The 225,724-nt window shown below is 64.5% G+C and carries 212 protein-coding genes, 2 tRNA genes, 4 pseudogenes and 1 riboswitch (1 of these 219 cut by a window edge); of the genes and pseudogenes, 61 read left to right on the forward strand and 157 right to left on the reverse strand.

Annotated elements, in window-relative coordinates; all coding sequences use genetic code 11:
• On the reverse strand, positions 1 to 291 hold the 5' portion of the coding sequence (locus AAFG13_RS08380; protein WP_212309612.1) for a tetrahydrofolate dehydrogenase/cyclohydrolase catalytic domain-containing protein. The gene continues 573 nt to the left of window position 1, outside the view; only the first 291 of its 864 coding nucleotides appear in the window; the start codon lies at positions 289 to 291; the stop codon falls past the left edge of the window.
• A gap of 15 nt (positions 292 to 306) precedes the next feature.
• Positions 307 to 386, reverse strand: a riboswitch (ZMP/ZTP riboswitch).
• A 217-nt stretch (positions 387 to 603) separates the two neighbouring features.
• Here AAFG13_RS08380 and AAFG13_RS08385 point away from each other — a divergent pair.
• Positions 604 to 1,020, forward strand: a complete 417-nt coding sequence (locus AAFG13_RS08385) for a hypothetical protein (RefSeq protein WP_212309613.1) — start codon at positions 604 to 606, stop codon at positions 1,018 to 1,020.
• A gap of 124 nt (positions 1,021 to 1,144) precedes the next feature.
• Here AAFG13_RS08385 and AAFG13_RS08390 read toward each other — a convergent pair whose 3' ends face one another.
• Both AAFG13_RS08390 and AAFG13_RS08395 read right to left on the reverse strand, forming a co-directional pair.
• Entirely contained in the window at positions 1,145 to 1,663 is a 519-nt protein-coding gene (locus AAFG13_RS08390) for a hypothetical protein (protein ID WP_342711726.1), read from the reverse strand.
• Positions 1,664 to 1,878: 215 nt separating this feature from the next.
• The gene (locus tag AAFG13_RS08395) at positions 1,879 to 2,571 is read right to left on the reverse strand and encodes a hypothetical protein (protein WP_342711727.1); all 693 of its coding nucleotides are present in this window, start codon (positions 2,569 to 2,571) and stop codon (positions 1,879 to 1,881) included.
• A 199-nt stretch (positions 2,572 to 2,770) separates the two neighbouring features.
• Here AAFG13_RS08395 and AAFG13_RS08400 point away from each other — a divergent pair, with 199 nt between their 5' ends.
• Positions 2,771 to 3,154, forward strand: a complete 384-nt coding sequence (locus AAFG13_RS08400) for a VOC family protein (RefSeq protein WP_212310717.1) — start codon at positions 2,771 to 2,773, stop codon at positions 3,152 to 3,154.
• A gap of 15 nt (positions 3,155 to 3,169) precedes the next feature.
• Here the strand turns inward: AAFG13_RS08400 and AAFG13_RS08405 are convergent, their stop codons facing one another.
• Positions 3,170 to 3,601, reverse strand: a complete 432-nt coding sequence (locus tag AAFG13_RS08405; RefSeq protein ID WP_342711728.1) for a hypothetical protein — start codon at positions 3,599 to 3,601, stop codon at positions 3,170 to 3,172.
• A 237-nt stretch (positions 3,602 to 3,838) separates the two neighbouring features.
• Here AAFG13_RS08405 and AAFG13_RS08410 point away from each other — a divergent pair, with 237 nt between their 5' ends.
• Entirely contained in the window at positions 3,839 to 4,189 is a 351-nt protein-coding gene (locus AAFG13_RS08410) for a GrlR family regulatory protein (RefSeq protein ID WP_092114933.1), read from the forward strand.
• Between the two features lie 134 nt (positions 4,190 to 4,323).
• On the opposite strand, the gene AAFG13_RS08415 is transcribed toward AAFG13_RS08410, so the two are convergent.
• The 10 genes from AAFG13_RS08415 to AAFG13_RS08460 form a co-directional block, all read right to left on the reverse strand.
• Positions 4,324 to 7,005: a PAS domain S-box protein gene (locus tag AAFG13_RS08415; RefSeq protein WP_342711729.1), complete on the reverse strand. Its 2,682-nt coding sequence runs from the start codon at positions 7,003 to 7,005 to the stop codon at positions 4,324 to 4,326.
• Positions 7,006 to 7,280: 275 nt separating this feature from the next.
• A complete protein-coding gene (locus AAFG13_RS08420) occupies positions 7,281 to 8,162 on the reverse strand; it encodes an EamA family transporter (RefSeq protein WP_342713571.1) in 882 nt (293 codons plus the stop codon).
• A 35-nt stretch (positions 8,163 to 8,197) separates the two neighbouring features.
• Entirely contained in the window at positions 8,198 to 9,142 is a 945-nt protein-coding gene (locus AAFG13_RS08425; protein WP_212309617.1) for an alpha/beta hydrolase, read from the reverse strand.
• A gap of 117 nt (positions 9,143 to 9,259) precedes the next feature.
• Positions 9,260 to 10,057 (reverse strand): NUDIX hydrolase, encoded by a 798-nt coding sequence (locus AAFG13_RS08430; RefSeq protein WP_212309618.1) that lies wholly within the window; start codon positions 10,055 to 10,057, stop codon positions 9,260 to 9,262.
• A gap of 3 nt (positions 10,058 to 10,060) precedes the next feature.
• Positions 10,061 to 11,017 (reverse strand): dihydrodipicolinate synthase family protein, encoded by a 957-nt coding sequence (locus AAFG13_RS08435; protein WP_342711730.1) that lies wholly within the window; start codon positions 11,015 to 11,017, stop codon positions 10,061 to 10,063.
• Positions 11,018 to 11,118: 101 nt separating this feature from the next.
• Complete coding sequence (locus tag AAFG13_RS08440; RefSeq protein ID WP_212309620.1) at positions 11,119 to 11,997, reverse strand: SDR family oxidoreductase; 879 nt, start codon at positions 11,995 to 11,997, stop codon at positions 11,119 to 11,121.
• A gap of 185 nt (positions 11,998 to 12,182) precedes the next feature.
• Positions 12,183 to 13,043: a MaoC family dehydratase gene (locus AAFG13_RS08445; protein WP_212309621.1), complete on the reverse strand. Its 861-nt coding sequence runs from the start codon at positions 13,041 to 13,043 to the stop codon at positions 12,183 to 12,185.
• 204 nt (positions 13,044 to 13,247) lie between these two features.
• Positions 13,248 to 13,637, reverse strand: a complete 390-nt coding sequence (locus AAFG13_RS08450) for a Zn-ribbon domain-containing OB-fold protein (protein ID WP_194460885.1) — start codon at positions 13,635 to 13,637, stop codon at positions 13,248 to 13,250.
• Positions 13,637 to 14,794 carry a thiolase domain-containing protein gene (locus tag AAFG13_RS08455; protein WP_050405615.1) on the reverse strand — a complete coding sequence of 386 codons (1,158 nt, stop codon included), beginning with the start codon at positions 14,792 to 14,794 and terminating at the stop codon, positions 13,637 to 13,639. Before AAFG13_RS08455 ends, AAFG13_RS08450 begins: the two co-directional genes overlap by 1 nt.
• Positions 14,795 to 15,089: 295 nt before the next feature.
• Positions 15,090 to 18,581, reverse strand: coding sequence for an indolepyruvate ferredoxin oxidoreductase family protein (locus tag AAFG13_RS08460; protein WP_342711731.1), 3,492 nt, complete (start codon positions 18,579 to 18,581; stop codon positions 15,090 to 15,092).
• Between the two features lie 234 nt (positions 18,582 to 18,815).
• Between AAFG13_RS08460 and AAFG13_RS08465 the strand changes: the two genes are divergently transcribed.
• Positions 18,816 to 20,042, forward strand: coding sequence for a cytochrome c (locus AAFG13_RS08465; RefSeq protein ID WP_342711732.1), 1,227 nt, complete (start codon positions 18,816 to 18,818; stop codon positions 20,040 to 20,042).
• A 24-nt stretch (positions 20,043 to 20,066) separates the two neighbouring features.
• Here the strand turns inward: AAFG13_RS08465 and AAFG13_RS08470 are convergent, their stop codons facing one another.
• Positions 20,067 to 20,708, reverse strand: a complete 642-nt coding sequence (locus tag AAFG13_RS08470) for a trimeric intracellular cation channel family protein (protein ID WP_342711733.1) — start codon at positions 20,706 to 20,708, stop codon at positions 20,067 to 20,069.
• Between the two features lie 257 nt (positions 20,709 to 20,965).
• Between AAFG13_RS08470 and AAFG13_RS08475 the strand changes: the two genes are divergently transcribed.
• On the forward strand, positions 20,966 to 21,394 hold the full coding sequence (locus AAFG13_RS08475; RefSeq protein ID WP_342711734.1) for a hypothetical protein: 429 nt from the start codon (positions 20,966 to 20,968) through the stop codon (positions 21,392 to 21,394).
• Positions 21,395 to 21,462: 68 nt separating this feature from the next.
• On the opposite strand, the gene AAFG13_RS08480 is transcribed toward AAFG13_RS08475, so the two are convergent.
• The 3 genes from AAFG13_RS08480 to AAFG13_RS08490 are packed head-to-tail and all read right to left on the reverse strand — an operon-like array spanning position 21,463 to position 23,032.
• Positions 21,463 to 22,281, reverse strand: coding sequence for an isocitrate lyase/phosphoenolpyruvate mutase family protein (locus tag AAFG13_RS08480; RefSeq protein ID WP_342711735.1), 819 nt, complete (start codon positions 22,279 to 22,281; stop codon positions 21,463 to 21,465).
• A gap of 56 nt (positions 22,282 to 22,337) precedes the next feature.
• On the reverse strand, positions 22,338 to 22,691 hold the full coding sequence (locus AAFG13_RS08485; protein ID WP_342711736.1) for an antibiotic biosynthesis monooxygenase: 354 nt from the start codon (positions 22,689 to 22,691) through the stop codon (positions 22,338 to 22,340).
• Positions 22,692 to 22,723: 32 nt separating this feature from the next.
• On the reverse strand, positions 22,724 to 23,032 hold the full coding sequence (locus AAFG13_RS08490; protein ID WP_342711737.1) for an NIPSNAP family protein: 309 nt from the start codon (positions 23,030 to 23,032) through the stop codon (positions 22,724 to 22,726).
• A gap of 91 nt (positions 23,033 to 23,123) precedes the next feature.
• On the opposite strand from AAFG13_RS08490, the gene AAFG13_RS08495 reads away from it, so the two are divergent.
• Positions 23,124 to 23,819: a metalloregulator ArsR/SmtB family transcription factor gene (locus AAFG13_RS08495; protein ID WP_342711738.1), complete on the forward strand. Its 696-nt coding sequence runs from the start codon at positions 23,124 to 23,126 to the stop codon at positions 23,817 to 23,819.
• 315 nt (positions 23,820 to 24,134) lie between these two features.
• Complete coding sequence (locus AAFG13_RS08500; protein WP_092114950.1) at positions 24,135 to 24,404, forward strand: hypothetical protein; 270 nt, start codon at positions 24,135 to 24,137, stop codon at positions 24,402 to 24,404.
• Positions 24,405 to 24,473: 69 nt separating this feature from the next.
• Here the strand turns inward: AAFG13_RS08500 and AAFG13_RS08505 are convergent, their stop codons facing one another.
• On the reverse strand, positions 24,474 to 24,785 hold the full coding sequence (locus AAFG13_RS08505; protein WP_342713572.1) for a twin-arginine translocation signal domain-containing protein: 312 nt from the start codon (positions 24,783 to 24,785) through the stop codon (positions 24,474 to 24,476).
• A 259-nt stretch (positions 24,786 to 25,044) separates the two neighbouring features.
• Here AAFG13_RS08505 and AAFG13_RS08510 point away from each other — a divergent pair, with 259 nt between their 5' ends.
• Entirely contained in the window at positions 25,045 to 25,395 is a 351-nt protein-coding gene (locus AAFG13_RS08510) for a cupin domain-containing protein (protein ID WP_342711739.1), read from the forward strand.
• 249 nt (positions 25,396 to 25,644) lie between these two features.
• On the opposite strand, the pseudogene AAFG13_RS08515 reads toward AAFG13_RS08510, so the two are convergent.
• The 4 genes and pseudogenes from AAFG13_RS08515 to AAFG13_RS08530 form a co-directional block, all read right to left on the reverse strand.
• Positions 25,645 to 26,151 (reverse strand): annotated as a pseudogene (locus AAFG13_RS08515) (GNAT family N-acetyltransferase).
• 26 nt (positions 26,152 to 26,177) lie between these two features.
• Positions 26,178 to 26,525 (reverse strand): hypothetical protein, encoded by a 348-nt coding sequence (locus AAFG13_RS08520; protein ID WP_342711740.1) that lies wholly within the window; start codon positions 26,523 to 26,525, stop codon positions 26,178 to 26,180.
• Positions 26,526 to 26,642: 117 nt separating this feature from the next.
• Entirely contained in the window at positions 26,643 to 26,915 is a 273-nt protein-coding gene (locus tag AAFG13_RS08525; protein ID WP_342711741.1) for a cytoplasmic protein, read from the reverse strand.
• 77 nt (positions 26,916 to 26,992) lie between these two features.
• The gene (locus AAFG13_RS08530; protein WP_016840012.1) at positions 26,993 to 28,525 is read right to left on the reverse strand and encodes an acyl-CoA carboxylase subunit beta; all 1,533 of its coding nucleotides are present in this window, start codon (positions 28,523 to 28,525) and stop codon (positions 26,993 to 26,995) included.
• A gap of 160 nt (positions 28,526 to 28,685) precedes the next feature.
• Between AAFG13_RS08530 and AAFG13_RS08535 the strand changes: the two genes are divergently transcribed.
• Positions 28,686 to 29,087 (forward strand): DUF4260 domain-containing protein, encoded by a 402-nt coding sequence (locus tag AAFG13_RS08535; RefSeq protein ID WP_342711742.1) that lies wholly within the window; start codon positions 28,686 to 28,688, stop codon positions 29,085 to 29,087.
• Here AAFG13_RS08535 and AAFG13_RS08540 read toward each other — a convergent pair.
• Together AAFG13_RS08540 and AAFG13_RS08545 are read right to left on the reverse strand one after the other, a co-directional pair.
• Positions 29,080 to 29,883: a PilZ domain-containing protein gene (locus AAFG13_RS08540; protein ID WP_342711743.1), complete on the reverse strand. Its 804-nt coding sequence runs from the start codon at positions 29,881 to 29,883 to the stop codon at positions 29,080 to 29,082. The two genes, AAFG13_RS08535 and AAFG13_RS08540, sit on opposite strands and share 8 nt — an antisense overlap.
• Before the next feature lie 216 nt (positions 29,884 to 30,099).
• Positions 30,100 to 31,026 (reverse strand): DMT family transporter, encoded by a 927-nt coding sequence (locus AAFG13_RS08545; protein WP_249131545.1) that lies wholly within the window; start codon positions 31,024 to 31,026, stop codon positions 30,100 to 30,102.
• Between the two features lie 187 nt (positions 31,027 to 31,213).
• Between AAFG13_RS08545 and AAFG13_RS08550 the strand changes: the two genes are divergently transcribed.
• Positions 31,214 to 32,569: a PLP-dependent aminotransferase family protein gene (locus AAFG13_RS08550; protein ID WP_212310721.1), complete on the forward strand. Its 1,356-nt coding sequence runs from the start codon at positions 31,214 to 31,216 to the stop codon at positions 32,567 to 32,569.
• Positions 32,570 to 32,595: 26 nt separating this feature from the next.
• Here the strand turns inward: AAFG13_RS08550 and AAFG13_RS08555 are convergent, their stop codons facing one another.
• The 5 genes from AAFG13_RS08555 to AAFG13_RS08575 all read right to left on the reverse strand — a co-directional run bounded on the left by AAFG13_RS08555 (position 32,596) and on the right by AAFG13_RS08575 (position 36,972).
• Positions 32,596 to 33,252 (reverse strand): carboxymuconolactone decarboxylase family protein, encoded by a 657-nt coding sequence (locus AAFG13_RS08555; RefSeq protein WP_212309637.1) that lies wholly within the window; start codon positions 33,250 to 33,252, stop codon positions 32,596 to 32,598.
• 85 nt (positions 33,253 to 33,337) lie between these two features.
• Positions 33,338 to 34,150: a class D beta-lactamase gene (gene blaOXA, locus AAFG13_RS08560; RefSeq protein ID WP_342711744.1), complete on the reverse strand. Its 813-nt coding sequence runs from the start codon at positions 34,148 to 34,150 to the stop codon at positions 33,338 to 33,340.
• A gap of 131 nt (positions 34,151 to 34,281) precedes the next feature.
• On the reverse strand, positions 34,282 to 34,545 hold the full coding sequence (locus tag AAFG13_RS08565; protein WP_021081624.1) for an EscU/YscU/HrcU family type III secretion system export apparatus switch protein: 264 nt from the start codon (positions 34,543 to 34,545) through the stop codon (positions 34,282 to 34,284).
• Entirely contained in the window at positions 34,542 to 36,122 is a 1,581-nt protein-coding gene (locus tag AAFG13_RS08570; protein WP_342711745.1) for a flagellar hook-length control protein FliK, read from the reverse strand. The genes AAFG13_RS08565 and AAFG13_RS08570 overlap by 4 nt, the downstream gene beginning before the upstream one ends.
• A 64-nt stretch (positions 36,123 to 36,186) precedes the next feature.
• The gene (locus AAFG13_RS08575; RefSeq protein ID WP_342711747.1) at positions 36,187 to 36,972 is read right to left on the reverse strand and encodes an ATP12 family protein; all 786 of its coding nucleotides are present in this window, start codon (positions 36,970 to 36,972) and stop codon (positions 36,187 to 36,189) included.
• Positions 36,973 to 37,042: 70 nt separating this feature from the next.
• Here AAFG13_RS08575 and AAFG13_RS08580 point away from each other — a divergent pair, with 70 nt between their 5' ends.
• The 5 genes from AAFG13_RS08580 (at position 37,043) to AAFG13_RS08600 (ending at position 43,703) form a co-directional block, all read left to right on the forward strand.
• Complete coding sequence (locus AAFG13_RS08580) at positions 37,043 to 37,498, forward strand: hypothetical protein (RefSeq protein WP_342711748.1); 456 nt, start codon at positions 37,043 to 37,045, stop codon at positions 37,496 to 37,498.
• Positions 37,499 to 37,910: 412 nt separating this feature from the next.
• Positions 37,911 to 39,647, forward strand: a complete 1,737-nt coding sequence (locus AAFG13_RS08585) for a multicopper oxidase domain-containing protein (RefSeq protein ID WP_342711749.1) — start codon at positions 37,911 to 37,913, stop codon at positions 39,645 to 39,647.
• Positions 39,647 to 41,821: an alkaline phosphatase family protein gene (locus AAFG13_RS08590; RefSeq protein WP_342711750.1), complete on the forward strand. Its 2,175-nt coding sequence runs from the start codon at positions 39,647 to 39,649 to the stop codon at positions 41,819 to 41,821. Before AAFG13_RS08585 ends, AAFG13_RS08590 begins: the two co-directional genes overlap by 1 nt.
• Before the next feature lie 231 nt (positions 41,822 to 42,052).
• Positions 42,053 to 42,511 (forward strand): GNAT family N-acetyltransferase, encoded by a 459-nt coding sequence (locus AAFG13_RS08595; protein WP_342711751.1) that lies wholly within the window; start codon positions 42,053 to 42,055, stop codon positions 42,509 to 42,511.
• Positions 42,512 to 42,644: 133 nt separating this feature from the next.
• Positions 42,645 to 43,703 carry an MBL fold metallo-hydrolase gene (locus AAFG13_RS08600; RefSeq protein ID WP_342711752.1) on the forward strand — a complete coding sequence of 353 codons (1,059 nt, stop codon included), beginning with the start codon at positions 42,645 to 42,647 and terminating at the stop codon, positions 43,701 to 43,703.
• A gap of 74 nt (positions 43,704 to 43,777) precedes the next feature.
• Here AAFG13_RS08600 and AAFG13_RS08605 read toward each other — a convergent pair whose 3' ends face one another.
• From AAFG13_RS08605 to AAFG13_RS08620, 4 genes are all read right to left on the reverse strand, one after another.
• Positions 43,778 to 45,139, reverse strand: a complete 1,362-nt coding sequence (locus AAFG13_RS08605) for an amidohydrolase family protein (protein ID WP_342711753.1) — start codon at positions 45,137 to 45,139, stop codon at positions 43,778 to 43,780.
• 15 nt (positions 45,140 to 45,154) lie between these two features.
• Positions 45,155 to 45,544, reverse strand: coding sequence for a glutaminase (locus tag AAFG13_RS08610; RefSeq protein ID WP_249131554.1), 390 nt, complete (start codon positions 45,542 to 45,544; stop codon positions 45,155 to 45,157).
• Between the two features lie 231 nt (positions 45,545 to 45,775).
• Positions 45,776 to 46,990, reverse strand: a complete 1,215-nt coding sequence (locus AAFG13_RS08615) for an amidohydrolase family protein (protein WP_342711754.1) — start codon at positions 46,988 to 46,990, stop codon at positions 45,776 to 45,778.
• Between the two features lie 123 nt (positions 46,991 to 47,113).
• On the reverse strand, positions 47,114 to 48,310 hold the full coding sequence (locus AAFG13_RS08620) for an RluA family pseudouridine synthase (RefSeq protein WP_342711755.1): 1,197 nt from the start codon (positions 48,308 to 48,310) through the stop codon (positions 47,114 to 47,116).
• A 199-nt stretch (positions 48,311 to 48,509) separates the two neighbouring features.
• Here AAFG13_RS08620 and AAFG13_RS08625 point away from each other — a divergent pair, with 199 nt between their 5' ends.
• Complete coding sequence (locus AAFG13_RS08625; RefSeq protein WP_342711756.1) at positions 48,510 to 49,379, forward strand: alpha/beta hydrolase; 870 nt, start codon at positions 48,510 to 48,512, stop codon at positions 49,377 to 49,379.
• A 221-nt stretch (positions 49,380 to 49,600) separates the two neighbouring features.
• Here AAFG13_RS08625 and AAFG13_RS08630 read toward each other — a convergent pair whose 3' ends face one another.
• Positions 49,601 to 49,939, reverse strand: a complete 339-nt coding sequence (locus AAFG13_RS08630) for a hypothetical protein (RefSeq protein ID WP_342711757.1) — start codon at positions 49,937 to 49,939, stop codon at positions 49,601 to 49,603.
• 330 nt (positions 49,940 to 50,269) lie between these two features.
• Here AAFG13_RS08630 and AAFG13_RS08635 point away from each other — a divergent pair, with 330 nt between their 5' ends.
• Positions 50,270 to 50,815, forward strand: coding sequence for a hypothetical protein (locus AAFG13_RS08635; protein ID WP_342711758.1), 546 nt, complete (start codon positions 50,270 to 50,272; stop codon positions 50,813 to 50,815).
• Between the two features lie 116 nt (positions 50,816 to 50,931).
• Here the strand turns inward: AAFG13_RS08635 and AAFG13_RS08640 are convergent, their stop codons facing one another.
• Positions 50,932 to 52,266, reverse strand: a complete 1,335-nt coding sequence (locus AAFG13_RS08640) for a replication-associated recombination protein A (RefSeq protein ID WP_342711759.1) — start codon at positions 52,264 to 52,266, stop codon at positions 50,932 to 50,934.
• Between the two features lie 19 nt (positions 52,267 to 52,285).
• Positions 52,286 to 53,644 carry a DegQ family serine endoprotease gene (locus AAFG13_RS08645; RefSeq protein WP_212309654.1) on the reverse strand — a complete coding sequence of 453 codons (1,359 nt, stop codon included), beginning with the start codon at positions 53,642 to 53,644 and terminating at the stop codon, positions 52,286 to 52,288.
• 344 nt (positions 53,645 to 53,988) lie between these two features.
• On the opposite strand from AAFG13_RS08645, the gene AAFG13_RS08650 reads away from it, so the two are divergent.
• The gene (locus AAFG13_RS08650) at positions 53,989 to 55,587 is read left to right on the forward strand and encodes an OprO/OprP family phosphate-selective porin (protein WP_212309655.1); all 1,599 of its coding nucleotides are present in this window, start codon (positions 53,989 to 53,991) and stop codon (positions 55,585 to 55,587) included.
• A 72-nt stretch (positions 55,588 to 55,659) separates the two neighbouring features.
• Here AAFG13_RS08650 and AAFG13_RS08655 read toward each other — a convergent pair whose 3' ends face one another.
• A complete protein-coding gene (locus tag AAFG13_RS08655; RefSeq protein ID WP_212309656.1) occupies positions 55,660 to 56,040 on the reverse strand; it encodes a helix-turn-helix domain-containing protein in 381 nt (126 codons plus the stop codon).
• Positions 56,041 to 56,158: 118 nt separating this feature from the next.
• On the opposite strand from AAFG13_RS08655, the gene AAFG13_RS08660 reads away from it, so the two are divergent.
• The 3 genes from AAFG13_RS08660 to AAFG13_RS08670 all read left to right on the forward strand — a co-directional run bounded on the left by AAFG13_RS08660 (position 56,159) and on the right by AAFG13_RS08670 (position 59,705).
• Entirely contained in the window at positions 56,159 to 57,172 is a 1,014-nt protein-coding gene (locus tag AAFG13_RS08660; RefSeq protein WP_342711760.1) for a zinc-binding alcohol dehydrogenase family protein, read from the forward strand.
• A 263-nt stretch (positions 57,173 to 57,435) separates the two neighbouring features.
• Positions 57,436 to 58,515 carry a phosphotransferase gene (locus AAFG13_RS08665; RefSeq protein WP_342711761.1) on the forward strand — a complete coding sequence of 360 codons (1,080 nt, stop codon included), beginning with the start codon at positions 57,436 to 57,438 and terminating at the stop codon, positions 58,513 to 58,515.
• A gap of 62 nt (positions 58,516 to 58,577) precedes the next feature.
• Positions 58,578 to 59,705 carry a hypothetical protein gene (locus AAFG13_RS08670; protein WP_342711762.1) on the forward strand — a complete coding sequence of 376 codons (1,128 nt, stop codon included), beginning with the start codon at positions 58,578 to 58,580 and terminating at the stop codon, positions 59,703 to 59,705.
• Here the strand turns inward: AAFG13_RS08670 and AAFG13_RS08675 are convergent.
• The 33 genes from AAFG13_RS08675 to rpsL all read right to left on the reverse strand — a co-directional run bounded on the left by AAFG13_RS08675 (position 59,702) and on the right by rpsL (position 80,149).
• Positions 59,702 to 59,998 carry a DUF1330 domain-containing protein gene (locus AAFG13_RS08675; RefSeq protein ID WP_212309660.1) on the reverse strand — a complete coding sequence of 99 codons (297 nt, stop codon included), beginning with the start codon at positions 59,996 to 59,998 and terminating at the stop codon, positions 59,702 to 59,704. The two genes, AAFG13_RS08670 and AAFG13_RS08675, sit on opposite strands and share 4 nt — an antisense overlap.
• A gap of 9 nt (positions 59,999 to 60,007) precedes the next feature.
• Positions 60,008 to 60,802 carry an SDR family oxidoreductase gene (locus tag AAFG13_RS08680; RefSeq protein WP_342711763.1) on the reverse strand — a complete coding sequence of 265 codons (795 nt, stop codon included), beginning with the start codon at positions 60,800 to 60,802 and terminating at the stop codon, positions 60,008 to 60,010.
• Positions 60,803 to 61,093: 291 nt separating this feature from the next.
• Entirely contained in the window at positions 61,094 to 61,510 is a 417-nt protein-coding gene (rplQ, locus tag AAFG13_RS08685) for a 50S ribosomal protein L17 (protein WP_097675083.1), read from the reverse strand.
• Between the two features lie 122 nt (positions 61,511 to 61,632).
• Positions 61,633 to 62,664, reverse strand: a complete 1,032-nt coding sequence (locus AAFG13_RS08690) for a DNA-directed RNA polymerase subunit alpha (RefSeq protein ID WP_092114981.1) — start codon at positions 62,662 to 62,664, stop codon at positions 61,633 to 61,635.
• Positions 62,665 to 62,782: 118 nt separating this feature from the next.
• Positions 62,783 to 63,172, reverse strand: coding sequence for a 30S ribosomal protein S11 (gene rpsK / locus AAFG13_RS08695; protein WP_006021048.1), 390 nt, complete (start codon positions 63,170 to 63,172; stop codon positions 62,783 to 62,785).
• Between the two features lie 115 nt (positions 63,173 to 63,287).
• On the reverse strand, positions 63,288 to 63,656 hold the full coding sequence (gene rpsM / locus AAFG13_RS08700; protein ID WP_173637151.1) for a 30S ribosomal protein S13: 369 nt from the start codon (positions 63,654 to 63,656) through the stop codon (positions 63,288 to 63,290).
• Positions 63,657 to 63,847: 191 nt separating this feature from the next.
• The gene (locus AAFG13_RS08705; protein WP_342711765.1) at positions 63,848 to 64,762 is read right to left on the reverse strand and encodes an adenylate kinase; all 915 of its coding nucleotides are present in this window, start codon (positions 64,760 to 64,762) and stop codon (positions 63,848 to 63,850) included.
• 71 nt (positions 64,763 to 64,833) lie between these two features.
• Entirely contained in the window at positions 64,834 to 66,168 is a 1,335-nt protein-coding gene (gene secY, locus AAFG13_RS08710; protein ID WP_342711766.1) for a preprotein translocase subunit SecY, read from the reverse strand.
• Positions 66,169 to 66,326: 158 nt separating this feature from the next.
• Positions 66,327 to 66,812: a 50S ribosomal protein L15 gene (rplO, locus tag AAFG13_RS08715; RefSeq protein ID WP_176530648.1), complete on the reverse strand. Its 486-nt coding sequence runs from the start codon at positions 66,810 to 66,812 to the stop codon at positions 66,327 to 66,329.
• A gap of 21 nt (positions 66,813 to 66,833) precedes the next feature.
• A complete protein-coding gene (gene rpmD / locus AAFG13_RS08720; RefSeq protein WP_092114985.1) occupies positions 66,834 to 67,025 on the reverse strand; it encodes a 50S ribosomal protein L30 in 192 nt (63 codons plus the stop codon).
• A 40-nt stretch (positions 67,026 to 67,065) separates the two neighbouring features.
• Positions 67,066 to 67,641 (reverse strand): 30S ribosomal protein S5, encoded by a 576-nt coding sequence (rpsE, locus tag AAFG13_RS08725; RefSeq protein WP_028349043.1) that lies wholly within the window; start codon positions 67,639 to 67,641, stop codon positions 67,066 to 67,068.
• A 58-nt stretch (positions 67,642 to 67,699) separates the two neighbouring features.
• Complete coding sequence (gene rplR / locus AAFG13_RS08730) at positions 67,700 to 68,059, reverse strand: 50S ribosomal protein L18 (protein ID WP_342711767.1); 360 nt, start codon at positions 68,057 to 68,059, stop codon at positions 67,700 to 67,702.
• Between the two features lie 11 nt (positions 68,060 to 68,070).
• Positions 68,071 to 68,604: a 50S ribosomal protein L6 gene (gene rplF, locus AAFG13_RS08735; RefSeq protein WP_092114986.1), complete on the reverse strand. Its 534-nt coding sequence runs from the start codon at positions 68,602 to 68,604 to the stop codon at positions 68,071 to 68,073.
• Between the two features lie 14 nt (positions 68,605 to 68,618).
• Complete coding sequence (gene rpsH, locus AAFG13_RS08740; protein WP_212309663.1) at positions 68,619 to 69,017, reverse strand: 30S ribosomal protein S8; 399 nt, start codon at positions 69,015 to 69,017, stop codon at positions 68,619 to 68,621.
• Between the two features lie 14 nt (positions 69,018 to 69,031).
• Positions 69,032 to 69,337, reverse strand: a complete 306-nt coding sequence (gene rpsN / locus AAFG13_RS08745) for a 30S ribosomal protein S14 (RefSeq protein WP_212309664.1) — start codon at positions 69,335 to 69,337, stop codon at positions 69,032 to 69,034.
• A 46-nt stretch (positions 69,338 to 69,383) separates the two neighbouring features.
• Entirely contained in the window at positions 69,384 to 69,941 is a 558-nt protein-coding gene (rplE, locus tag AAFG13_RS08750) for a 50S ribosomal protein L5 (protein WP_097675079.1), read from the reverse strand.
• Positions 69,934 to 70,248 (reverse strand): 50S ribosomal protein L24, encoded by a 315-nt coding sequence (gene rplX, locus AAFG13_RS08755; protein ID WP_050402253.1) that lies wholly within the window; start codon positions 70,246 to 70,248, stop codon positions 69,934 to 69,936. Before rplX ends, rplE begins: the two co-directional genes overlap by 8 nt.
• Positions 70,248 to 70,616, reverse strand: coding sequence for a 50S ribosomal protein L14 (gene rplN / locus AAFG13_RS08760; RefSeq protein WP_011473865.1), 369 nt, complete (start codon positions 70,614 to 70,616; stop codon positions 70,248 to 70,250). Before rplN ends, rplX begins: the two co-directional genes overlap by 1 nt.
• 75 nt (positions 70,617 to 70,691) lie before the next feature.
• Positions 70,692 to 70,940: a 30S ribosomal protein S17 gene (gene rpsQ, locus AAFG13_RS08765; protein ID WP_092114991.1), complete on the reverse strand. Its 249-nt coding sequence runs from the start codon at positions 70,938 to 70,940 to the stop codon at positions 70,692 to 70,694.
• Positions 70,941 to 70,950: 10 nt separating this feature from the next.
• Positions 70,951 to 71,157, reverse strand: a complete 207-nt coding sequence (rpmC, locus tag AAFG13_RS08770) for a 50S ribosomal protein L29 (protein WP_212309665.1) — start codon at positions 71,155 to 71,157, stop codon at positions 70,951 to 70,953.
• 5 nt (positions 71,158 to 71,162) lie between these two features.
• Positions 71,163 to 71,576 (reverse strand): 50S ribosomal protein L16, encoded by a 414-nt coding sequence (gene rplP, locus AAFG13_RS08775; protein WP_016843752.1) that lies wholly within the window; start codon positions 71,574 to 71,576, stop codon positions 71,163 to 71,165.
• Positions 71,577 to 71,606: 30 nt separating this feature from the next.
• Positions 71,607 to 72,308 carry a 30S ribosomal protein S3 gene (gene rpsC, locus AAFG13_RS08780; protein ID WP_018272135.1) on the reverse strand — a complete coding sequence of 234 codons (702 nt, stop codon included), beginning with the start codon at positions 72,306 to 72,308 and terminating at the stop codon, positions 71,607 to 71,609.
• Positions 72,309 to 72,328: 20 nt separating this feature from the next.
• Entirely contained in the window at positions 72,329 to 72,715 is a 387-nt protein-coding gene (gene rplV / locus AAFG13_RS08785) for a 50S ribosomal protein L22 (RefSeq protein ID WP_018272136.1), read from the reverse strand.
• Positions 72,716 to 72,725: 10 nt separating this feature from the next.
• Complete coding sequence (gene rpsS / locus AAFG13_RS08790) at positions 72,726 to 73,004, reverse strand: 30S ribosomal protein S19 (RefSeq protein ID WP_018272137.1); 279 nt, start codon at positions 73,002 to 73,004, stop codon at positions 72,726 to 72,728.
• Between the two features lie 12 nt (positions 73,005 to 73,016).
• Positions 73,017 to 73,850 carry a 50S ribosomal protein L2 gene (gene rplB / locus AAFG13_RS08795; RefSeq protein ID WP_021081655.1) on the reverse strand — a complete coding sequence of 278 codons (834 nt, stop codon included), beginning with the start codon at positions 73,848 to 73,850 and terminating at the stop codon, positions 73,017 to 73,019.
• Between the two features lie 12 nt (positions 73,851 to 73,862).
• Complete coding sequence (locus tag AAFG13_RS08800; protein WP_092114992.1) at positions 73,863 to 74,162, reverse strand: 50S ribosomal protein L23; 300 nt, start codon at positions 74,160 to 74,162, stop codon at positions 73,863 to 73,865.
• Positions 74,159 to 74,779 carry a 50S ribosomal protein L4 gene (gene rplD / locus AAFG13_RS08805; RefSeq protein WP_173637158.1) on the reverse strand — a complete coding sequence of 207 codons (621 nt, stop codon included), beginning with the start codon at positions 74,777 to 74,779 and terminating at the stop codon, positions 74,159 to 74,161. Before rplD ends, AAFG13_RS08800 begins: the two co-directional genes overlap by 4 nt.
• A gap of 1 nt (position 74,780) precedes the next feature.
• Positions 74,781 to 75,500: a 50S ribosomal protein L3 gene (gene rplC, locus AAFG13_RS08810; protein WP_029081772.1), complete on the reverse strand. Its 720-nt coding sequence runs from the start codon at positions 75,498 to 75,500 to the stop codon at positions 74,781 to 74,783.
• Positions 75,501 to 75,554: 54 nt separating this feature from the next.
• Entirely contained in the window at positions 75,555 to 75,863 is a 309-nt protein-coding gene (gene rpsJ, locus AAFG13_RS08815) for a 30S ribosomal protein S10 (RefSeq protein ID WP_002712302.1), read from the reverse strand.
• A gap of 94 nt (positions 75,864 to 75,957) precedes the next feature.
• A complete protein-coding gene (gene tuf, locus AAFG13_RS08820; RefSeq protein ID WP_212309666.1) occupies positions 75,958 to 77,148 on the reverse strand; it encodes an elongation factor Tu in 1,191 nt (396 codons plus the stop codon).
• 40 nt (positions 77,149 to 77,188) lie between these two features.
• The gene (fusA, locus tag AAFG13_RS08825; RefSeq protein WP_212309667.1) at positions 77,189 to 79,261 is read right to left on the reverse strand and encodes an elongation factor G; all 2,073 of its coding nucleotides are present in this window, start codon (positions 79,259 to 79,261) and stop codon (positions 77,189 to 77,191) included.
• A gap of 30 nt (positions 79,262 to 79,291) precedes the next feature.
• Positions 79,292 to 79,762 (reverse strand): 30S ribosomal protein S7, encoded by a 471-nt coding sequence (gene rpsG / locus AAFG13_RS08830; protein WP_021081660.1) that lies wholly within the window; start codon positions 79,760 to 79,762, stop codon positions 79,292 to 79,294.
• Positions 79,763 to 79,777: 15 nt separating this feature from the next.
• Positions 79,778 to 80,149, reverse strand: coding sequence for a 30S ribosomal protein S12 (gene rpsL, locus AAFG13_RS08835; RefSeq protein WP_028168167.1), 372 nt, complete (start codon positions 80,147 to 80,149; stop codon positions 79,778 to 79,780).
• 701 nt (positions 80,150 to 80,850) lie between these two features.
• On the opposite strand from rpsL, the gene AAFG13_RS08840 reads away from it, so the two are divergent.
• Complete coding sequence (locus AAFG13_RS08840; protein ID WP_212309669.1) at positions 80,851 to 82,059, forward strand: NAD(P)/FAD-dependent oxidoreductase; 1,209 nt, start codon at positions 80,851 to 80,853, stop codon at positions 82,057 to 82,059.
• A 111-nt stretch (positions 82,060 to 82,170) separates the two neighbouring features.
• Here AAFG13_RS08840 and AAFG13_RS08845 read toward each other — a convergent pair whose 3' ends face one another.
• The 13 genes from AAFG13_RS08845 to AAFG13_RS08905 all read right to left on the reverse strand — a co-directional run bounded on the left by AAFG13_RS08845 (position 82,171) and on the right by AAFG13_RS08905 (position 102,673).
• Positions 82,171 to 84,225: an ABC transporter ATP-binding protein gene (locus AAFG13_RS08845; protein WP_342711769.1), complete on the reverse strand. Its 2,055-nt coding sequence runs from the start codon at positions 84,223 to 84,225 to the stop codon at positions 82,171 to 82,173.
• A 227-nt stretch (positions 84,226 to 84,452) separates the two neighbouring features.
• Positions 84,453 to 86,513 carry an FAD-dependent oxidoreductase gene (locus tag AAFG13_RS08850; protein ID WP_342711770.1) on the reverse strand — a complete coding sequence of 687 codons (2,061 nt, stop codon included), beginning with the start codon at positions 86,511 to 86,513 and terminating at the stop codon, positions 84,453 to 84,455.
• 181 nt (positions 86,514 to 86,694) lie between these two features.
• Positions 86,695 to 90,897, reverse strand: a complete 4,203-nt coding sequence (rpoC, locus tag AAFG13_RS08855) for a DNA-directed RNA polymerase subunit beta' (RefSeq protein ID WP_092115000.1) — start codon at positions 90,895 to 90,897, stop codon at positions 86,695 to 86,697.
• A gap of 127 nt (positions 90,898 to 91,024) precedes the next feature.
• Positions 91,025 to 95,143 carry a DNA-directed RNA polymerase subunit beta gene (rpoB, locus tag AAFG13_RS08860; protein ID WP_097675067.1) on the reverse strand — a complete coding sequence of 1,373 codons (4,119 nt, stop codon included), beginning with the start codon at positions 95,141 to 95,143 and terminating at the stop codon, positions 91,025 to 91,027.
• A gap of 440 nt (positions 95,144 to 95,583) precedes the next feature.
• Positions 95,584 to 95,961 carry a 50S ribosomal protein L7/L12 gene (gene rplL / locus AAFG13_RS08865; RefSeq protein ID WP_092115002.1) on the reverse strand — a complete coding sequence of 126 codons (378 nt, stop codon included), beginning with the start codon at positions 95,959 to 95,961 and terminating at the stop codon, positions 95,584 to 95,586.
• A 54-nt stretch (positions 95,962 to 96,015) separates the two neighbouring features.
• Positions 96,016 to 96,534: a 50S ribosomal protein L10 gene (gene rplJ / locus AAFG13_RS08870; protein WP_092115003.1), complete on the reverse strand. Its 519-nt coding sequence runs from the start codon at positions 96,532 to 96,534 to the stop codon at positions 96,016 to 96,018.
• A gap of 531 nt (positions 96,535 to 97,065) precedes the next feature.
• Complete coding sequence (locus AAFG13_RS08875; RefSeq protein ID WP_342711771.1) at positions 97,066 to 98,067, reverse strand: 2-hydroxyacid dehydrogenase; 1,002 nt, start codon at positions 98,065 to 98,067, stop codon at positions 97,066 to 97,068.
• 197 nt (positions 98,068 to 98,264) lie between these two features.
• Positions 98,265 to 98,957: a 50S ribosomal protein L1 gene (rplA, locus tag AAFG13_RS08880; protein WP_029081784.1), complete on the reverse strand. Its 693-nt coding sequence runs from the start codon at positions 98,955 to 98,957 to the stop codon at positions 98,265 to 98,267.
• Positions 98,958 to 98,963: 6 nt separating this feature from the next.
• Positions 98,964 to 99,392 (reverse strand): 50S ribosomal protein L11, encoded by a 429-nt coding sequence (gene rplK, locus AAFG13_RS08885; RefSeq protein ID WP_066499365.1) that lies wholly within the window; start codon positions 99,390 to 99,392, stop codon positions 98,964 to 98,966.
• Between the two features lie 130 nt (positions 99,393 to 99,522).
• A complete protein-coding gene (gene nusG / locus AAFG13_RS08890; protein WP_044538613.1) occupies positions 99,523 to 100,056 on the reverse strand; it encodes a transcription termination/antitermination protein NusG in 534 nt (177 codons plus the stop codon).
• Between the two features lie 20 nt (positions 100,057 to 100,076).
• Positions 100,077 to 100,268, reverse strand: a complete 192-nt coding sequence (gene secE / locus AAFG13_RS08895) for a preprotein translocase subunit SecE (RefSeq protein ID WP_044538526.1) — start codon at positions 100,266 to 100,268, stop codon at positions 100,077 to 100,079.
• A gap of 327 nt (positions 100,269 to 100,595) precedes the next feature.
• On the reverse strand, positions 100,596 to 101,882 hold the full coding sequence (locus AAFG13_RS08900; RefSeq protein ID WP_342711772.1) for an ATP-binding protein: 1,287 nt from the start codon (positions 101,880 to 101,882) through the stop codon (positions 100,596 to 100,598).
• A 47-nt stretch (positions 101,883 to 101,929) separates the two neighbouring features.
• Positions 101,930 to 102,673, reverse strand: a complete 744-nt coding sequence (locus tag AAFG13_RS08905) for a response regulator transcription factor (RefSeq protein ID WP_342711773.1) — start codon at positions 102,671 to 102,673, stop codon at positions 101,930 to 101,932.
• 313 nt (positions 102,674 to 102,986) lie between these two features.
• Here AAFG13_RS08905 and AAFG13_RS08910 point away from each other — a divergent pair, with 313 nt between their 5' ends.
• Positions 102,987 to 103,784 (forward strand): DUF3313 domain-containing protein, encoded by a 798-nt coding sequence (locus AAFG13_RS08910; protein ID WP_342711774.1) that lies wholly within the window; start codon positions 102,987 to 102,989, stop codon positions 103,782 to 103,784.
• A gap of 5 nt (positions 103,785 to 103,789) precedes the next feature.
• Here the strand turns inward: AAFG13_RS08910 and AAFG13_RS08915 are convergent, their stop codons facing one another.
• The gene (locus AAFG13_RS08915) at positions 103,790 to 105,403 is read right to left on the reverse strand and encodes an acyl-CoA synthetase (RefSeq protein WP_342711775.1); all 1,614 of its coding nucleotides are present in this window, start codon (positions 105,401 to 105,403) and stop codon (positions 103,790 to 103,792) included.
• A 53-nt stretch (positions 105,404 to 105,456) separates the two neighbouring features.
• The gene (locus AAFG13_RS08920) at positions 105,457 to 106,221 is read right to left on the reverse strand and encodes an FCD domain-containing protein (RefSeq protein ID WP_212309677.1); all 765 of its coding nucleotides are present in this window, start codon (positions 106,219 to 106,221) and stop codon (positions 105,457 to 105,459) included.
• A gap of 175 nt (positions 106,222 to 106,396) precedes the next feature.
• Here AAFG13_RS08920 and AAFG13_RS08925 point away from each other — a divergent pair, with 175 nt between their 5' ends.
• Entirely contained in the window at positions 106,397 to 107,602 is a 1,206-nt protein-coding gene (locus AAFG13_RS08925; RefSeq protein WP_212309678.1) for an ABC transporter substrate-binding protein, read from the forward strand.
• A 64-nt stretch (positions 107,603 to 107,666) separates the two neighbouring features.
• Here the strand turns inward: AAFG13_RS08925 and AAFG13_RS08930 are convergent.
• Positions 107,667 to 107,742, reverse strand: a tRNA-Trp gene (locus tag AAFG13_RS08930).
• Between the two features lie 169 nt (positions 107,743 to 107,911).
• Here AAFG13_RS08930 and AAFG13_RS08935 point away from each other — a divergent pair.
• Entirely contained in the window at positions 107,912 to 109,135 is a 1,224-nt protein-coding gene (locus AAFG13_RS08935) for a serine hydrolase domain-containing protein (protein ID WP_212309679.1), read from the forward strand.
• A 173-nt stretch (positions 109,136 to 109,308) separates the two neighbouring features.
• On the opposite strand, the gene AAFG13_RS08940 is transcribed toward AAFG13_RS08935, so the two are convergent.
• Positions 109,309 to 110,076 (reverse strand): SDR family oxidoreductase, encoded by a 768-nt coding sequence (locus tag AAFG13_RS08940; protein WP_092115009.1) that lies wholly within the window; start codon positions 110,074 to 110,076, stop codon positions 109,309 to 109,311.
• A gap of 75 nt (positions 110,077 to 110,151) precedes the next feature.
• Positions 110,152 to 110,859 carry a histidine phosphatase family protein gene (locus AAFG13_RS08945; RefSeq protein ID WP_342711776.1) on the reverse strand — a complete coding sequence of 236 codons (708 nt, stop codon included), beginning with the start codon at positions 110,857 to 110,859 and terminating at the stop codon, positions 110,152 to 110,154.
• 153 nt (positions 110,860 to 111,012) lie between these two features.
• Between AAFG13_RS08945 and AAFG13_RS08950 the strand changes: the two genes are divergently transcribed.
• The 3 genes from AAFG13_RS08950 (at position 111,013) to lepB (ending at position 114,517) form a co-directional block, all read left to right on the forward strand.
• Positions 111,013 to 111,798, forward strand: coding sequence for an SDR family oxidoreductase (locus tag AAFG13_RS08950; RefSeq protein WP_342711777.1), 786 nt, complete (start codon positions 111,013 to 111,015; stop codon positions 111,796 to 111,798).
• A 636-nt stretch (positions 111,799 to 112,434) separates the two neighbouring features.
• Positions 112,435 to 113,604, forward strand: coding sequence for an acetylornithine deacetylase (argE, locus tag AAFG13_RS08955; RefSeq protein WP_342711778.1), 1,170 nt, complete (start codon positions 112,435 to 112,437; stop codon positions 113,602 to 113,604).
• A 154-nt stretch (positions 113,605 to 113,758) separates the two neighbouring features.
• Positions 113,759 to 114,517, forward strand: coding sequence for a signal peptidase I (lepB, locus tag AAFG13_RS08960; RefSeq protein WP_342711779.1), 759 nt, complete (start codon positions 113,759 to 113,761; stop codon positions 114,515 to 114,517).
• Between the two features lie 164 nt (positions 114,518 to 114,681).
• Here the strand turns inward: lepB and AAFG13_RS08965 are convergent, their stop codons facing one another.
• A complete protein-coding gene (locus tag AAFG13_RS08965; RefSeq protein WP_092125718.1) occupies positions 114,682 to 115,002 on the reverse strand; it encodes a helix-turn-helix domain-containing protein in 321 nt (106 codons plus the stop codon).
• Between the two features lie 97 nt (positions 115,003 to 115,099).
• Between AAFG13_RS08965 and AAFG13_RS08970 the strand changes: the two genes are divergently transcribed.
• Positions 115,100 to 115,852 carry a glucose 1-dehydrogenase gene (locus AAFG13_RS08970; RefSeq protein WP_342711780.1) on the forward strand — a complete coding sequence of 251 codons (753 nt, stop codon included), beginning with the start codon at positions 115,100 to 115,102 and terminating at the stop codon, positions 115,850 to 115,852.
• A gap of 91 nt (positions 115,853 to 115,943) precedes the next feature.
• On the opposite strand, the gene AAFG13_RS08975 is transcribed toward AAFG13_RS08970, so the two are convergent.
• From AAFG13_RS08975 to AAFG13_RS08985, 3 genes are all read right to left on the reverse strand, one after another.
• Complete coding sequence (locus AAFG13_RS08975) at positions 115,944 to 116,858, reverse strand: DMT family transporter (RefSeq protein WP_212309685.1); 915 nt, start codon at positions 116,856 to 116,858, stop codon at positions 115,944 to 115,946.
• Between the two features lie 155 nt (positions 116,859 to 117,013).
• Positions 117,014 to 118,072 (reverse strand): phosphotransferase family protein, encoded by a 1,059-nt coding sequence (locus tag AAFG13_RS08980; protein ID WP_342711781.1) that lies wholly within the window; start codon positions 118,070 to 118,072, stop codon positions 117,014 to 117,016.
• A 135-nt stretch (positions 118,073 to 118,207) separates the two neighbouring features.
• Positions 118,208 to 119,440 carry an acyl-CoA dehydrogenase family protein gene (locus tag AAFG13_RS08985; protein ID WP_212309687.1) on the reverse strand — a complete coding sequence of 411 codons (1,233 nt, stop codon included), beginning with the start codon at positions 119,438 to 119,440 and terminating at the stop codon, positions 118,208 to 118,210.
• A gap of 272 nt (positions 119,441 to 119,712) precedes the next feature.
• On the opposite strand from AAFG13_RS08985, the gene AAFG13_RS08990 reads away from it, so the two are divergent.
• Positions 119,713 to 120,402 carry a TetR/AcrR family transcriptional regulator gene (locus tag AAFG13_RS08990; protein ID WP_092115017.1) on the forward strand — a complete coding sequence of 230 codons (690 nt, stop codon included), beginning with the start codon at positions 119,713 to 119,715 and terminating at the stop codon, positions 120,400 to 120,402.
• A gap of 120 nt (positions 120,403 to 120,522) precedes the next feature.
• Here the strand turns inward: AAFG13_RS08990 and AAFG13_RS08995 are convergent, their stop codons facing one another.
• Both AAFG13_RS08995 and AAFG13_RS09000 read right to left on the reverse strand, forming a co-directional pair.
• The gene (locus AAFG13_RS08995) at positions 120,523 to 120,918 is read right to left on the reverse strand and encodes a Rid family hydrolase (RefSeq protein WP_207830325.1); all 396 of its coding nucleotides are present in this window, start codon (positions 120,916 to 120,918) and stop codon (positions 120,523 to 120,525) included.
• Positions 120,919 to 121,180: 262 nt separating this feature from the next.
• Positions 121,181 to 122,407, reverse strand: a complete 1,227-nt coding sequence (locus AAFG13_RS09000; RefSeq protein ID WP_342711782.1) for a CaiB/BaiF CoA-transferase family protein — start codon at positions 122,405 to 122,407, stop codon at positions 121,181 to 121,183.
• Positions 122,408 to 122,693: 286 nt separating this feature from the next.
• On the opposite strand from AAFG13_RS09000, the gene AAFG13_RS09005 reads away from it, so the two are divergent.
• A complete protein-coding gene (locus AAFG13_RS09005; protein WP_212309689.1) occupies positions 122,694 to 122,936 on the forward strand; it encodes a hypothetical protein in 243 nt (80 codons plus the stop codon).
• Between the two features lie 88 nt (positions 122,937 to 123,024).
• Here AAFG13_RS09005 and AAFG13_RS09010 read toward each other — a convergent pair whose 3' ends face one another.
• The 7 genes from AAFG13_RS09010 to nirB all read right to left on the reverse strand — a co-directional run bounded on the left by AAFG13_RS09010 (position 123,025) and on the right by nirB (position 136,073).
• On the reverse strand, positions 123,025 to 123,567 hold the full coding sequence (locus AAFG13_RS09010; RefSeq protein WP_212309690.1) for a carboxymuconolactone decarboxylase family protein: 543 nt from the start codon (positions 123,565 to 123,567) through the stop codon (positions 123,025 to 123,027).
• A gap of 4 nt (positions 123,568 to 123,571) precedes the next feature.
• Positions 123,572 to 125,320 carry a thiamine pyrophosphate-binding protein gene (locus AAFG13_RS09015; RefSeq protein ID WP_342711783.1) on the reverse strand — a complete coding sequence of 583 codons (1,749 nt, stop codon included), beginning with the start codon at positions 125,318 to 125,320 and terminating at the stop codon, positions 123,572 to 123,574.
• Positions 125,317 to 126,846 carry a flavin monoamine oxidase family protein gene (locus AAFG13_RS09020; RefSeq protein ID WP_342711784.1) on the reverse strand — a complete coding sequence of 510 codons (1,530 nt, stop codon included), beginning with the start codon at positions 126,844 to 126,846 and terminating at the stop codon, positions 125,317 to 125,319. Before AAFG13_RS09020 ends, AAFG13_RS09015 begins: the two co-directional genes overlap by 4 nt.
• Before the next feature lie 15 nt (positions 126,847 to 126,861).
• Positions 126,862 to 130,191 carry an adenylate/guanylate cyclase domain-containing protein gene (locus tag AAFG13_RS09025; RefSeq protein WP_342711785.1) on the reverse strand — a complete coding sequence of 1,110 codons (3,330 nt, stop codon included), beginning with the start codon at positions 130,189 to 130,191 and terminating at the stop codon, positions 126,862 to 126,864.
• Between the two features lie 411 nt (positions 130,192 to 130,602).
• On the reverse strand, positions 130,603 to 133,266 hold the full coding sequence (locus AAFG13_RS09030) for a molybdopterin-dependent oxidoreductase (protein WP_342711786.1): 2,664 nt from the start codon (positions 133,264 to 133,266) through the stop codon (positions 130,603 to 130,605).
• A 21-nt stretch (positions 133,267 to 133,287) separates the two neighbouring features.
• Positions 133,288 to 133,617, reverse strand: coding sequence for a nitrite reductase small subunit NirD (nirD, locus tag AAFG13_RS09035; RefSeq protein WP_212309695.1), 330 nt, complete (start codon positions 133,615 to 133,617; stop codon positions 133,288 to 133,290).
• Entirely contained in the window at positions 133,614 to 136,073 is a 2,460-nt protein-coding gene (nirB, locus tag AAFG13_RS09040; RefSeq protein WP_342711787.1) for a nitrite reductase large subunit NirB, read from the reverse strand. Before nirB ends, nirD begins: the two co-directional genes overlap by 4 nt.
• Before the next feature lie 114 nt (positions 136,074 to 136,187).
• On the opposite strand from nirB, the gene AAFG13_RS09045 reads away from it, so the two are divergent.
• From AAFG13_RS09045 to AAFG13_RS09055, 3 genes are all read left to right on the forward strand, one after another.
• Positions 136,188 to 136,388, forward strand: a complete 201-nt coding sequence (locus tag AAFG13_RS09045) for a hypothetical protein (RefSeq protein ID WP_342711788.1) — start codon at positions 136,188 to 136,190, stop codon at positions 136,386 to 136,388.
• 321 nt (positions 136,389 to 136,709) lie between these two features.
• Positions 136,710 to 137,969, forward strand: a complete 1,260-nt coding sequence (locus tag AAFG13_RS09050) for an MFS transporter (protein WP_342711789.1) — start codon at positions 136,710 to 136,712, stop codon at positions 137,967 to 137,969.
• A 30-nt stretch (positions 137,970 to 137,999) separates the two neighbouring features.
• Positions 138,000 to 139,703, forward strand: a complete 1,704-nt coding sequence (locus tag AAFG13_RS09055) for a bifunctional protein-serine/threonine kinase/phosphatase (RefSeq protein ID WP_342711790.1) — start codon at positions 138,000 to 138,002, stop codon at positions 139,701 to 139,703.
• A gap of 101 nt (positions 139,704 to 139,804) precedes the next feature.
• Here AAFG13_RS09055 and AAFG13_RS09060 read toward each other — a convergent pair whose 3' ends face one another.
• Both AAFG13_RS09060 and AAFG13_RS09065 read right to left on the reverse strand, forming a co-directional pair.
• Positions 139,805 to 141,025 (reverse strand): ABC transporter substrate-binding protein, encoded by a 1,221-nt coding sequence (locus AAFG13_RS09060; RefSeq protein ID WP_342711791.1) that lies wholly within the window; start codon positions 141,023 to 141,025, stop codon positions 139,805 to 139,807.
• A 36-nt stretch (positions 141,026 to 141,061) separates the two neighbouring features.
• On the reverse strand, positions 141,062 to 142,837 hold the full coding sequence (locus AAFG13_RS09065; RefSeq protein ID WP_342711792.1) for an acyl-CoA dehydrogenase family protein: 1,776 nt from the start codon (positions 142,835 to 142,837) through the stop codon (positions 141,062 to 141,064).
• A gap of 309 nt (positions 142,838 to 143,146) precedes the next feature.
• Between AAFG13_RS09065 and AAFG13_RS09070 the strand changes: the two genes are divergently transcribed.
• Complete coding sequence (locus AAFG13_RS09070) at positions 143,147 to 144,085, forward strand: helix-turn-helix domain-containing protein (RefSeq protein WP_342711793.1); 939 nt, start codon at positions 143,147 to 143,149, stop codon at positions 144,083 to 144,085.
• 43 nt (positions 144,086 to 144,128) lie between these two features.
• Here AAFG13_RS09070 and AAFG13_RS09075 read toward each other — a convergent pair whose 3' ends face one another.
• The 4 genes from AAFG13_RS09075 to AAFG13_RS09090 form a co-directional block, all read right to left on the reverse strand.
• Positions 144,129 to 144,755, reverse strand: coding sequence for a hypothetical protein (locus AAFG13_RS09075; protein ID WP_342711794.1), 627 nt, complete (start codon positions 144,753 to 144,755; stop codon positions 144,129 to 144,131).
• A complete protein-coding gene (locus tag AAFG13_RS09080) occupies positions 144,752 to 145,294 on the reverse strand; it encodes a c-type cytochrome (protein WP_212309702.1) in 543 nt (180 codons plus the stop codon). Before AAFG13_RS09080 ends, AAFG13_RS09075 begins: the two co-directional genes overlap by 4 nt.
• 79 nt (positions 145,295 to 145,373) lie before the next feature.
• Positions 145,374 to 147,146 carry a PQQ-dependent dehydrogenase, methanol/ethanol family gene (locus AAFG13_RS09085; protein ID WP_249131573.1) on the reverse strand — a complete coding sequence of 591 codons (1,773 nt, stop codon included), beginning with the start codon at positions 147,144 to 147,146 and terminating at the stop codon, positions 145,374 to 145,376.
• Between the two features lie 143 nt (positions 147,147 to 147,289).
• Positions 147,290 to 147,793, reverse strand: a complete 504-nt coding sequence (locus AAFG13_RS09090; RefSeq protein ID WP_312011438.1) for a copper chaperone PCu(A)C — start codon at positions 147,791 to 147,793, stop codon at positions 147,290 to 147,292.
• Between the two features lie 109 nt (positions 147,794 to 147,902).
• On the opposite strand from AAFG13_RS09090, the gene AAFG13_RS09095 reads away from it, so the two are divergent.
• Together AAFG13_RS09095 and AAFG13_RS09100 are read left to right on the forward strand one after the other, a co-directional pair.
• Complete coding sequence (locus tag AAFG13_RS09095) at positions 147,903 to 148,898, forward strand: phosphotransferase (protein ID WP_342711795.1); 996 nt, start codon at positions 147,903 to 147,905, stop codon at positions 148,896 to 148,898.
• Between the two features lie 119 nt (positions 148,899 to 149,017).
• The gene (locus AAFG13_RS09100; RefSeq protein ID WP_283815061.1) at positions 149,018 to 149,146 is read left to right on the forward strand and encodes a hypothetical protein; all 129 of its coding nucleotides are present in this window, start codon (positions 149,018 to 149,020) and stop codon (positions 149,144 to 149,146) included.
• Positions 149,147 to 149,173: 27 nt separating this feature from the next.
• Here AAFG13_RS09100 and AAFG13_RS09105 read toward each other — a convergent pair whose 3' ends face one another.
• From AAFG13_RS09105 to AAFG13_RS09115, 3 genes are all read right to left on the reverse strand, one after another.
• Positions 149,174 to 149,356 carry a hypothetical protein gene (locus tag AAFG13_RS09105; RefSeq protein WP_249131574.1) on the reverse strand — a complete coding sequence of 61 codons (183 nt, stop codon included), beginning with the start codon at positions 149,354 to 149,356 and terminating at the stop codon, positions 149,174 to 149,176.
• A gap of 89 nt (positions 149,357 to 149,445) precedes the next feature.
• Positions 149,446 to 149,901: a cupin domain-containing protein gene (locus AAFG13_RS09110; protein ID WP_342711796.1), complete on the reverse strand. Its 456-nt coding sequence runs from the start codon at positions 149,899 to 149,901 to the stop codon at positions 149,446 to 149,448.
• Between the two features lie 107 nt (positions 149,902 to 150,008).
• Entirely contained in the window at positions 150,009 to 150,524 is a 516-nt protein-coding gene (locus tag AAFG13_RS09115) for a GNAT family N-acetyltransferase (protein WP_212309707.1), read from the reverse strand.
• A 197-nt stretch (positions 150,525 to 150,721) separates the two neighbouring features.
• Between AAFG13_RS09115 and plsY the strand changes: the two are divergent.
• Positions 150,722 to 151,406: pseudogene (plsY, locus tag AAFG13_RS09120) on the forward strand (glycerol-3-phosphate 1-O-acyltransferase PlsY).
• 28 nt (positions 151,407 to 151,434) lie between these two features.
• Here plsY and AAFG13_RS09125 read toward each other — a convergent pair.
• The 15 genes from AAFG13_RS09125 to AAFG13_RS09195 all read right to left on the reverse strand — a co-directional run bounded on the left by AAFG13_RS09125 (position 151,435) and on the right by AAFG13_RS09195 (position 169,928).
• Positions 151,435 to 152,262, reverse strand: coding sequence for a cysteine hydrolase family protein (locus AAFG13_RS09125; protein WP_342711797.1), 828 nt, complete (start codon positions 152,260 to 152,262; stop codon positions 151,435 to 151,437).
• A 58-nt stretch (positions 152,263 to 152,320) separates the two neighbouring features.
• Positions 152,321 to 153,244, reverse strand: a complete 924-nt coding sequence (locus tag AAFG13_RS09130; protein WP_212309710.1) for an ABC transporter permease — start codon at positions 153,242 to 153,244, stop codon at positions 152,321 to 152,323.
• Positions 153,241 to 154,329, reverse strand: a complete 1,089-nt coding sequence (locus AAFG13_RS09135; RefSeq protein ID WP_342711798.1) for an ABC transporter permease — start codon at positions 154,327 to 154,329, stop codon at positions 153,241 to 153,243. The genes AAFG13_RS09130 and AAFG13_RS09135 overlap by 4 nt, the downstream gene beginning before the upstream one ends.
• 13 nt (positions 154,330 to 154,342) lie before the next feature.
• On the reverse strand, positions 154,343 to 155,896 hold the full coding sequence (locus AAFG13_RS09140; protein WP_342711799.1) for an ABC transporter ATP-binding protein: 1,554 nt from the start codon (positions 155,894 to 155,896) through the stop codon (positions 154,343 to 154,345).
• A 2-nt stretch (positions 155,897 to 155,898) separates the two neighbouring features.
• Positions 155,899 to 156,885 (reverse strand): BMP family protein, encoded by a 987-nt coding sequence (locus AAFG13_RS09145; protein WP_342711800.1) that lies wholly within the window; start codon positions 156,883 to 156,885, stop codon positions 155,899 to 155,901.
• 101 nt (positions 156,886 to 156,986) lie between these two features.
• A complete protein-coding gene (locus tag AAFG13_RS09150) occupies positions 156,987 to 158,432 on the reverse strand; it encodes a DUF1116 domain-containing protein (RefSeq protein WP_342711801.1) in 1,446 nt (481 codons plus the stop codon).
• On the reverse strand, positions 158,432 to 160,249 hold the full coding sequence (gene fdrA, locus AAFG13_RS09155; RefSeq protein WP_342711802.1) for an acyl-CoA synthetase FdrA: 1,818 nt from the start codon (positions 160,247 to 160,249) through the stop codon (positions 158,432 to 158,434). The genes AAFG13_RS09150 and fdrA (AAFG13_RS09155) overlap by 1 nt, the downstream gene beginning before the upstream one ends.
• Entirely contained in the window at positions 160,198 to 161,157 is a 960-nt protein-coding gene (gene arcC / locus AAFG13_RS09160) for a carbamate kinase (protein ID WP_342711803.1), read from the reverse strand. Before arcC ends, fdrA (AAFG13_RS09155) begins: the two co-directional genes overlap by 52 nt.
• A gap of 4 nt (positions 161,158 to 161,161) precedes the next feature.
• Positions 161,162 to 162,670 (reverse strand): acyl-CoA synthetase FdrA, encoded by a 1,509-nt coding sequence (fdrA, locus tag AAFG13_RS09165; RefSeq protein ID WP_342711804.1) that lies wholly within the window; start codon positions 162,668 to 162,670, stop codon positions 161,162 to 161,164.
• Positions 162,667 to 163,917, reverse strand: a complete 1,251-nt coding sequence (locus AAFG13_RS09170; protein WP_342711805.1) for a DUF1116 domain-containing protein — start codon at positions 163,915 to 163,917, stop codon at positions 162,667 to 162,669. The genes fdrA (AAFG13_RS09165) and AAFG13_RS09170 overlap by 4 nt, the downstream gene beginning before the upstream one ends.
• A 10-nt stretch (positions 163,918 to 163,927) precedes the next feature.
• Positions 163,928 to 164,116, reverse strand: a complete 189-nt coding sequence (locus tag AAFG13_RS09175; protein ID WP_050404632.1) for a hypothetical protein — start codon at positions 164,114 to 164,116, stop codon at positions 163,928 to 163,930.
• A gap of 205 nt (positions 164,117 to 164,321) precedes the next feature.
• Entirely contained in the window at positions 164,322 to 165,158 is an 837-nt protein-coding gene (locus tag AAFG13_RS09180) for a DUF2877 domain-containing protein (RefSeq protein WP_342711806.1), read from the reverse strand.
• Positions 165,159 to 165,278: 120 nt separating this feature from the next.
• Positions 165,279 to 167,813: a branched-chain amino acid ABC transporter ATP-binding protein/permease gene (locus tag AAFG13_RS09185; RefSeq protein ID WP_342711807.1), complete on the reverse strand. Its 2,535-nt coding sequence runs from the start codon at positions 167,811 to 167,813 to the stop codon at positions 165,279 to 165,281.
• On the reverse strand, positions 167,810 to 168,685 hold the full coding sequence (locus AAFG13_RS09190; RefSeq protein ID WP_342711808.1) for a branched-chain amino acid ABC transporter permease: 876 nt from the start codon (positions 168,683 to 168,685) through the stop codon (positions 167,810 to 167,812). The genes AAFG13_RS09185 and AAFG13_RS09190 overlap by 4 nt, the downstream gene beginning before the upstream one ends.
• Positions 168,686 to 168,725: 40 nt before the next feature.
• Complete coding sequence (locus AAFG13_RS09195) at positions 168,726 to 169,928, reverse strand: ABC transporter substrate-binding protein (RefSeq protein WP_342711809.1); 1,203 nt, start codon at positions 169,926 to 169,928, stop codon at positions 168,726 to 168,728.
• Positions 169,929 to 170,070: 142 nt separating this feature from the next.
• Between AAFG13_RS09195 and AAFG13_RS09200 the strand changes: the two genes are divergently transcribed.
• From AAFG13_RS09200 to AAFG13_RS09210, 3 genes are all read left to right on the forward strand, one after another.
• Positions 170,071 to 171,054 carry a polysaccharide deacetylase family protein gene (locus AAFG13_RS09200; RefSeq protein WP_342711810.1) on the forward strand — a complete coding sequence of 328 codons (984 nt, stop codon included), beginning with the start codon at positions 170,071 to 170,073 and terminating at the stop codon, positions 171,052 to 171,054.
• A 17-nt stretch (positions 171,055 to 171,071) separates the two neighbouring features.
• Positions 171,072 to 172,292, forward strand: a complete 1,221-nt coding sequence (locus AAFG13_RS09205; protein WP_342711811.1) for an amidohydrolase family protein — start codon at positions 171,072 to 171,074, stop codon at positions 172,290 to 172,292.
• Between the two features lie 142 nt (positions 172,293 to 172,434).
• Positions 172,435 to 173,172: a TetR/AcrR family transcriptional regulator gene (locus AAFG13_RS09210; RefSeq protein ID WP_342711812.1), complete on the forward strand. Its 738-nt coding sequence runs from the start codon at positions 172,435 to 172,437 to the stop codon at positions 173,170 to 173,172.
• A gap of 52 nt (positions 173,173 to 173,224) precedes the next feature.
• Here AAFG13_RS09210 and AAFG13_RS09215 read toward each other — a convergent pair whose 3' ends face one another.
• The 5 genes from AAFG13_RS09215 to AAFG13_RS09235 form a co-directional block, all read right to left on the reverse strand.
• Positions 173,225 to 174,817 carry a gamma-glutamyltransferase family protein gene (locus tag AAFG13_RS09215; RefSeq protein WP_342711813.1) on the reverse strand — a complete coding sequence of 531 codons (1,593 nt, stop codon included), beginning with the start codon at positions 174,815 to 174,817 and terminating at the stop codon, positions 173,225 to 173,227.
• 151 nt (positions 174,818 to 174,968) lie between these two features.
• On the reverse strand, positions 174,969 to 175,856 hold the full coding sequence (locus tag AAFG13_RS09220; RefSeq protein WP_342711814.1) for a 2-hydroxy-3-oxopropionate reductase: 888 nt from the start codon (positions 175,854 to 175,856) through the stop codon (positions 174,969 to 174,971).
• Positions 175,857 to 175,959: 103 nt separating this feature from the next.
• Positions 175,960 to 176,745, reverse strand: coding sequence for a hydroxypyruvate isomerase (hyi, locus tag AAFG13_RS09225; RefSeq protein WP_342711815.1), 786 nt, complete (start codon positions 176,743 to 176,745; stop codon positions 175,960 to 175,962).
• Between the two features lie 38 nt (positions 176,746 to 176,783).
• Positions 176,784 to 178,571: a glyoxylate carboligase gene (gene gcl, locus AAFG13_RS09230; RefSeq protein WP_342711816.1), complete on the reverse strand. Its 1,788-nt coding sequence runs from the start codon at positions 178,569 to 178,571 to the stop codon at positions 176,784 to 176,786.
• Positions 178,572 to 178,762: 191 nt separating this feature from the next.
• A complete protein-coding gene (locus AAFG13_RS09235) occupies positions 178,763 to 179,605 on the reverse strand; it encodes an IclR family transcriptional regulator C-terminal domain-containing protein (protein WP_342711817.1) in 843 nt (280 codons plus the stop codon).
• Positions 179,606 to 179,843: 238 nt separating this feature from the next.
• Between AAFG13_RS09235 and AAFG13_RS09240 the strand changes: the two genes are divergently transcribed.
• The 7 genes from AAFG13_RS09240 (at position 179,844) to AAFG13_RS09270 (ending at position 186,610) form a co-directional block, all read left to right on the forward strand.
• A complete protein-coding gene (locus tag AAFG13_RS09240) occupies positions 179,844 to 180,257 on the forward strand; it encodes a CBS domain-containing protein (protein ID WP_342711818.1) in 414 nt (137 codons plus the stop codon).
• 85 nt (positions 180,258 to 180,342) lie between these two features.
• Entirely contained in the window at positions 180,343 to 181,359 is a 1,017-nt protein-coding gene (locus tag AAFG13_RS09245) for a 2-dehydropantoate 2-reductase (RefSeq protein ID WP_342711819.1), read from the forward strand.
• Between the two features lie 5 nt (positions 181,360 to 181,364).
• Complete coding sequence (locus AAFG13_RS09250) at positions 181,365 to 182,147, forward strand: fumarylacetoacetate hydrolase family protein (protein WP_342711820.1); 783 nt, start codon at positions 181,365 to 181,367, stop codon at positions 182,145 to 182,147.
• 63 nt (positions 182,148 to 182,210) lie between these two features.
• Positions 182,211 to 183,530: an oxalate/formate MFS antiporter gene (gene oxlT, locus AAFG13_RS09255; protein ID WP_342711821.1), complete on the forward strand. Its 1,320-nt coding sequence runs from the start codon at positions 182,211 to 182,213 to the stop codon at positions 183,528 to 183,530.
• Positions 183,520 to 184,815 carry a glycerate kinase gene (locus tag AAFG13_RS09260; RefSeq protein ID WP_342713573.1) on the forward strand — a complete coding sequence of 432 codons (1,296 nt, stop codon included), beginning with the start codon at positions 183,520 to 183,522 and terminating at the stop codon, positions 184,813 to 184,815. The genes oxlT and AAFG13_RS09260 overlap by 11 nt, the downstream gene beginning before the upstream one ends.
• 3 nt (positions 184,816 to 184,818) lie before the next feature.
• Positions 184,819 to 186,234 carry a pyruvate kinase gene (gene pyk, locus AAFG13_RS09265; RefSeq protein WP_342711822.1) on the forward strand — a complete coding sequence of 472 codons (1,416 nt, stop codon included), beginning with the start codon at positions 184,819 to 184,821 and terminating at the stop codon, positions 186,232 to 186,234.
• 97 nt (positions 186,235 to 186,331) lie between these two features.
• A complete protein-coding gene (locus AAFG13_RS09270) occupies positions 186,332 to 186,610 on the forward strand; it encodes a hypothetical protein (RefSeq protein ID WP_342711823.1) in 279 nt (92 codons plus the stop codon).
• Between the two features lie 124 nt (positions 186,611 to 186,734).
• Here the strand turns inward: AAFG13_RS09270 and AAFG13_RS09275 are convergent, their stop codons facing one another.
• The 13 genes and pseudogenes from AAFG13_RS09275 to AAFG13_RS09335 form a co-directional block, all read right to left on the reverse strand.
• The gene (locus tag AAFG13_RS09275; RefSeq protein WP_171947620.1) at positions 186,735 to 186,884 is read right to left on the reverse strand and encodes a hypothetical protein; all 150 of its coding nucleotides are present in this window, start codon (positions 186,882 to 186,884) and stop codon (positions 186,735 to 186,737) included.
• A 582-nt stretch (positions 186,885 to 187,466) separates the two neighbouring features.
• Positions 187,467 to 188,249 (reverse strand): alpha/beta hydrolase, encoded by a 783-nt coding sequence (locus AAFG13_RS09280; RefSeq protein ID WP_342711824.1) that lies wholly within the window; start codon positions 188,247 to 188,249, stop codon positions 187,467 to 187,469.
• An 87-nt stretch (positions 188,250 to 188,336) separates the two neighbouring features.
• Positions 188,337 to 188,942, reverse strand: a complete 606-nt coding sequence (locus AAFG13_RS09285; RefSeq protein WP_342711825.1) for a hypothetical protein — start codon at positions 188,940 to 188,942, stop codon at positions 188,337 to 188,339.
• 674 nt (positions 188,943 to 189,616) lie between these two features.
• Positions 189,617 to 190,225 (reverse strand): hypothetical protein, encoded by a 609-nt coding sequence (locus tag AAFG13_RS09290; protein ID WP_342711826.1) that lies wholly within the window; start codon positions 190,223 to 190,225, stop codon positions 189,617 to 189,619.
• Positions 190,226 to 190,275: 50 nt separating this feature from the next.
• Positions 190,276 to 190,698 (reverse strand): annotated as a pseudogene (locus AAFG13_RS09295) (AMP-binding protein); the annotation flags it as partial.
• A pseudogene (locus tag AAFG13_RS09300) lies at positions 190,679 to 191,134 on the reverse strand (SDR family NAD(P)-dependent oxidoreductase); the annotation flags it as partial. The pseudogenes AAFG13_RS09295 and AAFG13_RS09300, both read right to left, overlap by 20 nt.
• Before the next feature lie 85 nt (positions 191,135 to 191,219).
• On the reverse strand, positions 191,220 to 192,011 hold the full coding sequence (locus AAFG13_RS09305) for an acetoacetate decarboxylase (RefSeq protein ID WP_342711827.1): 792 nt from the start codon (positions 192,009 to 192,011) through the stop codon (positions 191,220 to 191,222).
• Positions 192,012 to 192,045: 34 nt separating this feature from the next.
• Positions 192,046 to 193,197, reverse strand: coding sequence for a DUF3734 domain-containing protein (locus AAFG13_RS09310; RefSeq protein ID WP_342711828.1), 1,152 nt, complete (start codon positions 193,195 to 193,197; stop codon positions 192,046 to 192,048).
• A 342-nt stretch (positions 193,198 to 193,539) separates the two neighbouring features.
• Positions 193,540 to 194,055, reverse strand: a complete 516-nt coding sequence (locus tag AAFG13_RS09315; RefSeq protein ID WP_342711829.1) for a hypothetical protein — start codon at positions 194,053 to 194,055, stop codon at positions 193,540 to 193,542.
• Between the two features lie 13 nt (positions 194,056 to 194,068).
• Positions 194,069 to 197,221 (reverse strand): efflux RND transporter permease subunit, encoded by a 3,153-nt coding sequence (locus tag AAFG13_RS09320; protein WP_342711830.1) that lies wholly within the window; start codon positions 197,219 to 197,221, stop codon positions 194,069 to 194,071.
• Positions 197,218 to 198,294, reverse strand: a complete 1,077-nt coding sequence (locus tag AAFG13_RS09325) for an efflux RND transporter periplasmic adaptor subunit (RefSeq protein ID WP_342711831.1) — start codon at positions 198,292 to 198,294, stop codon at positions 197,218 to 197,220. Before AAFG13_RS09325 ends, AAFG13_RS09320 begins: the two co-directional genes overlap by 4 nt.
• Positions 198,291 to 199,424: an efflux RND transporter periplasmic adaptor subunit gene (locus AAFG13_RS09330; protein ID WP_342711832.1), complete on the reverse strand. Its 1,134-nt coding sequence runs from the start codon at positions 199,422 to 199,424 to the stop codon at positions 198,291 to 198,293. The genes AAFG13_RS09325 and AAFG13_RS09330 overlap by 4 nt, the downstream gene beginning before the upstream one ends.
• Complete coding sequence (locus AAFG13_RS09335) at positions 199,421 to 200,260, reverse strand: sensor histidine kinase (RefSeq protein ID WP_342711833.1); 840 nt, start codon at positions 200,258 to 200,260, stop codon at positions 199,421 to 199,423. The genes AAFG13_RS09330 and AAFG13_RS09335 overlap by 4 nt, the downstream gene beginning before the upstream one ends.
• A 58-nt stretch (positions 200,261 to 200,318) precedes the next feature.
• On the opposite strand from AAFG13_RS09335, the gene AAFG13_RS09340 reads away from it, so the two are divergent.
• Positions 200,319 to 201,167, forward strand: coding sequence for a helix-turn-helix domain-containing protein (locus tag AAFG13_RS09340; protein ID WP_342711834.1), 849 nt, complete (start codon positions 200,319 to 200,321; stop codon positions 201,165 to 201,167).
• Positions 201,168 to 201,187: 20 nt separating this feature from the next.
• Here the strand turns inward: AAFG13_RS09340 and AAFG13_RS09345 are convergent, their stop codons facing one another.
• On the reverse strand, positions 201,188 to 201,835 hold the full coding sequence (locus tag AAFG13_RS09345; protein ID WP_342711835.1) for a TetR/AcrR family transcriptional regulator: 648 nt from the start codon (positions 201,833 to 201,835) through the stop codon (positions 201,188 to 201,190).
• Between the two features lie 11 nt (positions 201,836 to 201,846).
• Positions 201,847 to 202,362 carry a hypothetical protein gene (locus AAFG13_RS09350; RefSeq protein WP_342711836.1) on the reverse strand — a complete coding sequence of 172 codons (516 nt, stop codon included), beginning with the start codon at positions 202,360 to 202,362 and terminating at the stop codon, positions 201,847 to 201,849.
• Positions 202,363 to 202,750: 388 nt separating this feature from the next.
• Between AAFG13_RS09350 and AAFG13_RS09355 the strand changes: the two genes are divergently transcribed.
• The 3 genes from AAFG13_RS09355 (at position 202,751) to AAFG13_RS09365 (ending at position 204,219) form a co-directional block, all read left to right on the forward strand.
• Positions 202,751 to 202,960 carry a hypothetical protein gene (locus tag AAFG13_RS09355; RefSeq protein ID WP_342711837.1) on the forward strand — a complete coding sequence of 70 codons (210 nt, stop codon included), beginning with the start codon at positions 202,751 to 202,753 and terminating at the stop codon, positions 202,958 to 202,960.
• The gene (locus tag AAFG13_RS09360) at positions 202,957 to 203,544 is read left to right on the forward strand and encodes a hypothetical protein (protein ID WP_342711838.1); all 588 of its coding nucleotides are present in this window, start codon (positions 202,957 to 202,959) and stop codon (positions 203,542 to 203,544) included. The genes AAFG13_RS09355 and AAFG13_RS09360 overlap by 4 nt, the downstream gene beginning before the upstream one ends.
• Positions 203,545 to 203,616: 72 nt before the next feature.
• Positions 203,617 to 204,219 carry a PepSY domain-containing protein gene (locus AAFG13_RS09365; RefSeq protein WP_342711839.1) on the forward strand — a complete coding sequence of 201 codons (603 nt, stop codon included), beginning with the start codon at positions 203,617 to 203,619 and terminating at the stop codon, positions 204,217 to 204,219.
• Positions 204,220 to 204,485: 266 nt separating this feature from the next.
• Here the strand turns inward: AAFG13_RS09365 and AAFG13_RS09370 are convergent.
• Positions 204,486 to 204,559 (reverse strand) — tRNA-Gly (locus AAFG13_RS09370).
• A 492-nt stretch (positions 204,560 to 205,051) separates the two neighbouring features.
• Here AAFG13_RS09370 and AAFG13_RS09375 point away from each other — a divergent pair.
• Positions 205,052 to 205,438 (forward strand): YciI family protein, encoded by a 387-nt coding sequence (locus tag AAFG13_RS09375; protein WP_212309740.1) that lies wholly within the window; start codon positions 205,052 to 205,054, stop codon positions 205,436 to 205,438.
• 21 nt (positions 205,439 to 205,459) lie between these two features.
• Here the strand turns inward: AAFG13_RS09375 and AAFG13_RS09380 are convergent, their stop codons facing one another.
• Positions 205,460 to 205,867: a hypothetical protein gene (locus AAFG13_RS09380; RefSeq protein WP_342711841.1), complete on the reverse strand. Its 408-nt coding sequence runs from the start codon at positions 205,865 to 205,867 to the stop codon at positions 205,460 to 205,462.
• 100 nt (positions 205,868 to 205,967) lie between these two features.
• Positions 205,968 to 206,768: a lytic murein transglycosylase gene (locus AAFG13_RS09385; protein ID WP_342711842.1), complete on the reverse strand. Its 801-nt coding sequence runs from the start codon at positions 206,766 to 206,768 to the stop codon at positions 205,968 to 205,970.
• Between the two features lie 680 nt (positions 206,769 to 207,448).
• On the opposite strand from AAFG13_RS09385, the gene AAFG13_RS09390 reads away from it, so the two are divergent.
• Positions 207,449 to 207,835: a VOC family protein gene (locus AAFG13_RS09390; protein WP_342711843.1), complete on the forward strand. Its 387-nt coding sequence runs from the start codon at positions 207,449 to 207,451 to the stop codon at positions 207,833 to 207,835.
• A gap of 67 nt (positions 207,836 to 207,902) precedes the next feature.
• Here the strand turns inward: AAFG13_RS09390 and AAFG13_RS09395 are convergent, their stop codons facing one another.
• Positions 207,903 to 208,130 (reverse strand): hypothetical protein, encoded by a 228-nt coding sequence (locus tag AAFG13_RS09395; protein ID WP_021081740.1) that lies wholly within the window; start codon positions 208,128 to 208,130, stop codon positions 207,903 to 207,905.
• 155 nt (positions 208,131 to 208,285) lie between these two features.
• Positions 208,286 to 208,582 carry a hypothetical protein gene (locus AAFG13_RS09400; RefSeq protein ID WP_342711844.1) on the reverse strand — a complete coding sequence of 99 codons (297 nt, stop codon included), beginning with the start codon at positions 208,580 to 208,582 and terminating at the stop codon, positions 208,286 to 208,288.
• A 431-nt stretch (positions 208,583 to 209,013) separates the two neighbouring features.
• Between AAFG13_RS09400 and AAFG13_RS09405 the strand changes: the two genes are divergently transcribed.
• Together AAFG13_RS09405 and AAFG13_RS09410 are read left to right on the forward strand one after the other, a co-directional pair.
• Complete coding sequence (locus tag AAFG13_RS09405) at positions 209,014 to 209,409, forward strand: NUDIX hydrolase (protein WP_212309746.1); 396 nt, start codon at positions 209,014 to 209,016, stop codon at positions 209,407 to 209,409.
• 169 nt (positions 209,410 to 209,578) lie between these two features.
• The gene (locus AAFG13_RS09410) at positions 209,579 to 210,892 is read left to right on the forward strand and encodes a chloride channel protein (RefSeq protein ID WP_342711845.1); all 1,314 of its coding nucleotides are present in this window, start codon (positions 209,579 to 209,581) and stop codon (positions 210,890 to 210,892) included.
• A 6-nt stretch (positions 210,893 to 210,898) separates the two neighbouring features.
• On the opposite strand, the gene AAFG13_RS09415 is transcribed toward AAFG13_RS09410, so the two are convergent.
• A complete protein-coding gene (locus tag AAFG13_RS09415; RefSeq protein ID WP_342711846.1) occupies positions 210,899 to 212,095 on the reverse strand; it encodes an adenylate/guanylate cyclase domain-containing protein in 1,197 nt (398 codons plus the stop codon).
• A 473-nt stretch (positions 212,096 to 212,568) separates the two neighbouring features.
• Here AAFG13_RS09415 and AAFG13_RS09420 point away from each other — a divergent pair, with 473 nt between their 5' ends.
• Complete coding sequence (locus AAFG13_RS09420) at positions 212,569 to 215,715, forward strand: autotransporter outer membrane beta-barrel domain-containing protein (RefSeq protein ID WP_342711847.1); 3,147 nt, start codon at positions 212,569 to 212,571, stop codon at positions 215,713 to 215,715.
• Positions 215,716 to 215,974: 259 nt separating this feature from the next.
• Here AAFG13_RS09420 and AAFG13_RS09425 read toward each other — a convergent pair whose 3' ends face one another.
• Complete coding sequence (locus tag AAFG13_RS09425; protein WP_342711848.1) at positions 215,975 to 217,219, reverse strand: amidohydrolase family protein; 1,245 nt, start codon at positions 217,217 to 217,219, stop codon at positions 215,975 to 215,977.
• Positions 217,220 to 217,251: 32 nt separating this feature from the next.
• Entirely contained in the window at positions 217,252 to 218,607 is a 1,356-nt protein-coding gene (locus AAFG13_RS09430; protein WP_342711849.1) for an MFS transporter, read from the reverse strand.
• Between the two features lie 124 nt (positions 218,608 to 218,731).
• Between AAFG13_RS09430 and AAFG13_RS09435 the strand changes: the two genes are divergently transcribed.
• Positions 218,732 to 219,658, forward strand: a complete 927-nt coding sequence (locus tag AAFG13_RS09435) for a LysR family transcriptional regulator (protein WP_342711850.1) — start codon at positions 218,732 to 218,734, stop codon at positions 219,656 to 219,658.
• 22 nt (positions 219,659 to 219,680) lie between these two features.
• On the opposite strand, the gene AAFG13_RS09440 is transcribed toward AAFG13_RS09435, so the two are convergent.
• Positions 219,681 to 221,141, reverse strand: coding sequence for a cytosine permease (locus AAFG13_RS09440; RefSeq protein ID WP_342711851.1), 1,461 nt, complete (start codon positions 221,139 to 221,141; stop codon positions 219,681 to 219,683).
• Positions 221,142 to 221,439: 298 nt separating this feature from the next.
• Between AAFG13_RS09440 and AAFG13_RS09445 the strand changes: the two genes are divergently transcribed.
• Both AAFG13_RS09445 and AAFG13_RS09450 read left to right on the forward strand, forming a co-directional pair.
• The gene (locus AAFG13_RS09445) at positions 221,440 to 222,111 is read left to right on the forward strand and encodes an NAD(P)H-dependent oxidoreductase (protein ID WP_342711852.1); all 672 of its coding nucleotides are present in this window, start codon (positions 221,440 to 221,442) and stop codon (positions 222,109 to 222,111) included.
• Between the two features lie 36 nt (positions 222,112 to 222,147).
• Positions 222,148 to 223,032: a polysaccharide deacetylase gene (locus tag AAFG13_RS09450; RefSeq protein WP_342711853.1), complete on the forward strand. Its 885-nt coding sequence runs from the start codon at positions 222,148 to 222,150 to the stop codon at positions 223,030 to 223,032.
• Here AAFG13_RS09450 and AAFG13_RS09455 read toward each other — a convergent pair.
• Both AAFG13_RS09455 and AAFG13_RS09460 read right to left on the reverse strand, forming a co-directional pair.
• On the reverse strand, positions 223,013 to 223,942 hold the full coding sequence (locus tag AAFG13_RS09455; RefSeq protein WP_342711854.1) for a LysR substrate-binding domain-containing protein: 930 nt from the start codon (positions 223,940 to 223,942) through the stop codon (positions 223,013 to 223,015). The two genes, AAFG13_RS09450 and AAFG13_RS09455, sit on opposite strands and share 20 nt — an antisense overlap.
• Positions 223,943 to 223,966: 24 nt before the next feature.
• Positions 223,967 to 224,578, reverse strand: a complete 612-nt coding sequence (locus AAFG13_RS09460) for an urea carboxylase-associated family protein (protein ID WP_342711855.1) — start codon at positions 224,576 to 224,578, stop codon at positions 223,967 to 223,969.
• A gap of 102 nt (positions 224,579 to 224,680) precedes the next feature.
• On the opposite strand from AAFG13_RS09460, the gene AAFG13_RS09465 reads away from it, so the two are divergent.
• A complete protein-coding gene (locus AAFG13_RS09465) occupies positions 224,681 to 225,556 on the forward strand; it encodes a LysR family transcriptional regulator (RefSeq protein WP_342711856.1) in 876 nt (291 codons plus the stop codon).
• Positions 225,557 to 225,724 lie beyond the last annotated feature (168 nt).

The following is a 225,724-nucleotide window of genomic DNA, read 5'->3' on the forward strand; positions in this document are numbered from 1 at the left end:
CAGCGGCAGCTGGATCAGGATGCCGTCGATATCGTCACGTGCGTTGAGCGCGTCGATCCTGGCGAGCAGATCGGCCTCGCTGGCGTCATCCGGCAGGCGTTCGACCTCGCCGCGCAGGCCAAGCCGCTCGGCCATCCTGACCTTGCTCTGTACGTAAATTTGGCTCGCCGGGTCACAGCCAACCAGCACGACCGTAAGCCCGGGCGCGCGGGGCAGCCGGTCCAGTTCGCTCGCAACCTTGTCGATGACAATTTGGGCATGTGCATGCCCATCAAGAATGTTCGCCGTCATGGCACCTCCGTTTCGAAGCGGTGCCCAGGCGCGCGGCGTTCAGTCTCTGCGCTCCCCGATGGTGGTCCATCCAAGCGCCAGTCGCGCAGATGGCGTCCTCATAGCCGCCCGGCCCGGCAAACGCAAATCACGCACGCTTGCGGCCGACCCGGCGACGAATTGCCCCTGTTTTTGCCAGTGGATCGGTGCCGGGCGGGGCCCCTCCGGGGGTAGGATTCGGGCAGAACTTGCGATAAGCCTCGGCGCTTGCCGGGCTTTTCCGATCCCCGGCGCCATCCTTCCGGTCATCACGCCACTTCGGACATTTTCACCATGAGACATATCATCCTCGCGCTGGCGCTCCTCTGCCCGGCTGCCGCGCTTGCTCAAGGCACCGCTCCAGCCACCACCCCACCCCCCGCCGCCGACAAGCCGGCGGCGGCCGCGCAGCCGATGGTCGGCGACAAGCCGCTGGTCCAGGTCGGCAAGAAATCGGCGGCCAAGAAGGGCGAGAAGGCCGCAGCACCCGGCAAGCCGCAATCGGTCGCGCAGAAGCTCCAGGCCTGCCAGGACATCGACGACGCCACCAAGGAGCGGCTGATGTGCTACGACGAGATCTTCAAGCCGCAGCCCAAGCCGAAGGCCGCCCCTGCCAAGGGCGTCGCCGAATGCCGGTTCGTCAAGGAAGAGGACGAGCGGCTGACCTGTTACAACGGCTTCGCCGACAAGATTCCGCGCCTGCCGCGCTAACCGGTTCCGGCCACCCGGGGCGCCTTCCCGCAACCGGTTTTACCTGGCTGACATCGCGGACATGAAAATGCCGCCGCAAGCGTTTGCGGCGGCTTATCGATTGCCGGTTGCCGCGTGTCCCTGCCTACCAGGTACCGAAGCCGCCGAAGAAGCCCATGCGTGGCTGCTGTTGCGCGACACGGTAGGGCTGATACATGCCGGGCTGGGCCAGCCGCATCGGCTGCTGGGAATGGGTATGGCTGCGCGCAATCTTGCGCTTCTTCGGCGCCTGCACCGGCTGCTCGGCCGGCTTCGCCTCGGCCACGACCGGCCCCTTGCGCGCGTCAGCCTTCTCCGGCGGAATGAACTGGGCGAACGTGTCACGGACGCGGGCCTGCGCCGACGCATCGCTGGCAGCCGCCGGGGTCGCTGCGGCAACCGCGTTCACCTGCGACGGAACGATGGTCGGCAGGTTGGTGTCGTACACCACCCGCTCCGGCAGTTTCTGGGTCGACTTGATGCGTACCATGGTCTTGTTGTCGACGCCGGGCGACGACAGACCCTGGCTGGCGACCACAGCCTCCTGCGGTACGATGGCATTGACGACGAAGAGCAGCGCGAGCAGCACGCCACCAACGAAAAGGAAATAACGCGCCACAGGCATTTTGGTAGCTCCCCCCGCGCTACGGGCGCGGTTCAACTCGACGCGACGACATCTGTCATCGCGCAACGAATTCATCGTCTGCGCATGATCACCCGGACAAACGCCATCGCGCTCCCGGGTCGTTCTCTAACGGTCGGCTTATTAGTTAGTTCCTGCCTGGCCGTTACGGTTCACCCGGCAAGTCAATTTGCGGTCACTTTTTCGGGATGCAGGGTTTAGGCGCGGCTGGCGGTCACGACAGTGCATTTCGCCTTGTTTGCGTTAACGTTTACGAACCCGATCAGCATCCGCGGGTAGGTCTTGCGGCTTTTCATGGCGATGGTGTCCGGGATCAGCCGCTTGCGTTCGGTCACGGGACTGCCGTCGCCCCGGATGAAGGCGCAGGCGATCTCGATGTCCTTCACCGCGAAATCATTGGCATTGCGCAGCGTCAGGGTGACCAGCACCTTCGAACCCAGCCCGCCACGCTGCCAGGATTGCGAGGCGATCCGCAGCCTGTCCAGCGGCGATCCTTCGGTACCCGGCCCGGACGCTTTGGCCGCCTCGGCCTGCTGCGCGGCGGTGGCCACGCCGACCGTGGCCAGCTCACCTGCCGGTGCGGCTGGCGCATCCTTTGCAGCTTGATTTGTGATTTGGCCGGGCTGCGCCCCGGTCGATGCATCCTGCACGGAAGACACCGGCCTGACATCCCGGTCTTCGGCATCGCTCGGCTCGGGAAGCATGAACCACGCCGCAATTCCGGCGACCGCGATCACCGACAGCAGCAGGCTGGCGTAAAAGCCGCCACCGCCAAGACGTCCGGCGGCAACCCTTCGAAACGACGCCAAGCCGATCCGCATCGTCGTGCCCTCACCCTCGACGCCCGATCGAGCCGCCACCCAGTATAGAAGCCGCAGGCATCGCAGCATGCGGCATCCGGGACGGCCGCAGGTCGAGCGGCCACGCGAGAACAATCACCGACGGCCGGAATGGTTTCATTCCGGGACGACAATCTTGCGGCTGGCATCACGGAGGGATGGTATCCCAACGGACCGATCGCTAGATTTGCGCAGCCCGAGAGCGAGTGCCGCACCCCCAAGAGCGCGCGAGAACAACAAGGAGACCGCAATGCCTGTCGTCACCTGGGACCACGTCCATCTGCGCAGTCCCGATCCCGAGGCCACCGCGACCTGGCTACGCGACATTCTGGGCGGCGAGATCATCCGCGGCCCCGGCCGCATCGACGTCCAGCTCGGCGGCGCCAAGGTGTTCATCGCGGAGGTGACGCAAGGCGACGGCGTCAACGCCCCGCCGGTGACGCCGTATCAGGGGCTCGATCATTTCGGCCTGACCGTGAAGGACATCGACGCGGTCGCGGCCGAGATCAAGGCCAAAGGCGTCGAGTTCACCAAGGAGCCGACCACGATCCGCCCCGGCGTGCGGATCTGCTTCATCCGCGGCCCGCAGGGCATCTCGATCGAGCTGCTCGAGCGCGACCAGAAATACGTGTGAGCGACGACCGATCCGCTACGTCATGCTGCCGGGCATGAAGCAGCGGATCGTCACGCCCATGTAGCTCTTGATCGGCCAGACCATGGCGCGGCCGACCCGGTTGGGCTCGGTGACCACAGCCTCGTCGGGGACGTCGACCCAGGCTCCGTCGAGACGCACGCGGTAGTGCCCGTCCTTCGATTCCCAATCGACGTCGCTGACCGCGCTGCCGTCGGCATCCGAGCAGCACGGGCCCTTGCCACTACGCAGCCCGTCGAACCATTCCTTGAGCGGCGAATTGGCGTAACGGCCGTCGGGATCGCGCGCCCGCGCGATTTGCACCGCTGCCGCCAACACCAGCATCATCAGCCCGAGAGACACCATCACACGGCCCACACGATGGACCCAAGTTCCATTGGCATTGCGAGGACGCGCCAATCGGCCGCCCGAATCAATCCAGTCCGACATGTGTTCGCTCCAGCACTCACCGGCCAGTGCAACCAGAGCTATGCATTTCGCGGGCCAGTTCGATTCGCGCGCACGGTCCGCTGTCATCGCGCCGTCACACCGCCTGGCAGGAACCGAGGGTTCACGGCCACTCCGGACCCCCCGGAATCAACCTGCCGCATTGCACGAGGTTGCTCGCTTTGGCATAAAAAACCAATCCGGATTGCTGCGGGCGCGGCAGCCGGTAAATGGGACAATATGAAGAACGGGCTGTACTCAATCCACGTCACCCTGCTGGACGGACGCGTCGGCAAGGGCAGCGGAGTGATTCTCTTCCGCGACGGGCAAATTCTCGGCGGCGATGCCTATCTGTATTACACCGGCAGCTACACGGTGAAGGGTGATGCGTTCAAGGGCGAGGTCCTCGTGCAACGCCACACCACGCCGCGCGAGACCGACAACCCGCTGTTCGGCGGGCCGGCGCCGGTCGGCATCGGCGTCTCCGGCACCTTCACCGACACCCGCGGCACAATGAGTGGAACCGCGCTGGTCGGCAAGGCGAGCCTGATCTTCGGCGCAACGCTGCACAAGCTCGCGGATATCAATTAGGGCCTCATGGTATTTTGACCCGTCATCCTGAGCGCGTAGCGCGTCTCGAAGGATGCACGGCCCCGCTAGTGGCCGTCGATCCTTCGAGACGCGCGCAAGAGAGCGCTCCGGGATGACGGATCAGAGCGCGCGGCCTACTCCGCCGCCTGCTCCAGCGGCGCGACGCGCGGCAGGATCATCTGGATGCGGGTGCCGTTGCCCGGTGCGGACTCGAGCGAGAGCCGGCCGCCGAGGCGGTTGGTGATGATGCTGTAGACGATGTGCAGCCCGAGCCCGGTGCCGCCCTGATCGCGCCGCGTCGTGAAGAATGGATCGAAGGCGCGGCGGCGCACGTCGAGGCTCATGCCGCAGCCATTGTCGGCGAAGATCACCTCGACATAGTCGTTGCCGGAGGCGTGCACCTGGATCTCGACCTCGCCGGCCTTGCCGTCCGGGAACGCATGCGCGACCGCGTTGAGGAACAGGTTGGTCAGCACCTGGCCATACGGTCCGGGATAGGAATTCATGATCAGGTTCGGCTCGCAATCGACGTTGAGCGTCAGATTGTGCTTGCGCAGGCCGGGCCGCAGACTCATCACCACCTGCTCGGTGAGATCGCCGAGATCGAAGGTGCGCTGGTCCGAATAATTGCGGTCGGCGGCGACCTGCTTGAACGACTGGATGAGCTCCGCGGCGCGGTTCAGATTGGCGACCAGCTGCGAGGAGGCATCCCGCGCGGTGTTCAGGAAGTCGTTGAGGCTCGAGCGGCGCAGGTCGCCGCGCTCGACCTGGGTCGCGAAGTTTGCGGTCTTGCGCTCCAGCGCGGAGGCCACCGTGAGGCTGATGCCGACGGGATTGTTGACCTCATGGGCGACACCGGCGACCAGGCGGCCGAGCGCGGCGAGCTTCTCGGCCTCGATCAGCGAATTCTGGGTTTCCCGCAGGTTGCGCAGCGCCGCCTCCGCGGAATCCCTCGCTTTGCGCATCTCCTGTTCGGAGCGCTTGCGCTCGCCGATGTCGAGCGCGACCGTGACGATGTTCTCGATGTCGCCCTGGGCATCGAGGATCGGCAGCTTGTTGACGAGCCATTGCCGCATGTTGCCGGCTGCGTCCTTGTACTCTTCTTCATAGAAACCAAGCTCGCGGCGCGCCGACAGCACGCGCTTGTCGTTTTCGTCGGTCTTGGCTGCGCCGTAGCGCGACATCAGCTCGGCGGTGGTCTGGCCGATCGCGTCCTGCGGCTCGATGCCGAAGATGCCCGCCATGTAGCGGTTCATCAGCACGTAGCGCAGGTTGCGTTCCTTGACGTTGATGACGGCGGGCACCGTGTCGATGACCATCTGCAACAGCCGGCGGCCTTCGGCGATGGCATCCTCGGCGCGTTTCTGGTCAGTGATGTCGCGCACCGTGCCCTCGTAGCGGACCACCTCGCCCTCGTCGTTGCGTACGACGGTCGCGGAATCGGACAGCCACAGCACGGTGCCGTCGCGCGAGCGCACCTGATACTCGTAGTCGCGCACCGTGCCGTCGCGCCGCATCAGCTGCTGGTACTGCTCCCGCGCCGCCGGATCGACATAGACGGTGGAGGCGATATCGCCGATGCCGTTGATCAGGTCCTGCGGCGTGGCATAGCCCATCATCCGCGCCAGCGCCGGATTGGCGTTGAGCAGCGCGCCGCCCGGCGTCGTGACGTAGATGCCGTCGACCGATGCCTCGAACAGCTTGTGGTAGCTCTCCTCGGCGAGCCGCTGCTCGGCAAGCGCGCGCAGTGCGGCCTCGCGCGCGCTGTCGGCGTCGACCAGGGTCTGGCGGAACACTTCGGCGGCGCGCGCGATGTCGCCGATCTCGTTGTCGAGGTCGGCGCCCGGAATGAACGCGCTCTTCTCGCCGCCCGCGACCTTGCGGATCGATCCGGCGATCCTGGCGAGCGGGCGAACGGTGCGGCGAACCACCAGCACCGAAGCGAACAGGCCGATCAGCACCCCCGCCGTGCCGAGCACGATGCTCTGCCATTTTGCCTCAGCCAGCGTGCGCGCAAAATCGCGCGACAGCACATGGCCGCGGCGAGAGCTGAGCTCGCGCAGCAGCTCGGTGACCTTCTGGATCAGGCGGCCTTCGGCGCCGAGTACCTCGCGGTCGATGTCGGCGATCTGGCCCTCGCGCACCGAAATCGCGCTGATCGCTTCGGCATAATTGTCGACCGCGCCGCGCAGGGCGGGTTCGGCGATGGTCATCGCCCGCATGCTTTGCGCGGCCTGCTCGGCGGCCGACGTGTTGTGCGCCAGGAGCGCGGTGGCAATGCGGCTCTGCGCCTGCGACAGCGTATTGGCCAGCGCCGCATCATCGCTCGCGGCGACCGCCTTGTCGAACGCATCGCGCAGCGGCGGCAGCCCGGCGACGATCTCGGCACGGCGGCTGAGCAGCGCCGAGATGCGCTCGATCCCGCTGCGATAGGTCGCCAGCCGCTGGGTGACGCCGTCGATCATGTCCTGCTGCTCGGGCGCCAGCTCGATCCGGGTCTTCTTCAGGATCTCGCTCAGCGACTGGGCCGCCTCTGCGACCTGGGCCGACTGGTTTCCGGGCTCGGTGACGAAGTCCCGCGCCGCCAGCCGCAGCTCGTTGGTGCGACGATCGATATCCTCGGCGATGTCGCCGACGCTTTGCAGCCGCTGCAGCTCGGCGAAGGTCGTATCGATGTGCCGGATCGCGATCACGCTGGCCGTGGACGTGATGATGATCACAGCCAGCACCAGCAGGAAGCTGCCGAACGTGAGCTGGCCAATGGAGAGGGAGAACGCACGCGGCGCTTGCGAATTCGGCGGCAATTCAGCGATCATGTCATCAAGGCCGGGGTCCAATGCACCCCAATATACGGGAAATTACGGGCTTTGGGGAAACATGCTGAAAGCCCCTCGCCGGCCGGCGGTGTGACCCGTGTCACCCGGGGAGCCATCGGTGGCCGATTCCGGCACAGGGCAGCGTCAAGCCTAGTCGGGCGGGATGCCGGCCTCCTTGATGCATCCGGGGACATCCAGCCGGCAGCCGGTTTCGGGAGACAGGACATCAGGCGCCGGCAGCCTTCGGCGCCGGGGTCGCCATCGCGGCGATGACCTCAGACCGTAGCGGTCCTTCGCGCAGGAATCGTCATCGCGGCGACGCCGATCACGACGCAGGCGAGCCCGAGCCACGCCGTCGGGCTCAGCCGTTCGCCCAGAAAGGCGACGCTGAGCGCAACTCCGATTGGCACCCGCAGATAGGCCTGCGCGGTGGTGCCGACCGAGCCTAAGGTCTGGATCAGGCGGAAGTAGATCACGAAGGCGATCGCGGTCGAGAACACCGCAAGCGCCAGCAAGGCGAGCAGCGAGCTGGTCGATGGCGTCAGCGCCCAGGGCCGTTCGACGGCGAGGCTGAGCGGAATCAGGACCGCCGCGCCCGCGATCAGCGAACCCGCCGCTGGCGCCATCGGATCGAGCCCCTTGAAGCCGCGGCTGAAGATCGCGGCGCAGGCGTAGCAGATGGTGGCGGCGACGATCGCGACCTCGACCACGATGCCCTCCCCGAGATCGCGGAACGCATCGACGCCGACGATCAGGCAGATGCCGGCCATGCCGGCAATCACCCCGAACAGCTTGCGCGGGCTCGCGGCCTCGTGGCGGGTGATCGCGGCCGTGAACAGGAAGGTGAAGATCGGCGAGGCCGAATTCAGGATGGTGGCGAGCCCGGCATCGACGAAGCGTTCGCCCCAGGCGATCAGCGTCCACGGGATCACGCTGTTGAGGCAGGCCTGGAAGATGAAGCGGCGCCAGGTCGCGCCATCCGTTGGCATGGTCACGCCGCGCATCCGCATGATGACGAGCAGCAAGAGCCCCGCGATTGCGGTGCGTGCCGCGATCAGCGTGATCGGCGGGATAGTCGCGACGCTGAGCTTGATGAACGTGTAGGAGCCGCCCCAGAGGGTGGCGAGCACGAGCAGCAGCGCCAGCTCGAAGCCCATATGGGGCTGCCGCGCGTTGCCGGTCGCGGGGCAGCTCACGACGCGCTCCCTGCGAGCCAAGCAGCGGTCGCCGCAAACAGACCTTCGCGTCCGTGTTCAAGATGCATCAAATGCGTTGCCCTCGGCACGACGACATCGGCCTTCTGCGAGGCGCCCAGTGCATGTGTCAGCCAGGCTGCGTCGGCATGCTGACAAAGGTTGTCCCATTCACCACGGACGATCAGCGTCGGCGCCTGGACGCGGCGCGGGTCGTAGGCGAGCTGCCCCGACATCGCGGCGATGATGTCGGCCTGCGGCCCGTTTGGAATCCGGACCGCCGGCGGGTTGCGTCCGGCCGCACCGGCATCGCTTGCCAGATAGGCCGGCCCCCACTCGGCGAGGTCAGGCTCGATCAGCACCGGCGGATGCGACGGCGGGACGTCCTCGACAAATCGTTTCAATTGATCCGCGATGGAGACCTCGCGCCATGCACCGATGCTCTCGGGGCGTGGCAGCCCCTCCAGCTCGCGCCGGACGATCGGCGCGAACAGCACGAGGCGGCCGACCGCATCCGGACGATCGGCTGCAAAACGGCTGGCCGCCATCGTGCCCCACGAATGCGCGACGATATGAACCGGCACACCGGCGCGCACCTTGCGGATGTGATCGACCACCGCACCGACCTGAACGGTGGCTTCCGGCGCGCGGCCGAGCGGCGCGACCCCGCTCGCGGGCATCGACATCTGACGCGGCCTGCTCGAGCCGCCGAAGCCTGTGAAATCGAAACCCCAGACGTCGAAACCGCCGGCATTGAGATCGTCCGCCCAGGATCGCCCGCTAAAGCGATAGCCGACCGACAGCGACGACGGGAACGTCGCGCCGTGAACGTACAGCACCGGATCGCCCGCGCCCGGCCAGTGCCGCAGCAGCAGCGTGTCGTCGCTGCCGGGCAGCGTCAGGTGGGCTTCGAGAGATATTGCCGCTTCGAGAGATGTTGCCACGTCGGTTCCTTTGCGCCGGGCCGTTCGCCCAGCGCGGTGATTGACGTGGTTATAGCGAGCTTCTGAAGGCTATACTTCGATGCTCGCCGAAGTATCGTGGCTCCGGTCCGCGGGAGCTCAGCCCATCGCGCCGACGTCGAACACCTCGCCGTCGTAGCCCGCTTCCTTGGGGATTCGGAGCTGGCGGCCGTTGGCGGTCTTGGTCATCACGGGCATCACGGCGACGATCGACTTGCCCTTGCTGTCGGCGAGCGCGGCGCCGACGTTCGGCTGCTTGCCGAGCCTGATCAGATTGCGCGTGGTGGGGAACGGCAGCTTGAAGCGGCCGGTCTCGCCGCCCTCCAGCGCCTCGCGCGTCGACACCCAGATCGAGTCGGTCGATTCCTTGCCGTCATGGGCGCCGAGCTGCTCGGGCGGCGCGGCGGCGAGGAAGAACCAGGTGTCGAAGCGCTTCGGCATGCCTTCCGGCGTGATCCAGTGCGCATACGGCACGAGCTCGTCGAGCGCGAGCACCATGCCATTGTCCGTGAGCACCTTGAGGAAGGTGATCTTGCCTTCGTTCAACGCCGCACGATGCGCGGTCGCGATGTCGTTCGCACGCCCGGCGTCGACCAGATCCTTCGACCCCCGCGGCCGCGCCAGCAGGATGCCGCTCTCCTCGAAGGTTTCGCGGATCGCGGCGATGCGGAAACCGAGCGCGTCGCCGTCGAGCCCTTCTCCGCCCGAACAGAGCGCGGGATCGGCGGCGATCTCCTTGTCGTTCTTGTCGACGCTGCCGCCCGGAAACACCAGCGCGCCGGAATTGAACTCGATCTGGTGATGGCGGACCATCATGAAGACTTCAATTTCGGACGACGTTCCGTCACGCAGCAGCAGCACGGTCGAAGCAAGGCGCGGGGCAACGATCTCGGTCATAATTTATCCTGCTGCACTGGATTGCGGTTGCAGATTGGCGCGGCGGTCGACGCGCGCCACGCGGGAGAGCAGATAGTCGACCTCCGCCCTCGCCTGCGGCGTGATCACAGCACCGGGCTTGCGCTGGGCGCTGGAGGAGATGATGCCGCGCTTCTGCAGCACGTATTTGCGCACGGTCAGGCCGACGCCGGGCTGCTGCTCGTAGCGGATCAGCGGCAGATGCGCGTCGAACAGATCATGCGCGGCATCGCGTTTTCCGGCCTTCGACAAATTGACGACGTCGATCAGAAGCTCGGGGAAAGCATAGCCCGTCATCGCACCGTCGGCGCCGCGCTCCATCTCGAAATCGAGGAACAGGCCGCCATTGCCGACCAGGATCGACAGCGGCCGCAGCGAGCCGTCCTTCTGGAAGTTGCGCAAGGTCGAGATCTTCTCGAGGCCCGGCCAGTCCTCGTGCTTGAGCATCACGCAGGACGACGAATCCATCACGATCTTGCGGATCACCGCGGGCGTGAACACGACGGTGAGCGTCAGCGGGTAGTCCTGCAGAACCCAGGGAATATCGTCGCCGATCGCTTCCTGCGCCTGCTTGAAATAGCCTGTGATCTGGTCGTCGGTGCGCAGATGCGGCGGCGGCGCGATCATGACGCCGGCGGCGCCCGCATCCATCGACTTCTTCGCCAGCGAGCGCATCGTGGCAAAGCCGGGCGCCGAGACGCCGACGATCACCTGAAGCTTCTTGGCGCGCTTGACGAAGCGCAGCGCGACCTGCTCCGCCTCGGCGGCATCGAGCTTCGGCGCCTCGCCCAGAATGCCCAGCACCGTGACGCCGTCGCAACCGACCTCGGTGTAGAAATCGGTCAGCCGGTCGATCGATGCCTCGTCGATGCGGCCGTCGTCATGGAACGGGGTCGGCGCGATCGCAAAGGTTCCTGCGGCCTGGGCGGTGAGTTTTGTCATTTGTGCCTCATCTGTTTCCGCCCTCTATACAGCGTCATTCCCCGAGGCGCTATTGCGCATCGGGGATGCGCCACTTGGCGCAGCCCCGGAATGACGTACGGTCAGAACCGCCGCGCGCCCATCTTGATCTGCTCCTCGGAGAAGAAGATCTCCTTGGCGTGGGTGGCGATGTCCTCGGCCTTCCAGCCGGTAAAGGGCGGCTTCCAGCCCTCCATTTCCATCATCCGCATCTCGCGCACGCCGCGCGGGCCCGAGACGCCGAGGACCTTGCCGGTCTGGTCGCCCGACAAATCGCTGACCATGTAGAGCACGGCCGGCGCGATGCCGTCCGGGCCGAGCGCCGCGCCCGGGTTCTCCTTGTAGCGCGGCAGGTCCGCCGTCATGCGGGTCAGCGCGCCCGGCGCCAGAGTCCAGATCCGGATGTTGTACTTGCGGCCCTCGATCGCCAGCACGTTGGAGAGACCCCAGATGCCGCCCTTGGCAGCGCCGTAATTGGTCTGGCCGAAATTGCCGATCAGGCCCGACGTCGAGGAGGTGTTGACGATGACGCCGCCGCCATTGTCGCGCATCCATTTGAACACCGGCTGGGTGCAGCAGAAGGTGCCCTTCAGATGCACCTTCATCACCCTGTCCCAGTTGGCTTCCTTGGCCTTGTGGAAGGTCTCGTCGAGCAGGATGCCGGCGTTGTTGACCAGGATGTCGGCGCGGCCGAAATGCTTGATGGCGTCGTCGAACACCGACTGGCCGCCGGCCAAGGTCGAAATGTCGGCGCAGTTGGCGACTGCGCGGCCGCCCTCGGCCTTGATCCCGTCGACCACCTTATCGGCCATCGACTTGTCGGAGCCCGAGCCGTCGCGCGGGCCGCCGAGGTCGTTGACCACCACCGCCGCACCCTCGCGCGCAAACAGCTTCGCGTAGGCTTCACCAAGTCCGCCGCCAGCGCCCGTGATCAGCGCCACCTTGCCGTCGAGTAATCCCATGGTCGTTTCTCCGTTTTGTTCTTTCTTCTTCACCTCTCCCCGCTTGCGGGGAGAGGTCGGATCGCCCTTGCGATCCGGGTGAGGGGGTACAGGTCTCACCATGGTCACAGCTCGCGGTGAAAGCCCCTCACCCCGCCCTCTCCCCGCAAGAGTGGGGCGAGGGAGTCGACGGTCGTCGCTTCTAGCTACGCCAGCACCGTCTTGCCGCTCTTGATCACGGTGACGCCGCGCGATTTCACCTTTGCCTCGAACGACACCACATTGCCGTCCTTCCAAAGCTCCATCGTCACGGTCTCGCCGGGAAATACCGGCGAGGAGAACCGCGCCGCGTGCTGCTTGAAGGCGGACGGATCGTAATCGGCATAGGTCTGCAGCACGCCGCGGCAGGTGATGCCGTAGGTGCACATGCCGTGCAGGATCGGTCGCGGGAAGCCGGCCTTCCTGGCGAACGCGGGATCGGAGTGCAGCGGGTTGCGGTCGCCGCAGAGCCGGTAGATCAGCGCCTGGTCGGGCCGCGTCGTGATGTCGACCACCTTGTCCGGCGCGCGCTCTGGCACCTTGTGCGGCTCGGGCTGGCCGTCCGACGGGCCGCCGAAGCCGCCATCGCCGCGGGCGAAGCGCGAGGCGACCAGCGTGGCGAGCTTGTCGCCCTTCTCGTCCTTCAACACGGTCTGGTGGCGGATCACCGCGCCCTTGTCCTTGCCCTTGTCGAACACGTCGAGCACGGTCGAGTCGGCCGTGATGTGGGCCGCGGTCGCGAACGGCTTGTGGAAGGTAATGTCGCGCTCGCCGTCGACCACCATCACGCGGTTGAGATTCATCTCGCCGGGACCGGCGCCCCAGGCCGCGACCGACGCAAACGTCGGCACTACCTTGAGCGGGCGCGGCGTCAGCACGCCCTCATTGACGAAAGCGAGCTCGTTCTCGTCCATCGGATCTGCGCCGAGACCGATGCCATAGGCATAGAGCATCACGTCGCGATCGCTGTAGCTGTATTTCTGGCCGAGGTTCTTCAGGGCCATCAGCTGTTCGTACACGATTGGCATTGTTGTTCTCTCCCCGAACCGTTGTTTCTTCGGCGCTGCCCGTTATTGCGCCCTCTCCCCTTGCGGGAGAGGGCTGCACCGGTCACGCAACAAACTCACTTGGGAGAGGGGTTGCCTCCGCGGAACGACTTTGTTCGTGGAGAGACACCCCTCTTCCGGCAGCCTACGGCTGCCACCTTCCCCCGCAAGGGGGGAAGGTACTTCTTAGGCCGGCGTGAAGAACGGCAGCGGGGCCCCGTCGGTCGGCTTCCACACCACCTTGACTTTCTGGCCGATCTTCACCTGCTCCAGATCGCAATCGACGATGTTGGTCTGCAGCGACGGACCTTCCTTCAGCGTCACATAGGCGATCGCATACGGACCGGTCGGCGATTTCCGCATCAGGCTGTAGGTGTACACCGTGGCCTCGCCGCTCGACTCTTCCCACACCGTCTTGTCGGAGAAGCAGAACGGGCAGATCGCGCGCGGGAAGTAATGCGCCTCGCCGCAGGTGGTGCAGCGCTTGATCATGAACTTGCCCGCCTTCGCCGCTTCCCAGAACGGCGCGGTCTCCGGATTGGTCACCGGGGCATTGTACTTCTTGGCTTCAGACATCACGCACGCTCCAGAATGCAGGTAGAGGCGGCGTGGCGAACGCCGAGCAGACCGCCGGTGCCGTGGGCGATCGCGAGGTCGCAGTTCTGCACCTGCACCTTCGGATGCGCCTCGCCGCGCAGCTGGCGCACCGCCTCGAGGATTTTCGTCATGCCGCCGCGGTTGACGGGATGGTTGCTGCACAGGCCGCCGCCATCGGTGTTGAACGGCAGCTTGCCGACGCCGGAGATCAAATTGCCGTCGGCGACAAACTTGCCGCCCTCGCCCTTCTTGCAGAAGCCGAGGTCTTCGAGCTGCATCAGCACCGTGATGGTGAAGCTGTCATAGATCGAGGCGTATTTGATGTCCTTCGGCGTCACGCCCGCTTCCTCGAAAGCACGCGGGCCGGACCACACGCCGGCGGAATAGGTCAGATCGAGATCCTTGCCGCCGCGCGGGCCCTTCATCGCCTCGCCATGACCGATCAGGCGCACCAGCGGCTTCTTCAGGCTCTTGGCGATCTCCGGCGTCGTGACGATCATCGCGCCGCCGCCGTCGGTGACGACGCAGCAGTCCATCCGGTGCAGCGGGTCGGAGATCATCGGCGAGTTCAGCACGTCCTCGACGGTGACGACCTCCTTCAGCATCGCATGCGGATTGTATTGCGCGTGATGCGAGGCCGCGACCTTGATCCAGGCGAGCTGCTCGGAGGTGGTGCCGTAGTCGTGCATATGGCGCATGGCACACATGCCATAGGCATTGTGCGTGGTAGCCCCGTAAGCCAATTCGAAATCGGCCTCGGCGCCGGAGGCGCGCGGCGGCATCGGGCCGGTGCGCGGCTTGCCTGCGAGGGTAACCAGCGCAACCGAGCACTTGCCCGCGGCGATCGCCTCAGCGGCATGGCCGAGATGGATCAGATAGGAACAGCCACCGGTCTCGGTGGAGTCGACATGACGCAGCTTCTTGGTGTTGAGGCCGAGGTAATCGACCATCGGCCACAGCCCGCCCGGCGCATCGCCGGCGCAGAAATAGCCATCGATGTCGTCCTTGGTGAGCCCGGCATCCTCGATCGCGCCCTTGGCGACCTCGGCGTGCAGCTGTGCTGTTGATTTATCGGGTGCATGCCGGGTGGGATGCTCGTAGATCCCGGCAATGTAGGCCTTGCCCTTGATGGTCAAATCGCTCTCCGCTGGCGTTTCTCGCTCCAGCGTTTTTCTGAACCGACGGCGCGACCTTGGCAAGCGCGGAAATATTCCGTCAGGCGAGACTGCGACGAGCGCACAATATGCGCGCCCCAAAACGGATGTCGTCCCGGCCTAGTGCGCAATTGCGCACGGGGCCGGGACACATAACCACAGGGCTGCTTTGCGAGATAAGGCTGTGGCCCAGCATCGCGCAACAATGAACTGCGGTGGTTATGGGTCCCGGGTCGCGCTTCGCTTGCCCGGGACGACACTGAATATGCAGCTAGACCTACTCCGCCGCCATCTGCCGCGGCGCGGGCGGCGGGTTGGCGAGGTCGGCGGCGAGTTGCGCGTAGCGAACCTTTGCCTCCTTGATCGCCTTGTCCTTCACCGGGCCGTAGCCGCGGATGCGGTCGGGCAGCGACAGCAGTTCGACCGCGATGTCGTGATTGAGTGGCGACAGCAGATTCAACACCGTCGCGACATCCTTTTCGTAGCCCGCGATCAGGTCGCGCTCGAGCTTGCGGTCGGCGTTGTAGCCGAAGATGTCGAGCGGCGTGCCGCGCAGGAAGCGGAATCGCGCCATCACCTTGAACGCGGACATCATCCACGAACCGAAGGCGCGCTTCTTCGGACGGCCCTGCGCATCGAGCCCGCCGCCGAGGATCGGCGGGGCGAGATTGAAGTTGAACTTGAAGTCGCCCTCGAACTGATCGCGCAGCTGCTTCTCGAAGCGGCCGTCGGTGAACAGCCGCGCCACCTCATACTCGTCCTTGTAGGCCAGCAGCTTGGCATAGTTGATCGCCACCGCGCGCGGCAGCGCCTCGCCATAGCCACCCTTGGTGGCGGTCTCGCGGACTTGGTCGACCAGCTTGCGGTAGCGCTTTGCCAGACGCGCGTTCTGATAGCCGGTCAGAAGGTCCATGCGATGGATGATGATCTCGTCGAGCGACATCGCATCCAGCGACTTGACCGGCGCGACGTCATCCTGCCCCTTCATCATCGCGGCGAGCCGCGCCGGATCGGCCGCGGCCAGACGTCCGAGCTGGAACGCCTGCGTGTTCATCTTGATCGAGACGCCGTTGACCTCGATCGCCTGCTGGATCGATTCCGCCGACAGCGGCAGCAGCCCGCGTTGATAGGCAAAGCCCATCATCATGATGTTGGTGGCGATGGAGTCGCCGAGCAGCGCCTCGGCCGGCTTGGTGAAGTCGAAGAAGGCGGAGTCCTTGCGCAGCTCGGTCTCCAGCACGCTGTTGACCTTGCGGCTCTGGAAATTGAAGTCGCGGTTGAGGATGAAATCCGCGGTCGGGATGATGTGGCTGTTGATGATGCCGACCGTGCGGCTCGGCTCGCACAGCGTGATCGTTTCCTTCGAGACCGCCACGACCTCATCGGCCGCGAGCACGAGATCGGCCGTGCCGGTCACGATGCGCGAGCAAGTCACGTCGGCGGTGTGCTTGGAGAGCCGGACATGGCTCAACACCGCGCCGCCCTTCTGCGCGAGGCCGGACATGTCGAGGATCATCGAGGCCTTGCCTTCGATATGCGCGGCCATGCCGAGCAGCGCGCCGATCGTCAGCACGCCGGTGCCGCCGACGCCGCCGACCGCGATGTTGTAGGGCCGGTCGAGCGCGGGCTTCGAGGCCGGCTCCGGCAAGGCGCCGATATCGCCGAGCTCGGTCGGCGCGCGCCGCTTCAGGGTGCCGCCGTCGACCGTGACGAAGGACGGGCAGAAGCCCTTCACGCAGGAATAGTCCTTGTTGCAGGTCGACTGGTTGATGGTGCGCTTGCGCCCCAATTCGGTCTCGAGCGGCTCGACCGAGATACAGTTCGACTGCACCGAGCAGTCGCCGCAGCCTTCACAGACGGCAGGATTGATCAGCACGCGGCGCGCCGGATCTTCCATCAGGCCGCGCTTGCGGCGACGGCGCTTTTCCGCGGCGCAGGTCTGCACGAACACGATCGCCGAGGTGCCCTTGGTGTCGCGGCACATCTTCTGGACGTTCTCGAGCTCGTCGCGATGGAACAGCTTGACGCCAGGCGCAATCGTGTCGGCCGGATAGGAACCCGGGTTTTCCGAGACCAGGTAGATCTCGCGAATGCCTTCGGCGTGCAGCTGGAAGGTGATCTTCTGCGGCGACAGGTCGCCGTCGTGGTGCTGGCCGCCGGTCATGGCGACGGCGTCGTTGTAGAGGATCTTATAGGTGATGTTGGCCTTGGAGGCGATCGACTGGCGGATCGCAAGAATGCCGGAGTGGAAGTAAGTCCCGTCGCCGAGATTGGCGAAGATGTGGTTCTCGTTGGTGAACGGCGCGATGCCGACCCACGGCACGCCCTCGCCGCCCATGTGGGTAAAGGTCTCGGTCGAGCGGTTCATCCACAGCGCCATGAAGTGGCAGCCGATGCCGCCAAGCGCGCGGCTGCCTTCCGGCACCTTGGTCGAGGTGTTGTGCGGGCAGCCCGAGCAGAAGTACGGGGTGCGGCTGACGGGTGCGGTCGCCTGCATCTGCGACGACTGGCGGCCGTTGAACCAGTCAGCCTTGGCGCGCAGCATCTCGGCGATTTCAGGATTGAGATTAAGTCGAAGCAGCCGTTCGGTGAGCGAGCTCGCAAGCGAGGCTACGCTGAGCTCGGCGGCAAAGGTCAGGAACCGCTTGTCGTGATCGTCCATCTTGCCGACGATGCGCGGGCGCACGTCGTCGCGCCAGTTGAACAGCTCCTGCTTGACCTGGTTCTCGACGATCTCGCGGCGCTCCTCGACGATAAAAATCTCCTCGAGGCCGACCGCGAAGTTGCGCACGCCTTCCGGCTCCAGCGGCCAGGGCATGCCGATCTTGTAGAGGCGGATGCCAATCTTCGCGGCGATCTCGGGCGTGATGCCGAGCTCGCGCAGCGCCTGGCGGATGTCCTCATAGCTCTTGCCCGAGGCCATGATGCCGTAGCGCGCGTTCGGCGAATCCATGGTGATGCGGTTGACCTTGTTGGCGCGCGCAAAGGCGATCGCGGCAAAGCCCTTGTAATCCTGCAGCCGGCGGTCCTGCTCGAACCGGTCGTCGGGCCAGCGGATGTTCAGGCCGCCCGGCGGCAGCTCGAAATCGGCAGGAATGATGAACGGCGTCATCTCGTCGGTGAGGTCGATCTCGGCCGTGGTCTCGACCGTCTCGGTGATCACTTTCATACCGACCCAGCAGCCCGAGTAGCGCGACATCGCGATGCCCAGCAGGCCCATCTCGATCATTTCGTGGATGCTGGAGGGGTAGAGGTAGGGCATCAGCGCGGAGATGAAGGCGTGGTCGGACTGATGCGGGACGGTGGAGGATTTTGCGCCGTGATCGTCGCCGGCAAGGCAGAGCACGCCGCCATGCTTGGCGGAGCCCGCTGCATTGCCGTGGCGGAAGACGTCGCCGCAGCGGTCGACGCCGGGGCCCTTGCCGTACCAGATGCCGACCGCGCCATCATATTTGGCGCCGGGCGACAAAGCGAGCTGCTGCGAGCCCCAGATCGCGGTGGCCGCCAGGTCTTCGTTCACGCCGGGCTGGAATTTGATGTTGTATTGTTCGAGATGCTTGCGGGCGGCGAACAGCTGCTGGTCGTAACCGCCGAGGGGGGAACCGCGATAGCCGGAGATGAAGCCTGCCGTGTTGAGGCCTGCGGCGCGGTCGCGTCTGATCTGCGCCATGGGCAGGCGGACCAGCGCCTGGATGCCGGTCATGAAGACGTGACCGGTGCCCTGGGTGTATTTCTGGTCGAGGCTGATAGGCCCTTGGTTGATTCCCATTTAGCCCTCTTTGCGCTGGTCGCGACGCCTGCTTTTTAGCTAGTCATCCGAACTTGTTAGAACCAGTCTATGTCGGATTTTCGGGGCCGCGCAGCACAATTCTGGGCGACGACGCCGGTCGCCCAAAAATCGCAACTTAGTGCCGGGAATATCGGAGCGCCGTTTCGGTTTCTGTCGCAGGACAGGCCCGCGGCGAAATGGCGTAACGCGTCTTGTGGACCGGAAGGTGAATGGATGCGGCGACGACGTCGAACGACCGGTGCGATTCTGGTCCCCCTGCTGTTGTGCAGTGCGTTCGCGGCCCGCGAATGCACCGCCGCACCAACCGACGACGTCATCGCCCGCGGCAAGGCGCTCACGATCGCCGGCGACTGCGCAAGCTGCCACACGGTCGATCCGGCGAAGCCGTTCGCCGGCGGCAAACGGATCGACACGCCATTCGGCGCGGTGTTCTCGCCGAACCTGACGCCCGACCGCGATACCGGCATCGGCGGCTGGAGCGACGACGATTTCCTCCGCGCGCTCCGGATGGGCGTCTCGCCAAGCGGGGCGCATTATTACCCCGCCTTCCCCTACCCGTATTTCACGAAGCTGATCCGCGACGACATCCTGGCGATCCGCGCCTATCTCGCGACGCTGGCGCCGGTCAGCAACAAGGCGCCGCCGCCGAAGCTCCGCTGGCCGTTGAACTACCGCGGGCTGATGCGGGTCTGGAACGCTTTGTTCTTCACGCCGGGCATCATCCAGCCGGACCAGAGCAAGGCTGCGGAATGGAATCGCGGCCGTTACCTCGTCGAGGCCCTCGCCCATTGCGGCGCCTGCCACACGCCGAAGAATGTGTTCGGCGCCGACAGACGCGACCAGGCGCTCAGTGGCAGCATGGTGCAGGGCATGTTCGCGCCGAGGCTCGACGGCGCCGCGCGCAGCGGGCTGAAATCCTGGAGCGCCGGCGACATCGCCGAATATCTGCAGAGCGGCCGCAACGGGCACAGCCACGCCGGTCCGTTGATGTCCGAGGTAGTGGTCAACTCGACCTCAAAGACGAGCGACGCCGATGTGCACGCGATCGCGGTCTATCTGAAGAGCCTGCCGGCCGGCGCGCCGGAGCCAGTAGTCCTCCCGCCCTCGCCGGCGCAGATGAGCAACGGCGAGCGGATCTATCGCGGCGCCTGCATCGCCTGCCATGAGCTCGACGGCTCCGGCGCACCGCGGATCTATCCGCCGCTGCCCGGCAACGCCAATCTGCAGTCGGCCAACCCGGCGAGCACGCTGCGCATCATCCTCGACGGTGCGCAGACCGTGACCACGCCGCGCGCGCCGAACGCAGGCTCGATGCCGGCCTATCCAAAACTCACCGACCAGGAGGTCGCCGATGTCGCGACCTATATCCGCAATGCCTGGGGCAATGCGGCGCCGGCCGTGAGCGCGGACGAGGTCGCCAAGGCGCGGACCGCGAAATAAAGGCGCGGACGGCGAAATAGCCGTTCAGCGCTCCTCGCCGCTGAACACGAATTTCGGCATCTCCCATTTGTAGCGGATCGCGAGCAGCCGGAACGTCAGTCCGAGGACGAAGGTCAGCCCGGTCCAGAGCCAGTCGTTGAGCTGCAGTCCGAACGCGGTCGCATAGAACAGCCCAGTCACCACGGAGACGCTGGCGTAGAGCTCGCTGCGAAACAACAGCGGCACCTCATTGCAAAGGATGTCGCGCAGCACGCCGCCGGCGCAGCCGGTGATCATGCCGGAGACGATCACGATCGGCAGCGACGCGTCGACCTGCCAGGCCACGTCGCAGCCGGCCATGGTGAACACCACGAGCCCGATCGCATCGAGCACCAGGAATGCGAGATTAAGCCGGTGCACCAGCCGCGCCAGCAGGATGGTGGCGAAGGCGCCCGCCGCCGCAATCGCAAGGTAGATCGGATGCTCGACCCAGAGCAGCGGATAGTGCCCGAGCAACACGTCGCGGATCGTGCCGCCACCGAGCGCGGTAATCGCCCCGAGCATGCAAACCCCGGCCCAATCCATGCTGCGCCTGCCGGCCGCGAGCGCCGCCGTCATCGATTGCGCCGCAACGGCGATGAACGAGAGCACGTGCAGCACCGAATCGGTGGGCGGCATGGTCCACATGGAAAAGTCCTCATGGAACAGTCGGAACCTAGAGCCTATCCCGTTCCGATTGAATCGGAACGGGGCTCTAGATTCTTGTTTTGACGCGTTTTCTTCACGCGAACCGGTATCCACTTCGCTCGAAAACGCTCTAGGGATCGGCGGTTCCCGCATGAACTGGTTGCAACATTGGCGCGGAACATCCTCACGCGCCAGCCATTGTCTCCTGCGTTTAGCCTACGCGCTTAGCCTTGGGGGGCTAACGGAGGAACTTTGAAATGGCTTACAACCCTGACGATCCGTATCGCGCCAACCTGACCGATGACGAAATCCGCCGTCAGGCGCGCCTCAACAGCCTGGACAACGAACTGCAGCCGGATCCGGAACTCCAGGAGGGACCGACCAGCAGCACCAAGGTCGCGATGTTCGCAGTTGCGGTGGCCGTGGTGCTCGGCGCGCTGTTCTACGGCTTGAACAACACGTCGGTCCACGAGGCCGGCACGACGCCGCCGACGCAGACCGCGCAGACGCAGCCGATCAACCCGGCCGCGCCGCCCCCGGGCATGCGCGACGTAACGCCGAAGCCGAATAGCCAGCCCGGCGTGACCACGGGCGCGGCGCCAGCCAGCCCGGCGAACCCGCCGTCTGACATGAACAAGTCGGACATGAACAAGCCGGCCGCCCCGCCGGCCGAGAATGCCAAGTAACGCGTAACGACACTGACCAGGCGCGAGCGGCGGGCCCAAACGGCCCGCCGCTCTTTTGCGCGCGAAGTCTACTTGAACATCTTGTTGAGCTCGCCGCCGGGATAGCCGTTGGCGAATTCGGTGAAGGTGCCCTTCTCCGCCATTTCCTTGGCGGCCTTCATGACGCCGGTCCAGGCCATCCGCGCCAGCGCCCCGCCGACGCTGATCCGGCGCACGCCGAGGTCGGCGACCGCTTGCAGTGTCAGGTCGGACGCGCCGCCGATCAAAAGATTGACCGGCTTCGGCGCCACCGCCTTCACGACCGCGGAGATTTCCTCTTTGGTCGAGATGCCCGGCGAATACAACACATCCGCCCCGGCTTCCGAATAGGCCTGCAGCCGCTCGATCACCAGATTGAGGTCCTTCTTGCCCCACAGGAACGCCTCGCAGCGGCCGGTGAGCAGCACGCCGCTGTGGTCGGCATCGATGGCCTTGCGTGCCGCCCTGATGCGCTCCACCGCGAGCTTGTGCTCGAACAGCGGATTGGCGGCATCACCGGTCGAGTCCTCGATCGAGAGCCCGGCGACGCCGGTCTTGACGCCGCGCGCGACATTGATCGCAACCTTCTCGGGCTCGACCGCGAAGCCGCCCTCGAAATCCGCGTTGACGGGAATATCGACCGCCGCGCACACCGCGGTCAGATGATCGCAGACGTCGTCGACGGTGACGCGGTTGTCGGCCTTTGCGATGGTCCAGGCAAAGCCCGCGCTGGTCGAGGCCAGCGCCTTGAAGCCGAGATGTTGCAGGGCGCGCGCGCTGCCGACATCGAACGGGTTCGGAATGATGAAGCACCCGCTGTCGTGCAGCTTCTTGAAGGCGGCTCGTTTGTCAGCAGTTGGCAGTGGCATTGGTCGCTCCCTAGAGTCGTTGGCCGCGCAGAGATAAGCACGCGCATCTGCGCGCGCTAGAGCTTGCCTTCGTGCACCGCGCGGCTGTCCTTCGGTGCCTGCTCGCGTTCGTTCAAGCCGTAGTCACGCATCACGCTCGCGACCCGCAGCCGATAATTCTCGAAGATCCGCGCGCGGCCCTTGGCCTGGGTGCGACGGTGCTCGACCGTGTTGCGCCAGGCTTCTACCGCAGCCTCGTCGCGGAAGAATGACAGCGACACGAACTTGCCTTTCTCGGTCAGGCTCTCGAACCGCTCGACCGAGATGAAGCCGTCGATCTCCTGCAGGATCGGCTTCAACTCGGCGGCAAGGTCGAAATAGAGCTCCCGGTGCTCAGCCTTCGGCCAGACTTCGAAGATCACGGCAATCATGGGCGCCTCCGCGCATTGTTGTTGTGGTGCGACTATAGCTCGACCTTGCGCAGGAATGTCCGTTCCTCGGCGAGGATGAAGCGGTTTTGTTCCGCGAAGTTGAAGTTCGCCACGCCCTCGCCGTCCTGACGCAGCCGCGCGCGATAGGCCTCGTAGGCGGCAAGGCTATCGAACGAGATCAGCGCGAAAGCGATGTTGTTGGTGCCCTCGTGCGGCATCCAGTAGCCGAGCAGATCGCCGCCGCAGCGCGGGATGATCGAGAGCCAGTTCCGCGAATACTCCTCGAACATCACGCGCTTGAACGGATCGAGCTGGTAGCGGATGAACACGGTGACGGTCATTTGGGTCTCCTGGTATTTCGTCATTGCGGGCGACGGGCACGATGGACACTACCTCCTTGCTCGACCTTGATGCTTCGGCTATCATCGAACTATGAAAGCAGGACCCGACATCTCCCGGATCGCCGCTCTGGTCGGCGATCCCGCACGCTGCAACATGCTGACCGCGCTGATGACCGGCCGCGCGCTGACCGCGAGCGAACTGGCGCAGGAGGCCGGCATCACGCCGCAAACGGCGAGCTCGCATCTCGCCAAGCTCGAGGCCGGCGGGCTGATCGAGCCCGAGAAGCAAGGCCGCCACCGCTACTACCGCCTCTCCGACCCCGATGTCGCCGACGTGCTCGAAGGCTTGCAGGGCATCGCTGCCCGCGCCGGCCATATGCGGGTGCGCACCGGACCGAAGGATCCGGCGCTGCGCCGCGCCCGCATCTGCTACGACCATCTCGCCGGCGATCTCGGCGTGCAGATGCTCGACAGCATGCGGCGGCAGAAGCTGGTGCGCCAGAGCAAGCAGGCGATCGAGCTGACCGGCGAAGGCAAGCGCTTCATGGCCGAGGAGCTGCAGATCGACGCCGATGCGCTGACGCATCCGCGCCGTCCGGTGTGCAAGGCCTGCCTCGACTGGAGCGAACGGCGCCACCACCTCGCCGGCACGCTGGGCGCCGCGATGATGGACCGCTTCACCGAATTGAAATGGGCGGCGCGCGATGCTGCGCCGGGCAGCCGCGTGGTCAATTTTTCGCGGAACGGCGAGAAGCGGTTCGCCGCGCTGTTCGGCGCGAGCGAATAGCATCGCGCATTCAGGTCTGCACCGTCGCGGTCGTTCGCGAACGCTTGCTCTGGCTTGCATCGTTCTCCGATACGTCTTCACGCGCGCCGCTGCGCTGCGACATGTCCGCGATTGCGAAATGTTTCAAATTGATGCTGGACGCATTTGCTTGCGACGCACTGACGCAGCTGTGAGCTGCAGCATTCATGTCGCATTCAGCCCACAACATTATGGTCGACGACATCGGGCACGGCTTCTGCAATGATCCGGCCGGGCGAATCGGTAATCTAAAGTTTGTTGCGGTGCCGCAGCGCGGCCGAATTAAAAGGAGAAGACATGAAGTATCTTTTTGCAGCAGCAGTTTTGGTGACGACCGCATTCGCCGGCATCAGCGCAGCTGACGCTGCTGGTGGCTGCGGCCCCGGCTGGCACCGCGGTCCCTATGGCGGTTGCGTCAGGAACCGTGGCCCCGTCGTCGTCGCTCCCGGCCCTGTCGTTGTTGAGCGCCCCGTCGTCGTCGCACCCGGCGCGGTCGTGGTGGCGCCGCGCGTTCGCGCTTGCCCCTACGGCTTCGCCTGGCGCTATGGCCGTTGCCGCCCGATCTGATCGCGGCACACCTGCATAAACAAAACCCCGCCTCGCGCGGGGTTTTTCTTTTGTGAGGTGGTGCCGATGTCACCAGCGGCGCCAGTGATGATGACGCCAGTGATGCCTGCGCCAATGGCGGTGGCGCCAGCCCCAATGCCGGTGGTGCCAGCGCCGATGATGCCAGCCGCGGTGGCCGTGATGCCAGTGCACCTGCTCGGGCTTCAGGCGACCGACCTCGTCGCCCGTAGTAACGGCCGGATGCGCATCGTTGCCGGCCGGCAAGTGTGCATCCCCCCTGAGCGAAAGCGGCGCGAGCGGCGCCGCCTGGGCGGCTATCGCAAAAGTCGCCACACCGGCGGCGACACCGAAGGCCATCTTCAGAAAATCCCGGCGTTCCATCAGAGTTTCCCTTTGTTGCTGAGTTGGACCAACTGCGTCAGCCAGTTTTTTCGCCGCGACCTGAACACCGGCTGAACCGCGCATTCACGTTCGAGCGAGTTCGACGCCGGCGCGGCCGCGTTTGCACAGGGCGTGACGTCACACAACCATCACGGCGCTGCCGCTTCACGTTCTACCCGTCATGCCGATTCCGACCGTTTCACGCGCGGCCGAACGGAACTAGCATCGCGCATCATAAGAACATGTCCGGGAGGCCGCCATGAAGTCAGGGCAACCGATCAAGGATGCCAGCCACCTCTACGAAGTCGAGCGCCGCGCTCAGCACGCCGCCCGCCCCGGCTTTCGCATCATGGAGTTGCAGCTTTCGCCGACCCAGAAGGTGCCGTGGCACACCCACAGCAACATCTCCGACACGTTCTACGTGCTGGAAGGCCGGATGCGGCTGTTCCTGCAGGAGCCGAAGGAGGAAGTGAACCTGGAGCCAGGCGAGGTCTACGCCGTGAGGCCCACCCGCCCTCACCTCGTCACCAACGCCGGCACGACGTCGCTGACTTTCCTGATTTTGCAGGGCGTCGGTGAATACGATTACGTGCCGCTGGCGTCGAGCTAAGGCCCCGCTCCTCCTGCTGTCGTCCCGGCGAAGGCCGGGACCCATACGCCGCAGCAGGAGTTGTGTGAGGACTCGTCGTTCCGGTGTCGCGCGATAAGCGGCATTTGTGGTTAGGAATCCCGGCCTTCGCCGGGACGACACTGAAGATGTGGCGAGATCTATGAGTCCTAGATCCGCGTTCTCGCGACATGCATCGTCCGAGCTTTGTGACAGAGCAAATCAGCCGCGCGGCCACCCCGACGGCACGGCTCAGACCTTCCCGCGCCACGGCTCGCCGCGCGGCGTCAGCGTCGTAAAGTCACGCGCGGGAACGCGCAGCAGCTTGAGCCGCGCCATCACCGCCTGCGAGCGCGCGTTATCCGGGCTGGTGTAGGACACGATCCCACGCAGGCCCATGTCATGAATGGCCTGCAGCAGCGCCGCGCTGGCGCTCTCGGTCGCGTAGCCGTGGCCCTAGGCCTTGCGCGTGAACCGCCAACCGATCTCGAAATGCGCGCCGAGCGGATAATCGTTCGCCAGCCGCGGCATCACGCCCGCATAGCCGAGCAATGCGCCGCCGACATCCTCAACGGCCCAACGTGATATGCCGTGGTCACGCTGCGCGGCAACGTATCGCTCGAATTTTGTCTCGCTTTCCGCCCGACCGATCGGTCCGCCGTAGTCGGCCATGACGTCGGGATCGGCATGCATCGCCGCGAACGCATCGCGATGGCGATCGTCCCAATGGTAAAGTCGAAGGCGCGGCGTTTCGATCATGCGCGCGCCCTCACCCGCTCCAGCCGTCACATCAGCTTCAGCGGCACGTCGTGAACCAGCCGAAGATCGATGTTGCCGATCAGTCGCGCACGGCGTGCCTCGGCGGTCGCGATCGCGGCTTCGGTCTGCCGCAACGTGCTCACATTCGAGCCCAGCGACACGATGCCGCCGAGCACCAGCGCGATCGACCCGAGCGCTGCGGTCTCACCGGAACTGAACAGGCCGAGCAGCGCAGCGAACAACAAGACGAACCCGCTGCCGATTGCCACCTTCGAGCCGAGAATAATCCGCCGGGATCGCTCGGCGCTCTCGGCAAGCTCCTCGATCTGCGCCTCGATCTCGGAAATCGCGTCGGTCGGATCGTCTTCGGTCATCGGGTTCGGACCTGTCGGGCGGGTTAGGCGAAGCCGTAACCCGCCGCGGATCGTGCTGAACGAAGATGGTACGCTTGCGCTGGCCCCACCCGCGCTGCTCGCCCGAGCTTGCACAAATTAGTCAAACCACGCTGCATACATCGCTTCAAGGAAATCTTGGCTGATGGTCAGACCAGAGCCGTCTCCAATAACGCTGTCGATTCCGCACTGAGGGCACAACGCCGTAGAGTCTTCATCTATCCATTCGACGATCTGACCCGGTCCAAATGTTTGCTTGCAATAGAAGCAGCCACAGCGTTGGCTGCGTTCGATCTCTGGACGATGCCCAACGCACTTCTTATGAGCGACGCGTAGAGGGTGATCCTCAGGCAGATCGAAAACCGTGGACATGTCGTTCCCGCTGCTGGCTGCCTGCTTCGATCGCGTTTGGTGGGTTACGGCTTCGCCTAACCCACCCTACGCTTCTCTCACAACGGCAGATTGTCGTGCTTCTTCGCGGGGATCTCGACCTTCTTATCCCTGAGCATCGCGAGCGCCCGCGCGATCCGGCGGCGGGTCGAATGCGGCATGATGACGTCGTCGATGTAGCCGCGCTCGGCGGCGATGAAGGGCGACAGGAAGCGGTCTTCGTATTCCTTGGTGCGGGCGGCGATCTTGTCGGGGTCGCCGATGTCGCTGCGGAAGATGATCTCCACCGCGCCCTTGGCGCCCATCACGGCGATCTGCGCGGTCGGCCAGGCGTAGTTCATGTCGGCGCCGATTTCCTTGGACGCCATCACGTCGAAGGCGCCGCCATAGGCCTTGCGGGTGATGATGGTGACGAGCGGCACCGTGCACTGCGAATAGGCGAACAGCAGTTTCGCACCGTGCTTGATCAGGCCGCCATATTCCTGCGCGGTGCCCGGCAGGAAGCCCGGCACGTCGACGAAGGTGACGATCGGGATGTTGAAGGCATCACAAAAGCGGACGAAGCGCGCGGCCTTGCGTGAGGCATCGCTGTCGAGCACGCCCGCCAGCACCATCGGCTGGTTGGCGACGAAGCCGACGGTGCGGCCGGCGATGCGGCCGAAGCCGGTGACGATGTTCCTGGCGAAGGTCTCCGAGATCTCGAAGAAGTCGCCCTCGTCGACGACCTTGAGGATCAGCTCCTTCATGTCGTAGGGCTTGTTCGGATTGTCGGGGATCAGGGTGTCGAGCGACATGTCGACCCGGCCGATGTCGTCGAAGCTCGGCCATTCCGGCACGCCGTCGGTGTTGTTGGACGGCAGGAAGTCGATCAGCCGGCGCATCTGCAACAACGCGTCGACGTCGTTCTCGAACGCACCGTCGGCGATCGAGGAGCGTGTCGCGTGCACCGAGGCGCCGCCGAGCTCCTCCGCGGTCACCACCTCGTTGGTAACGGTCTTCACCACGTCGGGACCGGTGACGAACATGTAAGAGGTGTTCTTCACCATGAAGATGAAATCGGTCATGGCGGGCGAATAGACATCGCCGCCGGCGCAGGGGCCCATGATGACGGAGATCTGCGGGATCACGCCCGAGGCCTGCACGTTGCGGCGGAACACGTAGGAATAGCCCGCGAGCGCAGCGACGCCCTCCTGGATGCGCGCGCCGCCGGCGTCATAGAGGCCGATGATGGGCGCCCTCGCCTTCATCGCCATGTCCTGAAGCTTCGTGATCTTCAGCGCATGGGTTTCCGACAGCGAGCCGCCGAACACGGTGAAGTCCTTGGCAAACACGAAGGTCTTGCGGCCGTTGACCGTGCCCCAGCCGGTGACGACGCCGTCGCCGGGGATCCTGGTCTTCTCCATGCCGAACTCGATCGAGCGGTGCTCGACGAACATGTCGAATTCCTCGAACGAGCCCTTGTCCAGCAAAAGCTCGATCCGCTCGCGCGCGGTCAGCTTGCCGCGGGCGTGCTGCGCCTCGATGCGCTTTTCGCCGCCGCCCAGCTTGGCGCCGGCGCGCCGCTCTTCGAGGGTGTCGAGGATGTCTTTCATTTGTTTCCGCCCGTGTTAGCTACAGTCCGCGTCCCGGTGCGAACCGGGGTCCGCTTCGTTCGAAAAGGCTTTAGCACGGCCATTTCGGAACCGGAAAGCCGCTTGTGGACGGTGCGGGGCGCAAAAACGGTAGGATTTTCCGACATCTGGGGAGACGGCGATGACCGACATGACTGCTGAAGCGACTGGCGCTGCGACCGGCGGGGTCCGCACCCTGCTCCGGCTCGAGGGCCTGGTGCTGTTCCTCGGCATGACCGTGCTCTACTACAAGTGGGAGGGTTCCTGGCTGGTCTACGTCCTGCTGTTCCTGGTGCCGGACATCAGCTTTGCGGCTTACCTGATCAGCCCGCGGGCCGGCGCCATCGCCTACAACGCCGCCCACACCTATCTGGCGCCGGTGGCGCTGATGACGCTGGGTTTTGCCGGTGAAGGACCGTTGGTGCTCTCGATTGCGATGATCTGGCTTGCCCATATCGGGATCGACCGCGCGCTCGGCTACGGGCTGAAATACTCAAGAGGGTTTGGCTACACCCATCTCGGGCGCATCGGAAAGCTCAGCTGAACTGGACGCCGATCCGGCCTTTCCTGCGCCAGATCACGCGGCAATGCCGCTCCGTCGTCTCCATTTCCAGCACGAGGCTGAAGCTGTTGGGGATGACAGCGGGATTCGTCGCCTCGACCGCGGCACCGGTCGCGGAGAGGTTGCGCACGATGCAGGTCATGCTGCGCCGGGCAAAGCTGATCCGTGCCGCGCGCGCAACGTTGCGCCTGAGAGCCCTGCGCTGGTCGCCAGCGGCCTCGCTGGTCGCACCGGTCGAGAAGCCGGAGCGGATCCTGCCTTGCAGCCGCACGTCCGCCTGCATGTCGAAATGCTTGAGAATGCGTGGCCGGCTTCCGACCACGGTCAATTGCAGGGACGCCAGCAGATGCTCGACCGTCTTGCCGTCGCTGCCGAACGGCAGCAGCAGCCGCTCGCAATCGACTTGCCGATCGTTGGCATCGATGGTCGAGAAGACCATGTACACCGCGCAGCCGCTCGTCGCGCATTGCTTCGCCGGCGTCAGCGTAATGCGCCGGAGCGACATCGAGACCACCTGCTCCATGGTCTTGCCTGCCCAGGCGGAATTGAACGCCTCGGCGACATGCTCGCCCTGATACATCGCGCGGAATTTGCGCAGACGTCCCTCGCCCTCGACCGCCCATGCGACGAGTTGCCGGGGATCGTGCATCGCGGGATCCGGTTTCAGTTCGGCGAAAGCGGGAAATGGCCGGCCGGCCGACAGCTGATCCCAATAGGTCAGCAGTGCGCGCTGGCTTTCCGACCTGACCGCGTCAGGCGCAATCAACCTGAATGGCATCGGCCCCCTCGTGTCGCGTCGACGCGCATGGTGAGCAGCTGAATTTAAGGATCGCTGAAACCTGATCCGTAACAGTGCGGGCCGGTGCGCCCGGCGGCATGAATTACCGCTTGGCATGGTTAGCGCGCGCTTTACAATTCGGCCAAGTCACAGGGAGAAATCAAACAAAGGGACAGAGCGGGATGATGATTCGACGAAAGTCATCCCGCTCTAGCCTCAAGCGTACCGGCGCGCGAACACGACGCAGGCGACGACGAGCATGGTCGCTGCGATCATCGACCAGGCGACCGGCTCATGCAGCAGCAGCCCGGCCAGCGCGAGGCCGAAGAACGGCTGCAACAGCTGCAACTGGCCGACGCTGGCGATGCCGCCGAGCGCAAGGCCGCGATACCAGAACACGAAGCCGACCAGCATGCTGAAAATAGAGACGTAGGCGAGCCCGAGCCAGGCCGGCGCGCCGATGCCCTGCCAGCTCGGCGGCAGCGTCATGATGGTCATCACCAGCACCACCGGCACTGAGAGCACCAGCGCCCAGGAAATCACCTGCCAGCCACCGAGCCGGCGCGACAGCGCAGCACCCTCGGCATAGCCGAGGCCGCAGACGATGATGGCCGCGACCATCAGCAAATCGCCGGTCAGCGACGCCGATCCATCACCTGACAGAGCGAAGGCGCCGACCGTCGCGCTGCCGATGCAGGAGAACAGCCAGAACAGCGGCTTCGGCCGCTCGCCGCCGCGCAGCACGCCGAACACCGCGGTCGACAGCGGCAGCAGCCCGATGAACACGATCGAATGCGCCGAGGTGATGTGCTGGAGCGCCAGCGCGGTCAGCAGCGGAAAGCCGATCACGACGCCGAGGGCTACGATGGTCAGCGACACCAGGTCCTTGCGCTGCGGCCAGGGCTGCCGCAGCACCGCCAGCAGTGCCGCGCCGAGCAGCGCCGCGATCGCCGCGCGTGCCGAGGTCAGGAACAGCGGCGAGAACCCGGCAACCGCGACGCGGGTGGCCGGCAGCGAGCCGCTGAAGATGATCACGCCGAGCAAACCGCTGCCCCAGCCCTCCAGCGAAGCGCTGCTGCGCCCCTCGCCCGCCCAGGACTTCCCCGACAGAGACTTCCCCGACAATGTCTTCGAATCGCTCATCGCGCACCTCGTCTTTCGCAGGCGAGGATAGCGGCGGCGGGCTGGCCAAGGCAGTTACGGATCAGTACAATATCGCCAAACTGTATGGGTAAAGGTAGGCATACACTTTAAGGTAGGCAAACACTTGCGGCAGCCATCCAATCATCGCGCCGTTTTGGCGCCGAAGGCGACCCGGACCACCGACGTGATGAACGCGATCCGCGCCAGAATCGCGAGCCGCGCGCTCGCCGCCGACGACCGCCTGCCCTCGATCCGCAGCTTTGCCGCGACCATGGGCGTCGCGCCCTCGACCGTGGTCGAGGCCTATGACCGGCTCGCCGCCGAGGGCCTGATCCGGGCGCGGCCGGGCTCGGGCTTCTATGTCTCGTCCGCGGCGCTGCCGCCGCTGGCGCTCACAAGGGACCAGCCGCAGCACGATCGCGCCGTCGATCCGTTCTGGGTGTCGCGGCAATCGCTCGACGCCGCGAGCGGCGCGCTGAAACCGGGCTGCGGCTGGCTGCCCGCCGACTGGATGCCGACCGAGGCGCTGCGGCGCGCGTTCCGCGGCCTGGCGCGGGCCGACGACGCCGTGCTCGCCGATTACGGTGCGACGCGCGGCTCGCTGGCGCTGCGCCGCATGCTGATGGCGCGGTTCGCCGACGAAGGTCTCGAAGTGTCGCCCGAGCAGGTGCTGCTCACGATGTCCGGCACCCAGGCGATCGACCTGATCTGCCGCTTCCTGCTGCGGCCCGGCGACACGGTGCTGGTCGACGATCCCTGTTATTTCAATTTCCGGGCGTTGCTGCGCGCCCATCAGGTCAAGCTCATCAGCGTGCCCTACACGCCATCGGGGCCCGATATCACAAGCTTCGAGGCGGTGCTCGACGCCGAGCGGCCGCGGCTCTACATCACCGTGTCCGGGCTGCACAATCCAACGGGCGCGACGATGTCGCCGCAGACCGCGCACCGCGTGTTGAACGCGGCTGCAGCCTTCGACCTCACCATCGTCGAGGACGACATCTTTACCGATTTCGAGCCGGAGCCGTCGGCGCGGCTCGCGGCGCTCGACGGACTGAACCGCGTGATCCGGATCGGCAGCTTCTCCAAGACGCTGTCGGCATCGTTGCGCTGCGGCTTCATCGCGGCGCGCGCCGACTGGATCGAGCAGCTGGTCGATCTGCAGGTCGCGACCGGGTTCGGCGGCCCCTGCGCGGTCGCGACCGAAATCATCGCGAGCGTTTTGGCGACCGGCTTCTACCGCAAGCATGTCGAGGAGCTGCGCCGGCGGCTGGCGCGCGCCCGCCGCGACGTCGGCGAGAAGCTGCAGCGCATCGGCATCGAGCCGTGGCTGATGCCGCGCGGCGGCTTCCAGCTCTGGTGCCGCCTGCCCGACGGCTGCGACTCCGCCGACGTGGCGCGCGCAGCACTCGCCGACAACATCGTGCTGGCGCCGGGCAACGTGTTCAGCACCACACAATCGGCCACCGGCTTCATGCGCTTCAACGTCGCGCAATGCCGCGACCCGAAACTGATGCCGGCCTTACAGCGCGCGATCGGGCGCTAGCTTGCGCCTGATCGACGCGACGCTCGTTATTTCTCACCCACCTTGAACGGCTCTTCCTTGCCCGGCGGCACCGTCTCTTCCGCCATCGCCAGCAGCATTGCGACCATCACGTAATTGCCGGCGAGCGCGGTGAGATCGACGATCTGCTGGTCGTTGAAGATTGCCTTGGCCCGCGCATAGGTCTCGTCGGAGACCTTCTTGGTCGTGGTCAGCTCGGTGACGAAATCGTACACCACGGCCTCGTCGTCGGCCATCTTCGAGGGACGGTTGCCGGCCTTCAGCTCGGCGATGACATCGGCCGACAAGCCGGCCTTGGCCGCGAGCGGCGCATGCGCGAACCACTCGACCTGCGAGCGCCACTGCCGGCCGATGATCAGGATCGCGAACTCGTTCAGCTTGGTCGGCACCGAGGTCTGCCAGCGCAGGTAATAGAACAGATCGTAGAGCCGCTGGCCGAGCACCGGGCTCCTGATCATCGGATTGTAGGGACCGCCGATGCCGACGCTCGACACCTTCATGATCGCCTCGCCGAGCGGCCGCTGCTGGTCGTTGAGCTGATCCATCGTGAGCTGCGGGAAGCGCGGCTCCTTGCTGGTGGCCGGCGCCGAGAACATTGTGGCCGCGAGCCAGCCGCCGGCCGCGGCCAGCGTAAGTGACGACAGCCAGATCGAAGCCGATTGCATGATTTCCTCCGGTTTTGCTTTTATCGGAGGATGCTAATCGAGCGGCGGCGGCGCCTGCCAGTCGCAGCGTACGCAGGTCAGCCCGTCACAGCGCGACGATGTCGGTGAGGCATTGCTGCGTCACGCTCATCCGCGCATCGATCTGCGCCTGGGTCTTGCAGTCCATGTTCATCGCGAACACGGTGACCTCGCCGCCCTTCTCGGCCCAGCCGACCAGCCAGCCCAGCGCGCCGTGCTCCTTGTCGGTGAGGCCGGTCTTGGCCCGAATGACGGCGTCGCCGACTTTCGTCACCGGGAGAATGTCGCACACCAGCTCTTGGCTGCGCTTGCCGACCGGCAGCACGCCGCGGCGCAGCCGGTCGAGGAAATCGATCTGCTGCACCGGATCGATCCGAAGGTTTCCCGTCACCCAGAACTGGTCGATGCCGCCGCCGATGTCGCGGTTGCCGTAGTCGATGACGTCGAGATACTTCTGCATCCGCTCCGCGCCGATCCGGCGGGCGATCTCCTGGAACACCGGGAAGGCCGACACCGCGAGCGCCGAGCGCAGCGTGTGATCCTTGTTCCAGGCCTCGATGCTGCGCGTTGTGCCGTCCCACTTGAAGACGTCCTTGTCGGGATCCTGCACCACGCCGGTCTCGAGCGCGATCAGCGCGTTCGGGATCTTGAAGGTCGAGGCCGGCAGCCTGCCCTCGCCCGAGCGAACCTTGTCGCTCGCGATGATCAGATAGTCGTCGACCTTGTAGCCGACGAAGGTGCCCTCGGTGCCGAGATCGAAGAAGCGCTTTTGCAGGTCCTCGCGAAACTCGCTGCGCTGGTAGGACACATTGGCGAAGCTGCGCGACGGCAGGATGCTCGCGGCAGCAAGCAGACCGAGCGCATGACGGCGATGGATCACGAGGGGACCTGATCTGGTTCGGGTTGACGACGATGCTGATGCCATCGTGGTGAAAGGATGGCAATGAGACTCACTTGTTTGACGTGTTTTCTTCACGCGAACCGGTGCCCACTTCGCTTGAAGCGCTATCGCTACCGCGCCCGGCCCGACATCCGCAGCACGAACACCAGCACCTCGGCGACGGCCTTGTAGAGCTCGGCCGGGATCTCGTCGCCGAGCTCGACATTGGAGAGTGCGCCGGCCAACACCTCGTTCTCCTCGATCGGGATGTCGTTGGCCTTGGCAACCTCGATGATCTTGGCGCCGATCGCGCCCTTGCCTTTCGCCACCACGCGCGGCGCGCCGGCGTGGTCGTAATGCAGCGCGACCGCGAGCTGGTTCTGCGTCTCGCTCATGATGCGCGGTCCAGGAAATGGCCAGCGCGCGCGGGCGCAGGTTGCGGCGGGCTGCCGTCGCGGATCTCGATGTCGCCGGGCGTAAGCTCCGCCCTGGTCAGTGCCAGGCTCAGCTCGGAAGCGCCGGCGCGCAGCTGCGCGGCGGTCGAGGGACGCTCGGCCCACATCCGCACCGAGGTGCGCTCGCCGTTCAGCGAGACCAGCGCGTGCACGGGCCCAGCCGGCTCGACGTCGAGCGTGAAACGCGCCCGCCACACCCGCTTGGCGGCTTCGACCTCATTGCCGCCGCCGTCGCGGGAAATCTCGAACTGCGCCATCGCCGTGCCCTGCTGGGTCAGGAACGGGATCTCGAAATTCCAGCGCGGCACCATGGCATCGAGCTGCGGGCGCGTGCCGTCGCCACGGTCCGGCAGCGAGGCGATCTGCAGCAGCGTCTGCCGCGCCAGCGCCGCGTCGGTGTTTTCCAGCAGGCGATGCGCGGCCGTCGAAAGCGGCGCGCCCGGTGCGATCGACGGCTCGGCAACGGCCTGGGCCGACGGCAGCGCACCGTGAAACGGCGGTGGCGGTGTGCTGCCGCGTGTGGGCACGTCGCCGGGCAGCATCTCCCGTGGCGCGGCGCCCTGCCGCGCCGGGTTGCCGAGCTCGTGCAGCGCTTCCTGAATGAGATTGAGCGCGCCGCCCGCAGACGGGCCGGCATCGAGCGCATCCGCGAGAGCGCCGGCAAGGCGGGTGGCGCCGCGGGTGAGATCCTCGGCAACCGGCACGCGCGCCTGCGGCAGCAAGATCTCCTGAACCTCGAGCTCGGGCGTGCCTGATGGCACAAGGCCCGGCGCCGTGCCGGCACCGGCAAGCGCCGGCTGCTGCAGCGGCGTGGACGCGGGCCTTGCGGCATCGCCGGTACCGAGCGAGGTCAGCGCCTGACGCAACACGATCAGCGCGGCCTTCAGGTCGGGGACGCTGCCGCTCGCCGGCGCAACGCCCGAGGCGAGCGTCGCCTCGAGCAGCAGGCCGGATTTCTGGAAGCCACCCTTGACGGCATCGCCGCTCAAATTCTCGTCGAGGCCAGTCTGCTGTGCCAGCACCTGCGCGATCGCGGCCTGCAGCTTCGGCGGCAGATTGGCCGCGGCGACCGCCGTAAGGTTGGCAAACAGCGGCGCCTGGCTGCCCTGCACCGCCGCCGCATGCTGCGCCGTCGCGGTGATCGTGACGCGCTCGAGCGGCGACAGCACGGCCTTCGGCGCCGTGGCGACGGGTTGCGGAGCGACGCTGGCGTTGGTCGCCGCCGGCGACAATTGCACGGCATCGCCCGTGTCTGCGCCCGGCCCGACCAGTTGCAGGCGGATGCCGTCATTGGTCTGCGAGACCGCAAGCTGCAGGTTTTGGCCCGGCAGCAGCGGCACCTCCGTCTGGACGTCGATCGACAGGCTCGCGATCGCGATCCGCACCAGATCGGCCGACAGCACCTTCAGGACCTGGGCATTGACGACACTGCCGGCCTCGAGCGTGAGGTCCGGCGCAACGCTGCCCGCCTCGTTCGAGGCAAGCACCGGCAGCACGGGATTGACGGCGAGTGCCATGTCGGAGGTCTCGGCCAGGCGCGAGGGACGTGCCGCAGGCTAGCCCGGCGCCGTAAAGGTCTCGTTAACCGGCGGCCTGCCTGAACTCCCTCAGGACGCCGGCGGCGGCCTTGAAATCGACCTGCCGGGCGGCGCGGCGCGCGGCGACCTCCTCGTCGACGCCCCATTTCTCGATGTTCCAGTCCTCGTCGACATGGGCGGCGGCCCAGATCTGGTCCTCGTCGCGGACGCCGTGGGCGAGCGCCAGCGCCAGCAGCGCCGAGCCGGTCAAGGTCGTCACCACATGGAGCGCCGCGACCGACCATGGATCGGTCGGGAACGCCGCACGCGCCGCCTTGATGGCGGGCTCGGGCTGGCCGACATGCATGACCCCCTCGGCCATCACGAAATGGGCGCCGAGCGCATCGGCGGCCCAGAACAGGATCGGGTCCCAATGCCGGGCCTCGCGCGCCACCAGCGTGTCGGGATAGCCGGCGCGATAGAACAGCAGGTCGCTGCCGAGGAATTTTGCCGCATCGTCGGCGACCTCGTCGACGCGATCGATCACCCCCTCGATGACGCTGTTGGCCAGGCGCGTCAGCGGCATGGTCATGGGATCGATGGTCTCGCCCTGCGCATTCCATTCGGCTGCGACCGCATCCCCAATGGCGCGGCTCGGCACCACGATCGGCTTGCCGGACGGCGAGCGGATCTGCTTGCCGTCGAGCGTGATCGCAAATCCGCCATCGGCCTCAGCCACGCCGACGCTGGTGTAGAACCGCTTGCGCTGGGGCCTGCGGATGTGGCGGCGCACCGCCTCCTGCGGGTCGAGCGGGGATTGGTCTGGGACGTCGTCGAAGAGTTCGCGCATTGCGCCGGCCGGCTTTCGCTTGGGAGGATTTCCCTGCAAGATATGCCAGCGGCAACGGCAAATAAAGCTGATGGGACGCGGCAAATTCCTCGCGGGTTTTTCGCTGGTTGCGACGGTCTTCGGAGCCACCGCCACCGACGCCGGGTTCCGCACACCGGAATCGCTGATCCGCAACGTCTACGCCCATTACGGCAAAGGCAGCGCCGCGTTTTCGAATGGCCTGCCACGCGACGACGAAACGGCCCGGCAATTCTTCGATTCCGGCCTGCGCGGCGCCTGGACCGCCTTGCACGACGCCCCCTACGATTTCCTGGTGCAGAGCCCGACCTGGCGGCTCGGCCCGATCTCGATCGCAATTCCGCGGCGGCAGTTCGACAGGACCGACGTGACGGTGACATTCGACAATGAGGGCCGCGCGGTCACGCTCAACTTCATCGTCGTCAACGGTCCCGACGGCTGGGTGATTGCGGACGTCGAGAGCCCGCACGATTCATTGCGGATGTTTCTGGCGCAGTTCAGGCGCTAATCCCGATCGTCAACACGACAGCGCGCGATGTGATCAGTGACGAAAAAAAATCTGTCGGCTACCTGCGCGTCCTGCTTTCTCCGCAATTCAGTCCGCGAATGGTGCATCCGATTGATCGCACAGCGGGTTTGAACGGCGCGCGCATTTCTGCGTCGAAGTGCCGCAAGATGCTGTCATCTGCGTGCTAAGAACTTGCCAGATTTCGGCAACAACGCGCGGCTAGCGTCGCGACACCAAACAGAAGCATTGGTCGACCATTGCGGTCGCAAGACGTGAACTGACGTCACGCGTGGCGTCCGTGCGCGCTTGCGCGCCAGTGGCGACGTATTGGCGGGGCGGCGTGGCACGACGACTTTCGACCGTTTGTTGTGTCATCGTTGCGGCTTGCCTCGGGCTTGCTGTGAGCGGCGCAATGGCGTGGCTCGGCGCAACTGGCCTTCAGAATGCGCCGCGCACGCAGCAGGATGTTTGCGCGCGGCCGGAGCCCGGAAGTGCGATCGAGGAATCTGCCGAATTGCGCAGCCGCGATGGCGTGCTCGAAACCGATCTCAGTATCCATGATCAGAAGCTGCCGGATGGCACGAGCCGCTATTGCTATCTGACGCCGGACGGCAAGCCGTCGCCGACCTTGCGGCTGAAGCCGGGCGACCAGCTGGTCATCCATTTCACGAACGACCTCGTCGACCTCGATACGGCAACGCCTGCGATCGACCGCCCGCTCGCCGGCGCGCCGATCTGCACGACGCGAAAGCAAGCCGATGTTTGCGAGAGCGGCGCGATGACGCCGATCTCGACCAATCTGCACTTCCACGGGCTGACGGTGCCGCCGGTCTGCCATCAGGATGATGTGCTGAAGACCTCGATCCAGCCCGACGACGCGCCGTTCGAATACCGCCTGCGCATTCCGGACGACGCGCCGCCCGGCCTCTATTGGTATCACCCGCATCTGCACGGCTTCAGCAAGACGCAGGTGCTCGGCGGCGCCTCAGGCGCCATCATCATCGAAGGCATCGAGCGCGCCGATCCGTCGCTCGCAGGCCTCCCCGAGCGCGTGCTCGTGATCCGCGACCAGGATCTCGTCAATCCCGACGCGCCGCCGTCGAAATCCGAGCCGGTCATGACCAAGAGCCAGCTCGACAATGACGGCGACGTCGCCAACTCCGGCACCGGCTTCGGCAAGCCGTCGAAGGATCTCTCCGTCAACTTCGTGCCGGTGCCCTATCCGAACTATCCGCCGGCCCGGCTGACGATGAAGCCGGGCGAGCGGCAGCTCTGGCGGGTGCTGAACGCGTCCGCGATCACCTATCTCAACCTCGCTCTGTTGGTCGGCCGTGCGCCGCAGCAGATCGGCATCGTCGGGCTCGATGGGGTGCCGTTGCAGTTCCAGGCCAGCCCCTCGCCGTCGGTGCAATGGGTCAACCATATCGGCCTGCCGCCGGGTTCGCGTGCCGAATTCATCGTCGAGGGACCGCCGGCTGGCAGCTCGGCCCTGCTGGTGACGCGCGCGATCGATACCGGGCCTGCCGGCGAGAACGATCCCAACCGTGCGCTAGTGGCCATCACGGCTTCAGTCGATGCCGGCGAGCCGCAGGCCGCGCTGCCCACTCACGCCGAGCCGTTGCCGCGCCCGGAGCGGCCGTGGGTCGGGAACGTCGCGCCGGTGCGCGTCAGGAAGCTGTTCTTCTCAGAGCAACCGGAGAATCCGAACGATCCGAACAGCCCGACCAAGTTCTTCATGACCGTCGACGGCGAGACGCCAAAACCGTTCGATCCGCAATCGGACATTCCCGACATCACCGTGAGGCAAGGCGACGTCGAGGACTGGATCATCGAGAACCGCTCGATGGAGCTGCACGATTTCCACATCCATCAGCTGCACTTCCAGCTGCTCGACTGGTCCGGCGTCGCAGTCAACGAGCCGTTCCTGCGCGATACCGTCAACGTCCCCTACTACAACGGCCGGATGCTGAAATATCCGAGCGTGCGCCTGCGCATGGATTTTCGCGATCCCAACATCGTCGGCACCTTCGTCTACCACTGCCACGTCCTTGAGCATGAGGACGGCGGCATGATGGGACGGATCAGGGTCGTGCCGCGAGACACCGCAAGTTCGACCAAGCCGCTCAATCAGCAAAAAGGAGAGCTTTAATGCGCGACAAGCACAGGTCACGTTGGCTGCAATGTTGCCGCCTTACCCTCAGCGCACTTGCGCTGGGTCAGTTCACCGCCGGCCCGGTGCTTGCGGAGGACTGGAATCACCACGGTGGACACGAGACGCGGTCGCCGATCAAGCACGTGATCGTCATCATCGGCGAGAACCGCAGCTTCGACCACGTGTTCGCGACCTACGTGCCCGAACGGCGCGAGGAGAGCGTGTTCAACCTGCTCTCGCAGGGCATCGTCAAACTCGATCACAACAAGAACGCGATCCCCGGGCCGAACTTCGAGAAGGCGCATCAGCAGGCCGCGACGGATACCGGCCTGAACGACGCGTTCCTGCTCAGCCCGCCGAAGCAGAACTTCCCCAAGGATCAACTGCCGGCTCCGCTGGTCGGCGGCCCCAAGGTCTCCTACATCCCGAACAAATGCGGCAGCTCGCCGATCACCACCTGCGAGGCGTCGCTCGCGCTTGCGCAGCAGTCGGAATCCGGCCTGCCGTCCGAGTACTACCAGTTCCTGCTGTCCGGCGGCACCGGCCAGTCCTCGCAGACCCCCGACCAGCGCATCACCAATGTCAGCGCGCTGCCGGCCGGTCCGTTCCAGCTCACCAACACCGATGCGATGCCCTACGATTCCTATTCGGCAAGCCCGGTGCATCGCTTCTACCAGATGTGGCAGCAGCTCAACTGCAACCACTCGGCGGCCAGCCGCGACAATCCGTCGGGCTGCGGCGGCAATCTGTTCGCCTGGGTCGAAGTCACCGTCGGCGCCGGCGCCAACGGTGCGGCACAGCCCTCCAACTTCTCCACGGAATACTCGCCGACGGCGACGACCACGGGCGAAGGTTCGACGGCGCTCGGCTTCTACAACGTGCAGAACGGTGACGTGCCCTACTTCACCTCGCTCGCGCAGAAATATGCGATGAGCGACAACTTCCACCAGTCCGTCAATGGCGGCACCGGTGCCAACCACATCATGTTCGGCCATGCCGACATGCTCTACTTCAGCGACACCTACGGCAACGCCGCGGTACCGCCGAACGGCACGCAGGTGTTCGGCGGCACGCCTGACGCCGGCATCGTGCATGAAATCGAGAATCCGAACCCGGCTTCCGGCACCAACAACTGGTACACCGAGGACGGCTACGGCGCCGGCGGCAATGGCGGCTTCGCACCGCCCTTCCAGACCAGCCCGGTGTCCGGCGGCGGCTCCTACAGCGACTGCTCGGATCCGACCCAGCCCGGCGTCAAGCCGATCCTGGACTACCTGAAGGGGATCCGGATCAACGCGAATTGCGAACCCGGCCACTATTATCTCCTGAACAACTACAATCCGGGTTACTTCGGCAACGGCAAGAACGCCTACACCGACACCAACCCGTCCAACACCCCGTTCACCATCCCGCCGTCGACCCGCAAGAGTATCGGCGACAGCCTGAACGAGCGGAACATCTCCTGGAAGTATTACGGCGACCAGTGGAACAACTACGTCAACGATCCCTATCAGCTCAACTGGGGCGTGGCCGGTCCGACCGCCGACGAGTACTGCAACATCTGCAATCCGTTCCAGTACGACACCTCGATCATGTCGCACCCGGATCAGGTCGCAGCCCATATCAAGGACTCGGTTGATCTCTACTCCGACCTTTCCAAGCACTCGCTGCCGGCGGTCTCCATCGTCAAGCCGAGCGGCTTTACCGACGGTCACCCGTCGTCCTCCAAGCTCAATCTGTTCGAAGGCTTCGCGAAAAAGATCGTCGACCAAGTCCAGGCCTCGGACTATGCGAAGGACACCGCGATCTTCATCACCTTCGATGAAGGCGGCGGCTACTTCGACTCCGGCTATGTGCAGCCGCTCGACTATTTCGGCGACGGCACGCGTATTCCGCTGATCGTGGTGTCGCCGTTCGCGCGGCACGGCCACATCTCGCATGAATATGCCGATCACGTCTCGATCATCAAGTTCATCGAGCGGAATTGGCGCCTGGAGCCGATCACGAACCGCAGCCGCGACAACTTCCCGAACCCGGTCGCGGCGCCCGGCAATCCCTATGTTCCGGTCAACAGCCCGGCGCTCAGCGATCTGTTCGACTTCTTCGACTTCGACGACGGCGGCCATCACCATGGCGGCGGCTGGGACCACGGCGGCGGCTGGGACCACTGACGACCGCACCTCGCGACACAACAATCCGCCGGCCCGAAAGGCCGGCGGATTTCGTTTGCCGACCAGGTCAACCGCCCTTGTAGCCCGCATGAGCGCCAGCGATATGCGGGAACTGGTGGCCCCGGATATCGCTTCGCTCATCCGGGCTACGCCCTGCTGGATATCCATCGACCGATCGGGCCTGTAACATGTCTGTCGACACCGATCTCGTCTCCATGGAAATCCTGCTCAATGACGTCAGTCGCTTTCCGCCAGGCTCAGCCCGCCGACCTTCCGGCGATCATCGCCCTCCTCGCCAACGACGTGCTGGGGCAGCAGCGCGAGGATGCAAGCTCGCCGCCGAACCCACGATATGTCGACGCTTTCGATGCCATCCTCGCCGATCGCAACCAGTTGCTGGTCGTGGCAACCCTGAACGACGAGGTGGTCGGGACCCTTCAACTCAGCTTCATTCCCGGAATGGCACGCCTGGGCGCCTGGCGCGGGCAGATCGAGGCGGTCCGAATTGCCGAGGCGCACCGTAGCTCAGGCGTCGGGCAGCAGATGTTCGAGTGGGCGATCGCGCAATGCAAAGCGAGAGGCTGCGATCTTGTGCAGCTCACGACCGACAAGGCACGCCCCGACGCGCACCGCTTCTATGAACGATTGGGATTCGTCGGCAGCCACATCGGCTACAAGCTGATGCTTTAAGCTTGCCGCACCGTGCGGCGAGACCAACCAGCCGCGCGGTCACAACACCTCGATGCGCCGCCGCCGAGCGTTGAGATGCGGCGCGGACTTTGGCAGTCTCGGTGAAGACGAGAACGACGCGGGAGCCGACAGCATGCGGCACTTCATTCTTCCGACACCCCTACTGGCCATCATCTGGCTGCTGCTGCCGCTTCCCGCCCAATCGGCGCCCTGCCTGCTGGTCACCTTGACCGGCACCATGAGCGGTCCCGCCCTGCGCAATGGCGTCGCGGGCGCCGGCACACTTGTGCGCTACGGAGACGACAGTGCCGATTGCGGGACGCTGAAGCTGCAGTTCGACGCAGGCCGCGGCACTGAACTGCGGCTGTCGCAACTGGACGTCGAACCCGGCCAGATCGACGCCGTCTTCCTCACGCATATGCACTCGGATCACACCGAGGGCCTCGTCGACCTGCTGCTCGCGCGCTGGAACTGGAATTCCGGCGGCCCCGCGCTCGATGTCGTCTGCAGCAGCGATGCGCCCTCGCCGCTCGGCTTCACCCTGAGCTGCGGCAAGTTTGTCGCGCATATCGGCGACGCCTTTCTTCAGTCCGGCGAAATCGCGCAGCGGGTTTCGGAGGACCGCAAACGATTGGCGGGTGGACCTGCCGCACTTGTACATCTCAGCACATTCGAGCCAACGGACGAGCCACAGGTGATCTGGTCGAAGGGCGAGGTCCGGGTGAGCGCGATCCGCTCGACCCACATCGCGGGCCATGCCTCCTATCGCGTCGACACGCCGGCCGGCAGCGTCGTGATCGGCGGCGACGCCAGCAATGACAGTGCCGCTCCGCCGCGTCCGACGTCGACGTCGGCGCAAGTCGAGAAGCTGGCACAAGGCGCCGACGTGATCGTGCACTCGACCATGCATTCCATCATGGGTCCGGAGCGCGACAGCGGCATGCCGCCGCCCGTCTTCTACCGCCAGAGCCTGGCGCCCGACCTCGGCGCCATGGCAAAGCGCGTGGGCGCCAAATATCTGATGCTGACCCACCTCGCGCCACAGGTCGGGGCGACGCATCACGGCCCCTACAAGGTGCCCGGAGGTGCGCTCACCGAAGCGGACTATCGCGCCGCCGCCGAGGCAGGCGGATTTACCGGCACGACGATCGTCGGCTCGGATCTCGCCACCTTGCGCCTTCCCGCCAAATAGACCGGCGCCGCGCGACAATGAGCAGCGGCGCATTGTCGACCGAGCGGCCGGGCTCGCCTTGTCATCACGTTCGTCTACCTGCTGCGGTCACCACCAAGAAGATTCTTGTAGACCTTTCCATCTTTCATGATGACCAGGAAGTTCTTTGCCGGATCTTCGATCAGCTTGATGTTGTCGATCGGATTGCCATCGACCAGCAGAAGGTCGGCCAGCGCGCCTTCCTCCACCACGCCTAGCCTGCCCGGATATGGATTTCGAGGCCCGGACAGACTGAGCAACTCGGCATTCGTCGATGTCGCCATCGCGAGCGCTTCGGCCGGCGTATACCATCGCGTGAGGGTCGTCAGCATGGCACCTTGCCGGTCAGCGAGCGCCTTCGAGAACAAGACGTCGGTGCCGAATGCCGTCTTCAACTTGTACTTCTTCGCAAAACCGTAGACCCTGTCGGTGCCGGCAACGACCTGCCGCATCTTGTCCTGCTCCGCAGGTCCAAGGGCACTGGCGCCCGACAGATCGAGGAAGGGCTGAGTGCTTAGCCAAATTCCCTTCTCGGCCATCAGGCGGGCCGACGCGTCGTCCATCAGGTGACCGTGCTCGATACACTTGACGCCCGCTGCGATCGATCGCTCGATCGCGACCGGCGTATAGGCGTGTACGGCGACATAGGTGCCCCAGTTCTCGGCGGCTTCGACCGCGGCACGCAGCTCCGGTTCAGTGAAAGTGGACACATCGAGCGGACTGAACGGCGACGCCACGCCGCCGCCCGCCGTGAGCTTGACCTGCGAAGCCCCCTGCATGAGCTGCTCGCGCGCGCGCACGCGGACTTCATCCGGGCTGTCCGCGACCATGGCGCCGCCTATCCGCTCCATGCGGCTGAGCATGCCGCCGATCGTTCTGGGCAGATCGGACAGCTGCCGAAAGTCGCCATGGCCGCCGGTGATGGTGATCATGGCACCGGATGGATAGATGCGAGGACCGGCAACGAGGCCCTCGTCGATCGCCCGCTTGAGGGAAAAGGCCGGTCCGCCCATGTCGCGAATGGTGGTAAAGCCTCGCATGAGCGTGGCCGTTGCTTCCGCGGCCGCAAGAAGGTTGGTGTAGCCGACGTCGCCAGCTATCGCGGCCGCCGGCGTCGGGCGCACCAGCATCGCATGCCAATGCGCGTCGATCAGCCCGGGCATCAGCACTCGTCCGTCGCCGGCGATCACCTGGGCATCGGCCGTGATCGCCGCAGTCGAAATCTTCTCGATCTTGTTGTTCCGGATCAGCACATTGGACGGCCCGTAGAGAGCGCCATTCTTGCCATCAAAAATTCGGACGTTCTGGAACAGCACGCCGGCATCCTGCTGCGCTCGCGCCGGTGGCGAGCCAACGAGGCCCGTCCCAATCAACGCGACCAGTGCCGAAACGCTGACGCTTTTGCTCAATCCTGGCATGTCCACTCTCCGTCGTTAGGGCATCGTTCGAGGTAGAGCACCCCGAGCAGAAGCTGCCACACGAATCCGCCCCAGCCCTTGTTCCAGAACGCGTGCCTCGTCGGGGTCGATCGCCTCGCACACGAGCGCGAACACGAATGGCTTCGATACACTCATGATCGAGAATTCGTACTCAATATCGCCGGCGCCGTAGATGCGTCCGCTAGTGCCGGCCACGCAGATGCCGAACAGTTCGCTCGGCACCCTAGCTAGTGCCGGGTAAACCTGCGAATTGTTTCCATCGCTGTTCGACTTGAAGCGCAGATGAGCTTGAGAAACGAGCTCCTGCACCATCTCGGGTTCGGGCAGGCGCCCGGTCGAGATGAAAGGCCGCTCCGCTTGTTCCGCGATCGAAGGTGGCCACATCGGCTCCTCCTTCCCGATTTCGACCTTACTGTTTCAAGTTGTCTAGTCGGCAACCAGAAGTAGGCGCTCAAAAAATCACGGAGTCAACGATCCGCTCTCATGGCGTTTTTTCATGCGACGAAATCAAAGTGATCCGTTGGGATAGCCAAACGGATTTGCACGTTTGACCGCTTTGAACCGGTTCTCCGCGGGTCAACACTGCGTTCGATCTACGAGTTCTCCGGCCGGCTATCACGGCTTCTGATAGATCACGTGACCCGCGCGGATGGTGGTGCTCACTTTCGCAAGATTGGCGACGTCGCTGAGCGGATCGCCGTCGAGCACCACGAGATCGGCGTCAAAGCCCTGCGCTACCCTGCCCTTCTTAGCGGCCTTGAAGAACCGCGCCGGATTGGTCGTCAGCGAGGCCAGCACCTGGCGTTCCGACAGCGCGCGGTGCATCAGCTGGAATTCCTGCGTGGTGTCGTACAGCGTGGTGAAGCCGACATCGGTGCCGAACAGCACGGTGCCGCCATTCTCGGAGAACTGCTTGAGCTGGTTGACGGTCGCGGCCACCAGACGGTTGGTAACGTTGGGGTCGAGAACCACCGTCGTGAACAGCGACAGCGTCGGAATCAGCGCCGTCCCCTGCGCCTTGAACCGCGCCAGCTGGTCGTCGGTGTAGCTCCGCTCGCTGGGCGTGGTGTGCGCGAGCACGTCGACGTCTGCTGCGATCACCGTCTCGACGCCGATCTTGTTCTGCGGATGCGCGAACACCGGCCTGCCCTGCGCATGCGCGACGTCGACGGCCGCCTTGGCGATCGCCGGATCCATGTTGATGACAGGTTTATCGCCCATGAACGCGCCGGTGAACAGCTTGATGCCGTCCTCGCCCATCGCGAGCCAGTCGCGCGCCCACTTCGTGGCCTCCTCTGGCGTCGCAGCTTCGGGAAGCTGGATTTCGGGCGGCAGGTACACGGGATGCCCGCCCTTTGGAAACACGTTGCCGGCGAGCAGGATGTTGGGACCGGCGACTTCACCCGCTGCGATGCGCTTGCGCAGCGGCAGCGCGTTCCGTGGATCGGAGCCGAGGTCCCAGACCGTGGTAAAGCCCCATCGGGTCAGCATCTCCTGCATGTGCTGCGTCAGCGGTGCGGCCGGCGCCTCGCCGGCGTTGTGCCAGACATGTTCCGTGAAATGCACGTGGCTGTTCCAGAACCCGGCAACAACAGTCTTGCCGCTGCAATCGATCAGGCGCGCATCCGAGGGCAGCTTGACGTCGCCGGACTTGCCGACCGCGCTGATGACGCCGTCGGTAATCACGATCGCCGCATCCGGCAGCGCGGCTGCATCGGCCGATGCGTAAAGCGTGCCGCCGCGGAGCACGACGGTCTCGGCATGTGCCGCCGCAGAGGCGACAGCCGAGCCAATGAGAAAAAGCGCGATGCGTAACCAGGTCCCGGTCATGGACAGCCTCTTTGATGGGTGCATGCCGGCGGTGCCCGGCGCGCGGCAACATAGCCGCGGCGCGATGAGCCGCTTTGATCGTTCTTGCTGTCCGCGACGGGTATCGGGAGGCGGCGTCCGCCGTCACTCCTCGGGCGCGTTCTCGATCGGGTCGAACCGATCGGCCTCGAGCCCGAGCAGATTCCAGGATTGCAGCATATGCGGCGGCAGCGGCGCCGTGGCATCGATTACGCCGCCGCGCGGGTGCGGAATCACGATGCGGCGGGCGAGCAGATGCAGCCGGTTCTGCAGGCCGCCCGGCAGCTGCCAGTTTTCCTTGTTGAAGTATTTGGGGTCGCCGACGATCGCGTGATCGATATGCGCCATGTGGGCGCGCAATTGGTGGGTGCGGCCGGTTACCGGCTTCAGCGACACCCAGGCGAGCTTCGTCGCCGAGGTCTCGACCACGGCATAATAGGTCACGGCGTGGCTGGCGCCCTCGTCACCATGCGCCGCGATCCGCATGATGCTGTCCTCCTCGCTCTCCTCCTTGGCGAGATAGGTCGAGATGCGGCCCTGCTTCGGCTTCGGCACGCCCGCGACCAGCGCCCAGTAGATCTTGCGCGCGGAGCGATGCCGGAACGAGCCGGTCAGAGCGGTCGCGGCAAAGCGCGTCTTGGCGATCAGGAGGCAGCCCGAGGTCTCGCGATCGAGCCGATGCACCAGCCGCGGCTTCTGTCCCTTGGCGTCGCGCATCACCTCCAACATGTCGTCGACATTGCGCGTGATGCCGGAGCCGCCCTGAACCGCCAGACCTGCGGGCTTGTTCAGCACCATCACGTCGGCGTCCTCGAACAGGGTCATGTCCTTGAGGTCCTGGAGGGTCTTCTTCGCCGCTTCAGACAGGCTGGCGGCCGCCTTCGGCGTATCGAGCCGCAGCGGCGGAATGCGGACGCTCTGCCCTTCTTCCAGCCGGTCCTTGCTGTCCGCACGCTTGCCGTTGACGCGCAACTCGCCCTTCCGAACGATGCGCTGGATGTGGGAAAACGACAGGCCGGGGAAACGCGCCTCAAGAAAGCGGTCGACGCGCATGTTGTCCTCGTCCGCCGTCACCACCACGGTCTGCACCTTGGTCGGCAGCGGCGGCGGCTCGGCGACGCTCTTCTCCGGCTCGGGCACGAATGGCTTGGGCGCCCGCTGCTTGTCGCCAAGGCGCACCGCTGCTGACTTGCCGCCCGCACGATGCGCCGGCCCCAGCTCGGCCGCCGGGCCGCGATGGGGACGCGCGCCTTTGGCGCGCTCGCTCGCTGGGCGGAGAGGTCTCTTGACGCGGCGGCTCATGGGGTTGCAACTCCGAAGTTAAGCCCGTGGGTAGCGCAAATGCCGCGAATCGTCACGGCGAAATCGGTGTGAATCCGGCGCAACATCGGCCAAGTTCGGCCGCCTGCGGCAATCGAGGGGCCTTGGAATGAGATTGGCACTATCGGCTTTGGCGGCGGCCCTGATGCTGTCAGGGCCGGCGCTCGCCCAAGAGAGCCCTATGCCGGAAGATCTGGCCTGGAAGCTCCTGGAACTCGGCCGCGTCGTCGAGATGCCCAAGACGGCCGCGCTCTACGCACCGATGCAACAGAAGGAGCCCTATCAGGGCGTCAAGGTCGAGCGCGACGTCAAGTACGGTCCCGCCGACCGCCATCTGCTCGACGTGTTCGCGCCCGACCCAGCGGCGGCGGCGCCCCGGCCGGTGCTGATCTACATCCATGGCGGTGGCTTCATTGCCGGTAGCAAGCGCAACCCCGGCAGCCCGTTCTACGACAACGTCATGCTGTGGGCCGCCAAGAGCGGCTTTGTCGGCGTCAATGCCACCTATCGCCTGGCGCCGGCCTTTCCGTGGCCGGCAGGCGCCGAAGACATGGCCGCGATCGTGCAGTGGGTCGCGGAGAACATCGCGAGCCGCGGCGGCGACCCCAGGCGCATCTTCCTGATGGGCCAGTCGGCCGGCGCGATCCATGTCGCGAGCTATGTATCACACGGCGAATTCCACAAGGTGAAGGGCGGCGGCCTTGCCGGCGCGATCATGGTGTCGGGCATCTACGATCTGACGGCTTCGCCGGCCGGCGACGCCGAGCTCGCCTATTACGGCTCCGACCCCTCGCGCTACGCCGAGCGCTCCTCGCTGCAGGGCCTGGTCGCGAGCCCGATCCCGTTCCTGATCACCGCGGCCGAACTCGATCCGCCGCGCTTCGTCGAGCAGTTCGAGCTGTTGAAGCAGGCCAGCTGCAAGCGGCCGAGCGGCTGCGCCCGCAGCTTCATGCTGCCGCAGCACAGCCATATGTCCGAAGTCTATGCGATCAACACGCCGGACGCGCGGCTGACGGATGAGATTTTGGAGTTCGTGAAGAGCGTGAAGTGACGCGCCAGAGCAAGATGAAGTACCTGCCGTCGCAGCGGGCGCTGCCAAAATATCGAAAACAACCCCATGCACAGTAGCGGTGGCGGCCGGCGTTCGACCGGGCAACTTGACACGTCGGGCAACTCAGGGATATATTTCTAATATTCCGAAACATGCGAGTGTCCCTCGCCCAAGGTTGATGCACGCTATTCAGGCGGTTTGCCGCCGCGCGGCGGATCAATTCAATTTGCTTGGGGAGTAGCCCAGAAAATCAGCTTGACCACGGGTTGTTGGCTAGGCTGCGTCGTACAAATGTACCAGTACTTCCAATCGAGGCCGTCTGTTTCAACTATGATTTCTACCACCTTCGACAGAACGGGGGCCGCCGTTTCGTACTTGGGTGGCGGTGGCAGCGCGCGTACGCTGTGGATCGCCGCTCCGTCCGCGAACACCGCTCCTCCTGGCGGCTCCGTAAGTAAGTTTAAACTGGTGAGAATACAGAGCTTATCGTTTGCGACATCCGCGACCGCGGACGTGGCACACGTAATCGCAGCGAGGAAAACGCAGAACGCGAACTTCATTCCATCAATTCCTTGAACATCAACGCGCTCGAAGCGATGGCGAAGCTAACATAGATTTATGCATTCACCATCAATGTCGGTTCATGGCTCTTCTCGGAAGTCCGGCAACGTCCGCTTTCGCGCCGCTCTTGGGGGACAAGCGGACATCGATTCACGCGGTTGATTTATGAGTATGCGGCCTAGCTAGCACGCGGACTCATTAAGGCGCAGCCACACCGGATTGACGCGAGTTGAACAATTGCAAGGTAGTTGGCGCCGAGCCTGTCAATGGCTCGGCTGTCAGGCTCAACTGGTCGCTGTGCACCCGAAAGCGGACCTATTGTGCTTACCTTGAGTTTTGTCGTTCATGACCCACAGCGGACATTGGGCACCGCCTCGCGCTACCGGTTCGTACGGCTGGCAATGGCGACAGCGCGCGAGTACCATCGCAACATTATGAGGCAACACCTTCTATTCTACCTGCTGATAACGTTGGCAATGGTTCAGCCAGCTGATGCGTGCTCATCTGCTGTAGAATATCCTCATACACTTCTGGATCGATTGCCTTCGACTGCACTAAAACAGTCCGTGGTCGCAGTTGTCGAGCCCATCGATCTCCTGCCCCCACGATGGGCGGAAGGCGATGCTTGGGGAACGACACCACTTGTGAAAGTACGGGTCCTCGAAGCTGTACAGGGTGTCTCCGAAGGGCAGACCTTTGTCGTCAATCTCGGCGGCTGGATGTGTGGCGGCTTAGTTTCCCGGAATTCACTACTGGTCGCAGGGAAACGGCACTTCTACATCGCGGGTCAGTTTGCGAGCACTGATAAGGGGGATGTTGAATTCGTTGGCAAATGGGTTGGAAACAAACGCGTTCGGATTTTCGAGCGTGAATAATGAACGCTCGATTTCCGCTTTTGGCCCTTATCGGAAGTCCGGCAACGTCCGCTTTCGCGCCGCTCTTGGGGGACAAGCGGACTTCGATTCACGCGGTTAGTTCATAAGTACGCGGCCTAGCTCCCGCCGCGCTCCTTGCGCAGCCTGTTCCAATAATCCAGCCGCTTGCGGATCTCGCGCTCGAAGCCGCGGTCGGGCGGATCGTAGAAGGTTTGGCGGCCGAGCGCTTCCGGGAAGTAGCCCTGGCCGGAGAACGCGTCGGGCGCGTCGTGATCGTATTGATAGCCGGAGCCATAGCCTTCCGACTTCATCAGCTTGGTCGGCGAATTCAGGATGTGCTTCGGCGGCAGCAGCGAGCCGCCCTGCTTCGCGGTCTGCATCGCAGCGCCGAATGCCGTGTACACCGCGTTCGATTTCGGCGCGGTGGCGAGATAGACAACGGCCTGCGCGATCGCGAGCTCGCCCTCGGGTGAGCCCAGGAAGTCATAGGCATCCTTGGCGGCGTTGCAGACCGCCAGCGCCTGTGGATCGGCGAGACCAATGTCCTCGACCGCCATCCGCACCACGCGCCGCGCCAGGAACAGCGGATCCTCGCCGGCATCGAGCATGCGCGCGAGATAATACAATGCCGCATCCGGATCGGAGCCGCGCACCGACTTGTGCAGCGCCGAGATCAGATTGTAGTGACCGTCGGCCGATTTGTCGTAGATCGGCGCGCGGCGTTGCAGGATGGCCTGCAACTGCTCGGCATTGAACACCTCGCCCTTGCGCGCGGCGCGCCAGACCTCTTCGGCCAATGTCAGCGAGGCGCGGCCGTCACCGTCGGCCATCCGCACCAGCACGGCGCGTGCTTCCAGATCGAGCGGCAGGGTCTTGCCCTCGATCTTCTCGGCATTGGCAAACAACCGTTCGATCGCGGCCGTGTCGAGCGAATGAAACACCAGCACGCGGGCACGCGACAGCAGCGCCGCGTTGAGCTCGAACGAAGGGTTCTCCGTGGTGGCGCCGACCAGCACCACGGTGCCGTCCTCCATCACGGGCAGGAAGGAATCCTGCTGCGCGCGGTTGAACCTGTGCACCTCGTCGACGAACAGCAGCGTGCCCTTGCCGGTCTCGCGCCGGGCCCGCGCGGCATCGAACGCCTTCTTCAGGTCGGCGACGCCGGAGAACACCGCGGAGATCTGCTCGAAATGCAGCTCGGTGGCGTCGGCCAACAGCCGCGCCACGGTGGTCTTGCCGGTGCCGGGCGGTCCCCAGAACACCAGCGAACCCAGCGTGCGCGTCTCCAGCATGCGGGTCAGCGCGCCGTCGGGGCCGAGGATGTGATCCTGACCGACGACGTCGGCCAGGGTGCGCGGGCGCAGCCGGTCCGGCAGCGGGTGTGGCGCGTCCTGCTCCATCCCCGCCGCGGCGAACAGGTTGCTGGCCTCGCGCGGTTGCTTCGGGCTCACTTGCGGTTCACCTTGGGGCTCATCCGCCGAGCGTCACGTTGATCTGCTGGCCGCCGCGCACCAGCGTGATGCGCCAGATCCGCGACCCCGCCTTCGATACCTTGTCGAGGTCGCTGGTTCGCACGATCTTCTCATTGTTGACGGCAAGAATGATGTCGCCCTTCTGGAAGCCGACATTGGCGGCCGTGCCGTCGTCGGCGAGCTCGGTGACGACGACGCCCTCCGCGCCGGCGTCGAGATGCAGCTCATCGGCCAGCGCCGGCGAGATGTTGGCGACCTTGGCGCCCTGGAACGGCGAACGCGCGGTCAGCACGATCTCGTCGCGGTTGGTGTCGGGCGCGGTCTCCAGCGGCACGGTGAGCTTCACCGGCTTGCCGGCGCGCTGCACCTCGATCTCCGCGTTGCCGCCGAGCGGACGGGTCGCGAAGCGGTAGTCAAACGCATTGGGATCGTCGATCGGCGTGCCGTCGATCCCGACGATCAGATCGGACAGTTTGAGCCCGGCCTTCGCCGCCGGGCTGTTCGGCGCGACATTGGCGACCAGCGCGCCGGTCGGCAGCTTCAGCCCGAGTGTCTCTGCGATCTCCGGTGTGACGGCCTGCAGCCGCGCGCCAAGCCATGGCCGCTTCACCGCCTTGCCGCCGCTCTTGGCGGAGGCCACCACCACCCGCACCATGTTGGCGGGGATCGCGAAGCCGATGCCCTGCGAACCGCCGGAGCGCGAGAAGATCGCGGTATTGATGCCGGCGAGCCGGCCGGTCATGTCGACCAGCGCGCCGCCCGAATTGCCGGGATTGATCGCCGCGTCGGTCTGAATGAAGAATTGATAATCCGTGATCCCGACTTGAGTGCGCGCCAGCGCCGAGATGATGCCGTGCGTCACGGTCTGGCCGACGCCGAACGGATTGCCGATCGCCAGCACGACGTCGCCGACCTGCAGCTGATCCGAATTGGCGAAGTCGAGCGTCGCGAACTTCTCCTTGTTGGTGCCCTTCAGTCGCAGCACCGCGAGATCGGTGCGGCTGTCCTTCAGCACGATCTCGGCCTCGTATTCGCGCTTGTCGGCGAGCGAGACCTTCACCTGGTCGGCGCCCTCGATCACGTGATTGTTTGTGACCACGAGGCCGGAGCCATCGACCATCACGCCGGAGCCAAGCGAGCGCTGCATCTGCTCGGGCTGCTGCCCCGGGACGCCGAAGAAGCGGCGGAAGATCGGATCGTCCAGAAACGGATTGCGGTTCTGCACGGTCTTGGCAGCGTAGACATTGACCACCGCCGGCTGCACCCGCTGCACGATCGGCGCATAGGACAATTGGAGCTCAGCCTGCGAGGACGGCACGCGGCGGTCCTGGGCCGCGGACGGGGACAGATTCCCCATGAAAGCCAATGTGCACAGAGCGGATATGGTAGCGAAGCGGACAGGTCGGAGCATTCTTACCTCTCGTAGAAACGCCGGAATATAGGCGTGTTCGCCGGGCAATTGAAGGGCGCCCGGCCGGATAACTGGCCCCCGCCGGACCGGTGCAAAACCGGCGGCAGCCGCGTTGAAGCGCGCCGCCAAACTTCTATGATGACTGTCATCTCACTGCGCCGCTCCGCTTGTTGCCTGCGGACAACAAGCGGAACTGCGATGCCAGGCGGCGCTGTCGTGCGTCAGTCACGATCAACTCCTAGGACGTTTCAGTGAGTGAGTGGGGAATTCAAACACAACAGGGGTGCACAATGGGTGCGACAAAAGTTGGTGCAATCGCCATAGGGCTCGCAGGGGCGCTCGCCGCCTCGCCGGCCTATTCGCAATCGGCCGGAGGCGGCAGCGACGCGGAGATCGCGCTGCTGAAGCAGCAGCTGAAGATGCTCGAGCAGAAGCTCGACAAGCTGCAGAAGCAGACCAATGCCAATACCGCGACCGCAGCCAGCGCGAACGCCAACGCGAAGGCGGCGGATGCCAAGGCCGCGCGGGTCGCCAGCGCCAACGCCGCGATCCCGGTCAAGGGCCCGGTCGCGCCGTCGGGCGTCGTGGTGACGCTGCCGAACAACCGGCCGACGATCTGTACTGCGGATGAACAGAACTGCGTTGCGATCACGAGCCGCGTGCACTGGGATGTCGGCGGTTACGACTATCGTCCGAACACCGCGAGTACCTCGCCGCAGAAGCTCGACAGCGGCGAGAACCTCCGCCGCGCCCGCATCGGCATCGTCGGCAAGTTCTTCGGCGACTGGAATTACGCGCTGATCTACGACTTCGGCGGCTCGTCCGACGGCTTCGGCGGTGCGGCACCGGGATCGCTGCCCGGCGGCGGCACCTCCGGCGTCGAGAATGCGTATCTGAGCTACACCGGCTTGAAGCCGTTCGGCGGCAAGATGGCGATCGAAGGCGGCATCATGGACCTGCTCTGGACCATGGACGAGTCGACCAGTTCCAACGACATCCTGTTCATGGAGCGCGCCTCGGCCGGCATCATCGCGCAGAACGTCGCGGCCGGCGACTTCCGTTCCGCCATCGGCACCCGCTGGTGGAACGACCAGCTCTGGCTCGGCGGCTATGCCACCGGACCGACCACCGGCCAGATTCACTCGGCCTCCAGCGTCACCCCGGCCGGATCATCGGAGCAGTATGGCGCGGTGGTCCGCGTCGCCGGCAATCCGATCAGCGGCAAGGACTATTCGGTGCATATCGGCGCCGATGCGGAATGGCTGGTGCAGCCGCCGCGCAATCAGCTGACGCAGGCGCAGACGCTCACGCTGAACGACCGGCCCGAGCTGCGCATCGACCCGACGACGCTGATCTCGACCGGTGCGATCGCCAACGTCTCGGGCGCGCAGGTCTACGGCGTCGAGGCGGCAGCGACCTACGGCCCGTTCATCGCGCAAGGCGAGTACTATTGGTTCAATGTCGACCGCTCCGCGAATACCGGGCTGCCGCCGTTCGGCGCGCCGAGCCTGAAATTCGACGGCGGTTACGCGCAGGTCGGCTACGTGCTGACCGGCGAGAACCACGCCTATAATCCGGCCACGGCTTCCTACGGCGGTATCAAACCGCACGATCCGTTCTCGCTTGCCGGCGGCGGCATCGGCGCGTGGGAAATCGCCGGCCGCGTCAGCATGATGAACCTCAACGATCAGGTCGGCCAGGCCGTCGGCATCGCCGGCGGACGGCAGACCGTCTACACCGCCGCGCTGAACTGGTACGTCAACAACAACGTCCGCTTCATGCTGAACTACCTGCACGGCGACATCGCCAAGCAGGCTTCGGCGACCTCGCCCGTGGATGCCGGCTCGAAGTTCGACGCGGTCGCGCTGCGCACGCAGGTTGCGTTCTGACACGATCTGATCAGCGCCGATAACAATGGCCGGGAGCGACACGCCGCTCCCGGCCTTCTTCATTACAAATTGTCAGGCCGCGCGCTTTGACTTCTTCACGACGACTTCCGGCGCCGGCGCGCAGGACAGCCGTTCCTGATGGCCCTCGCCCCAGGCTTTCAAAATATCGATCACCGGACGCAGGCTCTCGCCGAGTTCGGAGAGCGTGTATTCGACCCGCGGCGGCACCTCGGCGTAGACCTTGCGGTTCACGAGGCCATCGTCCTCGAGCGCACGAAGCTGCTTGGTCAGCATGCGCTGGGTGATGCCGGGCATCCGCCGCCGCAACTCGCCGAAGCGCTGGGTGCCGGCCTGCAGGTGATACAGGATCACGCCCTTCCATTTGCCGTCGATCAGGTCGAGCGCCGCCTCGACCGCGCAGCCCGGCCGGCGCGCGAAATTCTTCCGTTTCATCGGTAATTTCCCAATAGTATACAAACAGGGACTAGTTCCCTGATTTTACAGTACTTGCCAAAAGGACGCCAGCACGACAGTTAAGGCGGCAGGCAATCGCCCACCACGGAGACTAGGCATGAAGGCCGTCGGATATCAAAAATCGCTGCCGATCGAGGCGGCGGATTCGCTCGTCGATTTCGAGATCGCCAAGCCCGAACCGAAGGGGCGCGACATCCGCGTCGCGGTGAAGGCCATCTCGGCCAACCCGGTCGACTACAAGGTGCGCAAGCGCGCGGCGCCGACCGACGGCAGCTACAAGATCCTCGGCTTTGACGCGGCCGGCGTGGTCGACGCCGTCGGGCCCGACATCTCGCTCTTCAAGCCCGGCGATGAAGTGTTCTACGCGGGCTCGATCCAGCGCCAGGGCACCAATTCGGAATTTCATCTGGTGGACGAGCGCATCGTCGGCAACAAGCCGGCATCGCTCTCGTTCGCGCAGGCCGCCGCCCTGCCCCTGACCTCGATCACCGCGTGGGAGCTGCTGTTCGACCGGCTCGGCGCAGTGCCGGGCAAGAGCGTCGATCCGCGCACGCTGCTGATCACCGGTGGCGCCGGCGGCGTCGGCTCGATCCTGATCCAGCTTGCGCGCCGCCTCACCGGGCTGACCGTGGTTGCGACCGCGACGCGGCCGGAGTCTCAGAAGTGGTGCCGCGATCTCGGTGCGCATGCGGTGATCGACCACTCGCAGCCGATGAAGGAGCAGATCGAGAAGCTCAAGCTGCCGCCGGTCGGCCTCGTCGCCAGCCTCACCTTCACCGACCAGCACTACAAGTCGATCGCCGACTTCATCGCGCCGCAGGGCAAGTTCGGCTTGATCGACGATCCCGCCGAATTCAACGTCGCCGCATTCAAGGGCAAGGCGGTGTCGGTGCACTGGGAATCGATGTTCACGCGCTCGTCGTTCCAGACGCCTGACATGATCGCGCAGCATCATCTGCTGAACGACGTTGCCGACCTGATCGACAAGGGCGTGCTGCGCACCACGCTCGACCAGACTTTTGGCACCATCAACGCCGCCAACCTCAAGCGCGCCCATGCGCTGCTGGAGAGCGGCAAGTCGCGCGGCAAGATCGTGCTGGAGGGCTGGTAAGCACAAATGTGTAGGGTGGGTTAGCGCGGCGTAACCCACCACCTTTTTTGCTCTGCGAACGGCGGGTTACGCTGACGCTAACCCGCCCTACGCACCGACCAATTCGCGAGATATCCCCACAGGCCGGCGCGTGGCTTTGCCAAAGCCATGACATCGCCTGTATGATTTGCGCAACGATCACCCCGTCCTCAATCCGGCCGCGCGAGACGCGGCCGGAACGGTGGTGACGCCCCAAGGGGATACATGGCGATGGGAGGAAACCGATGAGTTTGCTCACGGCCGATCCGTCGCGGATCGATCCGGAGTGGATGACGCGGGCGCTGCGCGCTGCCGGTGTGATCAACCAGGTCAGGGTCGTCGATCTCGCCTGCAAGCCGGTCGGCAATGGCCTCGTCGGCGACAGCTACCGATTTCATCTGAGCTATGACGGCGACGAGCCGAACGCGCCCGCAAGCGTCGTCGGCAAATTCCCGGCCGCGGATCCCGACAGCCGCCGATCCGGTTCCGCGCACACGCTTTATGTCCGCGAGGTCGCGTTCTATCGCGAGCTGGCGGCCACCGTCGACATTCACACGCCGCGGCCGATCCTCGCCGAAATCGATCCGGCGACCGACGACTTCACACTGATCCTGGAAGATCTGGCGCCCGCACGCCCGGGCGACCAGCTCGCCGGATGCGCGATCGCGGACTGCCTGACGGCGATGCGTGAGGCCGCCGCGCTGCATGCGCCGCGATGGAACGACCCGACGCTCGACGCGGTGCAATGCTTCGTGGTCGCCGCAAGCCGGCGCAGGGATCTTCGCGCGGTGCTGCCCGGCATCATCGGTCACTACGAGGAGCGATATCACGGCGTGATCGAGCCGGAATTCCTGGATCTGATCGACCGGCTTCCGGACGCGATACCGCGCTACCAGTCCGATCGATCGGTGCCGCGAACGCTGCAGCATGCGGACTTCCGGCTCGACAACATGCTGTTCGAGGTGCGCGGCAACACCCGTCCGATGGCCACGCTGGACTGGCAGACGCTGACGGTGGGGCCAGGCATCGTCGACGTGGCTTATTTCCTGTCGGCCGGTATCGATCCGTCCGAACGGCGGCTCCATGAAGCCGACCTGGTGCGGTTCTATCATTCCGAGCTGATCCGGCGCGGCGTGCGGGACTATGGCTGGGATGATTGCTGGCGGGATTACCGGCGCTACACGCTGCATGGCATCATGATGGGCGTCGTCTCGGCGCTCAGCGTCCAGCGCTCCGAGCGGGGCGACGCACTGTTCCTGAAAATGACCCGTGGCGCCTGCGCGCAAGCGCTGGACCACGACAGTTTTTCATACTGGCAGGACTGAAGCGCTATCGGGCGAAATCGTCCGCGTGAAGACAACGCGTCAAGACAGCGAAAGGGATCGGCGTGCTCAACAAACTGGACGACTTCCCCATCCACCAGACGCCGGAGCCGATCGCGGTTCCCTCGACCAGCGACCGCAATGTCTATGACCGAACCTGGTTCAACGGCTACACCGCGGACGGCGCGTATTATTTCGGCATCGGCATCGCGATCTACCCGCACCGCAAGATCCTCGATTGCGCCTTCAGCGTGGTGGAGCGCGGCGGACGTCAACATTGCTTCTACGGTTCGCGGCGGGCGCCGCTTGAACGCACCGAGATGCAGGTCGGCCCGTTCAGGCTTGAGGTCATCGAACCGATGCGGCGGACGCGGGTCGTGCTCGACGACAATGCGACGGGCCTCGCCTGCGACCTGACCTTCTCAGCGCGCACGGCCGCGATCCAGGAAGCGCGCCAGACGCTTTGGTCCGGCGACCGCCGCGCGATGGATTCGACCCGGTTCGACCAGTTCGGCCGCTGGAGCGGCGTCGTGCGCCACCCCGACGGCGAGATCAAGGTCGACAATCACACCTGCTACGGCACCAAGGATCGCTCCTGGGGAGTTCGCAATGTCGGCGAACGCGACGTCGGCGGCGCGCCGATGCCGCCGCCGAGCGTGTTCTTCCTCTGGGCGCCGTTGGTCTGGGACGACCACATCTCGCACGCCATCTTCTTCGACGGGACGCAGGGCGAGGCGCTGGTCCGCGAGGGCATCACCGCGCCGCTCTACCGAAGCGAGGCCGAGATCCCCGGCGTCGTCGATGGGCGCGACCGCCGCATGGCGACCGCGCGGCACCGCGTCAAATACGTCCCGAACACGCGCCTTGCGCAGTCAGCCGAGATCGACCTGGTCGACATCGACGGTCACACCTCGACCATCGCGCTCGACCCGATCCTGAAATTCCAGATGAAGGGCCTCGGCTACGGTCATCCGCAATGGGGCCAGGGCATGTGGAAGGGTGAGCTCGAGATCGGCGGCGAGTCGTTCGATCCTGCAACGCTCGATCCGCTGGCTCGCGAGAACGTGCACGTGCAACAGGTGGTGCGCGCCCGCCAGGGCGACCGGACCGGAATTGGCGTCCTCGAGCAGATATGCTTCGGCCCCTATCACCCGTCAGGTTTCAGCGAGTTCCTCGACGGGGCCAAAGCCTAGCTCGGCACAACGCCCTCGACGAAGATCAGCCGGCGGTCCAACGCGGTCCGCCGATGCTTGAGCGCCTCGGCGTATTCCGGTGACGCGTACCACTCGCGCAGCCGCGCCATCGACGGGAATTCGACGACGATGATGTTCTTTGGCGGCGGTCCGCCTTCCACCGCTTCGGCGGCACCGCCGCGCACGAGATAGCGCCCGCCATACTGCGCGATCGCCTTGGCCGCGATCGTGCGATAAGCCTCGAAGCCTGCGGCGTCCCTCACGTCGACCTCGGAAATCACATAGGCTGACATGGCCGCGCCTCAGGCGATGGTGTTGACGATGCCGCCCTCGGCGCGCAGCGCCGCGCCGTTGGTCGCGGAGGCCTGCTTCGAGCAGACATAGACGACAAGGTTGGCGATCTCCTCGGTGCTGGCAAAGCGCTGCAACAGCGAGGTCGGCCGGTGTTGCTTGACGAAGTTGGAGGCCGCCTCCTCGACCGACTGGCCGTTCTGCTTGGCAAGATCCTTGACGAAGGTCTCGACACCTTCGGACATGGTCGGTCCGGGCAGCACGGAGTTGACGGTGACGGCGGTGCCGCGGGTCAGCTGCGCGAGCCCGCGTGCGATCGCCAGCTGCGCGGTCTTGGTCGTGCCGTAATGGATCATCTCGGTCGGGATGTTGAGGCCGGATTCCGAGGAGATGAAGACGATGCGGCCCCAGTTGCGCTTCAGCATGCCCTGCATGTAACCGCGCGACAGCCGCACGCCCGACATCACGTTGACCTCGAAGAAGCGGCTCCAGTCCTCGTCGGGAATGTCGAAGAAGCCCTTCGGCTCGAAGATGCCGGCATTGTTGACGAGGATGTCGACGTCAGGCAGCGCGGCGAGCAACGCCTTGCAACCGGCTGACGTCGAGACGTCGGCCGCAATGCCGCGGACCTTGGCGCCCGGCACCGCCTTCTCGATCGCGGCGACCGCCGCATCGACCTTGGCTTGACTGCGGCCGTTGATGACGACCTCGGCGCCGGTGTCGACCAGCCCCCTCGCAATAGCGTTGCCGATGCCGGCGGTCGAGCCGGTCACCAGCGCAGTCTTTCCGGAAAGGTCGATTCTCATGGCTTCATCTCCATTGATGCTGACCGAGATATCGGGCGCGGCACGATGCACTGCAATTGCATCTCACCGACGCGTGAGGAGGTAGAACACACCTCGTCGTCCTGGCGAAAGCCAGGACCCATTGCCACCGCAGGTGATTATGAGAAGGATTTGAGCCCCCAGCGTCGCGCAACAATTGAGATTTGGGGTAATGGGTCCTGGCTTTCGCCAGGATGACGACTGGGATGGACCGTGGCCAAACAAAAACGGCGCCCGAGGGCGCCATTTTCAAAACCTTGGCTCAAGAGCGGCTTACGCCGCCTCGGCTTCCTTGTCCTGGGTCGGACCGGAGTCCTGGCCCTTGGCATCGACGTCGCGGTCGACGAACTCGATCACGGCCATCGCCGCGTTGTCGCCGTAGCGGAAGCCGGCCTTGATGATGCGGGTGTAGCCGCCCTGGCGGTCCTTGTAGCGGGTCGCCAGCGTGTCGAACAGCTTCTTGACCTGGTCGAGATCGCGCAGCTCCGAGATCGCCTGGCGGCGCAGGGCCAGCCCACCCTTCTTGCCGAGGGTGACGAGCTTCTCGACGATCGGCCGCAACTCCTTGGCCTTCGGCAGCGTGGTGACGATCTGCTCGTGCTTGATCAGCGCGGCCGCCATGTTGGCGAACATCGCACGCCGATGCTCGGCGGTGCGGTTGAGCTTCCGATGAACCTTGCCGTGACGCATTGACTATTCCTTACTTTGTAATCTGCCGCGACGGTTCGTCGGACATGTTGCTCAGGTGGGCTGCCTGCGTTCGCCCGTTGGAATCATGGCCGGGAGAGCCCGGCCATGATGATTGAATCGGATCAGTAGTGATCCTCGAAGCGCTTGGCGAGCTCGTCGATGTTCTCCGGCGGCCAGCCCGGCACTTCCATGCCGAGGTGCAGACCCATCTGGGCCAGCACTTCTTTGATCTCGTTCAGCGACTTGCGGCCGAAGTTCGGGGTACGGAGCATTTCCGCTTCCGACTTCTGCACGAGGTCGCCGATGTAGACGATGTTGTCGTTCTTCAGGCAGTTCGCCGAACGCACCGACAGCTCGAGCTCGTCGACCTTCTTGAGGAACGCCGGGTTGAACGCGAGATCGGGGATGATCTCCTGCGTGACTTCCTTGCGCGGCTCTTCGAAGTTGACGAACACGTTGAGCTGATCCTGCAGGATGCGCGCGGCATAGGCCACCGCGTCCTCCGGCGTGATCGCGCCGTTGGTCTCGATCGTCATGGTCAGCTTGTCGTAGTCGAGGATCTGGCCCTCACGGGTGTTCTCGACCTTGTAGGAGACCTTGCGGACCGGCGAGAACAGGCTGTCGACCGGGATCAGGCCGATCGGCGCATCCTCGGGACGGTTGCGCTCGGCGGCGACATAGCCCTTGCCGGTCGCGACCGTGAACTCCATGCGGATCTCGGCGCCGTCGTCCAGCGTGCAGAGCTGCAGGTCGGGATTGAGCACGGTGACGTCGCCGACGGTCTGGATGTCGCCGGCGGTGACGGCGCCCGGGCCCTGCTTCTTCACGACCATGCGCTTGGGGCCTTCGCCCTGCATCTTGATCGAGATGTCCTTGATGTTGAGGACGATGTCGGTGACGTCTTCACGGACACCGGCAATCGAGGAGAACTCGTGCAGCACGCCGTCGATATGCACCGACTGCACCGCCGCGCCCTGCAGCGAGGACAGCAGGATGCGGCGCAGCGCGTTGCCGAGCGTCTGGCCGAAGCCGCGCTCGAGCGGCTCGGCGACCACGGTGGCGAACCGGCTCGCGTCCGAGCCCGGCGTCACCTGCAGCTTGTTCGGTCGAATGAGTTCTTGCCAATTTTTCTGGATCGTCACTTGTTCACCCATGGGCCAGTCGTTGGGCCCGTCGAATGGCCGAACCTGGCGTTGGAGATCGCGGAACAGTCCGCGCGGTCAATTCCGAAAACGATCGCAGGGCGGCAAGATGCCGCCCGCGATTTACAGATCAAACGCGCCGACGCTTGCGCGGACGGCAGCCATTGTGCGGGATCGTGGTCACGTCGCGGATCGAGGTGACGGTGAAGCCCGCAGCCTGCAGCGCACGGAGCGCCGACTCACGGCCCGAACCCGGGCCGGCCACTTCAACCTCCAGCGTGCGCATGCCGTGTTCCTGCGCCTTCTTGGAGACGTCTTCAGCCGCGACCTGCGCGGCATAGGGGGTCGACTTGCGCGAGCCCTTGAAGCCCATCGTGCCGGCCGACGACCAGGCGATGGTGTTGCCCTGCGCGTCGGTGATGGTGATGGTCGTGTTGTTGAACGACGAATTCACGTGCGCGATGCCGGAGGCGATGTTCTTGCGTTCGCGGCGACGTACGCGGGTGGCTTCCTTGCCCATTTCAAACCTTTCCTGTGATCTCAACGCCGCCGTAGTGCCAGCGGCTACACCTCAAAACGCAAATGGCGAGTAGCGAATTTTCGATTCGCTACCCCCCACCTGCAATTCGTAAAACTTACTTCTTCTTGCCGGCGATCGCCTTGGCCGGCCCCTTGCGCGTGCGCGCATTGGTGTGGGTGCGCTGGCCGCGCACCGGCAGACCACGGCGATGACGCAGGCCGCGATAGCAGCCGAGGTCCATCAGCCGCTTGATGTTGATGCCGACCTCACGACGGAGGTCGCCCTCGACCAGATAGTCGCGGTCGATGACTTCGCGGATCTGCAGGACCTCCTGGTCGGTCAACTGGCTGACACGACGGTCCGCCGGGATCTTGACCTTCTCGATGATGTCGGCCGCGTTCTTCTGGCCGATACCATGGATGTACTGAAGCGCGATCAGCACGCGCTTGTTGGTAGGAATGTTGACGCCGGCAATACGGGCCACGGACTTCTCTCCTGTCGCCGATCCATCACGGATGCGGGCTTCTCAAGTTCTTGCTCTCTGCGGGCTTGTGTCCACAAACGCGAACACGACGCCCTTCCCCTCATGTCCTTCGGGGCCCGGCATCGTCATAAAACTATCCAACTTGGATGCGGGGCTTATTAAAGGATTCATGTCGGTTTCGTCAACCGCTCCTAGCGTTTAGCTCGCTTTTTCGTGAGCTTTTTTGCTGCCTTTTTGGCGGCTTTTGCCCCCTTCCGGGCATTCGCGGCACGGGCGGCCTGCTTTGCGGCCTTCTTCACGGTCTTCCTGGCCGGCTGCTTCGCAGTTTTCTTGCCAGCATTCTTGGCAGCTTTGCCCTTGGAGGCCAGCTTTGAGGCCCCCTTGGCGGCCTTACGGGCCGGTTTGGCGGCCGTCTTGGCCGATTTAGCTGCCTTCTTGGTCGGCTGCTTCGCGGTCTTCCTGGCTGTCTTGGACACCTTCGAGGCGCTCCTGGCTTCCTCGTGCTCCTTCGGTTCCAGCGCGCCGAGCGCAGTCAGGATCCGGTTGATCTCGCGGGTGACGTGCTCGATGGTCATCATGCCGTCGACCGTCAGAAGCTTCCGCCGCTCCGAGTAATAGTGAATCAGCGGTTCCGTCAGCGAGCGGTACTGCGCCAGGCGCTTGGTCAGCACTTCCGGCGTATCGTCGAGGCGCACTTCCTCGCCGCGCGCGCGGGTTTCCTCGGCACGCTTCTCGACGCGGGCGAGCAGCGCGCTCTCGTTGACGCGCAGCTCGACGACGGCGTCGAGCTTGAGGTGCTTTTTCCGGAGCAGCTCGTCGAGGGCCTCCGCCTGCGGCACGGTGCGCGGGAAGCCGTCGAGAATGAAGCCCTTCTTGGCGTCGGGCTCCTCGATTCGGTCGGCGATGATTCCCACCACGACCTCGTCGGGAACCAGCCCGCCATTGGACATGATCTCCTTGGCCTGCAAGCCGACCGGAGTGCCTGCGGCAGCGGCCGCGCGCAGCATCTCGCCGGTCGAGAGCTGAACGATGCCATGCCGGTGCACCAGCCGCTGCGCCTGGGTTCCCTTGCCCGAGCCCGGCGGCCCCAAAAGGATCAATCTCATATCTGTTTCGCCCCCCGGCTAGGTGGGCGACGTCCGCACACCTGTGTTTTGAGTTTGAAGCCGCGCCGCGATCAGCGGCGGCGGCCTCCCCTGAGCTTCGACTTCCTGATCAACCCTTCATACTGATGAGCGAGCAGATAGCCCTGCACCTGCGACACCGTATCCATCGTTACGCTGACGACGATCAGGAGCGAAGTGCCGCCAAAGTAGAACGGGACCGAGGCGTAGGAAATCAGAATTTCAGGAATAAGACAGACGATCGCGAGATAGATCGCACCGAGCACCGTGATGCGCGACAGCACGTAGTCGATGTATTCGGCGGTGCGCTCACCGGGCCGGATGCCCGGAATGAAGCCGCCATGCTTCTTCAGATTGTCCGCGGTCTCGGTCGGGTTGAACACGATCGCGGTGTAGAAGAAGGCGAAGAACACGATCAGCGCGAGATACATCAGCAGGAACAGCGGCCGGCCGTGGCTGAGCTGGGTGGTGAGCCACTGGAACCACTCCGGCCCCTTGCCGGCGTTGAAGTTCGCAACCGTGGTCGGCAGCAGCAGCAGCGACGAAGCGAAGATCGGCGGAATCACGCCCGAGGTGTTGAGCTTGAGCGGCAGATGCGAGGACTGGCCCTCGAACATCTTGTTGCCGACCTGGCGTTTCGGATACTGGATCAGCAGCCGGCGCTGCGCACGCTCCATGAACACGATGAAGGCGATCACGGCGACCGCCATCACGATGACGATCAGGATCAAGCCGGTCGACATCGCGCCCTGGCGGCCGAGTTCCAGCATGTTGGCGAGCGCCGACGGCAGCTCGGCGACGATGCCGGACAGGATGATCAGCGAGATACCGTTGCCGATGCCGCGCGAGGTGATCTGCTCGCCGAGCCACATCAGGAACATGGTGCCGCCGGTCAGCGTGATCGCGGTCGAGATCCGGAAGAACATGCCGGGGTCGCTGACGACATTGCCGGCGCCTTCGAGGCCGATCGCGATGCCGTAGGACTGGAACAGCGCCAGGATCACCGTCAGATAGCGGGTGTACTGGTTCAGCGTCTTGCGGCCCGCCTCGCCTTCCTTCTTGAGCGCCTCGAGTTGCGGCGACACGGTGGTCAGCAGCTGGACGATGATCGATGCCGAAATGTACGGCATGATGTTCAGCGCAAAGATCGCCATGCGGTGGATGCCACCGCCGGCGAACATGTTGAACATGCCGAGGATGCCGCCGGACTGGCTGCGGAACACCTGCTCCCAGACGTTGGGATCGATGCCCGGCAGCGGGATATAGGTGCCCAGCCGATAAACAAGCAGCGCACCCAGGGTGAACCAGATGCGCTTCTTCAGCTCGTCGGCTTTCGCCAGCTGTCCGAAATTGAGGTTTGCGGCAAGTTGTTCGGCTGCTGAGACCATGTTCGGCTTTCTCCCGGAGCCCGCTTCGCCCACGCCCCCAAGAAACTCGTTCTCTCGGGCCGTCGGCAGACACCGGACATTATCTGGTGCTCGGCCTCGATAAGTCCATCATTCGATCTGCGGATTGCCCGCGCAGGCCGCGGGCAATGACGCAGATGTTACGCCGCCTCGCCTTCGTCCTTGGCGGGGGCCAGGATCTTGACCGAGCCGCCGGCCTTCTCGACCGCAGCAATCGCCGACTTGGAGGCGCCGTGCGCTTCGATGGTCAGCTTTGTCTTGATCTCGCCGCGGCCGAGCAGCCGCAGGCCGTCCTTGGCGCGGCGCAGCACGCCGGCCTTCACCAGCGACTCGACGTTCACCGTCGCGCTTGCATCGACCAGCTTGTTGTCGATCGCTTCCTGCAGACGGTCGAGATTGATCTCGGCGAAGTCGAGCCGGAAGATGTTGTTGAAGCCGCGCTTCGGCAGGCGGCGATGCATCGGCATCTGGCCGCCTTCGAAACCCTTGATGCGGACGCCCGAACGCGCGGTCTGGCCCTTGCCGCCGCGGCCCGAGGTCTTGCCCTTGCCGGAACCGATGCCACGGCCGACACGCATGCGCTTCTTGCGCGAGCCGGCGTTGTCGGCGATATCGCTGAGCTTCATCGCCCTTCTCCTTATCTCTGCTTACTCGCCGACGACGCGGACGAGATGCTGGACTTTGCTGATCATGCCGCGAACTTCAGGGGTGTCCTGCAGCTCGGCAACCCGGCCGATCTTGTTGAGCTTGAGGCCGATCAGCGTCGAACGCTGCGAGTGATGGCGGCGGATTGCGCTGCCGATCTGCTCGACCTTGATGGTCTTGCTGGCCTGGGCCATGACAGTAACTCCAAATAGCGCGCTGGCTAATCGCGCGGGGTTATTCCGCCACCACTTCGGCGTCACCGCCGACGCGGCGCGACTGCAGGGTGGAGACCTTGATGTTGCGGCGCGCGGCCACCGAGCGCGGCGAATCCTGATGCTTCAGCGCGTCGAACGTTGCGCGAACCATGTTGTAGGGATTCGACGAGCCGATCGACTTCGCCACCACGTCCTGGATGCCGAGCGTCTCGAACACCGCGCGCATCGGGCCGCCGGCGATGATGCCGGTACCGGCCGGAGCGGCACGCAGATAGACGCGGCCGGCGCCGTGACGGCCGGCGATGTCGTGATGCAGCGTGCGGCCTTCGCGCAGCGCGACCCGCGTCAGGTTCCGCTTCGCAGATTCGGTCGCCTTGCGGATCGCTTCCGGAACTTCGCGCGCCTTGCCGTGGCCGAAACCGACCCGGCCCTTCTGATCGCCGATCACGACCAGCGCCGCAAAGCCGAAGCGCTTGCCGCCCTTGACGACCTTCGCCACGCGATTGATGTGGACGAGCTTGTCGACGAACTCGCTGTCGCGCTCCTCGCGATCCCTGCTCCGTTCGCGTCCGCCGCGTTCGCGTTCACCTGCCATGGTGTTTTCCAATCTCTAGGAGGCCTGACGCCTCTATCCTGGTAATCGTTCGTAAAGTTTAGAAGCTCAATCCGCCTTCGCGCGCCGCATCCGCGAGCGCCTTGACGCGCCCGTGATAGATGTAGGCGCCGCGATCGAACACGACTTCCTTGACACCCTTCTGCGCCGCGCGTTCCGCCAGCAGCCTGCCGACGGCCTTCGCCGCATCGATGTCGGCGCCGGTCTTGCCGGCGTCGCGCAGGTTCTTCTCCAGCGACGAGGCGGACGCGAGCGTCTCGCCCTTCTGGTCGTCGATGACCTGGGCGTAGATGTGCTTGGACGAGCGGAACACCGACAGCCGCGGACGGCCGCCTGCCGAGCGGCGAAGCGCAAGGCGGACGCGCTGCTTGCGCCGGGCATTCGTAACCTTGAGTGACATGACCGGCTCCGTTACTTCTTCTTGCCTTCCTTGCGGAAGATGAATTCGTTGGCGTACTTCACGCCCTTGCCCTTGTAGGGCTCCGGCGGACGGTAGGCGCGGATCTCGGCGGCGACCTGGCCGACGCGCTGCGGATCGTTGCCGGTGATCGTGATCTCGGTCGGCTTCGGCACCGCGATGGTGATGCCTTCCGGGATCGCGTAGACCACGTCGTGGCTGTAGCCGAGCGCGAGCTGCAGGTTCTTGCCCTGCATCGCGGCGCGGTAACCGACGCCGGTGATCTCGAGCTTCTTCTCGAAGCCCTTGGTGACGCCCTCGACGAGGTTGGCGACCTGGGCGCGCGCGGTTCCGTACATCGCCTGCGCACGGTTGGTCTTGACGCGCGGAGCGACCTTGACCTGGCCGTTCTCGAACTTCACCTCGACGTCGTCATGCACGACGAACTGAAGCTGGCCCTTCGGCCCCTTCACCTTCACCGTCTGGCCCTCGACGCTTGCCGTCACACCCGACGGGATCGCCACCGGCCTTTTGCCGATACGTGACATCGTAAAATCCTTCCTCAGAACACCGTGAAGAGAACTTCGCCGCCCACGTTGGCGTCGCGCGCCTCGTGGTCAGCCATGATTCCCTTCGGCGTCGACAACACCGAAATGCCGAGACCGTTGTTCACGCGCGGCAGGTTCCTCACCGAGGCGTAAACGCGGCGGCCCGGCTTCGACACCCGCTCGATCTCGCGGATGACGGGCTCGCCGTCGAAATACTTCAGCTCGATCTCGAGCTCGCTGCGGCCCGAGGCATGCTCGACGCTGGCGTAGCCGCGGATGTAGCCCTCGGACTTCAGCACTTCGAGCACATTGGCGCGCATCTTCGAGCCGGGGCTCGAGACCTTGGACTTCGAACGCATCTGCGCGTTGCGGATGCGGGTGATGAGATCGCTGATCGGATCGTGCGTAGACATTGTTCCGACCCTCCTTACCAGCTCGACTTCACGAGGCCGGGAACCAGGCCCTTGGAGCCGAGTTCACGCAGCGCGATGCGCGAGAGCTTGTTCTTGCGATAGGTCGAGCGCGGACGCCCGGTCAGCTCGCAACGGTTGCGGATGCGCGTCGGCGACGAGTTGCGCGGCATCTCGGCGAGCTTCAGCGTCGCCGCGAAGCGCTCTTCCATCGGCTTGGTCTTGTCGGCGATGATCGCCTTCAGCTTCTCGCGCTGCGGGGCGGCGTTCTTCGCCATCCGCTTGCGCCGGTTGTTCTTCTCGATCGAACTCTTCTTTGCCATGCTTGGCTCCTGGGTATCCGCGTTTGAGTGGCTTTGCCTCAGCTACTCACTGCCGGAACGGGAAATTGAAAGCGGTCAACAAGGCACGCGCCTCGTCGTCGGTCTTGGCGGTGGTGCACACCGTGATGTCCATGCCACGCGCTTCCGAGACCTTGTCGAAGTCGATCTCGGGGAAAATGATGTGCTCCTTGATGCCGAGCGAATAGTTGCCACGGCCGTCGAAGCTCTTCGGGTTCAGGCCGCGGAAGTCGCGGACGCGGGGCAGCGCCACGTTTACCAGGCGGTCGATGAACTCGTACATATGGGCCTTGCGCAGCGTGACCTTGCAGCCGATCGGCTGGTTCTCGCGCAGCTTGAAGGTCGCGATCGCGATCCGCGAATAGGTCACGATCGCCTTCTGGCCGGCGATCTGGCTCAGCTCGGCGGCGGCGGTCTCGGCCTTCTTGCGGTCGTTGACGGAATCGCCAACGCCCATGTTGAGCACCACCTTGTCGAGGCGCGGCACCTGCATCACGTTGGCATAACCGAACTTCTCGGTCATCATGCCGCGGATCTTCTTGTCATACTCCGCGCGCAGACGCGGCGTGTAAGCTGTCTCAGCCATCGATCTCTGCTCCCGAGCTCTTGGCAACACGAACCTTCTTGCCATCGGCCTGAATCTTGAACCCAATGCGGGTCGGCTTTCCGTCCTTGCCGACATACGCAATGTTGGACAGGTCGATCGGCATCTCCTTGGAGATGATGCCGCCTTCCTGGGTCTGGCTCTGCTTCTGGTGACGCTTCACCATGTTGATGCCGCGAACGAGAGCCTTGTTCTCGTCCGGACGCACCTCGAACACCTCGCCGGTGCGACCCTTGTCGCGGCCGGTGAGCACCATCACCTTGTCGCCCTTGCGGATCTTGGCAGCCATCACAGCACCTCCGGCGCAAGCGAAATGATCTTCATGTGGTTCTTGGCGCGCAGCTCGCGCGGCACCGGCCCGAAGATACGGGTGCCGACCGGCTCGGACTGATTGTTGATCAGCACGGCGGCGTTGCGGTCGAAACGGATGACCGAACCGTCGGCGCGGCGGATGTCCTTGCGGACCCGGACCACGACGGCCTTCATCACGTCGCCCTTTTTCACCTTGCCACGCGGAATGGCTTCCTTGATCGACACAACGATAACGTCGCCCACGGTGGCATAGCGGCGCTTGGAACCTCCAAGAACCTTGATGCACATGACACGGCGTGCGCCTGAATTATCGGCCACGTCGAGGTTGGTCTGCATCTGAATCATTGATGCACCTCGTCCTCTTTCTGCGCTTTAGCGCGCCCAAAATTTCCCTGAATGTCTTCGGCCAGGCCGAAGTAATCAGGCCGTTTTCTTGTGTTCGCCCCGGACCACGGTCCAGCGCTTCAGCTTCGAGATCGGCTTCGATTCCTCGATCCAGACCATGTCGCCCGGCTTGAACTGATTGTCCTCGTCGTGCGCGTGGTAGTTCTTGGAACGGCGGATCGTCTTCTTGTAGATCGGGTGGGTGAAGCGGCGGTCGACGCGCACCACCACGGTCTTGGCTTGCTTGTCGCTCACGACCACGCCCTGCAGAGTACGTTTCGGCATAGCTGGCCCCTTACTTCTTCTTCGCGCGCAGCTGCGCGGCGATGGTCTTGATACGAGCGATATCGCGGCGGGCTTCCCGCATCCGCGACGTGTTCTCCAGCTGCCCGGTGGCGCGCTGGAAACGCAGGTTGAAGCGTTCCTTCTTCAGGTTAAGGACCGCGTCGTCCCGCTGGTCGTCGCTCATCGCGCGAATGTCTTCAACTTTCATCTCGGCCATGGCGATTACTCCGCAATGCGCGCAACGAAGCGCGTCTTGATCGGCAGCTTGGCGGCGGCGAGCGACAGCGCCTCCTTGGCGGTCTGCACCGGCACGCCGTCGATTTCGAACATCACGCGGCCCGGCTTGATCCGGACCACCCACAATTCCGGCGCACCCTTGCCGGAGCCCATGCGGACTTCGGCGGGCTTCTTCGACACCGGCACGTCCGGGAACACCCGGATCCAGACGCGGCCGGCGCGCTTCATGTGACGGGTCAGCGCGCGGCGGGCGGCTTCGATCTGACGGGCGGTGACGCGCTCAGGCTCCATCGCCTTCAGGCCGAACTGGCCGAACGCCAACGTCGCGCCAGAGGTCGCAACGCCGTGGATACGGCCCTTATGCGCCTTCCGGAACTTCGTCTTCTTAGGTTGCATCATGGCTTTAAGCCCTCAAATTCCTGCTTTGCCTCAAGCGGCGTCGCGGCGCGAACGCGGCGTGTTGTCGCCCTCGGCCATCTTCTTGTCCTGGGCCATCGGATCGTGCTCGAGGATCTCGCCCTTGAAGATCCAGACCTTGACGCCGCAGGTGCCGAAGGTCGTGAACGCGGTGGCAACGCCGTAGTCGACGTCGGCGCGCAGCGTGTGCAGCGGCACGCGACCTTCGCGATACCACTCCATGCGCGCGATTTCGGCGCCGCCGAGACGGCCCGAGCAGTTGATGCGGATGCCCTCGGCGCCGAGACGCATCGCCGACTGCACGGCGCGCTTCATGGCGCGGCGGAACGCAACGCGGCGCTCGAGCTGCTGGGCGATCGATTCAGCGACCAGGGTCGCGTCGAGCTCCGGCTTGCGGATTTCAACGATGTTGATCACGACGTCCGACGAGGTGATGTCGGCAACCTTCTTGCGCAGCTTGTCGATATCGGCGCCCTTCTTGCCGATCACGACGCCCGGACGGGCCGAGTGGATCGTCACGCGGCACTTCTTGTGCGGGCGCTCGATCACGATGCGGGCGACAGCCGCCTGCTTGAGCTCCTTGTGCAGGATCTCGCGGATCTTGACGTCCTCGTGCAGGAGCTTGCCGTATTCCTGCTTGCCGGCGAACCAACGGGAGTCCCAGGTCCGGTTGATGCCGAGACGCAGCCCGATTGGATTGATCTTTTGACCCATCGTCTTCTCCTGCGCCCTTCTTAGGCGCTTGCCTCGGCCTCGACCTGACGAACCACGATGGTCAGGTGCGAGAACGGTTTGAACACACGGCCCGAACGGCCACGGCCGCGCGGAGCAAAACGCTTCATCACGATGCCATTGCCGACATGCGCCTCGGCAACGACGAGATCGTCGACATCGAGGTCATGGTTGTTCTCGGCGTTCGCGATCGCCGATTCCAGGCACTTCTTGACGTCGACCGCGATCCGCTTGCGCGAGAACTGCAGGTCGGCGAGCGCAGCCGAAGCCTTGCGGCCGCGGATCAGCTGCGCCACCAGGTTGAGCTTCTGCGGGCTGACGCGCAGCATGCGGGCGACGGCCTTGGCCTCATTGTCCGCGAGGCTACGTTCGCGCTTTGGTTTGCTCATCGTCTATTCCTCAAGCCTTCTTGGCTTTCTTGTCGCCCGAGTGGCCGTGGAAGGTCCGGGTCGGCGAGAACTCGCCGAACTTGTGACCCACCATTTCCTCGTTGATCGCCACCGGCACATGCTTCTGGCCGTTGTAGACACCGAAGGTCAGGCCGACGAACTGCGGCAGGATGGTGGAGCGACGGCTCCAGATCTTGATGACGTCGTGACGGCCGGACGCGCGCGCGGCATCTGCCTTCTTGAGCAGAGAACCCTCGACGAACGGGCCTTTCCAGACTGAACGAACCATGTCCGGCGTTCCTTACTTCTTCCGCTTGTGGCGGCTGAGGAGAATGAATTTGTTGGTCGACTTGTTGGTGCGGGTCTTCTTGCCCTTGGTCGGCTTGCCCCACGGAGTAACCGGGTGGCGACCGCCCGAGGTACGACCTTCACCACCGCCGTGCGGGTGATCGATCGGGTTCATGACGACGCCGCGGTTGTGCGGGCGCCAGCCGAGCCAGCGGGTACGACCGGCCTTGCCGATCGAGATGTTCATGTGATCCGGGTTCGAGACCGCGCCGATCGTGCCGCGGCAACGGCCGTGCACGAGACGCTGCTCGCCCGAGTTCAGGCGGACGATGACGTAGTCCTGGTCGCGGCCGACGATCTGGGCATAGGTACCGGCGGAGCGTGCCAGCTGGCCGCCCTTGCCGATCTTCAGCTCGATGTTGTGCACGATCGTGCCGACCGGCATGTTGCCGAGCGGCATGACGTTGCCCGGCTTCACGTCGACATAGTTGCCGGCGACGACGGTGTCGCCCGCCGCCAGACGCTGCGGCGCCAGGATGTAGGCCAGCTCACCGTCCTGATACTTGATCAGCGCGATGAAAGCGGTGCGGTTCGGATCGTACTCCAGCCGCTCCACGACCGCCGGCATGTCCACCTTGTCGCGGCGGAAGTCGACGGTGCGGTAAGCCTTCTTGTGGCCGCCGCCGCGGAAACGCACGGTGATGCGACCGGTGTTGTTGCGACCGCCATTGCCGAGCTTGCCCTCGGTCAGGGTCTTCACCGGCTTGCCCTTGTAGAGCGCCGAACGATCGACCATGACCAGCTGGCGCTGGCCCGGCGTCGTGGGATTGTAGGTTTTCAATGCCATCGTCGTTGCGCCTTATAGTCCGGTAGTCACGTCGATGCGGTGGCCCTCTTCAAGGGTCACGATCGCGCGCTTGGAGTCCGACTGCGAACCGAGATTGCCGCGGAACACCTTGGTCTTGCCCTTGCGAACGAGAGTGTTGACGCTCTTCACCTTGACGTCGAACAGCTTCTCGACCGCTTCCTTGATCTGCGGCTTGGTCGCCTTGCCGGCGACCTTGAACATCACCTTGTTGTGCTCGGAGGCGAGCGTCGCCTTTTCCGTCACGACCGGCGAGATGATGACGTCGTAGTGGCGCGGATCGATGTTCTTCATTTGAAGCGCGCCTCCAGCGCATCAACCGCAGCCTTGGTCAGCACCAGCTTGTGGCGGCGGAGAATGTCGTAGACGTTGATGCCCTGGATCGGCAGCACGTCGATGTTCGGGATGTTGCGGGCCGCGGTCGCGAAACCGTTGTGCAGCTCCGCACCGTCGATGATCAGCGCGTTGGTCAGGCCGAGGCCCGAGAAGTGACCGAGCAGCGCCTTGGTCTTGGCGGCCTCGAGCTGTGCATTGTCGATCACGATCAGCCCGCCGTCCTTGGCCTTGGCCGACAGCGCATGCTTCAGCGCGAGCGCGCGCACCTTCTTCGGCAGGTCGGTCGCATGGGAGCGAACCACCGGACCGAAGGCACGGCCACCGCCGCGGAACTGCGGCACGCGGGCCGAGCCGTGACGGGCGCCGCCGGTGCCCTTCTGCTTGTACATCTTCTTGCCGGTGCGCCAGACGTCGGCGCGGCCCTGGGCCTTATGCGTGCCGGCCTGGCGCTTGTTGAGCTGCCACTGCACGCAACGCTGGATGATGTCCTTGCGCGGCTCGAGACCAAATATCTCGTCCGACAGCTGAACCGAACCGGCATCCTTGCCTTCAAGGGTGGTGACTTTTAGTTCCATCTCACACGCCCTCCTTCTCGGCTACAGCCTCGGCAGCTTCACCGCCGGCGACCTTGAACTTGCCGGGCTTCGGGGCTTCCTTCGGCAGCGGCTTCTTGACCGCGTCGCGCACCGAGATCCAGCCGCCCTTGGAGCCGGGAACGGCGCCTTCGACGAGGATCAGGCCGCGCTCGACGTCGGTCGAAACCACGCGCAGATTGAGCGTGGTGATGCGATCGACGCCCATGTGACCGGGCATCTTCTTGTTCTTGAAGGTCTTGCCGGGATCCTGACGGCCACCGGTCGAACCGATCGAACGGTGCGAGACCGACACGCCGTGGGTGGCGCGCAGACCGCCGAAATTCCAGCGCTTCATGCCGCCGGCGAAGCCCTTACCGATCGAGGTGCCGGTCACGTCGACAAACTGGCCGACCACGAAATGGTCCGCCTGGATTTCCGCGCCTACCGGGATCAGCGCGTCCTCGGACACGCGGAACTCGGCGACCTTGCGCTTCGGCTCGACCTTGGCGACCGCGAACTGGCCGCGTTCGGCCTTCGGCATGTACACCGTCTTGCGGGCGCCCGAGCCGAGCTGAAGAGCGACATAGCCGTTCTTCTCGGTCGTGCGGTGGCCCAGCACCTGGCAGTTGCCCAACTTCAGCACGGTCACAGGGATATGCTCGCCGGTCTCCGTAAAGACCCGCGTCATCCCGACCTTTTGTGCGATCACTCCGGAGCGCATCGGCGTGCTTCCTGTCTTTCTGTCCGCAAGCGGCGGACGTAAAAATCCAAAACCTTAGAGCTTGATCTCGACGTCGACACCGGCGGCCAGGTCGAGCTTCATCAGCGCGTCGACGGTCTGCGGGGTCGGGTCGACAATGTCGAGGAGGCGCTTGTGAGTGCGCATCTCGAATTGCTCGCGGCTCTTCTTGTCAACGTGCGGCGAACGGTTGACGGTGAACTTCTCGATGCGGGTCGGCAGCGGAATCGGTCCGCGAACCTGCGCACCGGTGCGCTTCGCCGTGTTCACGATCTCACGGGTCGACGTATCGAGGATTCGATGGTCGAACGCCTTGAGACGGATGCGAATGTTTTGGCCGTTCATTGCCGTATCTCTTTCTTCGTCGCTCAATTAGCGAATAGCGAGTGGTGAGCGGCGGGTGGGCGAACCCACCCGCTGCAAACTGACTGATCCACCCTTACTCGATGATGGCGGCGACGACGCCGGCGCCGACGGTGCGGCCGCCTTCGCGGATCGCGAAGCGCAGCTTCTCTTCCATCGCGATCGGCACGATCAGGTGCACTTCCATCGCGATGTTGTCGCCCGGCATCACCATCTCGGTGCCTTCGGGCAGGTGCACAACGCCGGTCACGTCGGTGGTGCGGAAGTAGAACTGCGGACGGTAGTTGGTGAAGAACGGGGTGTGACGACCGCCCTCTTCCTTGGTGAGGATGTAGGCTTCAGCCTTGAACTTGGTGTGCGGCTTGACCGAACCGGGCTTGCACAGCACCTGGCCACGCTCGACTTCCTCGCGCTTGGTGCCGCGGAGCAGCGCACCGATGTTGTCGCCGGCCTGGCCCTGATCGAGCAGCTTGCGGAACATTTCGACCCCGGTGACGATGGTCTTCTGGGTGTCGCGGATACCGACGATCTCGATTTCCTCGCCGACCTTGATGATGCCGCGCTCGACACGGCCGGTGACGACGGTGCCGCGGCCCGAGATCGAGAACACGTCTTCAACCGGCATCAGGAACGGCTGGTCGATCGGACGCTCCGGCTGCGGGATGTATTCGTCGACATTGCGCATCAGCTCGAGGATGGCATCGTGGCCGAGCGTCTTGTCCTTGTCTTCGAGAGCGGCGAGCGCCGAGCCCTTGATGATCGGGATCTTGTCGCCCGGGAATTCGTACTTCGAGAGCAGCTCACGAACCTCGAGCTCGACGAGCTCGAGCAGCTCCGGATCGTCGACCATGTCGCACTTGTTGAGGAACACGACGAGCGCGGGCACGCCGACCTGGCGGGCGAGCAGGATGTGCTCGCGGGTCTGCGGCATCGGGCCGTCAGCAGCCGACACGACCAGGATCGCGCCGTCCATCTGCGCGGCACCGGTGATCATGTTCTTGACGTAGTCGGCGTGGCCGGGACAGTCGACGTGGGCATAGTGACGGTTCTTCGTCTCGTACTCGACGTGAGCGGTCGAGATCGTGATGCCGCGCGCCTTCTCTTCCGGCGCCTTGTCGATCTGGTCGTAGGCGGTGAACGTCGCGCCGCCGGTCTCTGCAAGCACCTTGGTGATCGCTGCGGTCAGCGAGGTCTTGCCATGGTCGACGTGACCGATGGTGCCGATGTTGCAGTGGGGCTTGTTACGCTCGAATTTTGCTTTGGCCATTTGACTCTCCGTTCAGTCGTTAGTTGCTAACCAACGACAATCAAGCAAACTTTTTCTGGACTTCAGCCGACACGTTCGCCGGTGCTTCGGCGTAGTGATCGAACTGCATTGTGAAGGTCGCGCGACCCTGGCTCATCGAGCGCAGGTTGTTCACGTAACCGAACATGTTCATGAGCGGCACCATCGCGTTGATGACGTTGGCGTTGCCGCGCATGTCTTGGCCCTGGATCTGGCCGCGCCGGGAATTCAGGTCGCCGATGACCGAACCGGTGTAGTCTTCCGGGGTCACCACCTCGACCTTCATGATCGGCTCGAGCAGAACGGACTTGCCCTTCGTCAGCGCCTCGCGGAACGCGGCGCGCGACGCGATTTCGAAGGCCAGTGCCGACGAGTCGACGTCGTGATACTTGCCGTCGACCAGCTGCACCTTGACGTCCACCACCGGGAAGCCGGCAACGACGCCGGAGCCCATCACGCTGTTGAGGCCCTTTTCGACGCCGGGGATGTATTCCTTCGGCACCGCGCCGCCGACGATCTTCGATTCGAACTCATAGCCCTTGCCGGGCTCGTTCGGCTCGACGACGATCGACACTTCGGCGAACTGACCGGTACCGCCGGTCTGCTTCTTGTGCGTGTACTTGACTTCGGCCTTCTTGGTCACGCGCTCGCGGAACGCCACCTGCGGCGCGCCGATGTTGGCATCGACCTTGTAGGTGCGCTTGAGGATGTCGACCTTGATGTCGAGATGCAGTTCGCCCATGCCCTTGAGGATGGTCTGGCCGGACTCCTGGTCGGTCGACACGCGGAACGACGGATCTTCCGCAGCGAGCTTGGCGAGCGCCACGCCGAGCTTTTCCTGGTCGGCCTTCGACTTCGGCTCGATCGCGATCTCGATCACCGGCTCCGGGAATTCCATCTTCTCGAGGATGACCGGCTTGTCGGGATCGCACAGCGTGTCACCAGTGCGCGCTTCCTTCAGGCCAGCCAGCGCGACAATATCGCCGGCATAGGCTTCCTTGATGTCTTCGCGGTTGTTCGCATGCATCAGCAGCATGCGGCCGATGCGCTCTTTCTTCTCGCGGGTCGAGTTCACCACGCCGGTGCCCGACTGCAGAACGCCGGAATAGATGCGGCAGAACGTGATGGTGCCGACGAACGGGTCGTCCATGATCTTGAACGCGAGCAGCGCCAGCGGCTCCTTGTCGTCCGCATGGCGCACGACTTCGTTGCCGTCATCGTCGATGCCCTTGATCGCGGGCACGTCGACCGGCGACGGCAGATAGTCGACGACCGCGTCGAGCAGCGGCTGAACGCCCTTGTTCTTGAACGCGGAGCCGCACAGCACCGGATAGAACGCACCGGTCAGCACGGCCTTGCGGATCAGACGCTTCAGCGTCGCCTCGTCCGGCTCCTTGCCGTCGAGGAAGGCAGCCAAGGCATCGTCGTCGAGCTCGACGGCGGCTTCCACCATCTTCTCGCGATATTCCTTGGCCTGCTCGACCATGTCTTCCGGGATGTCGACATAGTCGAACTTGGCGCCGAGCGATTCATCGTTCCAGACGATGCCCTTCATGACAACCAGGTCGACGAGACCCTTGAAGTTGTTCTCGGCACCGATCGGAAGCTGGATCGCGATCGGCTTGGCGCCGAGGCGGTCGACGATGTCGGACAGGCACTTGAAGAAGTCGGCACCGGTCTTGTCCATCTTGTTGGCGAAGACGATGCGCGGAACCTTGTACTTGTCGCCCTGGCGCCAGACGGTCTCGGTCTGCGGCTCGACGCCCTGGTTGGAGTCGAGAACGCAAACGGCGCCGTCGAGCACGCGCAGCGAACGCTCGACCTCAATGGTGAAGTCGACGTGGCCGGGGGTGTCGATGATGTTAAGGCGCTTGCCGTTCCAGAACGCGGTGGTAGCAGCCGAAGTGATCGTGATGCCACGCTCCTGCTCCTGCTCCATCCAGTCCATCGTCGCGGCACCTTCGTGCACTTCGCCGATCTTGTGGCTCTTGCCGGTGTAATACAGGATGCGCTCGGTGGTCGTGGTCTTGCCGGCATCGATATGCGCCATGATACCGAAGTTGCGGTAGTTCTCTATGGCATGAACGCGAGGCATAGGCTGTTCCTTAAATTCCGTGTTTCGCCGTTACCAGCGATAGTGCGAGAAGGCGCGGTTGGCTTCCGCCATCCGGTGCACGTCTTCACGCTTCTTGACGGCGTTGCCGCGATTGTTCGAGGCGTCGAGCAGCTCGGCCGAAAGACGCTCCGTCATGGTCTTCTCGTTGCGCTCACGGGCGGCCGAGATCAGCCAGCGAATGCCGAGCGCCTGACGGCGCACCGAGCGGACTTCCACCGGCACCTGGTAGGTCGCGCCGCCGACGCGGCGGGAACGGACCTCGATGGTCGGCATCACGTTCTCGAGCGCCTGCTCGAACACGCCGAGCGGCGGCTGCTTGGTCTTGGCCTCGATCATGCCGAGCGCACCGTAGACGATGTTTTCGGCGACCGACTTCTTCCCGGCGTACATCACCGAGTTCATGAACTTCGTAATGATGATGTTCCCGAACTTCGGATCCGGAAGAACTTCACGCTTCTCAGCAGAATGGCGACGCGACATCTGATCGTTTCCCGCTTACTTCGGACGCTTCGCGCCGTACTTCGAACGACGCTGCTTACGGTTCTTGACGCCCTGGGTATCCAGCACGCCACGGAGGATGTGGTAGCGCACGCCGGGCAAGTCCTTGACGCGGCCGCCGCGGATCATGACCACCGAGTGCTCCTGCAGGTTATGGCCTTCACCCGGGATGTAGCCGATCACCTCGAAGCCGTTGGTCAGGCGCACCTTGGCGACCTTACGAAGCGCCGAGTTCGGCTTCTTCGGGGTCGTGGTGTAGACGCGCGTGCACACGCCGCGCTTCTGCGGCGACTGCTGCAGCGCCGGCACCTTCTTGCGCGACTTCTGCACTTCACGTGGTTTTGCGATCAGCTGGTTGATCGTCGGCATGCAGCCTTCACCCTTTAGTTCGCGCGGAAACCTTGAATGGCTCCGCAAATTTCTTCTCAGGACTAGCCGTCCCGTACGGCCCGCTCGACGCGGAACAAACACCCGCGCAAAGCGAAATCGCGCCAACCACTCATCACTGAGCGGAAAGCGCATCGACGCCACAGAGGACCGCGATTCCGAACCGTTCAGCGCTCGCTGTCCGGTCCGCCACCGAGGTCATGCATCCGAATTCACTCTCAAGAGGACGTGCTCAAGAGAACCAAAATCGTCCTGGCATTGCCTAGCTATCATCGACAGCGTTTGAGCGGCATTCGTCGAGGTTGGTGCCCCGGCCGGCGCCTGAAAAAGGGCCTTGGGGTGTTCCGTTCCGACGCTGGCGTAGCTCACCGCCTGTCGTTAAGTGAGCGCCTTGTATAATCGAGAGATAGTGAAGTCAAGCAAAACGACAAGCAAAGAAACGCCTCTGGCGCTTGCAGATTTCGCATTTCGCGGCACTCGTCGGACGTCGAAATATGACAGCGTCTGCGACTCCCCTCGCCCGAATCCGAATCTCCGGCACGCCAACGGAATCATATTATATCCGGGTAAAATATGATTAGAAACAATTCTCCCCAACTTGGACCCGAAGGCGAATTTCGAAACTAAGCCTTTATTTGCCATTCGCAGCGCAAAAATTGCGGTCTACGGCCACGGAAAACGTCATGCGGTACACCGACATCGCGATCATCGGCGGAGGTCTTGCGGGCTCGACCGCGGCCGCCATGCTCGGCCGTGCCGGGATACCGACCGTCCTGATCGACCCCCACCAAGTCTATCCGTTCGACTTCCGCGTCGAAAAGGTCGGCGGCGACCTCCAGCTCGCGCGATTCGCCCGCACCGGAATTGCCGAATCCGTGCTGCGTTCGGCGACGCTCGACGGCGAGAACTGGATCGCGCGATTCGGCCATCTGCTCGACCGGCAGCCGAGCCGGCAATACGGCATCATGTACGACGCGCTGATCACTGCGATTCGGGCCGAGATCGCCGGGCCGGCGGAATTCATCCGCGACAAGGTCGTCAATGTCGCGACCAGCTCCGAGCGGCAGCGGCTCGTGCTTTCGGGCGGCGAGGAGATCTCGGCGCGGCTCGTGGTGCTTGCCAACGGCCTGAATGTCGGGCTGCGCCGGATGCTCGGCATCGAGCGGCTGGTGACCAGCTTCTGCCATTCGATCTCGATCGGCTTCGATTTCATCCCCGTCGGCCGCCCCGCCTTCCCGTTCGCGGCCATGACCTACTTTTCGGAGCGGCCGAGCGACCGCATCCCCTACATCACGCTGTTTCCGGTCGGAAACCGGATGCGCGCCAACCTCTTCACCTACCGCCCGGCCGACGATCCGTGGCTGCGGGCGATGCGGCGCAATCCGGTCGAGACGCTGAACGCTGCGCTGCCGCGGCTGCGCCGGCTCACCGGTGAGTTCGACGTGGTCGGCGACATCAAGATCAGGCCCGCCGACGTCTATGTCAGCACCGGCTATCGGCAGGCCGGCGTCGTACTGGTCGGCGATGCCTTCGCCAGCACCTGCCCCGTCACCGGCACCGGGACCGACAAGGTGTTCACCGACGTGTCCCAGCTCTGCAATGTCCATATCCCGGCCTGGCTTGCGACCGACGGCATGGGCGAGGAGAAGATCACGGCGTTCTACGACGATCCGGTCAAGACGGAGTGCGATGCGTGGTCGAATGCCAAGGCATTCAACTTCCGCGAGGTGTCGATCGGCAGCGGGCCCTACTGGCAAGCCCAGCGCTGGGCACGCTTCCTCGGCTATCTCGGCCGGGGCACGCTGCGCCGCCTGCACCGCCCGCAGGCGGCGTCAGCGACACGGTCCGCCAATCACTTCCGGCAACGTCCGCACGCCGCAGACAGGGCGTAAGGGCGCGCTCAGCAGGAGCGTTTTCGAGCGAAGTGGATACCGGTTCGCGTGAAGAAAGCGCGTCAAACAAGATTCTAGCGCCCGGCCATCGCCGGCGACGCGGCGCGGGACTCACGCCTCGTCTTCGTCCTCATCCTCGTCGTCTTCATCCTCGTCATCTTCATCATCGTCCGCGTCGTCGTCATCCTCGTCGTCCGCGTCGTGATGGACATGCCCCTGGTCGTCCCACAGCCTGCGGTAGACGCCATTCAGGGCCAGCAGTTCCTCGTGCGAGCCGCGTTCGATCGCCCTGCCGCCGGAGATCACGATGATCTCGTCCATCTCGACCACCGAGGCCAGTCGGTGCGTCGACCAGATCATGGTGCGACCCTCGGCGACCTTGAGCAGCGTGCGGTTGATCGCCGCCTCCGTGGTCTGGTCGAGCGCCGAGGTCGCCTCGTCGAGCAGCAGCACGGACGGATTGCGGATGATCGCGCGCGCGATCGCGATGCGCTGGCGCTGGCCGCCGGACAAGGTGTCGCCGCGCTCGCCGACCGGCGTGTCGTAGCGCTGCGGCAGGCTCATGATGTAGCGATGGATCTCGGCCTTCCTGGCGGCGTCCTCGACCTCCGCGTCGGTGGCCCCTTCCTTGCCGAGCCGGATGTTCTCGCGGATCGACATGTTGAACAGCATGTTCTCCTGGAACACGACCGCCATGCTGGCCCGCAGCGACTCGCGCGTCACCCGGCGGATGTCGACGCCGTCGATCGCGACGCGGCCCTCGTCCGGCACGTAGAGCCGCAGGATCAGGTTGATCAGCGTGCTCTTGCCGGAGCCGCTGGGACCGACGATCGCAATGCTCTTGCCGGCATTGAGCTTGAGGCTGAGATTGTCGAGCACCGGCGTCTGCGCCCCCTCATACTGGAAGGTGACGCGGTCGAAGGAGATGTCGTTGGTGATGCGCGGCAGATCCGGCGCGCCGGGGCGGTCAGCGCCGCGGGTCGGCTCGTCGAGCAGCTCCTGGATGTGCCGCACTGCCGCCGCAGACTGGATCGACACCGGGATGAAATGCATGAGATGGGCGATGTTGTACGACACCTCCCAGAATGCGCTCTCGAAGGTCACGAAGGTGCCGACCGTGATCTGCCCCTTGGTGGCGAGATAGGCGCCGATCGCCAGCACCACGAGGTGAAGCAGCAGCACCGAAATGGTGACGGTGCGCTCCACCATCGTGGACAGGAACATGGCTGAGGCGGCCTTGGCCCGGACGTCGCGGTTGCGCAGCGTGAACCAGCCGAGCGCCCGGCGCTGCAGGTTGAACGCCTTGACCACCGCCTGGGCCGCGACGTTCTCCTGCACCATGCCGAGCAGCGCGGCTTCGTTCTGCTTCTGCTCGTAATTGGCCAGCACCGCCTTCGGCGTCAGGATGCGCGGCCCGATCAGCGTGATCGGAAACACCAGCAAGGCGACCACGGCGAGCTGCCAGTTCAGGAACAGCATCAGGATGATGCCGGCGATCAGCTCGAGGCCCGGCAGCGCCGCGCTGTTGGCGAAGGTCTTGACCGAGCCCTCGAAGGCCGACAGATCGATCGAGAAACGCGACAGGATCTCGCCGCGCTTGGTGCGGGCGAAATAGGCCGAGGGCAGGTTCTGGACGTGGTCGAAGATGCGGGTCCGGACGTCGGCGATGATGCCCGCGCCGAGCCGCGCATCCCAGCGCTCGTACCAGACCGCGATGATCGAGGTGACGATGCCGGCGACCGCGAGCACGCCGAGGATCTTGTAAAGAGCCTGGAAATCCTCCTCGCCGAGCGCGTCGTCGATCAGGAATTTCAGGCTGAGCGGCATGATGACGTTGAACAACGTCTCGACCAGCACGCCGATCGCGACGAAGGCGAGCGGCTTCTTGTAGTTGGTCAGGATCGGCTTGACGAAGCTGAAGATCGTGGAGAGCGCGCCGGCGGCTTCCCTGGCGGTGAAGACGACGAGGTCCTCGTCATCATCGTCGTCGAGCTCGAACTCGTCGTCCTCGTCCTCATCATCGTCGTCATCGGCCGGCGCGGCGGCGGGCTTGGCGGAGGCCGTTGCCGCAGGCGGACCGGCCGCGGCCGCAGACTTTTTCTTCAGCTCGGGATCGTCGGCCGCCGATCGATTCGGATCGTTTGATGCAGGAGGTCTTGGCGCCATGAAACCAACCGTTGCTCCACGGCCGGCATGACCGCAAATCGAAACCGCAGCGGCGAATGCTGCTGGTACAATCCTATGCGATCACAATGAATTCGGCAAAGCGTTTGGAACGGCGCGGCGCGCGGTCCCGTGGATTCGGATCACGGCACGGCCGCCGTTTGACGTTGGTTGACGCGGGGCCGCTCGCCTTGCGCAAGACCGCTAGCCGGTGCCGTCAGTCGCTGCCGCTAGTCGTCGTGATCCGCCTCGACCTTGTCGAAGAAGGAATAGCGCAGGCTGTCGGAGTCGGCGTACCACTGGCCCGGCCCCTTGTTGGCGGCAAGCGTCAACGTCCACAGCGCATCGGTGCAGTCGCGGCGGTGCATCGACAGGTCGAAGCCGTTGCCGAAGAACAATTCCGACCATTCCCACCAGGTGCCGAGCTTCTTCACGCCGCGCAGCAGGTCGTAGCGATCGATCACCGCCGGCGCCATGTCCGAGGTCACCGACGCGAACACGACGCCGGTCTTGACCACGCGGTTGAGCTCGCGCACCCCGCGCACCACCTGCTTCTCGCCGAGATGGCATAGCGAGGTCTCGAACACGAAATCGAACTCATTGTCCTTGAACGGCATGTCGGCGATCGAGCCGAGCTTGTTGTACTTCTTGAGCGCCTTCGGCGTCTTGCCGTGGATAAAGCGGTTGTTCTCGATGCCCCAGGCATCGATGCCGCGCTCGCGCAGCGCGCCGACCAGCTCGCCGCTGGCGGAGCCGGCGATCAGCAGCTTGTAGCCCTTCGCCCTGCCCCACACCGTCTTGATCAGGTCGGTCAGATAGGCCGGGTCGGTGAAGTTGCGCCAGACCTCGCTGTAGGGGCCGGCGCCGCGATAATTCTCGAAATAGTTGCGGTCGATCTTGTCGGACAGCGCGCCTTCGTCCTGCGCGCGGGCGCGGCGCAGCCGCATCATCTCGGTGACGATGATGTCGGTCGCGGCATCGGAGGAATCGAGCAGCCCGTTCAGCGTCGAATCGAACAGATAGTCGCCGACCACCACGATGCCGGGGTGCTGCTTCGGGTCGGGGCGGTGGTTGGTCATGACGTCGCGCACCGGCAGGCCGCCCGGCAGCGCGTTGACCGACGACAGCCAGCGATGGGTCTTGCCCTCGAGGAAATGCGCACGCGCATCGCCGAGCGAGGCCGGCAACGACTTCAGCGCGGCGTCGATCAGTTCCTCGTCGCTGAGATTGGCGAAGGCGAGCGCGTCGGAGCCGGCGATCAGCCAGTTCAGCACGCCGTGCTTGCCGACATCGTGGCGCGCGCCCTCATTGTAGACGCAGCAGCCGCCGAACGCTTCCGACATGAACCAGGCGCCCGGGATCTTCTCGCCCCAGAACGGCTCGTCGAACAGGATCGAGACGCGCAGATAGTGCGCCGGACGATCGAAATAGGCGACGTGCTTGACCATCGACTTGCGCAGCTGCTCGCCGTCCCAGCGCATGGTTGCGAGCCAGGAATGCGGCAGGCAGACCAGCACGAGGTCGAAGTCGCGCGTCTCCGGCCCCTTGCCGTTCATCATGTTGAGCTGGTAGCGGCCGCTTGCGGTCTTGCCGACCTTGAGGACGCGATGGTTGAGCTGGATGTCGGCGCTGACCTCCGAGCGCAGGCAATCGATCAGCTGCTCGTTGCCGTTCTGGATCGAATACAGGCCGATGTAGCCGTCGACATCCATGACGTAGTTCTTCAGCGCATTGAGGCCGTTGGTGTTGTGGCTCTCGGTCGCGAGGTCGGAGCGCGCCATCACCTTGAAGAACCGCTTGGCGGTCACGTCCTCGACCTCTTCGTCGAGGATCTGCTCAGCGGTCTTGTAGGCCCACGGATGTTCGTTGTCGTGGGCGCCGACGCCCTCGTAATACTCGATCGGCGACACCAGCTCGCTGCAGCGCTTGCGGAACGCCTCGATCGCGGCCGCGGTCTTGCCGCCGTATTTGCGGCGCATGCCGGGAACGTCGGCCAGCAGTTCGCCGTCGAGCTGCACCTGCTCGGCATCCATCGGGATCGTCTGCAGGCCGAAATGCTGGATCAGCTCGCGCAGCGGGTCGGGTCCCGTCATCGAGTAATCGTAGATCTCGGCGACGCCGGCCTCGTACATCGCCGGCGCGGTGTCGAATTTGCGCGTGACAATCTTGCCCCCGAGACGGTTCGACGCCTCGAAGATGGTGATGCGGCAGAGGTCGCCGAGTTTGCGCTTCAGATACCAGGCGCTCATCAGCCCCCCGGGGCCGCCGCCTACAATCGCCAAGTCGAGCATATCGATTCCGTCGTCTCCGGCACGAGCCAAACAGCCGGTCTAAGTCACCCTAGCAAAGGCACTTTTTTGCCTGAAGGGAAGATGAACAAACTGCGTCCCTGCACCGCAGCAAGGCAAGAAAGCAACAAAAAGGCCGGCAGAACGCCGGCCTTCTCGCTGACTACCGTAGTCTTGCGGATGCCTATTCCGCGGGCGGCAGCGCCAGCGGCTCCGCTTCCGGAGCCGTCGGCACGATCGCCGCCTGCTGCTTCTCGCGCTCGTCGAGGATCAGCTTGTCGCGCTTGACCGCGACTTCGCGAATCCGCGCCATCGAGGCGCCGGTGCCGGCCGGGATCAGGCGGCCGACAATGACGTTCTCCTTGAGGCCTTCGAGCGGGTCCACCTTGCCGTTGACGGCAGCTTCGGTGAGCACGCGCGTGGTCTCCTGGAACGACGCCGCCGAGAAGAAGGAGCGGGTCTGCAAGCTCGCCTTGGTGATGCCGAGCAGAACCGGCGTCCCCGTGGCGGGCTTCTTGCCCTCCTCCTTGGCCTTGGTGTTGAGCGCGTCGAACTCGATCTTGTCCACCTGCTCGCCCGAGATCATGTCGGTGTCGCCCTGATCGGTGACTTCGACCTTCTGCAGCATCTGACGGACAATCACCTCGATGTGCTTGTCGTTGATGAGCACGCCCTGCAACCGGTAGACCTCCTGGATTTCGTTGACCAGATAGGCAGCGAGTTCCTCGATGCCCTTGATCGCCAGGATGTCGTGCGGCGCCGGATTGCCTTCGACGATGAAATCGCCCTTTTCGACGATGTCGCCGTCCTGAAGGTGGATGTGCTTGCCCTTCGGGATCAGGTACTCGCGCGGCTCCTCGGTCTTGTCCATCGGCTCGATCGAGATGCGGCGCTTGTTCTTGTAGTCGCGGCCGAAGCGGATCGTTCCCGCGGTCTCCGCGATGATCGCCGCATCCTTCGGCTTGCGAGCCTCGAACAGTTCCGCCACCCGCGGCAGACCGCCGGTGATGTCACGCGTCTTGGCGCTCTCGGTCGAGATACGCGCCAGGATGTCGCCAGGCATCACCTTCGCGCCGATGTCGACCGACAGAATGGCGTCGACCGACAGCATGTAGCGGGCATCGCCGCCACGCGCGAGCTTCATCACCTTGCCGTCCTTGCCCTTGACCACGATGGCCGGACGCAGGTCCGAACCGCCGCGCGTCGTGCGCCAGTCGATGACCACGCGCTTGGCGATACCGGTCGACTCGTCGAGCGTTTCCGAGATCGACTGGCCTTCGACCAGATCCTCGAAACCGATCGTGCCCTCGACTTCGGTGAGCACCGGGCGGGTATAGGGATCCCACTCCGCGATGCGCTGGCCGCGCTTGACCATGTCGCCTTCGTCGACGTGCATCTTCGAACCGTACTGAATACGGTGGGTTGCACGCTCGGTGCCGTCGGCATCGACGATCGCAACGACCATGTTGCGCACCATCGCGACCAGGTTGCCTTCGCTGTTGCGGGCGATCGCCTTGTTCCTGATCACGATCTTGCCGTCGAAGTTCGATTCGACGAACGACTGCTCGTTGAGCTGGGCGGCGCCGCCGATGTGGAACGTGCGCATCGTCAGCTGCGTGCCGGGTTCACCGATCGACTGTGCCGCGATGACGCCGACGGCCTCACCGTGGTTGACCGGGGTGCCACGGGCCAGATCGCGGCCGTAGCACTTGGCGCAGATGCCGTTGACCAGCTCGCAGGTCAGCGCCGAGCGGATCTTCACTTCCTGGATGCCGGCCTGCTGGATCGCGTCGACATGGGTCTCCTCCATCAACGTGTCGCGCTTGACGACAACCTCGTTGGTGGCGGGATCGCGCACGTCATCGCAGGCCGTACGGCCCAGGATGCGCGAGCCGAGCGAGGCAACGACCGTGCCGGCATCGACGATGGCGCGCATCTTGATGCCGAGTTTGGTGCCGCAATCGGTCTGCGTGATGATGCAGTCCTGCGCGACGTCGACCAGACGGCGGGTCAGGTAGCCGGAGTTCGCGGTCTTCAACGCGGTGTCCGCGAGGCCCTTGCGAGCGCCGTGGGTCGAGTTGAAGTACTCGAGCACCGACAGACCTTCCTTGAAGTTGGAAATGATCGGCGTCTCGATGATCTCGCCCGACGGCTTGGCCATCAGGCCGCGCATGCCGGCGAGCTGGCGCATCTGGGCCGGCGAACCACGCGCACCGGAGTGCGCCATCATGTAGATCGAGTTGATGTCGGCATCCGCGCCCGCCGCCGTCTTCTTGGTGGACGAGATCTCCTTCATCATCGCCTTGGCGACTTCTTCACCGGCCTTCGACCAGGCGTCGACGACCTTGTTGTACTTCTCGCCATGGGTGATCAGGCCGTCATTGTACTGCTGCTCGAAATCCTTCGCCAGCGTACGGGTCTGATCCACGATCTTCCACTTCGACGCCGGCACGACCATGTCGTCCTTGCCGAACGAGATGCCCGCCTTGAAGGCGTTGTAGAAGCCGAGTGCCATGATGCGGTCGCAGAAGATCACCGTCTCCTTCTGACCGCAGTGACGGTAGACCTGGTCGATCACGCCGGAGATCTCGCGCTTGGTCATCAGCTTGTTGATGATGTCGTACGAGATCTTGGTGCTCTTCGGCAGCAGGTTGCCGAGCATGACGCGGCCGGCGGTGGTTTCGATCCACCGCTTGGACATCTTGCCTTCCTCGTCGAGGCCTTCCCACCGGTACTTGATCTTGGTGTGGAGGTGGATGACCTTCGAATGCAGGGCGTGCTCGAGCTCGGCCATGTCGCCGAAGATCTTGCCCTCGCCGGGCAGGCCTTCGCGCATGATCGAGACGTAGTAGAGGCCGAGCACGATGTCCTGCGACGGCACGATGATCGGCTGCCCGTTCGCCGGATGCAGGATGTTGTTGGTCGACATCATCAGGACGCGCGCTTCCAGCTGCGCTTCGAGCGACAGCGGAACGTGCACGGCCATCTGGTCGCCGTCGAAGTCGGCGTTGAAGGCGGCGCAGACCAGCGGATGCAGCTGGATCGCCTTGCCTTCGATCAGCACCGGCTCGAACGCCTGGATGCCCAACCTGTGCAGCGTCGGCGCGCGGTTGAGCAGCACCGGATGCTCGCGGATCACCTCGTCGAGGATATCCCAGACCTCCGGACGCTCCTTCTCGACCAGCTTCTTGGCCTGCTTCACCGTGGTGGACAGGCCCTTGGCGTCGAGCCGCGAGTAGATGAACGGCTTGAACAGCTCGAGCGCCATCTTCTTCGGCAGGCCGCACTGATGCAGGCGCAGCTCGGGACCGACCACGATCACCGAACGGCCCGAATAATCGACGCGCTTGCCGAGCAGGTTCTGACGGAACCGGCCCTGCTTGCCCTTCAGCATGTCGGCGAGCGACTTCAGCGGGCGCTTGTTGGCGCCGGTGATGACGCGGCCGCGGCGGCCGTTGTCGAACAGTGCGTCGACGGCCTCCTGCAGCATGCGCTTTTCGTTGCGGATGATGATGTCAGGCGCACGCAGCTCCATCAGCCGCTTCAAGCGGTTGTTGCGGTTGATGACGCGGCGATACAGGTCGTTGAGGTCCGAGGTCGCAAACCGGCCGCCGTCGAGCGGCACCAGCGGACGCAGGTCCGGCGGAATCACCGGCACGACCGTCATGATCATCCATTCCGGCTTGTTGCCGGAGACGCGGAAGGCCTCGACGATCTTCAGACGCTTGGCGAGCTTCTTGTGCTTGATGTCGGAGTCGGTCTCCGCCATGTCGGCACGCAGCGTCGCCTCGAGCTTTTCGAGCTCGAGCCCCTTCAGCAGTTCGCGGATCGCCTCGGCGCCGATCATGGCGGTGAAGCTGTCCTGGCCGTACTCGTCCTGCGCCTTCAGATACTCGTCTTCCGACAGCAACTGACGGTCCTTCAGCGCGGTGAGACCCGGCTCGAGAACGACGTAGTATTCAAAATAGAGGATCCGCTCGAGATCCTTCAGCGTCATGTCGAGCAAGAGGCCGATGCGCGACGGCAGCGACTTCAGGAACCAGATGTGGGCGACCGGCGCCGCCAGCTCGATATGGCCCATGCGCTCGCGCCGGACGCGCGACAGCGTCACCTCGACCGAGCACTTCTCGCAGATGATGCCCTTGTACTTCATCCGCTTGTACTTGCCGCACAAGCACTCGTAGTCCTTGATCGGCCCGAAGATACGCGCGCAGAACAGGCCGTCACGCTCCGGCTTGAAGGTGCGGTAGTTGATGGTCTCCGGCTTCTTGATCTCGCCGTACGACCAGGACAGAATCTTCTCCGGAGACGCGATCGAAATCCGGATCTGGTCGAAGACCTGAGCCGGCGTCGTCGGATTGAAAAGATTCATAATCTCTTGATTCATGGTCTTCTCCTCGCGTGCCGATCGTCACCGGCAGCAAATTCGAAACTTTTATTCAACGCGCGCCCCACTCAACGTCCGAGCGGAGCGCGAAGGCCCGGCGCTTTCGCGCCGGGCGTAAATCATCGCGTTACTCGGCCGCTTCCGACGTCGACGCCGGTCCCACCTTGGAATTGTGCAGGTCGACGTTGAGGCCGAGCGAGCGCATTTCCTTGACCAGCACGTTGAACGATTCCGGAATACCGGCCTCGAAGGTGTCGTCGCCGCGCACGATCGCCTCGTACACCTTGGTACGGCCGGCGACGTCGTCCGACTTCACGGTCAGCATCTCCTGCAGCGTGTAGGCGGCGCCGTAGGCTTCCAGCGCCCAGACCTCCATTTCGCCGAAGCGCTGGCCGCCGAACTGCGCCTTGCCGCCCAGCGGCTGCTGGGTGACGAGCGAGTACGGACCGATCGAACGCGCGTGGATCTTGTCGTCCACGAGATGGTGCAGCTTGAGCATGTAGATGTAGCCCATCGTCACCTTGCGATCGAACTGGTCGCCGGTGCGGCCGTCATAGACGGTCGACTGGCCGGAGGCGTCGAAGCCCGCGAGCTTCAGCATCTCCTCGATGTCGGCTTCCTTGGCGCCGTCGAACACCGGCGTTGCGATCGGCACGCCGTGGCTCAGATTGCGGCCGAGTTCGACCAGCTCGTTGTCGTTCAGCGACTTGATGGTTTCATCCTCGCCATAGATCTTCTTCAGGGTCTCGCGCAACGGCTTGAGATCCTGCTTCTGATAGTAGGCGTCGATGGTCTGACCGATGCGCTTGCCGAGGCCGGCGCAGGCCCAACCGAGATGGGTCTCAAGGATCTGACCGACGTTCATGCGCGAAGGCACGCCGAGCGGATTGAGCACGATGTCGGCATGCGTTCCGTCCTCGAGGAACGGCATGTCCTCGATCGGCACGATCTTCGACACCACGCCCTTGTTGCCGTGACGGCCGGCCATCTTGTCGCCGGGCTGGATCTTGCGCTTCACCGCGACGAAGACCTTGACCATCTTCATCACGCCGGGCGGCAACTCGTCGCCACGCTGCAGCTTCTCGACCTTGTCGAGGAAGCGCTGCTCGAGGCCCTTCTTCGACTCGTCGTACTGCTTCCGCATGGCCTCGATCTCGGCCATCAGCTTGTCGTTCGGCGAGGCGAACAGCCACCACTGCGACTTCGGATACTCGTCGAGCACCGCACGGGTGATCTTGGTATCCTTCTTGAAGCCCTTCGGGCCGGCGATGCCCTGGCGGTTCTCCAGCAGCTCGGCGAGGCGGTTGTAGACGTTGCGGTCCAGAATCGCCTGCTCGTCGTCGCGGTCCTTGGCCAGACGCTCGATCTCTTCCCGTTCGATCGCCAGCGCACGCTCGTCCTTGTCGACGCCGTGACGGTTGAAGACGCGGACTTCCACGATGGTGCCCTGCACGCCCGGAGGCACGCGCAGCGAGGTATCGCGGACGTCGGAGGCCTTCTCGCCGAAGATGGCGCGGAGCAGCTTCTCTTCCGGCGTCATCGGGCTCTCGCCCTTCGGCGTGATCTTGCCGACCAGGATGTCGCCGGCGCGGACTTCCGCACCGATGTAGACGATACCGGCTTCGTCGAGGTTCTTCAGCGCTTCTTCCGAGACGTTCGGAATGTCGCGGGTGATTTCCTCAGGACCGAGCTTGGTGTCGCGGGCCATCACCTCGAATTCTTCGATATGAATCGAGGTAAACACGTCGTCCTTCACGATCCGCTCGGAGAGCAGGATCGAGTCTTCGAAGTTGTAGCCGTTCCACGGCATGAACGCGACCAGCACGTTGCGGCCGAGCGCGAGCTCGCCGAGATCGGTCGACGGACCGTCAGCGATGATGTCGCCCTTCTTGACGATGTCGCCGACCTTCACCAGCGGACGCTGGTTGATGCAGGTCGACTGGTTGGAGCGCTGGTACTTCATCAGCCGGTAGATATCGACGCCCGACTTGGTCGGATCGAGATCCTCGGTGGCGCGGATCACGACGCGGGTGGCGTCGATCTGGTCGATCACGCCCGAGCGACGCGCGGCAATCGCCGCGCCCGAGTCACGGGCGACCACGCCTTCCATGCCGGTGCCGACGAACGGCGCCTCGGCGCGAACCAGCGGCACCGCCTGGCGCTGCATGTTCGAGCCCATCAGCGCGCGGTTGGCGTCGTCGTTCTCGAGGAAGGGGATCAGCGCCGCGGCGACCGAAACCAGCTGCTTCGGCGACACGTCCATGTAGTCGACCTTGTCCGGCGTCACCGGCAGCACTTCGCCGGCATGACGGCAGACCACCAGATCGTCGGTGAAGCGGCCCTTGGCATCGAGCGGCACGTTGGCCTGCGCGACGCGGTAGCGGCCCTCTTCCATCGCCGACAGATAGACCACCTCGTCGGTGACCCGGCCGTCCTTGATCTTGCGATAGGGCGTCTCGACGAAGCCGTACTTGTTGACGCGCGCGAACGTCGCCAGCGAGTTGATCAGACCGATGTTCGGACCTTCCGGCGTTTCGATCGGGCAGATACGGCCGTAATGCGTCGGATGCACGTCGCGGACTTCGAAGCCGGCACGCTCGCGGGTCAGACCGCCCGGGCCAAGCGCCGACAGGCGCCGCTTGTGGGTGATCTCCGACAGCGGGTTGGTCTGGTCCATGAACTGCGAGAGCTGCGAGGAACCGAAGAACTCGCGCACCGCGGCAGCCGCGGGCTTGGCGTTGATCAGGTCCTGCGGCATCACGGTGTCGATATCGACGCTCGACATGCGCTCCTTGATGGCGCGCTCCATGCGGAGCAGGCCGATCCGGTACTGGTTCTCCATGAGCTCGCCGACCGAACGCACCCGGCGGTTGCCGAGGTGGTCGATGTCGTCGATCTCGCCCTTGCCGTCGCGCAGGTCGACCAGCGTCTTGATGACCGCCAGGATGTCTTCCTTGCGCAGCGTGCGATGGGTGTCGGGCGCATCGAGCTCGAGGCGCATGTTCATCTTGACGCGGCCGACCGCGGAGAGGTCGTAGCGCTCGGCATCGAAGAACAGCGACTGGAACATCGCCTGCGCCGAATCCAGCGTCGGCGGCTCGCCCGGACGCATCACGCGGTAGATGTCGAACAGCGCGTCCTCACGCGTCATGTTCTTGTCGGCCGAGAGCGTGTTGCGGATGTAGGCACCGACATTGACGTGGTCGATGTCGAGCAGCGGCAGGTCCTTGTAGCCCTGCTCGTTCAGCACCTTGAGCGACTTCTCGGTGATCTCCTCGCCGGCTTCGGCGTAGATCTCACCGGTCTTCGGGTTGACGAGATCCTCGGCGAGATAGTTGCCGACGAGTTCCTCGTCCGACATCCGCAGCGCCTTGAGGCCCTTTTCCTGCATCTGGCGCGCACTGCGCACGGTCAGCTTCTTGCCGGCCTCGAGCACCACCTTGCCGGTGTCGGCGTCGATCAGGTCGTTGATGGTCGAGTAGCCGCGGAAGCGGTTGGCATCGAACGGCACGCGCCATCCGTCCTTGGTCCGCTTGTAGGTGATCTTCTTGTAGAAGGTCGACAGGATCTGCTCGCCGTCGAGACCGAGCGCGTACATCAGCGAGGTCACGGGCAGCTTGCGGCGGCGGTCGATGCGCGCGAACACGATGTCCTTGGCGTCGAACTCGATGTCGAGCCAGGAACCGCGATACGGAATCACGCGCGCGGCAAACAAGAGCTTGCCGGACGAATGGGTCTTGCCCTTGTCGTGGTCGAAGAACACGCCGGGCGAACGGTGCATCTGCGAGACGATGACGCGCTCGGTGCCGTTGACGACGAAGGTGCCGTTCATCGTCATGAGCGGGATATCGCCCATGTAGACGTCCTGCTCCTTGATGTCCTTCACCGACTTGGCGCCGGTTTCCTCGTCGATATCGAACACGATGAGGCGCAGCGTCACCTTGAGCGGCGCAGCGAAGGTCATGCCGCGCTGGCGGCACTCGTCGACGTCATATTTCGGCTGTTCGAACTCGTAGCGGACGAATTCGAGCATCGAGGTGCCCGAAAAATCCGAGATCGGAAATACCGAGCGGAATACTGCCTGCAGGCCCTCGTCGAGGCGACCGCCGGCCGGCTCGTCAACCATCAGGAACTGGTCGTAGGACGCCTTCTGAACCTCGATGAGGTTCGGCATCTCGGCGACTTCCTTGATGTGACCGAAAAACTTGCGTACGCGTTTGCGACCGGTGAATGTCTGCTGCGCCATCGTGGCCTCTCATTTTCGTCGCCTTTGTGGGGCGAACCTTCCGGGACGCGATTGCCATCGCCCCCGGGTTGAATTTCGAATCGTCCCGAAGGAACGAAGCGCAAAGTCAGGAATTAAATCCCCGGCTTGGCCCCATCGCCTCCAAAACGCAAAACGACGCGCGAGGCGCATCACTGCACCCGCTCGTCCAAACGCTCCGCTTTACGGACTGAAAAAGCCCGAAATCTGACTGTCTCCCAACGGCTTCCGCCGGGTGCCCTGCCGCCCCCGCCGCCTACCGTGTTTTTCTGCTGCCAACCCGATATGGGATGGCAATAAAGGAGATTCGAGGGTTAAGTCCACGGATCCCCACACTTTTTTGTGTCCGACGCGCCACGCGACAACCTGTCGCACGCCGTTTGCAGGCCCGGGAGCGCCCTGCGGCGCTCCCGGATCGCGCATTACTTGAGCTCGACCTTGGCGCCAGCCTTCTCGAGCTGGGCCTTGATCTTCTCGGCTTCGTCCTTGTTGACGCCTTCCTTGACGGGCTTCGGAGCGCCTTCGACGAGGTCCTTGGCTTCCTTCAGGCCCAGGCCGGTGATGGCGCGGACTTCCTTGATGACTTCGATCTTCTTGTCGCCGGCGGCAGCCAGCACGACGGTGAAGTCGGTCTTCTCTTCAGCCGGAGCAGCGGCAGCGCCGCCACCAGCCGGGCCGGCAACCGCGACGGCGGCAGCGGCCGAGACGCCCCACTTTTCTTCGAGGAGCTTGGCGAGTTCGGCGGCTTCGAGCACGGTGAGGCTCGAGAGGTCGTCGACGATTTTCTGCAAGTCAGCCATTGATCTGTTTCCTTAAACGTTTGGTTCGAACCAGGTTTTGAGATTAGCGAAGGGTCAGGCCGCTTCGCTCTTTGAGGCATGAGCCTGAATGACGCGTGCGAGCTTGGCCGCAGGCGCGTTCGACAGCTGAGCGAGCTTGGTCGCCGGCGCCACGATGAGGCCCACGATCTTGCCGCGCAGTTCGTCGAGCGACGGCAGTGAGGCAAGCGCCTTCACGCTGTCGACATTCAGGACGGTTTTACCCATCGAGCCGCCAAGGATGACGAACTTTTCGTTCGCCTTGGCGAATTCGACGGCAACCTTTGGCGCCGCGACCGGATCGTTCGAAGTAGCGATCACAGTCGGCCCCTTCAGCAGGGAACCGATGGCAGCGACGTCAGTGCCTTCAAGAGCAATTTTGGCGAGACGGTTCTTCGAGACCTTCACCGACGCACCCGCCTGCTTCATCTGCATGCGCAGCTTCTGCATCTGGGCCACGGTGAGGCCGGAATAGTGAGCGACGATCGCAACGCTCGTGGCCTTGAAGGCCTCGTTGAGCTGTCCGACCGCCTCTTTTTTTGCCGCTCGTTCCACAGCAAGCTCTTTCCGGTTGGCGGCCTTTCCGCGAAGGCAGGACCGCCGGGTTGCACCCATCGTCCCGCCCTAAACCTGATCCGTTGGGCGCAAGACCCTTCGGACATGCCGGGCAAGACGACATCTAGAAGCCTGCCCTCCCAGAGCCTTGCGGCCATGGGCTGTCGAGGTTCGAACCAAACCAGCCTCCCAGCCGCGAACAGGCCGCGACGTGGAGCACAAAATCCGGTCTTCACCCGTCTATGCAGGCCATGCGATTAAGCCGTTGAAAACACGAAGTTCTCGCGGGCGCCTGCAGTCTCGGACAGGATCGGGCTATCGGCCGGGGCCGAACGCCCTGCTCTCATTCCGTTGGAGGCGACGGGCTTCCTTCCTTTCGAGCATCCTTGCGGGCATGCGGAAAGGAATGATCTCCTATCATCTCAGGTTTTCGGAATGCGAGCACGGACATGCCAGCAAGTGCCAGCACGCCCGGAAGCCGCTATGTAACCGGTCCCGCGCTACTTGCCAAGAGCAAATTTCAGACCAGTTTCACATTTGCGGCCGGGGAACCGGTTCCGAGGCCGGAACCGGCAGCCGCTCAGCCGCCCCTACTTCATACGGCAGCGGCTTGCCGGCGAAGAACGCCTCGAGATTGGCGAGCACGCAGTCCTGCATCGCTACGTGCGATTCCAGGGTGTGGCCGCCGATATGCGGCGACAGCACGACGTTCGGCAGCGCCGTCAGTTCGTCCGGCGCGTGCGGCTCCTTGGCGAACACGTCGAGGCCGGCGCCGGCGATTGCGCCATCGGTCAGCGCCGCGACCAGCGCCTTCTGGTCGATGACGGAGCCGCGCGAGATATTGACCACGATCCCGCTGTTGCCGAGCCGGCGCAGGATGTCGGCATTGACGGCGTGAACCGTGTCCGCGCCGGCGCGAACCGCGATCATCAGCACACTGCACCAGTCGGCGAGCGCCTCGAGGCTCGGAAAGTGCTGATACGGCACGTCCTGCCGTGACCGGCTGAAATAACCGACCTCGGTCTCGAACGCCGCGACCCGCGCCGCGATCTTGCGGCCGATCTCGCCGAGACCATACACGCCGACCTTGCGGCCGCGCATGCCTGCCTGCGGCCGCATCATCGGCGATGGCTTGGCGGCGATCCAGTCGCCGCTGCGGACATAGTTGTCGGCGACCGGCAGGCGGCGCGTAGCCGCCAGCATCAGCGTCACCGCGATGTCGGCAACGGATGAGGCGTTGGCGCCCGGGCTGTGACCGACCGCAATTCCGCGCTTGGCGGCGGCGGCAAGATCGATCCCCTCATAGCCGGTGCCGTAGCAGATGATCGCGCCAAGCTTCGGCAGCAGGTCCATCGCCTCTCCGCCAAGTGTCGTCCCACCCGATGTGATCATCGCCCGGATCTCGCCAAGCTCCGCCGCCGAAAACATCTCGGTCGGCCGCTTGCCCGCGGCATTCAGCAGCTCGTAGCGCTCGCCGAAGCGCACCAGTTCGTTTCTCGGAAAGCGCGAATAGACCAGGACCTTATCGGGCATTGTTGTTGTTTCCTGCGAGAGGCTTCACCTGGAGCCTTTTGCGTTCCGATTGAATCGGGACGAGGCTTTGGATTCTCGTCTTGGCGGGTCTTCTTCACGCGAGCCGGTGGCCACTTCGCGCGAAAGCGCACCGGCAAAACAAAGGGCGGAACCGGTTGCCCGATCCCGCCCTGTCTATCTCGTCACGGCCAGAGACCTCAGCCGAGAATCGTGCCTGGCTCGACCTTCACGCCCGGGCCCATGGTGGAGGAAACCGCCACGCGCTGGATGTAGGTGCCCTTGGAGCCCGCCGGCTTCGCCTTGGAGACCGCATCCGCGAGCGCCTTGACGTTCTCGACCAGCTTGTCCTCGGAGAACGAGGCCTTGCCGATGCCGGCCTGCACGATGCCGGCCTTCTCGACGCGGAACTCAACCGAGCCGCCCTTGGCGCCCTTCACGGCGTTGGTGACGTCCATGGTCACGGTGCCGATCTTCGGGTTCGGCATCATGCCGCGCGGACCGAGCACCTTACCGAGGCGGCCGACCAGCGGCATCATGTCGGGAGTAGCGATACAACGATCGAAGTCGATCGCACCGCCCTGCACCTTCTCGACCAGGTCTTCGGCACCGACGACGTCGGCACCGGCGGCCTTGGCTTCCTCAGCCTTGGCGCCGCGCGCGAACACGCCGACGCGCAGCGTGCGGCCGGTTCCGTTCGGCAGGTTGACGACGCCGCGGACCATCTGGTCGGCGTGGCGCGGGTCGACGCCGAGATTGATCGCGATCTCGATCGTCTCGTCGAACTTCGACTTGGCGCGCTCCTTGACCATCTTGATGGCGTCCGCGAGCGGGTAGAGCTTCTCGCGATCGACACCCTCGCGGGCCTTCTTCAAACGCTTTCCGATTGCCATGGCCCGTTACCCCGCAACTTCCAGACCCATCGAACGGGCAGAGCCCTCGACCATCTTCATGGCCGATTCGATGGTGTCGCAATTCAAGTCCTTCATCTTCTTTTCGGCGATCTCGCGCACCTGCGCCTTGGTCACCTGGCCGGCCTTGTCGCGGCCCGGCGCCTTCGAGCCGGACTGGATCTTGGCAGCCTGCTTGAGGAAGAACGACATCGGGGGCGTCTTCATCTCGAAGGTGAACGAACGATCGGCGTAGATCGTGATCACCACCGGGATTGGGGTATTCTTCTCTTCCTTCTGGGTCTGCGCGTTGAACGCCTTGCAGAACTCCATGATGTTGAGACCGCGCTGACCAAGCGCGGGGCCGATCGGGGGCGAAGGATTCGCCGCACCGGCCGGGACCTGAAGCTTCAGGTATCCGGTCACTTTCTTTGCCATCTATCACTCCTGTTGTGCCGGACGGTGCCGGCGGTTTCAGGTTCCGTGGTTCGGTTGAAGGGGCTGGCGACCGCCTCCTCCCTCCCACGGCCTCTCACTTGACGCGGGGCATATACCCCACGCCGTCCGGTCAGACCACCTTTTCGACCTGACCGAATTCCAGTTCCACGGGGGTCGCGCGGCCAAAGATTGACACCGCGACCTTCACGCGCGAGCGCGCCTCGTCGATTTCTTCCACCACGCCGGAGAACGAGGCGAACGGGCCGTCGGCCACGCGCACGTTCTCGCCGATTTCGAACGACACCGACGCCTTCGGACGCTCCACGCCCTCCTGCACCTGGTGCAGGATCCGCATCGCCTCCGATTCCGAGATCGGCATCGGCTTGTTTTCAGCGCCCAGGAAGCCGGTCACCTTCGGGGTGTTCTTGATCAGATGGAACGCCTCGTCGGTCAGCTTCATCTTCACCAGCACATAGCCCGGGAAGAACTTGCGCTCGGCGTCGATCTTGCGGCCGCGGCGCACCTCGGTGACCTTCTCGGTCGGCACCAGCACCTGCTCGAACAGCTCTTCCAGCCCGCGCTGCTTGGCCTGCTCGCGGATCGATTCCGCGACCTTCTTCTCGAAGTTCGAATAGGCGTGAACGATGTACCAGCGCTTGTCCATCAATTGAGTTCCCATGCTCATCAGTGGATGCCCAATACCAGGGTGATGAGGTAGCGGATGACCTGGTCCGCGGCGAAGAAGAAGATCGAGGCCAGCGCCACCATCACGAACACCATGATGGTGGTGATGGTCGTCTCGCGGCGCGTCGGCCAGGTGACCTTGTTGGTCTCCGAGCGCACTTCCTGCAGGAATTTGAACGGGCTGAAAGCCATCGTGAGATCCGCGTCCGTCTCCGGACGATTTGCAACGTTTCAAGGAATCCGAACAGCCGACCTTGCGGACCCAGCCCTCGTTTGGAAGGTTGAGCCGATAAACGAGCTCGAATGTTCGGGGAATTAGGCCGCGCCGGATATCCGCGATCAAAGCGGGCCGGCTGCGAGTGCCGGGTATCTACTGCGAGACCGGCCAAAGGTCAAGGTCGGCAGGGTGCGCCCCACCCGGGGCCCCACTCGGGCAGATTGGAGCGGGGCCTCTCAAATCAAGGGCTTAGCCGGCGCCCGGCGATATCCCCGCTTGCTGCCGAGATAACCGTCGCTCGTCTAGGCCAGGGCGGGTTTTGGCGGCAGCAGCATCGATACAAGCAATCCACTCGGCTCCCGCAGCCTGAGTGCGATGCTGCCGCCATGACGTTGGGCAATATCCTGCTGGGCAATCGACAGTCCCAGCCCAAAGCCGCCTTCCTGTCGTGCGTTGTCAGCCTTGAAGAAGGGCTCGAACATCCTGTCGTGCAGCGCCGGCGGGATGCCGGGACCATCGTCGGCCACCTCGATCTCGACGTGGTCGGCCTCCGTAAGGCGGAGCGTCACCACGACCAAGCTGCCGTGCTTGACAGCGTTCTCCACGACATTGGTGACGGCCCGCGACAGCGCACGGGGCCGGCAGACATAGGGCAGTCGCGCCGGCCCGGAATAGGACACCGCGTGGCCCGTGTCGGCAAAGTCCGAGCAGATCGTCTGCAGAAAGCTCGGCAGGTCGATGCACGACAGCGCCTCCGAGCGCGCATCGTCGCGAAGATACTCCAGCGTCTCGTTGATCATGCGCGTCATCTTGGCGATATCAGCTAGCATCGCCGTGCGCAGTGCATCTTCGCGTACCCGCTCGGAGCGCAACCTGAGCCGCGTCAGCGGCGTCCGCAGGTCATGACTGATGGCGGCCAGCATCCGCGTGCGGTCGTCGAGCAGCGCAGCGATACGGGTGCGCATATCGTTCAACGCGTCGGCAACCTGGGCGATTTCAAGCGGACCGCGCCGGTGCAGCACCTCGGGAGCCCGCGGCGAGCGGCCGAACGACGTCGCGGCGCGCGCGACTTCGGCCAGCGGTGCGATTACCCAACGCACCGCATAGACCGACAGCAACAGCATCGAGATCAACACGATAGTCGCCATCGCGGCCGCCGGACGGAGCACAAAGGACCAAAAGCGGCCGGTGGTCGCGACGTCGGCCATCAGCGCGTGGCCGTCGTCGAGCTTCACGATCACCTGTGACGCCGAGCCTGCCGGATGACGCAATTCCTCCAGCAACTCAATTCCAGGCTCGGCCGCCAGTTGCCGAAACGCCCGCATGGACGGCCGCGTCTCTCCGATCGTCCGAGGCACGAGTTCGCTCAACGCGACGCGCCTTACATCGAGACCGCCGCGCCTCGCTGCGGCCAGCAGCCCATCCGCTTCGGTTGGCGTCGTCGTGGAGCGCAGGAGCTGTGCGACCTCCGCGATCCGCCCCGCAAGAAACTTCTGCGTGTCGTTGACCGAGGGAGAATCGAACAAAAAAATGATGCCTGCCGCCGCGAGCGTGATGCCGATCAGTTCCGACAGCGCGACCAGGCTCATGATCTGCGCAGCAATGCTGCGCGGCATCAGCCGCTGCACCCACCCCATCATATCTGCTCGACCGCAGGCGTGAAGAAGTAGCCGCCGAGCCGCACCGTCTTGATCATCGAGCGGTCCTTCGGATCCGGCTCGATCTTCTGCCTGATGCGGCTGATATGGACGTCGACGCTGCGCTCGACCGATGCGATCAAACCGCCAAAGGCCTGCTCGATCAGTTGCTCGCGCGACAGCACCTGGCCGGGATTGCGGCAGAACGCCAGCAGCAGATCGAACTCGGCGCCGGTCAGCGTGATACGCACGCCGGCCGGGTCATGCAGTTCGCGCGTGGTCGGATTGATGCGCCAGCCGGCAAAGGTCAAAGGACGTGGCCGGGAGCGCGGCGCGGCGCCGCTCTCGACCCGACGCAACAGCGCGCGGATGCGGGCCACCAGCTCGCGCGAATTGAACGGCTTGGTGACGTAGTCGTCGGCGCCGAGCTCAAGGCCGAGGATGCGGTCGATATCCTCGCCCCGCGCCGTCACCATGATGATGGGGATCGTGGACGACATCCGCAGGCGCCGGCAGATGCTCAATCCATCCTCGCCCGGCAGCATCACATCGAGCACGATGAGATCGAAGCTCTCGCGCTTGAGCAACGCATCCATCTCGACGGCCGAACCGACCAGCACCGCTCTGAAGCCGTTGTCCTGCAGCACCTCGGCCAGCATGCGCGCGATATCGGCGTCGTCCTCGACGCAGAGAATGCGCGCGTTGCTGACGGGGAGAGCCACGAGATCGTCCAGGATTTGCATCACGGCATTTTAGAGGCATCGGCCTCGGATGCGCAGCGAGCAAATATAGCGTTTTGTTAAGCCTGCACGGCCAAATGTGGCTCAAATAGGTCGCACGGTTTTGCGGTCTATAACTGACTTAATATCTCTTAATCCCGGTCTCGGCGGCCCCGCCCTATCGTGACATGCGATCGTTTCCGGGGTGAGCGGTCGTTCGAGGGGCAATATGAGAATCCAGTTTCTACCGGGTGCTGCGACTGATGGGCAGCGCACGGGCCGGGCGCAGCTCGATCGCCGGTATGTTCGGTCGTCCTCGCTTGCCGGAGTTGCGGCAATGGCGCTGTTGTCAGGCTGCGCCAGCGCGCCGATGACCACGGGCGGATCGCTGGCATCCTACGACAAGCTGACCCCATCCGACGGGCTGCTCGCGAAATCGCTGGTTCACGTCAACAAGGACGACGTGCTCGCCGCGAAGACGGTGCGGATCGTGCCGACGACCTTCGCGCAGTCGGCCTCGCCGACGCTGTCGCAAGAGCAGCGGCACCTCGTCGCCAACATGATCGACCGTTCGCTCTGCGTCGGCCTCAGCGATCGGCTCCAAGTCGTCGCTCCTGATCAGCCAGCCGATCTGACCGCGCACGCGCTCGTCACCCAGGCGGCGCCCACCGATGAGGTCGCCGCGGGCGCCTCCACGGTGATCGGCTTTCTGCCGACCGCGCTCAGCGCCAACGTGCCCGTCCCGATACCGCGATTGCCGGTCGGTCTCGGCAGCCTGACCGTTGAAGCCGAGGTGCGCGATGCGGCCAGCCATCAGCAAGCGGCGATGGTCTGGGCGCGCGGCGCAAATTCATTCACCAACACGCCGCGGGCTTCGAGCGCAGCTGACGCCTACGATCTTGCGTCCTCCTTCAGCGACGATTTCAGCAAGCTGGTCGTCACCGGCGCGACACCGTTCGGCAAGCCGCCGCAGCTGCCGTCACTCGACAAGATCGGCGCCTCGCTCGGCGGCAAGCCGAAATACGCGGCCTGCGAGGCGTTCGGCCGCAACCCCGGCCTGATCGGCATGGCCGCCGGCAAGCTTGGCTTGCCGCCGGAGTGGTCGGACAAGGCGCCTGCGACGACTGGCCAATAGCCGGTCTATCCGACAAAGCTCTTCTGGACCGCCTGATCCAGCGTGGCGCCACCGACGTAGCGCTGGCGCAACTCGCGTTTGAGCAGCTTGCCGCTCGGGTTCTTCGGCAGGGCATCCACGAAGATGACCCGCTTCGGCACCTTGAAATGGGCCATCGACGCCGCGCAGTGCTTGATCACGGCCTCGGCATCGAGGCTCTCGCCCGCCTTGACCACGACGATCGCGGTCACCGCCTCGATCCAGCGCGGATCAGGCAGCCCGACCACCGCGACCTCCGACACCCCGGGCAGCCGGTAGATCATCTCCTCGACCTCGCGGCTCGCGACATTCTCGCCGCCGCTCTTGATCATGTCCTTCACGCGGTCGACGACGGTGATGTAGCCGTCGGCATCGACGGTCGCGAGATCGCCGGAATGAAACCAGCCGCCGGCAAACGCTGCCGCCGTCTTTACCGGATCGTTGTAGTAGCCGGACAACAGATGCGGCGAGCGATGCACGATCTCACCGACCTCCCCGACCCCGACGTCGGTCATGTCCGGCTTGACCACCCGCGTCTCGACATTGATCGCGGGCTTGCCGGCCGAGCCGGCCTTCGGCAGCTGGTCCGCCGGCGCCAGCACGGTCGCGAGCGGCGCGATTTCGGTCTGGCCGTAGAAATTCCAGAACTTCACGTCGGGCAGCCGGCGCTGCAATTCGAGCAGCACCTCGACCGGCATGATCGAGGCGCCGTAATAGCCCTTGCGCAGGGTCGACAGATCGGTGCGATCGAACGCGCCCGAGCGCAGCATCGCGATCCAGATCGTCGGCGGCGCGAAGAACGCATTGATCTTGTGGGCCGCGATCAGCGCCAGGACGTTGTCGGGCACCGGCTTGCCGGTAATGAGGCTGGTGGCGCCGAGATAGATCGCGGGCCCCAGGAAGACGTCGAGCTGTGCGCAGTGATAAAGTGGCAGCGCGTGCAGCACGGTGTCTTCGGTCGCCATGCCACCGTCGATGATGCAGCTGACATACTGCCACATCACGGCTTCATGGGTCAGGATCGCGCCCTTCGGCAGCGACTCCGTGCCGCTGGTGTAGATGATCTGCGCGGGATCGCGGCTGTCGACCGAGGCCTCCGGCGCCGAGGCGTCGCTGTGCAGCAGGCTGTCGAACGTCGTGATGCCGTCGGGCGCGGTGGCCGGATCCTCGCCGGGCAGCCAGATCAGGGTTTCGACCGCCGAGCCCTTGGCGGCCGCGGTGTGCGCGGTCTCCACGAAATCGGGGCCGACCGCGAGCAGCTTCGCGCCGGAATTGGCGAGGATGAAATTGATCTCGTCGGGATTGAGCATGAAGTTGATCGGCACCAGGATCGCGCCGATCCGCGCCACCGCGAAGCGCAGCGCGGCGAAACCATGCGAGTTGCGCGACAGCACTGCAACACGATCGCCCTTCGCAATGCCAAGCGCAAGCAAGCCGCGCCCGAGCCGATTGCAGATCGCGTCCATCTCCGCGAAGCTCCAGCTCACCTCGCCGCAGATCAGCGCGGTCTTGTTGGGGTAGCGCTTGGCCGACCGGCGCAACAGATCGCCGATGCTGTGCTCGCGGGCGCGCTGGATGGTTGCTGCGATGTCTCCGCTCATTTGTCCCTCCCGAATGTGCTTTTTGTCGTTGTGTTGTTTTCGCCGCGCCGTCGCTATTGCCGGGCGGCGTAGGCATGTTCCATGTAGGTGTGCTCGACCGAGCGATCGAGCGAGGCGATCTTCTCAAAGCCGCGCCGCCAGTCCTGCAAATGCCGCCGGGTCCACAGCACGCCGGCCTCCTTGTCGCGCCGCGTGATCGCATCGAGGATGTGGCGATGCGCCTCGACCAGGCGCGCGCCGCCCTCCGGCACGCCGCCGACGATCATCTCGGTGGTCGGAAAGAACAGCTGCGCGGCGGGCTCGCGGGCGAGCTGCAGCACGCGGTTCTGCGAGGCCTTGGCCATCAGCACGTGGAATTCCGCATCGAGCTCGGCGAGATCGGCGGGATTGCCGGCCACCGCAGCGCTGCGCTCGAGATTGCCGGCGAGTTCGGCGATGTTCGCCTCGGTCGCACGCTCCACCGCGCCCTCGACGCTCGCGACTTCCAGCGTCATCGACGTCTCGAACAATTCGCGGAACGTCACCTCGTGCAGGATCAGCGCGCGGGACAGCCGCGTGGCGAGCTTGTTGTAGCGCGGCAGGCAGGCCTGCAGGCGGCGGCTGGAATCGCGGCGGATCAGCCCGCCCTCCTCGAGCACACGAATGCCTTCGCGCACGGTCGAGCGGTTGACGCCGAACTGCGCGACGAGCTGCTGCTCGGTGCCGATCGGCTCGCCCGGCTTGATCCGGCCGTTGATGATCTCGCGTTCGATCGCGTCCGCGACCTTCTGGTAGGCCGGCGCGACATCGATGCGCCGGAACAGCGGCGTGGCGGACACCTCGGGCTCCCCATTGTCGTTTGTCGGACAAAGGATAAGCGAAGGCCTTTGGAGCGTCAAATAGGCAATTCTGGGCCGGATTGTCGCACCTGATCGGCATGAATTGACACCGGAACCGGGCAAATCTAGCTTTGTCGGACAAGCCGATAAGAACACCCTGGGGAGGTCCATCACCATGAAATCCATCGTCACGAGTCTGTCTGCGGCTGGCCTGATCGCCGCCGCGCTGGCGGGGCCCGCGCTCGCGCAACAGACACCGCTCAAGATCGGCGTGCTGACCGATTTCCAGTCGGTCTATTCGGACATCGGCGGCGCCGGGAATGTCGAAGCCACCAAGATGGCGATCGAGGAGTTCGGCGGCTCGATGTTCGGCAAGCCGATCGAGCTCGTCACCGCCGACGCTCTCAACAAGGCCGACGTCGCCGCCACCATCACCCGCAAATGGTACGAGGCCGAGAACGTCGACATGATCATCGACATGCCGACCTCGGCGACCGCACTCGCCGGCATGGAGATGTCGAAGCAGTTCGAGAAGATCATGATCGTGACGGATGCGGCGAGCTCCGACATCACCGGCAAGTCCTGTTCGCCCTACACGCTGCACTGGACCTACGACACCTACGCCAACGCCCACACCGTCGGCAGTGCGATCGTGAAGAACGGTGGCGACAGCTGGTTCTTTATCACCGCCGATTACGTGTTCGGCCATTCGATCGAGCGCGACACCGGCGACGTGGTCCGCGCCGCCGGCGGCAAGGTGCTCGGCAGCGCCAGGCATCCGCTCAACACGCCGGACTTCTCCTCCTTCCTGCTGCAGGCGCAGTCGTCGAAGGCCAAGATCGTCGGCCTCGCCAATGGCGGCGGCGACACCATCAATGCGATCAAGCAGGCCGCCGAATTCGGCATCGTCGCGGGCGGGCAGAATCTGGCTGGCATCGTGATGTTCATCTCGGACATTCACAGCCTCGGGCTGAAGCTCGCGCAGGGCCTGATCATCACCGAGGCCTACTACTGGGATCTCAACGACCGCACCCGCGCCTTCGGCAAGCGCTTCTTCGAGCGCATGAAGCGGATGCCGACCATGAACCAGGCCGCGACCTACAGCGCCACCCTGCACTACCTCAACGCGGTGAAGGCCGCCGGCACCAGGGAGACCAGGCCGGTGCTGGCGAAGATGCGCGCGACCCCGGTCCGCGACGCCTTCACCGACAATGGCGTGGTGCGCGAGGACGGCCGCATGGTGCACTCGATGTTCCTGTTCGAGGTCAAGAGACCTGAGGAATCCAAGGCGCCGTGGGATTACTACAAGGTGCTCGCCGAGGTGCCCGGCGACCAGGCATTCCGGCCGCTGAAGGACGGCGGCTGCCCGCTCATCAAGTGAGTGAACACAATCATGGCCGGGGTCCAGGACCTCGGCCAACACCTTCAAATGATTGGGGAAAATCTGGCAGGAGTGGCAGGGCTCGAACCTGCGACCCCCGGTTTTGGAGACCGGTGCTCTACCAATTGAGCTACACTCCTGCAGGGAACCTGCGTCGCCGCCGGTTCGCGCCGTTTCAAGCACAGGGCATGGCCGGTTTGCAAGGGCGAAGCGGTGAAGCTTCTGTTCATTGCAAAACTTCTGCGCCAGACTTCGGCCACCAGTTCACGTCGGCGCTCCGCCGCAAGAATCAAGAACCCGGGAGAGACCATGAACGCCCAGACCGCCACCAAGCAGGCCGCCAGCCAAACCACCCCGTCCCTCCCCCTCGCCAAGCCCGAATCGATCGGACTGTCGAGCACGCGGCTGCAGGCACTGTCCGACACCTTCAAGCGCGAGGTCGACAAGGGAACCGCGCCCGGCTTCACGGTGCTGGTGGCGCGGCGCGGCCAGATCGGCTGGTTCGATGCGATTGGCCGGCAAAGCCCAGCGGCCTCCGCGCCGATGACGCATGACACGATCTTCCGCATCTTCTCGATGACCAAGCCGATCGTCTCGGTCGGCATCATGATGCTGCTGGAGGACGGCCACTTCCTGCTCAACGACCCCGTCGCGAAATTCATCCCCGAATTCGCCGAGACCAAGGTCGGCGTCGAGCACAACGGCAAGCTCGAGCTGGTCCCCGCGCAGCGGCAGATGACGATCCAGGACCTGCTGCGCCACACCTCTGGTCTGACCTATGACCACACCGGCAACGGCCCGGTGCAGCAACTCTACCAGCAGTCGCGGCTGCGCAGCCGCAAGATCACCAATGCCGAGCACGCCACCATGCTCGCCGGCATGCCGCTGATCTGCCAGCCCGGCGCCGAGTGGAACTACAGCCGCTCCACCGACATCCTCGGCCGCATCATCGAAGTCGTCAGCGGGAGGACGCTCGGCGAATTCCTCACCGAGCGCATCCTCTCGCCGCTGCAAATGAACGAGACCGCCTTCCACACGCCGGAGGCCAATGCCGGCCGCCTCGCCGAGGCCTTTGCCAACGATCCCTGGACCAATGAGAAGGTGCAGCTGTTCAACATGCTGGAGAAGCCGGCGATGGAATCCGGCGGCGGCGGACTGGTGTCGACCACGATGGACTATGCCCGTTTCGCGCAGATGCTGCTGGGCGGCGGCTCGCTCGACGGCACCAGGATCATCGGCCGCAAGACGCTCGAATTCATGGCCTCCGACCACCTCGGCGCCGGCGTCAAGGTCCAGGGCACGCTGGTGTCGCCCGGCCACAGCTTCGGCCTCGGCTTCGCCGTGCGCATGCAGCAGGGCATCGCGCCGTTCTCCGGCTCGGTCGGCCAGTACTTCTGGAGCGGCATGGCCGGCACCTTCTTCTGGATCGATCCGCGCGAAGACCTCATCGCGGTCTTCATGATGCAGGGCCCGGGCCAGCGCGAATATACCCGCTCGCTGGTGCGCAACGGCGTGTATGCGGCGGTGGAGTGAGGCGCGCACGCCTCCCTCGACATCCAACACTGTCATGCCCCGCGCAGGCGGGGCGTCCAGTACGCCGCAGCCCCTCGGCTCAATAATGACTGCCTCTGGAATACTGGATCACCCGCTTTCGCGGGTGATGACACCTTGAGTGTGTCGCGCGCTCTGCGCACCAACAGAGCGCGTCAGCTGATCGTCGCGCCGCCGTCGATCACGATGGTCTGGCCGGTGAGGAAGTCGCCGGCGCGCGAGCCCATCAACACGGCTGCGCCCGCGATCTCGTCAGGCACGCCGATCCGCAGCAGCGGCGAGCGCGCGGTCGAGGCCTTCAGCGTGTCCGGATTGTCCCACAGCGCCTTGGCGAAGTCGGTCTTGATCAGGCCCGGCGCGATGCAGTTCACGCGGATATTGTGCTTGCCGTATTCGCAGGCCAGGTTGCGCGCGAGCTGCATGTCGGCGGCCTTCGAGATCGCGTAGGCGCCGAGCACGGTCGAGCCCTTGAGGCCGCCGATCGAGGACACGATGATGATGGAGCCGTCCTTGCGCTCGATCATCTGCGGCACCACCATCGAGATCAGCCAGTTGTTGGCGACGATGTTGTTGTCGAGGATCTTGCGGAACTGATCGTCGGAGATGCCGGCGAGCGGACCGTAATACGGGTTCGACGCCGCGTTGCAGACCAGCACGTCGATCTTGCCGAAGGCGCGATTGCTCTCGTCGACCAGATTTTGCAGGTTTTCCTTCGACGAGATGTTGGCGGCGATCGCGACCGCAGTACCCTTGCCGAACTTGCCGTTGATGTCGCCCGCGACCTGCTCGCAGACGTCGGCCTTGCGCGAGGAGATCACGACCTTGGCGCCGTGCTCGGCCATGCGCTCGGCAATGGCGAGCCCGATGCCGCGCGTCGAGCCGGTGATGACGGCGACTTTTCCCTTCATGTCGAACAAGGTCATGTTTTTCTCCCTGATGTAAGGCGTTTGAATTCTGTGTTCAGCTTAGGCAGCGTTCCGGTATTGCGATAGCAGCAATCACGCAAGCTTGCTTGCCGGCCGGACTTCAGGTCCGGACGGCTGATGCATCGCGGCATGGCGCGGATCGGCGATCCAGGGCTGCTGGTTCACCATCGGCAGCCGCCAGGTCGACAGGCCGATGCCTGCGATGTGATCGAGCCGCGTCACCGAGACGTTGTCGACGTCGAACGACAGACCTCGGTCGGGCTGGCCGCCGAGCGCGAGACCGACCGCAGCCCGGATCACGCCGCCATGGCCGACCGCGATGATGTTCTTGCCCGGCTCCGCAGACGTGATCCGCACGATCGTTCGGCAGACCCGCGTATAGAGATCCATGAAGCTCTCGCCGCCGGGTGCGGGCTCGTTGACGTCGGCAAACCAGCTTCTGCCCGGGGGCTGGCTCGCGAGCAGTGCGGCGCGGTTCATGCCCTGCCACTGGCCGAGATGCTGCTCGGCGAAGTCGCGTTCCTGAATCATGTTGGCCGGCTTCGGAAACCCGGCGGCCCAGATCGCTTCCGCGGTCTTGTGCGTGCGCTTCAGGTTGCTCGAATACCAGACCGCATCGCGCGGCAGCATCTTGGCGACCGCCTCGAACACTTCGATATCGCCGGTGTCGCAGTCGATATCCTCTTGTCCGTAGATGTTGCCGCCGTCGCTGCGCACCGGCGCGTGGCGAACCCACCACCACCGCGTCACCGTCACGTTAGGCTTGTCTGGATTGGACATCGGATGAGCCCTTCAATAGTGTCCCCCGTCGCTGTACGTCACGCCGCACATCGCCTCAAGTGCTTCGGACGTTTGAAATTTTGTTTGAATTCCGTCGCGCGGCAGACGCGCCAAGGATCACTCGAACTAACCACGTGAACAGGGAGAAAAACCATGGGCCGCCTCGAAGGCAAATCCGTCATCATCACCGGCGCTGGAAGCGGCATCGGCCGCGCCGCCTCGCTGCTGTTCACCAGGGAAGGCGCCAAGCTGATCGCGGTCGATCGCACCGAGGGCGTCAACGAGACCGCCAAGCTGGTGCGCGATGCCGGCGGCACCGTCGAAGCCGTCACCGCCGATGCCGGCTCGGAGAGCGACGTGAAGGCCTTCATCGACAAGGCGCTGTCGAAGTACGGCAAGCTCGATGCGATCTGGGCCAATGCCGGCGTCAGCGGCGGCCTCGTGCCGCTCGCCGACCAGACCGTCGAGCACTGGCAGGAGGTGCTGCGCGTCAACCTGATCGGCCCGTTCCTCGCGATCAAGCATTCGATCCCGCACATGACCAAGCAGGGTTCCGGCTCGATCGTCTGCACCGCCTCGGTCGCGGGCCTGAAGTCCGGCGCCAGCGGACATCCCTATGGCGCGAGCAAGGCCGGCGTGATCAGCCTGGTGCAGACCACCGCCTACTCGCTCTCCGGCACCGGCGTGCGCATCAACGCGGTCTGCCCGGGCCTGATCGAGACCGGCATGACCAAGCCGGTGTTCGATCGCGCCAAGGAGCGCGGCACCCAGGACAAGATCGGCCAGCTCAATCCGCTGAAGCGCCCCGGCCAGCCGCACGAGCTCGCCGCCATGGGATTGTTTTTGGCGAGCGACGAGGCGTCCTACGTCAACGGCCAGGCCATCCCGGTCGACGGCGGCCTCACCGCGTCGATGCCGTATACGGGCAAGCCGATCTAGCAACGGCGCTCTCCGTTCGCGGTGCCGCATGTTCCTATAACGCAACGGCGGCGCCACACCCACAACTGTCGTTCCTGCGAAAGCAGGGACCCATACTCCGCAGCGGATGTTGTGAAGGGGACTCGTCGTTCCACCATCGCGCAACAATTCTCATTTGGGGTAATGGGTCCTGGCCTTCGCCAGGACGACGATGAGGATGGGCCGCAATTCAAGATGTCAAACAGCGTATTCGCTTTCATCACCTGCGCACGCGGGTGACCCAGTATTCCAGAGACGCCAGTGCTTCAGCCGAGAGGCCGCTGCGTCCTGGATCGCCCGGTCAAGCCGGGCGAAGACAGCGGTGGATGCCTTGCACACCATCGTCGTCGTGGCGAAAGCCAGGACCCATAACCACCGCATTTGCTTATGAACGGGACGACGGCCCCAGCGCCGCATAACAATTGCCACTTGGCGTAAGGGGTCCTGGCTTTCGCCTGGACGACATCACATCCGACGCGCATGGGGCGACCGACGTCGCCCCGCAATAACGTTTAGGCAACGGTCCGAATATTGCTTGGCCCCGGCAGGCAAACCAGCTGTTATACTTTGCTGGCAGGATCGCCGGCACATCAGCAATTCCTCGCACACGAACAGGCAATGCAAAATCAACGCCCCGACCGAATCCGCAAGCTCTTGGCCGACCTCGTCGCGTTCGACACCATCAGCGACCGCAGCAACCTGCCCCTGATCGACTACATCGAGCGCTACCTCGCCTCGCTTGGCGTCAGCGGACAGCGCATCGTCGATGACACCGGACAGAAGTCCTCGTTGTGGGTCACGGTCGGCCCCGAGGACAGAGCCGGGCTGGTGCTGTCGGGGCATACCGATGTCGTGCCGGTCGCGGGACAGGACTGGAGCCACAATCCGTTCGAGCTCGTCGAGCGTGACGGACGGCTGTACGGCCGCGGCACCACCGACATGAAGGGGTTTGTCGCCGTCTGTCTCGCGATGGTTCCGGAAATGCTCGCGGCCGATCTGAAGACGCCGATCAATCTTGCGATCTCCTATGACGAGGAGATCGGGTGCGTCGGCGTGCGCCCGATGCTGCGCGACGTCGCACGCAAGCCGATCAGGCCGCTCGGCTGTTTCGTCGGCGAGCCGACCCGGATGCAGGTGATCATCGGCCACAAGGGCAAGCATGGCGTGCGCGCCACGTTCCGCGGGCTTGCCCGGCATTCCTCGATCGCGCCCGACGGCGTCAACGCCATCGAATATGCGGCCGACCTGATCACCGAAATTCGCCGCCGCGCGGCGCTGCTGGCCGCGGATGCGGAGCGAGACAGCCTCTACGATGTCCCGCACTCGACCCTGCTCACCAGCATCGTGCATGGCGGCGCCGCGCTGAACATCGTGCCCGACAGTTGCGTGGTGGAGTTCGAATGCCGCGGCATCGGCATCACCGAGTCCCGGCAGGTGACGGACGCGATCATCGCCTGGGCGAAAGGCGAGATCGAGCCTGACATGCGCAAGCGGCATCCGGAGTGCGGCATCGATTTCGAGGAAATCCTCGACTACCCCGCGCTCGACACCGCGGCGGACGCGCCGATCGTCACGCTCGCCAAGCAGCTCGCCGGCCGCAACGACCACGCCAAGGTCGCGTTCGGCACCGAGGCCAGCCTGTTCGTCAGCATGGCCGATGTGCCGTCCGTGGTGGTCGGCCCCGGCTCTATCGCGCAGGCGCACACGCCGGATGAGTTCGTCGAGATGTCGCAGCTCGAGGCTTGCGGCGAATTCGTCGCACGGCTGATCGCGCATTGTGCGAAGTGATGCGGTCATGTGTAGGGTGGATTAGCCGAAGGCGTAATCCGCCATCCGCGGACAGACGGCGGATTACGCTTCGCTAATCCGCCCTACAGAGCTGATTGCGCATTGCGCGAAGTGATACTCTGATGCGTAAAGCGTGAAACAGGAACCCGGGACCATGTCGACCGAAAAGCAACGTCAGCAAGGCGGAGTGGCGGAAACCTTCCGCGTGGCCGTGCAGGCGCTGCTCATCGCGCTGGTCATCCGCACCTTCCTGTTCCAGTCCTTCAACATTCCGTCCGAGTCGATGGAATCGACGTTGCTGGTCGGCGACTACCTGTTTCTCTCGAAATACAGCTACGGCTACACGCACTACTCCCTGCCCTTCTCGCCGCCGCTGTTCTCGGGCCGCATCTTCGGCTCCGAACCCAAGCCGGGCGATGTCGTGGTGTTCCGGCTGCCGAGCGACGACTCCGTTGATTTCATCAAGCGCGTGATCGGCCTGCCGGGCGACCGCATTCAGATGATCGACGGGCAGCTGTACATCAACGGCACCGCGGTCAAGCGCGAGCGGGTCGATGACTATGTCGATCGCGACGAGGGACCGCGCCCGGTCCGCGTCAAGCGCTGGCGCGAAACCTTGCCGAACGGGGTCAGCTACGACACGCTCGATCGCATCGAGCGTTCCGAATACGACAACACACAGGTCTATGTGGTGCCGCCGGGGCATTTCTTCGCGATGGGCGACAACCGCGACAACTCGGCCGACAGCCGCGTGCCGCCCGCGCGCGGCGGGGTCGGCTACGTGCCGTTCGAGAACCTGATCGGGCAAGCCAAGGTGATCTTCTTCTCGATCGGCAATGACGCGCCGGCATGGCAAGTGTGGCACTGGCCGTCCTCGGTGCGCTGGAACCGGCTATTCACCGGCATTCACTGATGTTCAGTGCGTAGGGCGGGTTAGCCGAAGCGTAACCCGCCGCTCCTGCGCTGCCGCACCGTCGGCGGAGTCCGCCCTACAAAGCCGCGGCGCCAGAAGCCGTAGCCCGCACGAGCGGAGCGACATGCGGGAACACTGCCCCGGGGTATCGCTTCGCTCCCGACCTACGCACTCTGTTCCGGATATCCCAGGATCGTCTTGAGCAATTTGGGAAAGCGCGCATTGATATCGGCTTCGCGCACCACGTTGCGATGCTCGACGCCTTTTTTCGAGGTTTGAATCAAGCCGGCTTCGCGCAGGACGCGGAAGTGGTTCGACAGCGTCGATTTGGCCATGCCAGGGCACGGCGCCGCGGCCGTGCACGACATGCAATCGCCCTGCTCGAGCAGGCCCCTGACAATCTTCAACCGCATCGGGTCCGCGAGTGCTGCCAGCACTCCGGCCAATGTGATGTCCTCACGCGACGGGTGAACGAACTGCACCATCACGAAATATATAGCGCTGCCCTTGAACAGCTTCAATAGTTCACTATTACTGAACTATTGAACAACTTGCGCATCCGCGCGGGCAATGGAGAACAAGATGAGCAAAAGACTCGAGGGCAAAGTGGCGCTGGTAACCGGCGCGTCAAAGGGCATCGGCGCGGAGATCGCCGTCCGGCTCGCCGCGGAGGGAGCCGCGGTTGCTGTCAACTACAGCGCCAGCAAACAGGCAGCAGAGCGTGTCGTGGATGCGATCACCGGCAAGGGCGGCAAAGCCATCGCCGTCCACGGCAATCTCACCAACGCCGGCCAGGTGAAGTCGGTGGTGGCTGAGACCGTCAAGGCGTTCGGTCCGATCGATATCCTGGTCAACAATGCCGGCCTCTACGAGTTCGCGCCGCTGGATGGCATCACCGCCGAGCACTTCCACAAGCATTTCGATCTCAATGTGCTTGGCCTGTTGCTGGTGTCGCAGGAAGCCGCGCGGCACTTCAATACGGCAGGCGGGAGCATCATCAATATCAGCTCCGGCGTATCGACGATCGCGCCGCCGAACACCGCCGTCTATACCGCGACCAAAGCCTCGGTGGACGCGATCTCCTCGGTGCTGTCAAAGGAACTGGCGCCGCGCAAGATCCGCGTCAACACCGTCAACCCCGGCATGATCGCTACCGAAGGCGTCGTTTCCGCCGGCCTTGCCGAAGGTGACATGCGCAAGTGGATCGAATCCACCACGCCGCTGGCACGGATCGGCAAGGTCGAGGAGATCGCAGCCGCTGTGGCTTTCTTCGCCTCGAACGATGCCTCCTACATCACCGGCGAAACGTTGCACGTGACGGGCGGTCTCCGCTGAGGCGGTTGTTTTCGTCATGCCCGAATATCGGGCCTTGAACCTGCGATAGCCGTAGGGCGGATGACGCTGCGCGAATCCGCCCTACAAATCTTCACAACCCGTCCGGCGGCAGGCCCGGCCCCGTCGCGGCCGGGCGGAGCTTGTCGCGCTTGCGCTCGCGGTAGAAGGCATAGAGGCCGGAGGCGACGATGATCGCAGCGCCTGCGAGCATCTGGACGTCGGGCCTGTGGCCGAAGGCGAAATAGCCGAGCAGCATCGCCCACAGCAGCGCGGAGTAACGGAACGGCGCCACCGCCGAGATGTCGCCCGTGCGCAGCGACACGATGATGCATTGGTAGCCGATCAGGATCAGCACCGCGGCGAATGTGAGCAGGCCGAGGGCGTGGCCCGACGGCGGCTTCCAGCCGCCGAGCGGGACCAGAACGGCAGCGCCGGCCGTCGTCACCGTCACGGTGGTGAGCAGCGTGATGAACACGGTCGGCAGCGCCTTCGGGATGCGGCGGGTGGCGAGATCGCGGACCGCACAGAAGCCGACCGACGCCAGCGCCAGAAGCGAAGCCTGGCTGAAGCCCTCCGCCCCCGGCCGCACGATGACCAGCACCCCGATGAAGCCGGCGGCGATCGCAAGCCAGCGCCGCCAGCCGACCGGCTCGCCGAACACCAGCGCCGCGCCCAGCGTGATGACGAGCGGCAGCGCCTGGAAGATCGCCGACGCGTTGGCGAGCGGGATCTGCGAAATCGCCGAGAGATAGGTCAGCGTGCCGCCGATCTCGCCCATCACGCGCAGTCCGACCGGCCAGATCAGCAGTGCGCCAAGGCTGCGCAGCGCGTCGCGGTACCAGGCGAGTGCTGCGACCAGCACCATCGCGACCAGGCCGCGGACCAGCAGGATCTCGCCGATGTTGAGCTCCGCCGACACCGCCTTGGTGATGGCGTCGTTGGCCGTGAAGCTGGCCATGGCCGCCGCCATGAACAGGCTGCCGCGAAGATTCGAGGAAAGGGCCAAGGTGAAAGTGTCCGATCAGGACCAGGGCGGGCGTGGACCGGACTGACTTGCCAAAGCGGCGCAGCGAACTCAAGTCACAGATGGCTACAATGCGGAAACATGCCGCAGCTCGCAGAAGCGGCGCGAACCCTGGGGGATCGCGCCGCGTTTTCGGATCAGATTGCGCCGGCCTTCTGCGCGTATTCCCATGACGCCTGCGACAGAGGCACGGTGCGTTTGGCCGACTCGAGCGCCTTGGCATTCGCGGCGGTGCCGTCGCGGACGCGGCCCGCAATGCCCTGCGTGATGCCGGCGAGGCGGAACAGGTTGTAGGAGAAGTACCAGTTCAGATCCGGCACTGCCATGCCGGTGACGTCGCAGTAGATCTGCGCGGCCTCGTCCTGGCTCGGAATGTTCAGCACCTTGAGGTCGGCGTTGGCGAGGCCCGGCATGGTCCACTGCATCAGCAGATAGGTGAAGTCGGCCATGGGATCGCCGAGCGTCGACAATTCCCAATCGAGCACCGCCTGCACCCGCGGCTCGGTGGCGTGGAAAATCATGTTGTCGAGGCGATAGTCGCCGTGCACGACCGAGACGCGCTTCTGCTCCGGCACCGTCTTCGGCAGCCACTCCGCGAGTTTCTCGAATTCGGGAATGTGCTGCGTTTCGGACGCACGATACTGCTTGGTCCAGCGGTCGACCTGGCGCGCAAAATAATTGCCGGGCTTGCCGAAATCGCCGAGGCCGATCTTTTCGGGATCGAGCATGTGCAGCTTCGCCAGCGTCTCGATCTTGCTGGTGAAGATCTTGTGGCGCGCGGCGGGCTCCTGGCTCGGCAGCGTCGGATCCCAGAACACCCGCCCCTCCTCCATCGACATGATGTAGAAGGCCGAGCCGATCACCGCATCGTCGGTGCACAGCGCGTAGGCTTTCGCGACCGGGAAATTCTGCTTGCCGAGCGCCGCGATGACGCGGAACTCGCGATCCACCGCATGGGCCGACGGCAACAATTTACCGAACGGACGGCGGCGCATCACGTAATTGCGGCCGGGGGTCTCGAGCTTGTAGGTCGGGTTGGACTGGCCACCCTTGAATTGCAGGACCCTGAGCGGGCCCTGATAGCCCTCGACGTGTTCCTGCATCCAGGCCGCGAGGTTCGCCTCGTTGATACGATGGCGCTCCTCGACTTCCCTTGTGCCGGAAAATTCTTCGTCTTTCCTGACGCCTTCCGCCACGGTGACGCTCCCTCGACTCATTTTTCTTGGCAGCACCGCCGGGCGCTGCCGCGATCAGGCTGGCGTGCCAGCCTGATTCCTCTTTTTCATTCTGAGCACGATGTCAGCGCGAACGCCATGCGTTCCGCATCATGCTCAGTGCGACGTGTTTGCATACTTCCGAAGTTCAAGTCTGGCAATGGCGCGATTGTGCACCTCGTCCGGACCGTCCGCCAAGCGAAGCGTGCGGATGTGGGCGTAATCCTTGGCAAGCCCGGCCTCGTCGGAGACGCCGCCGCCGCCATAGGCCTGGATCGCCTGGTCGATGATCTTCAGCGCCATGTTGGGCGCTGCGACCTTGATCATCGCGATCTCGGCCTGCGCGGTCTTGTTGCCGACCTTGTCCATCATGTCGGCGGCCTTGAGGCACAGCAGGCGGTTCATCTCGATGTCGGTGCGGGCCTCGCCGATGCGCTGCTCCCAGACCGAGTGCTCGATGATCTTCTTGCCGAACGCGGTGCGCGAGGCGAGCCGCTTCACCATCTTCTCCAGCGCCTCCTCGGCCTTGCCGATGGTGCGCATGCAGTGATGGATGCGGCCCGGACCGAGACGGCCCTGCGCGATCTCGAAGCCGCGGCCTTCGCCGAGCAGGATGTTTTCCTTCGGCACGCGGACGTTTTCGAGCAGCACCTGGGCGTGGCCGTGCGGCGCGTCGTCGAAGCCGAACACCGGCAGCATCTTCTCGACCTTGATGCCGGGGGTGTCGAGCGGCACCAGGATCTGCGACTGCTGCTGATGCTTGGCGGCGTTGAAGTCGGTCTTGCCCATCAGGATCGCGACCTTGCAGCGCGGATCGCCGACGCCCGACGACCACCATTTGCGGCCGTTGATGACGTAGTGATCGCCGTCCTTCTCGATGCGGGTCTCGATGTTGGTGGCGTCAGACGACGCAACCGCCGGCTCGGTCATCAGGAAGGCGGAGCGGATCTCGCCGTCCATCAGCGGACGCAGCCATTTGCGCTTCTGCTCCTTGGTGCCGTAGCGGATGAACACTTCCATGTTACCGGTATCGGGGGCGGAGCAGTTGAAGACCTCGGACGCCCAGGAGATGTGGCCCATCTCTTCCGACAGCAGCGCGTATTCGAGGTTGCTCAATCCCGCGCCGTGGAATTCGTCATCCTCATGCGAGGACGGCGGCATGAACATGTTCCAGAGGCCTTCGGCCTTCGCCTTCTTCTTCAGATCCTCGAGGATCGGGATCACCTTCCAGCGCGGGCCTTCGGCGTCCTGCTTGTCGTAGATCGGCACGGCGGGGCGGACATGCGTTTTCATGAAAGCCTGAACGCGCTCAAGCCATTCCTTCTGCCTGGCCGACATCGTGAAATCCATGGGACGCTCCTCGTTTCCTAGACTTGGGCTTTGCACTGGGGCCACGGAACTGGGCCTTGGCCGTTTGGGCAACATTGTTGACCCCGCCTCCGCGGCCCGCAAGGGCGTTCGCGAAAACGGCGGCGGTGGTGTGCCAGAACGCCGCCCCGCGATCAGCGGATTGACATTTCCGGCTCTTCAAACGATAGTTTCATACAAATGTTTGAAATGCAACTCCCCGTCGTCTTCGTCATTCCCCGGCGCACCGCGGAATAACGGAAAGGCTCAAGACCATGGCCAGCGACCAGACCCGATCCGCCATTCTCGCCGCCGCCGAGCGGCTCTATGCCGACCGCGGCTTCGGCGACGTCACGCTGCGCGACATCGTCGCGGAGGCGAACGTCAACCTCGCGGCGGTGAACTATCATTTCGGCTCCAAGGACGAATTGATCGCGGAGCTGTTCGTCACCCGCAGTATCCAGACCAACCGCGAACGTCTCAATGAATTGAAGGCGGCGGAGGAAAATGGCGGCGGACGCGCCTCGATCGAGGACATCATGCGCGCCCTCGTCGGCCCCACTTTGCGCGGCTGCCTCGGGCCCGATCGCGAGGGCTCGACCGCGGCGCGTTTCATGATCCGCGCCTCGATCGAGTCCGTACCGCCGATCCGCCGCATCAAGAACCGCGAGGTCGATCACTTGCGCAAATTCGCCGCCGCGATGCGCCGCGCGATGCCGGGCCGTGACGACACCGAACTGTACTGGGGCCTGCACTTCGCGCTCGCGATGGCGCATCACACCATCCGCGAGAAGGAGCGCCTGCTGCGGCTGTCCGAAGGCAAATGCGATCTCGACGACGTCCGCGCCATCATCGATCGCGTGGTCACGGTCTCGGTGATGGCGCTGACGATGGGCGACGTGCCGAGCAAGCCGGCGCTGCGGCCGGTCGTGGTGCACGGCCGGCTGACGCGCCAGGATCTGTAAGCGGCCCTGCCCTCAAGCGCGATTTTCCATCGCGCTTTCGTTTTCTTCTGAGCACGATCCGCGCAAACGCCTTGCGTTTGTCGCGACGGAAAACCTCTTAACACTTTTCCTGATCGTGCCCTACACCATCGCGATGCAATCGATCTCGATGTCGAACGGCCCGGTCCATTCCGGGATGCAGACGAAGATTCGCGCCGGCAGGTCATCCGCGAAATATCTCCGGTAGATCGCGTTGAAGGTCGCGAAGTGCTTTGCCGAGGTGCAGAAGATGTTGCACTTCATCACGTTGTCGAACGACGCGCCGGCCGCCTCGAGGCACTGCCTGAGCTGCTCCATCACCAATTCGCTCTGCCGCTCGATCGAGGCGCCGGCGGCGATCTCGCCGGTTGCCGGATCGAACGGCGGCAGGCCGGAGACGAAAACCATGTTGCCGGCGCGCGTGACCGCCGACGCCGGCGCCTTCCAGCGCTCCAGCCAGCTCGAGATCGGTTCGACGCGGACCACTTCCCGTTTCATGATTGGCACCTTCGATAAGGGGTCGATGGCGCCAATCTAGCAGGCTCGTGTCAAGGATGCTTCGATATCGATCGAAGTGTTATCGCGGAGCCTCTCTCGCCCCGCTGCGCAAAGGCTCCGCCTTTGTCGCTGGAGGTGCGAGCGGAGCGAGCATCGAAGGATGCACGGCCCGGCTGGTGGCCGTCGATCCTTCGAGACGGCCGCTGCGTGGCCTCCTCAGGATGACAGGGAAACTCCACGGCCCGTCGCTCCGAAGTCAGCGTTACAGAATCCCCTGTGCCTTAAGCCCCTCGACCTTGGCGTCGTCATAACCGATGGTCGCCAGCACGTCCTTGGTGTCGGCACCTAACAGCGGCGGGGCGCGGTAGTCGGTGATCGGGGTGCCCGAGAAGGTCAGCGCGTTGCGGATCAGCGACAGGTTCGGCTCGAAGGGGTGATCGACCTTGACCCGCATGCCGCGCGACTGCACGTGCGGATCGTTGAACACCTGCTCGAAATTGTTGATCGGGCCGGACGGCACGCCGGCCTCCTCGAGCTTGTCCAGCCAGTAGGCGACCGGATGTTTCAGGAACAGGCCGGCGAAGATCGCCATGATCTCCTTGCCGTGCACGACGCGGTCGTTGTTCTTGACGAAGCGCTTGTCGTTGGCGAGCTCGGGCTCGCCGAGCACGGCGCAGGTGCGCTGGAACTGGCCGTCATTGCCGACCACCAGCATCAGCTCGCCGTCGGTGCAGCGGAACACGCCGGCCGGCATGCCGCCATTGCCCCAGGTGCCGCGGCGCGGCGGCATGTTGCCGTTGACGAGGTAGATCTGCAGCCAATGCGACAGCGAGGCGATCACCGTGTCGAACAGGCAGACGTCGACATGCTGCCCCTCGCCGTTGTTGGCGTCACGATGGTAGAGCGCCGACAGAATTCCGATCGAGGTGTTCATGCCGGTCATGTAGTCGACGATCGAGGGGCCGACCTTCATCGGGCCCGCGCCGGGCTCGCCGTCGATATGGCCGGTGACGCTCATCAGGCCGCCCATCGCCTGCAGGATCGCGTCATAGCCGGCGCGCGTGGCGTAGGGACCGGTCTGGCCGAAGCCGGTCACCGAGCAATAGATGATGCCGGGGTTGAGCTGCTTGATGGTGTCATAGTCGAGGCCGTAGCGCTTGAGGTCGCCAACCTTGTAGTTCTCCATCATCACATCGACCGACTTGGCGAGCTCGCGGATGATCGCCTGCCCCTCGGGCTTGGCGATATTGACGGTGACCGACTTCTTGTTGCGGTTGGCGCAGAGGTAGAACGAATTGTTGTTGTTCGCCTTGCCTTCGGGATCGGAGAGATAGGGCGGGCCAAAGGCGCGGGCGTCGTCGCCGCCGCCGGGCCGCTCGATCTTGATCACCTCGGCGCCGAGATCCGCCAGCATCTGGGCCGACAGCGGGCCCGCGAGCACCCGCGTCAGGTCGAGAATCTTGATGCCCGAAAGTGGCAGAGCCGACATGAACGTTCCTCCGAAATCTTGCTAAATCTTGATTATCCGGCGCCGGACCGTGTGTTGCCCGTTTCTTGCCCGTCTCCTGGGCGCGCCAGAGCTTGCGGATACACCATTTTGCTGCCGCGAGCACTGCATTGTCGGCATGAAGCCATCCCCGTGTGGCGCAGCGGCGGGGGTCCTTGGGGAACCGGCCGCGAGTATCGGGCCGATTGCCGCCACGCGAAATTGTGAAGTTGGCCGACACCGATTTGCCGCAGCATCAGCGGTATTTTGCCGCGACGAGGAGGACATCATGCGGACGATCGCAACAGTCGGGCTGCTGACCCTCGTTGCGGCCGCAATGCCGCCGGCAGATGCGCGGGGCGGCCACGGCCATGGCGGCGGCTTGCACGGCATGCATGCCGGCGGCGCCAGTCGCGGCGGCGGATTTGCCGCCGACAAGCACCACGCCGACGACCCCTACACCAAGGCGGCCTCCGACGAGGAGGACCGCCTGCTCAACAGCAAGCTGAAGAGCATCTGCCGCGGCTGCTAGGACGCGATGAAGTTGAATCGTGATCGCGCTTCCGGGAGTTCATCAAGAGCTCCCAAGGTTCGACATTTACGGCTTGTACGGGACCGTCTCAGAACGGCGGCGGTCCGGGATTGGGCAGGGCTACGTCGAAGGCAGTGACGACGGTGGCGATGCAGCGGTAGAAGCCACACAGCGCCACCAGTTCGACCACGCCCTTCAAGCCCAACGCCTGCTGCAAGCGCTGCTGCAGCAGGTCGGGCAGAGACTCTTGCGCCACGACATGGCGGGCCGCGCTGCAAATGTCGAGGTAGAGAGCGCTCATGGGCGGAGCTGCGAAATCACCAGCCTGCAAGGCGTTCACCACCGCCTGGGGCACGCCGGCGGCGAGAGCGATCGGCGCATGTTGCTCCCATTCATAGGCCACGCCGAGGCCGCGCGCCGTCGCCAGGATGGCGAGTTCGCGCACGTCGGCGCTGAGCAGGCCATGAAAGCGCAGGTAGCTGCCGAGATTGCCGATATGCTCAGCCAGCACGGGATTATTCATCAGCGCCAAATACATGCCATGCAGCCCGCCGCGCGGGCCGGCCAGGCGCCGATAGATGGCGCGGCCCTCGTCGTCCAGATCCGGCGTCGGGTCGGGCAATTGTGCCATGGCTTCAGTCCAGCGACGCGCCTTTGGCGCGGTTCCAGGGGCCCACGGGCGTGGTGGCGTCACGGTCGCAGCGCACATCGACGATGAAGGTGCCGCCCGAACGAAAGGCCTGCTCGAAGGCGCCGACCAGGTCGCCGGGCTGCTCCACCACCACGCCGTCGGCACCGAGCGAGCGCGCAAAGTGCACCCAGTCGTGGGTGCGAAGCAGGGACAGTTCGGCTGCGGCCGGGCTCATCTGCTTGGCGCGCAGGTAGACATTCCCCAAGGCGCCGTTGTTGATCACGACATAGACGATAGCGAGACCGTGACGCGCCGCGGTCTGGATCTCGATGCCGTGCATCAGCATGCAGCCATCGCCGGTGATCACCGCACAGGGCAGCTCCGGCCGCGCCAGCTTGGCGCCGATTGCCGCGGGAATGGCCCAACCCATCGGCGCCATGGCGGTGGCGGTGAGATAGGCGCTGGGCCCATGGCTTTGCCAGTAATGCCCGCCAAAGACCCGATGCGCGCCGGAGTCGACCAGCAGCACGCAGTCGCGCGGGGCCACCTGACGCAGGTCGGCAACGGCGCGCGCCGGGTGGATGGGCACCGCATTGCTGCGGGTGTTGGCCACATCGTACAGGCGCGGCATCGCGCGTATGCGCGCGGTCCACGCATCTCGCGCCGCCCGGGTGCCGGCGAGAGTGCTGCGCACGGGCTCGTCGTCCAACATCCAGCGCACAAACTCGCGCGCGTCGCCCACCACGGACCCGGTCACCGCATAGTCGCGACCGAACTCGCAAGCGTCGATGTCGACCTGTACGGTGACCGCCGGCAGGTTCGGACTCCACGACATGGTGTCGCGCTGGCTCAGGCCCGAGCCCAGGATCAACAGCACGTCGGCCTTCACGTCGGCCGCCGGCGGCGGGTTGGGGCCGGTGTCGTCGTCCGGCGTCAAAGCCAGTGTCGAATGGCGAGTCCCGCCATAGCCAAACACGCCCAGCGACAGGCGATGGTCTTCCGGGATTACGCCCTTGGCGCGCAATGTGGTGGCAACCGGAATGCCGAAGCTATCGGCAAGCCGCACGAGATCCTCCGTGGCGCCGGATCTCACGCAGCCGTTTCCGGCCAGAATGGCGATGCGCGGGCCTGCCGTCAGCAACGCTCGCGCGGCGGCCGCGGTCTCCCGGTCCAGCACACGCGGCGGCGTTGCCGGGCCGTATTGCAGCGGGCGGTAGGCCTCGGTCACGGGCCGCTCGTGCAGATCTTGCGGCAGGCTCAGGAAGACCGGCCGCGGCGAGTCCCCCACCATGGTGCGCAAGGCGACATGCAAATGATGCGGCAGCAGACTGACCGCCGGCACTTCCTGGGCGAACGCTGTCACCGGCCGCATCAGGGCGACGTCGTTCATGCCCGTACCGCTGCCGTCCTGGAATGAGCCGCGGCCTTCCCAGTCGCTTTGCACTTCACCGGTCACGGCGAGGATCGGCGACTCGTCGGCATAGGCATTGGCGAGCGCCGCGACCAGATTGGCCGCGCCCGGCCCGCCGATGCCGAGGCATACGCCAAACCTGCCGCTTGCCCGCGCATAACCGTCCGCCATGAAGCCCGCGCCGCCTTCATGGGCGGCGACGATGGCTTTCACGCCGGTGACGTCACCGAACTCGGTGAGGAAGCCGTCGATCAATCCGCCGGGCACCATGAAGACATGGCTGATGCCTTCCTGCTTGAGCGCGCCGAGCACGAATTCGATGGCGTTGGGTGGCTTGTTCATCGCATGACACCCAGTTGGGCCGCGGCCGGCTTGCGCCCTTCGCTGACAGCCAGCGCGGTGCGCACGCCGGACTCGATGGCGCCCTCGATCCACGCATGCTTGAGCGAGGTGTGCTCGCCCGCGAAGTGAATCTTGCCGCCTTCCGGCTCGAGCAGGTAGGGCATCAGCATCTCGAACTGCCCCGGCGCAAAGATGGCCGCCTCGCCGCACGCGAAAGGATCCTGCATCCAGCTCTTGCTGGTGCCACCCACATACAGTTTACGCACGCCCTCGCCGTGCAATGCGCAGATGCCGTCCAACGCGAACTGCAGGCGCGTGGGCTCCGTCAGCGAGTCCCAGCGCAAGGCGTCCTCGCCCCAGACGTAGCTCGCGAGCACGACGCCGCCCCGGTTGGAGCCCATGTCGTGGCTCGGGTAGTAGATGTAGCGGTTGGCAAGGTCGGTGGTGGAGCCCCCGCCGTAGATGTCGTCGTCTTGCTCCCAGAAGCGGCGGCTGAATTCGAGCAAGACCTTGGTGGCGGCGTCATAGTGCAATTCGCGAATGGCGCGCCGGCGCTGCGGCACGAACAACGGGTCAGTGCGCACGAAGCGCAGGCTGGAAAAGGGGATCGCGACAATGGCCGCGTCGCCCTTGAAGGTCTCGCCACTGGTCGTACGCAGACTGACACCGCTACCGTCCCAGCTCAGCGCGCTCAGGCGCTGGCCAAAGCTGATGCTGTCTTTCAGCGCCGGCAGGAAGGCGTGCGGCAACAAGTCGTTGCCGCCAGGAATTTGCCAGTAACGAACCTTGTCATTGATGATGGCAAGCTCGATGAAGGCCTGCACGAAGGACGTCATCAATCGCGATTCCAGGTTGTTCAGCACGACGATCATCTCGATCGCTTCCTCGGAATACAGCGTCTGTTCCTTCAGGAAGCGGCGCACCGAGAATTCGCCGAAGCGCTCGATCACCACCGGCCATCGCGACGCCGGATCGGCCTTGATGAAATCGCGCAGCGGCGCCAGCGCGGCGTCCAGCATTTGCTGCGCGGTCTGGCCTTTCTCGCCCGGCGGCAGCGGGAAGTTCAATTGGCCGGCGGTGTAGGCGCTACGCCTGATCTTCACACCATTGACGAACAGCCATTCATTGTTGCGCGACACCGGGTCGGCAGCGTCGCGGGTCGCGGGGTCGATGTCGACATTGAAGAAGGGTTCACGCGGCAGCTTGAACAGATCGGCGAGTGCATTCACCAGCTGGTGCTGGCTCGGGATCCGCATCGCACCTGCTTCGGCATAGAGATCGCTGCTGAAGGAGCGAAAGGTATGCACGCGGCCCCCGACATAAGTGTTGGCTTCCAGAATGCGCACGTGGTGGCCCGCGTTGCGCAAAAGATACGCCGCGGTCAGGCCGGCCATGCCGGCGCCGACAATGATCACGTCCTGCGGGCGCGCCGGTCGCGGCAATCCCCGTTGGACGATCTGGACATACTCCTTGATGATCGGGTCCAGCGCCTCATCGCCCAGATCATGCAGCAGCGACTCTTCCATGGCGTTATTTCCCTTTTATGATGCTTGGAGCAACGTACGGGCTTCGCGTAGATCCGGTTCGTCATACCCTTCGGTGAAGGCGGAACAGGCGGTTTGCAGTTGATGCCCGTCGCACCGTCCCCGGTGACGGCGCTCCAGGCGATAGAGGCTCATCGCCGCGCGCAACTCCAGTGACCGGTTATTCTGCCGACGCGCCAGGGCCAGCGCCTGGTGCAGGCTGTCCCGGGCGGCATCCGCCGCGCCGGCGTCTTCGGCGAGCAGCAGTTCGGCTTTCAGGCGCAGCAGTTCAGGTTGCCAGCGGCGCTCGAGGGTGTGCTCGATGCGCTCCAATGCGTCGTTCACGGCGCGCAACCCCGCGGCCGCTTCGCCGTTCTTGAGATACAGTTCGGCCAGCATAGCCAGGTAGTTCGGCTGGGCCAGTTCGGCACCGGTCGCCTGCACCGCCTCGATGCCGCGCAGCATGGTGCGGATGCCCTCGGCCGTGTGGCCTTCTTCGCCCAACAGCCAGCCCTGAAGCACGGAGCCGCGCGCTTCCCAGTAGGAGAAGCCTCGCTCGGTGGAGCAGGCCATCAACTGCTGCAGGCAATCACGCGCCCGATCCGCGGCCCGTCTGAACTGATGCAGCAGCGAGGCGTAGTACAAGGCGTGGGCGAGGCTCGGCAGATGCGACAATTCGTGCGCCAGGCGCACCGATTCCTCGCTGCGCATCAGGGCCTGGTCGGCCAGGCCCTGATGCCACAGCGCCCAGGCGCCGCAGGAAAGACTGGTGATGCGCGGGTCGCTGGCCGCTACACTGACATGCTGCCGCGGGTCGTGCAGCGCCGCGGCTTGTTCCAGGTTGGCGGCGGCGGGCTCGATCTCGCCCTGGTAGTATTGAGTGGTGCCCATCGCATAACGCGCCATCGACCACTGTGTGTCGACGCTCGATTCCTCAGCCGAGGCGATGAGTTGCTCGGCGAGACCGCGCGACGTGGCCAGGCGGGCGCGGTTCAAGTAGTAGCGCCACAGCCCGAACAAGACGGTGAACCGTTGCTCAGCCTCGCCCAGTTCGTTCGCGAGTTCGCGTGCCCGCTCGTAGGTCCGCTCGACCTCCGGCGCCGCATAGCCGCGCGCCGCCATCAGCGCCGGTCCGAGACCGAGCCTCACCTCAAGTTCCTGCCTGGACCGCTCGGACCCTGCGGGTAGGCCGGCCAACAATCCGAGCGCCGCATTGAACTGGCTGATTGCCTCGCGATGCGCCGCGCGCCCGACCGACAATTGCGCCGCGCGCTGCCACTGCGGGATGGCCTGTGCGGCCAGGCCAGCCTCGGTGTAGTGATAGGCCAGCACCTCGGGTTGCCCCTGCGTAAGGGTGGCGAAGCTTTCCACGAGTACCTGGGCGACGCGCTGGTGAAACAGCTGGCGCGTGCTGCGCAGCAAGGAGCCATAGGCGGCGTCTTGCACCAGCGCGTGCTTGAAGGTGTAGGTGGCGCTGGGCGGCAGGCCGTGTTGCTGCAACACCTCGGCGACGACAAGCTGCTGCAACGACTGGCGCAACGTCGCCTCGTCCATTTTCGCCACCGCATGCAACAGGTCGTAGGCAAAACTGCGCCCCAGCACGGCGCCAAGTTGGGCCACAGTTTTGGCCGTCGATAGACGGTCCAGGCGCGCCATCAACGAGTCATGCACCGTGGCCGGAATGGCCAGTGGGGTCAGCGGCCCCACGAGTTCGTAGCGCTCGCCAAGATCCCTAAGCAGACCGAGTTCCATCACCGTCTTGGTCAATTCCTCGACGAATAGCGGCACGCCATCGGTCTTCTTGATGATCTGCTCCAGCACCTCCGCCGGCAGCGGCTTGCTACCCGTCACCTGCAGCACCAGCTGGCTGATCTCGCTGCGCGCCAACCGGCCGAGGCGCAGCGCGTTGACCTGCGGCCGCGCACCCCAGGGCGGCTGGAAGTTGGGTCGGGCCGCGGTCAGCAACAGGATATTAGCCGTGGGCACCTGATCGATCAGCAAGCCCAGGAGTTCCAGCGTGGAAGGATCCAGCCAATGCAGATCTTCGACCACAAGCAGGACCGGTTTGCGTGCGGCCAGCGCCAGCAACAGAGTGAGGATCGCTTCCAGCGTTTCCTTTTGCGTGCCGGCCGTCGCGGCGGGTTGGCCAGCTTCGCTGGGAAGCGACAGCAAGGCGGCGAACACGCTCGCCATGCGGGCGTCGCCGAGACCATGCAAGGCGAGGCCCTGATGCAGCTTGGCCAGGCGTGCCGGCGCGTCGTCGCCGGGCTCAAATCCCAGCAGCCCTTGCAGGAGATCGATAACCGGGTGCAGCGCGGTGTTCTGGTGGTACGCCGAGCCGCTGGCCGAGAAGCACAGCGCGTGACCGGCCGACACATGGGCGCGCAGCATATGGACCAGGCGCGACTTGCCGATACCGGCCTCGCCGCTGAGGCAGACCACCTGCCCCGTTCCTTCCACCACCTGGGCCCAGCGGTCTTGCAGCAGCGAAACCTCGCTGTGCCGCCCGACCAGGGCCGTTAGTCCCGCGGAGGTGGCGGCTTCGAAGCGGCTGACCGTCTTGCTTATGCCGCGGATGCGATAGCCATGCGTGGGGGGCGCGATGCCCTTGAGCGTCAGCTCGCCCAAATCCTCGTAATCGAACGTGCCTCCGGCCAGGCGGCGCACCTGCTCGCTCACCACGATACTGCCGGGGTGGGCTACGCTTTGTAGCCGCGCGGCGAGATTTGGTGTGTCACCGACCACCGGATGCTCCTGCGCGGAGCCTTGTCCAATGAGGTCGCCAACCACCACGACCCCGGTCGCAATACCGATGCGGATTTGAAGCAGGTCGGCAGCCCGCGTCTCCAGCCCGGCAAGGACGGCAACGATTTCGAGACTGGCGCGCACGGCGCGCTCGGCATCATCTTCATGTGCGAGCGGATAGCCGAAATAAGCCACGATACCGTCGCCCAGGAATTTGGCGACGAAACCTTCATAGCGCGCGATGACGCCGGAGCACGCGTCCTGATAGGAGCGCATCACCTCGCGCATGTCCTCGGGATCGAGTCGCGCCGACAGCGCGGTCGAGCCAACCAAATCGCAGAACATGACAGTCAATTGACGACGCTCCGCGGCGTCCCGCGGGCCCGGTTCGGCCGACGTCGGTTGCGAGACCTCCGCCTTTTCCGTGGCGCTCAATTTCGCGATCGCCTTGAGCAGGCGCTTGCGGTGCCCCAACGGCACGCCGAGCTTCTCAAGATCGATCTCGGTCAGCTCAGGCAGGACTTCGGCATCGATTTCGTTCGCCCGGAACAGCGTTCCATATTGTTCGAGGCCCAGCTCCTGCAACCATTCCTCGACATCCATGGTCGCGTCCCAATCGGTTTCAAAATCTCTTGCAGTAATATCCTATCGTGCGCTGCTGCTTCGTAGCTCCACGATCGCCTGCAGCGGGAGCTTCATCGGGCCGGCCCGACCTTCGGTCACCTGCCGGCCTTCAGCCTTAAATCATTGGCGCACGCAACGTGGCACTTCGATCGAAGTGCCGGAAAACCGATGAATGAATTGTGCGGAATCAACCGAAACCTGATGGAATCGCAACTGCAGCGCCAGATACTGCAAACCGTATCTTTTATTGCGGCTTCCATCTGAACGAACGCTATCTGAAGTTTCTTGAGCAAACTATTGCACGTCTTCCGGCAATACGCAATGAATACAGCCCCTTCGCACTTTCCGGATCATGCGTTCATTCGCTCGGCTCAAGCCGGCGCCGGGCCTTTAGGACGCGATCGCCTGTCGCGCCTTTGCGGTGGCACCGATCAGCTTGCCGATCTCGGGCTTGCAGCCGCCGCAATTGGTGCCGGCCTTCAGGCAGCGACCGATCGCCTCGACGCTGCCGGCGCCCTTCCTGATCTCGGCCGTGATCTGGTGCCGTCCGACGCTGAAGCAGGAGCAGACGATCGGCCCGACATCTTCGCCCGCGCCGAACGGCCGCCCCGCGAGCAGCGCCATCCGCGCATTGGCCGACAATTGCTGTTCTGCGAACAACCCGGCGAGCCACGCCCGCGATGGCAGCACGTGATCGGGCGCGATGAACACGCAGCCCTCGAGCCGGCCGTCACGCACCGCCGCGTAGCGGAAGCGGCCCGCGGCCGGATCGCGATAGGCGATCCACTCGATCTCGACGCCTTCGAGGCCGAGCTGCGCGCGCGCCCAGTCGCGCCAGCTCTCCGGGCGGACGTCGAGCGCAAGCTCCAGCCGCGTGCAATCGCCGGCCTTGCCGTAAACCCAATAGCCGCTTGCCGGACGCTTGATCGCATCGCGGCTCAGGATGAAGGCGTGCCATTTCGGCGCGTAAGGATCGGCCTTGACCGGCGTGTGCTTGGACTCCGGCTGGCCGGACAGCGGATCGACCGCCGGATTGACCAGCGCGTTGACGCGGCCCTCGCCGGCGAATTCCTCGTTCCAGTGCATCGGCACGAACACGCAGCCGCGGCGCTGGTCGGCGCTGACCACGACGCGCGCAATCATCTCGCCCCAGCTGCTCGTCAGCCGCACCAGTCCTTCGTTTTGCAGGCCGGCCTGACGCGCATCCTCGGGGTGAAACTCGGCATAGGGCTCGAAGATATGCGACAGCAGCCGACCGGTTTTCCCGGTCCGGGTCATGGTGTGCCACTGATCTCTGATACGGCCGGTATTGAGCACCAGCGGAAAATCGCGGCTGGTCGCATGCCGCGCCGCGCGCGGCGCGACCGGCACGAAACGCGCCTTGCGGTCGGGCGTGAAGAATTTCTGGCTCTCGAACATCCGCGGCGTGCCGGCCGGATGGTCCGATGTCACCGGCCACTGCACCGGCGCCAGCGCGTCATAGGCGCCGTCATCGAGCACAGCCAGCGCCGAGATGTCGAAATCGCGCTGGCCGTTGTTCTCGAAGCCCGACAGTTCGGCGTGCTCGCGGAACACCTCTGCGGCTGACGCGTAGTCGAAGCCGGAATAGCCCATGCGGGCGGCAACGTCGCAGATGATCCGCCAGTCGGCGTGCGCCTCGCCGGGCGCGGCGAGGAACGGCCGCTGCCGCGAGATCCGGCGCTCGGAATTGGTGACGGTGCCGTCCTTCTCGCCCCACGCCAGCGCCGGCAGCAGCACGTCGGCGTGACGCGTGGTGTCGGTGTCGCGCATGCAGTCCGTCACCACGACGAGCTCGCAGGCGTCGAGCGCGGCGCGCGCACGGTCGGCATCGGGCAGGCTGACCACCGGATTGGTCGAGATGATCCACACCGCCTTGATCCGGCCATCGGCGATCGCATCGAACATGTCGACGGCCTTCAGCCCGCCCTTCTCCGCAATCACAGGCGCACGCCAGAACCGCTGCACCAGCTCGCGATGCGCGGGGTTCTCGAGCTCCATATGCGCGGCAAGCTGGTTGGCGAGCCCGCCGACCTCGCGGCCGCCCATCGCGTTGGGCTGGCCGGTGAGCGAGAACGGCCCCATGCCGGGACGGCCGATGCGTCCGGTCAACAGATGGCAATTGATGATGGCGTTGACCTTGTCGACGCCGCTCGACGACTGGTTGATGCCCTGCGAATACAGCGTGACGACGCGCTCGGTCCGGGTGAACCAGTCGAAGAACAGTCCGACCGCGCCTTCGCTCAGCCCACACGTCGCAGCGGTCTGCGCCAGGGTCTGGCCGGCCACCTGCTTGAGGGCGTCGACGATTCCCGTCGTGCAATTGCCGACAAAGCCGCGATCGACCGCATTGCTGCCGGCAAGGAACGCGAACAGCCCGTTGAACAACACGGAGTCGCTGCCCGAGCGCAGCGGCAGATGCAGATCGGCGCCCTCGCAGGTCGCGGTGCGGCGCGGATCGATCACCACGATCTTGCACGCCGGGTTCTTCTCCTTCGCCGCCAGCATGCGCTGGTGCAGGATTGGATGGCACCACGCGGCGTTGGAGCCGACCAGCACCAACAGGTCGGCCTGCTCGAGATCCTCGTAGCAGCCCGGCACGGTGTCGCTGCCGAACGCGCGCTTGTGCCCGGCGACGCTGGAGGCCATGCACAGCCGCGAATTGGTGTCGATATTGGCAGTGCCGACAAAGCCCTTGGCGAGCTTGTTGATGACGTAATAGTCCTCGGTCAGGAGCTGGCCGGAGACATAGAACGCGACCGCGTCAGGTCCGTGCTCGCGAATAACGCGACTGAAGCCATCGGCGATACGATCGAGCGCGTCATCCCAGCCCGCCGGCGCGCCGTCGACGACAGGCGCGAGCAGACGCCCGTCGAGATCGATGGTCTCGGCGAGCGCCGAGCCCTTGCTGCAGAGCCGGCCGAAATTGGCCGGATGCTGCTTGTCACCTTCGACCCGGACGGCGCCCGCCGCGTCCCTCGACGCGATGACGCCACAGCCGACACCGCAATAGGGACACGTGGTCTTGACGGACATGGCTGGCCGATCCTTGCCCGCTCAGCTCACCGCCGCCGCCTGCCGCACCGACAGCCAGACAACGCCGTTCTCGACCTTGGCCAGATGAGTATGCGTGCAGCCTTCATCGGGCGCGACCGCCTGCCCGCTCGCCAGCTCGATGACGAAATTATGCAGCGGACAGGTCACGCGCTTGTTGTGCACGATGCCCTGCGACAGCGGCCCGCCCTTGTGCGGGCAGCGGTCATCGAGCGCGAACACCTCGTCGCTCTCGGTCCGGAACACCGCGATGTTGCCGCCCGGCGTGCGCACCACGCGCGAGCCGAGCCGCGGAATGTCGTCGAGCGCGCCGATTTCGATCCAGTTGGTCATGCGAGCTCCAATTCGGCAAGAGGTGCGAACTCGTTGCGGTCGATGCCGCGGCTGGCGCGCTCGGCCCACGGATCGGTCTGCGCGAACTGCTGCGAATGGGCAAAGCGGGCAAACAGCGCCTTGCGGTTCGCGATGTCGTCGACCACCCGCTTCCTGATCTGCTCCAGACCGACGCGGTCGCACCATTTGTACATGCGCTCGAGATACCAGCCCTCTTCGCGGTAGAGCTGGGTCAGCGCCACGATCACCTCGAGCGTCTCGTCCTCGGTCTCGACCTTGGTCAGGAACTCGGTGCCCTTGATGTGCAGGCCCGCAGCGCCGGCGAAGTGGATCTCGTAGCCGGAATCGACGCAGACCACGCCGACGTCCTTGCAGGTCGCTTCCGCGCAGTTCCGCGGGCAGCCGGAGACGCCGAGCTTGACCTTGGCCGGCGTCCACGAGCCCCACATGAACTTCTCGAGCTTGACGCCGAGGCCGGTGGAGTCCTGGGTGCCGAAGCGGCACCATTCCGAACCGACGCAGGTCTTCACCGTGCGCAGGCCCTTGGCGTAGGCATGGCCTGACACCATGCCGGCGTCGTTGAGATCGGCCCACACCGCCGGAAGGTCCTCCTTCTTGACGCCGAGCAGGTCGATGCGCTGGCCGCCGGTGACCTTCACCGTGGGGATGTTGAACTTCTCGGCGACATCGGCGATGGCGCGCAGCTCGCTCGGCGTGGTGACGCCGCCCCACATCCGCGGCACCACCGAATAGGTGCCGTCCTTCTGGATGTTGGCGTGGACGCGCTCATTGATGAAGCGCGACTGCTGGTCGTCGCGGTACTCGCCCGGCCAGGTCGCGAGCAGATAGTAGTTCAGCGCCGGACGGCAGGAATGGCAGCCGTTGAGCGTCTTCCACTCCATGAAGCGCATGACGGCGGGAATGGTCTTGAGCTGCTGCTCGACGATGACGCGGCGAACGTCGTCGTGGCTGTGATCGGTGCATTTGCACAGCGGCTTGACCTTCGGCGCCGCCGAATAGTCGCCGCCGAGCGTGAAGGCCAGCACCTGCTCGACCAGGCCGGTGCAGGAGCCGCAGGACGACGACGCCTTGGTATGGGCGCGGACGTCGTCGAGCGTGAACAGCTTCTTCTCGGAGATCGCCTTGACGATCGCGCCTTTGCAGACGCCGTTGCAGCCGCAGATCTCGGTCTCGTCGCTCATCGCGGCAACCGAATTCTGCCCGTTGACGCCGCCGTCGCCGAGATTGGCGGCGCCGAACACCAGGCGCTCGCGCATATGCGAGACGTCGGTGCCGTCGCGCAGATGCTGGAAGTACCAGGGGCCGTCGATGGTGTCGCCATAGAGCACGGCGCCGACGATCTTCTTGTCCTTCAGGATGATGCGCTTGTAGACGCCGCGATTGGCGTCCTGCAACACGATCTCCTCCTTGTCCGGCCCCGGTGCGAAGTCGCCGGCCGAGAACAGGTCGATGCCGGTGACCTTCAACTTGGTCGAGGTGACCGAGCCGTCATAGGTGGCAAAGCCCTTCATCGCGAGGTGGTTGGCGCAGACCTTGGCCTGGTCGAACAGCGGCGCGACGAGGCCGTAGGTCTGACGGCGGTGCTGCACGCATTCGCCGACCGCATAGATGCGGCCGTCATAGGTCTGCATGGTGTCGGAGACTACGATGCCGCGCTCGCAATAAAGCCCGGCCTTCTTGGCGAGCTCGAAGTTCGGGCGGATGCCGACCGCCATCACCACGAGATCGGCCGGCAGCTCGGTGCCGTCGCCGAAACGCACGCCGGTGACGCGGTCCTCGCCCAGGATCGCCTGGGTCTGCGCCGGCATCTTGAACACCATGCCGCGCTCTTCCAGCGACTTGCGCAGCAGTCCGCCGGCCACCGGATCGAGCTGGCGCTCCATCAAGGTGTCGAGCAGATGCACGACCGTGACGTTCATGCCGCGCTTCATCAGCCCGTTGGCGGCTTCGAGGCCCAACAGGCCGCCGCCGATCACGACGGCGTTGCGATAGTCGGTCGAGGCCTTGATCATGCGGTCGACATCATAGATGTCGCGGAAGCCGATCACGCCCGGCAGGTCCTTGCCCGGCAGCGGCAGCATGATCGGGTTTGAGCCGGTCGCGATCAAAAGGCGGTCATAGGGCACGCGGTCGCCGGCATCGGTGACGACTTCACAGGTGCGGCGATCGATCATGGAGACCGTCTCGCCCTTGCGCAGCGTGATGTTGTTGTCCTCGTACCAGTCGACGGTGTTGAGCATGATGTCGTCGACGGTCTTCTCGCCGGCGAGCACGGGCGACAGCAGGATGCGGTTGTAATTGCCGTACGGCTCGGAGCCGAACACCGTGATGTCGTAGAGATCGGGTGCGCGCTCGAGCAGCGCCTCCACCGTGCGGATGCCGGCCATCCCGTTGCCGATCACCACGAGCTTCTGCTTGGTCACTTTGTCGAGCATGGTCTGCCTTTCAATTCCGACGGCGCTACGCAGCGACGCGATGTGCGTCGTTGATGGGCACCGATAAAGGTTTGGAGTTGTAGGAAGCCCAGCCGCGGGCGCAGACCGTCTTCGATGACGACCGATGTTCCGTTATTGATTGATATTCAAAACGCGTGCCAACTCGGCGCGAACGAATCTGGTAGCAAAATCAACAGGTTTCCTGCGACCTCACATGTGACTGATGCCGCGGCGCGCGGCGGCCTGGCCGAATTTTTAGCCACGCCGATGATCTCTTGTGCAGCACAGCATCAGCGGCCGCGGCCGCAATCGTGAACCCGCAATTGATGCGCCATCGCGCGTCCATGGCGCATCGCACAAGAAAGCATCAGCATGCGCGTTTGCGCGGCGGCGCTTGCTGCAAGCCACGCCAATTCCGATCGCCGGACCCGGTTCGCGATCTCGCGGCAACGTCTTGCGACTGCAAGGCAAAGCGACGCGATCGATTCGATGGCACGCAAATTGCTGACCTTACCTCTCGACGGAGTGCGTCTCAACGGCGAGCGCGCTCACGCATTCACCCACATTCGATTTATCTGCGCCCGAGAGAGTCGCACGTCAGCGGCCATCTCCGCCGCATCAGCGCGAGACGTTGCGATGAAGCTAGCCGAGTTCAAGAAGGCAGGTCACTGGCCAACCCTGCTCGCCGCGTTCCTGTACTTCGACATCAGTTTCATGGCGTGGGTCGCGCTCGGACCGCTGATCGTCTACATCGCGCGCGACATGAATCTTGCGGTCAACGAGAAGTTCACCCTGGTCGCCATTCCGGTCCTCGCCGGCGCATTGTTGCGCGTGCCGATGGGCATCCTCGCCGACATCATCGGCGCCAAGCGCACCGGCATCATCGCCCAGCTCGTCGTGATCGCCGCGACCGCGTCGGTCTGGCATTTCGGGCTGACCAGCAAGCTCGCGATCGAGCTGTTCGGGCTTGCGCTCGGGGTTGGCGGCGCCTCGTTCGCGGTCGCCCTGCCGCAGGCGAGCCGCTGGTATCCGCCGCAATATCAGGGCGTGGTCATGGGGATCGCCGGCGCCGGCAATATGGGCGTCGTGCTCGACACGCTGCTCGCACCGAGCATTGCCGAACATTGGGGCTGGCAGGCCGTATTTGGCTGCCTCTTGATTCCGATGCTGATGGTGCTCGCCTATTACGCCGTCGCGGCCAAGGACGCGCCGGGCGAGCGCAAGAAGATCTCGCTGCAGGCCTACGGCGCGCTGCTGAAGGATTCCGACAGCCGCTGGTTCATGTTCTTCTACTTCATCACCTTCGGCGGTTTCGTCGGCCTCGCCAACGCGCTGCCGCTCTATTTCACTGTGCAGTATCACGTCTCGGGCGTCGCGGCCGGCATGCTGGTCGCGCTGATCGTCGCGTTCGGCTCGGGCTTCCGCCCGGTCGGCGGCATGATTGCCGACCGCATCGGCGGCATTCGTTCGCTGTCGATCCTGTTCGGCGTCGTCGTCGCCGCCTATCTCGTGATCGCCTTCATGCCGGAGGGCCCGACTGCGCCGACCGCGGGCGGCTGGGCGCTGACCGAGCTGCCGCGCATCGCCTGGATCTCGGTGCTGCTGTTCTCGATCGGCGTGCTGGCGCTCGGCATGGGCAATGGCGCGGTGTTCCAGCTGATCCCGCTGCGCTTCCGCCACGAGATCGGCCTGATGACCGGGCTCGTCGGCTGCGCCGGCGGCGTCGGCGGCTTCTTCCTCGCCCAGACGCTTGGCTTCGCCAAGGGCATGACCGGCGGTTTCGGCGCCGGCTTCCTGTTCTTCGGCGTGCTGGCGTTGCTTGGCTTCATCGGACTTGCGATGGTCAAGGTCCGCTGGCGCACCACCTGGGGCGCGGTGTCGGGAGCGCGCGTCTGACGGCCCGCTCCGAAAAGGACGGGTTCGGACGTGGCGAACGGCGCGCAACACGATCTGGGCGTACGCGTCGGTTTCGCCAGCGAGACCGGCAAGCGCGCAGCCAATGAGGACTATGTCGCGGCCTGCCTCGGCCAGCCGGGCGCGCTGCATCGCGACGTCGTGGCCGCGGTCGCCGACGGCGTCGGCGGCCACAAGGGCGGACGTGAGGCGGCGGAGGTCGCGGTCCGCAGCTTCATCGATGCCTATTATTCGCTGCCCGAGACGCTCGGTGTTCGCCGCCGCGCCGCGCGGGCGCTGGAAGCTGCCAACAGCTGGATCTACGGCCAGGGCCGCGTCGACGCCGCGCGCAGCGGCATGGCCTGCGCGTTCTCCTCGATCATCCTGTCGCGGCGGCAATGCCATGTGATCCATATCGGCGACACCCGCGCCTACCGCCTGAGCGATGGACGGCTGGAGCGGCTGACGCAGGACCACATCGCCGGTCGCGGCGACCTCGCCCATATGTTGAGCCGCGCCATCGGTTTCGAGGAGTTCGCCCGCTTCGATTACACCTCGGTCGGGCTGCGGCAGCATGACCGTCTCGTGATCTGCAGCGACGGGGTTCACGGCGCGCTCTCCGATTCCCGCCTGCAGCAGCTGCTGGAGGAACGCACGCCGCCCGACGAGTCGGCGCGCAGCATCGTCGATGCCGCGCTCGCGGCCGGCAGCAGCGACAACACCACCGCGCTGGTGCTCGACGTCGTCGACCTGCCGCCGGCGGATCGCGACGACCTCACTCATGCGATCGCGACCTTGCCGATTTTGGACTTGCCGGAAAGCGGCGACACGATCGACGATTTCGCGCTCCACGACGTGCTGTCCGACGGGCGCTACAGCCGCCTGTTCAAGGCGACCGACAAGCGTGCCGGACGCGAAGTGGTGCTGAAGTTTCCGCATCCGCGGGTCGCCAGCGAAGGCTCCTACCGCCTCGCCTTCGTGCGCGAGGCCTGGGTCGCCGCGCGCGTGCGCAGCCTGTGGATCGGCGAGATCATCGAGGTGCCCGCGGAGCGGCAGACCAGGCTCTATTCGGCGATGCCGCTCTACGAGGGCGAAACGCTGGAACAGCGGCTCAACCATGCGCCGCGGCTGTCGCTCACCGAAGGCATCGCGATCGCAACCAAGCTGGTGCGCGCGGTCACTGCGCTGCACCGCGCCGGCATCATCCATCGCGACATCAAGCCCGACAACGTGATCCTGCTGAAAGACGGCGGATTGCGCCTGGTCGATCTCGGCGTCGCGCGCGTGCCGCTGCTGGAGGATTTTCCCGCCGAGGATATTCCGGGCACCGCGAGCTACATGGCGCCCGAGCTGTTCGGCGGCAAGGCCGGCGACGAGGCCTCCGACCTGTTCGCGCTCGGCGTCACCGTCTACCGCATGTTCACCGCGAACTATCCGTTCGGCGAGATCGAGCCGTTCTCGCGGCCACGGTTCGGCAAGCCGGCGCCGCTGTCACGCTACCGGCCGGACCTGCCGGCCTGGCTCGATGCGGTGATCGGCAAGGCGCTCAGCGTCGAACCCGCGCAACGCTTCGGCGACGCCATCGAGTTCGCGCACGAGCTGGAAAACGGCGCGACCTGGGCCGGCCCCGCCGTCACGACCCGCAAATCGCTGCACGACCGCGATCCCGTGACCTTCTGGAAGGTCCTGTGCGCCATCCTGGCCCTGATCATCGTCGTGCTGCTGGCGCGGCACTAGCGGGCTGTTGAAGACGTCTTCCATGGCGGCGACGAAGCAGACTCCACCGCGAGGCCATGGACGACGTCTTCAGCAGCCTGCCAACGCTGCGAACGCAAACGTTACTGAGCTTTCGTCACGAACGGACACCCGCCTTCCGCGAGAGGCCGCCAGGCTTCGTCCGGCGAAATCGTCGCGATCACCTTTTCATAGTCCCAAGGCTCGTACGATTCGGATGGCGATTTGGCCTGGACCAAATACATCGAACGCATCACCTGCCCATCCTCGCGGATCTGTGCATTTTGCGTCATGAAATCGTTGACCGGAAGCTTGCGCATGGCGGCGGCAACGGCGCCAGGATCGTCGGTTCCGGCCGCCTGCACTGCCTTCAGATAGTGCATCACTCCACTGTAGACGCCGGCCTGGATCATGGTCGGCGCCTGCCCGTGCCGACGCGCCATGAAGCGATGACCGAACGTCCGGGTTGCCTCGTTCTGGGTCCACGAAAACGACGTCGCGTAGATGATGCCCTGCGCCGCCTCAAGGCCGAGCGAATGCACGTCCGTGATCAACATCAGAAGAGCGACGATGTTCTGGTCGGCAGATTTTCCGATGCCGAACTCCGCAGCCTGCTTGAGGCTGTTGACCGTATCGCCGCCCGCGTTCGCCAACGCAATGACTTTCGCCTTCGAGTTCTGTGCCTGGAGCAGGAACGACGATAAGTCCGACGCACCGAGCGGATGGCGAACCGAGCCGACGACCTTGCTCCCCGCGGTCGTGACGAAGCTTGATGCGTCACGCTCCAGCGCATGGCCGAAGGCGTAGTCCGCGGTCAGGAAGAACCACGTATCCGCGCCCTTCTTGAGCATGGCCCTGGTGACGGCGGAGGCTTCAGCGTAAGTGCTGTAGGTGAAATGAAACCCATAAGGCGAGCACTGCTTTCCGGTAAGATCGGAACTACCAGGCCCAGAAATCACAAAGATGCGCTTCTTCTCGCGGGTGATGGCCTGAATGGCCAGCGCCGTCGCCGAATTGCCGCCATCGGCAATCAAATCGACACCGTTCTCGTCGATCCAACGACGCACGATGCCGGAGGCGATATCGGGCTTGTTCTGATGGTCGGCGGACATCAGCTCAATCTTCTTGCCGAGCACGGTCGGGCCAAAATCCTCGATCGCGAGCCGGGCCGCCTCCACCGAGCCCTCGCCCCCAAGATCGGAATAGAGTCCCGACATGTCGTTGATGACGCCGATGCGCACCACGTCGCCGGACACCTGCGCACTCACGGACCCAACCGCAGCCAGACACAAGACCGCCGTGAGCGCGGCCGCAATCGATCGCATAGAGACCTCCCCGCGATGTTTTTTGTTCTCTTGTAGTCAGGCTGTCAGGGACCTGACCGCTTGACCGAATGTGACCGGCGCATTGCTCAGCATCAGATCGATGGCCTCGCGCTCCCATGCGTCGGCGACCGGCGCCAGCGGGTCCTTCGCGGTCAGGCGATGCTCGAGCACGAAGCGCGACAGCAGGAGCCGCCGCGCATCGACCTCCGGCTGGGATCCTTCCCATGCGAGCGTGATGGCCGACGTGGCATGGTAGAGCGCGCTCGCCGCCAGCCGCGCGGTGTGCTCCGAGCCGGGATCGGCCGCCACCCGTTCGGCAAAGCCGATCGCCCGATCGAGCGCGACGCGCAGGCGTTCGCGGAACGGCTCCGGCAACGCCTTCGCCTCTTCGAGGCGCGACTGGAGGACAGCGGCGAGCGCCCGATGCGCGCCGCTCTTGCCGACGGCGCGCGAAATGATGTCGAGCGCGTTGATGTTGCTGGTGCCTTCCCAGAGCACGCCGACATGGGCGTCTCGCACCAGCCGCGGCTGCACCCATTCCTCGATGTAGCCATTGCCGCCGCGCACCTCCATCGCGCCGGTGGCGACCGGAATGTTGTCGCGGCAGGCGCGGTACTTCAACAGCGGCGTCAGGATGCGCAGCAGATCCCTCGCCTGCGCCGAGCCGGCGCTGGCATCGTCCATCGCGCGCGCGGCCACCAGCATCATCGACAGCGCCTGCTCGGTCGGCACGATCAACTTCATCAGCTGGCGGCGCAGCAACGGAAAATCCATGACGCGCTGGCCAAACGCCACCCGCGACGAGGCGCTGACGACAGCCTCGTTCACGCAACGCCGCATCATCGCAGCGGCGCGCACGCCGTGCGACAGGCGCGAGAGGTTGACCTGCTCCATCATCTGCTTGAGGCCCTGCGTGGGATCACCGACCAGATAGGCAACCGCGTTGTCGAGCCGGATCTCGCCTGACGCCATCGATTTGGTGCCGAGCTTGTCCTTGAGACGGACGATCCGGTAGCTGTTGCGCCGGCCGTCCTTGAGGCGGCGCGGCAGCGCGAACAGCGCGAGCCCCCTGGTGCCATCGGGCGCACCTTCCGGCCGCGCCAACATCAGCGCGACGTCGGCATCGGCGTGCGAACAGAACCATTTGTCGCCGGTCAGACGCCAGACGTCACCATCCCGGCGCGCAACGGTCTCGACGGCGCCGACATCGGAGCCGCCGGCGCGCTCGGTCATGAACTGTGTGCCCTTCCACAGCGTCGCCATGTCGTCCGACAGCATCTTCGGCAACAGATAGGCCTTGAGCTCGTCGGAGCCGAACTTGCGGATCAGGTGCGTCGAGGTGTCGGTGACGCTGATCGGGCACATCAGCCCGAACTCGGACTGCACGAACAGATACTGGAACACGTATTTGGCCACGGCCGGCAGCGGCCGGTCCATGCCGAGCACACCGGCGCGGTGGCTCATGGCGTGAAACTGATAATCGCCGAAGGCGATCGCCTCCATCTCGCGGTATGCCGGGTGATAGTCGATCCAGTCCTCGTCGCGGCCGTAGGCGTCCCTCGGATTGAGCACCGGCGCATGCTTGTCGGCGATCCGTGCCAGCCGGTCGAGCCTGCCACCCGCCAGTTCGCCGAGGCGGCGGAAATGCGGTTCCAGCCGCTCGCGATCCTCGCGCGCCAGATAGAGCCCCAGAAGGCCGCGAAGTCCGCGATCGAGATCATAGAAATTGAGGCCTGCGCAATCATGTGAGATGTGGCGGGCCGGATCGGCGGCATCGTTGGAGCTGCGAAGGTCGCGCGCGCTCATCTGCATCGAGGCTCTCCTTGTTCGGGATGACGTCGCAGCAGCCGTGCCGGTGCGCGGGATGTCATCGCTCGGTGTACACACTTCGCCTGCAACATCGGGAACGATCGCGGCGATGTCCATCGGCGGAGCAGCTTGCGAGAATAATTTCAGATACGTGGAAGAAATGCCGGCCGCGCGCGGATCGTACGTCCGGTCATGCTGCACCGCGGACGCTTGACCTTCATTGGTTTCGCTGCACATTCGACAGGAGAAGGCGACAATGAATGTTGCAGCGCACCAAGTATGCGCTGCGTTCAAGGACACGAGCGGCCAGAGATGAAGGGAGTTCGCTCCGATACCCAGCCCCCGTCCCGGCGGGGCCGCAGGCGCATCGTCGCCGACCGCGTGCGCGCGCAAGCGGACGATCCCGCGGCGATGGTGATCGAGGCCAACCGGCATGACGAATTGTTTCGCGCCGCCGACGGCAGCCCCGATCCGTCAATCGTCAAGTCGGCGCATCGCGTGCTCCGCATCTTCGAGTATTTTGCCGAGATCGAACGGCCCGCGGCCATGACCGAGATCGCGCGCCGGTTGAACTATCCGCCGTCGAGCACGTCGGCACTGCTGAAGAGCCTCGTCGAGCTCGGCTATCTCGACCACGACCGGCAGGCGCGCACCTACCGGCCGACGGTCCGCATCGCCCTGCTCGGCGGCTGGCTCACGAGCGAAAGGCTGCCGGGCGTCACGCTCGATGCGATCACGCGCGAGCTGCATGAGGCGACGCGGCTGACCACCTTCGTGGTGGCGCGCAACCAGCTTTACAGCCAGTACATCCGCGTGCTGCAGGGCACGACACCGGTGCGCTATTATCTCGAGCCCGGCGCGCGGCGGCTCCTGACTCACTCGACCCCGGGTCGGGTGTTTCTCAGCCTGATGAACGACGAGGATGCGCGGCGGATCGTGCAGCGGATCAACGCCGAGGAAGCACCGTCATCCGCCGTCCGATTCGGCGATATCCAGCATGCGCTGGCGACGATCCGCCGGCAGGGCTTCGCCTATACGCGCGACATGGGCACGCCCGGCCTGAGCGCGATTGCGATGCGGCTGACCGAGGCCGACCAGACGCCTCCGCTTGTCATCACCGTTGCAGGCCCGAGCTCGATCGTCTCGGCGGAAGCCAAAGCGATCATCGGCAAGATGCGCGAGCTGGTCGAACGGCAGTCTCCCGGCCTGTTGCCGCAGATCGACATCGACGCAGCGCCGATCGAGACCTAAGATCGGGCGGGCTACGCGGCGCAAACGCGCCCAATCGATGTTCCTACGACCCCGCGCGGCGAATCGTGATCCGGGTCTCGTCGGTCATGTCCTTGAGCTCCTTGTTCGGCTCGCGATAGAGATGACGCTCGATCTCGACGGTCCGGCCATCGGTGGTCTTGCTGCAGGTCTCGTCGACGAACACGCCGCCGACCTCCTGCTTGTCGGCGCCCGGCTTCGCCTCCGAGCAGGTCCAGCCGTCCTCGCCGTAGCGCGACTTCGCCTGCAGGCCGAGCAGGAACGCCTTCTTGCGCAGATAGAGCCGCGCCTTCGGATCGGTCTCGATCGTCAGCGCCGCGATCCTGGCGTCCTTGTCGATCATCACGGTCAGGATCGCGGGATGGCCGCCGACCATGGTGCCTTCCCGCGCGGTCTCGCGGTCATACTCGAAGCGGATGCCGCGCAGCTGGTCCGGTCCGGCCGGGCAAGCCGCCCACTGCGCCCATTCCGCCAATCGGTGCGTCTTCTCACCAACGCAGGTCAGGTTGATATATCCCGCGTCGGGAACGCTGCTGATGTCCATGCCGACATTGATGTCGCGCAGGTCACCTGCCGTGGCCATCGCCGGCACCGCCGTGGTGACTGACGCGGCGAAGACCAACCCGCGGATTGCCGATCCCTGCTTGCTCATGGCTTTGCCTTCTCGCTCTGGTCGGACGACGCGGCGGCGTGGCCGGCCTCCTTGTAGATATTGCAGACACGCGAACCGTCGCCGAAGAAGGCGATGCATTCGTCATAGTTCGGCTCACCCTTGCCCTTGACGTGGGCGAGCACGTAATCGGCGACCGCCTCGATCTCGTTGGGCCGCAGGAACACGTTCGCCTCGGGCGGCATGCGATCCGCAACATCCTGCCGGGTCATCTCGTAGCATTTCGTGGTGTCATAAGAGCCGCGCACGAAGAACGGCATGCCGGTGCCCGGCCGCCCGCACGTCACGGTCTCGATGATCTGCTCGCGGGTCAGCTCGGTCTTGCGCAGCGACAGCGCGTCGCCGCCATAGCCGCCGCCGCCATTGCCGTGCCATTTGTGGCAGCCGACACAATTGCCGCGCTTGAACACCGCCTTGCCCGCATCGGTCGGATCGCTTGCCGACTGTGCGTGCACGGTACCGACAAATCCCGTCACCAGCGCGCAGCCGAGCCACGCGCCAACCAGCCATGTTTGTTTCATTTGTTCTGTTTCTTGTCTTGCTTCTCTCGGCCAGATCGACGCGGGAGGCCTCTCGCTGAGGCCTCCCGCGCTTGCGATGTCAGAGCGCGAACACGTAGAGCATCGAGCCCGGCTGCATCCGCTTCAGCTCGGGCGTGGCGTCGATGAACCACTTGTCCCAGGCGCCGCCGAGGCCGACCAGGATCGCGACATACTGCTTGCCGTCCACCGAGAACGTCATCGGAGGCGCATTGACGCCACCGCCGGTGTTGAACTGCCAGAGCTGCTGCAGCGATTTCGCATCATAGGCGATCACCTCGCCGGACGGCTGTCCGGAGAACACGAGATCAGGCGTTGCCAGGATGCCACCGAGATTCGGGAATTGCGTCTCCGCCTTCCCCGCCACCTTGCCGGTGGTGACGTCGATCGCAGTGACGCTGCCGGTGATCTTGACGTTCTGGCTCGGCCCGCCGCCGGTAAAGAACTCGCGCGCCTTGACCTTGTCCGGCGTCATCTCCTCGACCTTGATGTGGTTGCAGCTCTCGATGACGGGGATGTACCAGAGCTTCAGGGTCGGATTGTAGGCGGTCGGCGGCCAGTTCTTGCCGCCCATGTTGCCCGGGCAGATATCCGTCTCCTTGTTGGTCCGGCTCGGCGTCACCGATGCGTTGTACTTCTGCACGCCCTGCTTCGGATCATACTCCACCGGCTTGCCGGACTCGGGATCGAGTCCCTTGGTCCAGGTCACCTTCTTGACGAAGGGCAGACCCCAGATGAACTTGCCGCTGTTGCGATCGACCGCATAGGCAAAGCCGTTGCGGTCGGCCTCGAGCGCGAGCTTCAGCGTCGTGTTGTTCGGACCGGGGACGTCGACCAGCACGTTCTCCGCCACGCTGTCATAGTCATAGGGATCGTTCGGCGTGTGCTGGTAGTGCCACTTGATCTTGCCGGTGTCGGCATCGAGACCGAGTGACGAGTCGGTGTAGAGGTTGTCGCCGGGCCGGTACTCATTGTCCCAGTCCGGTCCGGGATTGCCGACGCCCCAGACGATGGTGTTGGTCGACGGGTCGTAGCTGCCGGTGACCCAGGTCGATCCGCCGCCGCTCGCCTTGGCGTTCTTGTCGTCCTTCCAGGTCTCGGAACCGGGTTCGTCCTTGCCCGGGATGGTGTGGGTACGCCACACTTCCTTCTGGCTCTTCAGGTCGGTCGCGGCGATCCAGCCGCGAATGCCGTATTCGGCGCCAGCGACGCCCGTGATCGCCATGCCCTTGACGATCAGTGGCGCGCCGGTGATCACCTCACCCTTGTCGGGATCGGCGACCTGACGCTGCCAGGCGACCTGCCCGGTCTCCTTGTTGGTCGCGATCAGGCGGCCGTCGAGCGTGTGCGAGATCACGAGGTTGTCCCACAGCGCGACGCCGCGGTTGTCGACGCCGCAGCAGGCGACCGCGCCGGCCCAGTCGTGGTCGGTCTTGGGATCCATCTTCCAGAGCAGCACGCCTTTGCCGCCGTGCGCGTCGATCTTGTAGACCGACCCCCAGCCGTCGGTGACGTACATGAATCCGTTCTCGACGATCGGAGTTCCCTCCAGGCCGCCGTGCCCCCAGATTCCGCCGCCCTCGACGCCGCCGAGATGCATGGTCCAGGCGACCTTCAGGTTCTTGACGTTGTCCTTGTTGATATCCGCCAGCGACGAGAAGCGGGTCGCCGAATAGTTCTTGTGATGGTGCAGCCAGTTGCCTGCTTCTTTGTCAGCATTGAGCAGACGCTCCTGGTTGACATCGTCGGCGAGCGCGAAAGAGCCCGCGAAGGTCGCGGCGGATGCTACTGCCGCCGCGAGCATGTGCGATTTAACCCAATTCAACCTTGTCATGCGTTCATTTCCTCCGGATCCAGCGTTCTTCATTGATCGAACCGCCCGTCACATACGGGCGGTCGCGCGAGAAGCCTTGCGTCCCGGCGATCGGCTGTGCCGCCCGCCGCCTTCCTTAGTCACTTGTCTTCACTTGTCTTGGGTCACTTCTGGACCTGCACCTCCGTCTCGATGGTTCCAGCTTTCTGAAAAACGACCGCGCATTTGAAGGTCTCGCCGGGCGCGAGCGCCTGACGCAACTGCAGCAGCATGACGTGATAGCCGTCGCGCTTCAGCTCGAGTGTCGCCTTGGCCGGGACTGGTATATTGGATATCGAGCGCATGGCGGGCGCGCCTTCGCCGCGATCGACGATGTGGCGCTCGGAAAAATTCGCGACCGGGCAGCGGACACGGAGCAGCGCGTCGGCGCTGTCGGCCTCATTCCTGATCGTCATCGTCAAGGGAAGGTCTCCGCCTTCTTTGTCGGCAGCCGGTACGCGCGCATCCACGATCGCCATGGATTCGTTCGCGACGGCGTCATGCATTACTCCGAACGTGCTGATCAGGCAGAATAATGGCAACGCGATCCATGATCTGCACCTCACGATCCTGCACGCAACGGCGCAATGCAACCCCCGCTCGAACGACATCAAGTTTTCTCCCGACATGATTTTTGCGGCATTGTTTCATGCTTCGTCGCGCGCGACCAGCAATAGATCGAGAACGCTGCATCAATGCGATTTCGGAACGCATAGCCGTCATGCTAACTTTTTGTGCATGAGTAATCTCGATACGCTTCAGTCGGAACAGCGCGATGCAGCGCATGCTGCGCTGCGTGAGGTGATCGGCAGGGCAGCGATCGACGCCGTGACGCCGATCTCAGGCGGCGCCACGTCGGCGCGATTGTTTCGGATCGATGCAGGCGGCAAGAATTATTTGCTACGGATCGAAGGCGGGCTGAGCCCGCTGCGCAATCCGTACCAATATGTTTCGCTGCGTATCGCGGCCGAGGCCGGCATCGCACCGCGACTCTACTACGTCGACGAAGCGTCGCGCGTCGCGGTGATGGATTTTATCCAGCGGCAGCCGCTCGGTAGCTATCCCGGCGGCCCGCCGGCGTTGGCAAAGGCGCTCGGCGAGTTACTGGCGCGGTTGCAGGCGACGCCGACCTTTCCGGCTTTCGTGCGCTATCCCGATATCGTGGCTCGGCTCTGGGCTCATGTCTGTCGCACCGGCCTGTTCGCGCCCGGCGTGCTCGACCGATGCAACGAGCGTCTCGAACGCATTCGCGCGGCCTATGTCTGGGATGAGGCGAACTCGGTCTCGAGCCACAACGACTCGCTTCCCGCCAACATCCTGTTCGACGGCAACAGGCTCTGGATGATCGACTGGGAATCGGCCTATCGCACCGATCCGCTGGTTGATCTCGCTGTTGTCGGCGACAGCTTCGCGCGAACGCCGGAGCTGGAGGCGGTTTTGCATCGCGCCTGGCTCGGCCGCCCGCTCGACGAGGCGCTGCGCGCCCGGTTGCGGTTGGTCCGCGCCCTCTCCCGTCTCTATTATGCCGGCGTACTGTTCAGCGCATCCGCGACAGCGCCGCGCGCCGCACCCGACACCAGCCTCGCCGCGCCGACGCTTGCCGAACTCGCAGCGGCCACAAGCGCCGGCCGGCTCAGGATCGGCACACCCGCGGCCAAGCACGTGTTCGGCAAGATGTTCCTGGCCTCGTTCCTGACCGAGGTTGCGACGCCGGGCTTCGATCTTTCGGTTTGACGGTCAACCCGGCGGATTGAACGTGCGCGCAAAGAACACCGTCGGGCCAGCCGTTTCCAAGCCGCACCTCGCGGGTCACGCTCGTCTGTGGCAGCCTCGAACGCGCCGAGCGCCTCAGCGTGCGCTCGCTGATGCCCGAGAATGGCGTCATCTTCAGCGACGGCATCGAGGCCGACCGGCTCGATTTCAACTCGGGGACGGAAGCGCAGATCACAGTCGCGGAGCGCGAGGGACGGCTGGTGGTGTGAGACTGCCGCACGCTCTCGCGGCGCAGCTCACTGCGGCACCGGATGCAGCCGCGCCAGCTGATCGAGCGACAGGCCGGCCTCGCGATCGCTCAAGGGAAAACGGACGATGATATCCTGACGGGCCACCTGCCCCCACAGCGCGTCCGACGACCACTTCTGCGGCTCGGGTCCGCGCGGACCATCAATCCAGATGAAATACCATTCCGTCATGGACGCGACCAAATCTCCCTGGCCGGAAGATTGGTCCTTCGCCGGCCAATCCGCAACGCCGGATTTCGGGCCGGCCTGCGGTCCAGGGCCTATTCGTACGGCCGGCCGTCCTTGTGCAGAAAGCGACCGTCGGAGCTCGGGCTCATCATATCGATGTCGGAACAGGTGATGACGTCGGCACGCGAGCGCGAGCCGACTTCGAGATAGGTCGCCGTCATCTGCGACCTGTTGATCATATGGTGCCCGTTGCCGGAATTTTTCGGGAACGCCGCGCAATCGCCGGCGCGCAGCACCGTCTCGCCGCCGTCCTCGATCAGCACCACCTCACCTGCAAGCACATAGACGAACTCGTCCTCGTCCGAATGCCAATGGCGCTGGCTCGACCAGTTGCCCGGCGGCAGCCGCATCAGATTGACGCCGAAATCGGCGAGCCCGCCGGCGTCGCCGAGGCGCTGCCGGGTTCGTTCCGCGCACGGTGCGGCGAACTCGGCCGGATAGCCGGTCCCCTTGCGTTCCGGCACCTTTGTCAGATCGACTTTCGGCATGGCAGCGTCCCCGGGGCGATGACAGCAAATGAATGCGTGGCCCTAAGCTTGGATGTGCGGCTATCGCAACGAGCCGCCTGAATTGTGACACTCCACCTTGTGCGACGTCAGGCGCCCCCGAGCAGATCCTTCACCATAAGGATGTCATCATAGTAGCGGCCGTCGATCTTCAGGGCATGCCTCTCCAGCCCGTACTCGACAAAGCCGGCGCGCCGGTAGAGCTCGCAGGCCGGCTCGTTGCCCTTCACCACGGCAAGCTGCACCAGCTCGACCGATTGCGCGGCGAGCTCGAGCACGGCATCGACCAGGAGCCGGCCGACACCGGCGCGTCGCGCCTGCTGCCGCACATACATCCCGACCAGCATGCCCTTGTGCTGCTGTTTCGGCCCTTGCGCCGCGATGAAGCCGACGATGCCGGCGAGTTCGCCGCCCCGAAACGCCCCAATTATCGCCGCCCCGTGCGCGAGCCTCTCCGCGAACCATTCGACGGGATGCACGCTCTCCGTCTCATACGCGCTGCCGAACGCCTCGGGGCTCAAGCGCAGCGCCTCGAGACGGATGTCGCGATAAAGCGCAGCGTCTGCAGGCAAGAGGCGGCGAATCTCGATTGATTGCGTCGTCATTCCGTGTCCTGTCTCCGTCGCGGCAGCATCGCCGCTCGATCGGCATGTCGATCGCAATATCTATCGCGCCGCCAGCCTATTCCAAAGCGGAATGGAGCGGGTGAGGGAGTCGCCCCTCGTATCCACGATATCGGCCGTCGCACAGAGCTAGACTTCGGATGACGCTTGGCTGAAACTGGCGCATCGGGGAGAAGCCTGTGGTTTTTTGGATCGCGAGTGCGGCTGGATTGGCGACCGCTTATCTTTTCGGCTCGATACCTGCGGGCTATCTGGCCGGGAAACTGCTGAGGGGTATCGACATCCGGGAGCACGCTCCAGGTCCACCGGGGCCACGAACGTCTTGCGTACTTTGGGCAAGTGGCCCGCGTTGGCGGTCCTGCTGGTCGATGTGCTGAAGGGCGCGGGGGCGATTGTATTTGCCCGCTGGTTCTATCCCTGGCTCGGGACATTGCCGTCGGTCACGCCACCGACGGCGATCGATCTGCAAACCTTGCTGCCTTGGGCGGTCTGCCTGGCCGGACTTGCGGTATTGCTGGGCCACAGCCGTTCGATCTGGCTGAATTTCACCGGTGGCAAATCCGCAGCGACGGGCTCGGCGTGTTGCTGGCGCTGTCCTGGCCCGTCGGTTTAGGCGCCGCCACGGCCTTTGCCGGCGTGCTGGCAATTTCCCGGATTGTTTCCCTGAGCTCGATGATGGCGGCGCTCACTGCGATCGCACTGGTCTGCGCCTTGGAGCAGCCATTGCCCTATCGCCTGCTGGTCATCGCAGGTGGCCTCTACGTGATCGCGCGCCATCGCGCCAACATCCAGCGGCTGCTGGCCGGGACCGAGCCGCGCCTGGGATCAGGTGGACGAGAATCGCAAGCGGCGTCACAAGGCTAGTGTGTGCACTCGGAGCGCGACCGATCTGTCACGCCGTTGGATCTGCTCCTGAAATGGCATCGATGACGTTTGACGAATGCGTCACAAAGCCGAAGCACTTCTTGACGTTGAACAGGGTTGCTTCAACGCAGTAGCCCGGCGACGTCGTTGCGCAGCAGTCCTCGACCAGAAGGCAACCGTAGCCCAGGAAGTTCGCATCGGTGAGCGAATGCAGCACGCATTGATCGGTGTTGACGCCGGCAAACAGGATCGTCTTGGTTCCGAGATTGCGCAGAATGCTGTCCAGCGGCGTGTCCCAGAAGCCGCTGATCCGGTATTTGTCGACGTGAATGTCCTCGGGCTCCTGCTTCAATTCGTCGACAACGGCCGCGGCCCAACTGTCCTTCTGCAGCACGCGCGCGCCACTGCCCGGCAACGGCTCGCCAAGGCCGATGCCGACGCCCTTCGGCTTGTAGAGATGGAGCTGGTTCGGCGCCATGTTCTTCAGATCGGGCCGATTGCCCCAGTTCAGCCAGATGATTTGCACGCCGGCGCTCCGCAACACCGGGAGAAGCTTCTGCAGCGGCTCTATCGGCGCCCGATCCGGCGTGTGATCGAGGCCGAGATGATCGACCCATCCTCCCTTGGCGCAGAAGTCGTTCTGCATGTCGACGACGATGAGAGCGGTGCGGTGCAGATCGACCGTCACCGTTTGCGGCTGCGCGTCGATCGTGACCGCCCTGGGCGGCGGCGGCGCCATCGCCATGTTGACGTTGTTGTCGTCGACCAGCCATTTGTAGCCGGGAGCGGATCCAAGAGGATTGGCGGCGTTGGGCGCGGCGGATTCCGCGGCCTTTGCTAAAGTGGAACTGGTCATCGGACTTTCCTCCCTTGGCTATGTTTTCTTGCCTATGTTTTCTTGAAGTCTGTTGCGATCAGCCGCCGCGTTCGAACGGAATGGTCAGGGCCGAGGGCTGCCTGCTCTTGCCGACGAAGCCCGCGATGGCGACCAGCGCCAGCAGATATGGCAGCAGCAACAGCAGCGCGACCGGCACATCGAGCTGCAGCGCCGGCACCAGGAATTGCAACGCGGTCGCGAAGCCGAACAGCAGGCATGCCGCCAGCGTGTACCAGGGATTCCAGCCGCCGAAGATCACCGCCGTGATCGCGAGATAGCCTGCTCCCTTGGTCATGTTCTCGGTGAACGTATTGCTGTCCGCGACCGACATGAACGCACCGCCGAGGCCCGCCAGCACACCGGCGTAGAGCACGCCGAGATAACGTGTCCTGGCGACGCTGATGCCCGCCTTGTCCGCGGCGCGCGGATCCTCGCCGACCGCCCGCACCGCCAGCCCGAACGACGTGTACTTCAGGATCAACCAGGTCACGACGACCATCAGGATGCTGACATAGGCAAGCCCGGTCTGGTTCGCCAATGCCGGCCCGATCACCGGGATACTGGCAAGCCACGGCAGATTGAGCTGCGCGAAACCGGGAATCGGATCGCGCGACAGCGGCCCGAAGATCTCACGGTAGAGAAACGTGGTTGTTCCCAGCGCCAGGATGTTGAATCCGATCCCCACCACCAGTTGATTGGCGCGCAAGGTCACGCTCAGCACGGCCTGGACCGCGGCAACCGCCATCGCGACCAATACGCCGGCCGCCACGCCGAGAAGCGGCGAGCCGGTCGCCCACGACGCCAGCGCCGCCGTGAAGGCCGACATCAGCATCATGCCATCGAGGCTGAGATTGAGCACGCCGGCGCGCTCGCTCAGCATCTCGCCGGTTGCGGCGAAGATGATCGGAACCGCAAGACGAAGTCCGGAACCGATGAACACGGCCATTTGTTCGTCAATCATCGGGTCACCTTTCGGTTGGTGAGGATTGCGGAGCCTGCAATGACAATGACGATCAGGCCCTGGCAGATCAGGACGACGGCGGACGGGACATGCGCCGAGATTTCCATGTTGATGGATCCCGATCGCAGGAAGCCGAACAGCAGCGCACCGATCACCACGCCGACGGCCGAGCCGCGCGACAGCAAGCCGACCACCAGGCCGTCAAATCCGTATCCGGACGAGAAATCGCTCGTCAGATAGAACTGCTGGCCGAGGATCATGATCGCGCCGCCGAGACCGCCCAGGCCGCCGGAGACCGTCATGGCCAGGATCACGTAGAAGCTAGTTCGCATGCCGGCGCGGCGGGAGGCCGTCGCATTCAAGCCGACGGCGCGCAGCCGCAGACCGAGCGTGCTGTGCTTGAGCACCAGCCACACCACGACGACGGCGATCGCCGCAATCAGCAGACCGATATGGAGCGGAGATCCATTGTCCGGGAACAGCAGCGGCAGCTTGGTCGAATCTGGAATCTCCGCCGATTCCGGCAGCGACGACACATCGCTGATCGGCTTGCGCAGCAGGTGAAAGGATTCGACCGACCAGTACACGAGCGGCAGCGCGATGAAGCTCAACAGCAATGTGCTGATGACCTCGTTGGTGCCGCGTGCCGCCTTGAGGAAGCCCGCCAGGCCGCCCCAAACGGCTCCCGCGATAGTCCCCACGGCGAGCGGCACGATAAACGCCAGTCCCAACGGCAGGTCGCCGGCGCCGTGCAGAGCCGCTGCCGTCGCGAACATGCCGCCCATCGCGATCTGCCCCTCGCCGCCCACATTGGTCAGGTTGGCACGGTTGGCGAAGATGAAGCCGAGACCGACCAGCGCGAGGCTGATGGCGCGATTGATCGAAGCACCGATGTTGAAATCGCTTCCCGCCATGCCGTCCCAGAAGGCTTCGATCGCCTCGAGGACGGATGCGCCAGTGGCGGCGATGATGAGCAGGCCGATCCCGAGCGCGATAATGGTCGATATCACCGGAACCAGAACCTGCAACGGCACGAGCTCGAGCCTCGCGCCCTTTGCGACCCGCGCAAGCTTCGGATTCTTCATAACCATGGCCAACCTAGACATGCGCATGCCCCGACATCATCGCTCCGATCGCCTCGCGGCTGAACGACCCGGCCGCGAGCTCGCCAACCAGCTTGCCGCGGTAGATCACCGCGATCCGGTCCGACACCGCCATCAGCTCCTCGAGCTCGCTGGAGATCAAAAGCACCCCGAGGCCGTCATCGCGTGCCGCACGGATGCGATTGTAGACGGCTTCGATCGCACCGACGTCGAGGCCGCGCGTCGGCTGCGCGGCGAGCAGGAACACCAGCGGATCGAGCGACAGCTCGCGTGCAAGCACCGCTTTCTGCTGATTGCCGCCGGAGAGGCTCGCCATCGAAACATCAGGGCTGCTCGCCCGTACGTCGAAGTCGCGCATCATCGCCTCCGCCGCCTTGCGGCGCGCCGACTTGTCGAGCAGCCCGAAGCGGCTGAATTTTCCGATGGCGCCGAGAAACAGGTTCTCGGCCACCGACAATTCCCTGATGCAGGCCACCGCATGGCGATCTTCGGGAACGATGCCGACACCCGCATCCGTGATCTCCTGCGGCGTGCAACCGCCCACCGGCGTGCCGCCGACCACGATCGCGCCGGCGCTTGGCGAGGCGAGCCCGGCCAGGATCAGTCCGAGCTCGGTCTGGCCGTTGCCCTCGACGCCCGCGATCCCGACGATCTCGCCGGTGCCGACCGTGAGGCTCAGGCCGTCGAGCCGCGGCACGCCATGCGGGTCGCGATACACGAGGTCCGAGATCTGCAGCACCGCCTCGGCCGCCGACGCCGGACCGGCCGCGTCTGCGGGTTCCGCCGGCGTCTTGCCCTCGACGTCGACCGCGGCGGCGAGCACCGAACCTGCCGACTGGACGTCGCGGCCGACCATCGAGCGCACCAGCGATCGGATGTCGGCGCCCTCCATCGGGACGGTCTCGATGATCCGGCCCTGCCGCAGCACCGTCGTGCGATCGGCCACGCGGCTGATTTCGCCGAGCTTGTGCGTCACCAGGATCACGGACTTTCCGCGCAGCGCCACCTGGCGGCAGATCGCCAGCAGCGCACCGATCTCGTCAGGCTGCAGAACGGCTGTCGGTTCGTCGAGCACGAGCAGCTGCGGATCGCCGAGCAGGCATTTGATGATCTCGACCCGCTGCCGCTCGCCGACCGAAAGCTCGTCGATCCGCGCCTCGGGGTCGATCTCGAGGCCGTATTCCGCTGCGAGCTGCTCCATCCGCACGATGATGTCTTGCGGCTTCAGCACCGCGCTGGCGCGGCCGAGCATCAGGTTCTCGGCCACGCTCATGTTGGGGACCAGGCTAAAATGCTGATGCACCATCACGACGCCGCGCTGCAGTGCTTCCGCCGGGCCGCGCGGATCAAACGGCTCCCCGCCCAGCGTCATCGTGCCGGCATCCGGCCGGTGCACCCCGAACACCAGGTTGCACAATGTCGATTTGCCGGCGCCGTTCTCGCCAAGCAGGCAATGCACCTCGCCGCGCTCGATCAGCAGCGATATGTCGTCGAGCGCAGTGAAAACCCCGAAGCGCTTGGTCAAGCCAGACAGTTCGAGAAGAGCCACGGTCAGCCCACCTTGACTTTGATCTTGCTCGACAGCAGGTCGTCCTTGAGCTCCTTGATCTTGGCCTGGATCTCAGGCGTTGCTCCGGGGCAGATCTCGATGTCGGCCGAGCGCGGCCCCATGGCGAGGCCGAACTGCTTGTACTCCGGGTGCCACGTTCCGGCGACGGCCTGGTCGATGGCATATTCGACCATGAAGCCGATGCCGCTGACCGTATAGGCGATGTAGAGCGGATTGTTGTCGGAGCAGTAGTTGGTATAGCTCCCGATCATCCTGGTGCCCTTATCGCGCGCCGCCTGCTCCATTCCGCGCACGCCGAGATTGAGGATGTTGTAGTGAACGTCGGCGCCCTGCGCGATCGCGGCAAGGGTCGCCTCCTTCGCCTTGGCGACGTCGTCGAAGTCGCCGGTGTAGGTCACGAAGCATTTGGTGTCCGGCTTGACGTGCTTGGCGCCGTTCGCGAATTCCGTTCCCGTGTTGACGATGGCCGGAATTTCAAGGCCGCCGACGTAGCTCACCGCACCGTTCTTCGACATCATCGCGGCGACCGCGCCGGCAATGAAGCCGATCTGGGCCTGCAGCACGTCGTATTGCGCGACGTTCTCTGTCGGCTGTCCGGTCGGGCCGACGATGGAAAACTTCACCTTCGGGAAGCGCTTGGCGACCTTGAGCACCGAAGCCTGGGTCTGCCCCGCGGCGCCGATCACCATGTCATTCTTGCTCGCGAGCGTGACGAGCGCCTGCTCCATGTCGGCGAACTTGACGTTCTCGATCGACGTGATCACAACATTCTTGCCGTGGCGCTGCTCGGCCGCCTTCATGCCGTTGTAAGCCGACTCCATCCAGCCATGGTCAGCCCGCGACCCCGGAATCAGAATGCCGATACGTAGCGGCTTCGCATCATCGGCGAAGGCGAGCCGGCCCGATGAACCGATGAAGGCTGCCGAGAGCAGACTTGTTTGCAGAAATGCACGACGGGTACCGTTCATGTGTTTCCTCCTGTTCGTTCCCGGTATTGCCGCATTGTTTGTTGCGGCGCTTTTTGCATCGGCGGCGCGCCCGCGCCGTCGTCCTCAAACTTGAAGCAGTTTCATCTCGCGGCCATCGTCGCCAGCGCGCCGACGGCGTCGACGAAGCACTTCATCGGCGCCTGCACGACGCCGGCGCCGATGATCCCCATGCCCGGCTCCTTGTGCGCGGTTGCGGTGTTGATGACCGGCCGCCTGCTCTCGTCCACGACCTTGCGGATGTCGATGCCGACAGGCGCTCCGATGAAATCGAGCATCGGCAGGGTGAAGCCGGGATTGCGGCCGATCGTGACGTGCGCCATCTCGCGCGAGTAACGCAGCGCGTCCTGCGGCGTGCCGCCGACGAACTGCACCATCGCCGGGGCCGCCGCCATCGCGAACGCGCCTAGTCCCGCGGTTTCGGTAATGGCGCTGTCGCCGATATCGGGATTGGCATCAGCCTCGCTGAAGCCGGGCAGGAACAGGCCGACAGGAATATCGGCCGGACCGACAAACCATTGCCCGTTCAGGCCGCTGACCCTGATGCCGACATTGACGCCGTTGCGCGCCATCGCCGTGACGATGCTGCTGAACGGCACGCCGTGCGCGGCATCCATGGTCGCCTTGCACGCCGCCATCGACAGGCTGAGGAAGAACATGTCGTCCGCCCCGATCGTCCGCAGCGTCTCGTGAACCAGATCGCGCGAGATCGAGGATTTCACCAGCGATTCCGTGACGGCGCGATAAAGCAGCAGGGTCGCCGCCGTGTTGCGGTTGTGGACGTCGTCACCCATGTGCAGCGACTGCGACATCAGCGGCTTCAACGGCAATCCGCCGTCGATGCCGGCGACCGCGGCCTTCAGGCACGGCGCCAGCACATTCTCGATCAGCTTGAGGCCTTCGATCACCTCGGGCGCGAAGGCTCCGAAACGCAAGGTCTTGGCGCCGCCGGATTCCATCATCGGCGCATAGGCGCGATTGCCGGTGGTCTGGTTCTCCACCACGAACAGCGGCATCGAGGGCGAGATGATCCCGGTCATCGGCCCGACCGCGCCGAATTCATGGCACGGCGCGAAGCGGATGCCGGCTGCCGCGACGAGTTGCTCGGCCTCCTGCTGGGTCGTCGCCCATTGCTCGTAGAGGATCGCGCCGACGACCGCCCCCTTCATCGGGCCGCACATATCGTTCCAGGCGATCGGCGGACCGGCATGAAGCAGCGTCCGGCCCATGTCCGGCCAGACCTCGGATGCGTGCGCCGCGACGTCGATCCATACCGGCTGTGCGGTCAGGATGCGCTCGAGCACTTCCGCATTGGCGCGATCGATCCGCGATCCCGGGCAGTCGGCATCCCCGGCGTCGCCAACCAGTTGCGCGAGGCTCCAGGCGACCTCGGGAGTTCCGTCGCCGACCGGCTGCCACTGCAGACGCACCAGCGGGGCACCACTGCTTTCGACGCCGCGGTCGAGGCCGGAGGCGCCGAGGCTGATGACGGAGGTCTTGTGCTGGAGCGCGGAAGGGGCTGCGTTCATCATCGTTCTCCACCCTGCATCGCACGGCGCCCTGTGGCGTTGTCGTCCACGGCCATGCGGCTCGCGATGGCTTGCGCGGAACGGGCTGCGCCCGTGCTGCTGCCGACAATCTCCGCGCCGGCGTCCGCCAACATGGCTTTCTGGGTCTCGTAGGGCTGCGGATCTGAATCTGTGCCGCAGACGAAGCAGATCACGGGCAGCTCCCGCCCCTGCGCTCGCGCCGCGGCCTTCGCCCGCCGGATCGCCGGGGCCAGGATCTCTGCCGGATTGGGGTGGCTGCCGTAGCCGAGCACGACGTCCAGAACGATGCAGGCAACGGTCGGATCGTCCGCTTCCTTCAGCAGCCGTTCGATCCGCACGCCATAGTCGATCATCGGATGCGGACGCCCCACCGTGAATTCGTCACTGCCCAGATCGATCGCCGTGTGCCCGTGGCTCTCTTCCACGTCGGCGAGACGATCTGCGCCGGCAAGCGGCGCGTTCGACCGGGCACGAATGCCCGCCGCCCGCCAAATGGTCTGGGCTTCCGAGCAAAACGTTCCGCCGGAGTAGAGACCGCGCAGGTAGCGCTGCGAGGGTGCCAGCGACGCAGAAACCTTCGTTGCCAACGCTTCGATGGACTGCTCGTCGCTTCCGGATTGGCGCGCGCCCGCAAGCGCGACGGCCTGCCGCGCGGTCTCCTCGAGCGAGGATGTGCGGTGAACATTGCCGGCCGACGCGGCCGGCTCGCCGCCGAGGAAGCAGATCACGACCGGCTTTCCGATCGCATGAGCGCGCTCGATCACCCGCTTCTGCACATCGGGCGCAGGAGGCTTGGAGACGATGGCGACGACCTTGGTCTGCGCATCGGCGGCCAGCAACTCCAGGCCCTGCAACATCGTGATGCCGCCGACTTCGCTTGAAACGTCGTGGCTGCCGGTGCCGATCGCCTGCGAGATGCCTTGGCCATGACGATGGATCTGGCACATCACCTCCTGCAGGCCCGTTCCCGACGCGCCGACGAGCCCGATCACACCCCGCCGAACGACGTTAGCAAATCCAAGCGGCACGCCATTGATGATGGCCGTGCCGCAATCCGGTCCCATCACCAGCAGGCCCTTCTGCGCCGCAACGCGCTTGATCGCCACCTCCTGTTCGATCGGCACGTTGTCGCTAAACAGCAGCACGTTCAGACCCCGGCGCAGCGCCTTCAAGGCTTCCGCCGCGGCATAGGGGCCCGGCACCGAGATCAATGCGAGGTCGGCATGATCGGCAATCGCGACGCCGCCGGAGATCGAGCGCGGCGGTGCTTCCGCCGCTGCCTCAACCGACCCGCCCTTCGGTTCCTCACCGGCGATCAGGGAGTGAATCTCCCGCTCCGCGGCTGCGAGCTTGTCGGGCGCATCGTCCGCCACGACGATCATGATGTCGCCCGGCTTGGCGCTCTCGAGCGCCGGACTCATCAGCCCGGCCTGCTGCAGGAACTCCTTGTTGCTGCGCGTTCCCATCAGCAGCGTGACCCGCTGCACGCCGGTCCGCGCGACCGTGACCTGGGAAATCCGCATCAACGACACGGAATCCTTGTACAGGTTCGCCTTTATGCTGGATTGAATGGCCATTGCCTTGTCGTTCCCTTGAATCCCGCAGGCCGGTTGCTTGTCTTGTGTCTGAGCTTGAGCCGGCGGCCAGCTCGATTGCTTGATCAGAATGAGGCGCCGACGCGCCTCAACTGCTTCAACTCGGTGAGGCGCGGGCGAATATCCCGCCGATGCGCCGATCCCGGTGGTTACTGAACGACGTGCGTCCCCGTCTCGCCCCGCAGCGCCGCCATGGCGCAATCGAGGTGACTGATGATCGCGCGCTTGCCGCCGCCCTCGAGAAACCGGATCGCCGCATCGACCTTGGGTCCCATGCTTCCCGGAGGGAAATGTCCTTCGCGGTGATAGGCCTTGATCTCCTCGAGGCCGACCTGGTCCAGTTCCTTCTTGTTCGGCTTGCCGAAATTCACCGCAACGCGGGGAACAGCCGTCAGGATCAGCAATTCTTCGATACCAAGCACATTGGCGATATGCGCGGACGTCAGATCCTTGTCGATGACCGCCGGCACGCCGGTGCGCACGCCCTTCGCGTCACGAACCACGGGGACGCCGCCGCCGCCTCCCGCAATGACGATCGTTCCCCGCTTGACCAAGGCGTCGACCAGCGAGATGTCGCAGACATGCTTGGGCTTCGGCGACGGCACGACATGACGCCAGCCTCGCCCGGAATCCTCACGCATCGCCCAATTGAGCTCGGCGCTGATCTTCTTCGCCTCGTCCTCGGAGAAGAACGGTCCGACGAACTTGGTCGGATTCTTGAACGCGGGGTCGTCCTTGTCCACCTCGACCTGGGTCAGCAGGCTTGCCACATGTCGCTGGTTGCCTTGCTCGCGCAGGGCATTCTCGATCGCCTGCATCAGGAGATAGCCGATGCCGCCCTGGCTGTGCGCGACGCAGATGTCCAGGTCCATCGGCGGGATTCGGCTCATCGTCAGCATCTGGCGCATCATGATCTTGCCGACGACCGGGCCGTTGCCGTGCGTGATGACCAGTTCATTGTCGAGTTGCGCGAGCGGCAGCAGCGCTTCCGCAGTGATCCGCGCGACGGACTTCTGCTCCTGGGAAGTGCCCCTGATATCCTCGGGGTGAACCGCATTGCCACCGATCGCGACCACCAGGCGACGCGGCACGTCATTGAGTGTACGCATTTCCTTACCTCCCGGCATTCTGGACGATGGCAACCGCTAGCTCGCACGCCTGCGCGTTCGACGGCGCAACGAGGATTCCGGCCTGCTCGAGTTTCCTGACCTGCGCGGAGCGCCCTTGCGGATCCTGCTCCGTGCCGACGACCGACGCGATCAACGCCGGCGCATCTTGGCCGCGATCGGCGACGATCTTCGTCAGATGCTCGGCGGGATCGGCGTGCGCGCCATAGCCGAGCACAAGGTCGAGCAGCACCACCGAAAGGTCGCGATTCCTGAGCGCAGCACGCAACGCATCATCGCGCACTGAGGGGTCGATCATCGGGTGCGGCCGGCCACGGGTATATTCGTCGTCGCCGAGGTCGATCAGCCGGTCCCGTCCGGCGTTCGGCTCGACGCCGAGCTTGACCACGCCGGGGATGGCGGCATTCGACGCCACCTTGCGACCTGCCGCAGCGAGGATCACCTGAGCTTCGGCACACAGCGTTCCGCCGGCGAACAAGCCCTCGATGCCGCCGCGGCCACTGCGCGGAAGCCGTGATGCGACCGCGCTCGCATCGAAGCCTGCGCCGATCTTCTTGTCTCCCAGCGCCAGCTCCGCGGCGCCCTTCAGCGTCGGCGAGAAGCGGGCGTTCGGCGGCAGCTCGATCTCCGAAGCACCGATGAAGCACACGGTGTACGACTTCCGGCTTCTGCCGATCCGCTCAAGCACGGATTTGGCGACATCGGGATGCGGCGGCTTCGAGATCAGCACCACGTGATCGGTTTCCGGATCGGACTCGAACGCATCGATCGCCATCAGCGTGGTGATGCCGCCGATATCCTTCTTCAGATCGCGCCCGCCGACCCCGATGGCGTGGGAGATTCCCGCGCCGGCTTCCGAGATCAGGCACGAGACCTCCTGCGTTCCGGTCCCTGACGCGCCGATGATGCCGATCCTGCCGCGCCTGATCTTGTTGGCGAACGCCAGCGGTGCGCCGCCGATCACGGCGGTTCCGCAATCCGGCCCCATCATCAGGAGGCCGGCCGCCCGCGCCTGCTGCTTGAGCGACAATTCGTCCTCGAGGGACACGTTGTCGCTGAACATCAGGACATGCAGGCCGCGATTGAGCGCTTTGCGGGCCTCCGCGGCGGCGAACTCGCCGGGAACGGAGATCAGCGCAAGATTGATCTCCGGCCTGACCTTCACAGCCGCGGCAATCGAGTGCGGCCGCCAGGCAGACTGCGCCTCGCCCTGCGTCTTCGGCTTGTCGAGCGACTTGATCGCATTGTCGAGGGCTTCGCGGGCAGCAATCTCGGACTCGGCCTTGACCGCGATCACGAGGTCATTGCCCTTCACGGCAGTGCCCTCCTCCAGCAGCCCCGCATTGCGCATGATCGCGGCGTTCGACGGAGTCCCCATCATCAACGCCGCTTCGATCACGCCGGGCGAGCCGGCCACCTCGCGCGACAGCCGCATCAACGCGACCGAGTCGAGATAGAATCCCTTGCGGACCTCGTTCAGGACAACGACGTTCATGACACACCCAAATCCTTGGCGATCGCGACGATCGCCTGCTGGAAGCACGCCAACGGCGCCTTGACCACGCCGGCACCGACCTGCCCGATACCGGGCTCGCGATGGGCGATGCCTGTGTTGATGACGGGCACCACGCCGGAATCGACGACCAGACGGATATCAATGCCGGTCGGCACGCCCGCGAAGTCCATTGCGGCGATGGTCCATTCCGGATTCTGCGCAACCGTGATCTCGCCCATCGAGCGCGTGAAGTTTCCGGCCTCGGAGGGCGCGCCGGCCCCCACGAAGCCCGCGACGGCCGGCGCCGCCGCCATCGCAAATCCGCCCAGACCGATCGTCTCGACGATCGCGGAGTCACCCATGTCCGGATTGGCGTCCTTCTCGGAGTAGCCGGCAAAATACAGCCCCTCCGGCATTTCGACCGGCGCGGTGAACCATTGCTCGCCGAGCCCGCTGACGCGGATCCCGAAATCGGTGCCGTTGCGGCACATGGTGGTGACGATGGTCGAACCCCGAATGCCGTTGGCGGGATCGGTGATCGCCTTGCCCATCGCCATCGCGATGTTGAGGAAGAACTGATCGTTCTGCCCGATGAACGCGAGGCATTCGGCGAGAACGGCATTGTCGGTCGAGGTTCGCGCCATCCAGGGCGCGATCTCGCGAAGGAATACACTCGAGCAGGCGAGATTGCGCTGATGCAGCTCGTCGCCCATCGACAGGCCCCGCGCGACGATCGATTTCAGGTCGATGCCGCCGGCAGCACGGATCGCCTTGCCGAGCGTCGGCCCGAACACGTCGCGCAGCCAGGCGAGCCGCTTCAGCACGCTGGCGTCGTTGCCGCCGAAGCGCATTACCTTGCCGAGCCCCTCATTGATCGCGCAATAGGCGCGGTTGGAGAAGCGCGCGTTCTCGACCACGAACAGCGGCATCGACATCGTCGTCATGCCGGTCATCGGGCCGACCGCCCCGAAGTGGTGGTTCGGGTGAAATTCGATCTCGCCGCTGGCGGCGAGCTTGGTCGCAGTCGGCAGATCCTGCGCCCACCCCTCGAACACGATGGCACCCGCGACCGCACCGCGCATCGGGCCGCACATCCTGTCCCAGGAGATCGGCGGTCCGGCGTGGAGGATCATCCGTTCGCGCAGGCCCGGGATCAATTGGCGGGCGGGAACGATGTCGATCAGCCGCGGCTCCCCTTCGAGGATCCGGGCGAGCGCCTGCTGGTTTGCGTCTTCGATCAGCTTCATCGGTGCGCCCTCACACACCGAGCTTCGCGAGCAGGGCCGCCATCTGCGGATCTCCGCCCGCCGACGGCTTCCAGTCGACGTGAACGACATCGATGCCGCAGTCGCGGAGGTCCTTCACGAACCCCTCAAGCCCGACATTCACGACTTCGACCTTGCGCGCCAGCAACTGCTGATACTGCGGCCTATCCTGATCCGTCATCGTCTCCGCCCTAACAAAGTTCGTTTTCGTTGCGCCGAGTTAATAAGAAAACACTTACTTCGTCAAGATCGAATTCTCGGGAAATGCGGATTTCCGTACCCGCTCGAACAGCAGACCGGTCGAAAGGCAATCCCGCTCTAAAAAAAGAGCTCCGAACTTCGTTCGGAGCAGTCTGGGAGAACTCGAAATTTGATCTGCAACCGCGTCACCGCTCGCGAAGGGCGTGGCGCAGGACGATCAGACTGCCGGCAAATGCATCCAGTCCGGATGTATGCCCGATCGCGGTCAGGGCCGTGAGGGCGCGATGAAATTCGGCGGCCTCGCCGCTCATCGTTGCATGGATGGCAGCGTGCAGTGCTGCCGCGCCGTAGCCCAGCGCCGCCGCGCGCAGATGGATTCGGCTGATGTCGTTGGTGCCATCGAGCAGCGCACGACAATGTTTCCACAATGCATCGCGACATTCGATGCGTCCCAGCGCAGCCAACGCAATCAGCGCACCGCCGATCAGGTCGTCGCCGGACGGCGTAAGCCCCGGCCCGAGACCGATCAGGCTGGCAAGCCCGGACTCGCGATCCGCATCGTCATCCGAGCCTGCCAGGACTCGTTCCAGTGCAGCGAGACCGGGCATGGCGGCCCGAACGAGCGCGGAGGCGTCGCCCGGAGCATGTCCGGCCCCGACCGCGGCTAGGCCCTCCGAAGTCAGATCACCGCCCCACACCTCGTCGACGGCATCAAGGCCGCGTCGCAGGCTGCCCGTCGACCAGCGTGGTGCAGCGCGCGGCGCCCAGACGGCCCGCGCGGCCAGATTCGCGAGCGGCGTCGCTCCGATCCACAGAATGGAGTCTGCGACCCGCACCGGATCGCCGACCACAAGGCCCGACCATCGGAAGTCGCCGACCACGTGCAGCGGACCCGATCCGATGCCGATCCGTCCAACGCAGATCCAGATCCCGTCGATCACGGCGTAGAACGAACGTTCGAACACGGCGACGACCTGGCCCGCGGCGCGATCGCGAAGCGCCCTGTCGGCAAGCAGCCCCACTTCCACCCCGGCACAGACCGTCGCTGCGGGCCCGGGACGCGGCTCGCCCGGCGCGCTCCCGTGGCCTGGCTGCCTTCCGTCAGCTTCGCGGCCTCCGATCAACATCCGCCCTCGCCTCCCTCAGCGTGCCTGGGCCGCGAACCGTTGCGGCGCGCCTGCCTGGGCCTCGCCGCCCAGATAGGCTGCCTCAAGCAGCGGATCCTCGGCGATGATGTCGGCGGCGCCGCTCTTCAGGATCGCACCGGTCTCCAGGAGATAGGCCCGGTCGGCCAGCGCGAGCGCGTGGCCTGCCATCTGATCGACCACGATGATGGTCATGCCCTCGCTCCGCAGCCGCTCGAAGGACGCAAACAGCTCATCGACGACGAGCGGCGCCAACCCGAGCGACGGCTCGTCCAGCATGAAGATCTTCGGCCCGGTCAGAAGTCCGCGCGCCACCGCGAGCATCTGCTGCTCGCCTCCGGACAGCAAGCCGGCGCGCTGGTCGATGCGCTCCTTCAGCCGCGGGAAGCGCACGAACATCGCCTCGATCTCGGCATCCAGGTCGAGGCCCTTGCGCGCGTAGGCGCCGAGCTGGAGGTTCTGCTTCACCGTCAGCTCCGGAAACACCTGCCGCCCTTCCGGCACCAGCACGACGCCATAGCGGGCACGAATATGTGCCGGCATCCTGTCGATGCGCGTCTCGGCGAGCCGTACTTCGCCCGTGGATCGCGGCGGTTCGAGACCGGCGATCGACCGCATCAGGGTGGTCTTGCCGGCGCCGTTCGCGCCGAGCACGGCGACCGCTTCGCCGGGAGCGACCACCAGATCGATCCCGTTCAAGGCACGCGACAGGCCATAGAACGAATCGAGCGTCTTGACCTCGAGTGCGGTGCCCTGCCGCGCCGGCCGCGGCGCGCGGCTCTTCTCGCCGGGCGTGGCGTCGCCAAGATAGGCCTTGCGGACCAGCGGATCGTTGCGGATCGCCGCCGCATCGCCGGTCGCGATGCGCTTGCCGCCGTCGAGCACGACGATGAGATCGCTCAGCGACATGATCATCGGCATGTCGTGCTCGACGATGATGACGGCGATCCCGAGATCGGCGATCCGGCGCAACAGCGCGGTCAGGCGCTGCTTGTCGCCCTTCGAGAGGCCCGCCGCGGGCTCGTCGAGCAACAGGATGCGGGGCCGCAACGCGAGCGCGCGCGCGATCTCGACCAGCCGCTTCTCGCCATGGGACAGCGAATCCGCGAGACGATCGACGTCGCCGTCGACACCGGCAAAGCGCAGCAGGAATCGGGCAAAGCCCTCGGTCTCCGCGTTGCGCAGCGCGGAGACAACGCCGCCGAGCCGGCCGACCCGTTCGGCCAGCAGGATGTTTTCCAGGATCGTGAGCGAGCCGAACAGCTGCGTGGTCTGGAACGTGCGCGCCACGCCGACCCGCGCCAGCAAATGCGACGTCATGCCGGTGACATCGCGGTCGCCGAGCTTCACCGTCCCCGCCTGCGGCCGGTAGAAGCCGCAGAGCAGATTGAGCGCGCTGGTCTTCCCCGCCCCGTTGGGGCCGATGATGCTGGTGACGGCACCGGGCGCCGCCTTGAACGATACCCCCTGGACCGCGCGCACGCCGCCGAACGAAATCGAGAGATCCGTCACATCGAGCCCCGCCGCGCTGTGGGTCTCGAGGATCGCCGCATCGGCATTCGCCGCTGCGATCGCGGGCTCGGCCACCGGCTTGCGCGCCGGCAAGAATCTTGCCGCAAGTTGCTCCGCGAGGCCGACGATGCCCGAGGGCGCGGCGCGCAGCACGAGGAACAACAGCACGCCGAACGCCAGCAGGCGATACTCCGCCAGATCCGACAGCGCTTCCGGCAGCAGCACCACCAGCGCTGCGCCGATCACCGGACCGAGCACCGAGCCGGCGCCGCCGACCATCACCGCGAGCAACAGCAGCACCGATTGCAGGAACGGGAACGAACTCGGGCTGATATAGCCCTGCAGCGGTGCGAACAGCGCGCCGGCCAGCGCCATCGCGGCCGCCGAGATCACGAAGGCCACGGCGCGGACCTGAACCAGATCGATGCCGAGCGAGCGCGTCGCGACCTCGGTATCGCGGGCGGCACGCATGGCATAGCCCCAGCCGCTGCGCTTCAGGCGCTCGAACAGGAAGAGACCAACAAACACCAGCACGACGCCGGCGATGGCAAGCGAACGCTCGGACAGCGCATAGCCGAACACGCTCGGCGGCGCGCTCAGCATCAGGCCGTTGCCGCCGCCGGTGAGATCGCGCCACTCGATCGTGACATGCTCGACGATGAAGCCAAACGCAATCGTCACCATCGCGAGGTACGGCCCGCGCACGCGCAGCGCCGGCATCGCGAGCAGGCCGCCGACGATGCTGACCAGCACGATGGCCCCCGCCGTCGCGGCGAGGTAGGGCCATCCAGCCTTCTCCATCAGCAGCACGGTGGTGTACGCACCGATCGCCATGAAGCCGATATGGCCGAGCGAGATCTGGCCGGCGAGACCGAGCAGGACGTTGAGGCCGATGCAGGCGATCGCCGTCAGCGAGATCGTCGCGATCAGGAACACCGAATAGCTGTCCGCGACCGCGGCATAGCCGATGGCAATCGCGAACGCCGCGACCGCGACGAGAAGGGAGGCGCGCGAGGTCATACCTTCTTAACTCCAGCTCGGCCGAGCAGCCCGTGCGGCATGACGACGAGGATGACGATGACGGAAGCGAACGTGATGATCTGGGTGTAGACCGACCCAAGATAGTTGGTCGCGAACACCTCGATCAGGCCGAGACACAATCCGGCCAGCATGACGCCCCAGGCGCTGGCGAGACCGCCGATGATCGCGGCGGCGAACGCCTTGATGCCGAACAGCGTGCCCATCTCGGACGAGACGTTGAACAGCGGCGCGATCAGGAGCGCGGCGACGCCCGCGAGCATGGCCGACACCGCGTAGCTCGCGGCAATGGCGCCGCTGACATTGATGCCCATCAGCCGTGCGGCATTGGGATTCTGCACCACCGCAAGCATCGCAACGCCATGCCGCGTGCGGCGGGTGATCAAATGCAGCGCCAGCGCAAGCAACACGCCGACCACGGGAATCAGGAGCTGCAGCGGATAGACCCCTGCGCCCTCCACGATCTGGATCGGCTTGGCCGCGAGCATCGACGGGAAGCTGCGCGGCTCCTTGCCGAACACGAACAGCATCACATTGTCGACGATGATGCCGACCGCAACGGTCGCCATCAGCCAGTTGTCCGACCCGCGCTGCACGAACGGACGAACCGCGAAGCGTTCGATCAGGACGCCGTACACCGCGCAGACCAGCAACACCGCGGGGATACCGATCGCGGCCGGCCAGCCCCACACGACGAGGAAGAAGTATCCGGCAACGGCTCCCAGGGTCATCGAGCTGCCCTGCGAGAAGTTGACCGTGCCGGACACGGCGTAAGTGACGTGAAAGCCCAGCGCGAGCAGACCGTACATGCTCCCCAGCGCCATTCCGGTTATTATCGCCGAAAGAAACGACATCGATGATCACCCCGATCTGCTTGCTGGACGACCGCTGCCGTCAGTTCTTGAACGGCAGGATGTGGTTGTCTTCGAAATGGGCCCAGATGTAGTCCTGTGCCGTCAGTGCATCGTGCTTGTCCTGGGCGAACGGCTTCTCATAGGTCTTGATCAGGCCTTCCAGCCGGTCGATTCCGTAGAAGCCGTCACGAATGGCGGTCGGATCGGTGCTGCCGGCCTTCTGGATCGCGCCGGCGATCACCAGGACGCTGTCATAGGCGTTGGCAAAGCCGACCGCGGGCGTCACGTCCGCCGGTCCCTTGATGTCCGGATACTTCGACTGCAGCTCGGCGAGCACGCGCTTGCCGACCGGCGAGAGGTTGCCGAAAAAGCTGTAGGTCTGGACGAAGACGACGCTCTCGGCGCTCGGCCCGGCGAGCTCGGTGAAGCGGCCGCCGGCCGGTCCCCAATGCGACACGATCGGCGGCGCCCAGCCCATCCGGTCGAGCGATTTCACGACCTGCGAGGACGGACCGACATTGCCGACCAGGAACAGGGAGTCGGCGCCGGCCTGCTTGAGCCGGGACAACTGCGCGACCACGTCGACGTCGTTCCCTTCGAACTTCTCGACACCCGCCGGTTCGATCCCGGCCGCCTTCAGCGCTGCGCGCAGGCCATGCTCGTTCGATTCGCCCCAGGGATTGTTGACGAGGATGAGGCCCGGCTTCTTCGCTGCGAAGGTCTTGCCGGCGAACGCAACGATCGCCTTGTCGACCTCGTCGTCCATCGCCGAGACGCGGAATACGTAGTTGGACGCGGCGCCGTTCTGCGTGATGTTAGTCCCGGCCGCCCACGGCACGACGAATGGCATCTTGACGTTGTTGACGAACGGCACGATCGCGAGCTGGACGGGCGTATCGAGACCGCCGAGCAGCACCGCGACCTTCTCGCGCTGGATCAGTTCGCGCGCGGCGGTCAGCCCCTTCGCAGGATTGCTTTCATCGTCACGGCGCACCAGCTCCAGGGGACGGCCGAGCACGCCCCCTTTCGCGTTGATCTCCTCGATCGCGATCGTGGCGCCGCGGGTCAATGCTTCGCCGGCGCGCGCCGACTGGCCCGACAGCGCCGTGACCAGGCCGATCTTGATCGGCTCGGCGGCCCGTGCCCGCTCCGCGAGCGGCACAGCGCCGATGAGAATGGCGAGCGCGCCCTGCAAGACAACGCGGCGGCACAACCCGGTGATGGGGGTACAAGCGTAGCTCATTTCTGCAATTCCTCCCGCTCCGACGGCTCCCAAGCCGCCTCTGGTCCGCTGCCGCTGTCTCCGCGGCCTTGACGGAAGTAAAAACTTTCTTCACAAATTGACGAATGTCAAGCGGCTGATCGCGCGCCGAATGGAGATTGCAATGCAACGGGAGACTGGAGCGGAACCGGAACGGGCCACCTCACGTGGCGTTCTCGGCGGTGAAACATCCGCGCAAACGCCGGATCCGGCCCGCGGTCTCCGCTCTCACGACCGCTACCGCTACAGCGCGATCACGCGCCGCCCCGACTTCGTGTGGCCAAACGGAAAGCGGCTCGCGGTCTACATCGCGCTCAACCTCGAGCATTTCGCTTTCGGCGATGGACTCGGCGCCGAACTCTGCCCGGGCGGTCCACATCCGGACGTCCTCAATTACGCCTGGCGCGATTATGGCAACCGGGTCGGCGTGTGGCGGCTCATCGATCTGTTCGATGAACTGAAACTGCCGGTCTCTGTGCTCGCGAACAGCAGCATCTATCACTACTGCCCGGAAGTCATGGACGCATTTCGCGTGCGCGGCGACGAGGTTGTCGGCCATGGACGGACCAATTCCGAACGGCAGGGCGTGCTCGCACCTGCCGAGGAGCAGCAACTGATCGCGGAGGCGACGGATGTCATCGCGCGGGCCGAGGGACGACGGCCGCTCGGCTGGCTCGGTCCATGGATATCGCAATCAGCCGTCACGCCGGACCTTCTCGCCGAAGCGGGCTACCAATACCTGCTCGACTGGTGCATGGACGATCAGCCGGTGTGGTTCTCGACAAGGGATGGCGGGCGGATCCTGTCCGTGCCCTATCCACAGGAACTGAACGACATCCCCTCGATTGTCGGGCGCAAGGACAGCGGCGAACAGTTTGCGGCCATGATCACGGACACATTCGAGGAGATGCTGACGCAATCCACCAAGCAGTCGCTGGTGATGGGCATCGCGCTGCATCCATATCTGGTCGGCCAGCCCCACCGGCTGCGGCCGCTGCGACGCGCCCTGCAGGCGATCGTCGCACGGCGCGAGGACATCTGGATCACCACCGCCGGCGAGATCGCGGCATTTTCGCGCGCCCTGCCCGACGGCATCGTGCCGACATAAGAAACTGGAGACTTGAAGTGACAGCCATCGACACACTCTTTCAGAACGCGCGGCTCACCGACGGCCAGCTGGTCGAAATCGCCGTCCGTGGCGGCAAGATCGTGGCGATCGCGTCGTCCCCGCAAAGCTACGGCGCAGTCGGCGAAAGGCGCGATCTTGGCCGGCGGCTGGTGCTGCCCGGCATGGTCGAAGGTCACATCCACCTGGACAAATGCTTCATCGGCGACGACTGGAAGCCGCACCGGCCCTGTACCGCGGGCTTCAATGTGCGCGAGCGCGTCAAATTCGAGAAGGAAGCGCTCGCCGGCGCCAAGCCGATCCCAGTTCGGGCCGCAGCCCTGATCGACCTTTGCGTCTCGCAGGGCACCACTCACATGCGCAGCCATGTGGATGTCGATGCCGAGGTCGGCCTGCGACATTTCGAACCGATCGCCGCCGCGCGGGAGGCGCACCGGGAGAAGCTTTCGATCCAGATCGTCGCGTTTCCCCAGAGCGGCATCCTGACGTCGCCCGGAACGGCCAGATTGCTCGAGGAAGCCGTTCGCGCCGGCGCCGATCTGGTCGGCGGGCTTGATCCCGCAGGCCATGATGGTGACGTCGCCGGGCATCTTGACGTCGTCTTCGGGATCGCCGAGCGGCATGGCGTCGGCATCGATATTCACCTGCATGACGGCGGTCTGCAGGGTATCTCGGAGATCGAGGAGATCGCGCGACGAACCAAAGCGTCGGGTCTTGGCGGCAAGGTCACGATCAGCCATGCCTACGCGCTCGGCGAAGTGGCTAGCGACGTGGCTCAGCGTACCGCGCAGCAGCTTGCCGAGGCCGGCGTCGCCATTTTCACCAATGCTCCCGGTGCGCACGCATTTCCGCCCGTGTTGCTGCTTCGCGATGCCGGTGTCACCGTGCTCTCAGGTAACGACAACATCCGCGATTCCTGGTGGCCCTACGGCGACGGCGACCTGCTCGAACGCGCAATGATGGTCGGCTATCGCTCAGGGTTCAACACGGACGATCAATTGGCCGCGGCCTTTGACATGGTGACGACCAGCGCAGCGCGCGCGCTTGGCCTCAAGGATTACGGCCTCACGGTCGGCGGGATCGCGGATTTTGTCGTGCTGGATGCCCGGCATGTCCAGGAGGCCGTGGTCGCTCGTCCCAAGCCACGTGATGTCTACAAGGCCGGCCGACTCGTCGCGCAGGGTGGCGTGATGGTTGCGGCCGGCGCCCGGAAGCAGTGAACATGCAGGAAACGCCCTTGACGAACAGTCGCAATGCCGATCTCAATCCCAGCTGCTTGCGCCGGGAAACGGTCCGCTGCCCGATATGGCCTGACGCGGACGTGCCCTGCGTGAATACCCGAGCCAAGGCAAGGTTGACGCCGTGACAGAAACGACAGCACCGACCAGCCCCACCCGCAGCACCACACGCGGAAAGCGGCCGCGCGACTCCGCGCTCACCAAGGAAGCGATCCTGCGCGCCGCGACCTTCGAGTTCTGCCACAATGGCCTCGGCGGCGCACGGGTCGAGGCCATCGCGCAGCGCGCCAAGGCCAACATGCGCCTGCTCTATGCCTATTTCGGCGACAAGAACGGGCTCTACATAGCCGTCCTCGAGGACGTCTACACCGAAATTCGCGCGGCCGAACAGCGGCTGAACCTGGATGATCTCGAGCCGATCGCCGCAATGAGCGGGTTGATCGATTTCACATTCACCTTCTTCGGACAGCACCAGAACTACATCGCGCTGATCAACACCGAGAACCTTCAGCGCGGGCGCAATATGCGCAAGTCGCGCAAGATTGCCGATCTCACTTTGCCCCTGGTTGCAAGCATCGAAAGCATTCTGCGGCGCGGCGTGGCAGCGGGCCTGTTTCGCGGTGACGTCGATCCCATCCAGCTCTATGTCTCAATCACTGCGATGAGCTATTTCCACGTTTCCAACCGGTACACATTGTCGGCGATGTTCGACAAAGACCTCGGCGCGTCGGACTGGCTTGAACTGCGCCGCGAGCATGCGCAGGACATGATCCTGACCTGGCTGACGGCCCCTGCCGGGGGACGCAAGGACAAGTCAGCAGGATCGAAGGCGACGACGCGCCTCAGCAAGCCGTCCCGCTAGCGGGGCAAGCCGCACGACGCAATATCGTGCGGATCGCGCGCCGGGAATGCCCTCAGCGGGTCGCAACGACGCCGTCACTGCGCGGATCGCTAGCTCCTTCCATCAAGCCGTCCGGATGCCAGACGATCGCGCCGGCGTGTCCCATGACCTCCTCGAACGGACCGGTCACCTGGATGTCATGGCCGAGTGCGCGGAGCTGTTCGATGATCGCGGAATCGAAGCGGGATTCGATCTTCAGATTGTTGTTTTCCTCGCCCCAGGTGCGACCGAGCAACCAGCGCGGCGCCGTGATCGCCGACTGCAGCTCCTGACCGTGCATGGCGTAACGGGAGAAGATAGCGGCCTGGGTCTGCGGCTGTCCCTCTCCGCCCATCGTGCCGAAGGAGATCAGCCGCCCATCGCCGAGTTCGGCCATCGCCGGCTGGATCGTGTGGAACGGCAGGCGTCCCGGATCCAACCGATTGGTATCGGTCTCGCTGAGGCTGAAGCTCGTTCCGCGATTTTGCCAGGTGACTCCGCTCTCGGGGAGGATGACGCCCGAACCAAATTCCCAGTAGACGCTTTGAATGAAGCTGACGCTGAGTCCGTTGCGATCGGTCGCAGCAAGCCACACCGTATCGCCCTGCTTGGACGGATCGGGCCACGGCGCGGCGCGGCGGTCGGAGACCGTTTCGTGAAGCGCGGCGAGCGACTCCTCGGACAGGAATTCAGCGGCCGGCCGCTTCATGTAGTCGGGATCGGTCACATGGCCGTTGCGAATACGGAACGCTGCTTTCGTGCATTCGACGAGCCTGTGCAGATGATCGACGCCATCGGCTTCGCCAGCGATGCGCCGGGCATAAAGCGCCAGGATCAGGAGCGAGGCCAGCCCCTGCGTCGGCGGGGGCATGTTGAAGACCTTGTGTCCGGACACCTCGACCGACAGCGGCGTCACCAGCGATGCCTGATGCCGCTCCAGATCAGCGAGCCGCAGCGGGCTCCCCACCCGATCGAGGTCGGCCGCCATCGAGCGCGCCAGTTCGCCGCGATAGAAATCAGACAGCCCGGCCTTGGCCAGACGCCGCAGCGTCTCGGCGACACGCGGCTGCCGCAGCCGCGCACCGAGCGCGAGCGGGGTGCCTTGCGGCAGATAAACCTCGGCATAGCCGGGCACACCTTCGAGCTCATGCCGCTTCCTGCGGATGTTCTCGTGTAGCGTGCTGGTGACGGCCACGCCCTCCTCGGCATGCCGGATCGCGGGCTCGAGCAGCCGCGCCATCGGCAGCCGGCCGTCATGACGATCGCGGCTGAGTTCATAGGCCTTCTGCCAGCCATCGACGGTCCCGGCAACGGTGAGCGCGGCCAGCGGGCCGCGGCCAGGAATGCTGCTGCAGCCACGCTCGCGATACCAGCCGCGATCCGCCGCCATCGCGGCGCGTCCGCAAGCCTGAATCCCGACCGGCATCGAACCGGCGCGGCCGACCAGCCAGAAGCTGTCGCCACCGAGGCCGTTCATATGCGGATAGACCACGGCAATCGTCGCGGCCGCGGCGATCATCGCCTCAATGGCATTGCCACCTTCCGACAGGACCGCGAGTCCAGCCTGCGCCGCCAGGTGGTGCGGCGCGGTCACCATGCCGCCATAGCTTCGTTTTGTCTGCAACATCAGCCGTCTCTCCCAAGCACGGTATGTAATAATATTTTTACTTACCGTGTCAAGGCGCCAGGGACCGCTCTTTGAGATACGGGCGCCGGGCCGTCGATCTCGTCACCGGGACTGGCCATTGCAGTTCGGCACCGTGATCATTGCATAAAGCTCAGGCAGCTGCCACCTCGTGACCCGCCATCACTTCCAGCGCTCTCAGAATTGCGGAATGATCCCAGGCCTTGCCGCCGAGCGCGGTGCAGGCGTTGAACAGCTGCTGGGCTGCTGCGGTGCCCGGCAGCGACAGTCCGAGCGCCCGCGCACCTTCCAGCGCGAGGTTGAGATCCTTCTGATGCAACTCGATGCGAAAGCCCGGATCGAAATTGCGCTTCAGCATGCGCTCGCCGTGCACTTCAAGGATCCGGGACGAGGCAAAGCCGCCCATCAACGCCTTGCGCACCAGCGCGGGATCGGCGCCCGCCTTGGACGCGAACAGCAGGGCCTCGCTCACCGCCTCGATGGTCAACGCCACGATGATCTGGTTCGCAACCTTGGTGGTCTGGCCGTCGCCATTGCCGCCGACATGCGTGACATTCTTCCCCATCGCGTCGAACAGCGGCTTCATCGCGTTGAACGCCCGCTCCCGCCCGCCGACCATGATGGTCAGGCTTGCCGCCTTTGCACCGACCTCGCCGCCGGAGACCGGCGCGTCGAGGTAGTCGGCTCCGAGCGCATCGATCTTCCGTGCAAACTCCTTCGTCGCCAGCGGCGAAATCGAGCTCATATCGACCACGATCATGCCCTTGGACACCCCCTCCGCGACGCCGCCCTGACCGAACAGCACGGCTTCGACATGCGGCGTATCCGGCACCATGATGATCACGGCATCCGCTTCCTGCGCCACTTGCCTCGCGGACTCGCAAGCGACGGCGCCGGCTGCAATCAGGTCCGGCGGAAGCGGCGCGACGTCGTGCAGGAACAGGCGATAGCCGGCAGCCAGGAGGTGGCTCGCCATCGGACGTCCCATGGTGCCGAGCCCGATGAATCCTATGTCTTTCATTTGTCGTCGCTCCTGTCAGCCGGATTGGATGTTTTCCTGCGAAGCGGATACCGCTTCGCGTGGAGAAAACGCGTCAAAACTATTCGATCGGAACGCAAAAGCTCTAGGTCACGAAAGTCTGCGCGGCGTGCCAGGCAAGGCTCTCGAGCGTGGTCGTCCGCGGCTTGTATTCGCATCCGATCCAGCCGCGATATCCGATGCTGTCGAGATGCTTGAACAAATAGGGATAGTTGATCTCGCCGGTCCCCGGCTCGTTACGGCCAGGATTGTCGGCGAGCTGGACATGCGCGATCCGGTCGAGATGCTTTTGCAGGGTTCGCGCCAGATCACCTTCCATGATCTGCATGTGATAGATGTCGTACTGGATGAACAGATTGGATGAGCCCACGTCGGAAATGAGCTGCACCGCCTGTTCCGTCCCGCTCAGGAAGAAGCCGGGAATATCGAGCGTGTTGATCGGCTCGATCAGGAGCTTGATGCCATGCTGGCCGAGCGCGGCAGCGGCGAAGCGCAGATTGGACACCAGGGTCTCGCGCAGGTCTGCCGCGTCCGTGCCGGCCGGAGCGATGCCGACCAGGCAGTTCAGCTGTCGGCAATCCAGCGCCTTCGCGTAGTCGATCGCGCGCACCACGCCGTCGCGAAACTCATCGACCCGATTGCGCAGGATCGCGATGCCCCGCTCGCCGGCAGCCCAATTGCCGGCCGGAAGATTGTGCAGCACCTGGGTCAGCCCACAGCGCGCCAATTCCTCCCGCAAGGCGCCCTTTTCGAATTCGTACGGAAAGAGATACTCGACTGCGTTGAAGCCGGCGGCCTTGGCGGCTGCGAACCGATCGAGGAACGGCAGCTCGTTGAAGAGCATGGTGAGGTTGGCGGCAAATTGAGGCACGGTTGGAATCTCCGCTTGGGGCAGCGCTAATGATGTCGTCAGGCCGGCAACAGCGTGCCGGATCGTTGTGCGCTCGGCACATCATCGAGCGGGAGATCGAGCACCTCCTCGAATTCGACGATGTTGTCGATCTCCGTTCCCATCGCGATATTGGTGACCCGCTCGAGAATGAACTCCACCACCACGGGCACGCGATACTTGGCCATCAACTCGCGCGCGGTCGCGAACGCGGCCTGAGCCTCGTTCGGATCCGTCACACGGATCGCCTTGCAGCCGAGCCCCTCCGCGACGGTCACGTGGTCGACGCCGTAGGCGCCGATCTCGGGTGCGTTGATGTTCTCGAACGAGAGCTGGACGTGATAGTCCATGTCGAAGCCGCGCTGCGCCTGCCGGATCAGCCCGAGATATGAATTGTTCACGACGACGTGGATGTAGGGCAGATTGAACTGCGCTCCGACCGCGAGCTCCTCGATCAGGAACTGGAAGTCGTAGTCGCCCGACAGCGCGACAATGTCGCGATCGGGATCGGCGGCGCGCACGCCGAGCGCAGCAGGCAGTGTCCAGCCGAGCGGACCGGCCTGCCCGGCGTTGATCCAGTTGCGCGGCTGATAGACGTTGAGGAACTGGGCACCCGCGATCTGCGACAATCCGATCACCGTCACGTAGCAGGTATCGCGGCCGAACGCCTTGTTCATCTCCTCGTAGACGCGCTGCGGCTTGATCGGGATGTTCTCGAAGTGACTCTTGCGCAGCATCGAGCGCTTGCGGTCGCGACAGGCCGCAGGCCAGGCCTGCCGATCGCGCAGCTTGCCGGACTTCCGCCACTCCCGGGCTATGGTCACGAACATTTCCAGCGCGGCCTTGGCGTCCGACACGATGCCGAGGTCCGGATTGAAGACCCGTCCGATCTGTGTCGGCTCGATGTCGACATGGACGAATTTGCGACCCTTGGTGTAGGTCTCGACCGAACCGGTATGCCGGTTGGCCCAGCGGTTTCCGATGCCGAGCACGAAATCGGATTCGAGCATCGTGGCGTTGGCGTAGCGATGGCTGGTCTGCAAGCCGACCATGCCGGCCATCAGCGCGTGATCGTCCGGAATGGCGCCCCATGCCATCAGCGTCGGGACGACCGGAACGTTGACGGCTTCGGCGAAGGCGACGAGGAGCTCGGATGCATCGGCGTTGATCACGCCTCCGCCGGCCACGATCAGCGGCCGCTCGGCGGCGTTGAGCATTTCGAGCGCCTTCTCGATCTGCTTGCGTGTCGCCGCAGGCTTATAGACCGACAACGGCGAATAGGTCTCGTCGTCGAACTCGATCTCGGCCAGCTGCACATCGACGGGAAGATCGATCAGCACCGGTCCCGGCCGCCCCGACCGCATGACGTGGAAAGCCTGACTGAGCACGCGCGGCACCAGCGCCGGCTCGCGCACGGTGACGGCCCATTTCGTCACCGGCTTTGCGATCGCCTCGATGTCGACGGCCTGGAAATCTTCCTTGTAGAGCCGCGCGCGCGGCGCCTGACCGGTGATGCAGAGGATCGGAATCGAATCCGCGATCGCCGAATAGAGGCCGGTGATCATGTCGGTTCCGGCCGGGCCCGACGTGCCGATACAAACGCCGATATTGCCCGCTTTCGCCCTGGTGTAGCCTTCCGCCATGTGCGAGGCGCCTTCGACGTGGCGCGCCAGAATGTGCCGGATCGAGCCGTTGCGCTTCAGCGCGGAGTAAAGCGGGTTGATCGCGGCGCCGGGAACGCCGAACGCGCAGGTGATCCCCTCGCGCTCGAGAATGCGCACTGCTGCATCCACTGCTCGCATTTTCATCTGATGATCCCGCTTCGCTATGAGTTGGCCTGAGTATGATCATCAGGCCCGCGATCATCGATCTCAACGCAATCGATTGGATTTTCCGCACAGTGGCAGCGCTTGCGATTTCCTGCATCTCTCCAAGAGATTAGCGCCTGCGAAACAATGGAAACCGGCAAAGCCGAGAACAGCAGCAGGCCTTGCGCCTGCTACGGTTGCGTGCGGCTGCTGCCGCGAAGCTCTGCCGAGAGCTCAGCTGCGATCTGATGCACGATGGCGCCGATCTCCGGCAAGCGCTCGTCCGTCAGCCGATCCGCCATCCCCGATACGGAAACCGCGGCGAACGGCTCGCTGCAATCGTTGAAGACAACCGCAGCCACGCAGCGCAGGCCGAGCCGCGCCTCTTCATCGTCCACCGCATAGCCCTGGCGTCGCACGGTCTCCAATTCCCTGAACAGCTCGCCCGGCCGAATGATCGACTTTTCCGTCAGGCGCGGCATGCCGCGACGGCGGATGATCGCGTTGATGTCTGCATCGGAATACGCGGCCAGCACCGCCTTCCCCACGCCCGACGCGATCAATGCCACGCGTCCGCCGACCTTGGTCAGCGAACGCATGATCTCCCGGCTTTCGATGCGGGATACGACGATGATGGAATCATCATCGACCACTGCAAGATTGGCGGTTTCCCTGGTCTGGTCGCGCAGCTTGCGCAGATAGGGCAATGCCCGCGCGGAAAAATTGCGCCGTCGCATGAAGGTCGAGCCGACCACGAAGCTTTGCGCGCCGATGTGCCACTTGGACTCCTCGCGGTCGAACTGCACGAACCTGCGGTTCTCCAGCGTCGTCAGCAGCCGGTGAGCCGTCGACGGCGGCAAGCCGATGCGGATCGCAAGATCGGTCAGCCGATAGCCTTCGTCATCCTCTGCAAGCGCTTCCATGATTTGCATCGCGCGATCGACCGATTGAACGCCGCCGTCTCGCGCGTCCTGATCCGGCTGCGCGCGAAAATCGGGATCGGACGGCTTGCGCCGGATCGGCTCTCTTTTCATCACGACCTGCCCCTAACCGGTTGCGGTTCAGAACGAAATTGCTCGCCGACAACGAGCGTCACAATTGGCATATGGCATACCAAACGACGCCCGAGTCAAGGCAGCAGAACCGAAGGATAGGTCAGCATTTTTGCCATTTTTCCTGCAGAACACGGTGATTCTTTTGTTTGACTTCTGGGATAATGTATACCACGATTGCTTCTTAACGACCCAATGATGCAACCGGGAGGACCATGCCATGTATGTCGGGGACATCCTTCGCACCAACAGTGCGCACGTGGTGACGATCGGCTCAAGCGAAACCGTGAGCATTGCGGCGAACCTGATGTACGCGAGCAATGTCGGCGCACTCGTGGTCAGGAACGGCTCGCGCAGCGTCGACGCCGCCGTGGTTGGAATGTTCAGCGAGCGCGATGTCGTCGCTGTGATCGCCGAGCGCGGCACGGGTGGCCTCGCCGCGAAGGTCGCGCAGTTCATTTCGCCGCGGCCGCTGGTGTCCTGCATTTCGCAGGATGCGCTCACCGATGTCGAGCATCTGATGGTGCGTCACGACATCCGCCATATCCCCGTCATCGACAACGGCCGGCTCGTCGGCGTCGTGAGCATGCGGGACATCGGCTTTGCCCTGGAGGAAGCCGCCTGCGCGGCCTGACGGATTCTCCCAAGGCCATTGCCACGCAACCCGGTTCGAGCCGTTGCGGCTCATGCTGTGCCCCCACTCTGCTCGCGAGGATTTCATGAAGGTCTGCATCTACGGCGCCGGTGCCATCGGCGGCTATCTCGGTGTCGAATTTATGCGCGCTGGCGCCGATGTCAGCCTGGTCGCGCGTGGCGCGCATCTCGCCGCGATGCGGCAGAACGGCCTGAAGCTTCTGATCGGCGACGAGGCGCGCGTGGTGCATCCGCGCTGTACCGACAACCCGGCCGAACTCGGCGAGCAGGATTTCGTCATCATCTGCCTCAAGGCGCATTCGATCACCGGCGTCATCGAACCGATGCGGCCGCTGCTCGGTGAGCGGACCCGCATCGTCACCGCCGTCAACGGCATTCCCTATTGGTATTTCTACAAGCATGGCGGACGGCACGAGGGATCGGCGCTCGAGAGCATCGATCCCGGCGGACGGCAGTGGAACGAGCTCGACCCCGCGCGCGCCATCGGCTGCGTGGTCTATCCCGCCACCGAAATCGAGGCGCCCGGCGTGATCCGCCACGTCTACGGCAACAGCTTTCCGCTCGGCGAACCCTCCGGTGAGATCACACCTGATGTCGAGCGGCTTGCCGCCTTGTTCGCGGCAGCGGGCATGAAGGCGCCGGTCCTCGACCGCATCCGCGACGAGATCTGGCTCAAGCTGTGGGGCAATGTCTGCTTCAACCCGATCAGCGCCCTCACCCACGCGACCCTCGATGTGATCTGCACCAATCCCGGCACGCGCGCGCTGTCGAGGGCGATCATGCTGGAGGCCCAGGCGATCGCGGAAAGCCTCGGCGTCAAGTTTCGGGTCGATGTCGAACGCCGCATCGAGGGCGCACGCAAGGTCGGCGCGCACAAGACCTCGATGCTGCAGGATCTCGAGCGTGGACGTCCCGTCGAGATCGATCCGCTGATCACCGTGGTGCAGGAGATGGGCCGGATGACAGGGATTGCGACGCCTGCCCTCGACGCGGTGCTGGCGCTGGTCGCGCAGCGCACCAGACTGGCAGGCCTCTATGACGGGGCGGCCGGCGTCGAAGCCCAATCGCTTGCGGTGGCGTGATCGCGATGGCCAATGTGACGCGCTGGGTCCGCTTCCGCCACCATGCCGAAATCGGCTTCGGGCAACTCACTTCGTCCGGCATCTCCGTGCATGCGGGAGAGATGTTCGGCGACACGCGACCGACCGGACAGACGCTGGCGCTTGACGATGTCGAGCTGCTCGCTCCAACCGAGCCGAGCAAGATCATCGCGCTCTGGAACAATTTTCACGCACTGGCGGCGAAGCTGAAATCACCTGAGCCGGCCGAACCGCTGTACCTGTTGAAAGCGCAAACCAGCGTGACCGCGCCTGGCGCCGTCATCACGCGCCCCTCGGGTTACGATGGCAAGACGACCTACGAAGGCGAGCTCGGCATTGTCATCGGCAAGAGCTGCACGGCCGTCACAGCCGAACAGGCCGACGGCTTCATCTTTGGCTATACCTGCACCAACGACGTCACCGCCGCCGACATCCTCAATCGCGATCCGACCTTCCCGCAATGGGCGCGGGCCAAGGGTTTTGACGGATATGGCCCCTTCGGTCCCGTGATTGCCTCGGGCCTCGACCCCGCACGCCTTGTGGTGCGCACCATCCTCAACGGGGTGGAGCGCCAGAACTACCCGATCGCCGACATGATCTTCAGCGCGCAGGCGCTGGTCAGCAAGATCTCACACGACATGACGCTGTTGCCGGGCGATCTGATCTGCTGCGGGACATCGATCGGCGTCGGAGTGATGAAGGAGCCGGTCAATACGGTCACCGTCGCGATCGACGGAATCGGCGAGTTGACCAACGAATTTCGTCAGTAGGCAGCGTCAGGACGACAGCCCGACGCAGTCGGACCAACCGACCAACCTCTCTTGGGAGCGCACATGATCTCCAGCACGAAACCGGTATCGTCGCCCGGCGGCTTCCGCTGGTTCCAGCTCGCGATCGGCATCGTCTGCATGGCGATGATCGCCAACCTGCAATACGGTTGGACGCTGTTCGTCGATCCGATTGACGCGAAATATCACTGGGGTCGTCCGGCCATCCAGCTCGCCTTCACGATCTTCGTGATGACGGAGACATGGCTGGTGCCGGTCGAAGCCTGGTTCGTCGACAAATACGGCCCGCGCATCGTCATCACGTTCGGCGGGCTGATGATCGGATTGGCCTGGGTGCTGAACTCATACGCCTCTTCGCTCGTCATGCTCTATGCGGCGGCTATTGTCGCGGGCATCGGTGCCGGTGCCGTCTACGGCACGTGCGTGGGCAACGCGCTGAAATGGTTTCCGGACCGGCGCGGCCTCGCCGCAGGCGCGACTGCCGCGGGATTCGGCGCCGGCGCAGCCGTCACCGTCGTGCCGATCGCCAACATGATTGCCGCCAGCGGTTACCAAAGCACCTTCCTGACGTTCGGCATCGGGCAAGGCCTCATCGTTCTCCTGCTGGCCTGGTTCGTCCGCCCGCCGCATGGCGTCGAGGCTCCCAGGAAAAAGCAGCTCAATCTGCCGCAGAGCGCAATCGACTACACGCCGCCCCAGGTCCTGCGCACGCCGATCTTCTGGGTCATGTACCTCGTGTTCGTCATGGTGGCTTCCGGCGGGTTGATGACCGCTGCGCAAATCGGGCCGATCGCCCACGACTTCAAGATCGCGGATACGCCGGTCACCCTGGCGGGCTTCCAGATGGCGGCGCTGACCTTTGCCATCTCGCTCGATCGTGTGTTCGACGGTTTCGGCCGTCCGTTCTTCGGCTGGGTCTCCGACACGATCGGCCGGGAGCACACGATGTTCATCGCGTTCGCGACTGCGGCGCTGATGTTGCTGACGCTGTCCACCTACGGCCACATTCCGGTTGTCTTCGTGCTGGCCACGGCGATCTATTTCGGCGTCTTCGGCGAAATCTACAGCCTGTTTCCGGCGACGTCGGGCGACACGTTCGGCGCCAAATACGCAACCACCAACAACGGCATGCTCTACACGGCGAAGGGCACGGCGGCACTGCTCGTGCCGCTCGCGAGCATCATCTCCTCGCAGCTCGGCTGGCAGGCCGTGTTCATCGTCGCGGTTGCGCTCAATGCCACCGCAGCCCTCACCGCCTTGCTGGTGATCAAGCCGATGCGGCGCGCGTTCATTCTCGGCAGTGAGACGACAGCAAAGGCCGCAATCGGGCCTGCACCTGGCCGGAGTGCGGCGATTGAACACTGATTGGACGGACCTGCGGGCTCGGACGGCGCTGCGGAGGATATTCGATGCTGCCATCGACAGCTGCGATCCAAGGCTAACCATCGCACGCGCTCTGCCGGCCAAGCCGAAGGGCAGATGCGTCGTCGTCGGCGCCGGCAAGGCTTCGGCCGCGATGGCAGCGGGCCTCGACGCGGCCTGGCCCGACGTCGACCTGTCGGGTGTCGTGGTGACGCGCCACGGCCATTCAGTTCGCGCGGGCCGCATCGAAGTGCTCGAGGCATCTCACCCCGTGCCGGATGAGACGAGCAAGGCCGCCGCCCTTCGCATGCTCAGCGCCGTTCAGGGACTTTCAGCTGACGATCTCGTCATCGCCCTGATGTCCGGCGGAGGCTCGGCCCTGATGACGCTTCCCGCATCCCCAATGACCCTCGCCGACAAGCAGGCGGTCAACCGGGCACTGCTTGCAAGCGGCGCAACGATTGCCGAGATGAACGTCGTCCGCAAACATCTGTCCGCGATCAAGGGCGGACGGCTGGCGCTCGCCGCCGGCTCCGCCCACGTCACGACGCTTGTGATCTCAGATATTCCCGGTGACGATCCCACGGCGATTGGCTCCGGTCCCTCGCTGCCGGACAGCAGCACAAAAGCCGATGCGCAGGAGATCGTGAACCGGTTTGCAATCGACCTGCCGGACACGGCGCGGCTTGTCCTTGCGCAAGCCGGCGAGACCCCAAAACCCGGCGAGATCGAGGCCGATGTCCGTATCCTTGCCGCGCCGTTCCATGCGCTCGATGCTGCGGCCGGCGCCGCCCGGGGTGAAGGCCTGACCCCGATCATCCTTGGAGACGCGATCGAAGGCGAGGCCCGCGAACTCGGAACCGTCATGGCGGGCATCGCCCGCTCGGTCGCAAGCCATGCGCAGCCCGGCCCTGCCCCCGCCGTGCTGCTGTCCGGCGGAGAGACGACGGTGACGATCGGACGCGGGCCGGCAGGGCGCGGCGGCCGCAACACCGAATTCCTGCTGGGGCTTGTCATCGCCCTGTCCGGTACGTCCGATATCTGGGCGATTGCCGGAGACAGCGATGGTATTGATGGAACGGAAGATGCGGCCGGAGCTTTGATCAGTCCGGATACACTGCGGCGCGCAGCCGCGAGTAATCTCGACGCACGAGCCTATCTGGCAGCCCATGACAGCTACACGTTCTTCGACCGCCTTGGAGACCTCGTGCGCACCGGCCCAACGCTTACCAATGTCAACGATATCCGCGCTGTGCTGATTGCAGCCGGCAAGCCAGCAATGAGGTGACCCATGCGTCGTCATCGACGGGCCAAGATCGTCGCAACCGTTGGCCCCGCCAGCAGTTCCCCCGAGATGCTCAAGGCGCTGCTGCTGGCCGGCGTCGATACCTTCCGTCTGAACTTCAGCCACGGAACCCAGAGCGACCACGCAAGCATCCACGCCGCGATCCGAAAGCTGGAACAGGAAGTCAGCCGGCCGATCGGCATTCTGATGGACCTTCAGGGTCCGAAAATCCGCGTCGGCACCTTGCGCGATGGCAGGATTACCGTGGCGGCCGGCGAGACCATCCGGTTCGTGCTGTCCGGATCGGATGGCGGGCGAACCTCGATTCCGCTGCCGCATCGGGAAATCTTTGCCGCCGTGGCTCCCGGCCACGACCTTCTGATCGATGACGGTAGGGTCCGGGTTCGCGTCGTCGGGCTCGGTGACGATTTCATCGAAGCCAGCGTGATCGTCGGCGGCACGATCTCGAACCACAAGGGCGTCAATCTGCCGGGGACGGTGCTCGACCTTTCGCCGCTCACCACCAAGGACCGCCTCGATCTGGAGTTCGGCCTGAACCTGGGCGTGGATTGGGTCGCCCTGTCCTTCGTGCAGAAGCCCTCCGACATCATCGAGGCGAGAGGCCTCGTCGGCGACCGCGCCGGCCTGATGGCCAAGATCGAGAAGCCGGCAGCGCTCGAGCGGATCGACGACACCATCCAGTTGTGCGACGCCATCATGGTTGCGCGGGGTGATCTCGGCGTCGAAATTCCACATGAGGACGTGCCCGGGCGCCAGAAGGAGCTGGTGCGGGCTTGCCGTCTCGCGGTGAAGCCCGTGATCGTCGCCACGCAGATGCTGGACTCCATGGTCGCAGCGCCAACCCCGACGCGCGCCGAAGTCTCCGACGTTGCGACCGCGATCTATGACGGCGCGGACGCAGTGATGCTGTCGGCGGAATCTGCAACCGGCCGCTATCCACGCGAGGCCGTAGAGATGATGGATCGCATCATCCGCAGCACGGAGCAGCACAAGATGTACCGCTCGATCGTCGAGGCGACCCAGCCCGGCGAAGAGCAGACGCCGCCGCATGCCGTTGCAACGGCCGCCGCCGATCTCGCCTCCGTCATTCACGCCGCGGCGATCGTGGCCTACACCTCGAGCGGCACCACGGCCGCACGCGTCGCGCGCAAGCGGCCGAGCCTGCCGATCCTCGCCATCACCCCAAGCCGCGAAGTGTCGCGCCGCTTGTGCCTGCTCTGGGGCGCGCACAGCGTTCTTTCCGACGATGTCGGGAGCTATGAGGAGATGGTCGAGCGCGCGACGGCTCTCGCGCATGCCGAGCAGTTTGCATCAAGCCGGGACCTGCTGGTCGTTGTCGCGGGCATTCCCTTTGGGCAGGCAGGAAGCACCAACAACCTGCGAGTCGTTTCGCTCCCCTGACAGCGCCATCCGTCAGCATCGCGGTCCCAAACACCCTGCGCATCCGGCCCGTCGGGATTTCTAGGGCTCGTTGCGCCGGGCGCCCGAGTCTCAGGGCATGGCGCCAAACCAGATCACGAGCGCGAATATCACCAACAAGGCGATGGTGATGATCGCTTCGCTCGTGGGTATGCGCTTCATGGGCCGCCTCCGCGCGCGGGAGCGGGATGCTGCGACGGGGCGATGGTTCACCTCAGCACAACACCGCCCGCTTAAAATGCATGCGGACGGCGTCGGCTCTAGCCCCAGGAAGGAAATGCAAAATCCCGGTAGCTATTACGTCTACACATCTGGGCGGAAGGTTCACGTGACGATCGGCATGCGCCAAAAGGCGTAGGGTCGCCGACCGCAAGGGACGCCGTTGACACCCATCCTCGGCACCCTCGGCCGCATGACGATCTCACCACGAGCACGGGTCACGCAGGTGTGGCGCCGGCAGCACCTGTCGCTCGACGCCGCCCTTAGCGCCACGACCCGTCCGGCCCAAGGGGCAAAGTCGGGTGGTCGCGGTTGTTCTCGTCGGGCTTGACCCTGAAACCCTGTCGAAACGCGAACCAGATAAAGCCGCCCAGTGCGACCACACAGATCGGCGCGAGAATCCAGTCGGGCATGTCGTGATCCTCCAGTCTACCGACAATTGGTCGCCGCTATCTTGGGCCGAGTTCAATACGGATGCCGCACGCCATTGCAGCGCGCCCCCTCCAGCGCTCGGCGTGATCCTACCGGCACGAGGAAGCGCTGCGCTGCACGAACCAAAGCGCGGATTTTGTCCGAAGGAGCCGCGGCCCCTTTGCCCGAATGGAGTCGAGGCAGTGCCGCAAGTGATTGAAAACACTGCAGCGGGTGAAGGGAATCGAACCCTCGTGTTCAGCTTGGAAGGCGGGAAATCCTGTCGTGTTTTCAAAGGCAGTTCGGACATTTCCGGTATTTTTGGTCCGTTGAGATCGTTATAGAATTCCCCGTTGTCAGAATGACGGTTGCGATATCCCAGTCGGAGTCAACCCGTTTTGCGCCTCGATGGAAATCCATGAAGCAATGGTGGTCGCGCCTGTATCAGTAACACGGTGCTTCCACCAACACGCTGGCGCCGACGATAAATAGCGACAGGACGCGCACCCAAGCTTCTGGTTGCTGACGAGGTCATCCGAATTTGGCATCAGTGCGCCCCCGCATTTTTGTGCGACATGCGCCCCTCACTCGCGGGTATTTCTGATGAAACCTTGGATGCGCGGCAAGACATTATCGATGTCGCTCATTTCCATTTCATGTGTCAGTCCGTCGATCGTGCATAACAGCACCTTGGAGTTCGCCAAGGCGGGCTCGATGCTCCGGGCACTTTCCAGCGCAACCGGATTTTTCCCGCCCACGATCCAAAGCGTTGGACAGAGCAGTTGCGCCGGAACGATTTCGTCCCAGTCGAGTATGGCGGTAAGCCACGGAACTTCGTGCTGCGCACGGGCGCTCTGAAGATAGGCGCGCTCGGGGTGAGTAAGCGACTCCAAATCGAGTGTCCCCTCGTCTTGCGCGCGCAGAATCGGTATCCAGCGGTCCCGAACGCCGGTCACCGTGCGGCGGAAGTCGCCGGAAGCGCCGGGACCAAACGGCACACCGACCATGACGAACCGTGTTACGCGCTCCGATTTGGCCGCAAGATAGCGGCCAGCATTTGCTCCGAAAGAGTACCCCCAAAGCGCGAATCGTTCGATACCCACGTGATCGGCAACGGACAGGATGTCTTGGCAGTGGCGGTCGATGCCGTATGCCTCAACTCTAGTCGGCTTGTCGCTTTCACCGTGACCTCGAAGGTCCATAGCCACGACGGTGAAGTCCGAACTTAACCTATCCACGTAGCCAGCATCTTGCCACGTTTGGCGAGACTGAGCCCCACCGTGCAAAAGCACCACAACAGGACCTGAGCCAGTCTTTTCATAGGCAATGCGAGTTCCGTCGTCTGACGTAGCGAAATGCGCAAGCATGTTTCTTTGTTTCTTTCAGATATGGTTGATCTCGGGCTGAGCGCGTAGGCGTCTCAAGCCGTGTCGGCGGCAGTCGTCTCGCTCAGGTCAAAGATTGCGCGCTGTCGGCGTACGACCAATCGGCAAACGACCACGGGTCGCCGCCAGGCGAGCCGAGCAAAGAGCGCGCCAGGCGCGGGTGCCATAGCTTGCGACGAGATCGTTCCCCGTCTCCTTCCAGAGCGATGACGTGGGATCCAGCCCTAGCATTCGTACGAAATTTTCGTCGCCAACGACGATCTGCTTTGCGAACGGGAATAGAAAGCGCTCGCCACCTTGGCGGCAGAAAGAGCGGGCGTCAGCATAAGTTGAAAACCAGCTGTTGAGCAGGAATTGACAACGAAGATCGTACCAGAGGCCGCCGAGGTCGTCGGATAGTTGGGCTCGCCCCTCAAGCACACGGCGAGCGTGCGCCCAATCTTGAAATCCAAGTTCCGTGGAAACGATATTCAGGGCGTGCGCAAGCTTCCAGGACACTGGCAAAGCCCAACGTCGCTTCCTCGAGATCCAGCGCGCATAGAACATCGCATCTGGTACTTGATTGGCCAGATCATTCAGGCGGACTCGCGCGCGGATCTTGACTTCGCGCAGGAGTTCGCTCGCGGCGACTTGAGACGACGCAAGTGCAATTTCTTTTGATGGAGATAAAGGCACAACAACCCTCCGTAGAGACTTCGGCCTTCCCGCTGTGGCCGAACAAAGGGTCGAGTCATTGTCGTAACCCCGATGCCATTCGAAGCATCTATCGCAACGGGAAACGAACTATTGAAGGGTGAGAGCCTCTTGCGCGGGAAGGCGCCCCTTCGGCACCTTCATGAACTGTAAAGCCGATTTGGAAACAGTGCAAGTTCGTAGCCGAGAGCCCGCTGCTTCGCTGCCGCTCCGCGACGCACCTCCGGAACTGAAGTTGGGTCGCCCGGATTCCTGATCCGGTTGACTGCACTTTCTTGGCTGTCCCTCGCGGGCGAATGAAAGTCTCGCGCGGCTCGCACCGCTAGTATCCTGGATGCGCGGGTACGCGGCGCGGCACTGGTTGATCGCCGTCGCCAGGTCGATCGTCTGATCACTTCATCTGCGCAAATCTTCGCAGGCCTTGGGTTCGAACTGTCCGATCTCTGCGCCACCGTCGCCAATTTCCGCACGCGCGTTCACGGAAAGCGAGCATCAGAACGTGTAGAGCAGCTGAAAAGCAGCCCATTTGTCAGAATGAAATCCGACCCTCTCGCTAAGTCTTTGAAAAGACTGGAGCGGGTGAAGGGAATCGAACCCTCGTATTCAGCTTGGAAGTCTCGAAATACTGTAGTGTTTCTAAAGGCTGTTCCGCAGCGCTAGTCCTGCACTTCGAACTTGAAGGCATAGCGCTCCAACGCTGCGCGCAGAGCCTGGGTGCCTTCGCCGGCGCGGACGCGCACGACCTGTCCCAGCCGGGGACTGCGTTCGAATGCCAAGTCGACGATGGTTGCACCCACATTCTGCGCCTCGAGGCGAACAGCGGCCTCGATCTCGCGTTGCTGAAGGGCCGGTTTGAAGATCTTGCCGATCCCGGTGACCGGCAGCGACGGCATGATCTTTACGAGCTTTGGGATCGCCGCCCGCTCGGGAACATGGGCCGCGGCGAAATCCATCAGTTCCTGCTCGCTGACGGCAACGCCGGGTTTGGGTTGCACATAGGCGACAGGGACCTCGCCGGCATAAGCGTCGGGGCTGCCGACGGCAGCCGCCATCGCCACTGCCGGGTGTTTAGATAGCGCATCCTCGATCAGCTTCGGATCGATGTTGTGCCCGCCCCTGATGATCAGCTCCTTGCGCCGGCCGGCCAGCCAGAAATAGCCCAAACCATCCTGTCGCCCGAGATCGCCGGTGTTGAGCCAGCGCGAGCCTTCAATATCGATCCAGAGATCCGCGTTCTGCTGCGGATCGAGATAGCCTGCGAACACGTTGGGCCCGGTGATGGCGCAGCGCCGCAGATTGCGTATTCAAGGCTGGAGATGTCGTTGTCGCCGATCGGCGCCTCCAGCAGGGCGGCACACATCGTCGGCACACCCGAGAACGTCGCAATGTGGTAGTGCGCCGCGATCTCCCAGAAGCGCGCGATCAGGTTCTTGCCGCGGTAGCCTTCGGGCGTGGCGAGCAGCACGTGATGACCGTGCATCCACGGCAACAGGCCGGTGGCGAGCTGCGCGTTGACGTGAAACAGCGGCAGGCCGCAGAAATAGGTCCGCGGCTCCTCGCGCTCGCCGAACACTTGGGCCGCGGCCCAGGCATCGAATATCTCGTTGCCATGCGTTCGCACCGCGATTTTCGGCGCGCCTGTCGTGCCACCGGTGCAGAAATAGGACGAGACGGAATGTTCCGTGATCGTCCGCGGCGCGACGAGGCGATCAGCCGGCTGGAGACGCGACCAGCGAATGCGCCGAGGCCGTGGTGATGATGCGGCCCCAGCCTCGTTGCTTCATGCCAGGAGTAACGGCACGGATCGCATGGAATGCGGAGGAGAGGTTGATTGCGATGACTGCGTCCCACTTTTCGACCGGAAAATCTTCGATTGGCGAGACATGCTGGATGCCGGCATTGTTGACGAGCACGTCCACGCGGCCAAACGACCTCTCGGCAAACGAGATCATGTTGGCGATTTCCATTGGCTCGCCCATATTTGCGGGCGAATAGATAGCCTTCACCCCGAAATCGTTCTCGATTGCAGTCTGCGTTTTTTCGACATCTGCCGGTGCCCCAATCCCGTTGAGCACGACGTTGGCGCCAGCACCTGCGAATGCCCGCGCACACGCGAGACCGATGCCGCTCGTCGAGCCGGTCACAACTGCGACTTTACCCTTCAGAATAGCCATTTCGCCTTTCCTTATTGATCTGTGACGGTCTTGCGGCTCGACGCCGAGGTGCTTCTGGACCCGCGCAGCCGATGGCGGTCGTCCATTATGTGACTAGAGTTCGCTCGTAGCTCCGGACCGGGCGTCGAACCGGCTGTTGCAGATAGTCGTGAACGACCTTGCCCAGCCCCAGGGTAAGGTCTGCGCGGATGTGGATCGCTGACACGATCTCGAGAACCGGCAAATCGGCCACAGGAGCAAGAGCGTGAGGCGTCAAGGAGAGAGCCGCGGGCCCGGTCCACGCTCCTTTCAAGGCAACTTGTTCAAGGTGATATTCGACAAGCTCACAGATCCGCGGGCTGCCGTCGACGTGCGGAATGATCTTGAGAAGGAAATTCGGTTCCTCGAGAGCGGCCTTGACCTGCGCCAGGTCGGCTTCGCGGTGCTTGTATCCCATCGTGCCGGTTGCTACCCGCAACGGACCGTAATCGAGAGTGCCGATGAGGGTGTCGACCTCGATTTGCAACGTTGGCTGGGCGAGCTTTTTTGGAAAACCCCAGAGCTCCCGGCCGCCGGCGATCGGACCTTCATCGTTCAGGAACATGCAGTGGGTGTAGCCGCCCCTGCGACCACGGAACGATACCGGGATGACCTGGCCGCTCTCGGTGTAGTCGCCAAAACCACTGGAATCCGGCATGCGGATGAATTCGTATTTGACCAGCGCCTCGCGTTCGTCAAATTCGAGCGGAGCCGGAACGACCGATCGCAGCTTCGCCGGATCGGTGCGATAGGTGATGATCAGGTATTCACGGTCGACGAACCGATACGGTCCCGGGGGATAGGCCGGATTGGTGAGCGGCATCGCGAACGCCCGCCTCACCACTTCATTCTCGTGCATTGAATTCTCCTGTGACTGGAATGAGCGGCTTGGCCTACTCGCGACCATCCTGCTCAAGATCGAAGGTGGAGACGCCGTCCGCATTGGTCGGGCGGGCCAGTACCTCGGGATGACGAAGGGTGCGTAACGCATCGTGATAACCGGCGCGCCAATGATCCTGCATCGAGAGGCGGGAAAACTCGTAGTCCTTGGAGTGGCCTTCGTAGTCCCGCGCGCGATAGATCAGGTGGACGAGGCTGTGCACGTTGTGAGAGGCAGCCGTCCTGAGCAGCCTGACGTCCTCTTGCTCGCGCAGATCTTCGGGCAGCCTGCTCAAGAGAGCTGCCAGATCTCGCTGCAACCGATGCAGGCTCTTGAACTGGTCTGTGCTCGCTCGCGTGCGGCTCGAGTATTGAATCTCCTTTTGACGCGTAACGACGTCGGCCATATTGCGCGGAATCTGGCCGCGCGCGCTCCAAAGATCGACCTGAAACACAAGCGTGTCCTGACGGGCGCCACACTCGATCACCCACTGCAACGGAGTGTTGGATACGAGGCCGCCATCCCAATAGTGTTCGCCATCGATTTCGACCGCCGGAAAGCCCGGCGGCAGCGCCCCACTCGCCAGGATGTGCTCGGGCCGAATCGTATGCGTAGCAGTGTCGAAATAGACCAGATTGCCGCTCCTCACATTGACGGCACCTGCGCTGAACCGCGTCATACCGGCGTTGATACGATCGAAATCGACGAGGCGCTCCAGTGTCGTCTTTAACGCAGCCGTGTCGTAGATGCTCGTGGCGGCAAGCGTTCCACCCGCTTGCAGCCATGGCGCCAGTGGCCGCGCAGAAAAGAATCCGCTCGCGCCAAACATCGCCGCGAAGCTCGCATTCACCTGATTGAGAAAATTGCGGGTGTGATCGCTATTCATCAGATCGGTGAACGGCGCGTCCAGCGTCACCTGCGTCCAGAACTCGCGAAGCCGGTCAACGCGGGAATTGGGCGGATTGCCCGCGATAATTGCAGCGTTAATCGCCCCAATCGAAATGCCGGCAATCCAATCCGGATGGATGTCGGCTTCGGCCAAGGCCTCGTAGACGCCCCCCTGGTAAGCTCCCAGAGCGCCGCCGCCCTGTAAGAGCAACGCTATGCAATCGAACGGCGGACGCCGGTCGACGGTCGTGAGGTGTGGTCGAGGCTGAAAGTTCATGGTTCGTGTGCTCTTGGTTTGCGGTTGCTCAAGCCCCGCGTTCTGTCAGGATCGCGTTCGTCGTCCGGTTATCAGAATATACCGTATAGTTTATTTATTGTCGCGTCAAGCGGGCGCATTCACAAGCTCGTGCTGCAACTGATTGAGTCACGTTCGCTCGACGTTGTTATCGACTGCCCAACCGGTTCGGCACGCTGGCGCAACGCCAAATTCTGCTTCGACGTCACGCCACTTTGGTGAACGAACCGGTCTTTGTTACGAGCACCAGCGAAGCCCACGCGCTTACGATATCAACCGCAGTGTTCGTCGGATGAGGTCCGCCCTGCCCGATCCTCGTGTTGGCTAGTTGCAGACCAGAACGCGTCGGTGGCGACTGTAGGCGTAGTAGCAGTCGCTATCGGAATAATTGCCATCGTTCGAGCTGCCATAGGCATAGCCGGCATAGGCTCCAGCGGCATAGGCTGCACCATAACCGTATCGCCGCCCGCCATAGCCATGGCTGAAGCTTCCGGAACGGCTGTCGCCGACCAATGCAGAGCGCGCCTGGACCGAGCGTGCAACCGCGGGTCCGTCACGACCGTCGGCGCGGACGCCGCCAAGCGCCCTCAGATCGCCGCGAGGACCAGCGCCGGCGCCCAACCGCGGAGCCGGACCGCCAAGGCCGGCATGGCCCGCACCGCCGGGCCCCATGGGAGGTGGACTTGCGAATGCGGGAGGACCGCCGGCCGCGATCGGCGGAGGACCGCCCGGCCCCATGGGAGGCGGACCGGGGAATTGCGCAAACACCGCGGTCGGCGCCAACGAAATCGTTGCGAGCGTCACGCTGACGGACAGCGTCAAGAGTGTCTTCCTGGACATGATAGTCTCCGTTCTAGATTTGCGTTTCAAGGACCGGCACCGGCGCGGCTGGCGCGAGCGTCGGGTTCGACGAATGGGTGTCGTGCGCCGGTTCAACGGCCTCTTGCACCTGCCCGCCATCGTCGTGATCAGGGTGGATCCGGAACCACGCCACATAGAGCGCCGGCAGGAACAGGAGCGTCAGCAGCGTGCCGACGATGATGCCACCCATCATCGCGTAAGCCATCGGGCCCCAGAAAATCTCGCGCGCGATCGGAATCAGTGCGAGACTTGCGGCGGCTGCTGTCAGCAGGATCGGCCGCATGCGATGCTCGGTCGCTTCCACGACGGCATCCCAGGCCGGGCGCCCCTCCTTCCTCAGATCCTCAATCTGCACGATCAGGATCACTGAGTTCCGGACCAGAATGCCAATCAGGGCCAGCACACCCAGGATGGCAACGAAGCCGAGAGGTGCGCCGCTCGGCAGCAGGGCCATCACGACGCCGATCACGGCAAGCGGCGCGACTGCAAACACCAGGAACAAGCGGTGGAAGCTCTGCAACTGAATCATCAGGACGGTCGCCATGACGAAGAGCATGAGCGGAACCACGGCCACGATCGGCGACTGGCTCTTGGCGCTTTCCTCCACGGAGCCGCCGATCGCCACCGAATAACCCGCCGGCAGTTCCTTGCCGAACTCCGCCACCTTCGGCGCCAACTGGTCCATGATTGTCTTCGGCTGGACGTTGGTGACGATGCCGGCCTTCAGCGTGATCGTGGGAATCCGCGCGCGGCGCCAGATCGTCGGCTGCTCGATTTCGTAGCGCAGATTCGCCACGGCCCCGAGCGGCACCGACTGCCCGCCCTGCCCGGTCAACTGCAGATCCCGGAGCGTATCGATCGAGCCGCGATCGACCGCAGTAGCGCGTCCCGTGACATTGACGAGATAGATGCTGTCGCGAACCTGTGTGATCGGGGTGCCCTCGAGCACCGAGTTCACTGCGGTGGCGATGTCTTCCGACGTCACGCCGAGCTGGCGCGCCTTGTCCTGGAGAACGTCGACCTTGACGACACGCGCAGGCTCCATCCAGTCGAACACGACATTGCCGAGACCGGGGTTGCTCCGGACGATGCCAGCGAGTGCCTGCGAAAGATCCCTGACCTTCGCGATATCTGGCCCGCTTACGCGGTATTGCACGGGACGTCCCACGGGCGGGCCGACCTCGAGCAACTTGACGTAGGTGTCGGTGCCTGGAAACGTCTTCCGCAGATATTCCTCGAATTGCGCCTTGACGAGGTCGCGCGCCTTGATGCCGCCCTTGGTCACGACCACTTGCTGGCCAAACCATGCATTGGCCGTCTGCACGTCGAACGACAGCACAAACCGCGGCGCGCCGGTGCCGACATACGTCGACCAATGCTCCACGGAGCCATTGCCCTGCAGCTGTTCGCGCTCGAAGCGCGCCATCTGCGCATTGGTGTCTGCAATCGAGGCATTTTGCGGCAGATTCCAGTCGATCACCAGCTCGTCACGGTCCGACGAGGGAAAGAACTGCTGCTGCACGAACGTCATGCCGAACAACGCGACAAAGAAGGCTGCAACCGTCACGCCGACCGTGATCCAGCGGTGATGCATGCAGATGAGCAGCAGGCGGGCGAACATCTGCGCCAGCCGGCCCTTCTCCCCGTGGTGCCCCTTCATCTTTGCGGGCAGAATGGTGACGCCGAGCAGCGGGGTGAACAGCACCGCGACGATCCACGACACGATCAGGGAGACCGCAATCACCACGAACAGGGTGAAGGTAAATTCACCGGCATTGCTGCTGTTCAGCCCAATCGGGATGAAGCCCGCGACGGTGACCAGCGTGCCCGTCAGCATGGGAAAAGCGGTCGACGTATAGACGTGGGTCGCCGCCTTTTCGAGGGGATCTCCGACCTCCAGTCGGGCCACCATCATTTCGACGGCAATCATGGCGTCATCGACCAGAAGACCGAGCGCGATGATCAGTGCGCCCAGCGAAATCCTCTGCAATGAAATGCCGGCATAGTTCATCACCACGAAGGTAATGGCGAGAACCAGCGGGATCGCAATTGCGACGACAAGCCCGGCGCGCATGCCCAAGCTGAGAAAGCTGATGGCGAGAACAATAACCACGGCCTCAAACAGCGCTTCGGTGAAGCCCGACACCGCATGCTCGACGACAACAGGCTGATCGGCGACCAGGTGAACGCCGACGCCGATCGGCAAGTCGGCAATGACCTTCGTCATTTGCTCTTTCAGCGCCTCGCCGAAGTGAAGCAGGTTTGCGCCGGCCTTCATGCCGATGGCGAGCCCGATTGCAGGCTGGCCGTTGTACCTGAACAAGGTCTTGGCCGGATCGGCATAACCGCGTGTGATGGTTGCAACATCAGTCAGCGGAAAGAAGCGGTCGTTGATCCGAAGATTGACCGTGTTCAGGCTTGCCTCCGACGTGAACCGACCGTTGACCCGCACGCTGATCCGCTCGGGCCCGTCCTGGAAGACGCCGGACGGCGCGACCGCGTTTTGTCCCTGCAAAGAGGCCATGATCGAATGGACGTCGAGGCCAAGGGCCGCGATCTTCCGGGTGGAGAATTCGAGGAAAATCACCTCGTCCTGTGTACCCAGAATGTCGACCTTGCCCACATCCGGCACGGTCAGGACCTTGGCGCGGATCCCCTCGACCTCGTCGCGCAGCTGACGCCGCGTCAAGCCGTCGCTGGTGAAGGCATAGATGTTGCCGAACACGTCGCCGAAGCGATCGTTGAAGCCCGGTCCGATCACGCCTTGCGGGAATTCACCCTTGATATCGGCGATCATGTTGCGGACGCGGACCCAGGTCGGCTTGACATCGGCCGCCTTTGTCGTGTCGCGCAGATAGACGAAGACGGTGGTCTGGCCCGCAACCGTCACGCTCTTGGTGTAGTCGAGCGACTCCAGCTCCTCGAGCTTCTTTTCGATCCGGTCGGTGACCTGGCGCGTCATCTCTTCGGGCGATGCGCCCGGCCACTGTGCCTGGATCACCATGGTCTTGATGGTAAAGTCGGGATCTTCCTGACGACCAAGCTGAAGATAGGCAAAGAGGCCTGCTGCCATGAAGGCGATCATGAAGTACCAGACGAGCGAACGGTGGCGGAGCGCCCAGTCGGAAAGGTTGAACGACGTCATGGCTTCTGATCCTGTTCGATACGGACGTGTTGTCCTGGCTTAAGGCTGTGGATTCCGGCGGTCACGATGCGCGCGCCAGGGGCAAGCCCACCGGCGACGCGGGCACCTGCGGGGTCCTCGGCAAGATCGACCTTTTGCAGCGAGACGGTGCCCGCCGGCTGATCGACGACCCAGACGAAATTCGCGCCATCCTTGGCGAGCACCGCCGAGGCGGGAACGCGCAATGTTGGAGTTTGCGCTTGGCTGAGCTTCGCCGTAACGGTCGTGCCCAAGCGGAAGCTTTCAGGCGGATTGTTCAGGGCGACGCGGACTCGCCGCAGGCGCGTCACGGGGTCTGCCTGCGGAGCGATCTCGCGAACCTTGCCTTCGACCTGGACGGCGGGGAGCAACTGCAAGCCGACGGTGAACGGCAAGCCAATTTCTAGCGGCACCGGGAAATCCTCCCCGATATCGACCACCGCCTCCCGGATGTCGGGCCTCGCAACGGTTACGACATTCTGGCCGGGGGAGACCACCTGTCCGACTTCTGCGCCCACCGCAGTGACGACACCGGCGAAATCGGCCTTGAGCTGGGCATAGCCCCGTTGCTCGATGGCCTTGATCAAGTTCGCCTGTGCGTGCGCGACCGAGGCGGCGGCGCCGGCTCGCGCCTGCTCGGCGTTGTCCAGCGTTTGCTTTGTGGTGGCGTCGGTTGTGATGAGGGTTCGCTGCCGCTCCTCCGTCGCCTTGGCAGTCGCCAGCAGCGCCTCGGCCTTGCTGAGCTCAGCCTTCGCCGAGCGCACCGCAAGCTCCAGAGCCATGGAATCGATGACACCGACCGTTTGTCCTTCGCTGACGACGTCACCAACGGAGACGGGACGCCCGGTCAGACGTCCCAGGACGCGAAACGCGAGATTGGTCTTGTACTGCGGCTCAACAACGCCAACGGCGACGATGCCGTCCGGGCGGCTCGGCTCCAGGACCATCGACAGCACCGGTCGCACAGGCTCCGGCACTTTCGCATCCTGCTGACATCCAGCCAGCGCGAGCGCTGATACAAACGTGCCGGTTGCAATCATGGCGCGCCTCTTCATGACGGGTCTCCCTCATATGTTACGGCCTGGCCATTGCTCAGCAGCTTGCCGCCATCGATCACGACGCGCTCGCCCGGCTTGAGTCCGGCCTTGATCAGCACTTCACGGGCTTCATAACCGCCGATCGTCACCGGCTTGAGCGCAGCCGTTTTGGTCGCCGGATCGACGGTCCAAACCGCGGGCTTCGATCCCGCGGCCGCCAATGCGCTCCAGGGCAACGCGATCTGCTGCTCGGCTTTCGCTTTGACGGTTCCCGCAACGGCGCTTCCAAGCGTCATCCCTGCCGATGGATCCTGAATGGCAACCTTGACGCGGATGGTCGCGCTCCTCGCGTCAATCGCGGGCGAGACTTCCCTGACATGCCCGCTCGCCGTCACGCTTGCGTCGGAGACAAGCGCCAGCGACACGCGGCTATCATCGAGGTCACCAAAGAAGAGGGATTCGTAGATGTCAAACACGGCATCGCGCTCCCCGTCCTGCGCCAGAGAGAAAACGGACTGCGCGGCCTGTACGACCTGGCCGACTTCCAAATTGCGCGCGGTGACCACACCAGCCGCTTCCGCGCGCAGTGCGGTATGGCCAAGGGCGTCTTTCGACATTCCCAGCTCCGCCTTTGCTGCTTCAAGCGCACCTTCTGCGGTTCGCAATCCTTCCTGCGCCTGATCGTAGACCGTCCGCGTGGTAAAACCGCTTACGATCAGCGCCTTCTGCCGTTCAAAGGTGACCTTGGCCACACGCAGCTGAGATTCTGCGGCCAGCACCGCCGCGGTCGCGGCGTCGACGTCGGCCTGCTGCTCCGCTGGATCGAGCAGAGCCAGGACTTCGCCAGCCTGGACGTGGGCGCCGACATCGACATAGCGTGCAAGCACACGTCCGCTGACGCGGAAAGAGAGGTCGGCGTGGAAACGGGCCTGGACTTCGCCGGTCAGCGTGACGGAGGCTTGCCGGTCGCGCGGCTGCACGATCTCCGTGCGCACCATCGCAGCGTGCGTGACGGGAGCGGCGGATTGATCATTGCAGCCACTCAATGCAATTGCGACAAGCGCGGCCGCCAGGATGCCGGGGCCCCTCAGCTTGCGTTTGCGGGCAGCTTGATCGGTTTCGCTGTGGTTCGTAGCGTGATGGGTCATAGCAGGTCCATGCGGTGGCGAGGTGACAACAACGCGCCCAGCGCATCCGCCGCTGGACGGGCAGACACGAGTTCGGCTCCGTGAGCCGGATGCAGATCCGGTCGCGTTGCAACGGGGTGGCTGTCCCGATCGGGGCAGTTCGCTTCTGTGCGAAGCGCCGAGGCATCGGATGCGCCGACGTTTGACCGGCGCGGCGACCGCATGATGCGACGCTTCACCGTTGCCCCGTTCGCCTGCCGCTCACGCGTTGACAGCGGAAACGACAGAACGACGGACGTGAATTCGTCACCAAAGCCGTGCTCGACACGGCCGCCGAGACCCTTGGCAAGATCATTGCTGAGCCGCAGTCCGCGCCCCGCGGCGCTCCGTGACGGCCGCGATCCATTGTCCAGGACGACGCAGTTCACCAGCCCGCCGATTCGTGTCAGCTTGATCTTGATTTCTCCGGTCCGCGCCTCGAAGCACGCATGCGTCGCTGCATTGGTCACGAGCGCGTGGACGATCAATCCGAGCTGCCGGCATCGCTCGGGTTGGAGCGGAAGAGATTCGGTGACGATTGCCAGCCGGATGTTCATCCGATCCAGCAACGAACGGCGCATGGCGCAGCCCATCATGCGGATGTAGGTCGCGGCGTCGATCAGCGCCTTGCCCTGGGGCACTGCAAGCGCCTGTTGCACATCGGCATAGCCATGCAACAACTCGACGACATCGCCTAAGGCGCGCTTGGCCTCCGCGCCCTCGACCCGGACGGCCGCGGCCGAGACCAAGTTGATCGCCGAGGCGAGCCCACCATTGATCCGGTGATTCAATTCGCGCAGCAGGATGCCCTGCTCCACTATTGGCGAATCCGGGCTGCACACAGTCACGACGATCTCCTCAGGTTGCGCCGGACAGGTGGCGACCGAACGCGCAGTTGCGGTCGGCCGGTCATCCGGATCAGCTGGGGCAGGCAGGGCCATTAAAGGTCGCCTGCGCGAAGCTAAATTACACTATACCGTATATTTTCTTTTCATTGCATTTCCGGCCAGCGCATGTCAAGTGGAAACCAGACATGCAAAAACTCGTGATGAGGAAATCGTGATGGCGAAGAGCAAGAGCCCGAAACGCGGCAGACCGCCCAAGGACCTGGCAGGCGACGTCCAGGCGCGGATTCTCGATGCAGCCCAGCAGCTCTTTCTCGAGAAAGGGTTTCGGAGTGCCAGCATCGACGACATCTCCGAGTTGGCCCCTGCGAGCAAGCCGACCATCTATGCGCATTTCCCCGGCAAGGAGGCGCTGTTCGTGGCTGTGGTGGCGCGGACCATCAACGGATTGACGGATTTCGAGGGGTTCACGCCGGCCGGCCGCACCATCCAGGAAAAGCTCGCCAATCTCGGCATCGAGATCGTGGAGAGATTTGTCGAGGACACGCTAGACCTCACGCGCGCAACGATCGCCGAGGCGCGACGATTTCCCGAGTTGAGCCGGAATGTTCACGACGCGGCGCGCGACCGCGCGGCTGGGGCAGTTTCGCAGCTCTTGAACGAGGCGACGCAGAGGGTCGCGCGCTCAGCCAAAGGACCTTTCAGCGCAAAGCGGAGCGTTGCGACCGCTCAAATGTTCATGGATCTCATTCTGCTTCCGATGCTGATGAGATCCCTGATGGGTGAGGAACTGAAGGATCTCAAAAAAGAGCTGCCGACGTTCCTGCACGAGCGGGTCAATTTCTTTCTCGCGGCTTGTGAGGCCGACTGGAGGCCGTGAACCAGCCGAAGGCCCCGCCGCTATCCTTGCGCCACGGCTTTGGGACGCAAGTCGGCGGCCAGGTCGACTGCCACGCGCGGTCCATGACGCAGGGCGCCCGCGCAGAAATTCATCAGCTCGTCGAATGTGGGCCGAACGGCAGCGGCATTGATCCGCGATGGATTGAGATACCCCTCCATCGCTTCAAGCAGACAACAGGTCATTGCCATTGCACATCCCGGTCGTAGCTCGCCGCTCGCCTGTCCGGCAGCGATGGTCGCGCGCACAAGCCCCCGGATCCGGTCTGCATAAGACAAAGCGGTCGCCCAGTTCTCGCGTACCGCGGCGGCGACCAATTCGTGTTGTTTGCTGTCGTGCTCCAGCCGATGTTGGTGCAGCTGCGAGATCGTCCTCAAAGCAGCCGTTAGACGCTCGAGGGCGGAGTCGCCTCGAGCCGCAAGCGTTGCAGCCGCGGACACGCGATCGAGCAGATCCGCCACGACCGTCTCTTCAATCGCCTGCCTCGAAGGAAAGAACCGGTAAACGTTAGCGGGCGACATCGACGCGCCGCGAGCGATATCGGCGACGGTGGTCTTCCTGAAACCGATCTCGCGGTGCAATCGGATCGCTGCTTGGACGATTCGCCGACGGATGCACGACGATCCAACTTGGCGCATCCACTCCTGCATCGCTTGTCACCTCAGCGAGATGCGATCGAATGCAATTCACGCCGGCAGGTTTCGCCGAAGTGACGCAAGGGATCCATCTCCTCCATGAGCTCCGGCAAATCGACCAGTTCGGGGTTCGGCGAAAGGTAGGTTTCGACGATCAGGCGACCTGCGCGCTCTGCGGCCTGAACCACCTCATCGCTAGAGAGAATCCTCATCCGCCCGACAAGCGCGTACAGATTGACCAGTTGCGGAATCTCGGACCTGTCGCTGATGAGCGCCTCGGCATAGAGACGGGAGGCTTCCTCGATGAAACTCCGATAGAGCCGCTCGCGCTTGGCGATCGACCGGGCATCATGCCGCTCGCGAAGCTTGCGGCGCCGGGTCACCCATCCCGTCACGATCGTGGAGATTGCTCCGAATGCCGAGCCTCCAAATGCGGCGAAGGCGGGTGCATAAATCGTGTTCATGCGATCAGTCCTCATCTCTTGCGCCGCGGCGGGGCGCCCCAATACTCCTGACCGAAGCAGCTTCTGCAGCGCGGTCAAAGACGGCTCTGCAAGCATCGCTCAGGGCTGACTCTCTTTGCCGGAGACAGGCCTCCACATTCGCAGCGTCGGGGATGTAGCTAAAGCACAGCCGGAAAGCGTCAGGCGCGCATGCGGCCCTCTGTTCGGGAGTGCCGCGATTCTCCTGCGCAAAGGCAGTCGCGTTGCCGAGCGATGCCGCCAGCATGACAATGAATGTGTACTTGAACATACAGAATCCCTTCTTCTGTTGAGGCATCGCGCTTTCGAACGGGAAACGCAGCGTCATGCTCCGATTCCCCGCCCGGCGAACTGCCTGAACACGAGCTTGTGAGTCTTCGCTCTTGACACATCCCGGGGTTCGGGATGTATATGAACTATACGGTTTAGTGTATTTACGAGGTTGAGAATGTCAACACTTTTGTGGTCGCTCGCGAAGGAAAATCCATGGCCCGGGCTCGCGCTCGCATCTCTGAACCTGGTGGTGGCTCTGTCCCTCGTGGCCCTGAGCCTGCTGCTGGGCGTCACGATGGCGTTGCTTGCCGGGCTGCACGCGTTCGCCGGCGAGCGATCCTGGATCGCGCCGAGGGGACTTCAGCGCGGGAGCCCGGCACCGTGAGCAGAGCATCCGCTTTGTCGATGCGTGCGCGCAGCTCAGTCGAGGCTCACGCTCCCGTGCTGGGCTATTTTCTGTGGGTCGGCGGAGCGTTGCTCGTGCTGCTCTTTGCAGCCAATTCCCTGCTGCCGGCGCCCGCGCCAAACAAGCTCATCGAATCGCACTCCACGCTCCCGCCGATCCGGATCGCCTCCGAGCTGAAGGGACCGGAAGCAGTTATCATCGATACCAGCCAGCCCGGTTTCCCGCGCATTCTCCCGGACAGGGAGATTGTTGCAGTCCCCTCGCCGCTCACCTCGGATGTGGCCGATGCCGTACGACAGCCGCCCGCGTTATTATCCGAGCAAGCCGATGCGGGTGACGGTAGCCCCGCAATCCCGACCCATGTCCGCGAAACGTTGGCGCAGTTAGATCCGGCAGTTTCCGATCAAGCCGACTCAGGCACGAGGCCAGTCGGACATGCCTCGGAACCACAACGCAATTTCGCACAGACTCGGTCCGGGAAGCGGCGGCGACCTGGTCGGCATTCGAATTTCGATACCACACTCGAACGGTGCGCTTCACTGAGCCAAGGTTCGTGTCGATAGGCCCGTCGTGGACCCTCGCACACCCATAAGACCACCGATCAGTTTTTCGCGGACATCCACGGGATTTACCTCATGTCGAAGAAGCGATTGTTAGCGATTATCGTTTTGTCCGCCACGTTTGCTGCTACGGGCACGAGAGCCGACGTCACCCACACACCTTTGGACACAACAAATAGAGGCGTAGCCGCGCAAGGCGATGCCGATGAGGCAGCGATACGTCGCCTGCTCGCGCAATTTCGCACGATAAAAATACCACTCAGTCAGGCGGTAGCGATCGCCGAGCATTTACATGACGGTTCAAGGACCACAGATGTCAGTTTTGAGATTTCCGGTCCGGCCATTTATCGCGTGCGGACGGTAGGCAATGAACGACTTTGGGAAAATGTCATAGATGCGAACACCGGACGCGTGACCGAAAAGGAAATTTCGTCATCGCTGAAGGAGCTCGACCGAGAGGATCTGGGCAAAATCATTGCCCTGAAGTCAGTTGAACAAGAGCTGTCGGACGCCGTACGCATTGCCGAGAAGGCTGCAGCGGGAAGCGCTCTCGCCGGAGGTCTGGTGAAGCAGGATGGCAAACTCAACTTCGTGGTCGTCGTCGCCAGTGGTGATCGCTTGAAGGAGGTCATGCTCGAACCGCCCAGAGTCGGTAAGGAAAAGTCAGCTCGCCAATAGGCGACGCACGTTTGGATCGATGACCCAGATCGCTGTTACCGCAATCCGATGATTCAGAGATCACAGGCCCGACGGCGAACATCGGCAATCGAGGCAACCACAAACAAAGCTTATCGCCGACGTTTGTCACAAGAAAGAACGACTTGTAGTAGAGTATGAAAACACTAGCGAATTTGCATAGGGCTTCAGCCGTGAGACGTGTCGAATTGTCAGAATGGCGCCAGATGGAAGCTTTAGAATCCTGGCTAAGTCATTGAATTCGCGAATGGAGCGGGTGAAGGGAATCGAACCCTCGTATTCAGCTTGGAAGGCTGCTGCTCTACCATTGAGCTACACCCGCATCGAGCGATCACCTAACACGGCCGGACGGCCGTCTCAACTGCCTCGGCGGGTGTCCTTGTGCGCCGGCAAACGCGAATATGTTCGCGCAATCCGGCCGGTTCCTGGCCGGGATGGGGCGGACGGCGGCCTTAACAGCGGCAGATTCGCCACCTATATTGCTGGTCCCACCAACAAAGAAAGGAGGTGATCTAGTGTCTTGTCTCAAGCGCTGTCACCTCGCTGGGATCGCCCGCTAGGCTCTGAGTAATCAGCCTGGCATCGGGGCGTTCTCAGCCCTGACCAGCGAGACAACAAATCCGGAGGCGCGGCGGAAGCGATTCCGCCGCGCCTTTTTTGGCTGTTCGGGCCGCGCGATTCGCCGCCGCCATGCCGCCGGCGGGATACCTTGTCGCAGCACAAAAACCGGCCGGTCCGCTACACATGAAATGTCGGCGTGGCCGGCTTTGGGCCGTCCTTGGGCCTGCCGCAACAGAAATGAGGAGCTCACGAGATGCTTTATGCCATCCTGGCCTATCACGTCGAAGCCGAGGTCAAGTCGTGGAGCGCCGATGAGGACGCAGCCGTCATGGCGGGTCTGCGCGAGGTCCGTCAACGGTTGAAGGGGCGGCTCGGCCCGGCTGCACGGCTCGGCGAGACCCGCAACGCCAGCACCCTGCGCGGGCCCGGCCACGGCATCGTGATCGACGGCCCGTTCTCGGAGACCAAGGAGCAGCTGCTGGGCTTCTACGTGATCGATTGCGCCGATGAAGCCGAGGCGATCGCCGCGGCGCGCGACCTGCGCAGCGTCAACCCGTCGGCGGTCTACGAGATCCGCGCGCTGAAGCGCTACACCCCCGGCGCACCGTTTCCGGAAACCGCGGGCCCAAGCGACGCGTAGAGATCGCGCCCGGAGAGCCGCTCAACGGCTGGAGCGTTTCGGCAATTTCGGCAGCTTGCTCGGATCGAACTTCGGCAGCGGCAGATCCGGCGGCGGCTCGGGTGTCACCTCGTGGCTCGGCATCAGCGTCACCTCGAAGGCGAGATCGGGCACGGCATCAGCCCTGCCCTTGCAGGTCGCGATCGCGCCGCTGAAGATACCCTCGAGCCGCACCACGAGATCGTCGGTGCCGAACACGGTCGCATGTCCCTCGGAGTGCCGCTTGGCCGTGAGAACGGCGGAGAAGCGCTCGCCGTCGACCTCATAGGTGCCGCTGTAGAGCATGATGGCATCGCTGCCCCACAGCCTGCCATCGGCCACGTGCACGATGCCGGTACCGTCGGCGAGCGACGTTCGGAACCATGCCGCATAGGTGCCGTTCTTGAGCATGGAGCCTGTCTCCATTCGCTCCGTTTCACCGCAACGATCTGGGCACCGTTGCGTTAACAGGCGGTGAAGGAACCTGGAGTGAAGGAACTTGGCCCTGCGCTCATTGGCCGCCGTCGATCTGCCGTCCCATGATCGCGATCGCCTTCTGATAGACCCCTGCCGCGTTCCACGCCTCGATCGCCGCGAAATTGGGTTCTCCGGGCTGATAGCCGGCGCCGGCGCGCCAGCCATTGGCGCGCAGGAAGTTCGCCGTCGAGCTCAGCGCGTTGGCGGCGACGTCGAGATTGCCGGTGCCATAGGCGAGGACGTTCTTCGGCATGAACTGGGTCTGGCCGATTTCGCCATGCATCGAGCCGCGCGTGCTGCCGGATAGACTGCCGCGGTCGATCAGCTTCAGCGCGGCATAGAGCTGGTCGGTGAAGAACTCGGGACGGCGGCAGTCATAGGCAAGCGTCGCGATCGACGACAGCATGTTCTGGTTGCCGCGCTGGCTGCCGAAGCCGCTCTCCATGCCCCAGATCGCGATCAGCGGTCCCGGCGGCACGCCATAGCGCTGCTGGATCGAGGCGAACAGCGCCGCCTGCGACTGCTTCAGCGAACGGCCGCGCGCCACGATGGTCGCAGACCCACGCTTGGCCATGAACTGCTCGAGCGACAGGCCAAAACTGCGCTGGCCGCGATCGGCGGCGATCGTCGCACTGGCGTAATGTGCCTGCATCAACGCGTCGATCGCGGTGGCGCCGACGCCCTTGGCCCTCGCCTCGCCGGCAAACTGCTCCTTCCAGGCTTCGAATCCGCCGGGCCCGTTGCCGCACTGCGCCGCGTTGGCTTCTGCGCCCAGCGTTGCAACCATCACGACGATGGCGAGCGCCGACGTCGCAATCTGCCAGCCCCTGATCATCCGAAACCTCCTCCGAAAAATGTGCCGCCGCCCCTCGCGGGTGCGGCGCTGACGATGGCCTGATGTAGATGACCCGGCGATGAACGATCCGCCTCAGATTCGGCCGCGGACCGTCACGATAGGTCGCCGGCAGCGGATTGGCCATCCCGGCCTGATCAGGCAGGCCGGGACATTTGGCCCCTGCGTCCGTGTCGGCGGACTGACGGAGTTCAGCGGCTGCGCCCGGTGCGGCCCCGCAACACGGCGCTTGACATTGACGTTAATGGGAAGGTGCTAGGCCGACCCCCGACAGGAGATCGCGATGCGGATTCAGGAGGCGGCACACCATCTTGGCGTGAGTGCACGGGCGCTTCGGCATTATGAGTCGGCTGGCCTGATCGTGCCGCGCCGGAATTCGAACGGCTATCGAAGCTACTCTGTGTTGGAGATCGAACGGGCTGCGTGGGTGAGAGACCTCATCGCCGCGGGCTTCTCGACCCGCGAGCTCCGCAATCTTCTGACCGCGCTTGAAGACGGCCGGCGCGGCGCGCGCGTGAACTGCTCCGCCGTGATGCAGGAGAAGCTCGACCAGATCGATCGAGCGATCGCGGCGCTGCGCAAGCGGCGGCGCGCCTTGTCGCGTCGTCTGGCTGAACCGGATGGCGGTCGCAGCAACAACACGAGAACATCAGGACCTGGCGATGAAGATACTCAATATCCTGGCGAGACGTTACCTGCCGCTCGAGGGCCTGGACGAGGCCGTGGCCTTCCACGAAGCCCTGATCGGCCAGCCGGCGCGGCTTCGCTTCGACTATCCCGAATATGATCTCAGGCTGGCGCAGGTCGCCTCGATTCTGTTCATTGCAGGGACGGAACGGAGCCTGAAGCCGTTCACGGCGACGCATCTGACGTTTCTGGTCGATGACATCGACGCATTCGCCGCGCGTCTCCCCGGCGTCGGCGCCAAGATACTCGAGGCCCCCAAGCCGGTCCCGACCGGCCGCAACATGCTGGTGCTGCATCCGGACCAGACCCGCGTCGAATATGTCGAGCATCGCGACAAGCATCCCGCCGATGTATTGCCTTGAGCACGTCAGCAGACGGCGGTGATGCGGCAGCGCCAGCTCGCGAAATTGCCGTACGCGATGCTGCGTTCTACGGCACCTCGCCTCGCCGCAGCGGGCCGACGGTCTGCGGGCGGTTGAGGAAGAACTCGCGGTTGCCAAGCGCGGCCTCCGCATACTGGTCGATCGCCACGATGATCGCCTGCACGTGGTGAAAGCACCAGCCTTCCCGCGTCGCCATGTGCCGGACCTCGGCCAGCGCCTTGATCCAGGGCGCATGATCATCGCTGTCGTGGAAATACCGAAGCGGCTCTCTCATCTTTCCTCCGGCAGATCACGTCCTCCAGCTCGGCGCGCTTGCGCGACAGCAAAAGCTGCGCCGATGCACTATCGCGTCCGGCCTGCCTGAGCCGGTTCACGGATGCGTCGAGCTCGCGCAACTCGGCGCGCAGCCGCTGCATCCTGCGTGCGTCATCACCCACGCGCTTCGCCGGCGACGAGCTCTCGCTTCGCCGCGCGAAGAAAGATCGGTGTCGCGGCACGGCGGCGCGGAGCAACGCTCGCATGCACGATGATCGGCTCGCGGTCGCCCAGCATGCCCCGCTCCTCGACCAGACGGCTCATCACGAGGCGCATCTTCAGGAGGTCCCCGGCCACGAAGGCGCAGTCCTCATCCCGGTTGATCTGCTGTCGCATGATGGCCTCGGCCTCGAGCATGCTGACGCGCAGCGCCCTGATCTGCCTGCGAATTTCGCTGATACGGTTGTCCATGGCGGCCTCCTATTCACGGTGGAGGGCAATTAGAACAAAACAAGAACATACAGTCAAGCGGCGGAGCCTGCCTGTCATGGATTTTTGTCATCGAAGTCCGTGCCCGGTTCCTGCCGCGGGAACCAGGAGGATCAACGTGAGGATGTTCGATGAAGCGAGATCAGAGAGCCACGACGAACGCGGAAGCCGGGATCACAGCGAACGCGCGCAAGCCTTCGCAGTGAAGCCGCGACAGACCGCCACAGCGGGCCGCCTCTTCACTTCGGCCTCCTCTTGCGAGGATCGGGTCGTCAGCGTTTCCTCAGCGCTCCGGCCATCCGTCACAGACAAACGGTCGACACAAGACTGTGGAACAATTCGCCCTTGGAACTTGTCTACTCAAATAGACAAATTAAAATGGGGTCGATTCTGTTTCGATCATTGCGCAGTACATGACGAAGTCTTCCAAACTGGTTGCCGCGAAGCGCGGCAAGGTCCTTCTGGTCCGACGTCGATCTGACGGGCTGTGGATGTTCCCCGGCGGACGCAGGCGTGCGCGCGAGACCGGCAAGGACTGCCTGAAGCGTGAGATCAAGGAAGAGCTGCCGAAGCTCAAGCTCGGCAGGCTCAGCCTGTGGAAGGAAGTGACGGCCAAGAACAAGCGTTCCGGCCGCAGGATGAGCGATGCGATCTTCATCGCCAAGAACGCCAAGGGAAGGCTCGCGATCGGCGACAAGAAGGAGATCGACCGCGCCGCCTGGCAGAAGCCGCGCGGACTTCGCCTGACGCCGACCTCGCGCTACATCCGCGATCGGCTGTTTCCAAGGAAGCAGCAGCGTCGGAGATAGACGGCGGGATACCTGCTGCCCGCGGAAAAGCACAGATTTCGGCTTTGGCATTTGGCGGCTGCGCAGGCACGCCTTGCTGATTTGTTGAGCTTCACCCACCACCGACGCGTGCTAGGAATGACGTGATCCGTCCGGACCGGACCACGACATCAGCCGGAATTGCGTCAGAATGGGCTTCCCCTCCAACCGCCAGAGGCGGCTGTTCAGAATCGTTTCCGCGCGTTGGCAGCGCCGGGCTATCTTCCTGCTGGGCGGCATTGCGGTCGGCGCGGCGGCCGTCGCGCTCGCCCAGCTCGCGGATCTGGCGCAGGTCGCCTTCTCCGCACTGGTGTCGCATGTCCGGTATGCCTCGCTGGTGCTGACGCCCGCAGGTTTCGCGCTCTCGGTCTACCTGACCAATCGCTTCTTTCAGAACGCGCAGGGAAGCGGCATCCCGCAGGCCATTGCCGCGCGCCATCTGACCGACCAGACCGCGCGCGAAAGTCTGGTTTCGCTGCGCATTGCCGCCGGCAAGATTCTGCTGACCCTGTTCGGCCTGCTGTGCGGCGCATCGGTCGGGCGCGAGGGACCGACGGTGCAGATCGGCGCGTCGATCATGTTTGCGCTCGGCCGCTTCTCGCCCCGGCGTCAACCGGGCTTGATCCTCGCCGGTGCGGCCGCGGGCGTCGCGGCTGCCTTCAACACCCCGCTGGCCGGGATCGTATTCGGCATCGAGGAGATGAGCCGCGCCTTCGAGACGCGAACCTCCAGCCTGATCATCGGCGCGGTGATCGCCGCGGGCCTGACGTCGCTCGCTCTGATGGGCAACTACACCTATTTCGGCACCAGCGCGACGGCCCTGCGCAACGGCGCCGACTGGCTCGCGGTCCCGCTCTGCGGCGTGGCCGGAGGTCTGGCGGGCGGCCTGTTCAGCCGCATCCTGATCGCAATGGCGCGCGGATTTGCCAATCCGGTCGGACGCGCGATCAAGCGCTATCCGGTTGGCTTTGCGGCGATCTGCGGATTTGCGGCGGCGATTTGCGGAGTTGCTTCCGACGGCGCGATCTACGGCACGGGATATCAGCAGGTCAAATCCGCGCTGGAAGCCGGGTCACAATTGCCCGCGAGCTTCAGCGTCTGGAAATTCCTCGCCACCACATTTGCCTCGATCAGCGGCATGCCGGGCGGCATCTTCGCGCCCTCGCTCGCGGTCGGCGCCGGGCTCGGCTCCAACATCGCGCCACTGTTTCACGGCGCGCCGCTTGCGGCCATCATGCTGCTCGGCATGGTTTCATATTTCGCCGGCGTGGTTCAGGCGCCGATTACGGCCTTCGTGATCGTCACCGAGATGACCGACAATCACGCGATGGTGGTGCCGCTGATGGCCGCGGCCCTGATCGCGCATGCGAGTTCGCGCCTGATCTGTAAGGAGGGCGTCTATCACGCCCTCGCCAAGGGATTCATCGATCGGGCTGCGCCGGCGCAGGCGACGACACCGGCCTGAGATGCTTCAGCCGTTATAGGCGAACAGCTCGATCGGCTCGCTGAAGCCGCGCACCGGATGCTCGCCGACATGTTCGAGCGCGAAATCGTGCTCGACCAGATCCGCGAAGGCACGGGACAGCAGCACCGTTTTCTTCAACTGCTTGGTCAGCGTTTCGAGGCGCGATGCCATGTTCACGGCGGGACCGATGACCGTGAAGTCGAGCCGGGTGCGCGATCCGATATTGCCGTACATGACGTCGCCGACATGGACGCCGATGCCGTAATTCATCGGCGCCCGGCCCATCATGCCGTTCCGTTCGCTCAGCGCCGCCATCGCCAGCCGCGCCTCGGACACCGCGTGCAGCAGGTTGGCGCAGGCCTTGGGATCGCTGAGCGGGAAAATGGCGAGCAGGCCGTCGCCGATGAATTTCAGGATTTCCCCGCCATGCCGCGTAATCGGCTCCGACATCGCGTCGAAATAGTCGTTCAGGAGATCGATGACGTCATCGCGCGGCCACGAGTCCGATATCCGGGTGAAATCCCGCAAGTCGCAGATCATGATTGCGGCACGGACCGTCGTGCCGCTGCCGCGCCGCGTCGCGCCGGCCAGGATCATCTCGCCGGCATGCGACCCGACATAGGTCTCGAGCAGCGTCCGCGCCAGGCGGTTCTTCATCCGGATCTCGCTGACCAGCGCCAGCACCGGCAGCACCGTCTTCAGGCTGGCGATATGCGCATCATCGAAACCACCGGCACGGTCGGTCGCGAAGGTCACGACATGCCGCTTGCCGAGCGTATGCAGCAGCGGCCACGCCACATAATCGGTCAGGCCCTGCGCGCGCATGTCGTCATAGAGCGCGTGCTTGCGGCCCTGCGACGGGTCACGTTCGAGCTTCTCGCGCACCTCGTCGGCACCCTGATGGATTTCGTAGACCGGACTGCCGATATATTCCGATCGCTGCTGGACATCGTAGTCGACCCGCGTGATCTCGGCCTCGCGTTTCCCGTCGGCCCAGATGATCCGGGCGCCGAGCCATTGCGGATGCTGGATCAGGAGGTTCATCGTCGCCCGCTTGAGCGGAATGCCCGTGCGCTGCAGCCGGATGCACAGCTCGGCGAAAATATTGTCGATAAAGCGCTGGTCACGCGTCTCGTTGGTCAACCAGCTGACAACGTCGCCATCGGACTGCGGCGTGACGGACTCGATGTTGGGGGCGTTCATGGCTGACTCCGGAGCGGCTGGGATTGGCACGACGATATGTGTGTTTCCGCCCGGCAACGTCAACGCCGCCAGCGGTATCGTGATGGCGGGCGACGGCTGAGATGCTGTCGGCCTGCCCAAGCTCCGTCCGGGTCGCCGGGCGCAACCCAACTGGTTAGCGATCGATTAATTGCAACGCGCGGACGTTGCATTGCAGGCACACTGCGTTTTGTTTCGCAGTAAACGATACAACCTTCATTTGTCTGCTCACAGTGAGTCACATAACGTAACACGCATCCGCCGCCGGCGAAGGTTTGCCGGAATGCAACCTGCCAGGCCGCGGCAAGAACAAGGGGCAAAAGCACCATGCGCGAATGCATCGGGGCTGCGACGAAACCGCGACACGCGGATGACAATCCACCCAATCTACGCCGGACTGCATCGCGTCCCGCACCCGCGCGCACTTCCAGCGCCTGCTGCTGATGAGCGCCTCGGTGGCCGCGCTCTCGGCACTGATGCCGCGGTCCGCCGCGGCGCAGAGCTGGACCGGCGCCACCGGCAACGACTGGACGGTCGGCTCGAACTGGACCGGCGGAACGGCGCCGGCGGGTGGCGCGGTCGCCGTCGACAAAACCTCAAACATCGTCCTCGGCGTGGCCGCTGGAGCGACGGGCACGACGGGTAACTTCAAGTTCGGCGGAGTCACGGCCGGGGTGGATGCCAACCTCACAATTCAAAACGGCGCGACACTGACAACCACCGGCAACTCGCTTTCGATCGGCAACACCAATGGCACGACGTCCACCGTGACCGTGACCGGAGCCGGATCGCAGTGGATCATCAATGGCATCCTTAATATCACCGCTGTGGGCACAAACACCCTCAACATCGAGAACGGTGCGACCGTTGTCGCAGCAGGCAGGCTCGTCGTCACCAGCCCTGGCGGCACCGGCACTGGTACCCTCAACGTCAGCAACGCCACGCTGGTGGAGCGTGGCTTCGGCATCAGCATTCTCAACGCGGGCGGTCAGGCCAACTACGACAACGCCGTCATCCGCGCGGCCGCCAATACCGCCGCCCTCACCAGCGGAACGGCTGCCCAGAACAACATCGCCGCGGGCGGACTGACCATCGACAGCAACGGGTTCCTCGTTATCGCCTCCGTTGGCTTCAGCGGCGTCGGCGGATTGACCAAGACCGGCAACGGGATCTTCAGGTTCGGTGGCGCCGGCAACAGCTACACCGGCGACACGGTGATCGAGCAAGGCACGCTGCAACTGGGGTCGGCCGCCGGCTCGGGGAATGTGCTCGCCAGTTCGAGCCGGGTGGTCGATAACGCAATCTTCGATCTTTCGCTCACCCCCGACACCAACGCCCACATCCAGAGCCTCGCCGGCAGCAGCGCCGGCACCGTCACGCTGGGCACCAAGGACCTGATCCTCACCAACGCTCATGACAGTTTTGCCGGGACGATCAGCGGCACCGGCGGGCTACAACTCACCGGCGGCACGCAGGCGCTGTCCGGTGTCCAGGCCTATACGGGCGCGACCACGATCACATCAGGCACCTTGGCGCTGACCGATGCGGGCTCGATCGCCGCCTCCAGCCAAGTGATCGCGAACGGCACGTTCAGCATCGCAGGCCTTTCCGGCGCGGGCACCAGCATCCAGCGGCTGTCGGGCAGCGGCGGCGTCGATCTCGGCGCCAAGACGCTGACCATTACGGCCGCGAAAGACACGTTCTCCGGCATAATCGGCGGCACCGGCGGGCTGACGCTGTCAGGCGGCAGCGAGACGCTGTCCGGCGCCAATACCTATAACGGCGTGACCACGATCACCGCAGGCACGCTGGCGCTGACGGGCGCAGGATCGATCAGCAATTCCCGCGTGGTGACGAATGCCGCGTTCGACATTTCCGGCCTCGCCGGGACCGGCACCAGCATCCAAAGCCTCGCCGGCAGCGGCAGCGTTGCGCTCGGCGCCAAGACGCTGACGCTGACTAATGCCAACGACACGTTCGCCGGCGCGATCGGCGGCACTGGCGGGCTGACGTTCGCAGGCGGCACCGAGACGCTGTCCGGCACCAACAGCTATAGCGGCGCCACCACAGTGAACGGCGGCACGCTGCGCGCCGGCGCGGTCAATGCCTTCAGCGCGGCATCTGCCGTCACGGCCGGCGCCGGCACCACGATCGACCTCAACGGGTTCAACCAGACCATCGGCGGCTTCAGCAATGCCGGCACATTGCAGTTCGGCACGACGCCGGGCACCACGCTGACGGTTGCCGGCAATTATGCCGGCAATGGCGGCACGCTGCTGTTCAACACCGTGCTCGGCGGCGACGGCTCGGCCACCGACCGCCTGGTCGCAGGCAGCACGTCGGGCAGCTCGACCGTGCGGATCAACAATGCCGGCGGCGGCGGCGCGCAGACCGGCGATGGCATCAAGCTGATCGACGTCACCGGCGCCTCCAACGGCATATTCACGCTGGCGGGCAACTACTCGCTGCAGGGGCAGCAGGCGATCGTCGCCGGCGCCTATGCCTATACCTTGCAGAAGAACGGCGTCGCGACGCCGACCGACGGCGACTGGTATCTGCGCTCGACCCTGGTGCCGTCGAGCGACCCGGCCGCGCCGACGCCGCTATACCAGCCCGGCGTGCCGCTTTACGAGAACTACGCCCAGGTGCTGCTCGGCATGAACGCGCCGCCGTCGATGCAGGAGCGCGTCGGCAACCGCTACTGGGGCGGCGGCGGCCCGAGCGAGGCGATGGCGCGGATGGGCGTGACGCCGGCGGCGCAGGCCGACAGTTCATGGACGCAATCGGCGTTCTGGGGCCGCGTCGAGGGCGGTCAATCCAGCCTGCGGCCGTCGAACATCACAGGCTCGACCGCCAACAGCGATGACTTCAAGGCGCAGGCCGGGCTCGACGGCCTCGCTCTCGAGAACAGCTATGGCCGCCTGATCGTCGGCCTGACGTTGCAGTATGGGCTGACCACAGCGTACGTGAATTCGTTCTTCGGCAACGGCCGCATCCGCGCCGAGGGCATCGGCGTCGGCGCCACCGCCACCTGGTATGGCGACAATGGCGTCTATCTTGACGGCCAGATGCAGACCATGTTCTACCGCGGCGATCTCACCTCCGACCTCGTCGGCAGCATGGCCCATGGCAATGAAGGCCTCGGCTATGCGTTCAGCGTGGAAGGCGGCAAGCGCATCACCATCGGCAACGGCTTCTCGCTGACCCCGCAGGCGCAACTCGCCTATTCCAAAGTCGAGTTCGACGGCTTCACCGACCGCTTCGGCGCGCTGGTCTCGCTCGGCAATGCCGACAGCCTGCTCGGTCGCGTCGGGCTGTCGCTCAATTACCAGAAGAGCTGGAGCGACGGCGCACGCTCCGACCTCTACGCGATCGGCAATCTGCACTACGAGTTCCTCGACGGCAGCAATGTCGATGTCGCGGGCACGAGCTTCGCCAGCGCCAACGACCGGCTCTGGGGCAGCGTCGGCGGCGGCGGCAGCTACAGCTGGGCCAACGGCCGCTACACGCTGTTCGGCGAAGCCACCTATCGCGCCAGCCTGCAGGATGCCGGCAACAACCACAGCTACAAGAGCACTGCCGGCCTCCGCGTGGTGTGGTGAGGCCGGAAGACCAAAGCGCAATGAAATCGGATTGAAGCGGTCTCAGGAAGGCTGCGCCTCTCCCGCTTGCGGGGTCGAGACGAACGAAGCTGCACGATTTCTGAATAATGGAATAATGCCGCCGATTTGCCCGACGAGTCAAGCTGCCGTGTTCGCCGGCAGCCGCCGGCTACTTTGCATGGGGTTGTTTTCGATATTTTGGCCGTGCGCCCCTGCGGCGGCAGGTTAGCGCACCCGTTCGACCTGATCTCTTCCCCGTCTACCCGCCCAGCCGGTCGACCTCGGCCTTGCCGGCCTTCATGACAAGCGGGATGTGCTCGCCCTGGCCGAGCAGGCAGGTCACTTCGCGCAGCGGATTGCCCTCGACCACCAGCAGGTCGGCGAAAGCCTCCGGCGCGATGCGGCCGAGCTTGCCTTCCATGCCGAGCACTTCGGCGCCGACAATGGTCGCGCTATGGATCACGGCCTGCGCACCGAGCAGCTCGGCGCGGATCCGGAATTCGTCGCTCTGCAGCCGCTGCGATGGCCCCAGCAGGTCGGTGCCGAACCCCATCTTGACGCCGGCCTCGCGATAGATCGCAAGCGAGCGCAAGCCGGCGTCGCGCACGTCGGCGACCTTGGCGACACTCGCCGCAGGCAGGCCGTACTTGGCGCCTTCGGTGGCCAGCGCCTCATAGGTAACGAGCGTCGGCACCACATAGGCGCCCTGCTCCGCCATCAGGCGCGCAGTCGGAAGATCGACCAGATTGCCGTGCTCGATGGTGCGCACGCCGCAGCGCACTGCGCGCTCGATCGCCTCCGCGGTGTACGCATGCGCCAGCACATAGGTGTGCCGCGCCTTCGCTTCCGCGACGATGGCGCGGATCTCGTCCTCGGAATAGCCGAATGCACCGATCGGATCGGTGGGCGACGCGACGCCGCCCGACGCCATGATCTTGATCTGGTCGGCGCCCATCTGCAGCTCCTCGCGCACCGCCTTGCGCACCGCATCGACGCCGTCGACGACGCGCGCGATCGCGCCGACCCGCACGCAGCAGGAGCAGGTCGGGTCGGCCAGATAGTCCGAGCGGCCGCGCCCGTCGCCATGCCCGCCGGTCTGGCTGAGCGCGCGGCCGGAGACGAACAGCCTCGGCCCGTCGGTGAGGCCAGTGTCGATCGCCTGCTTCAGCGCATAGCCGGCGCCGCCGGCATCGCGGACGGTGGTGAAGCCGCGCTTTAGCATGCCTCGCAGCAGCATGGTCGAGCGCAGCGTCACCAGCACGTTGGCCATCCGCGCCTGCTGCGACAGGTCGAGCTCGACCGCGACCGCGTGCACATGCAGGTCGATCAGGCCGGGCATCAGGGTCTTGCCCTTGAGGTCGATGACGCGATCGGCCGAGGCCTCGATCGGCCGGTCGGAGACCTCCTTGATCAGGCGATCCTCGACCAGCACGTGGTGCCCTTCGAGCAGATCGGAGCGCAGCGGATCGAGCAGCGCGGCATTCTTGAAGAGGGTCGTGGACATAAGGGCCTCCTGTCGAGATACAGCGGCCGCGATCACGCAGCTTCGCTTGCGATGTCTTCCAGTGATCGGCCACGCGTCGGCACGCCCATCAGCACGACGGTGACGGCACCGATCAACAGCACGGTCGTGGTGACGCCGAACACGCCGGCAAAGCCGAAATTCGGGTAGAGATAGCCGACCAGGATCGGTGCAATGATCGCGCCGATGCGGCCGATGGCGGATGCGAGCCCTGCCCCCGTAGTCCTGATCGCGGTCGGAAACACTTCGGCCGTGTAGGCATAGACGCCGGCATAGGTGCCGTTCATGAAGAACGACAGCAGCAGGCCGGCCGCCATGATCTGCCCGTCGCTCGCGGCAAAGGCGAGCCCGAGCGCGCTGGCGCCGCCGAGGATCATGTAGGTCGCGATCGTGGACTGCCGGCCGATCCGCTCGTTGAAGAAGGCGGCGGTGAAATAGCCGGGCACCTGCGCGCAATACATCGCCAGCGAATAGCCGAAGCTCTTGGTGATGCTCATGCCATTCTGGACCAGCAGGCCCGGAATCCAGACGAAGAAGGAGTAATAGCTGAACGTGATCGACAGCCACATGATCCAGGTCATGGTGGTGATCCGCGCCTGGCGGCCGGCCAACAGCGCCGCAAAATTGCTCAGCAGCGTCCCCGACGATACGGCCGGCACAACGGGCTCGGCGACCGGCGGCGGCAGCACGCGGCCCTCGCGCGCGAAGCTCGCCTCGACCTTGTCGAGCACCGCTTCGGCTTCCTTCACCCTGCCGCGGCTTTCCAGCCAGCGCGGCGATTCCGGCAGCGACCGGCGCCACCACAGCAGCATCACGACAGGTATGGCGGTGATCACGAGCACGATGCGCCAGCCATTCTCGTAGGCCGGCACGATGAAATAGCCGAGCAAGGCGGCGGCGACGAAGCCGAACGAGAAGAAGCCGGCGAGCGCGCCGGTGAAGGCGCCGCGGTAACGCCGCGCCACGAATTCCGCGAGATAGGGCGCGATGATCGCGCTTTCCGCGCCAGTGCCCATGCCGGCGACGACGCGCGCGGCGAAGAACGCCGGCCAGCTGTCCACCGTCGCGCTCACCAGCGAAGCCGCACTGTAGAGCGCGAGCGCCGACATCATCACCGTACGGCGGCCGATCAGGTCGCCCAGCGTCCCCGCGAACAGCGCGCCGAACAGATAGCCGACGAAGGTGCTGCTGCCGAGCACGCCGGTCTCGACATTGGTGAGCCCCCAGGCGGTGCGCAGCACCGGCAGGATGAACGCCAGAACGGCGGCATCCATCGCGTCGAACAGATAGCCCAGGCCGCCCATCAGCAGCAGGTGCACATGGAAACGCGCGAACGGCAGGCGCTCGATGCGCGCCGAAATCATCGACATGAAATAGCCCCCCTCCGCCCCGCGGTCGGCACGCGCCGCGAGGTCGGTCCGGGGGGAATGATAGACAAATCAATATTATGGGAATAATTTATAATTGTTATCTGGCACATCACCATTGTGAATATTGCTCGTGTCCTTCCGCACCCTCGACCTCAACCTGCTGAAAGTCTTCGAGGCGCTGATGACCGAGGGCAGCGTCACCCGCGCCGCGAGCGCGCTGACGATGACCCAGCCCGCCGTCAGCAACGCCCTCGCCCGCTTGCGCGACGCGCTCGGCGATCCCCTGTTCGTACGATCAGCCAGCGGAATCCGCCCGACGCAGCGCGCGGTGGCGCTGTGGCAGCCGATCGGCGACGCGCTGGAGCACGTCCGCCACGCGCTCGACGAGGACGCCTTCGATCCGCGGCGCACCGAGGCCGAGTTCAGCCTGTCGATGTCGGATTACGTGTCCTCGCTGGTGATGCCGCGGCTCATCAACCGCTTCAGCGAGATCGCGCCTTCCGCGCGCATCCACACCTTGCCCAACACCATCCTCGAGATCGGCGACCGGCTCGAGGACAACCGGGTCGATTGCGTGCTCAGCGTCTATGTCAACGAGGCGCAGCAGCCGCCGGCCGCGATCCGCTCACGCTCGCTGTGGACCGTCGAATATGCCTGCATGATGCGGCGGGATCATCCGCTGGCGAACAGGAAGCGGCTCAACGCCCGCAGCTTCCTCAGCGCCAAGCACGTCGATGTCAGCCTCGCCGGCAAGACGCTGCCGACCTACGACCAGTTCCTGGCCTCGCGCGGCCTGTCGCGCAATCTGGTCACGACCGTCAATCACTACAACGCCGCCTACGAGATCGTGCGCCAGTCCGACCTGATCGCGGTGCTGCCGCGCGATCTCAGCGCGCAGTCCCGCCACGCGCCCCATCTGCATGCGGTGCCGGTGCCGCTGCCGGCGCCACCGCGCATCGTCAGCCTGTTCTGGCACCAGCGCAACGACACCGTTCCCGCGCAGCGCTGGCTGCGCGAGACGCTGGTGGAGCTGTTCGCGCGGATGGAGTGAACAGGCGCAAGGCGTGCCCCTGTCAGGTCGATGTGGGCGCGGGTTCGATCGACGCGGCGTCCGCGGCCGGCGACGGCCCGTTCCGCACCAGTGGACGTCCAGACAGCCGGTGCAGCGCAAGGTAGCTCGCCATCGCAACACCGATGCCGGTGAGCCACGACAGATCAACTCCGCCGGTCGCCAACGCAAGCGGGCCCTGCATGGCCTTGATGGTGCCCATCTGGAACGCCCACGCCGCCACGAAGCCGGCAGCAAAGGCGATCAGCCCCGCCCAGTTGAAATCACGATCCCGACCCGGCTCCTCGTAGAGCGAGGCGACATCGATGCGGCCACGGCGCACCAGGTAGAAGTCCGCGAGCGTCACGCCGGCCCATGGGCTGATCCAGACGATCAGGGCGACCATGAAGTTGTCGAAGGCATGGGCAAAATCACCCGATTGCAGGAACCCGTACAGGATCACGGAGGCGATCAGGCCGGACAGCACCGAGATCACCCAGCGCGGCCGCCGCAGATCGAGCGCGAGCGACGACAGCGCCGCCGAATAGATCACGACGATGTTGGTCGCGATCGGGCCATGAAGCAGCACCAGCAGCACCGGCAGCGCCATCGTGCCAAAAGCCGCGATGATCAGCTTCGACGGATCGGAACCGGCGCCGGCCGATGCAATGGCCGCACCAAGGAAAGCGAGCCAGACCGTCGGCAGGAACATGCCGAGGAATGTCGCCCGAAACACCTTGGCGGCACTGAGTGAGGGCCTAGTGAAACGCGTATAGTCGGAGGCATAGGTGAGCCACGAAATGCCCCAGCCGATGCCGATCGCGGTCATCAGTTGCGTCGCCGCGGCGAATGCCGGCATGCCGGTGACGGTGGCCGACTGCCACTTGATATCGACGCGCAGGAAGGCCAGCGCGGTCATGACCGCCATGATCAGCAGGATGAACGGCATGGTGTAGCGCTCGAACACTTTGATGGCATTGAAGCCCCAGGCTGCGATGCTGATTTGAAACAGCATCACCAGCACCGCGATCGCGTATTTGAGCTCGATGCTGCCGCCAAGCCCCATCCGATCGAACGCAGCCATGCAGAGATCGAGCACGATCCAGGTGTTGATCGCGACCCACCCCATCGGCATCAGCACCTGTGCCAGTGCCGGCAGATAGGCGCCGCGGCGGCCGAACGCCAGCCGGCCCAGTACCATCTGCGGCACGCCGGTGCGATGTCCCATCAGGCAGAAGGTGGCAAACAGCGCCGCGCCGAACAGATTGCCGACAACGATGACGGCAAGCGTTTGCAGCAGGCTCAGACCGAGCTGGATTCCGAGCGCGCCCAGCACCCAGTTGATCGGCGCGATGTTCGCGCCGGTCCAGATCCAGAACTGATCGAACGATGACGAGGTGCGGTGCGCCGCCGGCACCGGCTCGATTCCGTGGGCATCGAAGCCGGCCTCATCCTGTGCCGGAAGCTGTGTCTGCTTGAGCAACATGTTTCCCCCGTTGTCCGGCGCATTGGTTTGGGCCGGGATGGGGCATCTGAGCAGCAGGCAGCGTTGAGGCGATAATGAGAAATCCTCAAGCCGGGTTGAGACGACATCGAGAGTGAAGTTTGTCGACCCGAATGTCGGCAAATCGGCCGCGATCAGGCTCGCACACCGCGTCACCGTGGCGCGCCGTTTCACTGTTGAGATTTTCTCAACTCGGCTGCCGGATTCGTCAATCACGCCGAGCCCGGCACTCGGTCATTGTGGAGCCGACACATTGCCCCCAATCCAGCCGAGGCCAGGGATGACGACACTTCTGCATATCGATGCCAGTCCGCGCGGCGACCGTTCGGTCAGCCGGAAACTCTCGAAGTCGTTTGTCGAGCACTGGCTGACGCACGAGCCCGGCGCCACGATCATCGCGCGCGACGTCGGCCGCAACCCGCCGCCGCTCATCACGGAGGCGTGGGTGGCCGCCGCTTTCACCGCGCCCGGCGACCGCACGGCGCAGGAGCGCGACGAGCTTCGTCTCTCCGACACGCTGATCGACGAGCTTGAACGCGCCAACGTGATCGTCATCGGCGCGCCGATGCACAATTACGGCATGCCGGCGGCGCTGAAGTCATGGTTCGACAAGGTGATCCGTATCGACCAGACCTTCAGCTTCGATCTCGCGCGCGGCGACTTTCCGCTCGAGCCGATCATGCGCGGCAAGACGCTGGTGGTGCTGAGCTCGCGCGGCGAATTCGGCTTCGGCCCCGGCGGGGTGCGGGAAACCATGAACCATCTGGAGACCCACATCTTCACCTGCGCGCACTATCTCGGGGTACAGGAGAGCCATCTGATCGCGGTCGATTACCAGGAGTTCAACGATGAACGCTACCGGCGATCGCTCGCCGACGCCTTTGCCGCGATCCCCGTGCTGGTCCGGCAGTGTCTTGGAATCGACGAGCCTGTTAACGTCGCGGCGGAATGATGCGCCCATGCCTGTCGGCTGCACGAGGATGATCCGATGATAAAGAATCCCATCCCCTGGCCGAACGGCGCGCGTTGCGCCTGTGCGATCACGTTCGACGTCGACGCCGACAGTCTGATCCACATCGCCCGGCCGAAGGACTCCTTCGACCGGCTCTACCCGATCACGATGGGACGCTACGGGCCGACCGTCGGCGTGCCGCGCATCCTGGAGACCTATCGCCGCCTCGGCCTGAAGCAATCGTTCTTCATGCCGGCCTGGACCATGCAGCGCTATCCGGATGCGGTGGAGGCGATCCTGAAGAGCGGCCACGAGATCGGCCATCACGGCTACATCCACGAGGATCCGACCGAGATTTCCTCGGCGCAGCAGCGCGATGCCTTCGAACGCGCGCTGGACATTCATGTCGCGATGACCGGGCGCAAGCCGCGCGGCTACCGTGCACCGGTCTACAACGCCAACCAGACCACGATCGACCTCCTGATCGAGCACGGCTTTGTCTACGATTCGTCGCTGATGGCCGACGACATCCCGTACCAGATGCGCACCGCGCGCGGATCGCTCTACGAGATGCCGCCGCACTGGGGATCGGACGACTGGCCGCCCTTCGCCCATTATGCGGAGATCGGCTACATGATGCCGGTCAAGTCGCCGAGCGACGGCCTTGCCGCCTCGTTCGAGGAGTTTGAAGCCGCCTACGAGGCCGGCGGATTCTGGATGGGGATCTGGCACCCGTTCCTGACCGGCCGGCTTGCCCGCTGGCGTGTCGTGGAGCGCTGGCTCGAAGAAATCGTTGCCGAACGCAAGGTGTGGTTCGCATCGCTCGAGGACATCGCCGCGCATCTCGACGGCCTGGTCAAGGCAGGCACCTACCAGGTCCGCGTCGAGACCCTGCCCTACTTCACGCAGCCCGTGTCATGACCTGTTCGGGAGCTGCACGAAAGATGGCCGCCTCCCCCCGCAGCCAGTCGATGAACGCCGTCACCGCTTTGCGCCGGGTAGCGCTCGGCGCATCGACGAGACGATAGGCGAAGCCCGCAAGCGCGGGACCTTCGAGCCGGCGCAGCGTGCCCTGACGCAATTGCTCGTCCACCAGCGCATCGCTGCACAACAGCGGCCCGAGCCCGCGCTCGGCGGCGTGCAACGCCAGCGGCTCCTCGCTGTACCAGGAGATGCGGACGTCCCGGCCGGGATCATGATCGGCCCCCGTGAGCCAGGCCGACCACGCCGGCGAATCCAGCGCGGCGTTCTTCCAGCGGAACGCCAGCAGCGAGCGCGAGCGGACGTCGTCAATGCCGAGACGAACACCGGGCGGACAAATCGCGCTCGCCGCAACCGCAATGTAGCGATCGCTGAACAGCACAGATGTCTCGCCGGCGCGGTCGACGCGTCCGTAGCGGATCGCCAGATCGACGCCGTCGGCGCCCGGCGTCCGCACCTCCTCGGTCGCATCGATGTGGACGACGAGGTGAGGAAACGCCGCGTTGAAGCGCGCGAGCCGCGGCATCAGCCAGCGCTCGGCGAAGGCACGCGTGGTTGATACCGTGATCGCATCGCCATCGGCCGGCGGACGGATCGCGGCGAACGCGCTCGCCATACGGTCGAAGCCGTCGCGCAGCATGGGGAACACCGCATGGCCCTCCGCAGTCAGCACGACCGCGCGGCCGGAGCGCTCGAACAGCTTGTGGCCCAGAATTGCTTCGAGTTGCCTGACCTGGTGGCTGATCGCCGTCACCGTGACGCAGAGTTCATTGGCGGCGGCGGTGAAGCTCTCGTGACGCGCCGCGGCTTCGAACGCGCGGACGGCATTAAGCGGCGGCAGCTTGCGCATGATCGGTTCTCCGCGCGGCCTGGATCAGGCGATGAGAAAATGAGCGTCGGTCGGCCGCATATCGTTCACCGGCACCATGTCCTGCGGACAGGCGGAGAACACGATGACCAGATCCATCTCGGCACGCAGCGCCACATACTGCCCGGCCTCGCTGACGGGCGACTTGAAGTCCAGTTGTCCATTGTCGGTGACGGGGACATTCATGAACAGATTGAGCGGAGCCGGCGTCACCGCAGCCGACAGGCCGACCGCCTCGAGCGCGTGCGCCAGATTCTGCGTGCAATTGTCGTGATGGCCGACGGCACCGAGCTGGCGATAGCGGTGAATGTCGCAGGCCGCGATCAGCGTGTCGTGGATACCCGGCGTCGTGTCGGCGACGAAGGTGAGGATCGCGCGGCGCCGGTTGGTGGTCAACGTGTCGCCCACGCGCGGAACGAGCCGCAGCATCGATGCGCGGCTGTGCTCCATCGACATGAACTCGCCGGTGTCGCGGGCATTGAAGGCCCAGGTGTCGACCACCTGCTTGCCATGCGTGTTGACGACCATGACCGTCTCTCCGGCATCGAGGCGAGCCGCCACGCCGTTGCGGGCCGGAATCAGACGGGCGCGGGTCAGATCGATGGTTGCTGCGGTCATGTGGTGCCTCCTCAATGGCTCGTTGCGCCATAGGAGCACCGCTCGTCATGTAATTCTAATAATAATAATTGTGTCCATTATAGCAGATTCGTATAGTAGCTCATGCGCCTCAGACAGCTCGAATGCTTCCGCGCCCTGATGCTCCACGGCACTATGACCCGGGCGGCCGAGCTGCTCGGCATGTCGCAGCCCGGCATCAGCACGATGATCGCGGGCCTCGAGCACGAGACCGGTCTCAGTCTCTTCCTGCGTCGCGGCGGCCGCCTGCAACCGACCCCGGAAGCCAGGCTGTTCTATGTCGAGGCGGCGCGCGCCCTCGAAGCTGCCGAGAACGCGGCGCGCGTTGCGGCCGAGATCAGGTCCGGGCGGCGCGGTCACCTCGCGATCGCGGCCTATCCGAGCATTTCGATCAACCTGCTGCCGCGCCTGCTGTCGCAGTTCGCCAGGAACCGGCCCGAGTTGCAGATCAAGATCATCACGCGGAATTCTGCGACCGTCCGGGAATTGATCTCGACGCAGCAATTCGATCTCGCGGTCGCCGAGCTGCCGCTGGATTATCCGACCTCGCACATGGAGGTGTTCTCGTATGAGTGCGTGTGCATGCTGCCGCATGCGCATCCGCTCGCGAAGCTGAAGCAGATCACCCCTGATGACCTCGACGGCGTCCCGTTCGTCACGCTGTTTCGCGGCGATCCGATCTACCAGCAGCTGGCATCCGCCTTCTCCGAGTATGGCGCGCGCTGGAACGTGGTGGCGGAGACAGAATTCTTCTCGACCGCGTGCCAGCTCGTCGCCGAGGGCCGCGGCGTCGGCATCGTCGATCCGGTGGTGAGCAAGCCCTTCACCGAGGGCCTCGCCATCCGCCCGTTCAAGCCAAAGATCCAGTACCAGATCGCGATCCTCTCCCCGACGCACGAGGCGCAGTCGCAGATGGCGCTGGATTTCGCCAAGCTGCTGCGGCGTGGGTTGCGAGGGTGAGTCGTGGTGGCGGAGCGAGACGCCTTGTCGGCACGCCCAGCGAAATGGGAGGAACGTGTCGAGTTGAAGTTCGTGGAAGCGAGGCCCTTGGCCAGTCCGTCTTCGCTTTCGCTACGCTCAAGCTACGCCGGACACGCTTCGCCCTGACGGGCCAGCGCGGCTGCGCCA

The sequence above is a fragment of the Bradyrhizobium sp. B124 genome (genome assembly GCF_038967635.1).
Taxonomy (GTDB): domain Bacteria; phylum Pseudomonadota; class Alphaproteobacteria; order Rhizobiales; family Xanthobacteraceae; genus Bradyrhizobium.

Excerpts from the sequence above, each read along its gene's own strand:
- AAFG13_RS08800 (WP_092114992.1), bottom strand. The coding sequence starts at position 74,162 with ATGAAGAACATCGATCCGCGCCACTACGACGTCATCATCTCGCCGGTC.
- rpsK (WP_006021048.1), bottom strand. The coding sequence starts at position 63,172 with ATGGGCAAGGAAGCCACCCGCGTACGTCGCCGCGAACGCAAGAACATC.
- AAFG13_RS09465 (WP_342711856.1), top strand. The coding sequence starts at position 224,681 with ATGCGCCTCAGACAGCTCGAATGCTTCCGCGCCCTGATGCTCCACGGC.
- AAFG13_RS08525 (WP_342711741.1), bottom strand. The coding sequence starts at position 26,915 with ATGTCCACGGTTTTCGATCTGCCTGAGGATCACCCTCTACGCGTCGCT.
- AAFG13_RS09445 (WP_342711852.1), top strand. The coding sequence starts at position 221,440 with ATGACGACACTTCTGCATATCGATGCCAGTCCGCGCGGCGACCGTTCG.
- secY (WP_342711766.1), bottom strand. The coding sequence starts at position 66,168 with ATGGTCTCAGCAGCCGAACAACTTGCCGCAAACCTCAATTTCGGACAG.
- AAFG13_RS08565 (WP_021081624.1), bottom strand. The coding sequence starts at position 34,545 with ATGAGCGAGACGCAGAACCAGCTCGCGGTCGCGCTGCATTACGACCAC.
- AAFG13_RS08660 (WP_342711760.1), top strand. The coding sequence starts at position 56,159 with ATGAAGGCCGTCGGATATCAAAAATCGCTGCCGATCGAGGCGGCGGAT.
- AAFG13_RS08645 (WP_212309654.1), bottom strand. The coding sequence starts at position 53,644 with ATGGGGAATCTGTCCCCGTCCGCGGCCCAGGACCGCCGCGTGCCGTCC.
- AAFG13_RS08995 (WP_207830325.1), bottom strand. The coding sequence starts at position 120,918 with ATGAAACGGGAAGTGGTCCGCGTCGAACCGATCTCGAGCTGGCTGGAG.
- AAFG13_RS09060 (WP_342711791.1), bottom strand. The coding sequence starts at position 141,025 with ATGCGATCGATTGCGGCCGCGCTCACGGCGGTCTTGTGTCTGGCTGCG.
- AAFG13_RS09185 (WP_342711807.1), bottom strand. The coding sequence starts at position 167,813 with ATGACCTCGCGCGCCTCCCTTCTCGTCGCGGTCGCGGCGTTCGCGATT.
- AAFG13_RS09135 (WP_342711798.1), bottom strand. The coding sequence starts at position 154,329 with ATGAAGAATCCGAAGCTTGCGCGGGTCGCAAAGGGCGCGAGGCTCGAG.
- AAFG13_RS09125 (WP_342711797.1), bottom strand. The coding sequence starts at position 152,262 with ATGACCAGTTCCACTTTAGCAAAGGCCGCGGAATCCGCCGCGCCCAAC.
- rplF (WP_092114986.1), bottom strand. The coding sequence starts at position 68,604 with ATGTCACGTATCGGCAAAAGGCCGGTGGCGATCCCGTCGGGTGTGACG.
- AAFG13_RS09195 (WP_342711809.1), bottom strand. The coding sequence starts at position 169,928 with ATGAGCTACGCTTGTACCCCCATCACCGGGTTGTGCCGCCGCGTTGTC.
- AAFG13_RS09220 (WP_342711814.1), bottom strand. The coding sequence starts at position 175,856 with ATGAAAGACATAGGATTCATCGGGCTCGGCACCATGGGACGTCCGATG.
- rpsJ (WP_002712302.1), bottom strand. The coding sequence starts at position 75,863 with ATGAACGGCCAAAACATTCGCATCCGTCTCAAGGCGTTCGACCATCGA.
- arcC (WP_342711803.1), bottom strand. The coding sequence starts at position 161,157 with ATGCGTACACTCAATGACGTGCCGCGTCGCCTGGTGGTCGCGATCGGT.
- rpoB (WP_097675067.1), bottom strand. The coding sequence starts at position 95,143 with ATGGCGCAGCAGACATTCACCGGTCGCAAACGCGTACGCAAGTTTTTC.
- rplV (WP_018272136.1), bottom strand. The coding sequence starts at position 72,715 with ATGAGCAAACCAAAGCGCGAACGTAGCCTCGCGGACAATGAGGCCAAG.
- rplN (WP_011473865.1), bottom strand. The coding sequence starts at position 70,616 with ATGATTCAGATGCAGACCAACCTCGACGTGGCCGATAATTCAGGCGCA.
- AAFG13_RS09150 (WP_342711801.1), bottom strand. The coding sequence starts at position 158,432 with ATGAACGCAGCCCCTTCCGCGCTCCAGCACAAGACCTCCGTCATCAGC.
- pyk (WP_342711822.1), top strand. The coding sequence starts at position 184,819 with ATGCGTCGTCATCGACGGGCCAAGATCGTCGCAACCGTTGGCCCCGCC.
- AAFG13_RS08610 (WP_249131554.1), bottom strand. The coding sequence starts at position 45,544 with ATGTGGCCACCTTCGATCGCGGAACAAGCGGAGCGGCCTTTCATCTCG.
- rpmC (WP_212309665.1), bottom strand. The coding sequence starts at position 71,157 with ATGGCCGAGATGAAAGTTGAAGACATTCGCGCGATGAGCGACGACCAG.
- rplX (WP_050402253.1), bottom strand. The coding sequence starts at position 70,248 with ATGGCTGCCAAGATCCGCAAGGGCGACAAGGTGATGGTGCTCACCGGC.
- rpsS (WP_018272137.1), bottom strand. The coding sequence starts at position 73,004 with ATGGTTCGTTCAGTCTGGAAAGGCCCGTTCGTCGAGGGTTCTCTGCTC.
- rplC (WP_029081772.1), bottom strand. The coding sequence starts at position 75,500 with ATGCGCTCCGGAGTGATCGCACAAAAGGTCGGGATGACGCGGGTCTTT.
- rplL (WP_092115002.1), bottom strand. The coding sequence starts at position 95,961 with ATGGCTGACTTGCAGAAAATCGTCGACGACCTCTCGAGCCTCACCGTG.
- rpsE (WP_028349043.1), bottom strand. The coding sequence starts at position 67,641 with ATGGCAGGTGAACGCGAACGCGGCGGACGCGAACGGAGCAGGGATCGC.
- AAFG13_RS08570 (WP_342711745.1), bottom strand. The coding sequence starts at position 36,122 with ATGGCACTCGCCGTCAATCCCGTGCTGCCGGTGCTTGCCTCGAACGAG.
- AAFG13_RS08505 (WP_342713572.1), bottom strand. The coding sequence starts at position 24,785 with ATGGAACGCCGGGATTTTCTGAAGATGGCCTTCGGTGTCGCCGCCGGT.
- AAFG13_RS08440 (WP_212309620.1), bottom strand. The coding sequence starts at position 11,997 with ATGGGATTACTCGACGGCAAGGTGGCGCTGATCACGGGCGCTGGCGGC.
- AAFG13_RS09405 (WP_212309746.1), top strand. The coding sequence starts at position 209,014 with ATGACGAAGTCTTCCAAACTGGTTGCCGCGAAGCGCGGCAAGGTCCTT.
- AAFG13_RS08615 (WP_342711754.1), bottom strand. The coding sequence starts at position 46,990 with ATGACCGGGACCTGGTTACGCATCGCGCTTTTTCTCATTGGCTCGGCT.
- AAFG13_RS08905 (WP_342711773.1), bottom strand. The coding sequence starts at position 102,673 with ATGCAAATCCTGGACGATCTCGTGGCTCTCCCCGTCAGCAACGCGCGC.
- rplA (WP_029081784.1), bottom strand. The coding sequence starts at position 98,957 with ATGGCAATCGGAAAGCGTTTGAAGAAGGCCCGCGAGGGTGTCGATCGC.
- AAFG13_RS08705 (WP_342711765.1), bottom strand. The coding sequence starts at position 64,762 with ATGAGATTGATCCTTTTGGGGCCGCCGGGCTCGGGCAAGGGAACCCAG.
- fusA (WP_212309667.1), bottom strand. The coding sequence starts at position 79,261 with ATGCCTCGCGTTCATGCCATAGAGAACTACCGCAACTTCGGTATCATG.
- AAFG13_RS08600 (WP_342711752.1), top strand. The coding sequence starts at position 42,645 with ATGCGGCACTTCATTCTTCCGACACCCCTACTGGCCATCATCTGGCTG.
- rpoC (WP_092115000.1), bottom strand. The coding sequence starts at position 90,897 with ATGAATCAAGAGATTATGAATCTTTTCAATCCGACGACGCCGGCTCAG.
- AAFG13_RS08385 (WP_212309613.1), top strand. The coding sequence starts at position 604 with ATGAGACATATCATCCTCGCGCTGGCGCTCCTCTGCCCGGCTGCCGCG.
- AAFG13_RS09105 (WP_249131574.1), bottom strand. The coding sequence starts at position 149,356 with ATGACGGAATGGTATTTCATCTGGATTGATGGTCCGCGCGGACCCGAG.
- AAFG13_RS09070 (WP_342711793.1), top strand. The coding sequence starts at position 143,147 with ATGAAGGGAGTTCGCTCCGATACCCAGCCCCCGTCCCGGCGGGGCCGC.
- AAFG13_RS09440 (WP_342711851.1), bottom strand. The coding sequence starts at position 221,141 with ATGTTGCTCAAGCAGACACAGCTTCCGGCACAGGATGAGGCCGGCTTC.
- AAFG13_RS08620 (WP_342711755.1), bottom strand. The coding sequence starts at position 48,310 with ATGAGCCGCCGCGTCAAGAGACCTCTCCGCCCAGCGAGCGAGCGCGCC.
- AAFG13_RS09190 (WP_342711808.1), bottom strand. The coding sequence starts at position 168,685 with ATGTCGTTTCTTTCGGCGATAATAACCGGAATGGCGCTGGGGAGCATG.
- AAFG13_RS08530 (WP_016840012.1), bottom strand. The coding sequence starts at position 28,525 with ATGAAAGACATCCTCGACACCCTCGAAGAGCGGCGCGCCGGCGCCAAG.
- AAFG13_RS08535 (WP_342711742.1), top strand. The coding sequence starts at position 28,686 with ATGACCGACATGACTGCTGAAGCGACTGGCGCTGCGACCGGCGGGGTC.
- rpsQ (WP_092114991.1), bottom strand. The coding sequence starts at position 70,940 with ATGCCGAAACGTACTCTGCAGGGCGTGGTCGTGAGCGACAAGCAAGCC.
- AAFG13_RS08580 (WP_342711748.1), top strand. The coding sequence starts at position 37,043 with ATGGGACGCGGCAAATTCCTCGCGGGTTTTTCGCTGGTTGCGACGGTC.
- AAFG13_RS09400 (WP_342711844.1), bottom strand. The coding sequence starts at position 208,582 with ATGGACAACCGTATCAGCGAAATTCGCAGGCAGATCAGGGCGCTGCGC.
- AAFG13_RS09330 (WP_342711832.1), bottom strand. The coding sequence starts at position 199,424 with ATGACCCATCACGCTACGAACCACAGCGAAACCGATCAAGCTGCCCGC.
- AAFG13_RS08550 (WP_212310721.1), top strand. The coding sequence starts at position 31,214 with ATGAACGCGATCCGCGCCAGAATCGCGAGCCGCGCGCTCGCCGCCGAC.
- AAFG13_RS08415 (WP_342711729.1), bottom strand. The coding sequence starts at position 7,005 with ATGATCGCTGAATTGCCGCCGAATTCGCAAGCGCCGCGTGCGTTCTCC.
- AAFG13_RS08690 (WP_092114981.1), bottom strand. The coding sequence starts at position 62,664 with ATGGGTGAACAAGTGACGATCCAGAAAAATTGGCAAGAACTCATTCGA.
- AAFG13_RS08475 (WP_342711734.1), top strand. The coding sequence starts at position 20,966 with ATGGCTTACAACCCTGACGATCCGTATCGCGCCAACCTGACCGATGAC.
- rplO (WP_176530648.1), bottom strand. The coding sequence starts at position 66,812 with ATGAAGCTCAGCGATATCGCCGACAACGCCGGCTCGCGCAAGAAGCGC.
- AAFG13_RS08675 (WP_212309660.1), bottom strand. The coding sequence starts at position 59,998 with ATGTCAGCCTATGTGATTTCCGAGGTCGACGTGAGGGACGCCGCAGGC.
- AAFG13_RS08950 (WP_342711777.1), top strand. The coding sequence starts at position 111,013 with ATGGGCCGCCTCGAAGGCAAATCCGTCATCATCACCGGCGCTGGAAGC.
- oxlT (WP_342711821.1), top strand. The coding sequence starts at position 182,211 with ATGATCTCCAGCACGAAACCGGTATCGTCGCCCGGCGGCTTCCGCTGG.
- rpmD (WP_092114985.1), bottom strand. The coding sequence starts at position 67,025 with ATGGCCCAGGCCAGCAAGACCATCAAGGTCGAGCAGATCGGCAGCGCA.
- AAFG13_RS09090 (WP_312011438.1), bottom strand. The coding sequence starts at position 147,793 with ATGTCGGGAGAAAACTTGATGTCGTTCGAGCGGGGGTTGCATTGCGCC.
- AAFG13_RS08900 (WP_342711772.1), bottom strand. The coding sequence starts at position 101,882 with ATGAGCCTGGTCGCGCTGTCGGAACTGATCGGCATCACGCTCGCGGCG.
- AAFG13_RS09020 (WP_342711784.1), bottom strand. The coding sequence starts at position 126,846 with ATGGAAGAGTCGCTGCTGCATGATCTGGGCGATGAGGCGCTGGACCCG.
- AAFG13_RS08410 (WP_092114933.1), top strand. The coding sequence starts at position 3,839 with ATGAAGAACGGGCTGTACTCAATCCACGTCACCCTGCTGGACGGACGC.
- AAFG13_RS08625 (WP_342711756.1), top strand. The coding sequence starts at position 48,510 with ATGCCGGAAGATCTGGCCTGGAAGCTCCTGGAACTCGGCCGCGTCGTC.
- AAFG13_RS09025 (WP_342711785.1), bottom strand. The coding sequence starts at position 130,191 with ATGGATGTCGAGGAATGGTTGCAGGAGCTGGGCCTCGAACAATATGGA.
- AAFG13_RS09430 (WP_342711849.1), bottom strand. The coding sequence starts at position 218,607 with ATGTCGATGATTTCGGCGCGCATCGAGCGCCTGCCGTTCGCGCGTTTC.
- AAFG13_RS08990 (WP_092115017.1), top strand. The coding sequence starts at position 119,713 with ATGGCCAGCGACCAGACCCGATCCGCCATTCTCGCCGCCGCCGAGCGG.
- AAFG13_RS08665 (WP_342711761.1), top strand. The coding sequence starts at position 57,436 with ATGAGTTTGCTCACGGCCGATCCGTCGCGGATCGATCCGGAGTGGATG.
- AAFG13_RS09390 (WP_342711843.1), top strand. The coding sequence starts at position 207,449 with ATGAAGATACTCAATATCCTGGCGAGACGTTACCTGCCGCTCGAGGGC.
- AAFG13_RS08490 (WP_342711737.1), bottom strand. The coding sequence starts at position 23,032 with ATGACCGTCACCGTGTTCATCCGCTACCAGCTCGATCCGTTCAAGCGC.
- AAFG13_RS09240 (WP_342711818.1), top strand. The coding sequence starts at position 179,844 with ATGTATGTCGGGGACATCCTTCGCACCAACAGTGCGCACGTGGTGACG.
- AAFG13_RS09065 (WP_342711792.1), bottom strand. The coding sequence starts at position 142,837 with ATGCAGATGAGCGCGCGCGACCTTCGCAGCTCCAACGATGCCGCCGAT.
- fdrA (WP_342711804.1), bottom strand. The coding sequence starts at position 162,670 with ATGAACGTCGTTGTCCTGAACGAGGTCCGCAAGGGATTCTATCTCGAC.
- secE (WP_044538526.1), bottom strand. The coding sequence starts at position 100,268 with ATGGCTTTCAGCCCGTTCAAATTCCTGCAGGAAGTGCGCTCGGAGACC.
- AAFG13_RS08970 (WP_342711780.1), top strand. The coding sequence starts at position 115,100 with ATGAGCAAAAGACTCGAGGGCAAAGTGGCGCTGGTAACCGGCGCGTCA.
- AAFG13_RS09145 (WP_342711800.1), bottom strand. The coding sequence starts at position 156,885 with ATGAACGGTACCCGTCGTGCATTTCTGCAAACAAGTCTGCTCTCGGCA.
- AAFG13_RS08520 (WP_342711740.1), bottom strand. The coding sequence starts at position 26,525 with ATGACCGAAGACGATCCGACCGACGCGATTTCCGAGATCGAGGCGCAG.
- AAFG13_RS09425 (WP_342711848.1), bottom strand. The coding sequence starts at position 217,219 with ATGTCCACGACCCTCTTCAAGAATGCCGCGCTGCTCGATCCGCTGCGC.
- AAFG13_RS09380 (WP_342711841.1), bottom strand. The coding sequence starts at position 205,867 with ATGCTCAAGAACGGCACCTATGCGGCATGGTTCCGAACGTCGCTCGCC.
- AAFG13_RS08630 (WP_342711757.1), bottom strand. The coding sequence starts at position 49,939 with ATGAAGTTCGCGTTCTGCGTTTTCCTCGCTGCGATTACGTGTGCCACG.
- AAFG13_RS09410 (WP_342711845.1), top strand. The coding sequence starts at position 209,579 with ATGGGCTTCCCCTCCAACCGCCAGAGGCGGCTGTTCAGAATCGTTTCC.
- AAFG13_RS08575 (WP_342711747.1), bottom strand. The coding sequence starts at position 36,972 with ATGCGCGAACTCTTCGACGACGTCCCAGACCAATCCCCGCTCGACCCG.
- AAFG13_RS09325 (WP_342711831.1), bottom strand. The coding sequence starts at position 198,294 with ATGAAGAGGCGCGCCATGATTGCAACCGGCACGTTTGTATCAGCGCTC.
- rplK (WP_066499365.1), bottom strand. The coding sequence starts at position 99,392 with ATGGCAAAGAAAGTGACCGGATACCTGAAGCTTCAGGTCCCGGCCGGT.
- AAFG13_RS09385 (WP_342711842.1), bottom strand. The coding sequence starts at position 206,768 with ATGATCAGGGGCTGGCAGATTGCGACGTCGGCGCTCGCCATCGTCGTG.
- AAFG13_RS08555 (WP_212309637.1), bottom strand. The coding sequence starts at position 33,252 with ATGCAATCGGCTTCGATCTGGCTGTCGTCACTTACGCTGGCCGCGGCC.
- nirB (WP_342711787.1), bottom strand. The coding sequence starts at position 136,073 with ATGCTCGACAAAGTGACCAAGCAGAAGCTCGTGGTGATCGGCAACGGG.
- rplB (WP_021081655.1), bottom strand. The coding sequence starts at position 73,850 with ATGGCATTGAAAACCTACAATCCCACGACGCCGGGCCAGCGCCAGCTG.
- AAFG13_RS09175 (WP_050404632.1), bottom strand. The coding sequence starts at position 164,116 with ATGACGGATCAGGATAGGCCGCAGTATCAGCAGTTGCTGGCGCGCAAG.
- AAFG13_RS08465 (WP_342711732.1), top strand. The coding sequence starts at position 18,816 with ATGCGGCGACGACGTCGAACGACCGGTGCGATTCTGGTCCCCCTGCTG.
- AAFG13_RS08680 (WP_342711763.1), bottom strand. The coding sequence starts at position 60,802 with ATGAGAATCGACCTTTCCGGAAAGACTGCGCTGGTGACCGGCTCGACC.
- AAFG13_RS08945 (WP_342711776.1), bottom strand. The coding sequence starts at position 110,859 with ATGTCCAATCCAGACAAGCCTAACGTGACGGTGACGCGGTGGTGGTGG.
- AAFG13_RS09200 (WP_342711810.1), top strand. The coding sequence starts at position 170,071 with ATGCAACGGGAGACTGGAGCGGAACCGGAACGGGCCACCTCACGTGGC.
- AAFG13_RS09275 (WP_171947620.1), bottom strand. The coding sequence starts at position 186,884 with ATGCCCGACTGGATTCTCGCGCCGATCTGTGTGGTCGCACTGGGCGGC.
- AAFG13_RS09305 (WP_342711827.1), bottom strand. The coding sequence starts at position 192,011 with ATGCACGAGAATGAAGTGGTGAGGCGGGCGTTCGCGATGCCGCTCACC.
- AAFG13_RS08595 (WP_342711751.1), top strand. The coding sequence starts at position 42,053 with ATGACGTCAGTCGCTTTCCGCCAGGCTCAGCCCGCCGACCTTCCGGCG.
- AAFG13_RS08985 (WP_212309687.1), bottom strand. The coding sequence starts at position 119,440 with ATGGATTTCACGATGTCGGCCAGGCAGAAGGAATGGCTTGAGCGCGTT.
- AAFG13_RS08965 (WP_092125718.1), bottom strand. The coding sequence starts at position 115,002 with ATGGTGCAGTTCGTTCACCCGTCGCGTGAGGACATCACATTGGCCGGA.
- AAFG13_RS08590 (WP_342711750.1), top strand. The coding sequence starts at position 39,647 with ATGCGCGACAAGCACAGGTCACGTTGGCTGCAATGTTGCCGCCTTACC.
- AAFG13_RS08940 (WP_092115009.1), bottom strand. The coding sequence starts at position 110,076 with ATGACCTTGTTCGACATGAAGGGAAAAGTCGCCGTCATCACCGGCTCG.
- AAFG13_RS09010 (WP_212309690.1), bottom strand. The coding sequence starts at position 123,567 with ATGGCACAATTGCCCGACCCGACGCCGGATCTGGACGACGAGGGCCGC.
- gcl (WP_342711816.1), bottom strand. The coding sequence starts at position 178,571 with ATGAAAATGCGAGCAGTGGATGCAGCAGTGCGCATTCTCGAGCGCGAG.
- AAFG13_RS08395 (WP_342711727.1), bottom strand. The coding sequence starts at position 2,571 with ATGCTGCGATGCCTGCGGCTTCTATACTGGGTGGCGGCTCGATCGGGC.
- rpsL (WP_028168167.1), bottom strand. The coding sequence starts at position 80,149 with ATGCCGACGATCAACCAGCTGATCGCAAAACCACGTGAAGTGCAGAAG.
- AAFG13_RS09395 (WP_021081740.1), bottom strand. The coding sequence starts at position 208,130 with ATGAGAGAGCCGCTTCGGTATTTCCACGACAGCGATGATCATGCGCCC.
- AAFG13_RS08925 (WP_212309678.1), top strand. The coding sequence starts at position 106,397 with ATGAAATCCATCGTCACGAGTCTGTCTGCGGCTGGCCTGATCGCCGCC.
- rpsN (WP_212309664.1), bottom strand. The coding sequence starts at position 69,337 with ATGGCAAAGAAGAGTTCGATCGAGAAGAACAACCGGCGCAAGCGGATG.
- AAFG13_RS09245 (WP_342711819.1), top strand. The coding sequence starts at position 180,343 with ATGAAGGTCTGCATCTACGGCGCCGGTGCCATCGGCGGCTATCTCGGT.
- AAFG13_RS09085 (WP_249131573.1), bottom strand. The coding sequence starts at position 147,146 with ATGACAAGGTTGAATTGGGTTAAATCGCACATGCTCGCGGCGGCAGTA.
- AAFG13_RS09080 (WP_212309702.1), bottom strand. The coding sequence starts at position 145,294 with ATGAAACAAACATGGCTGGTTGGCGCGTGGCTCGGCTGCGCGCTGGTG.
- AAFG13_RS09375 (WP_212309740.1), top strand. The coding sequence starts at position 205,052 with ATGCTTTATGCCATCCTGGCCTATCACGTCGAAGCCGAGGTCAAGTCG.
- AAFG13_RS08840 (WP_212309669.1), top strand. The coding sequence starts at position 80,851 with ATGCGGTACACCGACATCGCGATCATCGGCGGAGGTCTTGCGGGCTCG.
- AAFG13_RS08400 (WP_212310717.1), top strand. The coding sequence starts at position 2,771 with ATGCCTGTCGTCACCTGGGACCACGTCCATCTGCGCAGTCCCGATCCC.
- rpsG (WP_021081660.1), bottom strand. The coding sequence starts at position 79,762 with ATGTCGCGTCGCCATTCTGCTGAGAAGCGTGAAGTTCTTCCGGATCCG.
- AAFG13_RS08850 (WP_342711770.1), bottom strand. The coding sequence starts at position 86,513 with ATGCTCGACTTGGCGATTGTAGGCGGCGGCCCCGGGGGGCTGATGAGC.
- AAFG13_RS09110 (WP_342711796.1), bottom strand. The coding sequence starts at position 149,901 with ATGCCGAAAGTCGATCTGACAAAGGTGCCGGAACGCAAGGGGACCGGC.
- AAFG13_RS08390 (WP_342711726.1), bottom strand. The coding sequence starts at position 1,663 with ATGCCTGTGGCGCGTTATTTCCTTTTCGTTGGTGGCGTGCTGCTCGCG.
- nirD (WP_212309695.1), bottom strand. The coding sequence starts at position 133,617 with ATGACCAACTGGATCGAAATCGGCGCGCTCGACGACATTCCGCGGCTC.
- AAFG13_RS08545 (WP_249131545.1), bottom strand. The coding sequence starts at position 31,026 with ATGAGCGATTCGAAGACATTGTCGGGGAAGTCTCTGTCGGGGAAGTCC.
- rplE (WP_097675079.1), bottom strand. The coding sequence starts at position 69,941 with ATGGCTGAGACAGCTTACACGCCGCGTCTGCGCGCGGAGTATGACAAG.
- AAFG13_RS08495 (WP_342711738.1), top strand. The coding sequence starts at position 23,124 with ATGAAAGCAGGACCCGACATCTCCCGGATCGCCGCTCTGGTCGGCGAT.
- AAFG13_RS09075 (WP_342711794.1), bottom strand. The coding sequence starts at position 144,755 with ATGAGCAAGCAGGGATCGGCAATCCGCGGGTTGGTCTTCGCCGCGTCA.
- AAFG13_RS08435 (WP_342711730.1), bottom strand. The coding sequence starts at position 11,017 with ATGACAAAACTCACCGCCCAGGCCGCAGGAACCTTTGCGATCGCGCCG.
- AAFG13_RS08470 (WP_342711733.1), bottom strand. The coding sequence starts at position 20,708 with ATGTGGACCATGCCGCCCACCGATTCGGTGCTGCACGTGCTCTCGTTC.
- AAFG13_RS08420 (WP_342713571.1), bottom strand. The coding sequence starts at position 8,162 with ATGGGCTTCGAGCTGGCGCTGCTGCTCGTGCTCGCCACCCTCTGGGGC.
- AAFG13_RS09015 (WP_342711783.1), bottom strand. The coding sequence starts at position 125,320 with ATGAACAAGCCACCCAACGCCATCGAATTCGTGCTCGGCGCGCTCAAG.
- lepB (WP_342711779.1), top strand. The coding sequence starts at position 113,759 with ATGTCGACCGAAAAGCAACGTCAGCAAGGCGGAGTGGCGGAAACCTTC.
- AAFG13_RS08480 (WP_342711735.1), bottom strand. The coding sequence starts at position 22,281 with ATGCCACTGCCAACTGCTGACAAACGAGCCGCCTTCAAGAAGCTGCAC.
- AAFG13_RS08540 (WP_342711743.1), bottom strand. The coding sequence starts at position 29,883 with ATGCCATTCAGGTTGATTGCGCCTGACGCGGTCAGGTCGGAAAGCCAG.
- AAFG13_RS09355 (WP_342711837.1), top strand. The coding sequence starts at position 202,751 with ATGTCAACACTTTTGTGGTCGCTCGCGAAGGAAAATCCATGGCCCGGG.
- AAFG13_RS08845 (WP_342711769.1), bottom strand. The coding sequence starts at position 84,225 with ATGGCGCCAAGACCTCCTGCATCAAACGATCCGAATCGATCGGCGGCC.
- AAFG13_RS09415 (WP_342711846.1), bottom strand. The coding sequence starts at position 212,095 with ATGAACGCCCCCAACATCGAGTCCGTCACGCCGCAGTCCGATGGCGAC.
- AAFG13_RS08510 (WP_342711739.1), top strand. The coding sequence starts at position 25,045 with ATGAAGTCAGGGCAACCGATCAAGGATGCCAGCCACCTCTACGAAGTC.
- AAFG13_RS08910 (WP_342711774.1), top strand. The coding sequence starts at position 102,987 with ATGGCGCTGTTGTCAGGCTGCGCCAGCGCGCCGATGACCACGGGCGGA.
- AAFG13_RS09365 (WP_342711839.1), top strand. The coding sequence starts at position 203,617 with ATGTCGAAGAAGCGATTGTTAGCGATTATCGTTTTGTCCGCCACGTTT.
- AAFG13_RS09005 (WP_212309689.1), top strand. The coding sequence starts at position 122,694 with ATGCGGACGATCGCAACAGTCGGGCTGCTGACCCTCGTTGCGGCCGCA.
- AAFG13_RS08450 (WP_194460885.1), bottom strand. The coding sequence starts at position 13,637 with ATGTCTGAAGCCAAGAAGTACAATGCCCCGGTGACCAATCCGGAGACC.
- AAFG13_RS08405 (WP_342711728.1), bottom strand. The coding sequence starts at position 3,601 with ATGTCGGACTGGATTGATTCGGGCGGCCGATTGGCGCGTCCTCGCAAT.
- AAFG13_RS08500 (WP_092114950.1), top strand. The coding sequence starts at position 24,135 with ATGAAGTATCTTTTTGCAGCAGCAGTTTTGGTGACGACCGCATTCGCC.
- AAFG13_RS08875 (WP_342711771.1), bottom strand. The coding sequence starts at position 98,067 with ATGCCCGATAAGGTCCTGGTCTATTCGCGCTTTCCGAGAAACGAACTG.
- AAFG13_RS09270 (WP_342711823.1), top strand. The coding sequence starts at position 186,332 with ATGGCGCCAAACCAGATCACGAGCGCGAATATCACCAACAAGGCGATG.
- rplR (WP_342711767.1), bottom strand. The coding sequence starts at position 68,059 with ATGTCACTCAAGGTTACGAATGCCCGGCGCAAGCAGCGCGTCCGCCTT.
- AAFG13_RS09310 (WP_342711828.1), bottom strand. The coding sequence starts at position 193,197 with ATGAACTTTCAGCCTCGACCACACCTCACGACCGTCGACCGGCGTCCG.
- AAFG13_RS08485 (WP_342711736.1), bottom strand. The coding sequence starts at position 22,691 with ATGATTGCCGTGATCTTCGAAGTCTGGCCGAAGGCTGAGCACCGGGAG.
- rplD (WP_173637158.1), bottom strand. The coding sequence starts at position 74,779 with ATGGAACTAAAAGTCACCACCCTTGAAGGCAAGGATGCCGGTTCGGTT.
- AAFG13_RS09235 (WP_342711817.1), bottom strand. The coding sequence starts at position 179,605 with ATGAAAAGAGAGCCGATCCGGCGCAAGCCGTCCGATCCCGATTTTCGC.
- AAFG13_RS08445 (WP_212309621.1), bottom strand. The coding sequence starts at position 13,043 with ATGCCAATCGTGTACGAACAGCTGATGGCCCTGAAGAACCTCGGCCAG.
- AAFG13_RS09130 (WP_212309710.1), bottom strand. The coding sequence starts at position 153,244 with ATGATTGACGAACAAATGGCCGTGTTCATCGGTTCCGGACTTCGTCTT.
- AAFG13_RS09455 (WP_342711854.1), bottom strand. The coding sequence starts at position 223,942 with ATGCGCAAGCTGCCGCCGCTTAATGCCGTCCGCGCGTTCGAAGCCGCG.
- AAFG13_RS09215 (WP_342711813.1), bottom strand. The coding sequence starts at position 174,817 with ATGTTGCAGACAAAACGAAGCTATGGCGGCATGGTGACCGCGCCGCAC.
- tuf (WP_212309666.1), bottom strand. The coding sequence starts at position 77,148 with ATGGCCAAAGCAAAATTCGAGCGTAACAAGCCCCACTGCAACATCGGC.
- AAFG13_RS09030 (WP_342711786.1), bottom strand. The coding sequence starts at position 133,266 with ATGTCCGTCAAGACCACGTGTCCCTATTGCGGTGTCGGCTGTGGCGTC.
- AAFG13_RS09050 (WP_342711789.1), top strand. The coding sequence starts at position 136,710 with ATGAAGCTAGCCGAGTTCAAGAAGGCAGGTCACTGGCCAACCCTGCTC.
- AAFG13_RS08915 (WP_342711775.1), bottom strand. The coding sequence starts at position 105,403 with ATGAGCGGAGACATCGCAGCAACCATCCAGCGCGCCCGCGAGCACAGC.
- AAFG13_RS09460 (WP_342711855.1), bottom strand. The coding sequence starts at position 224,578 with ATGACCGCAGCAACCATCGATCTGACCCGCGCCCGTCTGATTCCGGCC.
- AAFG13_RS09450 (WP_342711853.1), top strand. The coding sequence starts at position 222,148 with ATGATAAAGAATCCCATCCCCTGGCCGAACGGCGCGCGTTGCGCCTGT.
- AAFG13_RS08655 (WP_212309656.1), bottom strand. The coding sequence starts at position 56,040 with ATGAAACGGAAGAATTTCGCGCGCCGGCCGGGCTGCGCGGTCGAGGCG.
- AAFG13_RS09345 (WP_342711835.1), bottom strand. The coding sequence starts at position 201,835 with ATGCAGGAGTGGATGCGCCAAGTTGGATCGTCGTGCATCCGTCGGCGA.
- nusG (WP_044538613.1), bottom strand. The coding sequence starts at position 100,056 with ATGGACAAGCGCTGGTACATCGTTCACGCCTATTCGAACTTCGAGAAG.
- AAFG13_RS09115 (WP_212309707.1), bottom strand. The coding sequence starts at position 150,524 with ATGACGACGCAATCAATCGAGATTCGCCGCCTCTTGCCTGCAGACGCT.
- AAFG13_RS09250 (WP_342711820.1), top strand. The coding sequence starts at position 181,365 with ATGGCCAATGTGACGCGCTGGGTCCGCTTCCGCCACCATGCCGAAATC.
- AAFG13_RS09045 (WP_342711788.1), top strand. The coding sequence starts at position 136,188 with ATGACGACCGATGTTCCGTTATTGATTGATATTCAAAACGCGTGCCAA.
- AAFG13_RS08650 (WP_212309655.1), top strand. The coding sequence starts at position 53,989 with ATGGGTGCGACAAAAGTTGGTGCAATCGCCATAGGGCTCGCAGGGGCG.
- AAFG13_RS08935 (WP_212309679.1), top strand. The coding sequence starts at position 107,912 with ATGAACGCCCAGACCGCCACCAAGCAGGCCGCCAGCCAAACCACCCCG.
- rpsH (WP_212309663.1), bottom strand. The coding sequence starts at position 69,017 with ATGTCTACGCACGATCCGATCAGCGATCTCATCACCCGCATCCGCAAC.
- rplQ (WP_097675083.1), bottom strand. The coding sequence starts at position 61,510 with ATGCGTCACGGCAAGGTTCATCGGAAGCTCAACCGCACCGCCGAGCAT.
- AAFG13_RS08430 (WP_212309618.1), bottom strand. The coding sequence starts at position 10,057 with ATGACCGAGATCGTTGCCCCGCGCCTTGCTTCGACCGTGCTGCTGCTG.
- AAFG13_RS09095 (WP_342711795.1), top strand. The coding sequence starts at position 147,903 with ATGAGTAATCTCGATACGCTTCAGTCGGAACAGCGCGATGCAGCGCAT.
- AAFG13_RS08585 (WP_342711749.1), top strand. The coding sequence starts at position 37,911 with ATGGCGTGGCTCGGCGCAACTGGCCTTCAGAATGCGCCGCGCACGCAG.
- AAFG13_RS09320 (WP_342711830.1), bottom strand. The coding sequence starts at position 197,221 with ATGACGTCGTTCAACCTTTCCGACTGGGCGCTCCGCCACCGTTCGCTC.
- AAFG13_RS09170 (WP_342711805.1), bottom strand. The coding sequence starts at position 163,917 with ATGAAGCTGATCGAAGACGCAAACCAGCAGGCGCTCGCCCGGATCCTC.
- rpsC (WP_018272135.1), bottom strand. The coding sequence starts at position 72,308 with ATGGGTCAAAAGATCAATCCAATCGGGCTGCGTCTCGGCATCAACCGG.
- AAFG13_RS09315 (WP_342711829.1), bottom strand. The coding sequence starts at position 194,055 with ATGTCCAGGAAGACACTCTTGACGCTGTCCGTCAGCGTGACGCTCGCA.
- AAFG13_RS08460 (WP_342711731.1), bottom strand. The coding sequence starts at position 18,581 with ATGGGAATCAACCAAGGGCCTATCAGCCTCGACCAGAAATACACCCAG.
- argE (WP_342711778.1), top strand. The coding sequence starts at position 112,435 with ATGCAAAATCAACGCCCCGACCGAATCCGCAAGCTCTTGGCCGACCTC.
- rplP (WP_016843752.1), bottom strand. The coding sequence starts at position 71,576 with ATGATGCAACCTAAGAAGACGAAGTTCCGGAAGGCGCATAAGGGCCGT.
- AAFG13_RS08605 (WP_342711753.1), bottom strand. The coding sequence starts at position 45,139 with ATGCCAGGATTGAGCAAAAGCGTCAGCGTTTCGGCACTGGTCGCGTTG.
- AAFG13_RS09000 (WP_342711782.1), bottom strand. The coding sequence starts at position 122,407 with ATGTCGGCTCTGCCACTTTCGGGCATCAAGATTCTCGACCTGACGCGG.
- AAFG13_RS09280 (WP_342711824.1), bottom strand. The coding sequence starts at position 188,249 with ATGCTTGCGCATTTCGCTACGTCAGACGACGGAACTCGCATTGCCTAT.